General features: G+C 53.7%; 218 protein-coding genes and 15 pseudogenes (2 of these 233 running past the window's edge). 99 read left to right on the top strand and 134 right to left on the bottom strand.

The window, feature by feature from the left end; genetic code table 11:
* The 5 genes and pseudogenes from metC to ACL2XQ_RS10185 form a co-directional block, all read right to left on the bottom strand.
* A pseudogene (metC, locus tag ACL2XQ_RS10165) lies at window positions 1–904 on the bottom strand (cystathionine beta-lyase); it reaches 314 nt to the left of the window's first position.
* The gene (locus ACL2XQ_RS10170) at window positions 901–1,518 is read right to left on the bottom strand and encodes a cysteine dioxygenase (protein ID WP_413729999.1); all 618 of its coding nucleotides are present in this window, start codon (window positions 1,516–1,518) and stop codon (window positions 901–903) included. Before ACL2XQ_RS10170 ends, metC begins: the two are co-directional and overlap by 4 nt.
* Window positions 1,519–1,575: 57 nt before the next feature.
* Entirely contained in the window at window positions 1,576–3,075 is a 1,500-nt protein-coding gene (locus tag ACL2XQ_RS10175; RefSeq protein WP_413730000.1) for a tripartite tricarboxylate transporter permease, read from the bottom strand.
* A gap of 9 nt (window positions 3,076–3,084) precedes the next feature.
* Window positions 3,085–3,606 (bottom strand): tripartite tricarboxylate transporter TctB family protein, encoded by a 522-nt coding sequence (locus ACL2XQ_RS10180; RefSeq protein ID WP_413730001.1) that lies wholly within the window; start codon window positions 3,604–3,606, stop codon window positions 3,085–3,087.
* Window positions 3,607–3,644: 38 nt separating this feature from the next.
* Complete coding sequence (locus ACL2XQ_RS10185) at window positions 3,645–4,616, bottom strand: tripartite tricarboxylate transporter substrate binding protein (protein ID WP_413730002.1); 972 nt, start codon at window positions 4,614–4,616, stop codon at window positions 3,645–3,647.
* Window positions 4,617–5,235: 619 nt separating this feature from the next.
* Here ACL2XQ_RS10185 and ACL2XQ_RS10190 point away from each other — a divergent pair.
* Complete coding sequence (locus ACL2XQ_RS10190) at window positions 5,236–5,967, top strand: hypothetical protein (protein ID WP_413730003.1); 732 nt, start codon at window positions 5,236–5,238, stop codon at window positions 5,965–5,967.
* Window positions 5,968–6,538: 571 nt separating this feature from the next.
* Here ACL2XQ_RS10190 and robA read toward each other — a convergent pair.
* Together robA and ACL2XQ_RS10200 are read right to left on the bottom strand one after the other, a co-directional pair.
* Window positions 6,539–7,414 carry an MDR efflux pump AcrAB transcriptional activator RobA gene (gene robA / locus ACL2XQ_RS10195; protein ID WP_413730004.1) on the bottom strand — a complete coding sequence of 292 codons (876 nt, stop codon included), beginning with the start codon at window positions 7,412–7,414 and terminating at the stop codon, window positions 6,539–6,541.
* A 34-nt stretch (window positions 7,415–7,448) separates the two neighbouring features.
* On the bottom strand, window positions 7,449–7,625 hold the full coding sequence (locus ACL2XQ_RS10200; RefSeq protein ID WP_413730005.1) for a hypothetical protein: 177 nt from the start codon (window positions 7,623–7,625) through the stop codon (window positions 7,449–7,451).
* A 253-nt stretch (window positions 7,626–7,878) separates the two neighbouring features.
* Between ACL2XQ_RS10200 and ACL2XQ_RS10205 the strand changes: the two genes are divergently transcribed.
* Together ACL2XQ_RS10205 and ACL2XQ_RS10210 are read left to right on the top strand one after the other, a co-directional pair.
* Window positions 7,879–8,586, top strand: coding sequence for a TetR/AcrR family transcriptional regulator (locus ACL2XQ_RS10205; protein ID WP_413730006.1), 708 nt, complete (start codon window positions 7,879–7,881; stop codon window positions 8,584–8,586).
* 512 nt (window positions 8,587–9,098) lie between these two features.
* The gene (locus ACL2XQ_RS10210; protein WP_413730008.1) at window positions 9,099–9,245 is read left to right on the top strand and encodes a hypothetical protein; all 147 of its coding nucleotides are present in this window, start codon (window positions 9,099–9,101) and stop codon (window positions 9,243–9,245) included.
* A gap of 951 nt (window positions 9,246–10,196) precedes the next feature.
* On the opposite strand, the gene ACL2XQ_RS10215 is transcribed toward ACL2XQ_RS10210, so the two are convergent.
* Window positions 10,197–10,352: a hypothetical protein gene (locus ACL2XQ_RS10215; protein ID WP_413730009.1), complete on the bottom strand. Its 156-nt coding sequence runs from the start codon at window positions 10,350–10,352 to the stop codon at window positions 10,197–10,199.
* Between the two features lie 49 nt (window positions 10,353–10,401).
* The gene (locus ACL2XQ_RS10220) at window positions 10,402–10,833 is read right to left on the bottom strand and encodes a universal stress protein (RefSeq protein ID WP_413730010.1); all 432 of its coding nucleotides are present in this window, start codon (window positions 10,831–10,833) and stop codon (window positions 10,402–10,404) included.
* Window positions 10,834–11,184: 351 nt separating this feature from the next.
* Here ACL2XQ_RS10220 and ACL2XQ_RS10225 point away from each other — a divergent pair, with 351 nt between their 5' ends.
* Window positions 11,185–11,403 carry a hypothetical protein gene (locus ACL2XQ_RS10225; protein ID WP_413730011.1) on the top strand — a complete coding sequence of 73 codons (219 nt, stop codon included), beginning with the start codon at window positions 11,185–11,187 and terminating at the stop codon, window positions 11,401–11,403.
* Window positions 11,404–11,503: 100 nt separating this feature from the next.
* Here the strand turns inward: ACL2XQ_RS10225 and ACL2XQ_RS10230 are convergent, their stop codons facing one another.
* On the bottom strand, window positions 11,504–12,862 hold the full coding sequence (locus ACL2XQ_RS10230; protein WP_413730012.1) for a radical SAM protein: 1,359 nt from the start codon (window positions 12,860–12,862) through the stop codon (window positions 11,504–11,506).
* Between the two features lie 339 nt (window positions 12,863–13,201).
* Here ACL2XQ_RS10230 and ACL2XQ_RS10235 point away from each other — a divergent pair, with 339 nt between their 5' ends.
* On the top strand, window positions 13,202–14,026 hold the full coding sequence (locus ACL2XQ_RS10235) for a helix-turn-helix domain-containing protein (protein WP_413730014.1): 825 nt from the start codon (window positions 13,202–13,204) through the stop codon (window positions 14,024–14,026).
* A gap of 17 nt (window positions 14,027–14,043) precedes the next feature.
* On the opposite strand, the gene ACL2XQ_RS10240 is transcribed toward ACL2XQ_RS10235, so the two are convergent.
* The 3 genes from ACL2XQ_RS10240 to ACL2XQ_RS10250 form a co-directional block, all read right to left on the bottom strand.
* A complete protein-coding gene (locus ACL2XQ_RS10240; protein ID WP_413730015.1) occupies window positions 14,044–14,403 on the bottom strand; it encodes a hypothetical protein in 360 nt (119 codons plus the stop codon).
* Between the two features lie 69 nt (window positions 14,404–14,472).
* Window positions 14,473–15,165, bottom strand: a complete 693-nt coding sequence (locus ACL2XQ_RS10245; RefSeq protein WP_413730016.1) for a CidB/LrgB family autolysis modulator — start codon at window positions 15,163–15,165, stop codon at window positions 14,473–14,475.
* Complete coding sequence (locus tag ACL2XQ_RS10250; RefSeq protein ID WP_413731042.1) at window positions 15,155–15,607, bottom strand: CidA/LrgA family protein; 453 nt, start codon at window positions 15,605–15,607, stop codon at window positions 15,155–15,157. Before ACL2XQ_RS10250 ends, ACL2XQ_RS10245 begins: the two co-directional genes overlap by 11 nt.
* A 296-nt stretch (window positions 15,608–15,903) precedes the next feature.
* Here ACL2XQ_RS10250 and ACL2XQ_RS10255 point away from each other — a divergent pair, with 296 nt between their 5' ends.
* The 3 genes from ACL2XQ_RS10255 (at window position 15,904) to ACL2XQ_RS10265 (ending at window position 17,910) form a co-directional block, all read left to right on the top strand.
* On the top strand, window positions 15,904–16,377 hold the full coding sequence (locus ACL2XQ_RS10255; RefSeq protein ID WP_413730017.1) for a hypothetical protein: 474 nt from the start codon (window positions 15,904–15,906) through the stop codon (window positions 16,375–16,377).
* Window positions 16,377–16,670 (top strand): hypothetical protein, encoded by a 294-nt coding sequence (locus tag ACL2XQ_RS10260; protein WP_413730018.1) that lies wholly within the window; start codon window positions 16,377–16,379, stop codon window positions 16,668–16,670. Before ACL2XQ_RS10255 ends, ACL2XQ_RS10260 begins: the two co-directional genes overlap by 1 nt.
* Before the next feature lie 673 nt (window positions 16,671–17,343).
* On the top strand, window positions 17,344–17,910 hold the full coding sequence (locus tag ACL2XQ_RS10265; RefSeq protein ID WP_413730019.1) for a VOC family protein: 567 nt from the start codon (window positions 17,344–17,346) through the stop codon (window positions 17,908–17,910).
* A 119-nt stretch (window positions 17,911–18,029) separates the two neighbouring features.
* On the opposite strand, the gene ACL2XQ_RS10270 is transcribed toward ACL2XQ_RS10265, so the two are convergent.
* Entirely contained in the window at window positions 18,030–18,848 is an 819-nt protein-coding gene (locus ACL2XQ_RS10270; RefSeq protein WP_413731043.1) for a shikimate 5-dehydrogenase, read from the bottom strand.
* A gap of 205 nt (window positions 18,849–19,053) precedes the next feature.
* Between ACL2XQ_RS10270 and ACL2XQ_RS10275 the strand changes: the two genes are divergently transcribed.
* Window positions 19,054–20,883 carry an SgrR family transcriptional regulator gene (locus ACL2XQ_RS10275; RefSeq protein WP_413730020.1) on the top strand — a complete coding sequence of 610 codons (1,830 nt, stop codon included), beginning with the start codon at window positions 19,054–19,056 and terminating at the stop codon, window positions 20,881–20,883.
* Window positions 20,884–20,968: 85 nt separating this feature from the next.
* Here ACL2XQ_RS10275 and ACL2XQ_RS10280 read toward each other — a convergent pair whose 3' ends face one another.
* Window positions 20,969–22,207: an MFS transporter gene (locus ACL2XQ_RS10280; protein WP_413730022.1), complete on the bottom strand. Its 1,239-nt coding sequence runs from the start codon at window positions 22,205–22,207 to the stop codon at window positions 20,969–20,971.
* A gap of 787 nt (window positions 22,208–22,994) precedes the next feature.
* Between ACL2XQ_RS10280 and ACL2XQ_RS10285 the strand changes: the two genes are divergently transcribed.
* Window positions 22,995–23,852 carry an AraC family transcriptional regulator gene (locus ACL2XQ_RS10285; protein ID WP_413730023.1) on the top strand — a complete coding sequence of 286 codons (858 nt, stop codon included), beginning with the start codon at window positions 22,995–22,997 and terminating at the stop codon, window positions 23,850–23,852.
* 47 nt (window positions 23,853–23,899) lie between these two features.
* On the opposite strand, the gene rbsD is transcribed toward ACL2XQ_RS10285, so the two are convergent.
* The 12 genes and pseudogenes from rbsD to ACL2XQ_RS10345 form a co-directional block, all read right to left on the bottom strand.
* Complete coding sequence (gene rbsD, locus ACL2XQ_RS10290) at window positions 23,900–24,313, bottom strand: D-ribose pyranase (RefSeq protein WP_413730024.1); 414 nt, start codon at window positions 24,311–24,313, stop codon at window positions 23,900–23,902.
* A gap of 1 nt (window position 24,314) precedes the next feature.
* A complete protein-coding gene (locus tag ACL2XQ_RS10295; protein ID WP_413730025.1) occupies window positions 24,315–25,481 on the bottom strand; it encodes an iron-containing alcohol dehydrogenase in 1,167 nt (388 codons plus the stop codon).
* The gene (locus ACL2XQ_RS10300) at window positions 25,478–26,359 is read right to left on the bottom strand and encodes a PfkB family carbohydrate kinase (protein ID WP_413730026.1); all 882 of its coding nucleotides are present in this window, start codon (window positions 26,357–26,359) and stop codon (window positions 25,478–25,480) included. The genes ACL2XQ_RS10295 and ACL2XQ_RS10300 overlap by 4 nt, the downstream gene beginning before the upstream one ends.
* Window positions 26,356–27,399 (bottom strand): zinc-dependent alcohol dehydrogenase, encoded by a 1,044-nt coding sequence (locus ACL2XQ_RS10305; RefSeq protein ID WP_413730027.1) that lies wholly within the window; start codon window positions 27,397–27,399, stop codon window positions 26,356–26,358. The genes ACL2XQ_RS10300 and ACL2XQ_RS10305 overlap by 4 nt, the downstream gene beginning before the upstream one ends.
* A 39-nt stretch (window positions 27,400–27,438) precedes the next feature.
* On the bottom strand, window positions 27,439–28,419 hold the full coding sequence (locus ACL2XQ_RS10310) for a substrate-binding domain-containing protein (protein ID WP_413730028.1): 981 nt from the start codon (window positions 28,417–28,419) through the stop codon (window positions 27,439–27,441).
* A 42-nt stretch (window positions 28,420–28,461) separates the two neighbouring features.
* Window positions 28,462–29,451 carry an ABC transporter permease gene (locus tag ACL2XQ_RS10315; protein ID WP_413730029.1) on the bottom strand — a complete coding sequence of 330 codons (990 nt, stop codon included), beginning with the start codon at window positions 29,449–29,451 and terminating at the stop codon, window positions 28,462–28,464.
* An 8-nt stretch (window positions 29,452–29,459) separates the two neighbouring features.
* Entirely contained in the window at window positions 29,460–30,947 is a 1,488-nt protein-coding gene (locus tag ACL2XQ_RS10320) for a sugar ABC transporter ATP-binding protein (RefSeq protein ID WP_413730030.1), read from the bottom strand.
* A 16-nt stretch (window positions 30,948–30,963) separates the two neighbouring features.
* On the bottom strand, window positions 30,964–31,944 hold the full coding sequence (locus ACL2XQ_RS10325; protein WP_413730032.1) for an ABC transporter permease: 981 nt from the start codon (window positions 31,942–31,944) through the stop codon (window positions 30,964–30,966).
* A gap of 425 nt (window positions 31,945–32,369) precedes the next feature.
* Window positions 32,370–32,770, bottom strand: a pseudogene (locus ACL2XQ_RS10330) (transposase); the annotation flags it as partial.
* Between the two features lie 317 nt (window positions 32,771–33,087).
* Entirely contained in the window at window positions 33,088–33,588 is a 501-nt protein-coding gene (locus ACL2XQ_RS10335; RefSeq protein ID WP_413730034.1) for a DODA-type extradiol aromatic ring-opening family dioxygenase, read from the bottom strand.
* 310 nt (window positions 33,589–33,898) lie between these two features.
* Window positions 33,899–34,474 (bottom strand): annotated as a pseudogene (locus ACL2XQ_RS10340) (FMN-dependent NADH-azoreductase).
* Window positions 34,475–34,525: 51 nt separating this feature from the next.
* Window positions 34,526–34,957 carry a DoxX family protein gene (locus tag ACL2XQ_RS10345; protein ID WP_413730036.1) on the bottom strand — a complete coding sequence of 144 codons (432 nt, stop codon included), beginning with the start codon at window positions 34,955–34,957 and terminating at the stop codon, window positions 34,526–34,528.
* Window positions 34,958–35,086: 129 nt separating this feature from the next.
* Here ACL2XQ_RS10345 and ACL2XQ_RS10350 point away from each other — a divergent pair, with 129 nt between their 5' ends.
* The 9 genes from ACL2XQ_RS10350 (at window position 35,087) to ACL2XQ_RS10390 (ending at window position 42,703) form a co-directional block, all read left to right on the top strand.
* Window positions 35,087–36,010, top strand: a complete 924-nt coding sequence (locus ACL2XQ_RS10350; RefSeq protein WP_413730037.1) for a LysR family transcriptional regulator — start codon at window positions 35,087–35,089, stop codon at window positions 36,008–36,010.
* 428 nt (window positions 36,011–36,438) lie between these two features.
* Window positions 36,439–37,386 (top strand): sugar-binding transcriptional regulator, encoded by a 948-nt coding sequence (locus tag ACL2XQ_RS10355; protein ID WP_413730038.1) that lies wholly within the window; start codon window positions 36,439–36,441, stop codon window positions 37,384–37,386.
* Window positions 37,387–37,458: 72 nt separating this feature from the next.
* Window positions 37,459–37,617, top strand: coding sequence for a hypothetical protein (locus tag ACL2XQ_RS10360; RefSeq protein WP_413730040.1), 159 nt, complete (start codon window positions 37,459–37,461; stop codon window positions 37,615–37,617).
* Window positions 37,617–38,024 (top strand): mannose/fructose/sorbose PTS transporter subunit IIA, encoded by a 408-nt coding sequence (locus tag ACL2XQ_RS10365; protein ID WP_413731044.1) that lies wholly within the window; start codon window positions 37,617–37,619, stop codon window positions 38,022–38,024. Before ACL2XQ_RS10360 ends, ACL2XQ_RS10365 begins: the two co-directional genes overlap by 1 nt.
* On the top strand, window positions 38,024–38,515 hold the full coding sequence (locus ACL2XQ_RS10370) for a mannose/fructose/sorbose PTS transporter subunit IIB (protein WP_413730041.1): 492 nt from the start codon (window positions 38,024–38,026) through the stop codon (window positions 38,513–38,515). The genes ACL2XQ_RS10365 and ACL2XQ_RS10370 overlap by 1 nt, the downstream gene beginning before the upstream one ends.
* A gap of 62 nt (window positions 38,516–38,577) precedes the next feature.
* Window positions 38,578–39,375 (top strand): PTS mannose/fructose/sorbose transporter subunit IIC, encoded by a 798-nt coding sequence (locus ACL2XQ_RS10375; protein ID WP_413730043.1) that lies wholly within the window; start codon window positions 38,578–38,580, stop codon window positions 39,373–39,375.
* An 11-nt stretch (window positions 39,376–39,386) separates the two neighbouring features.
* Complete coding sequence (locus tag ACL2XQ_RS10380) at window positions 39,387–40,211, top strand: PTS system mannose/fructose/sorbose family transporter subunit IID (protein WP_413730044.1); 825 nt, start codon at window positions 39,387–39,389, stop codon at window positions 40,209–40,211.
* A 47-nt stretch (window positions 40,212–40,258) separates the two neighbouring features.
* Window positions 40,259–41,488: an L-sorbose 1-phosphate reductase gene (sorE, locus tag ACL2XQ_RS10385; RefSeq protein WP_413730046.1), complete on the top strand. Its 1,230-nt coding sequence runs from the start codon at window positions 40,259–40,261 to the stop codon at window positions 41,486–41,488.
* A gap of 549 nt (window positions 41,489–42,037) precedes the next feature.
* Entirely contained in the window at window positions 42,038–42,703 is a 666-nt protein-coding gene (locus tag ACL2XQ_RS10390) for a transaldolase family protein (protein ID WP_413730047.1), read from the top strand.
* 5 nt (window positions 42,704–42,708) lie between these two features.
* Here ACL2XQ_RS10390 and ACL2XQ_RS10395 read toward each other — a convergent pair whose 3' ends face one another.
* From ACL2XQ_RS10395 to ACL2XQ_RS10405, 3 genes are read right to left on the bottom strand one after another with little or no spacing between them, the layout of a single operon-like run.
* Window positions 42,709–43,188, bottom strand: a complete 480-nt coding sequence (locus ACL2XQ_RS10395) for a substrate-binding domain-containing protein (protein ID WP_413730049.1) — start codon at window positions 43,186–43,188, stop codon at window positions 42,709–42,711.
* Entirely contained in the window at window positions 43,170–43,604 is a 435-nt protein-coding gene (locus ACL2XQ_RS10400; protein ID WP_413731045.1) for a substrate-binding domain-containing protein, read from the bottom strand. Before ACL2XQ_RS10400 ends, ACL2XQ_RS10395 begins: the two co-directional genes overlap by 19 nt.
* Window positions 43,595–43,786 carry a LacI family DNA-binding transcriptional regulator gene (locus tag ACL2XQ_RS10405; RefSeq protein WP_413730051.1) on the bottom strand — a complete coding sequence of 64 codons (192 nt, stop codon included), beginning with the start codon at window positions 43,784–43,786 and terminating at the stop codon, window positions 43,595–43,597. Before ACL2XQ_RS10405 ends, ACL2XQ_RS10400 begins: the two co-directional genes overlap by 10 nt.
* Before the next feature lie 835 nt (window positions 43,787–44,621).
* On the opposite strand from ACL2XQ_RS10405, the gene ACL2XQ_RS10410 reads away from it, so the two are divergent.
* A complete protein-coding gene (locus tag ACL2XQ_RS10410; protein ID WP_413730053.1) occupies window positions 44,622–44,966 on the top strand; it encodes a SemiSWEET family sugar transporter in 345 nt (114 codons plus the stop codon).
* A gap of 41 nt (window positions 44,967–45,007) precedes the next feature.
* Here the strand turns inward: ACL2XQ_RS10410 and pfkA are convergent, their stop codons facing one another.
* Entirely contained in the window at window positions 45,008–45,970 is a 963-nt protein-coding gene (gene pfkA / locus ACL2XQ_RS10415) for a 6-phosphofructokinase (RefSeq protein WP_413730055.1), read from the bottom strand.
* An 810-nt stretch (window positions 45,971–46,780) separates the two neighbouring features.
* Between pfkA and ACL2XQ_RS10420 the strand changes: the two genes are divergently transcribed.
* From ACL2XQ_RS10420 to ACL2XQ_RS10450, 7 genes are all read left to right on the top strand, one after another.
* Window positions 46,781–47,350: a PTS glucitol/sorbitol transporter subunit IIC gene (locus ACL2XQ_RS10420; protein WP_413730057.1), complete on the top strand. Its 570-nt coding sequence runs from the start codon at window positions 46,781–46,783 to the stop codon at window positions 47,348–47,350.
* On the top strand, window positions 47,343–48,362 hold the full coding sequence (locus tag ACL2XQ_RS10425) for a PTS glucitol/sorbitol transporter subunit IIB (protein ID WP_413730059.1): 1,020 nt from the start codon (window positions 47,343–47,345) through the stop codon (window positions 48,360–48,362). The genes ACL2XQ_RS10420 and ACL2XQ_RS10425 overlap by 8 nt, the downstream gene beginning before the upstream one ends.
* Before the next feature lie 15 nt (window positions 48,363–48,377).
* The gene (locus tag ACL2XQ_RS10430; protein ID WP_413730061.1) at window positions 48,378–48,746 is read left to right on the top strand and encodes a PTS glucitol/sorbitol transporter subunit IIA; all 369 of its coding nucleotides are present in this window, start codon (window positions 48,378–48,380) and stop codon (window positions 48,744–48,746) included.
* A 13-nt stretch (window positions 48,747–48,759) separates the two neighbouring features.
* On the top strand, window positions 48,760–49,542 hold the full coding sequence (srlD, locus tag ACL2XQ_RS10435) for a sorbitol-6-phosphate dehydrogenase (protein ID WP_413730063.1): 783 nt from the start codon (window positions 48,760–48,762) through the stop codon (window positions 49,540–49,542).
* A gap of 48 nt (window positions 49,543–49,590) precedes the next feature.
* A complete protein-coding gene (locus tag ACL2XQ_RS10440) occupies window positions 49,591–49,953 on the top strand; it encodes a transcriptional regulator GutM (protein WP_413730065.1) in 363 nt (120 codons plus the stop codon).
* Window positions 49,954–50,045: 92 nt separating this feature from the next.
* Window positions 50,046–50,816, top strand: a complete 771-nt coding sequence (gene srlR / locus ACL2XQ_RS10445; RefSeq protein ID WP_413730067.1) for a glucitol operon DNA-binding transcriptional repressor SrlR — start codon at window positions 50,046–50,048, stop codon at window positions 50,814–50,816.
* 4 nt (window positions 50,817–50,820) lie between these two features.
* Entirely contained in the window at window positions 50,821–51,783 is a 963-nt protein-coding gene (locus ACL2XQ_RS10450) for a KpsF/GutQ family sugar-phosphate isomerase (RefSeq protein WP_413730069.1), read from the top strand.
* A 418-nt stretch (window positions 51,784–52,201) separates the two neighbouring features.
* On the opposite strand, the gene ACL2XQ_RS10455 is transcribed toward ACL2XQ_RS10450, so the two are convergent.
* Window positions 52,202–53,227 carry a LysR family transcriptional regulator gene (locus ACL2XQ_RS10455; protein WP_413732588.1) on the bottom strand — a complete coding sequence of 342 codons (1,026 nt, stop codon included), beginning with the start codon at window positions 53,225–53,227 and terminating at the stop codon, window positions 52,202–52,204.
* 84 nt (window positions 53,228–53,311) lie between these two features.
* On the opposite strand from ACL2XQ_RS10455, the gene ACL2XQ_RS10460 reads away from it, so the two are divergent.
* Together ACL2XQ_RS10460 and ACL2XQ_RS10465 are read left to right on the top strand one after the other, a co-directional pair.
* On the top strand, window positions 53,312–54,625 hold the full coding sequence (locus tag ACL2XQ_RS10460; protein ID WP_413730073.1) for an MFS transporter: 1,314 nt from the start codon (window positions 53,312–53,314) through the stop codon (window positions 54,623–54,625).
* A complete protein-coding gene (locus ACL2XQ_RS10465) occupies window positions 54,618–55,838 on the top strand; it encodes a M20 aminoacylase family protein (protein ID WP_413730074.1) in 1,221 nt (406 codons plus the stop codon). The genes ACL2XQ_RS10460 and ACL2XQ_RS10465 overlap by 8 nt, the downstream gene beginning before the upstream one ends.
* Before the next feature lie 801 nt (window positions 55,839–56,639).
* Here ACL2XQ_RS10465 and ACL2XQ_RS10470 read toward each other — a convergent pair.
* Window positions 56,640–56,978: an isocitrate lyase/phosphoenolpyruvate mutase family protein gene (locus ACL2XQ_RS10470; RefSeq protein WP_413730075.1), complete on the bottom strand. Its 339-nt coding sequence runs from the start codon at window positions 56,976–56,978 to the stop codon at window positions 56,640–56,642.
* 40 nt (window positions 56,979–57,018) lie between these two features.
* On the opposite strand from ACL2XQ_RS10470, the gene ACL2XQ_RS10475 reads away from it, so the two are divergent.
* The gene (locus ACL2XQ_RS10475) at window positions 57,019–57,144 is read left to right on the top strand and encodes a hypothetical protein (protein WP_413738532.1); all 126 of its coding nucleotides are present in this window, start codon (window positions 57,019–57,021) and stop codon (window positions 57,142–57,144) included.
* Between the two features lie 67 nt (window positions 57,145–57,211).
* On the opposite strand, the gene ACL2XQ_RS10480 is transcribed toward ACL2XQ_RS10475, so the two are convergent.
* Window positions 57,212–58,021: a citryl-CoA lyase gene (locus ACL2XQ_RS10480; RefSeq protein ID WP_413730077.1), complete on the bottom strand. Its 810-nt coding sequence runs from the start codon at window positions 58,019–58,021 to the stop codon at window positions 57,212–57,214.
* Window positions 58,021–58,650 carry a CoA transferase gene (locus ACL2XQ_RS10485; RefSeq protein WP_413730078.1) on the bottom strand — a complete coding sequence of 210 codons (630 nt, stop codon included), beginning with the start codon at window positions 58,648–58,650 and terminating at the stop codon, window positions 58,021–58,023. The genes ACL2XQ_RS10480 and ACL2XQ_RS10485 overlap by 1 nt, the downstream gene beginning before the upstream one ends.
* Before the next feature lie 158 nt (window positions 58,651–58,808).
* Between ACL2XQ_RS10485 and ACL2XQ_RS10490 the strand changes: the two genes are divergently transcribed.
* Window positions 58,809–59,372 (top strand): RBBP9/YdeN family alpha/beta hydrolase, encoded by a 564-nt coding sequence (locus tag ACL2XQ_RS10490; RefSeq protein ID WP_413730079.1) that lies wholly within the window; start codon window positions 58,809–58,811, stop codon window positions 59,370–59,372.
* 60 nt (window positions 59,373–59,432) lie between these two features.
* Here the strand turns inward: ACL2XQ_RS10490 and ACL2XQ_RS10495 are convergent, their stop codons facing one another.
* Window positions 59,433–60,095, bottom strand: a complete 663-nt coding sequence (locus tag ACL2XQ_RS10495; RefSeq protein ID WP_413730080.1) for a hypothetical protein — start codon at window positions 60,093–60,095, stop codon at window positions 59,433–59,435.
* A gap of 1,007 nt (window positions 60,096–61,102) precedes the next feature.
* Between ACL2XQ_RS10495 and ACL2XQ_RS10500 the strand changes: the two genes are divergently transcribed.
* A complete protein-coding gene (locus ACL2XQ_RS10500; RefSeq protein WP_413730081.1) occupies window positions 61,103–61,522 on the top strand; it encodes a GNAT family N-acetyltransferase in 420 nt (139 codons plus the stop codon).
* A 198-nt stretch (window positions 61,523–61,720) separates the two neighbouring features.
* Here ACL2XQ_RS10500 and ACL2XQ_RS10505 read toward each other — a convergent pair whose 3' ends face one another.
* Window positions 61,721–61,972, bottom strand: coding sequence for a hypothetical protein (locus ACL2XQ_RS10505; protein ID WP_413730082.1), 252 nt, complete (start codon window positions 61,970–61,972; stop codon window positions 61,721–61,723).
* A 1,083-nt stretch (window positions 61,973–63,055) separates the two neighbouring features.
* Here ACL2XQ_RS10505 and ACL2XQ_RS10510 point away from each other — a divergent pair.
* Window positions 63,056–63,653: pseudogene (locus tag ACL2XQ_RS10510) on the top strand (gfo/Idh/MocA family oxidoreductase); the annotation flags it as partial.
* A gap of 637 nt (window positions 63,654–64,290) precedes the next feature.
* On the opposite strand, the gene ACL2XQ_RS10515 reads toward ACL2XQ_RS10510, so the two are convergent.
* The 16 genes and pseudogenes from ACL2XQ_RS10515 to ACL2XQ_RS10590 form a co-directional block, all read right to left on the bottom strand.
* Window positions 64,291–65,295 carry a FecCD family ABC transporter permease gene (locus ACL2XQ_RS10515; RefSeq protein WP_413730083.1) on the bottom strand — a complete coding sequence of 335 codons (1,005 nt, stop codon included), beginning with the start codon at window positions 65,293–65,295 and terminating at the stop codon, window positions 64,291–64,293.
* A gap of 64 nt (window positions 65,296–65,359) precedes the next feature.
* Complete coding sequence (locus tag ACL2XQ_RS10520) at window positions 65,360–66,331, bottom strand: ABC transporter substrate-binding protein (protein ID WP_413730084.1); 972 nt, start codon at window positions 66,329–66,331, stop codon at window positions 65,360–65,362.
* Between the two features lie 29 nt (window positions 66,332–66,360).
* On the bottom strand, window positions 66,361–67,170 hold the full coding sequence (locus ACL2XQ_RS10525) for an ABC transporter ATP-binding protein (protein WP_413730085.1): 810 nt from the start codon (window positions 67,168–67,170) through the stop codon (window positions 66,361–66,363).
* Window positions 67,171–67,269: 99 nt separating this feature from the next.
* Window positions 67,270–68,802 (bottom strand): sugar ABC transporter ATP-binding protein, encoded by a 1,533-nt coding sequence (locus tag ACL2XQ_RS10530; protein ID WP_413730086.1) that lies wholly within the window; start codon window positions 68,800–68,802, stop codon window positions 67,270–67,272.
* A gap of 155 nt (window positions 68,803–68,957) precedes the next feature.
* Entirely contained in the window at window positions 68,958–70,181 is a 1,224-nt protein-coding gene (locus ACL2XQ_RS10535) for a sugar ABC transporter substrate-binding protein (RefSeq protein ID WP_413732592.1), read from the bottom strand.
* Between the two features lie 49 nt (window positions 70,182–70,230).
* On the bottom strand, window positions 70,231–71,265 hold the full coding sequence (locus ACL2XQ_RS10540; protein ID WP_413730088.1) for an ABC transporter permease: 1,035 nt from the start codon (window positions 71,263–71,265) through the stop codon (window positions 70,231–70,233).
* Window positions 71,262–72,272: an ABC transporter permease gene (locus tag ACL2XQ_RS10545; RefSeq protein ID WP_413730089.1), complete on the bottom strand. Its 1,011-nt coding sequence runs from the start codon at window positions 72,270–72,272 to the stop codon at window positions 71,262–71,264. Before ACL2XQ_RS10545 ends, ACL2XQ_RS10540 begins: the two co-directional genes overlap by 4 nt.
* A gap of 137 nt (window positions 72,273–72,409) precedes the next feature.
* Window positions 72,410–72,895, bottom strand: a complete 486-nt coding sequence (locus ACL2XQ_RS10550) for a nitrile hydratase accessory protein (RefSeq protein ID WP_413730090.1) — start codon at window positions 72,893–72,895, stop codon at window positions 72,410–72,412.
* 12 nt (window positions 72,896–72,907) lie between these two features.
* A complete protein-coding gene (locus ACL2XQ_RS10555; RefSeq protein WP_413730091.1) occupies window positions 72,908–73,261 on the bottom strand; it encodes an SH3-like domain-containing protein in 354 nt (117 codons plus the stop codon).
* Window positions 73,258–73,575: a hypothetical protein gene (locus tag ACL2XQ_RS10560; protein ID WP_413730092.1), complete on the bottom strand. Its 318-nt coding sequence runs from the start codon at window positions 73,573–73,575 to the stop codon at window positions 73,258–73,260. The genes ACL2XQ_RS10555 and ACL2XQ_RS10560 overlap by 4 nt, the downstream gene beginning before the upstream one ends.
* Before the next feature lie 27 nt (window positions 73,576–73,602).
* A complete protein-coding gene (gene nthA, locus ACL2XQ_RS10565) occupies window positions 73,603–74,214 on the bottom strand; it encodes a nitrile hydratase subunit alpha (RefSeq protein WP_413730093.1) in 612 nt (203 codons plus the stop codon).
* A gap of 411 nt (window positions 74,215–74,625) precedes the next feature.
* Window positions 74,626–75,204, bottom strand: coding sequence for an ANTAR domain-containing response regulator (locus ACL2XQ_RS10570; protein ID WP_413730094.1), 579 nt, complete (start codon window positions 75,202–75,204; stop codon window positions 74,626–74,628).
* 56 nt (window positions 75,205–75,260) lie between these two features.
* Window positions 75,261–76,424 carry a transporter substrate-binding domain-containing protein gene (locus ACL2XQ_RS10575; protein ID WP_413730096.1) on the bottom strand — a complete coding sequence of 388 codons (1,164 nt, stop codon included), beginning with the start codon at window positions 76,422–76,424 and terminating at the stop codon, window positions 75,261–75,263.
* 17 nt (window positions 76,425–76,441) lie between these two features.
* Window positions 76,442–78,151 (bottom strand): nitrilase-related carbon-nitrogen hydrolase, encoded by a 1,710-nt coding sequence (locus ACL2XQ_RS10580; protein WP_413730097.1) that lies wholly within the window; start codon window positions 78,149–78,151, stop codon window positions 76,442–76,444.
* Between the two features lie 347 nt (window positions 78,152–78,498).
* Window positions 78,499–78,675: pseudogene (locus ACL2XQ_RS10585) on the bottom strand (IS256 family transposase); the annotation flags it as partial.
* A gap of 89 nt (window positions 78,676–78,764) precedes the next feature.
* On the bottom strand, window positions 78,765–79,208 hold the full coding sequence (locus ACL2XQ_RS10590) for a winged helix-turn-helix transcriptional regulator (RefSeq protein ID WP_413730098.1): 444 nt from the start codon (window positions 79,206–79,208) through the stop codon (window positions 78,765–78,767).
* A gap of 116 nt (window positions 79,209–79,324) precedes the next feature.
* On the opposite strand from ACL2XQ_RS10590, the gene ACL2XQ_RS10595 reads away from it, so the two are divergent.
* From ACL2XQ_RS10595 to ACL2XQ_RS10620, 6 genes are all read left to right on the top strand, one after another.
* A complete protein-coding gene (locus ACL2XQ_RS10595; protein WP_413730099.1) occupies window positions 79,325–79,936 on the top strand; it encodes an FMN-dependent NADH-azoreductase in 612 nt (203 codons plus the stop codon).
* Window positions 79,937–80,261: 325 nt separating this feature from the next.
* Window positions 80,262–80,681, top strand: a complete 420-nt coding sequence (locus tag ACL2XQ_RS10600; RefSeq protein WP_413730100.1) for a DoxX family protein — start codon at window positions 80,262–80,264, stop codon at window positions 80,679–80,681.
* Between the two features lie 24 nt (window positions 80,682–80,705).
* Window positions 80,706–81,542, top strand: a complete 837-nt coding sequence (locus ACL2XQ_RS10605; RefSeq protein ID WP_413730101.1) for a DODA-type extradiol aromatic ring-opening family dioxygenase — start codon at window positions 80,706–80,708, stop codon at window positions 81,540–81,542.
* A 189-nt stretch (window positions 81,543–81,731) separates the two neighbouring features.
* Window positions 81,732–82,067, top strand: a complete 336-nt coding sequence (locus ACL2XQ_RS10610; RefSeq protein WP_413731046.1) for a PIN domain-containing protein — start codon at window positions 81,732–81,734, stop codon at window positions 82,065–82,067.
* A gap of 126 nt (window positions 82,068–82,193) precedes the next feature.
* Window positions 82,194–82,490 (top strand): type II toxin-antitoxin system ParD family antitoxin, encoded by a 297-nt coding sequence (locus tag ACL2XQ_RS10615; RefSeq protein WP_413730102.1) that lies wholly within the window; start codon window positions 82,194–82,196, stop codon window positions 82,488–82,490.
* A gap of 394 nt (window positions 82,491–82,884) precedes the next feature.
* On the top strand, window positions 82,885–83,262 hold the full coding sequence (locus ACL2XQ_RS10620) for a DUF3742 family protein (RefSeq protein WP_413732593.1): 378 nt from the start codon (window positions 82,885–82,887) through the stop codon (window positions 83,260–83,262).
* An 8-nt stretch (window positions 83,263–83,270) separates the two neighbouring features.
* On the opposite strand, the gene ACL2XQ_RS10625 is transcribed toward ACL2XQ_RS10620, so the two are convergent.
* The gene (locus tag ACL2XQ_RS10625) at window positions 83,271–84,791 is read right to left on the bottom strand and encodes a conjugal transfer protein TraG N-terminal domain-containing protein (RefSeq protein WP_413730103.1); all 1,521 of its coding nucleotides are present in this window, start codon (window positions 84,789–84,791) and stop codon (window positions 83,271–83,273) included.
* Window positions 84,792–84,800: 9 nt separating this feature from the next.
* The gene (locus ACL2XQ_RS10630; RefSeq protein ID WP_413730104.1) at window positions 84,801–85,142 is read right to left on the bottom strand and encodes a hypothetical protein; all 342 of its coding nucleotides are present in this window, start codon (window positions 85,140–85,142) and stop codon (window positions 84,801–84,803) included.
* Window positions 85,143–85,328: 186 nt separating this feature from the next.
* Here ACL2XQ_RS10630 and ACL2XQ_RS10635 point away from each other — a divergent pair, with 186 nt between their 5' ends.
* Both ACL2XQ_RS10635 and ACL2XQ_RS10640 read left to right on the top strand, forming a co-directional pair.
* Window positions 85,329–85,592, top strand: coding sequence for a type II toxin-antitoxin system VapB family antitoxin (locus ACL2XQ_RS10635; protein WP_413732595.1), 264 nt, complete (start codon window positions 85,329–85,331; stop codon window positions 85,590–85,592).
* Entirely contained in the window at window positions 85,592–85,984 is a 393-nt protein-coding gene (locus ACL2XQ_RS10640; protein WP_413730106.1) for a type II toxin-antitoxin system VapC family toxin, read from the top strand. Before ACL2XQ_RS10635 ends, ACL2XQ_RS10640 begins: the two co-directional genes overlap by 1 nt.
* Window positions 85,985–86,316: 332 nt before the next feature.
* On the opposite strand, the gene ACL2XQ_RS10645 is transcribed toward ACL2XQ_RS10640, so the two are convergent.
* The 7 genes from ACL2XQ_RS10645 to ACL2XQ_RS10675 form a co-directional block, all read right to left on the bottom strand.
* Window positions 86,317–86,955: an IbrB-like domain-containing protein gene (locus ACL2XQ_RS10645; protein ID WP_413730107.1), complete on the bottom strand. Its 639-nt coding sequence runs from the start codon at window positions 86,953–86,955 to the stop codon at window positions 86,317–86,319.
* Entirely contained in the window at window positions 86,940–88,151 is a 1,212-nt protein-coding gene (locus ACL2XQ_RS10650) for a phosphoadenosine phosphosulfate reductase (RefSeq protein WP_413730108.1), read from the bottom strand. Before ACL2XQ_RS10650 ends, ACL2XQ_RS10645 begins: the two co-directional genes overlap by 16 nt.
* Before the next feature lie 751 nt (window positions 88,152–88,902).
* Window positions 88,903–90,678 carry a MobH family relaxase gene (mobH, locus tag ACL2XQ_RS10655; protein WP_413730109.1) on the bottom strand — a complete coding sequence of 592 codons (1,776 nt, stop codon included), beginning with the start codon at window positions 90,676–90,678 and terminating at the stop codon, window positions 88,903–88,905.
* A 176-nt stretch (window positions 90,679–90,854) separates the two neighbouring features.
* Entirely contained in the window at window positions 90,855–91,202 is a 348-nt protein-coding gene (locus ACL2XQ_RS10660) for a hypothetical protein (protein ID WP_413730110.1), read from the bottom strand.
* Complete coding sequence (locus ACL2XQ_RS10665; RefSeq protein ID WP_413730111.1) at window positions 91,199–92,599, bottom strand: integrating conjugative element protein; 1,401 nt, start codon at window positions 92,597–92,599, stop codon at window positions 91,199–91,201. The genes ACL2XQ_RS10660 and ACL2XQ_RS10665 overlap by 4 nt, the downstream gene beginning before the upstream one ends.
* Window positions 92,600–92,608: 9 nt before the next feature.
* Window positions 92,609–93,526, bottom strand: a complete 918-nt coding sequence (locus ACL2XQ_RS10670; RefSeq protein WP_413731048.1) for a TIGR03756 family integrating conjugative element protein — start codon at window positions 93,524–93,526, stop codon at window positions 92,609–92,611.
* 23 nt (window positions 93,527–93,549) lie between these two features.
* The gene (locus ACL2XQ_RS10675; protein WP_413730113.1) at window positions 93,550–93,984 is read right to left on the bottom strand and encodes a TIGR03757 family integrating conjugative element protein; all 435 of its coding nucleotides are present in this window, start codon (window positions 93,982–93,984) and stop codon (window positions 93,550–93,552) included.
* A 443-nt stretch (window positions 93,985–94,427) separates the two neighbouring features.
* On the opposite strand from ACL2XQ_RS10675, the gene ACL2XQ_RS10680 reads away from it, so the two are divergent.
* The gene (locus tag ACL2XQ_RS10680; protein ID WP_413732597.1) at window positions 94,428–98,222 is read left to right on the top strand and encodes an SIR2 family protein; all 3,795 of its coding nucleotides are present in this window, start codon (window positions 94,428–94,430) and stop codon (window positions 98,220–98,222) included.
* A gap of 323 nt (window positions 98,223–98,545) precedes the next feature.
* On the opposite strand, the gene ACL2XQ_RS10685 is transcribed toward ACL2XQ_RS10680, so the two are convergent.
* The 13 genes from ACL2XQ_RS10685 to ACL2XQ_RS10745 all read right to left on the bottom strand — a co-directional run bounded on the left by ACL2XQ_RS10685 (window position 98,546) and on the right by ACL2XQ_RS10745 (window position 109,247).
* A complete protein-coding gene (locus tag ACL2XQ_RS10685) occupies window positions 98,546–98,794 on the bottom strand; it encodes a hypothetical protein (RefSeq protein WP_413730116.1) in 249 nt (82 codons plus the stop codon).
* Between the two features lie 173 nt (window positions 98,795–98,967).
* Complete coding sequence (locus ACL2XQ_RS10690; protein WP_413730118.1) at window positions 98,968–99,708, bottom strand: thioredoxin domain-containing protein; 741 nt, start codon at window positions 99,706–99,708, stop codon at window positions 98,968–98,970.
* Between the two features lie 11 nt (window positions 99,709–99,719).
* Complete coding sequence (locus ACL2XQ_RS10695) at window positions 99,720–102,587, bottom strand: conjugative transfer ATPase (protein ID WP_413730119.1); 2,868 nt, start codon at window positions 102,585–102,587, stop codon at window positions 99,720–99,722.
* Window positions 102,587–103,021, bottom strand: a complete 435-nt coding sequence (locus ACL2XQ_RS10700; RefSeq protein WP_413730121.1) for a TIGR03751 family conjugal transfer lipoprotein — start codon at window positions 103,019–103,021, stop codon at window positions 102,587–102,589. The genes ACL2XQ_RS10695 and ACL2XQ_RS10700 overlap by 1 nt, the downstream gene beginning before the upstream one ends.
* Window positions 103,002–104,465, bottom strand: a complete 1,464-nt coding sequence (locus ACL2XQ_RS10705; RefSeq protein ID WP_413730122.1) for a TIGR03752 family integrating conjugative element protein — start codon at window positions 104,463–104,465, stop codon at window positions 103,002–103,004. The genes ACL2XQ_RS10700 and ACL2XQ_RS10705 overlap by 20 nt, the downstream gene beginning before the upstream one ends.
* The gene (locus ACL2XQ_RS10710) at window positions 104,455–105,372 is read right to left on the bottom strand and encodes a TIGR03749 family integrating conjugative element protein (RefSeq protein ID WP_413730123.1); all 918 of its coding nucleotides are present in this window, start codon (window positions 105,370–105,372) and stop codon (window positions 104,455–104,457) included. Before ACL2XQ_RS10710 ends, ACL2XQ_RS10705 begins: the two co-directional genes overlap by 11 nt.
* A complete protein-coding gene (locus ACL2XQ_RS10715) occupies window positions 105,369–106,058 on the bottom strand; it encodes a PFL_4703 family integrating conjugative element protein (RefSeq protein ID WP_413730125.1) in 690 nt (229 codons plus the stop codon). Before ACL2XQ_RS10715 ends, ACL2XQ_RS10710 begins: the two co-directional genes overlap by 4 nt.
* Window positions 106,055–106,468, bottom strand: coding sequence for a TIGR03750 family conjugal transfer protein (locus ACL2XQ_RS10720; RefSeq protein WP_413730126.1), 414 nt, complete (start codon window positions 106,466–106,468; stop codon window positions 106,055–106,057). The genes ACL2XQ_RS10715 and ACL2XQ_RS10720 overlap by 4 nt, the downstream gene beginning before the upstream one ends.
* Before the next feature lie 10 nt (window positions 106,469–106,478).
* Entirely contained in the window at window positions 106,479–106,844 is a 366-nt protein-coding gene (locus ACL2XQ_RS10725; protein ID WP_413730128.1) for a TIGR03745 family integrating conjugative element membrane protein, read from the bottom strand.
* A gap of 22 nt (window positions 106,845–106,866) precedes the next feature.
* On the bottom strand, window positions 106,867–107,106 hold the full coding sequence (locus ACL2XQ_RS10730; protein WP_413730129.1) for a TIGR03758 family integrating conjugative element protein: 240 nt from the start codon (window positions 107,104–107,106) through the stop codon (window positions 106,867–106,869).
* Entirely contained in the window at window positions 107,103–107,462 is a 360-nt protein-coding gene (locus ACL2XQ_RS10735) for an RAQPRD family integrative conjugative element protein (RefSeq protein ID WP_413730130.1), read from the bottom strand. The genes ACL2XQ_RS10730 and ACL2XQ_RS10735 overlap by 4 nt, the downstream gene beginning before the upstream one ends.
* 191 nt (window positions 107,463–107,653) lie before the next feature.
* The gene (locus tag ACL2XQ_RS10740) at window positions 107,654–108,103 is read right to left on the bottom strand and encodes an NUDIX hydrolase (protein WP_413730131.1); all 450 of its coding nucleotides are present in this window, start codon (window positions 108,101–108,103) and stop codon (window positions 107,654–107,656) included.
* A 313-nt stretch (window positions 108,104–108,416) separates the two neighbouring features.
* Window positions 108,417–109,247: a sulfurtransferase gene (locus tag ACL2XQ_RS10745; protein ID WP_413730132.1), complete on the bottom strand. Its 831-nt coding sequence runs from the start codon at window positions 109,245–109,247 to the stop codon at window positions 108,417–108,419.
* A gap of 669 nt (window positions 109,248–109,916) precedes the next feature.
* Between ACL2XQ_RS10745 and ACL2XQ_RS10750 the strand changes: the two genes are divergently transcribed.
* The 4 genes from ACL2XQ_RS10750 to ACL2XQ_RS10765 are packed head-to-tail and all read left to right on the top strand — an operon-like array spanning window position 109,917 to window position 114,413.
* The gene (locus ACL2XQ_RS10750) at window positions 109,917–111,119 is read left to right on the top strand and encodes a radical SAM protein (protein WP_413730133.1); all 1,203 of its coding nucleotides are present in this window, start codon (window positions 109,917–109,919) and stop codon (window positions 111,117–111,119) included.
* Window positions 111,120–111,138: 19 nt separating this feature from the next.
* Window positions 111,139–112,362, top strand: coding sequence for an ATP-grasp domain-containing protein (locus ACL2XQ_RS10755; protein ID WP_413730134.1), 1,224 nt, complete (start codon window positions 111,139–111,141; stop codon window positions 112,360–112,362).
* 12 nt (window positions 112,363–112,374) lie between these two features.
* Window positions 112,375–113,601, top strand: a complete 1,227-nt coding sequence (locus ACL2XQ_RS10760) for an MFS transporter (RefSeq protein WP_413730135.1) — start codon at window positions 112,375–112,377, stop codon at window positions 113,599–113,601.
* A gap of 2 nt (window positions 113,602–113,603) precedes the next feature.
* Window positions 113,604–114,413, top strand: a complete 810-nt coding sequence (locus ACL2XQ_RS10765) for a hypothetical protein (RefSeq protein WP_413730136.1) — start codon at window positions 113,604–113,606, stop codon at window positions 114,411–114,413.
* Window positions 114,414–114,422: 9 nt separating this feature from the next.
* On the opposite strand, the gene ACL2XQ_RS10770 is transcribed toward ACL2XQ_RS10765, so the two are convergent.
* A protein-coding gene (locus ACL2XQ_RS10770) for an IS3 family transposase (RefSeq protein ID WP_413730138.1) occupies window positions 114,423–115,987 on the bottom strand; the annotation gives its coding sequence in 2 pieces (ribosomal slippage) (window positions 114,423–115,531 and window positions 115,531–115,987; 1,566 coding nt in all).
* Between the two features lie 75 nt (window positions 115,988–116,062).
* On the opposite strand from ACL2XQ_RS10770, the pseudogene ACL2XQ_RS10775 reads away from it, so the two are divergent.
* Window positions 116,063–116,419 (top strand): annotated as a pseudogene (locus tag ACL2XQ_RS10775) (IS21 family transposase); the annotation flags it as partial.
* On the top strand, window positions 116,416–117,204 hold the full coding sequence (gene istB / locus ACL2XQ_RS10780) for an IS21-like element helper ATPase IstB (protein WP_413730144.1): 789 nt from the start codon (window positions 116,416–116,418) through the stop codon (window positions 117,202–117,204). The pseudogene ACL2XQ_RS10775 and the gene istB, both read left to right, overlap by 4 nt.
* A gap of 199 nt (window positions 117,205–117,403) precedes the next feature.
* On the opposite strand, the gene ACL2XQ_RS10785 is transcribed toward istB, so the two are convergent.
* Window positions 117,404–118,270 (bottom strand): LysR family transcriptional regulator, encoded by an 867-nt coding sequence (locus ACL2XQ_RS10785; protein ID WP_413730146.1) that lies wholly within the window; start codon window positions 118,268–118,270, stop codon window positions 117,404–117,406.
* 545 nt (window positions 118,271–118,815) lie between these two features.
* On the opposite strand from ACL2XQ_RS10785, the gene ACL2XQ_RS10790 reads away from it, so the two are divergent.
* The 7 genes and pseudogenes from ACL2XQ_RS10790 to ACL2XQ_RS10820 form a co-directional block, all read left to right on the top strand.
* Window positions 118,816–119,259, top strand: a complete 444-nt coding sequence (locus ACL2XQ_RS10790) for a cysteine hydrolase (RefSeq protein WP_413731049.1) — start codon at window positions 118,816–118,818, stop codon at window positions 119,257–119,259.
* Window positions 119,260–119,261: 2 nt separating this feature from the next.
* On the top strand, window positions 119,262–120,323 hold the full coding sequence (gene hypE / locus ACL2XQ_RS10795; RefSeq protein ID WP_413731050.1) for a hydrogenase expression/formation protein HypE: 1,062 nt from the start codon (window positions 119,262–119,264) through the stop codon (window positions 120,321–120,323).
* Window positions 120,295–122,676, top strand: a complete 2,382-nt coding sequence (gene hypF, locus ACL2XQ_RS10800; RefSeq protein WP_413730148.1) for a carbamoyltransferase HypF — start codon at window positions 120,295–120,297, stop codon at window positions 122,674–122,676. The genes hypE and hypF overlap by 29 nt, the downstream gene beginning before the upstream one ends.
* Window positions 122,669–123,409 carry an HAD family hydrolase gene (locus tag ACL2XQ_RS10805; protein ID WP_413730150.1) on the top strand — a complete coding sequence of 247 codons (741 nt, stop codon included), beginning with the start codon at window positions 122,669–122,671 and terminating at the stop codon, window positions 123,407–123,409. Before hypF ends, ACL2XQ_RS10805 begins: the two co-directional genes overlap by 8 nt.
* Entirely contained in the window at window positions 123,409–123,732 is a 324-nt protein-coding gene (locus ACL2XQ_RS10810) for a hypothetical protein (protein ID WP_413730151.1), read from the top strand. Before ACL2XQ_RS10805 ends, ACL2XQ_RS10810 begins: the two co-directional genes overlap by 1 nt.
* 57 nt (window positions 123,733–123,789) lie before the next feature.
* A protein-coding gene (locus tag ACL2XQ_RS10815) for an IS3 family transposase (protein ID WP_413730138.1) occupies window positions 123,790–125,354 on the top strand; the annotation gives its coding sequence in 2 pieces (ribosomal slippage) (window positions 123,790–124,246 and window positions 124,246–125,354; 1,566 coding nt in all).
* 37 nt (window positions 125,355–125,391) lie between these two features.
* Window positions 125,392–126,282, top strand: a pseudogene (locus ACL2XQ_RS10820) (MFS transporter); the annotation flags it as partial.
* Window positions 126,283–126,931: 649 nt separating this feature from the next.
* On the opposite strand, the gene nudI reads toward ACL2XQ_RS10820, so the two are convergent.
* The 3 genes from nudI to ACL2XQ_RS10835 form a co-directional block, all read right to left on the bottom strand.
* Window positions 126,932–127,357, bottom strand: coding sequence for a nucleoside triphosphatase NudI (gene nudI / locus ACL2XQ_RS10825; protein ID WP_413730152.1), 426 nt, complete (start codon window positions 127,355–127,357; stop codon window positions 126,932–126,934).
* An 886-nt stretch (window positions 127,358–128,243) separates the two neighbouring features.
* Window positions 128,244–129,143: a hypothetical protein gene (locus tag ACL2XQ_RS10830; RefSeq protein WP_413730153.1), complete on the bottom strand. Its 900-nt coding sequence runs from the start codon at window positions 129,141–129,143 to the stop codon at window positions 128,244–128,246.
* A 77-nt stretch (window positions 129,144–129,220) separates the two neighbouring features.
* The gene (locus ACL2XQ_RS10835) at window positions 129,221–129,373 is read right to left on the bottom strand and encodes a hypothetical protein (protein ID WP_165934093.1); all 153 of its coding nucleotides are present in this window, start codon (window positions 129,371–129,373) and stop codon (window positions 129,221–129,223) included.
* A gap of 561 nt (window positions 129,374–129,934) precedes the next feature.
* Here ACL2XQ_RS10835 and ACL2XQ_RS10840 point away from each other — a divergent pair.
* Together ACL2XQ_RS10840 and ACL2XQ_RS10845 are read left to right on the top strand one after the other, a co-directional pair.
* Entirely contained in the window at window positions 129,935–130,447 is a 513-nt protein-coding gene (locus ACL2XQ_RS10840; RefSeq protein ID WP_413730154.1) for a GNAT family N-acetyltransferase, read from the top strand.
* A 94-nt stretch (window positions 130,448–130,541) separates the two neighbouring features.
* Window positions 130,542–131,223, top strand: a pseudogene (locus ACL2XQ_RS10845) (IS110 family transposase).
* 254 nt (window positions 131,224–131,477) lie between these two features.
* Here the strand turns inward: ACL2XQ_RS10845 and ACL2XQ_RS10850 are convergent.
* From ACL2XQ_RS10850 to ACL2XQ_RS10935, 18 genes and pseudogenes are all read right to left on the bottom strand, one after another.
* Window positions 131,478–132,227: a TIGR03747 family integrating conjugative element membrane protein gene (locus ACL2XQ_RS10850; RefSeq protein WP_413730155.1), complete on the bottom strand. Its 750-nt coding sequence runs from the start codon at window positions 132,225–132,227 to the stop codon at window positions 131,478–131,480.
* Window positions 132,227–134,380, bottom strand: a complete 2,154-nt coding sequence (gene traD / locus ACL2XQ_RS10855; RefSeq protein ID WP_413740355.1) for a type IV conjugative transfer system coupling protein TraD — start codon at window positions 134,378–134,380, stop codon at window positions 132,227–132,229. Before traD ends, ACL2XQ_RS10850 begins: the two co-directional genes overlap by 1 nt.
* 15 nt (window positions 134,381–134,395) lie before the next feature.
* Entirely contained in the window at window positions 134,396–134,926 is a 531-nt protein-coding gene (locus ACL2XQ_RS10860; protein WP_413730157.1) for an integrating conjugative element protein, read from the bottom strand.
* On the bottom strand, window positions 134,923–135,513 hold the full coding sequence (locus tag ACL2XQ_RS10865) for a lytic transglycosylase domain-containing protein (RefSeq protein WP_413730158.1): 591 nt from the start codon (window positions 135,511–135,513) through the stop codon (window positions 134,923–134,925). The genes ACL2XQ_RS10860 and ACL2XQ_RS10865 overlap by 4 nt, the downstream gene beginning before the upstream one ends.
* Window positions 135,498–136,232 carry a TIGR03759 family integrating conjugative element protein gene (locus ACL2XQ_RS10870; RefSeq protein ID WP_413730159.1) on the bottom strand — a complete coding sequence of 245 codons (735 nt, stop codon included), beginning with the start codon at window positions 136,230–136,232 and terminating at the stop codon, window positions 135,498–135,500. The genes ACL2XQ_RS10865 and ACL2XQ_RS10870 overlap by 16 nt, the downstream gene beginning before the upstream one ends.
* Before the next feature lie 3 nt (window positions 136,233–136,235).
* Entirely contained in the window at window positions 136,236–136,895 is a 660-nt protein-coding gene (locus tag ACL2XQ_RS10875; RefSeq protein ID WP_413730160.1) for a hypothetical protein, read from the bottom strand.
* On the bottom strand, window positions 136,892–137,509 hold the full coding sequence (locus tag ACL2XQ_RS10880) for a PilL N-terminal domain-containing protein (protein ID WP_413731051.1): 618 nt from the start codon (window positions 137,507–137,509) through the stop codon (window positions 136,892–136,894). The genes ACL2XQ_RS10875 and ACL2XQ_RS10880 overlap by 4 nt, the downstream gene beginning before the upstream one ends.
* A gap of 334 nt (window positions 137,510–137,843) precedes the next feature.
* Window positions 137,844–138,399, bottom strand: a pseudogene (locus tag ACL2XQ_RS10885) (hypothetical protein).
* A gap of 96 nt (window positions 138,400–138,495) precedes the next feature.
* On the bottom strand, window positions 138,496–138,891 hold the full coding sequence (locus tag ACL2XQ_RS10890) for a hypothetical protein (RefSeq protein ID WP_413730161.1): 396 nt from the start codon (window positions 138,889–138,891) through the stop codon (window positions 138,496–138,498).
* A gap of 103 nt (window positions 138,892–138,994) precedes the next feature.
* Window positions 138,995–139,342, bottom strand: a complete 348-nt coding sequence (locus ACL2XQ_RS10895) for a hypothetical protein (protein WP_413731052.1) — start codon at window positions 139,340–139,342, stop codon at window positions 138,995–138,997.
* A gap of 98 nt (window positions 139,343–139,440) precedes the next feature.
* On the bottom strand, window positions 139,441–140,088 hold the full coding sequence (locus tag ACL2XQ_RS10900) for a DUF3275 family protein (protein ID WP_413733197.1): 648 nt from the start codon (window positions 140,086–140,088) through the stop codon (window positions 139,441–139,443).
* 118 nt (window positions 140,089–140,206) lie between these two features.
* On the bottom strand, window positions 140,207–141,034 hold the full coding sequence (locus ACL2XQ_RS10905) for a DUF932 domain-containing protein (protein WP_413730164.1): 828 nt from the start codon (window positions 141,032–141,034) through the stop codon (window positions 140,207–140,209).
* A 315-nt stretch (window positions 141,035–141,349) separates the two neighbouring features.
* The gene (locus ACL2XQ_RS10910; protein ID WP_413730166.1) at window positions 141,350–141,901 is read right to left on the bottom strand and encodes an STY4534 family ICE replication protein; all 552 of its coding nucleotides are present in this window, start codon (window positions 141,899–141,901) and stop codon (window positions 141,350–141,352) included.
* Window positions 141,902–142,262: 361 nt separating this feature from the next.
* Window positions 142,263–143,075, bottom strand: coding sequence for a GTPase (locus tag ACL2XQ_RS10915; protein WP_413730168.1), 813 nt, complete (start codon window positions 143,073–143,075; stop codon window positions 142,263–142,265).
* Between the two features lie 275 nt (window positions 143,076–143,350).
* Entirely contained in the window at window positions 143,351–144,070 is a 720-nt protein-coding gene (locus ACL2XQ_RS10920; RefSeq protein ID WP_413730169.1) for an ABC transporter substrate-binding protein, read from the bottom strand.
* A 195-nt stretch (window positions 144,071–144,265) separates the two neighbouring features.
* Window positions 144,266–144,730 carry a hypothetical protein gene (locus ACL2XQ_RS10925; protein WP_413730171.1) on the bottom strand — a complete coding sequence of 155 codons (465 nt, stop codon included), beginning with the start codon at window positions 144,728–144,730 and terminating at the stop codon, window positions 144,266–144,268.
* A gap of 538 nt (window positions 144,731–145,268) precedes the next feature.
* Complete coding sequence (locus ACL2XQ_RS10930; RefSeq protein WP_413730172.1) at window positions 145,269–145,907, bottom strand: DUF2913 family protein; 639 nt, start codon at window positions 145,905–145,907, stop codon at window positions 145,269–145,271.
* 791 nt (window positions 145,908–146,698) lie between these two features.
* Entirely contained in the window at window positions 146,699–148,708 is a 2,010-nt protein-coding gene (locus tag ACL2XQ_RS10935) for a DNA topoisomerase III (RefSeq protein ID WP_413730173.1), read from the bottom strand.
* Between the two features lie 345 nt (window positions 148,709–149,053).
* Here ACL2XQ_RS10935 and ACL2XQ_RS10940 point away from each other — a divergent pair.
* The 3 genes and pseudogenes from ACL2XQ_RS10940 to ACL2XQ_RS10950 all read left to right on the top strand — a co-directional run.
* A pseudogene (locus ACL2XQ_RS10940) lies at window positions 149,054–149,194 on the top strand (S24 family peptidase); the annotation flags it as partial.
* 73 nt (window positions 149,195–149,267) lie between these two features.
* Window positions 149,268–150,098, top strand: a complete 831-nt coding sequence (locus ACL2XQ_RS10945) for an isocitrate lyase/PEP mutase family protein (protein WP_413730175.1) — start codon at window positions 149,268–149,270, stop codon at window positions 150,096–150,098.
* 728 nt (window positions 150,099–150,826) lie between these two features.
* Window positions 150,827–151,102: pseudogene (locus tag ACL2XQ_RS10950) on the top strand (hypothetical protein); the annotation flags it as partial.
* Window positions 151,103–151,114: 12 nt separating this feature from the next.
* Here the strand turns inward: ACL2XQ_RS10950 and ACL2XQ_RS10955 are convergent.
* Window positions 151,115–152,047, bottom strand: coding sequence for a LysR family transcriptional regulator (locus ACL2XQ_RS10955; RefSeq protein ID WP_413730177.1), 933 nt, complete (start codon window positions 152,045–152,047; stop codon window positions 151,115–151,117).
* 129 nt (window positions 152,048–152,176) lie between these two features.
* Here ACL2XQ_RS10955 and ACL2XQ_RS10960 point away from each other — a divergent pair, with 129 nt between their 5' ends.
* On the top strand, window positions 152,177–152,950 hold the full coding sequence (locus ACL2XQ_RS10960; RefSeq protein ID WP_413730178.1) for an SDR family oxidoreductase: 774 nt from the start codon (window positions 152,177–152,179) through the stop codon (window positions 152,948–152,950).
* A 50-nt stretch (window positions 152,951–153,000) separates the two neighbouring features.
* Here the strand turns inward: ACL2XQ_RS10960 and ACL2XQ_RS10965 are convergent, their stop codons facing one another.
* Window positions 153,001–154,398, bottom strand: coding sequence for a PLP-dependent aminotransferase family protein (locus tag ACL2XQ_RS10965; RefSeq protein WP_413730179.1), 1,398 nt, complete (start codon window positions 154,396–154,398; stop codon window positions 153,001–153,003).
* A 386-nt stretch (window positions 154,399–154,784) separates the two neighbouring features.
* Between ACL2XQ_RS10965 and ACL2XQ_RS10970 the strand changes: the two genes are divergently transcribed.
* Genes ACL2XQ_RS10970 through ACL2XQ_RS11005 form a run of 8 tightly spaced genes read left to right on the top strand, consistent with a single transcriptional unit; the run spans window position 154,785 to window position 162,377 of the window.
* Window positions 154,785–155,267 (top strand): MSMEG_0572/Sll0783 family nitrogen starvation response protein, encoded by a 483-nt coding sequence (locus ACL2XQ_RS10970; protein WP_413730181.1) that lies wholly within the window; start codon window positions 154,785–154,787, stop codon window positions 155,265–155,267.
* A gap of 12 nt (window positions 155,268–155,279) precedes the next feature.
* Window positions 155,280–156,338, top strand: coding sequence for a Nit6803 family nitrilase (locus ACL2XQ_RS10975; protein WP_413730182.1), 1,059 nt, complete (start codon window positions 155,280–155,282; stop codon window positions 156,336–156,338).
* Complete coding sequence (locus ACL2XQ_RS10980; protein ID WP_413731054.1) at window positions 156,313–157,407, top strand: MSMEG_0568 family radical SAM protein; 1,095 nt, start codon at window positions 156,313–156,315, stop codon at window positions 157,405–157,407. Before ACL2XQ_RS10975 ends, ACL2XQ_RS10980 begins: the two co-directional genes overlap by 26 nt.
* A gap of 13 nt (window positions 157,408–157,420) precedes the next feature.
* Window positions 157,421–157,984 carry an MSMEG_0567/Sll0786 family nitrogen starvation N-acetyltransferase gene (locus ACL2XQ_RS10985; RefSeq protein ID WP_413730184.1) on the top strand — a complete coding sequence of 188 codons (564 nt, stop codon included), beginning with the start codon at window positions 157,421–157,423 and terminating at the stop codon, window positions 157,982–157,984.
* Entirely contained in the window at window positions 157,984–158,943 is a 960-nt protein-coding gene (locus ACL2XQ_RS10990) for a sll0787 family AIR synthase-like protein (protein ID WP_413730186.1), read from the top strand. Before ACL2XQ_RS10985 ends, ACL2XQ_RS10990 begins: the two co-directional genes overlap by 1 nt.
* Window positions 158,944–158,965: 22 nt before the next feature.
* On the top strand, window positions 158,966–159,265 hold the full coding sequence (locus tag ACL2XQ_RS10995; protein WP_413730188.1) for an MSMEG_0570 family nitrogen starvation response protein: 300 nt from the start codon (window positions 158,966–158,968) through the stop codon (window positions 159,263–159,265).
* A 15-nt stretch (window positions 159,266–159,280) separates the two neighbouring features.
* Window positions 159,281–160,549: an MSMEG_0569 family flavin-dependent oxidoreductase gene (locus ACL2XQ_RS11000; RefSeq protein WP_413730190.1), complete on the top strand. Its 1,269-nt coding sequence runs from the start codon at window positions 159,281–159,283 to the stop codon at window positions 160,547–160,549.
* Window positions 160,536–162,377: an AMP-binding protein gene (locus ACL2XQ_RS11005; protein WP_413730191.1), complete on the top strand. Its 1,842-nt coding sequence runs from the start codon at window positions 160,536–160,538 to the stop codon at window positions 162,375–162,377. The genes ACL2XQ_RS11000 and ACL2XQ_RS11005 overlap by 14 nt, the downstream gene beginning before the upstream one ends.
* Window positions 162,378–162,397: 20 nt before the next feature.
* Here ACL2XQ_RS11005 and ACL2XQ_RS11010 read toward each other — a convergent pair.
* From ACL2XQ_RS11010 to ACL2XQ_RS11040, 7 genes and pseudogenes are all read right to left on the bottom strand, one after another.
* A pseudogene (locus ACL2XQ_RS11010) lies at window positions 162,398–163,420 on the bottom strand (aminotransferase class III-fold pyridoxal phosphate-dependent enzyme); the annotation flags it as partial.
* Between the two features lie 58 nt (window positions 163,421–163,478).
* Entirely contained in the window at window positions 163,479–164,621 is a 1,143-nt protein-coding gene (gene ssuD / locus ACL2XQ_RS11015) for an FMNH2-dependent alkanesulfonate monooxygenase (protein WP_413730192.1), read from the bottom strand.
* Window positions 164,622–164,737: 116 nt separating this feature from the next.
* On the bottom strand, window positions 164,738–165,772 hold the full coding sequence (locus ACL2XQ_RS11020) for a glycyl-radical enzyme activating protein (RefSeq protein ID WP_413730194.1): 1,035 nt from the start codon (window positions 165,770–165,772) through the stop codon (window positions 164,738–164,740).
* The gene (locus ACL2XQ_RS11025; protein WP_413730195.1) at window positions 165,759–168,230 is read right to left on the bottom strand and encodes a glycyl radical protein; all 2,472 of its coding nucleotides are present in this window, start codon (window positions 168,228–168,230) and stop codon (window positions 165,759–165,761) included. The genes ACL2XQ_RS11020 and ACL2XQ_RS11025 overlap by 14 nt, the downstream gene beginning before the upstream one ends.
* A 144-nt stretch (window positions 168,231–168,374) precedes the next feature.
* Entirely contained in the window at window positions 168,375–169,169 is a 795-nt protein-coding gene (gene ssuB / locus ACL2XQ_RS11030) for an aliphatic sulfonates ABC transporter ATP-binding protein (protein ID WP_413730196.1), read from the bottom strand.
* Window positions 169,166–169,957 carry an aliphatic sulfonate ABC transporter permease SsuC gene (gene ssuC, locus ACL2XQ_RS11035; RefSeq protein ID WP_413730197.1) on the bottom strand — a complete coding sequence of 264 codons (792 nt, stop codon included), beginning with the start codon at window positions 169,955–169,957 and terminating at the stop codon, window positions 169,166–169,168. Before ssuC ends, ssuB begins: the two co-directional genes overlap by 4 nt.
* Before the next feature lie 38 nt (window positions 169,958–169,995).
* On the bottom strand, window positions 169,996–170,934 hold the full coding sequence (locus tag ACL2XQ_RS11040) for a sulfonate ABC transporter substrate-binding protein (protein WP_413730199.1): 939 nt from the start codon (window positions 170,932–170,934) through the stop codon (window positions 169,996–169,998).
* Between the two features lie 388 nt (window positions 170,935–171,322).
* Here ACL2XQ_RS11040 and ACL2XQ_RS11045 point away from each other — a divergent pair, with 388 nt between their 5' ends.
* From ACL2XQ_RS11045 to ACL2XQ_RS11065, 5 genes and pseudogenes are all read left to right on the top strand, one after another.
* Complete coding sequence (locus ACL2XQ_RS11045; RefSeq protein WP_413730201.1) at window positions 171,323–172,294, top strand: aliphatic sulfonate ABC transporter substrate-binding protein; 972 nt, start codon at window positions 171,323–171,325, stop codon at window positions 172,292–172,294.
* Entirely contained in the window at window positions 172,291–173,745 is a 1,455-nt protein-coding gene (gene sauS, locus ACL2XQ_RS11050; protein ID WP_413730202.1) for an acylating sulfoacetaldehyde dehydrogenase, read from the top strand. The genes ACL2XQ_RS11045 and sauS overlap by 4 nt, the downstream gene beginning before the upstream one ends.
* Window positions 173,742–175,406 (top strand): AMP-binding protein, encoded by a 1,665-nt coding sequence (locus ACL2XQ_RS11055; protein ID WP_413730203.1) that lies wholly within the window; start codon window positions 173,742–173,744, stop codon window positions 175,404–175,406. The genes sauS and ACL2XQ_RS11055 overlap by 4 nt, the downstream gene beginning before the upstream one ends.
* 47 nt (window positions 175,407–175,453) lie before the next feature.
* Window positions 175,454–176,749, top strand: a complete 1,296-nt coding sequence (locus tag ACL2XQ_RS11060) for a rhodanese-like domain-containing protein (protein WP_413730204.1) — start codon at window positions 175,454–175,456, stop codon at window positions 176,747–176,749.
* Window positions 176,750–177,336: 587 nt separating this feature from the next.
* A pseudogene (locus ACL2XQ_RS11065) lies at window positions 177,337–177,622 on the top strand (DUF4113 domain-containing protein); the annotation flags it as partial.
* A 90-nt stretch (window positions 177,623–177,712) separates the two neighbouring features.
* Here the strand turns inward: ACL2XQ_RS11065 and ACL2XQ_RS11070 are convergent.
* The 10 genes from ACL2XQ_RS11070 to ACL2XQ_RS11115 form a co-directional block, all read right to left on the bottom strand.
* On the bottom strand, window positions 177,713–178,201 hold the full coding sequence (locus ACL2XQ_RS11070) for a single-stranded DNA-binding protein (protein ID WP_413730206.1): 489 nt from the start codon (window positions 178,199–178,201) through the stop codon (window positions 177,713–177,715).
* Between the two features lie 72 nt (window positions 178,202–178,273).
* The gene (locus tag ACL2XQ_RS11075; protein WP_413730207.1) at window positions 178,274–178,801 is read right to left on the bottom strand and encodes a DUF3158 family protein; all 528 of its coding nucleotides are present in this window, start codon (window positions 178,799–178,801) and stop codon (window positions 178,274–178,276) included.
* Window positions 178,798–179,625, bottom strand: a complete 828-nt coding sequence (locus ACL2XQ_RS11080) for a PFL_4669 family integrating conjugative element protein (RefSeq protein WP_413730208.1) — start codon at window positions 179,623–179,625, stop codon at window positions 178,798–178,800. Before ACL2XQ_RS11080 ends, ACL2XQ_RS11075 begins: the two co-directional genes overlap by 4 nt.
* A gap of 403 nt (window positions 179,626–180,028) precedes the next feature.
* On the bottom strand, window positions 180,029–181,249 hold the full coding sequence (locus ACL2XQ_RS11085; RefSeq protein WP_413730209.1) for an STY4528 family pathogenicity island replication protein: 1,221 nt from the start codon (window positions 181,247–181,249) through the stop codon (window positions 180,029–180,031).
* A gap of 3 nt (window positions 181,250–181,252) precedes the next feature.
* Window positions 181,253–181,813, bottom strand: a complete 561-nt coding sequence (locus tag ACL2XQ_RS11090; protein ID WP_413730210.1) for a DUF2857 domain-containing protein — start codon at window positions 181,811–181,813, stop codon at window positions 181,253–181,255.
* A 15-nt stretch (window positions 181,814–181,828) separates the two neighbouring features.
* The gene (locus ACL2XQ_RS11095) at window positions 181,829–183,553 is read right to left on the bottom strand and encodes a ParB family protein (RefSeq protein WP_413730211.1); all 1,725 of its coding nucleotides are present in this window, start codon (window positions 183,551–183,553) and stop codon (window positions 181,829–181,831) included.
* On the bottom strand, window positions 183,546–183,809 hold the full coding sequence (locus tag ACL2XQ_RS11100; protein ID WP_413730212.1) for a type II toxin-antitoxin system HicA family toxin: 264 nt from the start codon (window positions 183,807–183,809) through the stop codon (window positions 183,546–183,548). Before ACL2XQ_RS11100 ends, ACL2XQ_RS11095 begins: the two co-directional genes overlap by 8 nt.
* Entirely contained in the window at window positions 183,793–184,671 is an 879-nt protein-coding gene (locus ACL2XQ_RS11105) for a ParA family protein (RefSeq protein ID WP_413730214.1), read from the bottom strand. The genes ACL2XQ_RS11100 and ACL2XQ_RS11105 overlap by 17 nt, the downstream gene beginning before the upstream one ends.
* Before the next feature lie 49 nt (window positions 184,672–184,720).
* Window positions 184,721–184,933, bottom strand: a complete 213-nt coding sequence (locus ACL2XQ_RS11110; RefSeq protein ID WP_413730215.1) for an AlpA family transcriptional regulator — start codon at window positions 184,931–184,933, stop codon at window positions 184,721–184,723.
* A 473-nt stretch (window positions 184,934–185,406) separates the two neighbouring features.
* The gene (locus ACL2XQ_RS11115; protein WP_413730216.1) at window positions 185,407–186,309 is read right to left on the bottom strand and encodes a LysR family transcriptional regulator; all 903 of its coding nucleotides are present in this window, start codon (window positions 186,307–186,309) and stop codon (window positions 185,407–185,409) included.
* 578 nt (window positions 186,310–186,887) lie between these two features.
* Between ACL2XQ_RS11115 and ACL2XQ_RS11120 the strand changes: the two genes are divergently transcribed.
* A complete protein-coding gene (locus ACL2XQ_RS11120) occupies window positions 186,888–188,135 on the top strand; it encodes an MFS transporter (RefSeq protein WP_413730217.1) in 1,248 nt (415 codons plus the stop codon).
* Window positions 188,136–188,256: 121 nt separating this feature from the next.
* Here the strand turns inward: ACL2XQ_RS11120 and ACL2XQ_RS11125 are convergent, their stop codons facing one another.
* The gene (locus ACL2XQ_RS11125; protein ID WP_413730218.1) at window positions 188,257–189,177 is read right to left on the bottom strand and encodes a LysR family transcriptional regulator; all 921 of its coding nucleotides are present in this window, start codon (window positions 189,175–189,177) and stop codon (window positions 188,257–188,259) included.
* Between the two features lie 224 nt (window positions 189,178–189,401).
* Between ACL2XQ_RS11125 and ACL2XQ_RS11130 the strand changes: the two genes are divergently transcribed.
* From ACL2XQ_RS11130 to ACL2XQ_RS11165, 8 genes are read left to right on the top strand one after another with little or no spacing between them, the layout of a single operon-like run.
* Window positions 189,402–190,016, top strand: a complete 615-nt coding sequence (locus ACL2XQ_RS11130; protein WP_413730219.1) for a hypothetical protein — start codon at window positions 189,402–189,404, stop codon at window positions 190,014–190,016.
* 27 nt (window positions 190,017–190,043) lie between these two features.
* Window positions 190,044–190,823, top strand: a complete 780-nt coding sequence (locus ACL2XQ_RS11135; RefSeq protein ID WP_413730220.1) for an AfsA-related hotdog domain-containing protein — start codon at window positions 190,044–190,046, stop codon at window positions 190,821–190,823.
* The gene (locus ACL2XQ_RS11140; RefSeq protein ID WP_413730221.1) at window positions 190,816–191,649 is read left to right on the top strand and encodes a hypothetical protein; all 834 of its coding nucleotides are present in this window, start codon (window positions 190,816–190,818) and stop codon (window positions 191,647–191,649) included. Before ACL2XQ_RS11135 ends, ACL2XQ_RS11140 begins: the two co-directional genes overlap by 8 nt.
* Window positions 191,650–191,660: 11 nt before the next feature.
* Entirely contained in the window at window positions 191,661–191,891 is a 231-nt protein-coding gene (locus tag ACL2XQ_RS11145) for a tautomerase family protein (protein ID WP_413730222.1), read from the top strand.
* Window positions 191,888–192,562: an HAD-IB family hydrolase gene (locus tag ACL2XQ_RS11150; protein ID WP_413730223.1), complete on the top strand. Its 675-nt coding sequence runs from the start codon at window positions 191,888–191,890 to the stop codon at window positions 192,560–192,562. Before ACL2XQ_RS11145 ends, ACL2XQ_RS11150 begins: the two co-directional genes overlap by 4 nt.
* Before the next feature lie 8 nt (window positions 192,563–192,570).
* Window positions 192,571–193,785, top strand: coding sequence for an MFS transporter (locus tag ACL2XQ_RS11155; RefSeq protein WP_413730224.1), 1,215 nt, complete (start codon window positions 192,571–192,573; stop codon window positions 193,783–193,785).
* Window positions 193,782–194,174: a carboxymuconolactone decarboxylase family protein gene (locus ACL2XQ_RS11160; protein WP_413730225.1), complete on the top strand. Its 393-nt coding sequence runs from the start codon at window positions 193,782–193,784 to the stop codon at window positions 194,172–194,174. The genes ACL2XQ_RS11155 and ACL2XQ_RS11160 overlap by 4 nt, the downstream gene beginning before the upstream one ends.
* 15 nt (window positions 194,175–194,189) lie before the next feature.
* Window positions 194,190–195,368, top strand: a complete 1,179-nt coding sequence (locus tag ACL2XQ_RS11165) for an acetyl-CoA C-acetyltransferase (protein WP_413730226.1) — start codon at window positions 194,190–194,192, stop codon at window positions 195,366–195,368.
* Window positions 195,369–195,454: 86 nt separating this feature from the next.
* Here ACL2XQ_RS11165 and ACL2XQ_RS11170 read toward each other — a convergent pair whose 3' ends face one another.
* Window positions 195,455–196,453 (bottom strand): aldo/keto reductase, encoded by a 999-nt coding sequence (locus ACL2XQ_RS11170; RefSeq protein ID WP_413730227.1) that lies wholly within the window; start codon window positions 196,451–196,453, stop codon window positions 195,455–195,457.
* Window positions 196,454–196,891: 438 nt separating this feature from the next.
* Here ACL2XQ_RS11170 and ACL2XQ_RS11175 point away from each other — a divergent pair, with 438 nt between their 5' ends.
* Window positions 196,892–197,401, top strand: coding sequence for a MarR family winged helix-turn-helix transcriptional regulator (locus ACL2XQ_RS11175; RefSeq protein ID WP_413730228.1), 510 nt, complete (start codon window positions 196,892–196,894; stop codon window positions 197,399–197,401).
* Between the two features lie 203 nt (window positions 197,402–197,604).
* Here the strand turns inward: ACL2XQ_RS11175 and ACL2XQ_RS11180 are convergent.
* The 4 genes and pseudogenes from ACL2XQ_RS11180 to ACL2XQ_RS11195 all read right to left on the bottom strand — a co-directional run.
* Window positions 197,605–198,234: pseudogene (locus tag ACL2XQ_RS11180) on the bottom strand (transposase); the annotation flags it as partial.
* Between the two features lie 68 nt (window positions 198,235–198,302).
* A complete protein-coding gene (ltrA, locus tag ACL2XQ_RS11185) occupies window positions 198,303–199,811 on the bottom strand; it encodes a group II intron reverse transcriptase/maturase (RefSeq protein WP_413731055.1) in 1,509 nt (502 codons plus the stop codon).
* A gap of 641 nt (window positions 199,812–200,452) precedes the next feature.
* On the bottom strand, window positions 200,453–200,905 hold the full coding sequence (locus ACL2XQ_RS11190) for a helix-turn-helix domain-containing protein (protein WP_413730229.1): 453 nt from the start codon (window positions 200,903–200,905) through the stop codon (window positions 200,453–200,455).
* A 17-nt stretch (window positions 200,906–200,922) separates the two neighbouring features.
* Window positions 200,923–201,405: a transposase gene (locus ACL2XQ_RS11195; protein WP_203524861.1), complete on the bottom strand. Its 483-nt coding sequence runs from the start codon at window positions 201,403–201,405 to the stop codon at window positions 200,923–200,925.
* Between ACL2XQ_RS11195 and ACL2XQ_RS11200 the strand changes: the two genes are divergently transcribed.
* Window positions 201,390–202,244: a DMT family transporter gene (locus ACL2XQ_RS11200; RefSeq protein WP_413730230.1), complete on the top strand. Its 855-nt coding sequence runs from the start codon at window positions 201,390–201,392 to the stop codon at window positions 202,242–202,244. The genes ACL2XQ_RS11195 and ACL2XQ_RS11200 overlap by 16 nt on opposite strands.
* Window positions 202,245–202,432: 188 nt before the next feature.
* Here ACL2XQ_RS11200 and ACL2XQ_RS11205 read toward each other — a convergent pair.
* Window positions 202,433–202,582, bottom strand: a pseudogene (locus ACL2XQ_RS11205) (aldo/keto reductase); the annotation flags it as partial.
* Between the two features lie 356 nt (window positions 202,583–202,938).
* Window positions 202,939–203,220, bottom strand: coding sequence for a helix-turn-helix transcriptional regulator (locus tag ACL2XQ_RS11210; protein ID WP_413730231.1), 282 nt, complete (start codon window positions 203,218–203,220; stop codon window positions 202,939–202,941).
* Window positions 203,221–203,556: 336 nt separating this feature from the next.
* On the opposite strand from ACL2XQ_RS11210, the gene ACL2XQ_RS11215 reads away from it, so the two are divergent.
* The 5 genes from ACL2XQ_RS11215 to ACL2XQ_RS11235 all read left to right on the top strand — a co-directional run bounded on the left by ACL2XQ_RS11215 (window position 203,557) and on the right by ACL2XQ_RS11235 (window position 208,419).
* Entirely contained in the window at window positions 203,557–203,769 is a 213-nt protein-coding gene (locus tag ACL2XQ_RS11215) for a hypothetical protein (protein ID WP_413730232.1), read from the top strand.
* 23 nt (window positions 203,770–203,792) lie between these two features.
* Window positions 203,793–204,425, top strand: a complete 633-nt coding sequence (locus ACL2XQ_RS11220; protein WP_413730233.1) for a hypothetical protein — start codon at window positions 203,793–203,795, stop codon at window positions 204,423–204,425.
* Window positions 204,426–205,065: 640 nt separating this feature from the next.
* A complete protein-coding gene (gene ltrA, locus ACL2XQ_RS11225; protein ID WP_413730234.1) occupies window positions 205,066–206,394 on the top strand; it encodes a group II intron reverse transcriptase/maturase in 1,329 nt (442 codons plus the stop codon).
* A gap of 832 nt (window positions 206,395–207,226) precedes the next feature.
* Window positions 207,227–207,607, top strand: a complete 381-nt coding sequence (locus ACL2XQ_RS11230) for a carboxymuconolactone decarboxylase family protein (RefSeq protein ID WP_413730235.1) — start codon at window positions 207,227–207,229, stop codon at window positions 207,605–207,607.
* Window positions 207,604–208,419, top strand: a complete 816-nt coding sequence (locus ACL2XQ_RS11235) for a hypothetical protein (RefSeq protein WP_413732600.1) — start codon at window positions 207,604–207,606, stop codon at window positions 208,417–208,419. Before ACL2XQ_RS11230 ends, ACL2XQ_RS11235 begins: the two co-directional genes overlap by 4 nt.
* A 236-nt stretch (window positions 208,420–208,655) precedes the next feature.
* Here the strand turns inward: ACL2XQ_RS11235 and ACL2XQ_RS11240 are convergent, their stop codons facing one another.
* Both ACL2XQ_RS11240 and ACL2XQ_RS11245 read right to left on the bottom strand, forming a co-directional pair.
* Window positions 208,656–209,750: a GGDEF domain-containing protein gene (locus ACL2XQ_RS11240; RefSeq protein ID WP_413730237.1), complete on the bottom strand. Its 1,095-nt coding sequence runs from the start codon at window positions 209,748–209,750 to the stop codon at window positions 208,656–208,658.
* Between the two features lie 1,215 nt (window positions 209,751–210,965).
* Window positions 210,966–211,865, bottom strand: coding sequence for an AEC family transporter (locus ACL2XQ_RS11245; RefSeq protein ID WP_413730238.1), 900 nt, complete (start codon window positions 211,863–211,865; stop codon window positions 210,966–210,968).
* Between the two features lie 173 nt (window positions 211,866–212,038).
* Here ACL2XQ_RS11245 and ACL2XQ_RS11250 point away from each other — a divergent pair, with 173 nt between their 5' ends.
* The 8 genes from ACL2XQ_RS11250 (at window position 212,039) to ACL2XQ_RS11285 (ending at window position 221,533) form a co-directional block, all read left to right on the top strand.
* Window positions 212,039–212,959 carry a LysR family transcriptional regulator gene (locus tag ACL2XQ_RS11250; protein ID WP_413730239.1) on the top strand — a complete coding sequence of 307 codons (921 nt, stop codon included), beginning with the start codon at window positions 212,039–212,041 and terminating at the stop codon, window positions 212,957–212,959.
* Between the two features lie 121 nt (window positions 212,960–213,080).
* Window positions 213,081–214,004, top strand: a complete 924-nt coding sequence (locus ACL2XQ_RS11255) for an N-carbamoyl-D-amino-acid hydrolase (RefSeq protein WP_413730240.1) — start codon at window positions 213,081–213,083, stop codon at window positions 214,002–214,004.
* A 17-nt stretch (window positions 214,005–214,021) separates the two neighbouring features.
* Entirely contained in the window at window positions 214,022–214,876 is an 855-nt protein-coding gene (locus tag ACL2XQ_RS11260; protein ID WP_413730241.1) for a D-amino-acid transaminase, read from the top strand.
* 114 nt (window positions 214,877–214,990) lie between these two features.
* Window positions 214,991–216,589, top strand: coding sequence for an ABC transporter substrate-binding protein (locus ACL2XQ_RS11265; protein ID WP_413730242.1), 1,599 nt, complete (start codon window positions 214,991–214,993; stop codon window positions 216,587–216,589).
* 32 nt (window positions 216,590–216,621) lie between these two features.
* The gene (locus tag ACL2XQ_RS11270) at window positions 216,622–217,563 is read left to right on the top strand and encodes an ABC transporter permease (protein ID WP_413730243.1); all 942 of its coding nucleotides are present in this window, start codon (window positions 216,622–216,624) and stop codon (window positions 217,561–217,563) included.
* A 10-nt stretch (window positions 217,564–217,573) separates the two neighbouring features.
* Window positions 217,574–218,449 (top strand): ABC transporter permease, encoded by an 876-nt coding sequence (locus tag ACL2XQ_RS11275; RefSeq protein ID WP_413730244.1) that lies wholly within the window; start codon window positions 217,574–217,576, stop codon window positions 218,447–218,449.
* Window positions 218,446–220,101, top strand: a complete 1,656-nt coding sequence (locus tag ACL2XQ_RS11280; RefSeq protein WP_413730245.1) for an ABC transporter ATP-binding protein — start codon at window positions 218,446–218,448, stop codon at window positions 220,099–220,101. The genes ACL2XQ_RS11275 and ACL2XQ_RS11280 overlap by 4 nt, the downstream gene beginning before the upstream one ends.
* Window positions 220,091–221,533: an N-acyl-D-amino-acid deacylase family protein gene (locus ACL2XQ_RS11285; protein ID WP_413730246.1), complete on the top strand. Its 1,443-nt coding sequence runs from the start codon at window positions 220,091–220,093 to the stop codon at window positions 221,531–221,533. Before ACL2XQ_RS11280 ends, ACL2XQ_RS11285 begins: the two co-directional genes overlap by 11 nt.
* Window positions 221,534–221,556: 23 nt before the next feature.
* On the opposite strand, the gene ACL2XQ_RS11290 is transcribed toward ACL2XQ_RS11285, so the two are convergent.
* From ACL2XQ_RS11290 to ACL2XQ_RS11310, 5 genes are all read right to left on the bottom strand, one after another.
* Window positions 221,557–221,829 carry a helix-turn-helix domain-containing protein gene (locus ACL2XQ_RS11290; RefSeq protein WP_413733200.1) on the bottom strand — a complete coding sequence of 91 codons (273 nt, stop codon included), beginning with the start codon at window positions 221,827–221,829 and terminating at the stop codon, window positions 221,557–221,559.
* Between the two features lie 403 nt (window positions 221,830–222,232).
* Complete coding sequence (locus ACL2XQ_RS11295; protein ID WP_413730248.1) at window positions 222,233–223,453, bottom strand: glycine hydroxymethyltransferase; 1,221 nt, start codon at window positions 223,451–223,453, stop codon at window positions 222,233–222,235.
* Window positions 223,454–223,587: 134 nt separating this feature from the next.
* A complete protein-coding gene (locus ACL2XQ_RS11300) occupies window positions 223,588–224,280 on the bottom strand; it encodes an amino acid ABC transporter permease (protein WP_413730249.1) in 693 nt (230 codons plus the stop codon).
* A gap of 3 nt (window positions 224,281–224,283) precedes the next feature.
* A complete protein-coding gene (locus ACL2XQ_RS11305) occupies window positions 224,284–225,030 on the bottom strand; it encodes an amino acid ABC transporter permease (protein ID WP_413730250.1) in 747 nt (248 codons plus the stop codon).
* A gap of 103 nt (window positions 225,031–225,133) precedes the next feature.
* The gene (locus tag ACL2XQ_RS11310) at window positions 225,134–226,042 is read right to left on the bottom strand and encodes a transporter substrate-binding domain-containing protein (RefSeq protein WP_413730251.1); all 909 of its coding nucleotides are present in this window, start codon (window positions 226,040–226,042) and stop codon (window positions 225,134–225,136) included.
* Between the two features lie 162 nt (window positions 226,043–226,204).
* Between ACL2XQ_RS11310 and ACL2XQ_RS11315 the strand changes: the two genes are divergently transcribed.
* The gene (locus tag ACL2XQ_RS11315; protein WP_413730252.1) at window positions 226,205–226,351 is read left to right on the top strand and encodes a hypothetical protein; all 147 of its coding nucleotides are present in this window, start codon (window positions 226,205–226,207) and stop codon (window positions 226,349–226,351) included.
* Here ACL2XQ_RS11315 and ACL2XQ_RS11320 read toward each other — a convergent pair.
* The gene (locus ACL2XQ_RS11320; protein WP_413730253.1) at window positions 226,346–226,999 is read right to left on the bottom strand and encodes a GntR family transcriptional regulator; all 654 of its coding nucleotides are present in this window, start codon (window positions 226,997–226,999) and stop codon (window positions 226,346–226,348) included. The genes ACL2XQ_RS11315 and ACL2XQ_RS11320 overlap by 6 nt on opposite strands.
* A 796-nt stretch (window positions 227,000–227,795) precedes the next feature.
* A protein-coding gene (locus ACL2XQ_RS11325) for an aminotransferase class I/II-fold pyridoxal phosphate-dependent enzyme (protein WP_413730254.1) crosses the window boundary here: on the bottom strand, window positions 227,796–227,820 show its 3' end. The gene runs 1,181 nt beyond the window's last position; the window shows 25 of its 1,206 coding nt (coding positions 1,182–1,206); its start codon lies off the right edge, out of view — the gene reads right to left on this strand; the stop codon is at window positions 227,796–227,798.

Genomic DNA, 227,820 nt, shown 5'->3' on the forward strand with positions numbered 1-227,820 from the left:
GCAGGGCGGGATAAAAAACCCGCGCCACCCCGGGATGAAGTTCCAAATGCTGCGCCACCTCGGTGGCATTGATCTGGTGGCGCGGCATGCGTACCGCCAAGGTACGGATACCGCGCAGCGTGAGATACGCATCGTCCGCGCCCACCGTCAATCACAGCGCGTCGTAGGCGGCGCCTATTCGCGCCGCCAGTTCGGGACTGTCGACCACCACGACGCCCTGCATCACGTCCGAATGTCCCGCCAGATACTTGGTGGCCGCCTGTAGCGAAATATTGGCGCCCAGCGCCAGGGGTTTAAAAAAATAGCCTCCGCTCCAGGTATTATCCGTCGCCATCAGAATCCCGCGCCGGCGGGCCAGCGCGACAATTGCTGGTAAATCCAGCACTTCATATAATAGCGACCCGGGGGATTCCAGGTAAACCAGCCGGGTATTCGGCCGGATTAATGCCGCGAGATCGTCCCCGGACGGTGAAAAATATTGCAATTTAATACCATACCGCGACAGCAGCGCCCGGTTGATACGATGTACCGGCGAATAGACGCCGTCCGCCACCAGGATATGGTCGCCCGGTGACGCCAGCGCGATAAAGAGCAGGGATATCGCCGACAGGCCGGAAGGCGTCAGGAACGCGCGATAGCCGCCCTCAAGCGCGGTGACCGCTTCCTCCAGCGTCTGGTGGGTGTCCAGTCCGTGACGGCCATAGCTGGCGACGCGTTCCCCCGCCTCGCGCCGGCGATGATAGTCGGCCATGGTGGCGACCGATCCGAAACGCACCGTACTGGCGCGCACCACCGGAACATTGACCGGCCCGGCGCCGGCGGGATCCGGCACGGGCGCGCCGCTATGGATCAATAACGTTTCCGCCCGCAGGGGCGGCTGTGGCTGCAGCGGTTTTCCGGTCATGCCTTGCCCCCGTCGGGCGCCATCTGGGTAGCGTTATAATTGGCGATCGCGCCGGTGGCCGGATCGAACGCCACCCGTCGCACCAGCGTTTCCAGCGGGCGTCCGTACAAATGCAAATGCCGAGTCGTATGATTACCGGTGACATGAATGCTATGGATATCGTCCGGCAGGAAGGCGATGGGCGTACCCGGCTCGACCACTATTTCGCGCAGCAAGTGCAGCTCGGCGCGGTCCGGCCGGCTACGATCATCCCGGCGTTCGTAGATACGGTTCAGTTCCTGTCCTTCGACGGCGGCGATGGCGGCCCAGGTGGTATGGTTATGCGGCACCGAGTTTTTATCCGGCAATAGCACGTTCAAGTAGAGCGCGATGTCGTTGTCCCCGTCATCCGCGTTGAGACGGTAGCGCGCGGAGGATTCGCCCCCGGCCGCCGGCGCGGGAAAATCGCGCGCGCTGAACAGGCCTTCATTTTGTGCCAGTCGTTCCAGGCGCCGGGTCACGTATTCCAGCAGCGATCGGGATAACGCCTGCCCGCCGAGAATGCCGCGGATGTCCCGCAATGTTTCATTTACCGCTTCCTGGCGGCGCGAGCCCGATATGTCCAGCGTAGTCATGGTTCTACCCCCGTGAGTGAGTGAAAGGTTTGGCGCTTGAAAGCGGGAAAACCGCGTTTATTCCCGAAACGCCTCCCGCCGGGTGCGGCGTATGGCCGGCAGCGCGACCAGCAGGATCAGCCCGGCGGCGGCAGCCAGCAGGGACGCCGACAGCGGGCGGGTGACAAATGTGCTCAAATCGCCATGGGACAATAGCAGGGCGCGCCTGAAATACTCTTCCAGCAGCGGACCCAGGACGAATCCCATCAACAGCGGAGCGGGTTCACAGTCCAGTTTTAACAATACGTATCCCAGCAGGCCGAAACCGACCGCCTGCAGTACGTCAAACACCGCGTTTTGCACCGAATACACGCCGATACAGCAAAACACCAGGATCGCCGGGTAGAGGTAGCGGTAGGGGATACGCAGCAGGCTGGCCCAAAGGCCTACCAGCGGCAGGTTCAGGATCACCAGCATTAGGTTGCCGATCCACATCGAGGCCAGCAGCCCCCAGAATAACGCGGGATTATTGGTCATCACCTGAGGCCCCGGCTGGATATCATGGATCATCATCGCGCCCACCATCAGCGCCATCACGGCGTTGGAGGGAATACCCAGCGTCAGCAGGGGGATAAACGAGGTTTGCGCCGCCGCGTTATTGGCGGCTTCCGGTCCCGCTACGCCCTCGATGGCGCCATGGCCGAATTCGGCGCTGTATTTACTGATTTTTTTCTCCAACGCATAAGCCGAGAAGGATGCCAGCGTCGCGCCGCCGCCGGGTAATAATCCCAGTATCGAGCCGAGCAGCGTGCCGCGATAAATAGCCGGTCGCATACGTTTAAAATCGGTTTTATCCGGCCATAGAGTGGAAATTTTGCTGACGTTGACCGCTTTGCCGTCGTTATCCTCCAGATTGCGGATGATTTCCGCAAAACCGAAGATGCCCATCGCCAGCGCGACAAAACTCAGCCCGTCGGATAGTTCCGGAATATCCAGGGTAAAGCGTTGGGCGCCGGAATTGATATCGGTGCCCACCAATCCCAGCAGCAGCCCCAGGACAATCATGGCCAGCGCTTTCAGCAGCGAGCCGGACGACAGCACCACCGCGCCGATAAGTCCGAGAAACATCAGCGAGAAGTACTCGGCCGGGCCGAAGCGAAAAGCGACTTCCGTCAAGGGTATGGCAAAGGCCGCCAGCACCAGCGTGGCGACGCTGCCAGCAAAGAACGACCCGATGGCCGAGGTGGCCAGCGCTACGCCGGCCCGGCCTTGCCGCGCCATTTGATGGCCGTCGATGGTGGTGACCACCGAGGCGGATTCGCCGGGAATATTCAGCAGGATGGCGGTGGTGGATCCGCCGTATTGCGCGCCATAATAAATGCCGGCCAGCATAATCAACGCGGCTTCCGGCGGCAGGGCATAGGTGGCGGGCAGCAGCATGGCGATAGCCGCCACTGGCCCCAGTCCGGGAAGCACGCCGATCAGGGTGCCGAGCGTACAGCCGACAAAGCAATAGAGCAGGTTTTCCCAAGACAACGCGGTACTGAAACCCAGCATCAGATGCGCTAATAACGCCATAACCAAACCCTAGTGGGTAATAAACGCAGGCCAGACCGGGATTAATTGGTCCAGTCCCCAGATAAACAGCGCCACATTCAACGTCACCAGTACGGCCGCATTGGCTAGCGTGCCGCTAAGGGTGAACTGGTTGCTGGCTTTACTGGCAATCATCACCAGCAGCGATAGCGAAATCACCAGCCCTGCAGGTTCAAGCAACAGCGCGAACACCGTGGTCCCGCCCAATATCCAGGCCAATTTTCCTGCCCGCCACGACGGCGCGGCGGACGCGCGATCGCGGCGGGGCGACGACCATGACAATGATGAAAAAATCGCCAGCAGACCGAATGCCGCCAATAAGATGCCCAGGCGGAGCGGGAAAAACCCCGCGCCCATCCGGGAAGCGGCGCCAATCGGGTATTGCGCCGCCAGCGCGCTAAAACCGCCGCCGACCGCGAAAAAAAAACAGCCGGACCAGAAATTCTGCTGATGGCGTATGGCCGGTACGCCGCCACGGCGCGCCGCGGCGCTGGTCTGAGAAGAGATACTCACATCCTGCCACCTTAAGTCTTATATTCGTGGAATCGCGATCATTGAATACTGATGCCCGCGTCGCGGACGATTTTGCCATAACGCGTCGCATCGCCAGACAGCGTTTCGGCCAGCTCTTGCGGCGTACTGGCCTTCACGCCGTAACCCAGGTTTTCCAATTCCTGCTTAACCCCGGGAGAACGCAGCACCTCGGCGAAATCGTGGTTCAACCGATCGATAATCGCGGTGGGCGTGCCGGCCGGCGCCAGATAACCCTGCCAGCTTTCGACGCTAAAACCCGGCTGGCCTGATTCGGCCATGGTCGGCACCTCGGGCAACGCCGGCGACCGGTACGCCGTGGTCACCGCGAGCGCTTTTAACCGTCCGCTTTTAACATATTCGGTCACCGCAGCCAGGGTAATCAGCGTGGCGTTGGTATGGCCGGCGATAACATCCACCGCCGCCGGTCCGCCGCCGGGATAAGGAATATAGGTCACCTTGCCGCCGGTCCGCTGATTGAGCATTTCATGGGCGATTTGAGCAATGCCGCCGTTGGTGGGCAGCCCAAGGCTGATGGTGCCGGGTTTGTCCCGGGTAACGGCAACATATTGCGCAAACGTATCGATGCCGAGATCGGGATTAACCACCAGGATTTGTGGATTGACCACGGCTTTGATCACCGGCGCAAAGGCGGTGGCGGAATCGTAGGGTAATTTTTTGAATAATAGCGCGTTCAGCGTTAATGCTTCGCCGGTTTGCAGCAGGGTATAGCCGTCGGCGGGCGCCTTTGCCACCTTGGCGCTGCCGATAGTGCCGCTGGCGCCGGTGACGTTTTCCACAATAACCGACTGGCCCCATTTCTCACTGAGTTTTTCCGCCAGCACGCGCGTGAGTTTATCGGCGCTGCCGCCAGCCGCCACCGGTACAATGATTTTGACCGGTTTCTGGGGAAATGTGGCGCTCTCGTCGGCGTTGGCCACCCCCAGCGTCGAGATAAGCAGGCCCATAACCAGGGTTTTGTATGGTATCATGGAGCGTTTCTCCGGTAATAAAAGGATACATAAAGTTATCTTACCGGCGAGGCGGGCGTTAATTAACTGATTAAACTGGCTATGGTTAGCAACTATTAGCCTAAATCAGCGGCATTTCAATCCGCTGAAATCTATTTTCCTTCATTCTGGCATATGTGGATTTGTCCCTCGTCACTTCTGATTGCCCTGCCTGAAGCCACGCTGTCTAGCAGCATCGGAAAACAAAACATTACTAATCTGACGATGGCTTAACCAGTGGGAGCAGGTCAAAACTAGGTACCGATAATTGTCCAATTTCACTGTGTTGTTTTTTCGAAACGTTTAGGGCAAAATTTTTGAGCGAATCGAGGAACTAAACATGAACCTGTCGCCTTAATGGAAGGGCCAATTAAAATCAAAGTCTATGAATGGTGATAAAACAGGTAATAACCTAAGCACCTTAGTCAATGAAAGCATCCATACATTGACAGGACATTCATGCTGAACATGAATAGATATGCGCATCGCCTGTTCTATTCCGGTCTTTTGACTTGGTTGTTTATGGCCAAGCTTGGCGTAAGTGTAAGGGCGGCGAAGCTTCGATGAAAATCCGTTTATTTACTGAGGAGGTGCGTAACTTATGTCATATGATCAAGAAACAAAAAAAGATGAAAAACCTTCTATTCCACGTTTTGGTGTCATTGAAAAGGCTTGGGAATGGCAATGGGCGTTGAAATTTTCTTGTGTCGTGCTGTTTGTTGACATCGCCTTACTCTTGCGTGAACACCATGGTTTATTATTTTGGACAGATGAGTCCTTGAATCTGTGGCGGGATTTTGGATTTCGTGTCGCAGCCGCGATGTCATTTTGCTTGCTGGCATCTATTGGCTTTCCCACTATATTTGCTGTGTTCCAAGGGATCGCCTGGAAGTTGATTTCCTCATTTCCCAAGACTTTCGGCTACGAGTTTCGCGAACCTTTCTATGGAGAGGTACCAGCAGAACGCGTCAGAAAACTCGCCTTACGTCAGCACGATGAGTTTCTCATGCGTCGTTACGAGGAACATCAGAGAAATCGGCAGCAGGTGAACGAAGAACGACGAACAATTGGCGGATTGGTTGCGTCAGTGATGTTTCTGTCCATAGTTGATTTTTATCTGTCTTCCCCCAATGGGCAAGGGGTTTCTTTAATGTGGGAACTCCTATCGTTCACAGGTATATGGGGAAAAAGCTTGTCAATGATCGCATTAATATGCGCATTTTGTGTGGTGTGTTTAGCTTGGTTTTCCCAACCAATCTCGGACTATATTTATTATCCGCCGCTTTATGATGAGTTGCACAAGGATGACCCCATTCATTACGGCAGGGATTAATCAAACTATTAATCAGAATGGATGTCTACAGAAACCCAAAAGGTCCTGGTTGCAGCCAATAATGGCAAAGATTTAATAGTGGTCATACTTTTTTGTCTGAACTAACTAGAAGGATGAAATGCCAATATTGCCAGAAAAAGACACTCAAGCGACTGTTTATCGGGAAGAATGCAACAACTCTCCTCGAATGGTGGCTAACGTCTATTTTCTTAATACCTGAGGCACCGCTTTTATTGATGATATTTTACCGCCTCGCGTGTGCCAAATGACCCTGGCACTACGAGGCAGGGAGTGATACTTGTGAGTTTGATGCCAACGTACTACTGCTGAACGGCCGGAGCTTTCTCTGGCTTTTTTGATTAGCACTGTGAAATGAAAGTTAAAAGTCAGCCTGTTGTTCATTATCGTAAAAGATCGCTCGCTTATCCATGTTTCCGCTATGTCTGAATTGGCAAATTTTTCTAGAAGAAATCGGCAGTTTTGCATTGTCTTGCTTTGAAACGGCGCCAGGATAATCTGAGATTATGACATGCAACGGTAAAGAAATACTCATGTTAAAATAACATTAATTTCACCGAAGAATGGGGATAAGATAATCACATCGCACAATGCTTTCCGGAAATGCCTTTACCTGTTGGCCTAGAGAGAAACGCTCAATGTCCTGTCCTTGGCGGCGGGTTAATCCCAATAGCGGCACGGCGGTATCGTAGATCAGGATAATAAAATCCTGAAATCCTTCAATGGCCCCTTCATAGGTAAACTGCGCATAATCTCCACCTTCTATCATCACCGGTCCAGCCATCGGCATACATGTTATATACTCTTTTGCTGGTACGGCTGTGGTGTAATGCAACGTGATATCCTGTTCTATATCATTGGCCGCTCCCGCCACTAAGCGATGCAATCCATAGAGGAATGGTGGCACAGTATTGACTTTGTCCAGGAACTGCTGCCAGAAATACAAACGCAGGTCAGAATGCAGAAAGCGACTGAGGTGTTCAAGTGATGTGTGATAAATCTGGGGCGCCCCCATCAATGACATATCTGGGAGCTTGATAAAATCCGGTTGTGGCCATGTGGCCGCCTCCATGCGAATGGGGGGACAAAGGCCTTTTGACGGCCAATCGGCGGACTGACGATAAACGGCCGGCGTGATCCCGAATTGTTTTTTGAACGCACGGGTAAATGTTTGCTGGGAATCAAAATGGTATTGTAAAGCAATATCTAAAATGGAACGACTGCTAACACGTAGCGCCACGGCTGATCGGGATAACCGGCGCGCCCGGATATAGGCGCCCAGCGTTTGGCCAGTCACATAACGAAACATGCGCTGCAGGTGCCATTTTGAATAACCCGATTTTGCTGCGACATTGTCGAGCTTAAGCGGCAGGTCAAGGTGGTTATCTAGCCAGTACAGCAGACTGTAGATGGTATCGGCTTCAGCCATGGCTTTTCCCTTGTGGTACAGCATGGGTGTCTGGTTACGCTAGGTTATCCATGATAAATCGCACAGAATAGTGGGCGACATGATGGGTATTATTCACGTCTTCCTGCGCAGAGAGTGTTTCTTTTTTACGCATCAGTTCCATGACTGACAAACCGATAATTAGGGCAATTTCTTCTTGCAGCAATTGATTTGAAATGTTTTCCGCTGGCATGGGCATATACGACCTTTTCATAAAAAATACCGAAAGTTGACGGGCAGGTGTGGTATGGATCGCTTGCCCGATCTCGTAAAATTCTCCGGAATGACTGGGTTCCGAGGGTAGTTTTTTTAAAATTCAAAAGGCTATAGATTAACGGGCCAAGATCTCACCTTTTCGTTAATGGATGCTTACAGACAGATATATTGCACTAATCCTTAAAAAACGATATCGTTTTTTAAATAAATAAAAACGGAATCGTTTCTTAATGTCAAGCACCGGATTAGCCAAAATACCTGGGGGCCAAGTCAAAGCCAAACTTGGACGCCCTCAGGTTTGTACTGCTGAGGAACGTTGTAGACGTATTCTGGCGGCGGCTGAACGAATTTTCATGACTGAGGGTTATGGTGCCGCCACGATGGAGGGGATATCCCGCGCTGCCGGTATGTCGAAACGGACGGTTTATGGGTTCTTCCCCGATAAGGAACATATGCTGGTGGCGCTATTCAGCGATACAATAGCCTTCCCCCTTAACCACGATAAAATGTGCGAGGCGGCAGCCTGTCCCAGGGAGGCGTTTCGAACCGATTTGTTGGCGATGATGCAGTACATATTGCTGCCAAGACAAATTCTTCTGGCACGCTTGTTGATTTCAGAAGCCGGGCGGTCGCCGAGTCTGGCCGAAGATTTTCATGAGCGAATTATGCGAACAAGCCAAGCTTATTTAGCCACAGGACTGGTTCGCTTGAAGGCATCTGAACCTGGATTGATAATCGGCGACCCTGAATATTTGTCCATGACAATTTTCAGTGCTGCAATGGGAGATCTGCATTTCCGTGCCTTATTAGGTAAAACAGTGGTAGTAAGCAACGAACTGCTCTTAGACCGGATTAACTCTGCTTTGCGTCTTATACTGCCTGGGTTGAATGACAATGATGTCCACAGCGTCAATGACAGGGCAAGGCACACTGATTGAAAGTGTCTCTGCTATGTATCGTCGAGTTACCATTACACTGCCGTTAACGTAACCTGATGACAAATTGAGCAATGCCATTACCAGAACTCTCGTTATCATAAATATCAGTAATAAAAGATACCATCACATCGCCGCCGTCAATAGCATATATTTTTGTAAATACTCGTATATATCTTCTTGATGATAAAGCGCTTTTTTGCCGTCGTTACGTGAACGAGGGATAGTACTCCATACCTCTGATTGCGCGTACGTTGCCTACCGTGACCGTTTTTGGTGCAGGGCGCTGGCACACAACATACCGTCAATCCGAAACGGTTGGGAATTTGAAACAAATCCGGGTCTGCTAAGATGTCGCGTACACTTCTGAGTCGGACTCGATAAGATTGCATACCTACGGCAGTCTCATTATTTGCCGGCTTATATCGCCTTGATCAGCATCGGCAAAATTCTTGTAGTCAGAACTTTTTAACTTACTGAAGCAATATACTTACAGGTTAGAGGGTGTGGAGGGTGTGGCCGAAGTGACACGGGCAAGGGCAGAAGTATGGCGTGGAATGGAAGGTAAAATGGGCGAAATTGAAGGAAAAGATTTGCAGCCACAGGGGTCGCAGGGGCAAACGATAAAACGCAGGGATAAAAAAATTTATGGTAAGCAATAAAAGAGGAGGCCGGCACAACTGCCGGTCTCAAAGGGCGAACATAGGAAAAATGCCCGCATAACGGAAGGGGTGGTATCGCACTACAACTAAAACATCACCATTCAAACTTTTCGAAGTGCGTCCATACTGCTGGATGTAACGCAGGCTTTAGCCTTGAGAGGGACAAAACCGTGAGAGCGGTCTGTCTAGTCTTTTAGCCCCGAGCTGTCTGGAGGTGTAGTTCACAACAACTTGCATAAAATTTATACAACGATTTTGGCATCGATGCAAGTGCTGGTAAAGATCAGATAATAGTCAAACGCACAGCGCACGTTTCGCCTGGTTTTTCTCATGACATCTGGATTTTCATGGGAAAAACAGGGCATCAAAACCTATAATATATCCGTTTTAATATGAAGAAATTGATTCGTCAATTGATTGTTATGGTTATTTTTCTTTCGTCAGGTAGCGCGTGTGAATTTCTTTTGCCACGAATCGACTATTTATTATTGCCGGAATCCGCATAATCAGCCAACGTCATTAGCGGATTCAATGATGTTTTTCATTAAAGGCTTTACGGTTTTCATATGTTAATAATGCCAGGCAGCGTTGGCGCAGCGCCATAAAAACGAGATACGTCATGCTGTCGAACGCGTGGGGGCGGGGGCAGGTTGACCGACAGCTCTTCAAGGATGGTGCCGGGGGACGCGCTCATTACGGTAATCCGATTGCCGAAAAAAAATCGCTTCGTAGATATCGTGGGTGACGAACGGCACGGTGGCCTGTACTCTCCTGACATATATTCAGCAGATTTCCTGCATCAGGACTCTCGTTTGTGCATCCAGGGCACCAAAAGGTTCATCCATATTCATCCCAACAAGGCGGCGGGATAGCTGTGGGCGAATTTGGACAACCCGATCCTGGCGAGAAATTTGTCCTCGACGGCCAGCTGATTAATACCCACGTATGATTTTATCCCAGTCCGCTCAGGTCCAGGGCATTCGCTGCGGGCTGCCAGGTATTGCCATAATCCTCTCCCAGGGTCATCTCGATGCTTGGCGTCTGTGATGCCAGCGCATCATAAACCGTCCGATAATTGCGGGCGGCTATTTCCTCAATGGTGCTCACCTTGACTGGGGAGGAGCCTTCGGTCTGAGCTCGGGGAATGTCTATGGTGTTAACGCACTACCAGTACGGAGGTTTTAGCGTGACGGACTATAGCGGCGGCGTTAGATCCCAGCAAATAAGTTGACATACTGGGGCGCCGGGATCCGATAATAATGAGCTCAGCATTAATTTCATCAGCCTCTTTTAATATTTCATCATAAATAGCGCCTTGGCGTACGTTAGATGTGAGCCTGTCCGCGGGCAGAGTCAATGATTTCGCATAGATATCCAACTGCTGTTTAATATCTTCCGTCACTGTATCCTCGTACTGCAGTGTCAATGCACTGAAGTGGCTTAAAAAGTAGTCCGGCATCGTGGATATCACATACAGAAGACGCAGACTGGCCTGCGATTTTTCCATCAGGTAGGCCGCCTCTTTTAACGCGTTCACTGTTAGCTCATGTTCACTGATATCAACAGGTAATAAAATTGACTGATACATTATGTTCTCCTGATATGAATAAATGAGGAAGTTATCACTTTACTCCCTTCGGATAAAAAATTGCAAAGACGGACTCCTGATGCAGCAGTGAGCTTCATGTTAAACGGAGCTTCAATACAATGGAGTTGCCCCTGCCAAAACACCATGACTTAGCTTAATAGTCGATCAGCATCGACAGATAGTGCTTCAGTGACCGTGATCATTCGAATCCATCAATTAATTCGAATAATTACTTTATGTCCATAATTAATTTTAACGCTGCGTAAGGTGTATAGATATATCTCCTATATTTGCATCAACTTATTGAGCTCAATTTTTACTCCACTTCATCGCTCATCATTTGCGATCCAGTTGGCGAAACATCTCGAACAAAGCTGCGCTTCGGTGGGCACGAATTCTCAAGTTTCAAATGCACTTGACAAGCCTCGGCGCCTGAATCTGAGCGGCTACCCGGTGATGCTGACGCACCTGCAATGCTGCTGCTGCGTCTGGACGCTGCCCGAAACCTATGCCGACTTGGGTGAGAATAACCAAATGCTGTTGGCACCGTCGCTCGACGACAAGGCGTGAGCAACGGAAACGAGCCGGCTTTCGCGCGGAATACGCGGCGGACAGCCCGAATTTTTAGGTTTAAAGCACGAGAAATTATCTTGCGGTGGTGATATTGCCGTTATCGATATTGCCCGATTTCAGCTTTATAGTGTTCACTATAACCCTCCTGATCCCAGATTTTAATAGCATATTTCTTCCACTCCTGCGCCAGTTCATCCAGTTCATGACTAAATTTGAAATAGCTGTCGCTACCCTCATGCTGTGGTTTGGCTCCGTGCTTCAGAATGTGTTCCCGGAATTTTCCCGGGTTATCAATAATTGGGCACGGCTGCATCAGGTTGGTGTTAAACGGGATTTGCTGCTTGAACCCTTCGAAGAACGGCGAATGCAGCACGTCTATCACACTCTTCTCCCGAATATTATCCACTGCGTACTGCTGGAACACGCAGGGTTCGACGCCACCTTTGGCGTTGATATGCAAATAATTGGCGCCGCCCGACATACAGCCATTCACCAGGAAACCGTGGTTCCAGAAGTCGGCAATGAAAGCGAACTGACCGGACAGTCGCAGCTGTTCAATCTTATGGAATCGCTCGTAACGCTGCTGCGGTGTCGGCACCAGATCGAAGGTGGCGTCGCGTCCGATGGGCATATACTGGAATACCCACACGTATTCCACACCCAGTTCGCTGATGAAGCGCCAGTAGTCGTCATTCATCAGTTGATCGTGGTTTTTACGCGTAGCCATTATAGAAGCGCCGCACATCAGACCCTCGTCATGCAGACGATGGTAGGATTCGACGATTTTTTTGAACACCCCCTCGCCGCGCCGCCAGTCGGTCATCTCCTCCCAGCCTTCAATGGAAATAGTGGTTGCGACGTTGCCTAGTTTGGCCAGTTTTTTGACCCGCGACTCCGTCAACAGCGTGCCATTGGTGTACACCATGAAATAGCAGTCGTTGAATTTTTCAAAGATCCGCATGATAGAGGGATAAACGAAGGGTTCCCCGCCGGTGAGGGTAAAGAAGCGGACCCCCAAATCATAGAATTGTTGAAGAATATCTATCATTTCGCTTTCTTCGAAATGATAGCGGTCACCGTACAGGGCGGAGTAGCAGCCCTTACAGCGCAGATTGCAGGCATAGGTAGGAGAAATCAACACTAAAAATGGGATGTGTGTGGAATAGTGCTTTCCTTGTTGGTCGCGAATGTTCGCGCCGTAGAGCATATGGTTGAACAACAGGTTTTTGATTAACTTAGCGCGGGCATGTTTGTTCAATCCTCGTAGCGCCCTGATCCAACTGCTTAGCATCGGATCCCGATCATGACAAAGTTTGGCGAGGGCCAGTAAATCGTCTTTATTGGAGCCGGCAAATTTGGCGCCGACGGAGAAAATTCTTTCAAAGCTATTTTCATCAACCTTATTAATCAAGGTTGAGACAACCGGTGACATGGATGTGATGATGAAATTATTCATCTTATCGCCTAACCTTTCCATATATTTACTCACCCCTCAAATAAAATAATGACACATGCAATTGATAAACACATCGATTGCATATAAATGACGCTTCATAGAGAGATTGATATTCACCTAATAAAGACAATAAGCGTCTCAATCTCTCGTGGAAATAAAATCTATTAAGGTTGTTAATAAGGCGTTATCTCTTTGTGGTATAACGGAGTATCATTAATCTTTTCCCCATTCAAGTATCCTTGTTATGATTAAAAAGAATGTTCATCTATCGATGGAAATTGAGAACTCTTTATGATCAGGCAAACCGAATAGCCCTGTGTTATTATCAAAGAATGATTCATGTCGAATAACGGTCATACTATGTTGCAGATTTCTCGAACCCCACTTCACGAAGATGCGACAAATCAACTTGTTGCGGTGCCTGAACGTTTGTCGCTGCCGCGCCCGGTCTATTTTCGAACCTGTCTGTTGCAAAAAGGGACGTTCATCCGTCAGCATCAGCACCCGTTCATCGAATTCCTGTATTCGCGCGAAGGTGGTATGCGGGTGGAAATTGAAAGCAAGACGCTGATTGTGCCGGTGTTCTATGGCGTGTGGATCCCGGAAAACATGCCGCATCGGCTGCTGACCACCGGCGATGTCCAGCTGGAAAGCTTGTATATCAAGCCCGATTTCGTGGCGGTCAACCACAACAATTGCCGGGTGGTGGTAATCAGCGATTTCATTCGCGAATTCATTCACCATGCCACGGAAAGCGTGCCGGAACAGTATGACAGCGAAGGGCACGACGGCATGCTGGTTAAAGTTTTGATCGCACAGTTGCAAAAGCTGCCGGATGCCGGTTTCTCGCTGTCGTGGCCGTCGTCTCCCACGCTGATGAGAGTGTGCCGGGAGATCCAGTCGACACCGGACGCCGCGCACGGCATTATTCAATGGGCCGCCAAAACCGGCATGTCTGTGCGGACTTTTTCGCGCCGTTTCAAAAAAGAGACCGGCGTAACTTTCGGCGAATGGAAAAAACACATGCGTCTGCTGGAATCCGTCGTCATGCTGAAGAATAACCGCAGCGTAACCCAGGTCGCACTCGACCTGGGGTATTCCAGCACAGCTGCTTTTACATTCGCCTTTGGGCAAATGTTCGGCGTATCGCCGACCCACTATTGAACGTCGTGCGCCGGTCGTCATGAGCGGCGCTGCTTTTTGCGGCATTCGTCGACAAACGAACGGGATCGACCAGTCAGCGAACGCACCTGCACCGGGGTATATCCCTTGGCGAACAGCTCGAAGATACGCAAGCGGTCCCGCTCCAGCCGGGATTTTTTTTCCTCGATTTCTTCATGTTTTTTCCTGGCAGCGGCTTTCTGCATTTGGGCATCCCCAGCTTGCATTTCCGCTATCTGCCGCCAGGCGAGATCGCGCCGCGCTGCGCTGGCGTTCGGATGGGCGGCAATATCGCACCGTAATTGCATGGCCCGTCGGTGAAAACCGGCGCGGGTTAGCGCTTGCGCCTGTTCGATTCCTGTAATTAATGTGCAAAACATCGTCGAATTCTCATCAATTAACCCACTGGTATTTTTCCCGGTGCTACCTTGGTGTCGCTCGGGAACAGGTCAGAATAAGGCCAACATCAACGGGAACAGCAAAGGCGCCATTAGCGAGGTGATGATCCCGCAGATAACCAGAGCCAGCGAACTGAACGCTCCCTCTACGTAATCCAGCTCGGCACAGCGGGCGGTGCCGAGCGCGTGCGATGCAGACCCTATCGCCATGCCGCGTGCCGCTCGGTTGTGGATACACATCGCGTCCATCAGTGTGTGCCCGAAGACGGCGCCGAGGATGCCGACGAAAATCACGCACACCGCGCTAATGGCGGGGATACCGCCAATGCTGCCGCTGACCGCCATGGCGATCGGCGTGGTAACGGATTTCGGCATGATCGAGGCGGCAATGGCCGGCGTCGCGCCCAGCTTCAACGCCAACCAAGTGCCGGTGAGCATCGCCACGATACTGCCGAGGAAACAGATAGAGATAATTGATTTCCAACGCATCCTGATTTGGTGTAATTGTTCGTATAGCGGAAAGGCTAGCGCCACCACGGCAGGCTGCAGTAGGCTGTTCAGCACCTCGCTGCCCTTAAAGTAGCGCGGGTAGGGAATTCCGGTGAGGACGAGAAGCGCGATCAGCACCACCATTGAAATCAGCAATGGATTGAACAACGGGTTGCGCAGACGTATCGCCAACTGACGAACCAGATAGAACACTCCCAACGTCAGTGGCAGAGACCACCAGATGTCATGCAACATGGTTGACTCCTTTGTTTTTTTTAGGGTGATTGTTTTTCCGGAAATGATCGTTTCTCTTTAGGCGCCGTCGGATAACATTCTGTTTGTGCAAAATGTGCGAGCACCAGCTCACAGTAATAAGCACGATCAGCGTGCTGGCGGTACAAGAGATCACCACCGTGTCGAATTGTGCCCGCAGCAAATCAAAATACTGCATGACGCCAACGCCGATCGGTACAAACAGCATGGCCATATGGTGGATCAATAAATGACAGCCGGGTTTGACCCAGTCGGCCGGGATGATCTGCGATGACAATAGCGCGAACAGGATCAGCATGCCGAGAATGCTGCCTGGCAAAGCGATGGGAAGGAGCGCAGCGATGCCGATGCCAAGATACAGGCAGGCGTAAATCAACACACATGCCCGCGCCAAATGCCAAATGCTGATTATGTGAGCCCGCATGAAATTTTTCCAAACCATAAAAACAAATGACAGGTTATGGGGACGGCTGGCGGCATTCCCCGACGATTGTGCTGTTGGCCCTCGATTTCTGAATGACCAGGAATAATTATCAACCAATTTCTTTGACGCTTATTGTTAAATAAAGACAACTTTTATCGAAAAGGAGACAAAGTGCATAAAATCAGGGCTTATACTTGATAGCCTATAACAGTAATTAATTTCATATGTTTGACGCTGTTAGCCATTAACACGTTATTTAAAATCATCCTTACACAGCCGTCCTGGTACGATAATTAATGATGGAACCGTTGCTTTCATCTCCTACACTTCGTCAACTGACATTGTTAATGACCATCTTCGAGGCCTCTCCAGCAGCGGCGCTCTTGCCTGCACCGTATTATCTGAAAACGCATGGACAGCTTATGGCGGTGGGGGGCAACGTGCTGGATTACGATCTGCTCTGGACCGAACCGGCTAAATCTCGTTTTCACTGGGCGTTGTTCGCCACGCTCCGTGCCGCAGATTTCCGTCATGTGCGCGTCAACCTTTTGGCCTTCGCCCCTATGGACACAACGGACAAACTGGACCCGAAGAACTGGATTGCCATGCTCGACAGCGTGGAACGTGAAGCCAGCGCTGCCTATCTTGATGTGATTCGGAACAAACATGACTTCCTTCCCTGTGGGGCTGATGCTGGCATGTGTCGCCGGACACTTCTTGCCTTCTGGGCTAGGTGGCGCCGCACTATCGTGCCGCACCGGCCGGCGTAATGTTCGAGATCCCCGATGAACCAAATCGCTCGCTCGATGCCGGGTACTGGAATGCCCTGCTCGCGGATGCGCTCGTCGTCATCCGCGCCAGTAATCCTACTCACACCGTCATCGTCGGGCCGGCAAGCTACAACAGCCTCAAGGCGCTACCGTGCATTTGCTTGCTATTGGATATTATGATTTTGTCCTTTGTACCTCCAAGACGACTACGCCTGGCATTGCGCGGGATGCCCTGGATTCATTCCGTGATACGGCCATCTCAAAAGTTTCGCTCGGTGGCCGTACCTGTTTGAAAAAAGCCATACGGTTCATGAAAAACCGGGTATGCGTACTCCTTACTTCTATTATTTTCTCGACTTCTTATGGAAAATACTGCAAATTTTGCAATGAAAGATAATAAGGGAAGCTATTATCTTAGCGCTTTGATCCCGTTATCCGCAGCGAAAACTAAAAAAAGCCGATACGTTTTTATTCCCGCTTAAAATGGAGCGTTATTTTAACTTAAAAAATAAATAATATATACAAATTGAAGAAGTTCATGCCGATATGAAAGCTGGTAATTTCGTCCAATCGCTAACACGCAGCAGTGACAAACTAAGGTATATCATTTTCATAGGGGAAGACTATCAAGAAATTTTAAATATTGCTGTTATCCAGAAAAATTATATCCTATTGAATCCGTAATTCATAAATGGGAGTTGTAATGCGTGACGCATTGGAATGATGATTGAATAGAATACATCCATTAGCTATTAATATTTAACCATTAGGAAAAATTTTACACGTGGTGGTTATTTCTTGACGTTACCTAACTTGACTGTATTCCGAATCATCAGCTACAATTAACTGAATTACTCTCAAGGAACTTAGGGTTTTTTCTAGAATATCTGTTTATCCTGAGCCAGTGATAATCGAGATTATCTGCAGGGACCCTTGAAATTTATAGCGAAAAAGAGAAAATATAATATGAGCGCAAATACCACAGTTTCTGCTGCTAGCGATATATTCGGTGAACTACCACGTGGTATTCACCACTTGGGGATTACTGTGCCTGATATTGATGTGGCTACTGAGTTCTTGCGCGCCGCGCTCGGTGCGCGCTGGTGTTACGACGGCCTAACGCGCGAAGATACTCCGCGCCAAGGTCCGGATATTGAGCACCAACTCGGGCTCCCCAAAGGCGCGCGCATTGTGCGCCAGCGTATGCTGCGCATCGGCAACGGCCCGGGATTGGAAATGTTTGAGATAGAATCGCCGCACCAACAGTCGGCCGCTGCGCTTTGCGATTTTGGACTTAATCATCTGGCCGTTTACTGCGACGATATGAATGCTGCGGTTGCGCGATTGCAAGCCGCCGGGGGGCAATTTCTGTCAAAAAAGCACGGCAACTCGCGCCATGAGGATACCTCTGGCAACGCGAGTGTCTATGCACGTGCACCGTGGGGGATGCTGATCGAACTGCAGTCCATCCCTGGCGGCTACTATTATGACGATGATAGCGAGGCCACGGCCTGGTTACCGGCACGCCGTTGAATGCCATGCGCGTAATGCATACTGCGTCCTTGACATCCTCTCCGGCCTAAACGTCGGGGAGGATATCATAACTGCCTGTTGGCCTTGCAAATAATTGCTTTTAAAACCACCGACATCGCCTATTGCCGTGAATAGGCAGCGGCTTTTTGAAATAACGCCGGGTCAGGCCGAATGCCGGTGTAAAGTGCAAATTGCTCCACCGCCTGGATAGCAAAGACTTCAGAGCCGGTGATAACGGTTTTGTCTTTATCGCGGGCATAACGGATAAGCGGCGTTTGCGCCGGTAAAGCCACCACATCAAATATGACGCTGGCCGCATCGACCTCCTCGGGCGTAAAGGACAATTTATCGGCGTCATCACCGCCGGACATGCCAATCGGCGTCGCGTTGATAAGGAGTTCGGGTTGCAGACCCTTTATATCCGCACGCCATTCATAACCACATAAATTGGCCAGTTCACGACCGCTGGTTTCATCAATGGCGATTATATAACCTCGGCTGAACCCAGCATCTTTTAACGCACAGGCCACCGCTTTGGCCATACCGCCGCTACCACGTAGCGCGAAAGTCAGCGAAGTAGGTACCTGGTATTGCTTTAGCAGGGTGGCGATAGCGATATAATCGGTATTGTAGGCTTTCAGATAGCCGTCAGTGTTGACAATAGTATTAACCGAATTGATGGCCTTGGCTGACACGTCCAACTCATCGACCAGGGCGATGCAATCCTGTTTAAACGGCATTGATATCGCACAGCCGCGGATACCCAGGGCACGAACACCCCCGATGGCGGCGGGCAGATCGGTGGTGGTAAAGGCTTTGTATAAATAATCGAGTCCCAGCGCGTTATAGAGATAATTATGAAAACGCGTCCCGAAATTACTCGGACGTGCCGCCAGAGACATACATATTTTCGTGTCTTTATTCAGATTCTGGGTCATTGCCTGTGTCCTGATATATATAAAAGTTACTGATATCAATCCTGAAATAAAAGTAAGGATATGTACCCGGCCAAGCAGACTCTGCATGGTGCGGCTCTGCGACACTGCCGGCATCTCCTCCGTTATCCCTTGCCATCAAAAAAATAATGGACTAAAAAGGTGCTATTAAAAACTGCTGAGTTTTTTTATTCAGGATTCCTCTTTTATGAATGGCCTACGACGTGAACATCAATACCTGCGCCTGCTGGCGTTATTTCCCTCGCGGGATGTCACCACCACGATCCAGGCGCTGGCAGATGGGCTGTGCTGCAGTAAACGTCATATGCGCGCACTCTTGTCGCAAATGCAGGCGGCGGGCTGGCTACAGTGGCAAGCCAGCCCGGGACGTGGGCATAAAGCCCGGCTGCGGCTGCTTCGTAGTGAACACCAATTACTGGTGGCAAAAGCGGATCATCTACTTGATGCCGGCGATTATGGCGCGGCCATCGATTTGCTGGGCGATGAAAAACACCTGATTGCGTCGTTGCTGAGGACTAAATTGGGTTACCGCATTCATGATGATTACCAGTCGCTGCGGATACCCTATTATCGCACCATGCCCAACCTCTATCCCGGCACGCCTCTGCGCCGCTCGGAAATCCACCTGGTACGACAAATATTTAATGGACTGACCCGAATCAATGAAGAAAGCGGGGCGGTTGAAACAGACCTGGCTCACCACTGGCGCATGATCGATCCTTTGCATTGGCGATTTTTCTTACGCCCAGGGGTCCACTTTCACGACGGCCGGGTACTTGCCAGCCAAGATGTCGTGGTCTCATTAAGACGGTGTGCTCACCTCCCGTTGTTTTCGCACATTAAACGCATTGATGAACTGGGCATCTTAAGCGTCATTATCGAACTGACCCAGCCAGACCCGTTATTGCCGCAATTACTGACCGAGCCGGCCGCTATGATTTTACCTGCCGATCACGCCGCCCGCGCGGATTTTGCCGCTCACCCCGTGGGTACGGGACCTTATCTGGTCAGTGAGAATGACGCTTGGCATTTGCTGATGCGCGCATTTGATCATTATTTTGGCTTGCGCGGCTTGCTTGATGAAATAGAGGTCATTGTCTGGCCTGATCTGTCGCACTCCGCCGACCAGGACCGGATGACGCGGGGGAATGCCCCGCCGCGCCCGGCAGTCGAAAATATCGCGGTGTCTGGCCAACACACACTGTCGGTGTATTCCGCCGCCTGGTTAAGCTCAAGTATTAGCGATCTTGACTATGCTTCCGGGCTGGCGGTCGGTTTAACCGGAAAACCGTCCGATCTTTCACAGGAAATGTTTCTAGAACGGGGCGGCTATTTTTTACTGTGCGACAGCCGCTCGCCGCATTGGCGCACCATCGAGCGGCGGCGCTGGATTAGGGAAAAGCTGAATCCCTATTTGCTAGCCCAGCAGTTAGTCGAATCCATTCGCCCGTTCTGGGTGCCGACCGGTAGCCTGTTACCCACTTGGTTCCACTGCATGGACGATGGGCCGACTCAGGCACCTTTTGCCCCTTTGACAGGGGGAAGCCGCACCCCCGTCTCCGTACTCACATTGGCTTACCACTGCCAGCATCCCGAATATCCGATGCTGGCGGCGGAAATGCAAAAAATGCTGGCCACTGAGGGCATCCGTCTGGATATCATGCAACTGGATTACGCGCGCTGGGCCAAGGGGGAAGGCTTTGCCGACCTCTGGCTAGGTACGGTGAATTTCGCCGTGCCGGAGGCATGGAGCGTCGGCGCGTGGCTACTGGGCATGCCGCTGCTGAAACACTCTATTTTCGGAGGTGATGCGCAGATATTCAGCGCGTGGCAGCAGCAGTGGCGCGACGGGTCGCTCAGTTCAAAGCAGTTGGTACAGCATGTGGTCGGTGAAGGATGGCTTCAGCCGTTGTTCCATCACTGGATGCGGCTGAAGGGGCCGGATCAGGCCCAGGGAATCCATCTAAACAACCTGGGCTGGTTTGATTTCAAGACCACCTGGATGGAACCGAAATAACAGTTACTCGCGCCGAATTTAGGACAATTAGAAATGACGAAGGTGACCGACTCCCTTCGTCTAGCCGGTCTCTGGCGGGTGAATGCTACAACTCAATTTGCTTGGTTTCTTTACCCAACGTCACGATTGCCAGTACCGCTAGCAGGATCGCCATGCTGAACAGCGTAAAGATGCTGCCGATGGATACCCCGGCCGAAACCAGATATCCCACAGTCAACGGACCAAAGATCCCCCCCACTCGCCCAATAGCGGCGGCAACGCCGGCTCCGGTGGCTCTTATCTGAGTGGCGTATTGCTCAGGCGTGTAGGCATACAAAGCACCCCAGGCGCCTAAATTAAAGAAAGAAAGCAATGAACCGAAAAGCAGCAACTGAGCGCTTGAATCGGCGATACCGAAGAAATAGGCGCTGATTAGCGTTCCCAACAGATAAGTGGCCAGCACCCACCGTCGTCCCACACGTTCAATCAGCCAGGCCACTGAGAAATATCCGGGCAATTGGGCAACCGTCATGATCAAAACAAAGCCGAAACTTTTGACCAGACCAAAACCCTTCATCATCATGACACTGGGCAACCACAAGAACATTCCGTAATAGGAAAAGACCACGCAAAACCACACAATCCACAGCATGAGGCTGCGACGGCGATACTCCGTGGTCAACAATGCTGTTATTTTTCTGAGGAACGATGTTTTCCTCTCCTGCTGGCTCAATTGGATAAAGTAGGGCGAATCCGGTAATCTCAAACGCAGATAGAGCGTGTAAAATGCCGGCAGCGCGCACAAGATCATTGCGCCGCGCCAGCCGATGCTAGGCAATGGAATAAGGAAATAGGCGATCAACGCCGCCAGCAGCCAGCCCACGGCCCAGAAGCTTTCTAGTAGCACAATGACGCGCCCACGCACCTCGGGCGGGACACTCTCGCTCACCAGCGTCGAAGCTACCGGCAATTCGCCACCCAGTCCCATGCCGACAAAAAAACGTAACACCAGCAGGCTACCCAGCCCCCAGGAGAAAGCGCTCAGTCCGCTGGCAATGCTAAACATCAGCAGCGTAAGCATGAAGGCCGATTTGCGCCCCTTTCTGTCAGCATAGAGACCAAAGATAAAGGCCCCAACTGCCATGCCGACCGAGTTAACGCTACCGATCACCCCCAGTTGTGCGGCGGTCAGCCCCCAGTCTTGTCTCAGAGCGGCCAGAATGAAGGATAAAAGTCCTACGTCCATCGCATCGAACAACCACCCGGTTCCACATATCAAAAGTAATTTGTTGTCTGAGAAACCGTCTTGCCGAATCTGAGGTAAAATCATGATGTTCTTTATCATGTTAGGATGAAGGTTCCGGTATTATAGCGCGTTCTGATGGTCTATGGTGATGTCTGTTTGTGGCCTTCAAGTTCCGCGTCTAAGTAGGTCTTTACCCCTTGACGGCACCCCTGCTGCTGAAGAGGGATTCACACTTCACAGCAACCTACCTGAACTGCACTAAGCCGTTTCAGGATTTACAGGCGCTCCTTGGGCTAATCTCCCCCGACCTGAAAGGCGAAGGTTTCCCGAGGGGACTCGATGAGATACGCCGACAACTAAAAAACAGCAGGCATAGCGGGGAGGTCTGGTGTTAGTGCCTGCTTGAACCAACCAACGATGCGTTTGCTATGGGCCCACACAGCCAAAAAAACCTGTCCCAATGCTGCTTGGTATGGGCCGTGTGGCACTATGGCGAAACGCCGATATCAACAATGCTCTTAATAATTTTAGCGGTGGGAGATGCCGTGATAGCCTGTGGTGAGGGCGCTGTCAGGCCGCTCGCTGAAGCAGGAACAAACCGAGACGAATCAGGCTGCGCTCTGAACACGGTGGGGATACTGGTCGTTACAGCGAGAAGGATGTCAATGAAACGCACTATATTTATAATGCTTTATAATGCATCCCAATGGTTAAATTTTGCCCAAAAAATGGCTTGAGCAGTAAGCCTGCTTTCGGAATGGACTACTGACACCAGAGGCTTTTCAGAATGTGATAAAGGATGCAGAAGTCGTACACCTCTTTGGTTTATAATTCTTTTTAACAGGTTACTCTTCGCTATTTTTTAATGCTAAATAGGTCAGTAATCATGAATTTGAAAAGAGAATATATCGAAAAAAAGACAAATGGATCCTCTTTTTCTTATCTTGTCCATGGTGCCAATTACCCTTACTGTCTATGGCACTATCATCCTGAATATGAACTTCATATGATACTTGATGGTGAAGGCGATGCCATTATCGGGAATTCAATAAGACAGTATGGGAATATTTATTCTGCGCTTGTTGGAAGCAATATACCTCATAATTGGATTGTGTCTGGGAATATCGACCCAAGACATCAGACTGATTACGTAATTCAATTTAGCATGGATGAATTCAAAGTGCTTTTCAGTAACTTCCCGGAATTTTGGGAAATAAATAAATTACTCTCTGATGCTGGCCAAGGAATTGAGTTTTTAATAGAGGACACCTTAGTGGTTAAAAACCACATTGTCAGCATGGAAAACGACAGCCCTCCCATTAAATTAATTAAACTTTTCGAAATATTATTACATTTGGCAAAAAGCAATAATTATCAGATCCTTAATTCGGCTTATGATAAATCTCTTGAGCTACAAATCGGGCATAGAATTGATAAGGCCATCGAATATATAAAAATAAATTTCAAAAAAAATCCCAGCCTTCACGACGTTTCAAATAGCATCAATATGAATTCCAATGCATTTTGCCGTAAATTTAAAGCTGAAACAGGATTAAGTTATAAAAATTTTCTGAATAAACTCAAAATATCATATGCCTCAGATCTGTTGATAAACACCGAGCATTCTATAACAAAGATTAGTTTTGAGAGTGGGTTTAGTAATATATCAAATTTTAACCGCCGATTTATGGATATTAACCAAATATCACCATCAGAATTCCGCAGGAAGAGACGAGAAGCATAACACCAAACAACCGTAGCATCAGACTACGGTTGTTTAGCAAAAGCCGTTTAATGTACTTCACTGATCCAACGGTCACCTGCACCAGAGATGAGGATCACATTACCGAAAGCTGTAAAATCCCCCGTCCTAATGACACATTTCACCGTTGTTGCCTTTTTCTTCAATTCGGCATGTGAGATGATGTCGGCCTTAAGCAAAAAAAGGGATTGTATCTTCGAGCTATGGCCAGGATTAATGTCCATCGTTTCCTGCGCGATAAATAATCCTTCTACTGAAAAATATTTGTTTATTTCCTGCAGTACGTCATAAACCGTTGGTAGGTTCTCTTTCAAAGATAAATCAATCACGTTAATTCCATTGGGTGTTGCAAACCCCGCATCTGTCACCAACAGCAAATCACCATGACCAAGTGTCGCCAGCGAAGCAGCGAGCTGGCGGTTAAGTATTCCGATCTCTAACATATCAAGCTCCGTAATAGGCTTCTTTAATTAACGCGATCATTTCTTCAGATGTAGCAATACGCGGGTTTCCTTTATAATCCGGTAACAACATGGACGCCACAGCCAGTTCAGGTATTTCTTTTTCTGTCATGCCCACATCCCGCAACGTTTTGTTTAGCCCGATTTCAGACAAGAAGGCCTTCATCAATTGTGCTGAATGTTCAGCGGCTTCATTATCCGGACATTTAGTTAAGGTAGGATCGAGTTCGCGTGCCAGGACGGCAAAAGCGGGAATGGCAGACTGCCAGGTAAAACGTATGAACGCAGGATAAACAATAGCCAACGCTTCACCATGGGCAACATGACTGAACAATCCGCTTATCGCCATACCCTGCCCATGAGGAAGAGTGACGCCGGCTGACTTAATGCACAAACCGGCAAGCGTATCGGCCCATGCCATTTTTTCACGCAGCTCAAGATCCTGATGATTGCGTAAGACTAGGGGTAACGTATTGATTACAATGTGAATGACCTCCTTTGCCATCATTTCTATAAACGGAGAGGTGGCGGGATGGATCATCGATTCAAAAGCATGGGTGAATGCATCAAAACCGGTCATCGCCGTGACCGATTTTGGTAGGGTTAACATAAGCGAGGGATCAACAATGGCAACTTTTGGTAGAATGATGTCGTTATAAATCGCCGACTTTGTTTTTGTATCATTTTCTGATAATACAGCAACTTGAGTGACATGCGAACCTGTCCCGGAAGTGGTTGTAATAGCAATGATGGGCAAGGTAGTTGCGGAAGGTGGTTGTTTAAAAAACAAGTAATCCCATGCGGTACCCGGATGAGTTGCTTCAACCGCAATAGCTTTGGCCGTGTCCATACTCGAGCCTCCGCCAAATCCAATGACGACATCGGCCTTAAACTCCCGTGCTCGCCGCGCGCCGGCGGTAATGCTTTCAGTGGTTGGATTTGGCACCACGCCGTCGAAAAAAGCAACGTTTACGCCGCTGTCAGTCAGGCGCGCTGTAATTTTATCAATTAGGGGCTGCATATATGCCACAACCGGCGTAGTGACAAGCAACGCCCGCTGACCATACCGGCGGGTGATCTCACCAACTTGATGCAGCGCCCCAGAACCAAAGACAATTTCTGTACCGTTAACATATTTAAAACTTTTCATTGTTCACCTCTGCAATTCTCGGCCATGACGTAGGGAACTTCAGGCATCGCGCCCTGTTGTGTACAGACGAACGCAGCTAAACTGTTTGCAAAATGATTAATCATCGCCAAAGGTTTTTTCTGCAGGGCCAATACGGCCACCGTTGCGGAAAAGGCGTCGCCGGCACCCACTGTATCGACGGGTTTAATATTGACGCCTAAATGCACATTTTTTTGTTCTTGCCAATACAGCGTACTTCCCCGGCCACCGCAGGTATAAACCATCAGCTCTATTGCAAACCGCTTACGAATCTCGTTATAAAAAGCATCCATCTCACTCGGTAAATCGAGTAGTCCGGCAATAACCTTCAACTCATCTTCACTCACCTTGATAAAGTCGGCCTTCTGCATCAAATAGGTCAGCATCTGCGCATTGAAAAAAGATTGGCGCAAATTAACATCGACCAGGACTTTGCAGTCCGCCTTAGCGTACGCCAAAAGCCGATTAATCAGTTGCTGATTATTTGCGCCTCTGAGAAAAAGGGAGCCGAAATAAATCAAGTCAGCGTTGGCCACCAATGCGCACAACTCGGGCGTTTGTGTAACCTCATCCCATGCGGCGGGACTGTGGATGGTGTAACCAGGAATACCATCATTATTCAAAATCACATCTACCACACCGGTTGGATAGTGGTTGGACTGCAGATAACAGGGAATGCTAAACATCTTCAGCTCATGTTCTAACTGTCGTCCGTCCTCGTCGGTACCGATGGCGGAAACCAAAGTGGCATGGACGCCCAACTGCGTGGCGTGATAGATAAAATTAGCGGCCGCGCCGCCGAGTTTTCGCTGAGAACCAAAACAATCCCAGAGGACTTCACCAATAGCCAATATATTCATAGCGTGCCGTCACTGTTGACTTTCACGATGAGTTTCATGGTTTCCATACCGTGCGAGTCGTGGTATTGATAAGACGTTAGATAGTCATCAAACTCAAACTCGCGTGAAATCAGCTCCTTTACTTTGACTTTTCCACTTGAAAGCAAGTTGATGGCATCAAAAAAATCCTGATGCTTATACATCAATGTTCCCAGGAGCGAAATTTCACGATCACCGAGAATCGACATATCTACTCGGGGCTTGCCTTCATAAACGGCGACGGCAACAATAATGCCCCCTTTAGCAATGGTATTTACGACTTGATCCAATGCCTTTTCCACGCCGGAAACTTCAAACCCGACACTAAAGCGATTTGGACCCAATAAAACCTCAATGCACTCAGGCAAGTTTTCTTTAGCCGTATTAACGACGTGTGCGACCCCACAGGCTTTTGCTTTTTCCAGACGGAAGTCATTAATATCAGTAATCATAACCTCCGCCCCATAAGCGGTGGCTACTTGTGCCACCAGGTTGCCAATAGTCCCCGCGCCGGTCACCAGAACTTTCGCACCAGCCAGTAATTTCTTTACATGAGAGACTGCATGAACGGCAACGGCTACTGGCTCGACAAAGGCGGCGATTTTCATATCTATATCGTCAGGAAGTAGAATTAAGCGGTCTACCGGCACGGTAAAATAGTCTTGGGCGCAACCCGGCGCTTGAAAACCACGCACCCTGAGTTGGTCGCAAATATTAAATTCTCCCCGTAAACATGGCGCACATTTTCCACAGGTGATTTGCGGTAAAGCAGTGGCTTTCATACCGATTTTGATATGAGTTGGAATATCTTTCCCACATTTGATGATCGTTCCACTAAATTCGTGTCCTTGAATGACGGGATAAGAAGTAAACGGATGTTTACCATGCCAAACATGAATATCAGAACCACAAACGCCGATATAATTAACTTTAAGCAGCACCTCATTATCTTTAATGACAGGGATAGGAACATCAGCAGAAAATACAATTTCCCCGGGGGCAGTCATAACAGCTTGTTTCATGATTTACTCCTCTCGATAAAAGGGATAATCCCAATATTTTCAATTAATGGAAGGAACTTTTCGAATAGACTCGAGATCTTTCTTATAGATAAGACGAACGCCAGTATCAATGGTTTTTGGCACCCAGCCAAAGTTGGCATTATCAGCACCCACACGCGTTGGATGACGCGCAGCATAGGCCTGAAGCAGACCCTGGAAGCCCATGAGGTAAGGATTCTGGCCGACTATCGCCTGGACCTCGCCATTATCAATCAGGGCAACGGTGGCCTCGTCAAAGTCAAATCCCATAATGACAATTTTTCCTCTAAGGTTAAGATCGCGGATAGCTTGCGCCGCACCGGTAGTCGGATTGCCATGGGCTGCAAAAATCGCCTTGATATCGCTGTGCGCCTGTATCAAAGCGGTAATTTTTGATGCGGCCCCTTCAATACTGCCCTGATCGTCAACCTCATAAATTTTGGTGTTCGGAGAGGCTTTATTCAGTGCATCAGTGAAACCCTGCACACGAGCGGCCAAATGGGCTGGGCCCTTCATATAGGAAACACCAACTGCACCCCCTCCTTTTACCCATTGCGCCATCTCCTGTCCGGCAGCATAACCGGCCTGGTAGTTATTCGTCCCAACGAATGTCAGTCGATTGGACGTGGGAGAATCAGAATCAAAGGTAATAACCGGAATCTTATATTCAATGGCGCGATTAATGGCCGGCTCCAGCGTTTTTGCTTCTCCAGCCGTCAATACGATGCCATCCACTTTTCGCGCCGTCAGTTGAGTCACGGTACGTGCCTCAACTGACGCATCCCATTCGGCGGGCCCCTGTAATTCAACTTTCACGTTATCACCAAGCATTTTTGCCGCGTCCTGCATCCCGGCATATGCCCAGTTGAAAAACTCCGAACCTTTCAAAAAGACAACCATGGAATATGTCTCCACTTTCTTATCTGCCGCATGAGCGGATGATACAAGAAATAAAGACAAGGAAAGTAATACTGTGGAACATATTTTCCAGAAAGTTTTCATCAGTGACTCCGATTATAATAAAGGGTTAAATTCTATAAAAAATCAATTTTTTAATACTACTTTTATATTGGTTCTTCTCTTGGTTACTTCACCAATAAATACCGCGCTCACCAGCATGCCGCCAATCAAGATTTCTTGATAATACGTATTTATACCAGTCCAGGTAAAACCGTTATAAAGTATTGCGAGGAAAAATACGCCTAATATTGTCCCCATGAAAGTTCCGACCCCACCAAACATACTTGCACCACCAATAAAAACAGCTGCAATAACACGCAATTCAATGTTCTGTCCATATGCCATATTTGCAGCACCGAATTGTGAAGCATAAATAATGCCCGCGATACCCGCCATTAAGGCGGAAAATGCGAAGGCAAATATTTTAAATAAATCTACATTGATGCCATTCAATTTTGCTGCTTCTTCATTACCACCGATAAAATAGACTTGCTGGAAATATCGATGATTTGCCAGTGCATAACCAAAGCCAATGGCAACAATGATAAACAGCCAAAGCATTAAAGGCAATCCGAACAAGTAGTCCTGACCAAATGCAGTAAATTTTGCTGGCAAACCAGAAATTGTACTGCCATTGGTAATTACCAGATTGATACCACGTAATGTCATTGCCATTGCCAGTGTGACAATAAATGCATGTACCTTGAGCCTATTCACTAAAAGGCCATTTATCACACCGACACATATGCACAATATTAGGGTGATAATTACTGAGATAAAAATTGAGAAATAAATACTGCCCGTCAATCCAGTAAAAAATTGCAGTAGTTGGCTGACAATAATCGCTGAAAAAGGGAGTGTCGATGCAACCGATAAATCTATACCGCGCAAAATAATCACTAATAACATGCCTAGCGCAATAAAACATTCGCCGATAAAACCCGTCGTTATTGATTCCATATTCAATATACTAATAAAACCAGGAAATGCTACGTTCATTGATATCATGATAACCAGGACAATCAATGCGAGAATGCTATTGTATCCTGATAAAATATTTTTGATCATATTCATGTTTGGCCTCATACTGCCGCATATTGCATAATTTGTTCTTGCGTGCTTTCATCGGTAACGATTTTTTCCAAGCGCCCCTCCCTGAATATGGCAATCCGATCGCTCAGACCTACAACCTCCGGTAGCTCTGAGGAAATGACCAAAACAGCAACGCCTTCATTGGCCAGTTTTCTTAAATAGCCATGAATAGCTGATTTCGCCCCCACATCTACACCACGTGTGGGCTCATCTACAATCAGCAGTTTGGGTTTAACTTCCAGACACTTCGCCAGAAGAACTTTTTGCTGATTTCCACCACTGAGATTTCCTACTAACTGTTCAATTGATGAGGTTCTTATTTGCAAGCCGGTGATGTATTTCTGTGCAGTTTCCTGCATTCTTCGACGAAAAATCAATCCACAGACATTGGTATAGTTATCGAGAGTGCTGGAAACAATATTTTCGACAATATTTTTTTCCAGAAATAACCCCAAATGCTTTCGGTCTTCGGTGAGGTAAACAATACCTGCATTGATGGCATCTGAAGGTTGGTGAATGACGAGTTTTTTGCCATCAAGCGTTAATGTTCCTGATGTTAACTTATCAGCGCCAAAAATAGCACGGGCGATTTCTGTCCTACCGGCACCCACTAGACCGGCACAACCCAATATTTCTCCCCGGCGGATATCGAAGCTGACATCGCTAAACACTGAAGTTCTTTCCAGCTTTTCACACTTGAATATCACATCACCAAAACAGCTCCCCTTCGGTGGATAGAGTTGGGTTAATTCTCTACCGACCATCTCAGAAATAATCCTCGCCTTATTGGTTTTCGATGTGTCAGATGTACTAACCAAATTTCCATCACGAAGTACACTGCATCTTTCTGCGATCGCAAAAATTTCATCCAGCTTGTGGGAGATAAAAATCATTGCAACGCCTTTTTTCTTCAGATCACGTACTACTCTATATAAAATGTCCACATCTTGTTCAGAAAGCGAAGAACTGGGTTCATCCATGATCAGTACCTTTGCATTCAATGAAATCGCCTTGGCAATTTCCACCAATTGCTGCATACCAACCGTCAGTTTTTTTACCTGAATATCTGCTCGCAAATTGATCCCTAACTGAATAAATAAAGCCTGTGTTTGTTGATTAAGCTTCTTCCAGTTTATGAATCCTAACCTGTTAGCGGGTGCACGATTGCCATAAATATTTTGTGCGACCGTTAACTCAGGGATCAACGAAAGTTCTTGGTGTACTACTCCTATACCGATATTTTGTGCATCAAGTGAGTTTGTTGGGGTAATTTTATTCCCGTTAAAGTAAATATCACCGGACGAGGGGGGATAAATACCGCATATAATTTTCATTAAGGTTGATTTTCCCGCACCATTTTCACCGATTAGTGCATGAACTTCTCCGGCTCTGGCGGAGAAACAGATTTTTTTTAAAACCTGATTTGAACCGAATGATTTTTCAATATCTCGTAATTCGATAACAGTGTCAAAAATCATGATCTCTTCCTCCTAATTATTGTTTTTTTGCCGTGGCCGCATTGATCACCAGGAAGAGAATTAAAATCACGCCGTTGATAAACCACTGCCAATTGGGGTTTATACCCGCAAGAATAAAACCGTTATTCACCATTGCAAGAAATATCACACCGAGACAGGCGCCAAAAACCGATCCTCGTCCACCATTGAGATTTGCCCCACCGATAACGGCGGCGGTAATTGCATTTAGTTCTGAACCAAGTCCATATCCGGCATAACCCATGCCAGATTTTGCGCTGATAAGAATTGCGGCAATGCCCGAAAATAAGCCTGAAAACGCATACACGGCGATGAGCGTCCTGGCCACTTTCATCCCGCTTAAGCGGCTCGCCTCTTCATTTAATCCTATGTAATAAATAATATGCAGCGGTTTCCAATAACGAAGTAACAGATCGATAAACGCAATAAATAAAATAATGATCAGAATATACAGAGGTATATTAAGGACTGATGCAGAGCCTATTTCCAGAAAAGAAGTGGGTAGATTAGTGATCTGATATCCTGAAGTCCACACTGTAGCCACCCCTCTTGCTACGGAAAACATGGCCAGCGTGACAATAAAGGATGGTATTTTCAACCAGGCAACACCCAGACCGTTTATCCCACCCAATATGACAGAAAAAAACAATCCTGCAGGAACCGCTACCAGCGTAGGTATACCTGAACTCAGTAGTGTACAAGTAAAGACGCTGGTGAGAGACAGCATCGCTCCGACAGAAAGATCGATACCTGCAGTGATGATAACCAACGCCAATCCACTGGCAAGTAGTAGCGCAAAAGTGGAACCTGCAAAAATTGAGCGGATATTATCAAATGAGAAAAAGTTATTGAGTGAAATGGAAAATAAAATAAATGTTATCATAACAATGATAAACAGGCTGACTTCCCTGTTTTCCATTATGTTTTTAACAAAATTTGCCTTTTTTGTCTGCCCTAAGTTAAATGTCAAATGAGTCATCGACTTTCGCCTTTTCCACTTATTCATTGAGAAACATGCTATCTGTATTCGCGGAGATCGGCTAATACTCAACTCGCCACAATTGATACTTTTTTAGCATTCATCTACAGATGTGACTAATATCACAGATGACGTCATTGAAGCGAAAATTTTCTAACAACATCTTTTATTAAAATATTTATCATATTTATTCAAAGTAAGGATATTTATTTAATAATATGTAGTGATGTTTTAAGTTAATGATTTTGATGATTTTTTTCAGTTATTATATATAACCTTTTTGTAAGGCTGGGTTAGGAAGTTTATATCAACCTTTAATTCCCCTCACATTGTTGTCTTATGGAAATACCGCCATGGAGGCAGTATCGCATATTTAAAAATTGGGCCATTGGTCAATCAAAATCATTCATCATAGGCTGTGTCCCTCAATTGAATAATCCCTTAAAAAATAGTTTGATACGGCCCAACTTCACCATCGAGAGATAATTCCTCGTCATTTTTTCGTTGCGCGTGGCAATGCGACGGTTCTTTTTTAAAATGCCGAAACGCCTTTAACAACGTTCCGTTTGCGCTCCGTTTCTCTGTCAAATCGGGTCCGCCCATCCCTGCTGGCTCTCTCATGCGATTTATGCGGGATTACGACCTTTATCCCATTATCTTTTAAATAGTTACGGAATTGCTTGAGTAACCCTTTATCAGCAAGTACCGCTTTTCCAAGGTGTTTCATGAACCCATTTTTCCTTTGAACGCCCATGCCATCCAACATAATATGTAATGCATATTGGCTTTCGTGAGGCTGCCCACCGTTCAGAACGACATTTAGCGGCGGCCGTTTACTCTTGACAATATCGATGGCGGTCCTGTCAGCGCCAGTCCGGTCGCGGAAATGTTGTCCGCAGTCGGCTTTTGGCGCGTGACCAATGAGTACACCTGGTATGAATGGGCAGGTCATCCCGCATCCTCCAAACGGGAAGGATACACCAGATACCGGCCGATTTTGCCCTTCATTGACAGATGTGCCGACAACAATCGCCCGGCTAATCCCTGGCGCATCGCTGATTGGGATAGGCCGGTGACGGTAATGACGTTTTGATCGCAAGGCAGTGTTTGCTGGGGAAAGTGTTTTTCGGCTCTACTGAGAGTCTACCCGAACCTGAACCCCGAAAAAGGCTTCTCGGCGATACGGTCATGATACACGCAGTCGCCTGTCTTTCCCTCGGCAGCACCAGCGGCGACCAGCAGCGGCAGAAGATGTTCTGGCTCGGGATGGGCGGACTTTCCAGCCGGAGCTGTTTGCCAACCGGGCAAATTCATCTCCCGTAACGCTGGATTGATGACCGCTTCACCCAACCATGAATCGAATGACTCGGTCATATCATCTCCGCGTCCGATAAAAAAATGTGGCAGGTTGTGATGACTTATGCCGCTGCTGATAATCAGGGTATCATTATTGCGCAACGGCGCCAGGGCACGTCCCATCGCCAGATGCCGGGTCGGATTATAGGATTCCATCATTGAAAGTTGAAGGACAGGAATGTCGGCGTCTGGATCGATAAGCTTAAAGGAAATGAACACATCGTGATCATAACCGCGCCGATCATCCGTACCGGCGGTGAAGCCGGCATCCTCCAGCCTTTGACACACCTTCACCGCGACCTATCGGCTCAACGGGCGTAGGCCAGGTGAGCCGATAGGTCGCGGTGGAGGGAAAACCGAATAGTCGAAAAGCAATGGCGGGTGCGCGCCCGTATTGACCGTCGGATTCCCGGCCTGCCAATGGCCGGATAAGGTAATGACCGCGCGCGGACGCTGCCCGATAAACATATCGAGTCCGCGCAAGGACGCAGCCATACGATCCCAAGTATCGTGCGGTCATACAGGGGTCGGGTCCGATAAAAAAGCACGGGCCGCGGCCATGGAGAATGAAGAAGGTAGGAAACATGCTCATATCGGCCTACTGAATCTGGATACAGGAAATCGCCGCTTCGGCAGCGGCAATCGCGCCTGCACGGCTTTCGGGGCCAAAGGCGGTGCCTTCCGCGACCACAATCGTGGGTTTGATGCCGATAAAGCCAAAGATCGCATTCAGATAGGTTCCGGCATGTTCGAACTGCGCCCACGATGCCCCAGGCTGATAGACCGCACCCCGCGACAGCAGAACAATTACCCGCTTATCTCCCGCCTGACCGGCCGAATTGCCTTGCTCATCCAGACTAAAGGTAACGCCGGCGATGATAATCCTATCTATTCACGCCTTAAGCTGGCTCGAAATGGTAAAGTTGTAGAGCGGTGCACCGATAATCATGGTGTCGGCCATAAGAAATTCATCAAGGATGGTTTTACTGGCAGCAGACTCTTTTGTCCCTTTCGTCGGTTTGTCAGTCATCAGGTAATGATCGATTGGCGCGGCAACCAGATCGCGATAGATAACCTGTTGATTAGGGTGAGTGGCCAACACTTGTGCGAGGGCAGTGGCAGAAAGTTGGCGGCTAACAGAATTTTCGCCGCTGATGCTCGAGTCAATATGCAAGATAGTTATGATGTTATGCTCCAGATGATCAGGTTGGATGTGTGTGATGATTCAGCGAGGGTGAATAGGGGCCTTTCGCGTCCGCCCCCACAGAGCAAAAACTGCCAATGGCAACAGCACCAGATTAAGTGGCAACACCATGTATTCGCCGCGAGAAATGTGGAAAACGATTGCCAACACTTGTAGCACCGTAATGCCGCTCGCGGCCAGTATCCCTAATTGCGGCAGGATGCGCGTCAAGGCCGGCAACAGGATACCGAGACCGCCCGCCAGGTCGACTAGACCGATAAAACGCACGAATATCTCGGAAAACTCGCCCGTCCAAGGCATCATCGCGGACAATTGCGCTATTGGGGACGCCAACTTGAGGTAACCCGACATGACAAAAGTGACAAAAAGCGCACTCTGCACTATCCAAAGTCCAATCCGCAACAGCTTGTTTGCCGAAGATCCTTCTGTTGAATTTACGTCCTCTATGCTCATACGTTTTCTCTCCTATGCAGTCAAGGTTTGAGCATAAAGCGATCACTCCATCAAAGATACCCGGATTGTTTTCATAAACAACTTCAATTATTCTTATGGTTATGAATTGTCTAACCGCGGAGTAGGGATATGAATGCCTTAACGCTCGATCAGCTATTGGTTTTTATCACCACCGTCGACCAAAGCAGTTTCTCAAGTGCGTCACGTGTACTCAATCGAACCCAATCCGCCGTGACTTACACCATACAGAAGCTGGAGGATCAGGTAGGAATAGCACTCTTTGATCGCAGCGCCTACCGTCCTTCGCTTACCCCTACAGGGAAGGCATTGCTGCCGCGAGCGCGGCGTATTCTTGCAGACGTTAACGCACTGCATAATCATGCGAAGGCGATGGCTCAAGGGATGGAGGCTGAAGTACGTTTCGGCGTATCGGAAATGGTGCCCATTACGCAACTTGCGCCGATATTGGCTGCGTTTCGCGTTGAATTTCCCACGGTCGTTCTTCGCATCTCCCGGGCATCGTTCGGTTTGGAGGAATTGCTGGTCGCGGGGAAGTTAGACCTTGCCGTTCTGCTGGAGATCGATTTGCCCGCCACGCTCGACCGAAACCGCTTGTCGAGCATGGATTTGGTCGCCGTCGCGGCCCCGGGACATCCGCTCGTCCTGCATCAAAGTCCTGTTACCGTGGATATGCTGCGCAAAGAATTACAAATCGTGCTGACCGATCCGCGCGACGCGGCCCGAAGTCGCGAACATGGCGTTGCAGCGCTGGACAGCTGGCGGGTGACTGATTTGACGACCAAACATGGGCTGCTTTATGAAGGGCTGGGTTGGGGCAGTATGCCCGAACCGCTTGTTGCTGCTGATATTGCCGCGGGGCGTCTAGTTGTGCTGGAGGTCGAGCGCTGGGACGGCGGTGATTATTTGCCACGCATCAACATCGTTGCCGCTCAGTCAGTTGAACGAGCGGCGGGACCGGCACGCGCGGCACTATTTGCTGCATTAATCGATAAATATCCTGACGATGGCCTGGCCCGTTCAAATCATAGATAGGCATGTCTACGCATCTGGCCGCCTACTTGGATGGTGTCCGGTTTGCAGAACGAGTTATTCCAGTGCCAATTGAATGAACGTGGTGGGCCAGATGTTCGTTTCCTCATCCTTCGGCGTATGCCAGCGCGCAGCCACTTGTCGCTGGGTGAAACTGCCGCAATTAATTGTGATCCACAACACATATACTCACAAAAGCGCACGGTCGACCGTCTTGCAATTTTGTCCCATCAATAAAATAAGAATCAATGTGTTAACTACTAATGCACAAATGTGCTTATTTATAAACTACATAGAAACATTTGTGCAGTATAATAATTCAATTATTCAGATTAAATACCATAAAAAGCCTTTGAAACTCCCCGCGAAACTTGTTATATCAAAGTAATCAAGTCATAACGGAGTTTGCACATATGTGCAAGTGAGCGGGAATGGAAAACAGCGATGATGTCCGTCTAATCGTGAAAATTGCCCAGCTTTATTATGGGCAGGACATGACACAGGTACAGATTGCCCGTGAACTTGGTATTTATCGCACCACCATTAGTCGTTTATTAAAGCGTGGCCGCGAGCAAGGCATTATCACGATCGCCATTAATTACGACCATAACGAGAATTTATGGCTGGAACAACAGCTTAAGCAAAAATTCGGCCTGAGGGAGGCGGTGGTCGCGTCCAGTGACGCGGACCAGGAAGAAGACAAGCTTGCCGTGATGGGGTTGCACGGCGCTCAGTTGGTTGACCGGTTGTTGAAGCCGGGTGATATCATCGGTTTTTCGTGGGGGCGCGCCGTGCGGGCGCTGGTCGAAAATCTGCCTCAGGCCAGTCAGTCGCGCCAGGTGATTTGTGTGCCAATTATCGGCGGCCCCTCCGGTAAGCTTGAGAGCCGTTACCATGTGAATACGCTTACCTATGGCGCGGCCGCGAAACTGAAGGCGGAGTCACATCTGGCCGATTTTCCCGCCTTGCTGGATAACCCGTTTATCAGAAACGGCATTATGCAATCCCAGCATTTTAAAACCATCTCTGCTTTTTGGGATAACCTGGATATTGCACTGGTAGGGATCGGCTCACCGGCGATCCGTGATGGCGTCAACTGGCATGCTTTTTACGGCAGCGAAGAGAACGACGATCTGAACTCCCACCCGATTGCAGGGGATATCTGTTCACGGTTTTTTGATATTAACGGCAACGCTGTTGAAACCACTATGAGTGAAAAAACGCTGGCCATTGAAATGCCGCGTATTAAAAAGGCGCGGTATTCCATCGGCATTGCGATAGGTGAAGAAAAATATTCAGGCATTCTTGGCGCCTTGCATGGAAATTATATCAATTGTCTGGTAACTAATCGGGAAACGGCTGAGTTATTACTTAAGTAACAAAAAGAAATAAAAATTAACGCGGAATTTATCTGCGGCGGGACCATTTTATCCGAGAAACGGGAGTCTATTATGCAAACGTGGTTAAAACTGGCCAGTAACGTTTTTATTGTTATCGGCGGCGCATCCGGCAGCGGTATGAATAAGGGTGTCGGGCAGCTATCGGCACCGGGTGTCAAGGGCAGATGGCGCACAAAAATGACGGCGACACAAGACGAGAGGGAAGCATGATGGCTAATGCAATCTTTTGTGCTCACGGCAAGCTCGCCAGCGCGATGCTTGAATCCGTTCAGATGGTGTATGGCGACACCAATGTGACCGCGGTGGAATTTGTTCCTGGTGAAAACGCGGCGGATATTGTCGCCAAATTGACGGCTATCATCGCTCCTCACCCGGATGAAGAGTGGCTGGTTGCCGTCGATTTACAGTGCGGCAGCCCCTGGAACGCGGCGGCCTCCCTGGCGATGAAAAATGCGAAATTGCATCTCATCAGCGGCCTGTCATTGCCGCTGGCGCTGGAGTTGGTCGATAACCAGCAGAATATGGCCGCCGATGCGCTTTGCGCACACCTGACGGCTGTCGCAAGCCAATGTTGCGTGGTCTGGCAACAGGTAAAAACCCTAGAGGAAGATTTCTGATGAAGATAACTCTTGCCCGTATCGATGACCGTTTAATCCACGGCCAGGTCACGACCGTCTGGTCAAAAGTGGCTAACGCACAGCGTATTATTATCTGCAATGACGATGTTTATAACGATGAGGTCCGCCGCACTTTATTACGCCAGGCCGCACCACCTGGAATGAAAGTCAATGTGGTCAATATCGAAAAGGCCGTCGCCGTATATCATAATCCGCAATATAAAGATGAAACCGTTTTTTACCTTTTCACCAATCCGCAGGATGTATTAAGCATGATCAAGCAAGGTGTAAATATCGGAACTGTGAATATTGGCGGCATGGCTTGGAGACCCGGGAAAAGACAGTTAACCAAAGCTGTTTCTCTGGATGAACAGGATATTGAAGCGTTTCGTGAGCTGGATAAATCCGGAGTGAAACTGGATCTGCGTATAGTCGCTTCAGACCCGTCCGTTAATATTCTAGAAAAAATAAAAGAACAGTCTTTCGTCTAGTAATACAGTCGCCTGTTTTATGCCGTAACAGGCAGGGATGACTATACCTGAAAGGTGATATTATGGAAATCAGTACCCTACAAATTATAGCAATATTTATATTTTCGTGTATTGCCGGCATGGGCAGCGTGCTGGATGAATTTCAGACCCACCGTCCGCTGATTGCCTGTACCGTTATCGGGCTTATTCTCGGCGATGTGAAAACCGGCATTATGCTGGGCGGCACACTTGAACTGATTGCGCTCGGGTGGATGAATGTCGGCGCGGCGCAATCACCGGATTCCGCACTCGCCAGTATCATCTCCGCCATTCTGGTGATCGTCGGCCATCAAAGTATTGCTACGGGGATTGCCATAGCACTGCCTGTGGCCGCCGCGGGACAGGTGTTGACGGTATTCGCCCGCACGCTCACCGTCGTCTTTCAACATGCCGCCGATAAGGCCGCCGAACAGGCGCGCTTTCGCACCATTGACATCCTCCACGTTTCAGCTCTAGGCGTACAGGCGCTGCGTGTCGCCATTCCAGCACTAGTCGTGTCGCTGTTCGTCAGCGCCGATATGGTCAGCAATATGTTGAACTCAATCCCGGACTTCGTCACGCGTGGGCTGCAGATTGCCGGCGGTTTTATCGTGGTGGTTGGCTACGCTATGGTGCTGCGCATGATGAGCGTGAAATACCTGATGCCCTTTTTCTTCCTCGGCTTCCTGGCCGGCGGTTATCTCAACTTCAGCCTGCTGGCCTTCGGTGGTGTGGGCGTGATCATTGCGCTGGTCTATATCCAGCTTAACCCTCAATGGCGTAAAGCCGAACCGCAATCCGCCCCTGCCGAATCGGGTGCGCTTGACCAACTGGATGACTAACGGAGCCCGCCATGGAACCCAAAAAACTTACTCGCGCTGACTTGTTCAACATGTTTTTACGCTCAAATTTGCAACAGGCGTCATTCAATTTTGAACGCATTCATGGACTGGGCTTCTGCTATGACATGATCCCGGCGATCAAACGTCTCTATCCCCGCAAGGAAGACCAGGTAGCAGCACTTAAACGACATTTGGTGTTCTTTAACACCACGCCTGCGGTCTGCGGCCCGGTGTTAGGGGTAACCGCAGCGATGGAAGAAGCGCGCGCCAATGGCGCGCAGATTGACGATGGCGCCATCAACGGCATCAAAGTCGGCATGATGGGGCCTCTGGCCGGCGTCGGGGATCCCCTGGTCTGGGGAACTCTGCGACCGATTACCGCCGCGCTGGGCGCGTCTTTGGCGCTCAGCGGCAATATTATCGGGCCGCTCTTGTTTTTCTTTATTTTCAATGCGGTGCGCCTGGCGATGAAGTGGTACGGCCTGCAGTACGGCTTTCGTAAAGGAGTCAATATCGTCAGCGATATGGGCGGCAATCTACTGCAAAAACTGACCGAAGGCGCCTCCATTCTCGGTCTGTTCGTGATGGGCGTGCTGGTGACGAAATGGACCAGCATCAATGTGCCATTGGTGGTATCGAAAACGCCCGGGCCGGATGGCGCGACCATCACCATGACGGTGCAGAATATCCTCGACCAGCTGTGTCCCGGCCTGCTGGCATTAGGACTGACATTGCTGATGGTGCGGTTGCTCAACAAAAAAATCAATCCGGTATGGCTGATTTTCGCTCTGTTCGGCCTGGGGATACTGGGTAACGCGCTGGGCTTTTTGTCCTAATTTTATACCCCGGCGATGCCGGGAAAACCTTAACAACGAGGTGGTTTATGAAAACGACGGCTTTACGCCTGTACGGCAAACGCGACCTGCGTTTGGAAACTTTTGAGCTTCCTGATATGCAAGATGATGAAGTCCTAGCGGCGGTAGTCACCGACAGCCTGTGCCTCTCCTCCTGGAAAGAGGCCAATCAAGGCGAAAACCATAAAAAGGTGCCCGATGATGTGGCAACAAACCCCATTATTATCGGCCATGAATTTTGCGGCGATATCATCGCGGTGGGCAAAAAATGGCAACATAAATTCAAGCCAGGCCAGCGCTATGTCATTCAGGCTAATTTACAATTACCTGATCGTCCGGATTGCCCCGGATATTCTTTCCGGTGGGTGGGTGGCGACGCCACTCATGTGGTGATCCCCAATGAAGTAATGGAGCAGGATTGTCTGTTGGTATATGAGGGGGAAACCTATTTTGAAGGGTCGCTGGTCGAGCCGCTGTCCTGCGTTATCGGTGCGTTCAACGCCAACTATCATCTGCAGGAGGGCACCTACAATCACAAAATGGGTATTCGTCCGCAAGGACGAACGCTTATCCTCGGCGGTACCGGGCCGATGGGATTACTGGCGATTGATTACGCGCTGCATGGCCCAGTAAACCCCTCCTTACTGGTGGTGACAGGCACGCGTGAAGACAAATTGAACTACGCCTGTAAACATTATCCCTCAGAGCCGCAAACACAAATCCACTGTTTGAATGCGCGGGAGGCGACGTACGATGCGTTGCTAGCACTGAGCGACGGGCACGGCTTTGATGATATTTTTGTTTTCGTGCCTGAAGAGGAGCTTGTCACTAAGGCGTCCTCGCTGCTGGCTCCGGATGGCTGTCTGAACTTCTTCGCCGGGCCGCAGGATAAACAGTTTACCGCGCCGGTTAACTTTTATGATGTGCACTATGCCTTTACCCATTATGTGGGCACTTCCGGCGGCAATACCGACGATATGCGTACTGCGGTAAAACTGATAGAAGAGAAAAAAGTACAGGCGGCAAAAGTTGTTACGCATATCCTTGGGCTGAATGCGGCAGGGGAGACGACGCTGGATTTGCCGGCTGTCGGTGGCGGAAAAAAACTGGTCTATACTGGGAAATACTTGGCATTGACTGCCCTCACTCAGATCCAAGATCCGGAGCTGGTGGCAATTTTGGATCGTCATAAAGGTATCTGGTCCGGCGAAGCGGAGCAGTATCTACTAGCTCATGAACAGGAAATCAACCAAGATTAACCTGATACCCCGCGCTGCATATCGCAGGCGGGGTGCATTGATCATTTCTCTTCGGACGCGTCGATGATATGGCTGATTCCTCCGATGCCTGACAGGAAGGAACATTATATTTTCGACGAAGGTGAAAAATCATAACTGAGAAATTGTGATCAATATCACTTAAGCGAATTGTCCAAGTGAATAACATACCCATAAATGACAACGTTGTCATTTTGAGGTAGTTAAATAACAATATTAATTTATTGATTCTATTAAATAAATTATTGTTTGTTTTGTGAACCAACTATAAAAATAAAAATGATTTCATTCTAAAAATTTTTGGAACTTACCGTGAGGCCAATGTTGGCCTTTGTTGGTTATGCAATCTCCATTCATTTGATTAGAGGGTGATCTTTACCACTACTGCCTGGCATTTTTCTTCTTTTTCATAGCCAAGTAAATGTGACTGAACTGAAGCTTTGTGGATGCAACAGCAGAACAGAGAGAGAGGGAGTCAAGCTGGGTTATGTTGTCGTTCACGAGTGATAACACTATAAGAGGGTATATTGGATGAAAATTTATGTCGATACCGCTAATTTGAATGAAATTAAAAATCTTGAAGCCAGTTTACCTCTTGCCGGAGTAACGATGAATCCAAGTATAGCGGCTAAATCAGCGGTTAAAATGTCAGTGTTAATTCCCCAGATTCGCGCCATTTTGGGACCCAATAAGCTGATTTTTGCTCAAGTCATTGCCTCAGATAGGGATGGCATAATTGAAGAAGCTAAACGTCTTAGTCGTTTGGACGATGCAATCGTCGTCAAAATCCCTGTGACGGTAGAAGGTATACAAGCAATTAAAAAAATGAAAGAGGCGAATATTAAAACGTTGGGAACCGCCGTCTATAACGCCACCCAAGGCTTGCTGGCAGCCCTAGCGGGCGCTGAATATGTCGCCCCGTATTTTAATCGTATTGAGGCAATTTCTGGCAACGGCATCGAGACGGTCACTTCATTGGTCAAACTTTTGGAAATGCATGCTCCGCATTGCAAGGTTTTTGGTGCCAGCTTCAAAAATAACCGACAGTTTCTTGAATGTTTGTTAGCAGGTTGCGAATGTGTTACTTTGCCGGCGGATCTTGCGGGCAAATTATTGGACAATGCCCTTGTGGAAGCTGCTGTTCTTCAGTTCCAAAATGATTGGAAAAATGCGTATGGGAACCTTGAAGTACACTGAAGAATTTATGCGGTTTTTATAAAGGAAGTGTCATGGATACTTCCTTTTTCATATCCTCTGCAAATAAATATCTGAGTGAATGTTACAATATTTATCACTGATTGCCTGACTATTAAATCGGCGCTCAATCTCTTTATAATTTTCTCAGTACGATTTTTTTTCACTATCTTGTCTATCAACATGCTCGCCGCTGTTAATCCCATCTGATAGGCAGGTTGTTTAATAACAGTTAATGGTGTGGGGAAGAAACTTGCCCATTTGGGATCATCAAACATAAGAAAAGATAAATCATCTGGCAGGGAAAGGCCACATTTATAGATAGCAGATACAACACCTTCTCCTATGAAATCATTAGCAGCAATAATGGCTGTGGGAATTGGTTTTCTGGTCAGGTAATTCATGACTTCACTGCATGCTCTTTCCTGTAATTTGTCAGTTTCCATTATCAAAATAATATTATTTTTTATTACTGACGCACTCTCCATGATGGCATTTTTGAAACCATCGAGTCTTTCCTTGAATGTGGTAATCGCAAGTTGCCCGTACAATATAATATATTTCTATGCCCTAGATTGAGCATATAATTTGTTGCAAGTTTCATACTTTCATGATTATTAATTAATACCTGGTCGCTGGATGGGAATCCTGATAATCGATCTACTTCAACAATAGGCAAATGGTTTAATTTTTCTATATTATTAATTGAGTTAGCAGTCGGAACAATAATCAAGCCTTGCAGCATATTGCTTTTCAGAAGATGAATAATTTGGCGCTCAATCGCTTCATTTTCGGAGGACGTTCCAAAGATCACGGTATAGCCTTTATCTATTGCAATTTTCTGGATTGCGGTAATAATCTCGCCGTGAAATATGTTAATTATATCAGAAACTATTACACCGATAGTTTTCGATTCCCACTGCGAAGTTTTCTGGCGATGGTATTGACTTCATATCCAATTCCTTGCGCCGCAAGCAGAACTTCATCGCGGGTTTTTCTCGTCACCAGGTCTGAATCTCTTAATGCCCTTGATACTGTAGAGTTCGACAGCTTTAGTTTTTTAGCTATGTCTGCGATGCTTGCCATTTGTGTCTCTTTGTCAAATTAAGCTGAAAAATCCCGCTTACGGTTTGCGGTAGTCTTATAACGCATCTGGGTAACCCCTTTCAGTCCGCTCAGGTTTACAAGAAAAGCGGTCTTGACGTAGTGCCCCAGCTTCTGTTAATTGATGTGATAGCTGCGCGGCCATTAAACAACAAAATACGCAATCCAAAACCAGTCTGTAATGTTCATTTCATTTAGTTACATTTTTATGCTATGGTAATTGAACTATAGATATTGACATTATCAAGCAGACACTATTTGTCAAAGGTTAAGATTTGCATAAAAGAAAAGAAAAAATTTCAAAATGGGTAAGTGTTAGTGTTGATGCTGGCGCTGGCGCTCTACAGCGTTCATGCACGAGTTCATTCAACTCTGAAGGACACCATCGCGGGATATCCCGCTTCCTTAAGATCCGCAACCCCCCGTATTGCACGCGTATTTACAATATTTCGTCACCTTAATGTTTCGCTTCAAACAAAAAATCTTCTCTCCCGCAGGCCAACTCCAACATCGATCTATTCGCCGCATGGGTAAGGTGAGCATTCATGAAAAAATAGAGAAGGGTAGTGGCGAAAAATTCGTATAAGAGAGGGGTTGTCTTTTGTATGGCAAGTAGGGCTTGCACTGACATCAGGATGCTATGTAGCTGAGAAAGCCACTGAATTGCATTTTCGGGCTCATATGACCCGTTGTTCCCCCTTTCCTCCTTAGGCAACACAATGTTATTTGTAAAGTTAAGGCATTATTAAATAAGGATATAGCAGAGTCGCAGAGGTAGCTAAGACCAGTTTATCACAACGAAGATACGAGGTATGATATGAAGAATCTGATGATTGTCGCAGCGACTATAATTTTGGCGCTGCTGTCGTTTGTGCTCCTGTCGCCGTGGCCAATTTGGCAGGGAACGCTTGCGGCGTGGGTAACCACTGGTTCGTTTTTCCTGCAGGTTATGCATATCATCAAAAACAAAGACACCAGCAGCCTCTCATTGGGAATGTGGGCAGTGCTATTCCTGGGCGTTTCCTGTTGGGCTGGTTATGGTTTTCGCATGGGGGACTTCCCCATTATGATATCGAACGGAATCACCGCTATGTTGGCACTTACGGTGATCTCACTCAAGTTATGGAATGAGCGCCCGATTAGTAAGAGTAATCGTTCCTGACCGGGACGCATCCTGGGAAGTAAGTAGGGCGCTTGAGCTGGTTAAAACAGCGTTTTGGCAGTTTTGAACAAATCGCTTTTAAAAGGGCGCTTCATATTTTCAATAGCATCGATAATATCGTGATGGACAAGCTTTTCGTTTTGCACGCCAACGCAGCGTCCACCATAGCCTTTTAATAACAATTCTATTGAAAAAGCACCCATGCGGGAGGCCAGAATTCGATCATAGGCAACCGGGCTGCCACCGCGCTGGATATGTCCTAAAACCGTGGCGCGGGTTTCTCGACCGACCGCTTTTTCGATATATCGCGCCAAATCGCTGACATTGCAAACATGCTCTGTAATAGCGACGATGGCGTGTTTTTTGCCTTTGGCAATGCCAGCTTGGATTTCGGCAACCAAATCTCCCGGATTAAATTTTACCTCAGGCAATACCATAAACTCACAACCACCGGCTATGGCCGCCGCCAGGGTCAAGTCACCGCAATAACGCCCCATCACTTCAACGATAGAAATACGTTGATGGGAAGAAGACGTGTCACGTAGTCGGTCAATCGCTTCTACCACGGTCTCCAGTGCGGTAAAATAACCGATAGTGTAATCGGTACCGGCAACGTCATTATCAATGGTGCCGGGTAGGCCGATGCAGGGAAATCCCGTTTCAGTTAACCGTTTTGCACCCATATAGGATCCATCGCCACCGATAACCACTAATGCATCAATTCTGCGTTTGTTCATATTTTCAATGGCAATGGCGCGGGTTCCTTCTTCTCTGAATTCAGGAAAGCGGGCAGAACCCAAAAAGGTACCACCACGGTTAATCATATCTGAAACGCTATAACGGTCCAGTTTACTTATTCGATCTTGAAACAAGCCGAGGAAGCCGTCATGGACGCCATAGACTTCTAGCCCTTGGGAAAGACCGGCACGGACCACTCCCCGGATTGCCGCATTCATACCTGGTGAATCACCACCGCTTGTCAGCACACCTATTTTTTTAATCATAACGACCTCTGAATATTAGATATGTTCATAGTTCACATTACGCTCATTTGATTTATGGCCTCTAAAAACTTCGATTATACATACAGCATAGAACGGCCATGTTCAAAAACAGGTGCGGTATCAGCGCTAACATGAATGTCTGATAGCGGATAATATCGCCGAATTTGCGAAAAAAATTAATATTAAAATAACATTTATACATACAAGTAATTATAAACAGCCATAAGGATGCTTGGAAAAAACACAGAGAAGGCGTAATTAGGTGTTTGGTTACTTTACAGTTTCATTTTTGATAAGGAGAAAACAATGGCAAATAGAAACCCTCTCAATCCCGAAAAATCCATCCCTAAGTCCGAAGGTAGCACACAACACAATAGTCGGAACGACGACGGGACTATAAGGAAAAAACGGGATAATGCAGGTAAATTTTGCAAATAATTTGTATAAGTCCGCAGGGAAAAGGTTGCCACTTGGCAACCTTAATTCCTCGGAGCCATCATGCATGGAGTCTTCACCACAAAAATCCACTCAGGGCAGCGTTTTTTCGGTTCCCATAGTTTTCAAGCTCTTGGGTCTTCGTCCCCAAGCCAATTTCTTTCAGTTTGCTATCTCCCCCGTCCAATCTTAACTTTTGGCGAGGTCAAAGCTGTCAAAGCTAAAGTAAAAGATAAAATCTTTCATTTAGATCTGTTATTTTAATCATAATGATCATTTTTGTGATGAAAGACGCTTTTTTGTGCACTATTTAGATCTATATTTCTTTCGAAATAAACGATATTACAAGGTGTGCCCACGCAAAGGAGTTTCAGAATGATTGAAATTATTACCCATGGAGCCGAATGGTTTATCGGGCTCTTTCAGGAAGGCGGGAAGACTTTTGTCGGCATGGTGACCGGTATTCTTCCTTTACTTATCAGTCTGTTGGTTGTAATGAATGCGTTAATCGTTTTTGTTGGACAAAAGCGGATAGAAGCACTGGCGCAACGTTGTGCTGGCAACCCTGTTTCACGCTATCTGTTATTGCCTGTTATCGGAACGTTTGTTTTCTGTAATCCGATGACGCTGAGCCTGGGTAGATTCATGCCCGAGAAGTACAAACCCAGCTATTACGCTGCGGCGTCCTACAGCTGTCATTCCATGAACGGGTTGTTCCCCCATATTAACCCGGGTGAGTTGTTCGTTTATCTGGGTATCGCTAACGGGCTCACCACGCTTCACCTTCCACTGGGACCGCTCGCCGTCAGCTATCTGTTGGTCGGCATGGCGACGAATTTTGTTCGGGGCTGGGTAACGGACCTTACCACGGCTATTTTCGAAAGAAAAATGCACATACAGCTTGATAGTCAGGTTCGTTTAACGGGCGGAGTCCAAAATGTCTAAGATAATAGAAGTTCATAAAGGTGAAAGTGGCTGGGGTGGGCCGCTGTTTTTGACAGCCACGGCAGGCAAAAAAATTGTTTATATTACCGCAGGCACCCGCCCGGCAATTGTTGACCGGCTAAAAGAGCTGACCGGCTGGGAAGCGGTTGATGGCTTTAAAGAGGGTGAACCGCCGGCAGACGAGATTGGTGTTGCTGTCATCGACTGTGGCGGAACCCTGCGTTGTGGGTTATATCCTAAGCGCCAAATCCCCACCATCAATATCCATGCCACCGGTAAATCCGGTCCATTGGCGCAGTTCATTACGGAAGATATTTACGTCTCCGGTGTCAGAGTGGGTGACATTCGTGCCGCCAATGATAATGAAGCACTTTCAATACCTTCAGCACTTAAGCCACAAAACGATAAACAAACTGGCGCAACCGCCGGGGCTGGCGCTAAAGGTCGTGATTACGATACCAGCAAAAAAATCACCGAACAAAGCGACGGCTTATTAGCAAAAGTGGGGATGGGAATGGGCTCAGTAGTCGCCGTCTTCTTTCAGGCCGGCCGGGAAACCATTGACACTGTACTCAAGACCATCCTGCCATTTATGGCTTTTGTCTCCGCGCTTATTGGCATCATCATCGCTTCCGGCCTGGGGGATTTTATCGCACACGGTCTGACGCCGCTGGCAAACAGTCCCATTGGTTTAGTGACATTAGCATTGATCTGCTCCTTTCCGCTCCTGTCGCCTTTTCTTGGCCCAGGTGCGGTCATCGCGCAGGTCATCGGTGTCCTGGTCGGCGTGCAAATTGGTCAGGGCCTTATCCCCCCCCATCTGGCGTTGCCAGCGTTATTTGCCATTAATGCGCAGGCCTCTGCCGATTTTATCCCGGTCGGCCTGTCGCTGGCTGAGGCCAAGCAAGACACCGTGCGGGTGGGTGTGCCGTCGGTACTGGTTGGCCGCTTCCTGACCGGTGCGCCGACTGTTCTCTTGGCCTGGGCTGCGTCCGGTTTTATTTACCAGTAAGCAATGGAAAGGGTTATGAAAACTATTTATGAATCTACGTTCGTTTCAGCTGGCGCAAATGCCACGGAATCCTTCGAGGATAATTTCATTATCACTTTTGCAGAAGGTGCACCGGCTGAAGTAGCCGAATACTGCTTTATTCATCGTCCGAATATTAATCTGGAGGCCCCCTTCAACCCGGGCTCCTTGATAACAATTGGTGAGCAAAGCTGGCTGGTCACGGCTGTTGGGGAAGTGGCAGAAACCAACCTACGTGAATTAGGCCATATCACTGTGAGATTTGACGGAGCCATAAAGGCTGAGTTTCCGGGAACGGTTCATGTCGAAGGCCCAACGCCTACATCAATCGAACCCGGTCAGAAGTTTCGTGTATTAAATGAGTAAACAGGAGAATAAAATGGATCAGGTTGCTGTAGTTATCGGTGGTGGTCAGACACTGGGCGCTTACCTGTGTAAGGGACTCGCCGAGGCGGGTTATAAAGTTGCTGTAGCCGACCTCAATGCCGGCAACGCCGACGCGGTGGCGGCGGAGATTAACCAATCTCATGGGGAGGGGCAGGCGTCCGGATTTCAGGTGGACGCCACCAATGAAGAAAGCGTTATCGCGCTGGCTAAGGCTATTGATGAGACATTTTTAGGTGCTGCAAATTTGCTTGTTTACAGCGCGGGTATCGCAAAAGCCGCACCTATCACCCAATTTGCTCTCAACGATTTTGACCTGTCGCTTCAGGTTAACTTGGTGGGATATTTCTTGTGCGCCCGGGAATTTTCAAAACTGATGATCCGCGATACTATTCCAGGAAGGATTATCCAAATTAACTCAAAATCCGGCAAAGTGGGTAGTAAACATAATTCTGGTTACAGTGCGGCCAAATTCGGTGGTGTGGGGCTGACTCAGTCGCTGGCACTCGATTTAGCGGAGTACGGTATCACTGTTCATTCCCTGATGCTGGGTAATCTGCTCAAGTCACCCATGTTCCAGTCACTCCTCCCCCAATATGCCAAAAAGCTGGGTATCCGGGCAGATGAGGTGGAGCAGTTCTATATTGACAAGGTGCCGCTCAAACGGGGGTGCGACTATCAGGACGTCCTCGATGTGCTAATTTTTTATGCAAGTGACAAAGCATCCTATTGTACGGGCCAGTCTATCAACATTACCGGCGGACAGGTCATGTTCTGACATAAGGCCGGCAGCCTGCGCTGCCGGCTTTTACCGGGAGGTTTCAGAATGAACTCAGTTAATATGCTGATATGTTTGGCGGGACTTGCTTGGGCCGGACAGATAGTGCTCGGCTGGCTGCAGATGCGGAAATTTAATGAAGCTCTGGCGCAACTGCCGGCAGAAAATCGGGTCGGGATCGGACGCTCGGGGGGCCGTTTTATGCCGCGGCTGGTCCTGGTTCTTAGTGTGGACAGCAATAATATTGTAACCCAATCCTTTATTATGAAGGGGATAACGGTTTTTTCCCGCCCGGTGGCGGAAGATAAACTTCAAGGTATGCGGCTCGAGCATATTAATCCAGAGCAACTCTATCCGCAAAGTAAAGCCATGCGAGCTGCACTGGGATTAGCTATCTCAAATAAAAGGTGATATCTTTTAAATCGAAAGATATCCCTTCCCATCACGAATATGGTTGTGCGAATGTGAATGGAATCAATAGGGGCTCAGACAGGGAAACCAGGATGAAACCAAAACAACGGCAAACTCAGATAATCGAATACCTTCACGGTAAAGGGCATACCACGGTCGAAGAGTTGATAGCGCGCTTCACTACGACTGGGACCACCATTCGCAAAGACCTTACTCACTTACAGCAACAAGGTGCGGTTATCCGGACTTACGGTGGCGTAATGCTTACCCGTGATGAGGGAGACCAGCCCATTGACAGAAAAACGTTTATCAATATTGAAAAGAAAAAGCAGATTGCTGCGTGTGCCGCGAGACTTATCTCTGAAGGCGACTCGCTGGTTTTCGATGCCGGTAGCACGGTATTACAGATGGTGCCGCACCTGGCAAAATTTAACAATATCACTGTCATGACCAACAGTCTGAGCATCGTGAATGAATTGGTCGAATTGAATAATGATCAAGTCATCCTGATGCCCGGCGGGACATACCGCAGTACTTCCGCCTCTTTTCATGGAAGTCTTGCTGAATCGGCTTTCAGCCACTTTAGCTTCGATAAATTGTTTATCGGCGCGGATGGCGTTGACCTGAATGCGGGTGTCACTACCTTTAATGAGGTGTTTGCCGTCAGCCAGGCTATGTGCCGCGCTGCCCAAAAGATCATTCTCCTTGTGGACTCCTCAAAATTCGGCCGTAGAAGTCCGAATGTAGTTTGCTCCCTTGAGTCGGTGAATGTACTGATCACAGACAGCGGCATCTCAGACGATATTACTGCGCAACTGCGTGCACGGGGTATAAAGGTCATCATTGCCGGAAAAGAAGAGTAAAGCCATGCGCGAAATCTTGATGAACGCCGCCAGAGAAACGCTGCAAACTGAGATTAATGAAATCATTTGCCTGTCTGAACGAGTTGATGATCCCTTCGTTGATGCCTGTAAACTGATACTGACGTGTCGTGGAAAAGTGATCGTCAGTGGGATCGGTAAATCAGGCCATATCGGCAAAAAAATTGCGGCCACGCTGGCCAGCACCGGTACGCCCGCTTTTTATGTTCATCCGGCTGAGGCGCTGCATGGCGATCTGGGTATGATAGCGGCGGGCGACGTGGTGATACTGATATCCTATTCAGGACATGCGGCTGAATTCCGTCGAATGATGCCGCTGTTACGTGCATTGCCTGTCGGCGTTATCGCTTTTACCGGTAATCCTGATTCACCCCTGGCCTGCAGTGCAGATCACGTTATCACAACATACGTCACGCAAGAAGCCTGCCCGCTAGGCCTTGCCCCCACTTCTTCCGCAGTCTGTACCCTCATGATGGGTGATGCCATGGCGATTGCGCTAATGAAGGCACGAAATTTCAGTGAACTGGATTTTGCGCGCACCCACCCCGCTGGTAGCCTGGGCACGCGTCTTCTCAGCCGTGTAGGCGACATCATGCGGACCAATGATAAAATTCCTCAGGTCAAGGACAATGCCACGGTTACTGATGCCTTGTTTGAGCTGACCCGAACCGGGCTAGGGCTGGTAGCTGTGATCAACAGTGATGAGGCGCTTTGCGGCGTTTTTACTGATGGCGATTTGCGCCGCTGGCTGTTAAAAGGCGGTCAACTCAACGAGGCGGTGTCGTATGCGATGACGGCAGGAGGAGTCAGTCTGAGCGCAACGCAGCTGGCGTCTGAAGCGTTGGCTTTGTTTCACGAAAAGAAAATATCAGCTGCCCCCGTTCTCTCTGTTGACTCTCGGCTTATCGGCTCCATCAGTATGCATGATATCCACGAAGCCGGCCTTTGATAACTAAGTATTTGATAGAATGGATTGGTGCTGGCAAGCCCTTATCGGCATTCACGCGCGTGATGCTGGCGCAGCTGTCACGGATTTGAGGTTCGATATTACGGTATCAGGAGCGATAATTCCAATGCCTTATGGCGGTTCAATAGTGTAGGTGCAGATTCGACATGAATTCATTTGAGCCGCAGTTAATAGGTTTTTCCGTGCGGGACGTTACCGCTACGCTCGGCAGCCCATAATCTAGGGTCCAATGGTCGCCAGAAAAAAATGGGTGAGCTCGAATATACATGTAGTTAAAAAGTACTCCTTCGTCCCTTGCTCAACTCGGTCTGTTACCCGTTAAAGTAGCCAACGGCAGTACCATTTATCTTCGGGGTGTGACAGACGTGCACGATGGTGTCGCTCCGCAAAACAAGATCGTTTACGTTGATGACTCGTCTGATGATGATCTTACGTCCGCTTGAGCAGGGGGAATGTCCAAGGCGGCGTCGAGCGATATTGAACGACAGGCCTGACGCAGTCCGTCAATCAGGCCGCCGGCCCTGCCGCGTACATGGATCATGCCGAAGGCAGGGCTCCAGTAATCCGATACAAGTGGGATACGCACAATATCTGCGGGGGGTAGTCCACCCTTAGTCGGGAGCGGATAAAGGTTAAAGACAGAATAACCGAGACCGGCGGCGACCATGTTGTACGCCATTTCGCGCGAACCGACCGTATAGCCGACACGCGGCCTGACGCCATGATGATCGAAAAGGCCGGCGTAATAACGCCGGGCGCCATCGAAATCGAGCAGGATATACGGCTCTTCCTTCAGTTCTGATAAATGAACTTCCTTCTTTCCCGCAAGATGATGAGTGGGATGCAAGCCGATGTGGAGAGGTGACTTGAACAGTTCAATAAACTCCAGCGAGGGATGAATATCGTCATTGAATGTGAATGCCGCCGACAGTTTTCCGGCGCGGACCGCTGCCGACAGCCCCTGCGAGCTCTCTTCAACGAGCTGGATATGCCCGTTCAGCATGGATTGGGACAACCGCGCTATCAGAGACGGCATAATGAGCGCGCCCGCGCTGGCAAGCACACCCAGCGAAATGTCGCGCGCCCAATCCAAGGGAATATGTGCCGCTGCTTGTTCAAAGCCGCGGTAGGCCCCGAGAAACTCTTCGGTAAGCGCCGTAAAACGCTCACCGTCCCGAGTTAGTTTCATGCCCTTGGCCGGTTCGCCGACAAACAGGCTGATATGGAGCCGGTCCTCAATAAGGCGAATGGCCTCCCGTATCGAGGAGACCGAGACCGACATGCGCTCGGACGCTTTAGCGAGCGAGCCAGTCTGTTTTACCGCCACAACGTAGCGCAGCTGCTTGATCGAATAGGACACGCATTTCCCGGATTTATCACGGTGACAGGCAATGGATAGAATACATTTTTTGTACGTATTGCGCATTATTAATGCATTTTCTCCAACGAGGTAATTTCGCTACGCTGGTCCCGTAATCAACAAACCAATCGGCACCAGGGGGGGAGGGAAATGGCAAGAAGCACGACGGCAGTATCCGCCGGCGAACAGGATGAAGCTAAGACCGGCACGCCAGGGAAAGCGGCAAGTATTGCGGCAGTAACGCTCGGCAATGCGCTTGAATTTTATGATTTCACCCTCTACAGCATTTTTGCCGCTATCATCGCCCGGCAATTTTTTCCGGCAGATACGCTGCTGGGTAGCCTGATGCTGTCGGTGGGGGTGTTCGGTGTCGGTTTCCTGACGCGTCCACTGGGAGGGATACTGATTGGAGCTTATGCCGACCGCAAGGGAAGGAAAGCCGCAATGACCCTGACCATCGCCCTGATGGCGCTGAGTACGGGTCTGCTCGCCGTTATTCCACCCTATGCGGCTATTGGCATCGCCGCGCCCTGTCTGGTGGTACTGGCCCGCCTCATCCAGGGCTTTTCCGCCGGCGGCGAAATGGGACCGGCCACCACCTATCTGCTGGAACGGGCGCCTGCCGACCGGCGGGGGCTATATACCAGCTGGCAGTCAGCCAGTCAGGGTCTGTCATTCCTGCTAGCCGGCATCATCGGTTATCTGATGACGCAAATCCTGCCGAAAGAGAGCCTGGAGGCCTGGGGATGGCGGCTGCCGTTCCTGCTGGGCGTCCTGATCGCCCCGGTCGGCATGTATATCCGTAATCGCCTTCCCGAAACATTGGAAAGCGGGCGGACGTACGGTTCGACCAGGGAAGTTCTTACCGACTTGCTCGCCGGCCATGGCCGTACAGTGATATTGGCGGGCCTCGCCATCGCGGGCGGCGCCGTCACCATGTACATTTCGAGCTATATGACCACCTATGCGATGACAACGCTCAGGCTTCCTGCCGGGGTCTCGATGCTTGCGACACTGGTGACCGGCGCGACCATGGCGATAATGAGCCTGCTGGGAGGATGGCTGTCGGATCGGTTTGGCCGCAAAGCGGTCATGATCATCCCGCGCATGCTGCTGGTCCTAGCGGCCTATCCCGCCTTCATGCTGATTACGCGGGAACAAACGGGGACCATGCTGCTCCTGATGGTCGCGCTGCTCGTGACGTTGCATTCCCTCAATGCCGGCGTGATGCTTGGCATGATCCCGGAATCCTTTCCGAGCCGGGTGCGCAGCATCGGCCTGTCTTTTTCCTATGCCGTCGCCGTCACGATCTTCGGCGGAACGGCGCAGTTTGTGGTCACCTGGCTTATCGCCGTCACCGGCAATCCGATGACGCCGGCCTGGTACCTGGTCGGCGCCAATGCCGTCGCCGTGGTTGCCATGCTGATGATGCGTGAAACGCGGCATACAGCGCTCAATGATTAAACAAGATTTGGAATATACGGTAATGAAGAACACCCTATTTAAAAAGATCGGCGAGTACCTTCCCCAATTGATCGCCATCCGGCGGGATATTCACCAGCACCCTGAAACGGCGTTCGAAGAGCGGCGAACCTCAGCGCTGGTCGCCAAAACGCTTGAAGGCTGGGGGATCGCCGTGACGCGCGGGATCGCCGGTACGGGCCTGGTTGGCACAATCCGTGGGCGTCGGCCCGGGATACGCAGTATAGGACTCAGGGCGGATATGGATGCCCTCAATATTGAGGAAGCGACCGGCCTGGCCTATTCCTCAGGATACCCAGGCAAGATGCACGCCTGCGGCCATGACGGTCATACGGCCATGCTATTGGGCGCAGCCCGTTATCTTGCCGGGGATCCCGACTTTGCGGGTACGGTCCACCTCATCTTTCAACCGGCGGAGGAGGAGGGAGGGGGAGGGCGCAAGATGATCGAAGAAGGCCTGTTCGAGCGCTTTCCTTGCGACGCCGTTTATGGCTTGCATAACGAGCCGGGACTGCCGGCCGGCCGGTTTGGCATCCGGCCGGGTCCAATGCTGGCCAATGTCGATACCTGGGCTGTCAGGTTCGCAGGCACCGGAGGGCACGGCGCGGTGCCACATCGCGCCGTGGATCCCAGCCTACCGCTGGCGCATTTTCTGCTTGGCCTGCAGACCATCATCGGCCGTAACGTTCCTGCCCGCGAGACCGCGGTTATCAGTACCGGTTATATCGCGGCGGGTCATGTACGCTCCACGAATGTCATCCCCAGTGAGATAGTGGTACGAGGCACCGCGCGCTCCTATGAGCCATCGGTCAGAAATATACTGGAACGGCGTCTCTCCGAACTGGCGGTCAATCTGGCGGCCGCGCATGAATGCACGGCTGTGGTCAGCTATGAGCGGGGATATCCCGCTCTAATCAATGCCACGGAGCAAACGCAACTCGCCGCCGCCGCCGCCGTACGCACGGTGGGTGAGGAGCGGGTCGAAGCGCTTTATCCGGCCATCACCGCAGGAGAGGACTTCGCCTACATGCTGGAGGAGCGGCCGGGAGCGTTTATGCTGATAGGCAATGGCGTAGAGGCCGACGGCACGTTTCATCACGTCCACACGCCGCGCTTCGATTTTAATGACGATATCCTGTCGTTCGGGATCGGCTATTGGATCAATATCGTAAAACTGGAATTGGTTACTGAATGAATGCTTGCTGTAATTTGGCGCGCACGCGTACGATAAGGCGTTCTGAGCAGTGATTTATATCATTATCTAACCAGTGTATAAATTAAAAGTATTCAAATTTAAGACGAGAAATCCGCAATGCCGTGTGTCTGAACATCTGCCGATCCTGCTCAGCGCTTAAAATAGGCGGTAATGGCATCAAATGCCCCAGACAGTTGAGGTAAAGTAATTTTTAGCGAAATTAATGGCGATCCTAATGCGTTAATTACCAAATAAGCAATTGATCAATGCGAATTCACGCATTTGGTGATTGATATTTTTGCTAAAATCAGCGTTACAATCGAAAAAATGGGGCGGAATTGTCTTTGACCTACTCACTGGATCTCATAAGTTTCCTCTTTCAGTCATGGATGAATTCGGCCGGAAATAACATGAAATGAATCATTAAATTATTTTTCTGCCATTGGGCTATCTGTTGTTTAAACACCCTGTAGCCAACATTTGGAATATGTCTTCGACACGGAATATATGCTGGCCCGCTTCCAGGAATCGCCCGGTACGAAGAATGATGTTACATACCTTCGTCATTGCCGCATGGGCCGCCCTTATCTGGTGGTTATCATCGATGACATCTGTGATCCCGGCCAGCCCCAGTTCGTCTTCCGTCAGGTGCGGGTAGGCGGTCGGAATGGCATATAACGGTTTCAAGATCCCAGATGAAGCGCTAAGCTCGCTGTAATGCGCTGCGAATTCAAGCACCTCCTGCCCGGAAGACATTTTCGAATGTACCAAAATGGCATCGGATTCAGAGTGCAAGTAACGTTAGGCTCGTCTCACTGCTTCCGCCATTCCCGCGCCGGCGATCAGCGCCTCAGTTCGTGCAATTATCATGAAATCGGGGCTTTGAATCGCTCGTTTAGTGGCAGCAATTTTCGCAACGAACACCTCAAGATCTTCCAGATTATGGCTGACACTGGCGGCAAGGCTTGAACGCTTGGGAAAAACCTTATCTTCGATGACGACCGCCGACACCCCTAACGCTTCCAACCGGGCACAAAAATGCTGGCAGGCAACAGGCTCTCCGCCCGTATCAACATCAACGATCAAAGGTAACATTGTCGCCGATGCTATTTCCTCAACCGTTTCAAGACGCTTTTCCAACTGACCCAGTTCAATGTCGGGAAGCGCCCGGGAAGTCGCAATGCTGAATCCCGAAATCTATAGTCCGTCGAAACGCGCAGTCTTGCCGGAGGCTATTTCCACTGCTGCTTCCGATGCCACCAGCGCGGAGAGCGGGTTATGGCATTCCATGAAGCGCAGCGTATGACCGGAAGTAAGACTGTGCTTTAATCGTGGCCGGCGTTCCTCCGGCAAGAGATGCATATCAAGTAGCGTCATTTGACAGCCTCATCGATAGCGGCTGGTGAAGTGAACGGCCCATCATAAGCAAAAGGAAAACGGATCCGCATGGGTTTCTCGCGCGTCAATTCCTCACGTACATGGGCGGCAACCCCGGCGCAACGGCCGATGATAAAGATCAGCCTGCCGATCAATGGCTCAAAGCCCATGCCCAACAGTATCGCCGCGATAGCACCGTCAACATTGACCGGAAATTTGCGGCCATGCTCGGCTTCCAGCGCCCGTTTAAGCGCACGCATCATGGCGATCTCCTGGCCGCAAATACCCAGCGTCTCCGCCTGACGCCAAAGCTCACGCGTTCTGGGATCTTCGGTATGAAAGCGATGTCCAAGACCGGGAAGCCGGCGTTTTTCCCGCTTTGATTGCGCGACCAGCCCGGCGGCCCGCTTTGCCATATCGTCCGGCGATGTCACGTCTTTGAAGGTGTCCGCCAGCATCACCATGGACGCTTCCCCTGCTCCGCCGTGAGCGTCACCTATAGCGAGCAAACCGCCCCCCACCGCCGCCTCCGGCGCACGGCGATTGCCGCTCGCAATGACGCGGGCGGTCAACATTGATGGCGATGTGGGACCATGGTCGCAGGTGGATATAATAATGGCATTGAACAGCGCGGCTTCCGCCGGGGACGGACGATGTCCGGTGAAAAGGAGATAGACAACCTCGCCAAAAGAACCCCATTGCATCAACGTTTCTATAGGCACGCCGCGAACAGCCAGGCGGCCATTGCCAAAATCCGTGATCCCCGTACGCCAGGCGGTGTGTTGCAGTTCTTCCGCTTTTTTCATCAGGCCCTCCGCTCAATTTTCGTCGATTGTGATAAAGCAGTTTCAGCCGCAATCTCGCCAAGTATATCGTCACGATCCTGATCCGCACGCGGCCCAATACGCCGTATACGACCGGGCGTACGGGAAAAACGCGGGACGACGGCATGCATCGGATAAGTGCCGAGTTCCGGGTCCTCCACACTTTCCATCACGCCACGCCCGGTTACGTGCGGATCGGTGAGCAGTTGGGCGATGTCATAGACCGGCGCGCCGGCAATCCCCTCGGTCTCGAAGGTGCCCATAAGTTCAGCTAAAGTGAATGAAACGAGTTTGTCGGCCACAATGGCGTCAATCGCATCGCCGTTTTCCACACGCGCTTCATGGCTGGCGAACCGATCGTCTTCAAGAAGATGCCCGAGCCCGAAGATACGGAAAAATTTTTCGGCCATCACGGGCGTGGACACTGAAATGACGACCCATCGATCATCCCGTGTCAGGTAGATGTTGCGCGGCGCATTGTTCGGCGAGCGGTTGCCACGCCGTTCGGGAACATGGCCAGTTAGACGATAGGCGGCGGCAACCGGTCCCAGTACGGAAACAATTGGCTCCTTTCTCATAGAACAGGTGGGGTTGTGGTGGATTGTTATCATCGATTTTTTGCAGTACGGTAAAAGATGTGATGATCACCATCCGTGTCTCACTCCGGGATGCGTTGTAAACAGCGTGACATCCGCTGGGGTTACCCTTTGTTTCTTCGCGTTTCTGGTTCGGTTGGCCGTAATAAAAGGCTCTGAGTGAGGAAAAATTAATGAAAATGCCTGATCGGCTGGTGATTGTTCATGGATTCCTGTCAACGCCTCGCCATCACTGGTTTCGCTGGCTGAAAGCGCAATTCGAAAACCAGGGAACCCAGGTTATCCTGCCTCGAATGCCTGCTCCCCGGACACCCAAGCCAGAACAATGGTTGTCCCATTTAACACACAGTGTCCCTACACCCACATGCCATACCTGGTTTATCGCCCATAGCCTGGGGTGTATTCCCTTGATGCATTATCTTGCTTCTTTAAACGAAGGGAGAGTCGTTGGGGGAGCCATCCTGGTGGCGGGGTTTGCCGAACCGGTTCCTTTATTGCCTGAACTGAATGATTTTACCCGGCAAAGAATTGATTATAGGCAACTCAAAGAGAACGTTCACCATCTTATTACGTTGCGGTCGATGAATGATGATATGGTCCCGCCTGACTTCACACTGTCACTGAGCCGCGAACTCTCTGCCGAGCTTTATAGCTTTCCTGCGGCGGGACATTTCAGGGATCGGGATGGTTTTTGCCAGTTTCCCGCTTTGTTGAAGGTCTTGCATAAGTACCTGTAATTCCTTTATATCAAGCTTTTAGCAAGCCAACAGTATCAAATCAAAATGAATTGGCCAACGCTAGCGCAGTCCCCGATTTAGCGCACAGCCAATGAGATTTCCGGCCAGTCGACCTTCAGCCTGGTTCCTGTTGAATTCAATGTTCATATGCAGCAATGACAGCGTCAGCTGCTTCGATATAACCGGCGCCTCCAGGCCCCTCAGTGATCCGGTGCTGGGCGTGGGGATCTCATGCAGGTATTGGCGCACGGTGCTGATGCCCACCGAATGTGGGAAGAAACTGAACATGAGGGCGTCGTTGGTGGAATCTTCCGTGTAGAGAACCGTCTCCGGCCGGGAGTCGATGTCCACGCCGGACATGTCGGCCAGTATGCGTCGTGTCATGGCCAGCTTGTCATAGTCACCCAGCCAGCCCAGTATCCACAGATTGTTGATCGTGGTATGCGTACCTACGGCCCGCAAGCGATCGGCCAGACGGTGGGCAGTAGCCTTGTCACCCGGCCGCGCAAACGCCAGGCCGGTCAACCGAAATAGCTGATCGTCGGCGAAAGTGACATCCGGTATTGCATCCTTCACCTTTAAGGCTATGTCGTCCAGCCGGGTGCGTATGCCCGGCAGGTCTTCCGCTGCGTGCCAGAATTCGCGCATTACGCCATGGCCATTCGATGCGCGCTGGGAAAATAGGCTACCGTTCTCACCGATCACGCAATCGACCGACCACATCCTGGCCATCTGATCGCACTAGCCCGCAGGCGCCGTGGTGACGGGTATAACTTTTACCCCCATCGCCTGTAATCGTTCGAGCGCCGCATAGGGCGTTGCGGCTAGCCTGCCCCGGTAAATCAACGTTTCATCCATATCAGTCAGGATGAAACGTACCGAGCGAAATGCATCGGCTGGGGCGGTAGAGAGGGGTAGTAGCATTGTTGCCTCGCTTGTTTCAGGTGTCGTTTTATGGCGGATAACGGAATCATGGCGCCATGTCACGGCCTTTAGGCTTCCGGGCTTTGCAGACAACTGAATATGAGTTGCTTGCAAAACTAAGGCCGTACAGCTTATAAGCCTGCCTATTCAACTCACGGCGCCGGTGGCACCTCATGAGTCGCCTACTGCGTTTCCCTTGCACCGGCCGCGTGTCCCGGCGTTAAGAATAACCAGCGGAAAACATGAAACAGCACCGGCCCGGGTAGCGCCAGCCGATACGAAGATATCTGTGGGTTTTGTTTTATTGGAAAAAATCGATGCTTTCCGGCCATATCGACAAGGTGACATCAAAACACATTATCATAACTGAGGCATATTGATATTCATGATCTGTATCCTGCAGGCAATCTGACACGGGACATGCACTGTAAACAAGCGGTTTTCGCCTGAACCCAACCAGATTATCTCATTGCGGCGATCGGTCGTTGATGATTACTCATTTCATTATGGCCCAAGGTTTCCAGTTGCCGCTGCGGGAGTATGCGGGGTAGTCACAGGCCCAGTCGGCGAGAATAAATCGTTAACTAATGCTTTCTTTATAGATGCAATATCAAAAGGGAGTATTGACAGCGATAATCTGGGTGCGTTATTTTTTACCCCCATCATATGATGTGTGAAGTAAAGAACAATGCCTCAACCGTAGGGTCCGAAAGGAGGGTAACTCCCACTATGTTATATAAGACAACAAATAAAAATAATGAGTATTAATTTCCTCAGAAAAAATCAGTATTATAAGGAGTCGATAAATGAAGGTCACACTCCACCATGAAATTCCTGGCGCAGATGAATACAATGCCTTGCGGATAGCTCTGGGGTGGGGAAGTTCAGCGCCAGATATAACCATCTTAGCTTTACAACGTTCGCTTTTCTCGGTCACTTTGCGGCAGTCCGGGCAACTGGTCGGTATGGCACGTGTGATCGGTGACGGTGGCCTAGCCTTTTATATCCAGGATGTGATAGTTACTGAACGTCTGCGCGGACAAGGATACGGAAAACGATTAATGGATGAAGTCATGGTGTTCTTACATGGCACGGCGCAGTCAGGCTCCGTGATAGGGTTAATGGCGGCGCTGGGGAAAGATGCGTTTTATACTCGATATGGATTCAACCGTCGCCCTAATGAATTTCAGGGGTCCGGTATGACGCAATTTCCAAGTGAATGGTAGCTTCAACCTTTTATGAATGCGCGAGCTCAGGTGTTTATTGAGCTTTAGGTATTGATTGGTTATATGGCTGTGATACCTTGGCTTATCTATTGTTATAGCCGTTTTTGGCATTCGCTCGATTCTCAAAACAGGCAATTTTTATTTGATTAACATTGCATAGCGATAAAACGACCTAATTGCTTCACGCTGTCTTTGCTACTACTCCAGACGGTAATAGTTTCCAGATGGTAATAGTTGAAATTTTTGTGGTTCTGAGGTGGCACATAATATCAATGAAGCATCAGCAAAAGCAGCGGTGGCTGCAGTATCGTCACCAAAAATCAAAAACTCCAGTGATGATTTAAGAACACCATTTTCATTGAACGCCGATTCAATCGCCAAGCGTTCGGCCAGGATGGCATTGATGCCTGCATGAACAATATCCGTCGGAATACCCTGGCGCCACTCCACTAGGCTGAGTAATTCATTGTGCCAGCCGGTTTTTTTAATTGCGCAATGGCCGCATTCAGACGGGCTACATCGCTGAGTTCCGGTCCAAAGTCAGAACAAATTTCCCATAAGTTTTGCAATTTTTTAGGCAGATTGGACATCGGGCCATTTTTTTTGCCTAAATTTTGCAGCAACAGTATTTCGGCGGCGACCCCCTGGGGAAGCGTTTTTGTCGCTGCGCGCCGTCAAGCCAGCGCATCAAAAAAAGATGGTCCGTGAGGGCATTACCCGCGCGCCCATCCTGCCGTGCTAAATTCAGCGCCACCAGGGCAAAAATGAAAAATGAGCTAAAAAACCGGCAACCTCTTCAGTTAGTTCCTGGTTCTGTGAAGGTGGCATATTTTTCCTTAACTCAACTCATCATAAATTGATTCTCTCTAATAAGGTAGTGTACGGTGACGTAAGGCAAGGATAAACCACCAATCTGAATATTCTTCCCTGGATGGAAAAAATTGTGCATATCAAAGCCCTTTTCTTGAGGAATTTGTTAGATATATTGTGTTCAGGCGGTTGGGCAATACTGTCCTTCTGAAAGCCTGAAGTTGACCTGAGTAACCTGATACCGGTGTCGTGATAAAGAAAAAGGGTTCAGATGAAATCATGGTGCGAGTTATTTAACCCAGTAATGGCGCTGGATATAGGGTCGCAAAACACATCTAATCTGTACTTGTATCACCTGGGGCCTCTATAAAGATGATCTGGACACTCATCTGGCTCATCCAGCGATGAGACGGACGGCAGCCACGCTTGTCTCTGTCGCCATCCCTTGAAGAAGGAATCCAGAGTAGCGCGGTCCGCGAACGTGGGAACATACAGATTCGCTTTGTCTTTTTTTCTGTACTCATCTTTTCTGGAATATTCAGAAGAAAATGAGCAAGGAAGTCGTACGGTATCTTTTAGTGCTATACGGGTAATATGGAACCAATGTTGATGGCACTTGGTAAATACTGGCTGATAAAAATAGGCCTGCCCCGGTATCACAGATAGGAATTATTGCAGAGTTAGATAACATAGCAGGTTAAGAAAATACAAAAGAATGATTGAATGAATTATGTCCCTGGTGGAATAGCACAGACGGTTGTCAAAGCGGGAGAATTCGTATTTGTCGTCGCTGCATTAGTATACGGACATGTTTACGGTATGAGAAATGGCTTAATTGAGGCGAGCTCGGCCCTCAAATATGTTTACAATCCTGGTGCGGAGAAAGTAAAAAAATTGTGAGGCATTATCCGCAGATCGAGGCCGCTGAATTGCTGGCGCAGATCTTTGCCGATGAAAAATTAAGCTTGTTGCCGCTGCGGTAATTCCGTTATAGAGATATGAGCTGGGTCTGAAAGTCATGGCGATAGGCAAGGATTACGATAGGCAGGGATTACTTTACGGATAAAGCACCAGTGACCACGCTTGAACAATTCGAACATGCAAAAGCCATGGTCAGCAAGACCGGCAAAAAATATGTGGTGTACTATAGCGAGCGATTACATGGAGAAAGCGCGGTTTTTGCGTTCAGATCATCAAAGTCGGGGCAATAAGCAACGTCATCCAGACGCTGGGCACCGGGTCGCATCGGGACGGTCACCTGGGACGGCCAGATTGGATTTATGAGCGCCGCTATTTTTTTTGCGGTATACTCTGCGATATTGCATGAGAGGTGGTCCCGGAATTGATGGTGATGTTAAAATATTGTTTAATATGGAAATTTATTCATCAGGTTTTGTATTAATCCCCGATTAAAGCCCCCAGGTCAAATGATTTTAGTTTTGCGATATTTATAAAAAAAAGTACAATATTTTTAAATCAATCTTTTTCTCTGTAGGCAATTCGTCGAATTATTGGTAACTTAGTAGAAAAATTTAGAAGAAAAATGGCTTTTCATCCGAAAAGCAAAAATCATTATTACAGTCATTTATGGCAAGTTTAATACAGCTTCGACTTTACTGATGTTTTCAAAAAAACGAGGCATATGGTTAGTAGAATGGTCATCAGTAATAAATTTATTTATTTTGTTAAAAGAATCAGTGATTGCCGTTTGCACATCAGGAAGGCTAACCAAAGGAATGATTATTGCTCAATCTAAAGTAAATCACCGTTCTTTTTGTAAACTTTCGCAATGTAGATATTTCGGCCATGAAGAATTATCTTTTTATCTTGTCCCATCTAATACGTTGCTTCCATTCTTCTTAGGCAATTTAAACATAACTGATACAAATTAACACTATTTATCAATAAAACATTTTTTTAAGGATTCCGTCATCGATTGCACGGGATCTTTAGGACTTTTAATCACTCCTGAGTAGCAGCGCGAGCACAAACACCGCGCCGACGCCGGCGGTAATAATACCGATAGGCAGCTCTTGGGGCGCTAACAGACAGCGGCTGAGCAAATCGCCCGCCGACATCAGCACCGCGCCCAGCACTGCCACCAGGGGCAATAGACACCGGTGGCGCACGCCCGCCAGCGGCCTTGCCAGGTGGGGCACCATCAGGCCGATAAACCCGATGACGCCGGTCAGGGCGACAAACAGGGCCGTGGCGAACGCGCAGCATAGAAATACTTCGATGCGCAATACGGTGACGTTGATGCCCATCGACACCGCGCTTTGTTCCCCGGCCAGCAGGGCGTCCAGCGAGCGCCAGCGCAGGGCGGCCAGCGCGCCCAGCAGGCATAACCCCGCCAGCGCAAAACCGATATTGTCCCAGCGGGCCAGCCCCAGCCCGCCCAGGGACCAGAACAGGATGGAACTGGCCGCCCGCTGGTCGCCTGAGAACACCAGGAAGTTGGTGAGGGCGCCGAACAGGAACGAGACCGCCAGGCCGGAGAGCACCAGCCGCGCCGCGCCGCGCGACTTCTGCTGTAAAAACAACAAGATGACGGCCAACGCCGACACGATGCCGCCAACAAAGGCCGCCACCGGCAATGCCCAGTCTCCCAGCCGATCGCCCAGGCGGGTCATTACCGCCACCGCGCCGGCGGAGGCGCCGGAGGAGAGGCCGAACAAAAAGGGATCGGCCAGATCGTTGCGGGTGGTGGTTTGCAATAACGCGCCGACCATGGCGAGGCCGGCGCCGGTTAACATCGCCAGCAGGCTCCTGGGCAGGCGGATTTCCAGCACGATCCGCGACACCATCGGCTCGGCCCGTCCCGTTCCCGCTCCCAGCGCCGACAGTATTTCATCCGGCGTGAGCGAAGTACTACCAAACACCACGTTGGCCATGCCCATGATGACCAAGGTCAGCAATGCCGCCGTCATGATTAGCGCAAATCCGCGGCTCCGTTGCTTCATGAACGGCTATCCTTCATCAAATACTGTCTCTCATTAAATACTGTCTCGCATAAAACGCCATTTCTCACTGAAAACGGTCGGGATACAGCGCCCGGGCCAATTGGCTGATGGCTTCGATGTTGGCCGGTCCCGGCGTCAGCTGCGCATATTGCAACTTCAGGTAGCGGTGGTTCATCACCGCCGGGGTGTGCTTCATCAGGGGGTGGCGCTCGAGGAAGTCCCGCAGCGTCTGCGCGCCGCCGCCCGTTTGGTAATCCAGCAGAACGATCAGGTCCGGCTCGGCGGTGGCCACGCTTTCCCAGGAGGTGGTGCCCCAGTTGGTGTCCAGGGTATCCATCACATTACGTCCGCCCGCGGCCTCGATCAGCGCGGTAGGCATGGCATAACGACCGCTGGTAAACGGTTTATCCTCGCCGGAATCATACACGAACACCTTTAACGGCGGGCGCTGGCCGATAGTTTGCCGCAGCGCGGCGAGCTGCGCTTTCCAGCCGTCGACCAGCGTTTGCGCGCGCTCCGCCTGGCCAAAAATCTTGCCCAGGTTCAGTATATCGCCGTACAACAGATCCATCGTGGCTTTCTGTTTTTGCCGGCCGATATGCACGCAGCTTTCGGTCAACACCAGCGTCGGCACGCCGAAACGGGCCAGCGATTGCGGCGTCACCTCGCCGCCTACCTTCATACCATAATTCCAGCCGGCAAAAAAGAAGTCGGGATTGACCGCCAGCAGGTTTTCCAGGGTAGGGTATTTGGGCGCCAGCTCCGGAATGCCGCCCAGCTGGCGGGTGAATTCCGGCGTCGCCTTATACCAGCCGGTAATCCCCGTCACGCCGCGGATGTGCGGTTGCAATTCCAGGGCAAACGCCATTTCCGTCATATTCAAATCATGAATGACCGCACGCTGCGGGGCCTGCGTAAAGGTCAGCGGTTGTCCGCAGCTGGAGACCGTGACCGGGAAACCCGAGGCCTGCGCCGCCGCCGTCACCAGCAGGCTCAACGCGGCCGAAAGCAGAGACTTGTTCGGATACTTCTTCATACAGAGTTGTCCTCAGGTTAACCAGGCGGTTACGCGCGTAATGATGCTTCGAAAATTTTTAACGGCTGTCCGGTGGCGGGGTGCGCCACCGTAAAACTGCGCATGCCGAACACCGGTTCGATACAAGACGATACCAGCGCCCGTTCCGGCGTATCGCAGCACACCAGGCGTCCGTGCTGCAGCACCGCCACCCGCTCGGCAAAGGATTCAATCAGCGTAAGATCGTGCAGCACGGCGATGGTGGCGATGCCCCGTGCGCGCACCAGGCCGAGCAGCTGGGCCCGGGCCAGCGGATCGAGATGATTGGTCGGCTCATCAAGCAGCAGCACCCGGGGCGTTTGCGCGAACGCGCGCGCCAGTCCGGCCCGCTGAAGCTCCCCGCCCGACAGGGTGCCCAGCAGCCGGCGGCGCAGCGTGGGTAAACCGGTGTCTTCTATGGCCTGGTTAACGATCTCCTCATGTTGCCGCGCGCTAAAATCCGCATAGTGCGGCAATCGCCCCAGCCCGACGTATTCGGCCACCGTTAGCCGCAGGTCGGGCGTATCGTTTTGCGCCAGCAGCGCGATGCTGCGTGCGCGCGCCTGCCTGGACAAGCTGCCCAGCGGCCGACCATCGAGCAGGATCTGCCCGGACGCCAACCCGATTTCGCCGATAATGGCGCGCAGCAGCGTGGATTTGCCGCTGCCGTTGGGGCCGATCACCGCCAGGCAGTGATGATGGTTAAGCGTCAGGCTCACGCCCCGCAGCGCCGCCGGGCAGCCGTGGGCTCCGGCGGTAACGTCCTGCAGCTCAAGCAGCGGAGTGCCCAGGTTTAATTGTGATGTTATATCATTACTCATGGGCGTATTATGCATGAATATTTTTCTTCTGGTTAAAAAAATAACGCGACCCTGGCGACGTCGCGGGTTTTCAGCCCATCGGACCGGCATAGCGCCGGTTTATCCGGCGGCGTTGCCCGTCATCAGCCCGACCATCTCGCCTTCATCCAGCTGGTCGCGCGGCAAATCCGCCACGATACGGCCACGATACATAACCAGGCTCCGATCGACCAGCGTTTGCAGCTCGGCCAGATCCGTGGAGTAGATCAGGATTGCGCCGCCTTGGTCCGCGAACGCCTTAATGGCCTGGTAGATCACCTCTTTGGTACCCACGTCCACCCCGCGCGTGGGATCAAACAGCAGCAGCGTGCTGGCGCCGGTCAGCAGGGCGCGGGCAATCAAGGCTTTTTGCTGGTTTCCGCCGGAGAGCGCGCTGATTTTAAAGGATAAATACCGCTCGTCCAGTTCCACCTGCGGCGCCACGCGCCCGACCGCCTGGCGCTCCTGGTCCCGGCGGATAAGCCCCAGCCGGCTAAAACGGTGCAGCACGGATTGGGTGATATTGGCGCCGGCCGACAGGGTAGGAAAAATGCCTTCGCTTTTGCGATCCTCCGGCACAAAGGCAATGCCGCCGTATTTACGCAGCGCATCGCGTGGGCTGCGCAATATCACCTCGCGGTCGCGCAGCAGCATTTGTCCCGCACTGTGGCGCATTAGGCCCGCCAGGGTGCGGAACAGTTCCCTCTGTCCCTGGCCTTCCAGGCCCGCCACGCCGAGAATTTCCCCTCGCCGCAGTTCAAAAGAAATATCGCTGAAATTCTGCCCGCCCAAATCGTTGGCCGTAAGCGCCGCGCTCTGCGGGTGCGACGGCGCGGCGCGCCCGCGCGCGCGCTCGTGCGTCGCCCGGCGCCCCACCATCATCTCGAAAATATCGGCGTTGGTCACCTGTTTCAGATCCACCGTCGAGATGGTTTTACCGCTGCGCAGTACCATGGCATGGCTGGCGATTTCCCGGATTTCCGCCAGCCGGTGCGAAATATAGAGTACGGCGGTGCCCATGGCGGTGAGCCGGCGCACCAGGCGAAACAGCCAGTCTACGTCGGCCAGGGCGCCGGTGGGCTCGTCCAGCAGCAGCAGCCGGGGGCGATAGTGCATGGCGCGAACGATTTCCACCCGCTGGCGCGCGGCCAGGGAGAGCGTTTCAACGTTGGCATGCGGCGAAATATCCTGTACGTCGTGATCGGCCAAAATGGCTTCGGCGCGGCGCGCCATCAGTTTTGACGAAGTGAGAAAAAACCGTTGTTTCAGGGAGCTCGGCAGGAAAAAATTCTGGGCGACGCTGAGATTAGGCAACAGGCTGAGCTCTTGGAACGCGGTGCTGACGCCGATATGACGGGCCTGGAGCAGTGAACTCGGCGCATAGTCCCGTCCCTCCAGGCTCATGGTGCCGGTATTGGGCGTCACCACCCCCGAGAGGATTTTTACCAGCGTTGATTTCCCGGCGCCGTTTTCCCCCAGGATGGCCTGTACCTGCCCGGGTTCGATAGTCAATGAGACGCTCTCCAGCGCCACGGTGGCGCCATAGGATTTTGATACCGAGGACAGGCGCATGCCTTGCGCGCCTGCTGCCGGTTGAGTGAGGGATGGTTGCATGGATTGCGGTCTCCTGTCCCGATGGCGCGCGGCCACCGGTAAAATGGTATGAAGGTGCTGGCCAATCTTGCCGCCACCCGGGCGCAACACGCCGTGTTTACGCGAGGAGCCGGTGCGGACTCCCGTTGACACGCCGGGGTTACGCCCGGGACGTCTTAGGGCTTGACCGTGGGCTGGACCTTGGTCAGCTTGTACTGGTCCGGCGCCGCCTGGCAGCGTTCGCAGTTGATGCCGGGTTCATCCGCGGCCCTGATTATTTCCGCCGGCAAAGGCTGGATGGTCGTTCCCGGCGTGGGCACGCCCTTGAGCGCCGAATCCAGGGTGATTTCCGGCAGGAATTCCGGGTGATAGATCTCGGTTGAGAAACCCTCCGGCACCAGATTGGCCGCGAACACATTACAGCCGTCGGCAATGACGCCGCCCTGGCACAGTTTCATCTGGTCGGCGGTGACCCAGGGGAGCGGATATTCGATATTGGTCGGTTCCAGTTGGCGTTTACCGGTCAAGACCTCCATCATCAGCTTAAATGCGTAGCCGGCGGTGGCGGGTGGCGAGCCGGCGGAGACGCCGCTCAGGCCGCGCTTGCGGTAATCGGCATCCAGGAAACCAAGACGAAAGCCGTTCATGTTTTCCCCCATGATGGGCATCATCCGGCCTTTACGGTCGGCTACGGCGTTTAACACGCCGGCTTCGCCCAGCTCGGACCAGATGCCGTCCACATCCGGATGGGCCGCCAGGGCCTTGGCGGTTTCCCGTTGGCTGATGCGGTCGTCCCAATAGCCATAATATTCCGAGACCACCGAAATCCCCGGATACTGTTTGAATATATGCATGGCGCCGTCGAAATGGCGTTTATCCACCGAGGTGCCGGGCACGCCGCGATTCATAAATATTTTTCCTTTGCCGCCCAGTTCATTCACTAATTGCTGGGCCATGTTTTCCCCCGCGCCGGCTGAAATATAACTGATGTTGTAGGCGCATTTTTCCGTTACCGTGGAATCAAACATGAAAAATTTCACGCCCTGGCTGCAGCCGCGCCGGATCACCCGGTTCAAGGCGGTGGGCGATATCGGGAAACTGATGATTCCGTCCGCTTTGGCGGCAATCATACTTTCATAAGCCGATATCTGCGCCTGCGGATCGGTACCGGAAATCACCTCTTGCAAATCCACCATTTTGTCATAGGGCGGCGTTTTCGCCAGCGACTTGATAATATTCGCCGTCTCGCTCATCCAGTTATTTCCGCTATAACTCAGGCTCAGGAATATTTTATATTTTTTCGGTGCGTCTTCCGCCTGCGCCGCTGAAAAATAACCTGATAACCCCATTAAAATGACGGCTGCGGCCGCACATCTTTTAAGACGTGTTTGCATTAACATAGTCACTCCCGATCGATTTGTTAAGTTGATTTCACATGTTTGGCGTTAATTAACGTTTAAATAAAGCCCTGGTCTTTCCTGATAATAAAATAAGTGAATTCGCCGAGCCGGACTGGCATAACAGGGCGACGGTAATAATCGCCCCGGAGACAATCAGCCGCCAGCCCTGGCCGAGGCTGGTGGCGGCAATCACCGAGTCCACGGTGGTTAAAAACAGCGACCCGGCGATGGTGCCGATAAACGTGCCTTTGCCGCCCAGTATCGAGGAGCCGCCTACCACCACCGCGGCAATGGAGGGCAGCATGTAGGGGTCGCCCATGCGCAGGGTGGCGCCGTCGGAATAGCCGGTGAGCAGCGCGCCGCCCAGGGCCGCGCACAGCCCGCTCAGGGCATAGGCGGCAACGGTGGCCGCGCCGACCGGGATGCCGCCGACCTTGGCCGCGCCCGGGCTGCATCCCAGCGCGTACAGGTTGCGTCCAAACACCGTGCGCGTCTGGATCACGATCCCCAGCACGCTGAAAACCAGGGTGAACAGAACGATGCAGGGGATGCCGAATACGCTGCCCTTGACGATGTCAGCCAACAGCTGGGGCGACGCGCCGAGCGTGCTGCCGCCGGTGGCGCCGAGCGCCAGCGACGCGACGATGATGCCGGTGCCCATGGTCATGATAAACGGCGGGATGCGCAGCAGGGTGATTCCCAGACCGCTGAACGCGCCGATGGCCGCGGCGGACAGCAGGATCAACGGCAGCATATAGGCAATATTGTCGCCGCCGGCACCTATCATGCCCGCCGACATCACGCCGCCGTACATAAACAGCGAGGCCACTGACAGATCCATGCCGCCGGACAGAACCACCAGCCCCTGGCCGAACGCCACCACCAGCAGGAATGAGCCCAGGGTCACGATCATCAGCACCTGCGACCAGGACCCCAGGGACGGGCTTATCAGGCGGGAGGCCAGGATCATTATCACCGTCAGGCCCAGTAATAATACCGGCGCGACCGCCTCGGGACTCATCCGGCCGTTGGCGCGCCGGTCGATACGTCCGGCTTCCGGCGCCGCCAGGGAGATTTTGTTCATGAATGTGCTCCTGTGCGTGGCGAACGGTTAAGCACCTTCTCGCATACGATGGACAGCACCAGCAGTACGCCCTGGAAAAAGCCGATATAGAACGAGGAGACGCCAATGGCGAACAGCATTTTTTGCATTAACAGCAGCACCGCCGCGCCCACCATCGAGCCGAACGCGCCGCCGCGCCCGCCGCTGAGGCTGGTGCCGCCCAGCGCCACCGAGGCAAAGGAGAGCAGCAGAAACGGCAGGCCCGAGTTGGGATCGCCGGTGGCGGTTTGGGCGCTAAGCATAAATCCCGCCGCGCCGTAGAAACAGCCGGCCAGGATAAACGCCTGGCAGCGCTTCCACTTGACGGAGATGCCGGACAGCCCGGCGGCGGTTTCATCGGCGCCCACCGCATAAAAAGCGACGCCGGTGTCGGTACGTTTGATCAGCAGCCAGATCAGGGCAAAAAACGCCAGCACCAGGGCGGACACTGGCAGGATTTGCCACAGCATGCCCGTCAGGCCGTCGCTGATAAACTCCGATACCGAGCCGCCGGGCACCGGCAGCAGGAGCAGGGCGATACCCTGGCCGATAATCATGGTGCCAAGCGTCGCGGCGATGCTCTGGATGCCCCTATAGGCCACCAGATAGCCGTTGAGCAGGCCGATCAGCGCGCCGGCCCCCACGCAGAGCAGCAGGCTGAACAGCGCGCCGCCCGGCCCGTCGAACGGGGCAATGGCGGTGAGTACGTTGGCAATGGAAATGACGCCCACCAGGGATAAATCGAATCCCCTGGTCAGCACCACCAGCGTTTGCCCGGCGGCGGCCAGCGCCAGCGGGGCGGCGTTATTGATCAGGTCAGCGACGGCGTAGGCGCTGAACGCACCGGGCTCCGACCAGCCATACAGCAGATACATGATCATATACACCACCATCGCCAGCGCCGCGCCGCGCAGCGCCGGGAGTTGACCTTTTCCGGGCCGAGGGGAGCCCGGGGGCTTCCGGGGAAGACCCTGCGATACATCACTCATAGTCGAGCGTCCTGTGTGTGTTGGGGCCGGATGGTCAGCCGGGACGGCCGGCAGGAGCATCGTGCCCGCGCCAAGGTGTCCTCTGTGCCATCGTGTTTTCCATGCGGTTTACGCCGTTCCCTGGCGTTATGTCCTGGTCAGCCTGCTCCCGGGACCACCGTAATCGGCGTGGGGATCGGGCGGCCCCCATGCGCGTGGCTGTGATGGTGATGCGCCGCATGCGGGTCGGCGACCCGATCCAGGGCGGCGCACGGATCGATGATATGCGCTACGCGCTGCAGCGATACCGGCTGCCCGTGCGGCGTATGCAAGTAGGCCAGGTGCCACAATGCCTGGCGCGCGTCGACATCCTCGCCGGACAGCAGCGATTTGCCTTGCAGCAGCGTTTCCAGCGCGCCCAGCCACTGGCGATAATAGGCTTCCCCCGGGTTTTCGTCCGGCCGCTGCGGCTGTTCCCTGATGATGCGCGCAAACACCTCTACCCATTCGCTCCAGCGGTAGAGTCCGTTGCGCGACAGCTGCAGCGCGGTGGCGAAAGCTTCGGCCTGCCAGGGCTCGCCGAACGCCATTTCCGGCTCGTCCCCGGCCGTCGTGGCGGGGGAGGATGTGGTTATCGTCGTCATGCTGCGCTCCCCTCAGGTGGCCGGAATAATATAGTCATCCCAAAGATCGAGATAGACGGCGGAATGCCCCCCGGCCTCCTCGCCCCACAGTTCCCGCGCCTCGAAGCGCACGCTGTAGACGTGCTGCGGTTTTTCTCCCTTGCCGTGGGCAAAGGTATCGGGGAACACAAACGAGCCGTGGTGGCGCACCACCGTACCCGTCTTGCCGCGAACATAGCGCGGCAGGCGGGTATGGCCCAGGGGATGAATGTTTTTTGCCTGAACCCGATCGCCGGCGGCGAAACGGATCGGCAGATCGGTAGGACGCACATAGACCGGGTTGGTTGTCACCGCGGCGTAAACCTGCTCTTTTTCCAGGATCTTCATGATGCTTTCTCCTGCTGCGCTAACTGCCGTACCTTGTCTTCCAGTTCTTCCTGGGTAAATAAACCGTTTTCGATGCCCAACGTTTCCATCGCGTGATACCAGTGCACGTAGTAGGGCGTGCTGAGGTATTCAGCGGGATCCATCACCTCGATGGCGTGACGGAATTCGTCGATGGGACACAGGCCGCCGGCAAAATACAGGCCGATGGTGGAAAAGACCTGCTTTTCCCATTCGGCTTTGAAGACCGGTTCGCCGGGGTTGATCGCCACCGGGCCGAGGTTATGCATGCCGCCTACATCATGAATTGAATTCATCGTTCTCTCCTGTTCGTGCTTGGGTTATCAGGCCTGGCCTACGGGGGGCAGCACCGCGGTGCCGATCATCGAGTCGCGGCTGACCAGGGCGGCCAACTGGTCCTCGCTCATGCCTTCGCTGCCGGCCGGCCGCAGCGGCAGGATCATATAGCGGATCTCGGCGTTGCTGTCCCACACCCGGATTTCAACGCTATCCGGCAGCCGCACGTTAAACTCCTCCAGCACCGCGCGGGGCTCCATGACCGCCCGCGAGCGATACTGCGGCGCTTTGTACCACGTGGGCGGCAGGCCCAGGGTAGGCCAGGGATAGCAGGAGCACAGCGTGCACACCACCATGTTGTGGACCGTCGCGGTATTTTCGGCCACGAACATATGGGCGCCTTCCAGGCCGGTAAAACCCAGTTCGGCAATGGCCGCGGTGGCATCATCCAGCAGGCGTTGCTTATAGGACGGATCGCTCCAGGCTTTGGCTACCACCCTGGCGCCGTTCTTCGGACCGAAGCGATGTTCAAAGATATCGATGATTTCATCCACCGCTTCCGCCTTGAGGTAGCCTTTTTCAATCAATAAGGACTGAATGGCTTTAATCCGTAACGTTGGAATATTGGGTGGCGCGGTTGGCTCCAAAATATCGCTCATTGTCTTTCCTCTTGCTTTGTTTTGCGGCCCTTACGCCTGGTAACGCGCGTGGGCCGCGGGAAATACCGCGCAAAAAAAAAAGCCCCTGCAACTCTTGCGAGCTGCGGGGGCATCTTTGCCGGCGTTATGTTTACTCTACTACACTAACAATAATGAATATCAACGGGCCTGGACGGCGGAAAAATAACATTCACATGATAATCTTGTTAAGCAATATAGATGCCAATGTGTGACTTGTGTTTTTACTGTTATAAAACAGCCTATTGAATTTTACCTTTGTTACCGGTGCCTCCGCTCGTCCCGAGCTTATTACCTTCTTGTGCTGTTTAAGTGCAGTCCGGTCACCAACGTGGTGCGCGTTGTCTTAATCGGCCCCGGGCTGATGTATGCCGGGAGGGCCGCGTAATGCATCTATTGCATATGGCGCGTTTTCAACATGTGTAACCATTCCTGCTGGCGCGATAAAAAAACGATACAGAATTCCTCCACCGTTTGCTGTTGTTCCGTCGCCAGCCGCCGCAATAATTCATAGGATTGCTGCTCGCTGTAGTTGAATTCCTGGATCAATAATAGCTGCGCCGACAACAGGAAACGACGCGAACGAATGCGAATGTCCTGTTGCCTGAGCGCCGCCAGATGCGCCTGATGGCGTTCAAAATGATGCCGGGCCAGGATGATGGTGGATAAAATGCCGTCGGTCTTTACCGGCTTGCGCAGGCAGCCGTCCACTTCCTGATCGATGACCCAGGACAAGCGGGACGGGGTCTCCAGTCCCATCAGGGCAATTTTAGGCAAAGACGGCCAGGTGCCCTGGCTGATTTGTTTGATCAGGACGCTGTTGTCGGAATCAAAAATCACGCTGTCATAACGATCGCGGAATACGTCATCATGAAAATCCACAAAGCTGTGGCCCTGGACGCCGAGACGCAGAAACTGCAGCAGCAGGTTCTTTTCGTCACGAGGCGCACAGCCGAACAGCGCAATTTTCATCCCTCGCACCATCAGTCGTTTTTTAGCCTCTTGCACTTAACACCTCGCACGGCTCGCTATAACGAAAAATCGGACCAGGTTAACCAGGGGTCTGGGATTACCGGGCCGGGGGACTGCCAAAGGAGATGAAAGCGCCCATCCTCGCCGAGTCGCGCCAGGCGCGGCGTCAGGCTGGCATGGTTATTTTCCCGGTTGATGCGGGTGATGCCGTTCGGCGCCGACAGGCTTTCGGCGTACACCGCCTCCCGCACCGCCGACGTCTCGTCGCTGCCGCACCGATTAATTCCCTTGGCTAAAAAGTGTCCGCACATCCAGGCGGCCTCGGCGTCCACCGTGGTGGTGGCGTTTTCGCCGAAGCGGCTGCGGTAGCGCTGGATAAACCGCCGATTCTGCTCGTTGTCGATATTTTGGAAATACACGGCGGAAACCAGATATCCCTCCAGCGCGTCCGCGCCCACCATCGCCACCTCCGACTCGCACAGGGTCAGGCTAAGCCGCACGACAGATGACGAACGCAGGAATTCATGCTCTTGCTCCATGGTTTTCCAGACGCGGTAAAAACGGTATGCCGAAATGCCGACCAGCGTGACCATGACCACCGGCGGGCGGCGGCGGATGATATCCAGTATGACCTGTTCCACGCCGGTGTCGCCGAGCGCCAGGAACCGGCTTTGTACCAGGGTGCCGCCCCGGGCGTCCAGCGCGTCGCGGATAATGCGATCGATCTCTTCCGACCAGATATAGTTAGAGCCGACATGGTATATCTCGGCCGGATAGTGATTGATGACATAGTCGAGCATCGGCAGCACATGCTGGTTGGGCGCGGCGCCCAGGTACATGACGTTATTGCTGCTTTCAAAGCCCTCGTAGCGCGCGCTATGCCAGAGCAGGGCGTTGGCGCCCTCGACCAGCGGCAAAATCAGCTTGCGCGAGGCGGAGGTATAACAGCCGACGATATGTTTTACCCCGTGCTGGTACAGCAGGTCATGGCAATGGCGATAATAATTATCCAGGTTGCAGCCGGGATCGTAGATAACCGGCGCCAGGGTAAAGTTAAAACTTTTGCTGGCATTTACTTCCTCGATGGCCAGCATAATGCCGTTGAGCATTTCCCGCCCGATGCCGCCATAATGACCGGATACCGAATACAGCACGCCCACCGGAATGATGGCCTTGGAGCGGCTCCCGCCCGGGATCAGGCGGTTATCTGCTGAAAACATATTCACCTCGTGTTACCTCATTCGCCGCCGGCAACCTGGATCAACGGCTGGTAATAATGGGGCTGGCGCATGGCGACCAGATCTTTGCGCCGCACCACATTGGTGGGATAGGCGCAGTCCAGGTTGCTGGTATCGATGTCCAGCACGGCCAGGCCCTGGACCTCGGTGACCAGCGCCTCGCGCCTGGGCCAGACAAAGGTATCCGGCCCGAAAATACCGCTTAGCCCCGAAAGATTGGCATTGGCATAACTCAGGTAGACATTGTTTTCCCCGGCCCGTACCCGGGTTAACAGCCAGTGGTGGCGGGATGCTCCGGTGGCAATAGGGTAGTCGTGGGGCACGGCGGTGCCGGGATGATCGATCGGCCCCGGCAGATCCAGCGCCGCCGGACAGGCGATAATATCGCAGCCGCGCATTGCGAGGATCCGTCCCGCCTCGGGAAATTCAAGGTCATGGCCGATCAGCAGGCCGATGCGCCCGCAGGGAATATCAACGGTGGTCCAGGCGCTGCCGGGCGTCGCCCAGGTCTTGTCTTCCGCGGTTAAATGAATTTTGCGATACATCCCCTGCAGGCCGTCCGGGCCGATCAATACCGCCGAGTTATAGCGGTTGCCGTCGCCGCCGTCCTCCACCATGCCCGCCACCAGGTAGAGCCGCAGGCGGGCGCACAGATCCATCAGGGCGCTGACGGCGGCGTGCCGCGGGGTGATGGCGCCGGCGGGGGCCCGGTATTTGCCGGTGAGGCAAAGCTCGGGCAGCGTCAGCAGCTCCGCGCCCTGCGCTTTTGCCCTGGCGGCCAGTTGTCCGATATGCCTGAGATTGACGTTGATATCATCGTCGGGTTCGAATTGCCCGACGGCAATATGCGAGCGTTTGCCCTCCGGCAGGGGTTTGGTGGCGTACAGGCCGAAGAAATCCAGCGGATTCCACATAAAGGTATTTGTCATCAATTCCTTGTACAGCTCCGGCCTGCGCTCTGCCAGCACGCGGCGGCGGGCGCCGGTATGCAAAACCCCGGAAACGATGCCGTCGCCGGTATCGCGCCAGGCCTGGATATGGCCGTTGGGTTCGATAATGCAACTGCCGCCGCTGAACTGGACGCCGCGTTCCCGCCCCCAGCGATTGCTTTCAATCAGGTAGCAGTCGTTTTCATAGGCGCGATTAATCCAGTAAGGCGCGGGAGTGCGCTCGGCCAGCCAGTTGCTGATATGGCAAATGACGTCCGCGCCCTGTAAGCCGGCCAGGCGGGCGGTTTCGATAAAATGGATATCCATGCAAATCAGCAGCGCAATATTGCCAAGCGGGGTAGGGAATACCTGATGCCCCAAATCGCCGTTCGCCGCCCATTTTGGCTCCGAGATATACGGATGGGTTTTACGGTGTTTGCCGATCACGCCGTCGGGGCCGATCAGCACCGCGCTGTTGTAATATAGCCCGCTGCGCGCATCCACTTCAGGCAAACCGACCACCAGGTAACATTGATAGCGCGCCGCCAGCAGGACGAAACGATCGGTGGTGGCGCCGGGCACCGTCTCGACGTAATCGGCGACCTCTTCACGATCCATCCAGCAATAGCCGGTGGTGCCCATCTCGGGCATGACGATCAGGCGCGCGCCGCCGGCCGCGGCCTCCCCGGCCAGGGCTAGCAGCCTGAGGATATTGTCTTCTTTACGGAATTGTGTAGGTTCAAACTGAATTGCCGCGACGCAAACCGGTTGATTGATCATTCTCACTCTCTCATTGGGTAAAAAAAAGCCCCATCAACCATTACAACAGTTGATAGGGCATCTTTGCCAGATTCATGTGTTATGACGTCCTGCCTTCCACTTCAGAGGGTCTACAAAACGCCGAACCATACTTAGGATTAGGCAATAAACATGCCTGAATAACAATTTTTCTTAAAAGTTGTTAAATATCAATTTATTATATTTTTTTCACAAGCCTGCTAATCCGTCATCAACGATAAAGTTTTAACGCAGTCGGTGCGTTTGCGTCTCTATTGCACTTTTTTGGCGTGCCGACGGGCGACAGGAAACTCTAGTTTAGCTTGGTCTTGCTTAATGGGAAGAGATCAGTTGGAACCCGATTTGAGCTGATTTTTCTCATACCCCAAATGGTGGGTCAGTTCAGCTTTAAGGGCAGCCTCAACACTTAATTTTTTTTAAAACCGATCAAATTGGCTCAGATCCTCAGGGGTTTTGAGACTTTTAGCCAGCTCAGTTGCGAGAGCCTGTAGCAATTTTTCGTCCATAAATTCACCTAATTCTAATGATGGATTGAACATATCAAAATCAGGCGATTACACAATCTTATGTACAGACTCGCAAGGTCTGCAATTTTTCAGCCGCGGCCCACCGATCTGGCTGACGACGCGTGAGACGCCTGCGGGGGCGTCGTCGTTGTACTCGCCTCAGCCCGGGCGTCGAAATCGTGCCTGGCTTGATCGATAACATCGAGATGAGCGAGTGCCCACTTTCCGAGCGCCTCGACCGGCTCACGCAACTCATGGCCGAGTCGCGTGAGCTCGTAGTCCACACGCGGAGGTGTTGTGGGATACACGGTGCGGACCACCAGGCCATCGCGCTCGAGGCCACGGAGCGTCAGCGTGAGCATGCGCTGCGAGATGCCGCCAATCTCGCGCTTGAGTTCGCTGAATCGCCGTGGACCTTCTCGCAGGAGCATCACCACCAGCACGGTCCACTTGTCGCCAATACGCGAGAGCAGTGTACTGACCCGCGGGCAGTCCAGCGCCATCGAGCGCTCCGGTTCGTTCAGTAGCGACATAGCAGCCATGGTTCCCTCTTTGTTCCTATGCAACAAAATTGTGCCGTCTTGACGAGTCATCTCAGTTACTAAAGAATAGCTGGTACCTACTTTATACCAACAGGAAGATGACGTCCATGAAACTACTTCACCTTGATTCAAGCATCCTTGGCGCGAATTCGGTCAGCCGCGAGCTTTCCGCTTCCGTTGTCGCCCGTCTCACAGAGACCAATCCTGCAATACAGGTCACTTATCGCGACCTGGCCGCCGTACCGATCCCGCATTTGTCCGGCGCCTACCTGGCGGCCGGCCAGGTGGGCGAAATACAGCACGATACCGCGCTGCAAGCCGATCTCGCGCTGGGGAGTGAGGTGCTCGAGGAGTTCCTGGGGGCCGACACCGTTGTGTTGGGCGTTGGTTTCTACAACTTCGGCATTCCAAGCCAGCTTAAGGCGTGGGTCGATCGGCTGGCAATTGCCGGCAAGACCTTCCGGTATACCGAGCAAGGGCCAGTCGGGCTTGCCGGTGGGAAGCGCGTGGTCATTGCCATTGCACGCGGTGGTTTTTATGGTCCGGGTACGGCCATTGCGTCGTTTGAGCATGCCGAGAGCTACCTACGGGGCATCTTTGCTTTCTTCGGTATCGACAACATCGATGTAGTGGCAGTTGAAGGTATCGCGGTTGGACCCGAGGCACGAGAGGTTGCCATCACACAAGCTGAAGAGAAGATCGCGGCTCTCCATGCGTGATGCCAGTAGTCGGTTCATCCTCATTTTGTGGTGACCGGCAGTCGCCGAGCAGAAGCGGTACTGAGGCAGTCCAGGAAATCTCATCTGTGCTGCCTTAGCTCCGCAATTTCAACCATGTTTTCCTTAGGCGCTTCATAGTGCAACAAAAACACAACGCTGACCGTGGTGTGATGGCGACTTCACGACCAGCATGACGGTATTCAATGGGGCATCAACCCTAACCTCGCGTAATAGATTCCATTATTGATCTTGGTTGAGGTTATCGGGCAGTAATTCGGTCGCGCAACGCGCAGACCAACGTTTAATCAGCAATGAGGAAACCATCATGACAAGTGTCCTTCCCAATCCCACGGCGAGTCGCTCCCTGCGGGTCGGCGTATGGGTGGCTAAGGGTCTTCTGGCCGTACTTTTCTTCTTTTCTGCCTACATGAAGCTCCTCACGCCCATCCCCGAACTGGCGAAGATGATGCCGTGGACAGGGGTTCTCCCGGAGACGTTCGTGCGCATCATGGGCTTCATAGATCTGGCGGGCGGGCTTGGCCTATTGCTCCCTTCTCTGACCCGGATATTGCCGCGGCTTACCGTGCTGGCGGCGCTATGCTGCTCAGTGCTTCAGGTGTTCGCGATGGTCTTCCATGTTTCGCGCGGCGAGGCGTCAGTGATCCCCCGGAACGTCGTCATGCTGTCGCTTTCACTGTTCGTGCTGTGGGGGCGTGCCCGCAAGGCCCCCATTTTGCCGCGCTGATGTCTACGTTTGGAGGCAATTAAAATGAAACGCATGCCCACTTTTTACCTGTCTCACGGAGGCGGTCCATGGCCGTGGATGAAAGATCGCTTCGGGCCGATGTTTGACCGGCTCGAGAAGTCGCTTCAGGAGTTGGCGTCAAGTCTGCCGGAACGTCCAAAGGCAATCTTGATGATTTCCGGGCATTGGGAAAATCCCGAATTCACCCTGTCCTCAAGCCCCAATCCCCCCATGTACTATGACTACGAAGGTTTTCCGGAACACACCTATCGCGTAAAGTACCCGGCACCGGGTTCCCCCGAACTGGCGGAGCGCGTGTGTGCATTACTGACCGCGGGTGGCATCGCCGCGAAGCTTGATCCGAACCGTGGCTTTGACCACGGCACCTTTACGGTCGCCGCTGTTGCTTTCCCGGAAGCCGACATCCCTGTCGTGCAGTTGTCGCTGCGACACGGCTACGACCCTGCGGCGCACATTGCCCTCGGCCGACTGCTCGCACCGTTGCGTGACGAGGGTATCCTCATCATTGGCAGCGGTGTCAGCTTCCACAACTTCGGAAAACTCAGTCCCGAGGGAACGATTCCATCACGTCTGTTCGATGCCTGGCTGCAAAAGACATTGACCGCCAGTTCCCCCGCCGAGCGCGAAAAGCAACTGACACACTGGGCCGACGCGCCGGCTGCCCGTATCGCACATCCATGTGAAGACCACCTTGTGCCACTGATGGTTGCCGTCGGTGCCGGGCTCGATGAGCCCGGGACGTGCGTTTATAACGACGACACCATGTTTGGCAGCATTACGGTATCGAGCTTCCGTTTTGGTCTTGCCGATAATTCGAGTGGAGCACCCGCGAACGCATAACCCAGCTCGTTAGCCGCAGCAGGCGAACACGCATGGCGTTAATGCACGGCCATAGCTTATGTTGGACTGTCTTTAGGATCGTGGACACTCCTGGCCTATTATCTGCTGTCTGCTGTCTGCTGTCTGCTGTCTGCAGATTCAGCTAAAGCTAAAGCTGACAATGCTGAAGCATTGTTGAAAACCAATCCAGTGATCAGTGTACAGGTCCTTAATGAGGTGACGAGCGTGTGTCGTTGCAAGCTTGCGATGAGCTGGGAAGATATTGGACCTTTTCTGGTGCTGGTACGTAGCTTCTGCAATGTCGTACCGCTGACGGTGGATGTTCATGGCCGCGCACAACAGATTGCGGAACGGCACCAGATCTCGTTTAATGATGCTTGTATCTTCGCAGCCGCGGCGACGGCTGGTTGCCAGATCTTGTACACCGAGGACCTGAGCCACGGGCGGATCCTGGAGGACAGCCTTACGATCAGGAATCCTTCGCGCAGGGTTAATGAGTCGGCTGGAAAAGGTGGAACCGCCTGAACCGTGAGGCGGTAGTTCTTTCGATGGAGCCATGAAACCGCAGTTGTGGACGTCCACTGGCATCATTGGCATAATCTGCCAATGATGATATCCTGAGAACAGACTGTTATTTGGGGAGTTGAAGCCATGCACACACGCAATGTGGTACTGACTGACCATCAGCACGAGATGGTCGAAAGGCTTGTTAATTCAGGCCGTTATCAGAATGCGAGCGAAGTGTTGCGTGACGGGTTACGCCTGCTCGAGCAACGAGAGGACGTTGAGGAGGCCAAACTTGATGCCCTGAAAGCGGCCGCGCAAGTAGGCTGGAGAGAAATCGATGATGGCCGTTTTACAGATGTCCAGAATGACAAGCTCGAAGATTTCATCGGTGAGTTAGGCGTTCGCGCCGCTGGCAGTGAGCAGAATCAACATCGCAAATGATGCGCTATCGCCTATCGGCCGTCGCCCAATCGGATATAATTAATATACTTAAATGGACTCATATTCAGTTCGGTGAGGCTGCAGGTAGGCGTTATGAGCTAAAGCGTTGCGGGACGTAGCTTCGGACCCTGGTCGGCTCGGTAGTGTGGCGCGAAAAGAACTCGGCAAAGGCGCGAGGTAATGGCATCTTAAGTTAAGTGCTGAGCGCGCCAAATCGAAGGATGGGGTTGTTCATCGGCCGCGTCATTTTCTCATTTATCGGATAGACGCTGAGGATTTGATGGCCGTTGGCCGTGTTCTGCATGATGCGATGGAACTCGAACAACATTAATTGCAGGACACACCTTGGGAGCAGCTATCCATTTAATGGAGAATTGAGGCACGAGGTATGGCTATGATTACACACGCACACACGAAACGATGGACTTACCGACTTGGCCGGAGCATGGGACGGACCTGGCGTGGGTATGTGTCTCGCGAGCGTCATGTAGCTGACTGGATCATTTCACGGGGGGTTCCTGCGGTGGGCGCCAGTGTGTTGATTTGGCTCATCAAACTCGTACTGCTTGGGTTGCTTCTGTATGCTGCGTTCTGGTTGGCTTTGCTACTGGTGTTTGCGGTAGCCGCAGCTTGGGTGGCCGAACATTCAATGGGGCAAGATGAATCCGACTTCTTGGGGCGTAAGGCAGAAGAACTGGATCATCGCGATAGCCTCTCTTATAATCCGTACAACTACAACGATGACCCCGACCCTCGGTTCGAGGACGACTGAAACCAAGGCTACTTCTTTGCTGTGCTGATCAGTATACCTGAGCCTTTGCTCCCGGCTTGTCCCACGTCCCGGGAGCCATTCGTCAAGCCTTGTAGCATGTTTCCTGCCCGAACACCGGCCCATCCTAATGCTGTAACCCAAAATGTTGGCAACACAAGAAACATCGTCGCCATAACGAAGTTCAGTAGCATATCGCCGAAGGCGTTGTTGAGCCCCAGCAACGGATCGAAGTTCACCTGTGGCCGATCCGCACCCAGCCCCCAGCCGTAAAGCGCATCCAAGATCGTAGAGTCCAGCCAGCGGGCCAATTGGAACCAGAATTCCACAAAATACAGCGCGAAGAACACGCAGCTGACCGTCACGAAAGCCTTCAGATCGTAGGTCGCCAGCATCAATACCAGGGGGATGCAGATGATCAGTGCCATCTTCAGCAGTGACAGTACCATTGGGAGGGCCTGTCGCACCGCATCCATCGCCGGGAAATAGGCAAGGGCACCCACGGTCACGCCGGCGTCCGCCACGGCGCGGGTGACGACGTTGGGCAACGTCATATCGACCTGCCCGCCGTAGTCCGCATAGACGGCCCCTTGGTTCATCTTCTGCTGGCGCGGCGCGGCAATCGCGCGGATCACCGAATCGTCCAGTTCAGTACGTGAGATGAATCCTGCCCACTTTGCTATCCGGGTCATCAGGTCTAGATTGACCACGGCCAGCAGTCGGGCGCGCAGTCCAGTGTCCGCATCTGACCACCATTGTCGACACGTTGGGTAGCCGCCTCCGCTGTCCACTTGCGCCAGGCCCGCGTCGCGTGTGGCATCATAGGGCCAGGCTGTGCGCGGTGTTTTTGAGTGATAACTGTCATAGTAACCGCTGGTATTGAGAAAGAAATTTGAGCCTATCCAGGTGACGTCATACATCTGAGCCTCGCTGAGCTCTGGGCGTCCCATAAACAGTTTTGCCCGCGCCGGGCCGTAGCAATCGTGTGTGAAATCGGCAACCTCCTGTGCTAGGACCGGGTCGTCGATACGCGTGCTGTCTATTTCCATGCGCATTTGCCGCAGGTCAGTACCGCAGGGGATGGCGGCTACCGCCGCGCTGGTTACGGCTTTGGAGATGGCATGCATGAAAAACCACCAGAGGGGGATTTTCGCGCTCTGGTTATTGAGCGAGGTAAATGATTTTTCCCAACCGGTCTCCGTGGGCAGTGGTACGCTGACCTGGCATTGCGTAGAGCGTGTAGTGTCAAATTTGATGGTGGACAGGTCGACGTCGATATACGGCACACAACCAAACAGGATGGCCACTATCGCCATCCAGATACGGTTCTCGATACGCATCGAGGACAACACGCCTTTATTGCCCTCGTCGGCCCCCTCAGTTCGCGCCCGCAGCCATTCCTGAATGAAAATCCCGGCAAAGGGCAGGGCGAACAGGCCGCTGGCAACGAGGATGTTCCAGACGCCGTTGTTAACGAGCCAGGCGACCAGCGTCAGGTAGTATTCCAGATAGTCGGTGGTCTGCAAGGTCATCACCGTCTCCTATACTACGCGCAGCCACTGGCAGGCTTCGGAGAACACGATGGCTCCCACGCTCAGGGCTTCGAGGATGTGGAGCGCCCGGGCTGAATTTGGGTCGCGCTGGAGCCTGCGCCGCCGCGCCCAGGGCCAGACGGCCAGCAAGGTCAGATACAGGCACAGGCGCCAGACGAGGAAATGGACGCTATGGGCATTGAGCCACTGCTGCCAATCGGCGATACCGCCGCACAGGTAAATGCCCAGCAGGTTGGCAACCAGTGCGGCAAAGAACAGTAGAACCAATATCCCCAGCAACAGCAGTAAAGGCCTTTGCCTGGTGCGTATTTCAGAACTAAAGGAGAGCATAGACGTTTCTCCACGCCAGATTAACATCGTTCGAGTTCATCTCAGCAACGATGAAAAGGCGATGAACAATGCGAAACGGATGCGCCCCATATAGTTTTTCTCGGCTGCCTCTGGTCATCCAGGCTGCTATAAACAAAACCATTTCTAAGAAAAACGGTATCAAAATTGTGCTGATGTGTTGCTTTGATGCGTGAATTGATGTTAAATAGAATCAATTTAGATGCGTCACCGCAAAGAGGTCATAAAATGCGTACCACCGTCACCATTGATGACAATTTGTATGAGCAGGCGCTGGAACTGGCTGGTCCGGACATGGACAAAGCAGACCTTTTCCGCGAGGCCATCCACACCTTTGTCCGTGTTCAGGCCGCCAAACGTCTTGCCGCCCTCGGCGGTAGCGCGCCGACTATGTCAAATGTGCCGCGCCGTCGTCAAGATTCGAGCCGCTGATGCCCGTTGTTCAGGACGTGTTGGTCGATACCAGTGTCTGGATTGAGCATTTTCGCCAAAATAAAACCGAATTGGTTGATTTGATGATGCAGGATAGAGTGCTTATCCACCCGTTTGTACTGACGGAATTAGCGTGCGGCACCCCCCCTGCGCCCCGCGGGAGAACGCTGGGCGATTTAGCTCTGCTACGTACCTGTCATTCTGCCAACCAGACCGAGGTCAGGAACTTGATTGAGCAGGAGGGCCTTTATGGCCAAGGTTGCGGTCTGGTTGATATGACCCTACTGGCCTCCACCCTGATCACTCCCAACGCTCGGTTGTGGACGTTGGACAGACGTTTGGCCATCCTGGCCGTACGCCTGGGCATAAACTGGCCCACGGGCGCACGCTAAGCACCCACATTTCAGGGAAAATTTTAAGTTTATAGGGTATTACCCCATGACATGCTACCGACCTCATTTCATTACAGCTAAACCTGACCGCACAAAAGCTGCCTATCTAACCGCGCACTAGATATCCTCTCTCATTACACCAGCAATGCGATGAATATCTTGTTGCGTTTGCTCACTAATCCGGCCCTTACTGAGGTCCCACGGGACATCGGAAGCGTGGCGGACGCTTTTCGATATCAAGCCTCGTGTTCTATGAGAACCACCATGGAATATCAACCTCCTCATAAATAATTATTGATGCGGTGGTGGGACATGATTTTGTAAAAACGAGTCTACTTCACCGTCCATGCTTCAGAAAAGTGACTATCTGCAAATAATTCCGTTAATCCGGTGATCTGCTTGAGCCTAAGCACTTCATCCGCATCCATACCCAATTCCTTGGCTATTTTCTCGTCCTTCCAGCCTAATCGCGCCAGGTCCCTCACGATATCTGACATGGCCATGATTTGATGTTTCCCACGGGCGCGGTTATGGCGAATAGTGGCCGCGATGCGATCGGTTTTTCCTGACTGGCTGTTTCTAATACAGGTAACAGGAAGATAATTTTTTAAACGGCTGCGAAGGATCTTTTTTTCTTTCCCCAACAGGCTTCGGTGAAACCCATCTACCACAATATAGCGCTCCTTTTCTTGGCACACCACCACAGGTTGGGTATAGCCATCCTTATCCAGGGAGGTAAGCAGTAATCTTTTTTCGGCGGGCGCCATATTATTGGGGTTATAATCATTTGCCAGCACGTTTTCAGCTTTTATCCAGAGGACACAGTCCACCGGCTCTTCTCGGAAAGGGCTTTGCTCATGTAAAAACTTTTTTAGTGAATTGATGGCTGCGATCTGTTCGTCGAAGGTCATAGCGCTGAGCGCTTCAGAAATGGGCTTAAATAATTCCTCGATATTCATAAAATCCTCCATTCTTTACGTTTCTCCTGCATACGATGCAGGTATTTTTTGTAATGGTGAGCCTTATTGGGGCTGAATGATAACGTATGACACCAGAAATCATTACGAATTAGTGTCTTGCAGATACGGCGCCAGGAAGGAATATCTCTTGCGCCTAAATCCTTGTCCTGTTCGTCGGGGATATCTACAGGGAAACCCCGGCTTTGGTACCATTTTAAATAAATGGCAATCTTATTGCGGTAATGTTCCGCTGTTTTCAATGGCATGCTGTCCAATAAGAACAAAGCGTAGCTTTTCCAGTTATGCTGAACCGGTTTGGTTATTTTCCGATTGGCGTAAAAATTCCCGGTTTGGTCGGCATACAGTGCGCCGGAATTCGCTCCCGCCACTCGTCGGCAAGCTTTCTCCCATGTTTCCGGCTCAAGCACGTGGTAAAGCCATAATCCCTTGCGTTGTTCGGGGCCGAAGGGTTCGCAAATGCGCATCGAGCTCAACGGCACGCCGGCCTGGTACATAAGATCATAAAGTGGATTATAAATACGCTTAAATTTGGCAAAAAAAAGCCAAATGTCATTCACTTTCCAGTCGTAAATAGGATAGGCATTATAAACAAAACCTTCTGATGATGCCGTTGTCCAGGGTTTATCATCTGCGTAGCGAAGTTTAGAATAAGAACTGATCGCGGCAAAGCGATTAAGCGATTCATCGGTACGGATGCCGATTAAAATCGCTGCACTCTTTTTTTGCGCAAACCAACTGGCAAAAGCGGGTACAAATTCTTCAAAGGTCATGGCGTGCCGGTAAAAAGGGAAAAACGCAGGGTCGGTGATCGCATCGGGAGGGGGTTGGCGCACCCAGTCAGTGTCCGGTTGCCATGCCACCCATTCGGGTTGATATTGAGAGACCCCATTCACGGTAGTCATGGGAAGGGCCACCCAGTAAAAGCGATCGATACAATCATCATACAGGGCTTTCATTTTCTCTATATGATTGATAGTAAGAGTAAACTGCACCTCCCAGTCAATAAATAGCACACTAAATGACCGTTTTTTTCGACGCGCGATTTCAGCCACCAGATGCAGTAAGACCGTTGAATCTTTACCCCCAGAGAAGGACACGCTAATGCGCTGAAATGTATCGAAAACCCAAGTTATCCTCTCTTGGGCAGCCTCAAGGACGCTTTTCCCTAATCCTATTTTTTTGACCAAAGCTATCACCTGTTGTTATCATAAATTAAATGCAATTTTGATTGTTTTAAACCCTTTTTAGGGGTTATTAATTAGCATTGCGTGCTTAAAATGGTTAAATTTTGTAATGTATCAGAACTTATATGCTGGAATAAATTAATTTTATTCCATCGGGGAATTAAAAAAAGTAATAGATAAATATTAAATTATTTTTTTAGGCCGGTGATGGTCTAAATATTTTTTTCAAAAATCAAGTGGATAAAGCGAATTTGCTATTATGTTGGTTTACTCAAATTTATTAAAATAAATAAAGGTAACACTATTCTAAAAAATAAACAATAATGAGTGTTAATGTTGATAAAATATACGTGTTAATCACTCAGGTGATAATTTGAAATTTATTGATTATCCAGGTTGCCTGGAATATGCTATATCATCTTTTTGATAGGCTATTAAGCTTACCTTTGCTGGAAAATGTTCGCGTTGTTATTCCAATCGGGCCGAATACGAGTCAGAAAATACTGTACAGAGTGATGCACAATAAATAATACCAAGATTGATCGTGTTTATATCCTTCAATTCTGAAATAAATCTAACATTCCCCGTGTGTAATCACCTTCCCGCAGCCTGCCCATGCTAGGTCAGCGCCAGGCTTAGCGTGATTTGTCATCATCACTCTGATAATGAAAGCGAAAACTAAATAAGTATAACTAAATCGACAGGCCACCAGTGCTTCGCCGTTGAGTCAAAAGATGTTGGTTAGCCCGCCATTTCATTGGTCACGGGTGAGCGTGAGGTAAGGGTTGTTGAGCGGTTTATCGGCGAACACTGTAAAAGGATCCTGAAGTAGGTAACCGTGCAAACGCCGGGATTTGCGTGGTCCAATTACCTCACAGGTCCAGATGTTCAGGCCATTGTCTTGCTTACGGTGCAGTTGCAGCTTTTCGAAGCGCTTTTGCACCCATTGCCAGGCGGCCAGATGATCCTGCTTGGCAAAGGTTGCGATCTGGGGATACTCCTGCACATAGCGCTGGAATATCCCCGGGCTGACAAGGTAGACCGTATCGTTCACGGTATGCACCAGCGCCTTGGCATCGTTGATAATCAGTTTATGCGACTGGATGGCCTGCTGTAACCATGCGACGAAATGCTGACCGGAGGGCGCAAGGGACATGTCGTAAGCGCCTTTTTCTGATGCTATTTCAGCAAGCGGTGGCGCGTCCTGGTGATGTACTGAAGCCACAGGGACAATGGCTTCCTCAGTCGGCGCGATAATGTCGGGCTTAGGCGTGCCAAGCAGATCGAGGAGATTGTCTATCGTCTCGCTGGAGGGTTGGGGAGCCGTAGTTATTGCGCTGTCGGCCACTGGCGTTTCGCTTGCCAAAATCGTCTGGGGGGCGTTTTCAACCACCGGTTCAGTCTCGACCGAGCCCTCGAACGGTGCGGGTAGGTTTGCCGGCTCCCAGATGAGCGAAGGTGACATTTTGAGAAAGGTGAAGGGATTCGACCAGCCGCTGTTGCTGGAAACCGTCGCCCGCCAGATGGCCTTGCCATCGGGCGTCGCTTGGACGATACCGTGGTCCTGAAGCACGTCGAATACCGCCGTATTGTTGCTGGGTATGCCCTCGATGCCCTGGGACAGGAGATGGGCGCGTAGCTTGTCGGCAACGGTTTTGCTCACTAACCAAAGGGCATCAGCGGTTAACCAGCCATCCGAGGGACCGGGTTGATTTAGTTTAAACTCTTCCTTAAGCAGATAGCGCAAACCCTCCAGGAGTTTGCGTTGCAACGCGTGTTTCGGTACTGCCAGTGCCTTGGCCGGATCGCCTCCCATCGCCTGTGATACGGACGCGCGGTCAGCTTGAATTACCAGCTCACCGAGTACGCCAGCATGCTCATATTGCCCTGCCAGAACGTAGATGAGCGCCGACCAAAGCGCAGGAAAGTTGCTGAGCCAGTCAAGGGCCGAGTTATCAATCAGGCGGTTGTAGAGCAGGCCGGAGGCCGCGCTATGCAACCGGTACTCGCGCTCTGGCCGGTAGCGAAAGCGATAATGCTGCTGCAACGAGCCATGCCAGGGATGCCAGATGCTGCCGTCGGCCTGCTCAACGAGCAGGTCCACGGCCACTTTGCCGATATCGTGCAACAGCGCGGCGTAGGCCGTGGCGGCCGTCCACGCTTCGGCTTGTGCGACTTGGTCTTCTGGCGTTGCGCCGGAAGGTAACAGATGGGACTGCCTCAGTTTGAGCGCGTAGGCAATCGTTTCCAGACCGTGGTCAAGCATACCGCCCGGATAGGCATGGTGGTGGCTTTCCGAGGCCGGGAAAAGCTGGACCAGTTCGGCATAGCGTTCCAACGGGACCAAATACAGTGCCGCGAACTGCTTGCGCGAGAGTGACGTGCGTTGCCAGATATGCTCCAGTAACTTCTTCCGGCGAGGGGATGCCAGCAGCGTGTCGGCTGGCTCCGGCCGCATCAGCCCTTTGCTGTTTGCCGCCGTGGATGCTGTGACCCGTGTGGCGGATTTTCGGTGGAACAGAGCAAGCATAACCCCCCCTGAAAGTACGATTAGCGGTGAGCCTTTTCCTTTTTCTTTTGGAGAAAATCAATTATTTCCAGGTAGGCCCGTTCCCCTTGAACCCTATTCCCTTGCCCTTTCCAGGCCCTTTGTGCATCTCCTTTTGGCAGCAGGCAGCGAGTACTACCGTTTAGAAAGTATTCGCGTTAAGAAAGCGAATACCGGCTTTCCAGTAAAATAATCGTCATCACTGTGAAAATTTCAATTCTCCCTATGCGTTGGGAGAATTCCTTTGAAGGGTCCTGCTGTCGCAGGCATGTACGTAACCGTCGCCAGCCTGTGGCTATAACCATATAGAGAAGCAGGCGCCAGACGAAAAAATAACCGGAATAAGCCCACAACCAGCGCTCGCCATCAGCAATGTTATCTACGATGCGGCCACCGGAAAAGTGGATGGACAGGGCGGTACCGATAACGAGCAGCAAACCCACCAGCGCCAGAATGATCCGGTGGCTGAACAGCCGCAAAATCCATGTCCTTGCTGGGACGCTCATTGTGTCTCGCTGCGCGATTTCTGAACTTCATCGAGGCGGTTACGCAAGGTGTCGTCTTCGAAGATGCCGCGTGAGCCCGCGGCCCTCGAACCATGACGCTGGATAATGGCCATGGCTGAGTTGTTGGCCAGTGTTTGCCGCAGTTCCAGCTCGGTCTTGAGGTTGTTTATCTCCTGCTCCAGTGTGTTGTTTTCCTGCTCTACCGCCTTGACCGCCAGTTCATTGGCCGCGATGTTGGGTTCTTGCCTGCCGGTCAGCAGAGTGCGTTGCAGCAGCAGGGCTTTTTCCAGCACGCTTGACAGCGCCGCTTCCGAGGCCAGGCGCTTACCCAGCAGGTCCTGATCGGGTTCGTCGCGCAGTGCCTCGATCACGCCGCGGGTGATCGGCAGCGAGTTGCTGCCGGCGGCGTCCAGGTTCTCGGCGGTCGTGGGTTTGGCGCCCGAGACCAACTCTTGCAGGGCTTGCAGCTTGGTCTCGAATTCTTCTTGAATAAGCGGTGTCAGGCCCACGCCGGGCGTGGTCTGGGTCTTGGTGCAGGATTCGCAGGTTTGTTGTTCGCGCTCGCCCAGCACCCGGTTGGCCCAGTCGGCGGCGGCTTGCGGGGAGGTCCAGGCCTGGCAGGTGAGCCGTTCGCCGCAGTCGTCCTGGCTGATGGACGCGGTGTCGGTGACGCTGCGGCCATTGAGCAGGTTGTAGCCGGCGCGGGTAACGTCGCTGGCCACCTTGATGGCGTTCTGGCCGGAGCCGCCGGCGTTGCTGCCGCCCACCCAGGGCACGCCGCTGTTGCCCTTGCTGGATTCGGCCTGCTCGATGGCCGAGACCGCATCGGTACTGCCTACGGCGCTTTTGAGGGCCACCCCTTCGGCTAGCTGATCCCAGCCGGCCTGGCCGCCGGCCGTGTCCGCCAGACGGTTGGCGATGGCCCGGCAAGTCATCTTGGAACGGTCGAAATCCATCCGGGCCTGCAGGATCCCGTTGGTCAGCAGGTTGTACAGGCCAGGATCGGCGCGCTGGACGATCAACGCCGGTAGTGAAGCCACCGCGCTGGTGGCGTTCTGGATGACGTTACTCATGATGGACTGGAAACCGTTGGTGACGCCGTTGAGCTGGTTCTGTAGCGTGGTGGTGAGACTCATGTCACCGCAGATCAGATTGCTGTTCCAGCCGGCACCGACGCCGATGCTTTGCATGTTACCGGCACTGCCCATGGACACGGCACGGCCGCCGCCGATGCTGTAGAGCACGTCGTCACCGATGACGTTCCCGCTGGCATTGATGCCGGTGCTGTCAATGCGGATTTGTGCCTGGGTGGTCCCAATTGCGGCGAGTGCGACAGCCAGGACGATGGCGTGCAAAAACGGCCAGAGGCAGGAATGATGGGCGCTAGGTGCTTTCATGGGGCGTCCTTACTGAAAATCAGTACTGCCGAGGAAAGTCTGTCCCCGGCGCTGGCAGCAGGCATAGGGGCGCCACAGGGCCCAGGCGTAGTCACCCTGTTGAGCCTGTACCTGAGCATTGTTGTGGGGGAAGACCGCGCAGTTGCTGGAGAGCGTGGGCGTCAGTTCCTGCCACTTGCCGGTAGATGCATCACCTTCGAGCAATTCGCCCGCCGGCCAGTAGCCGTCGTGAGCGTTGGCGAGTAGTGGCTGGTAGACGTGGATTTGACCGCGGCGGGTCACGATGTCGCCGGCACGCTGTGCAACGACGGCGCCGGCTTTGTAATCGTCGCTCTGGTGCAGGAATCCGCCGCGGGGATACACGCTGCCCCATAAGTTGAGCGTGCTGCGCCCGCCGATTTCGCGCATGCCCGGCGTCAGGGCTTCAGGATAGGCCATCTCGGGCAGGTTGAAGCGCCAGGCCACGGTATCGAGGGTACTGAGCAAGTACGGCATAAAGGCCATTCCCGCGCCGGTGCAGGTATAACCGGAGGCGCTTGCGAAGCGGCTGAATACATCGCCGGCCGGGTGCCCGATGACGTCAGTGTTTTTGAACCGGGCAAGGTTGTTCTCGCCGTCGTGGTTGGTCGTGCCATCACCGCCGGCCTGTGCCGTGGTGTTATGCGGACTCATGACGCGGACTTCGACCCACGGATTTTCGCCGGTATTCGCGTAGCTGGAGACCACCGCATCGGGGACGTAGTGGCGGACCTTGACCGAAGTGCGCACGGTACAGCCAAACGGCGCGCAGTACAGCCAGTAGCATATTCCTGCGACACGATACTCCAGGCAGGGCGGTGATAGCACGGAAGAAACTATTGTTGCGGTATTCAAGGCAAATACCTGCGTGCTGCTACCGAAAAATAAGGCAGCGATATACAGACGCATCGACAGGGCAGAACTATTCATGGTCATAGTTGGCGGCTCCTGTAAGCCTGTATCCGGGCAACGGCGTGATCAATATCACTTTCACCATAAATGACATAGCGGCTATCAACTACTACGGCTGGAATTTTTTTGATGCCCACACTCCAGGCATTAGTAACGTCCTGCCAGGCAGCCGAGAACTGGAGTTGTAAATCGTTACCGCCGTCGTTCAGTCTTTTTTTTAATAGCTTTTCAGCATCATTCGGGCTGGCAGGAAGCTGGGAAGACAAGTTGTTTTCCAGCAGTGCAGGTGCGTCTAATTCAATGATACGGTCGGCTTTACCCGTTACAGGGTGCCGGCTATCAGTAACTACCAACACCTGCATCGCATGTGCAGCTCCTGTCATCAACAGGACCTCAGCCGCTGCTGTAAACAGGCTCAGTTGCAAAAAAGACAAAGATACAAAATTGGGTCTCATTACATTGGCTACCGGGTGAGCATTTAGTCAGTTCAGTTAACCTCTCTTGAATAATCAAAACGAGAAACAAAGTGAACCATGCTCTTACCGGTTTTATTTGCAGTTGCGGGATAAAAAAAAACTGTGTTTGATTTATCTTTTTTGCTTTGCAAACTAGACCCATAGGGACCTATGAAAGCATATACCCCTTGGCAGGGATATGATAATAACTACTAAGGGTGCATTCAAGTATCTGTTTTACCATGGAAATGGCTATTGGAAACAGGGAGAAACCATTATGTGATTGTCTTAAAAAATTTATAATTTGAAAATTTTTTACTGTAATTATAGACAGTTGATTCTGCACATTGGATAGCTGATTTCGTATTTCAAGACGGAAATTAGCTTTTAATTTATATACTCTTAAGACAAAATGTGAAAACACTATTGCCTAAGGGGTAGAAATGCGTTTCATTGCCGATGGGCCTTCTGTACCTAATGATCTCATTACTGCTCGTGATGATGGGGATGTCATTTTGTTTTGTGGCGCAGGAGTATCTCAAGCTAATGCAGGTCTTCCAGATTTTGAAACCTTGGGCAAAAATGTCATTGAAATACTCGGATCCGCCCAAAATGGCCCCGCACGTAGACTATTAGAAAAGGCAAGGGAATTGGGACGAATGGCAGGTGTTGGAGGTTTGGTCGCTACCGATCGCATATTCAGCCTTCTTGAGCGAGAATTTGAGGTGCGTGACGTCAGAACTGCAATTGCTCAGGCCATAAAGCCGAATCAAGATCATGATCTTCTGGCCCATCGAATATTGCTTGATATAGCCACTGCTCCGAATGGAATTACTCGTCTGGTAACGACCAATTTCGATTTATTATTCGAAGAATGTGCTCCAGTTCTTTTATCTTCAGGGCCACCACATTTACCCGACCCGAAAAATGATCGCGATTTCCGTGGAGTTATTCATTTACACGGTCGAGTTAATGAACAATACGATTACGTTCAAGATGATGAATTTGTTGCTTCAAGTGCCGATTTTGGTCGTGCATACTTATCGGATGGTTGGGCAACAAGGTTTATCCAGGCCTTACTTACCCGTTATCAAATTGTGTTTATTGGCTACAGCGCCGATGATCCACCCATTCAATACTTGCTTGAAGCACTTAATCTTCATGCAGGACACCGCAGTCGATTATATGCTTTCCAGGAAGGTGACAGCGGCGCTGCCGCTGCTTTATGGGAACATAAAGGTGTTCAAGCGATATCCTTTGATAGTAGTGATAAATATAGAGCCCTTTGGGCTACTCTGTCAGCGTGGGGAGAGCGTGCCCGAGATATTGACGGTTGGTATGCGAATTTATTTTCAAAAGTCATCAAAGGTCCAGCCGAACTCGGCGCCCATCTTCGTGGGCAGATAGCCAATATCATTTCAACCCCGGATGGTGCTCATCGCATAGCTAATGCTGATGAACCACTCGACGCGATGTGGCTTTTAGTGTTCGATTCCCACCAGCGTTACGGGAAGCCTGAAAGGGTCGAACCTTACGACAAATTTTGTGAAAATTTTGATCCATTCACTATGCTTTGCCTTGATTTTGATGTTCAACCGGATCCCGGAAACCATGATAATATATTAGGCAAACGTAATATTCCTGCTGATACATGGGATGGATTTTCAATAAATATCAATGATTTAGGTGAGCAGGGTGAGAAGTCATTAGGCATTCGAGATAGAGATTTAAAATCTAATTCGACGCTTTCTAAACGTTTGATCAGCATTAGCATTTGGCTGCAACGCATTGCCCATCAACCGGTTGCACTCTGGTGGGCCAGCCACCAGAATGGACTTCATCCGATTATTGTCAAATCTATACAGTATTCGTTGAGAAGAGAGGCTCACCGTTTTTCTGCAAATATGTTACGCGGATGGAGGCAGCTTCTTGCTTCATGGTCTGATGTGCGCGAATCTGCTGAAATGTTCATATACGAGATTGAAGAGCGATCAATACAAGAGGGGTGGACTCCAGCACTTATCCGCATGCTGGCTGCCGTCTATCGTCCACAGATAATAGTGAAACCTGCATTTGGAAAGCATCCTTTGTTATGGGGTAAAGACGTGCCAGATGGGCTCATTCGAATTGATATCGACTACCCCCAGGCACATAAGAGCCTTATTGTTCCCGACGAGTTACTCGATTATACGATTGCCCAGTTTAGAGAGAATCTTATACTGTCAAAATCGTTAGAGCAGGAAATTTCGGGGAATGACTCTCTTTATTTCAGTACTACCTGCGTAGGTGATGATGGTCCAGATTTACTAGATGATAGTTACGGTCTTACTGGACCAATTATTATCTATCAAAAGTTGATGGGAAGGCTCGTGAAATTAGATCCATTGTTGGCACGTGCCGAAACGAAACGTTGGCCGATAAAGGATGACTATATTTTCGCGCGGTTGCGTATATGGGCGGCAGGAATTCCCAATTTTCTTGACCCGACGGAAGTTGCATTGATTTTTAGAGATTTTTCCGAAACTGTTTTTTGGGGATCATTTCACGAGCGAGATTTGCTTTATGCACTCAGGGATCGGTGGGCAGAATTTTCTGCAGATGACAAGGAATTTATTGAACACCGATTACTCATAGGCGCTTTTCCCTGGAGCGGTGATAACCTTAAAGGAAGAGAAGAGAATATTGCCCTTGACCGGTTGAATCGTTTGTATTGGCTATTTCAACATGGTGTTATCTTCAGTTTTGATGTGGCAAAAAAAATCGAAGAACTACATAAAATTGTACCTGAATGGACAACGCATGCGGGTGACCAAGTCGGCAATTCCAATGCGCTAACGGTACAAAGCATCAATGTAGATAATAATCCCGATCTTATCCTTAGCACTCCTATTTCCCAAGTACTTACTTTGGCTCATGAAGCGAGAAAAGAATTTACATACGATAGAGTACGGAAAGAACCGTTTAAAGGACTTGTAATGCAGCGTCCGTACCGGGCATTGGCAGTATTGACTTATGCTGCACGTTATGGAGAAGCTCCCTTATGGGCTTGGTCTGATTTTCTTTATGCTGATACTCGTCCCACAGATCGTTTGAGAATGATAAATGTTATTGCTGAGCGACTAAATAAACTGTCTCCCGAGGCGTTACAAGGGATTATTAATCCAGTAACGGAATGGATGGAGCATTTAGCTCCGCGGCTATATACCGATGCAGCACCAATATTTGGCGGTCTTTGGAATAAAATTTTAGAAGCCATAATGAATTATAAGACCGAAAAACCACATGACCCTAATAAGGGTTGGGCAGATGATGCAATCAATGCTCCAGTAGGTAAGTTGGCTAATTTGCTAATGAAAGACCCTATCAAAAACGACCTTGCTCATGCAGAAGGTTTTCCATCTTATTGGACGGGTAGATTCGAACAACTTCTGGCCCTGCCCGGGGATATGAGGCAATATGCAATTGTGATGGTCTGTTATCAGTTATGCTGGCTTTTTGTTATCGATCCCGTATGGACCGAGCGGCATTTAATTTCTTTGGCTGAAAGAAAAGATGTGGATGGTGATGCGTTCTGGGAGGGTTTACTTTGGTCTGCAAGGATACCGAACTGTGAACTATTTCTGCTTCTTAAATCATTTATTCTTGCTCGAGCAGTGCAACCCCAAGTCCTACGACATAAAAGTAATATTTTCGCAGGGTTTATCCTTGATGGTTGGGGTGGCCTTGATAATGCGGATCAGCCTAAGAAATTGGTTACTGATATCGAATTGCGCGAAGTATTGATCCAAGCTGATGACACATTTCGTGGACAAATCCTCAGATATCTTGAAAATTGGTCTACAAAAACACCTAAGCCTTGGAGAGAACATATATTATACTTTTTAAAGAATGTCTGGCCAAAACAAAGGGCACTCCATACACCATTGATTTCAGCTATGTTGACTGATTTAGCGTTTGCAAGTGGTGAGCTAATGCCAGCTATCGTCCAGATTATTTTACCGATGCTCGTTCCCATTCGTGGGTCTTTATTGCGCATGATGTATTTAAAGGATGGTGATGACAGTCATCCGGTCCGTTGTTATCCAATAGTAACGCTTAATATTTTTTATGTCATACTTGCGGAAGACCCGTCATTGTGGCCTTATAAAACTGATGAAGTGCTTGATTATCTTTCCCAATGCTCAGAAACAAAGGATGATCCAAGGATTTCAGAAATTAGACGACGTCGTAATAAATAACGTTAAATACTCTTTTGGCCGGAAAAGGAAAAAAGTTTCATTAAACAAATTTGGCTTCCTTGACTGGTAAATAATTAATTTTATCCAAAAATAATATTGTGAAATTCAACATATAAATAATAATTTATCGGAAGATTTTATTAAAATTTCATATCATTGAGTTGTACTAAATACTTTTTTTATTTTCGAAATAATCGGAAAAGATGTGTTTGAAATTGATAGAGGCTCAGTGGTTAAGTTAGATGTGAGATTACTGTGTCTCTGCCAATTTTATTTTAGTGATTGTTAATCATGGCCATTAGAAAATAAATGGTTGTACTTTTTTATTTGATCTGTTTTTTTTCTGTGACCGCTTGGTATAACAGTCCGGAAAGAATTGCATTCCTTGTGGTTTCAGGAATAACACAGGGTCTCAATATTCCATGAGACTGAGGATAATCTCCCCAATGTACTCCAAGTGCTTTTTCTCCTCTGGTAAATTGATTTTTATGATCATATGATCCAAAAATTAACGTTATTCCCTCATCTTTATAAATCTCTTGGGGATCTTTACAAGATGAAATCATTTGCATGACATCGCTCCGAGGTTTTATATTGCAACATTGTGCCATAATAACTGAGGTGTTTAAAAAAACAAATATACACTAATGCAACTGTGCTTAGTATACATAACATATATTATTGATTATTATGGAATAGTCTCCTTTCTCAAAAGTTGAATTTCGGAATATTTTTAGTAAAGTCCTTATGGCATATCGCCGACATTGTCGGGAGGTTTTGGGGTCGCTGATGGTGTTGCGGTGACTGCCTGGTTGATGGACAGCAGATCAATCGCAGACAATAGTGCATCGCCTTCGGCCGGTCCATTGAGCAGTATTGTCTTGCCGGTTGTGTTGTCTCTTAGAAGTAAGGTGGGCGCTGCAGAAATCCCCTGGTTCTCTGCCTCCATGACTTGCGCGCGGATCACCGTGCCGTGCCGCTCGCTGTCCAGGCATCGCTGGACGAGCGAGGTGATACCGGGGTACTGCGCATTTTCCGGCAGGCCCTGCCCATCGCTTCGAGTGTTCTGGTAAATCCAGGCGACAGCACTCCAGAAAGCGGGAGGCCCACCAGCCTCACCGGCACATTCGGCCAATCGTGCTTCGCGGGTTGCTGCTGGTTCGTGCATCTGCAAAGGCAGGTGATGCCATTGCCAGTTCACGTCCGGATTGGCATCGATCCATTGTCGTAATACCGGAAAGTATTCCCGACAGAATGGGCACTCTAGGTCGGCATACTCAATCAGTGTGTAGCGCGCGTCGGCATTTCCGTAGTGCCAGGGTGGCCTGTGCCGGGTCGGGCTAGCTCTAGACGAGAGCGCCTGCACGGGTGTGTGGGAACTGCCTTGGTTCGTCCATGCTACAAGGCCAGCAACCAAGGTTGCCGCCAGGATAAGCAGGAAGGAGAAGCTAACCGAGCGAATGTTAAAGCGACTGGATGGATGCATTGGTCTTTCCTTTATGTCAGCGCATCGAATTTGAGCGATTCGATGCCGCGCGCCTGGTCAATTTTTTCGGCGACTTTGAACGCCGCATCCAGTTCGCTAATGCCGTTTTGCTGCATCAAGGCGAATCGCTCGGCCTTCTCTTCGGGCTCGGTTTGGGCAAGAGCGAGATACAGGCTGGGCGGCACCGCCCGGAACAGGATTTCCATCGATCGCGTCAGGATCACTCCTTCGGTGTATTTGCCGGCTTCTTTCCGGGCCGAAAGCATCAATGCCTTCTGTGCCGGCGTGAGTTCGCGAAAGCGGGCGATCTTCTCGACTTCGTCTGGCGGCATGGACAGGCAGATCCACCATTCGATCATGTTCAGCATGGGCTCTGCCGCTTTGGGCAGATCGTCGATGTTCTGCGTGGCCAGCCAGTACCAGGCCCCCAATTTCCGCCACATCTTGGTGATCTTGACGACGTAGGGGGAGAGCAGCGGATTCTTAGTGATGATGTGGCCTTCATCGGTCACGTTGACGATGGGCCTGCCAAGGAACTGGTCGCGTTCGGCGAGGTTGTTGACGGTGTTGATGAGGCTGATATAGGCAATGGCGAGCTGGGCGCCATAGCCCTCACGGGCAAAGGTGGCCAGTTCCACGATGGTGATATCGGCTTCGGGCCAGGGTGTGCCCGGCCGATCGAACATTTCGCCGTCGGTACCCTGGCAGAAGATGTCCATGGCGTCGGTCATCTCCAGCAGCCGTGCGCGGCGCGTCTCCGGTAGCGTGGTGTCGTCGCCACGGGCGCGCAGCGCATCGCGTACGTCGCGGGTCAGTACCGTGCGCGCTTCGGCCACGCAACGCCGGGCGGCATCGAGGATGCACTGGCGGATGAGGCTGCGATCGGCGCGGGTCATGCGCGCTTCTTCCTTGTCCTCGCCACCGGTGATCATCAGTCGGGCGGTGATTTCCAGCTCGCCCAGCACGTCGCGCTGTTCGTCACCCTCGGTAGCGTCGACCGAGGGTGGCTGGTCCGCATCCAGCGCGTCGGCATCCAGGGTTTGGACCTGATCGGGCGTATCCACCAGCCGCCAGGCATCGACGAAGGGCGCCAGGCTGACGCCTGAGCCCGGCGCGAGCCTGACCCGGTGGACGCTCACGCCCAGGCGTGCGGCGAAATCACCCAGCAGGCCAAAGCTGTTGCCGGCCTCGACGATGAACAACCGAGGACGGTAGATGGCCGTCATCTGGATGAGCAGGTTGTTGAGGGTGGCACTTTTGCCCGAACCGGTCGGGCCAAACAGGAACAGATGAGCGTTCATCTGCCGGTCCAGGCGGTTCAGGGGATCGACCGTGATCGGCTCGCCGCCGCGGTTGAACTGGGTCATGCCCGGATGCCCGGAGCCGCGGTTGCGCCCCCAGACTGGGGCGATGTTGGCCGCGTGCTGGGCGAACATGAGCTGGGTGTGCCATTGGTGTTTATCGGTGGCCGGGTCGAACACGCATGGCAACCACCGCAGGTAGCTGTTGAGCGGGGCAACCTCGTCCTCTTCCCGTACAGGTTGCAGACCGGCGTTGAGCATCACGTTGATCAGTTGCAGGCCGCGCGCGTCGAGTTGTTCGCGATCGTTGCCGCGCAGATAGAACGCCAGCGCGCCGCGGTAGAGTTTGTGTGAGCTGCCGATAAGGCTACGCGCCTGCTGCACGTCCTGGCGGGTCTGCTCGGAGGCCAGCGTCTCGCCTACGGCTTTTTTCGACAAATGATTCAGATGCGCTTCAAGCACGTCTTGCGGCGTGGCGACCAGGGTCAGGCACATGACGGTGTCTTCCGGCATCTGGTCGAACAGGGCGTTGAACGCATCGCCGCCCTTGTGCGTTTCACCGGTCACATGCCCGGTGTGCGGCGCTGTGCGCAGGCGGTCGAGCACGATGACTCTGTGCGGCATGGTGTCGAAAGACCAGGTGCCTTCCTCCACGTCAGAGCGTGGTTGGGAAAAAAACAGGCGCTGGGCGAAGTCGCCGCTGGCCAGTTCAAGCTCGCCCGGCGTGGGCTCGTCGGGATAGCGCGTCAGGGCGTAGAAGCGCTCCCGGTCATCCGCAGAGTCGCCCAGCAGCGTGGGGCGCGGGTTGAACCAACGCAGCAGCCAGTCGTGGATATCCGCCGCGTCCATGCGTCGCGATGTCACACCGGCATTGGACAACCCGCCGGTGAGCCGGTCACAGATGGTGGTTAGCGCCTGCTTGGGCGACTGGCCGCGACGCGATGGGGCGGCGGCGGGGACGCGCCGGTAGACCACCATCCGTACACGCCGCAACTGGCCGCGCCAGGGGAGCCGGCTCACGGTGGTGTCTTCGAACAGCCCGCCGGGTTTGGCGATGGCACGCAAATGGTGTGCGAAAAATTTCAGGTAAAAGTCGGTGAAGGCGCTGCCTAAAGCGCGCGGCTGGATGTACTCGGCCAGGGTGCGCAGATAGCGGTCCCAGTTCGCTTCGTCTTGCGCGTAGAGCTGGACCACCCAGGGGTGGTCGTCGTGTTCGTCGAAGGAGTCCTGCAACGCGTTTTCCAACGCGTCGCGCGCCTGCCACAGCCATTCGAGTTCGCGTCCCTCGGTGCCGACCGGCGTCAGTTCAAAGAAGGCCGCGACAGAATGCCCGTCCTCAAGCAGCATGCTTTGCGACTCGGGCAGGTATTCGACCCAGGGCAGCAGATCGGCGAACGATGGGGCCAGGTCATAGAGCGCCTGGGCCTCGGCCTCGGTGGCCGGCCGGCGACGCTCCAGGGCGCTGCCGGGCTCGGGGATGCCGTGTGCGGCCAGGGCCGAGACGTGGCGTTCCCAGGCATCCTCGGCGTCGGACTGAGGCGGGGCGGTCCGGCGCATCCAGGGGAGCGACCAGGCCATCAGTACGCCTCTGTGCGTTCGCCAGGCATGGCGTACTGCACTCGCTGGTATAAAGGAAAGACCGTCGTATAGCCGGGCACCGGGGCAGGGTCGGTCCCGGCCAGGTGCGGAAACACGTACAGCACCAGATCGGGGTTGGGCAGCCGGTGGAACTGGCTCTGGATTTCATTGGCGGCTGTGCGCGTGTAGGTCGCGTTGACCGTGGGTGCGTTCTGCACGTCGGTGTCGGTCAGCGGCCGGCGCAGGTCCTGCCGCGCATCGAGCAGTTGCCGTGCGGCCTGACCGCCGCCCGCGCCGCCTCCGGTCTCCTGGTTCCACATGTCGAGCATGGTGTGCTCGCCGTGCGGCAGCAGTTTTTCCTTGCTGGTCGCGCAGCCGCCCAGCAGCAGGGCCGTCAATACCGCCACGGTGGTTTTAATCCAGATCCGACGCATGGGAGCCTCCGGTGTGGTGATTGACCCGGCGCCCCTTGGCGTCGTAGTCGATGTTGAGCGGCTGCTCCAGGTGGATGGCGACTTTCGCCCCGGGCTGCACGTAGACCGCGGCGAACGCCTGGCCATAGAGCTTGTTGACCCACTGCGACATCTCCTGCACGCCGCCGGCCAGGATGCGGCCCATGGCTTCGTTGCCCGTGATACCGACCGTGCCCAGCGAGCCATTGCTGTTGCTGATGTAGGAGACGTTGCCGCTGTCGGACTTGATGAGCGAGGCCGCGCCGGCGCCGGCCGCGGTGATCAGCGCTTGGGAGCCGAGGTATTGCTGGGCGTTGCTGCGCCGTTCGCCGGCAACACAGGGGATGCCGTAGGGATCGCTGATCCAGCCCAGGCCACCTTGGGTCGCGCTGTTGCTGTTGGCGTTGCCAGTGTTGTTGCTGGCGCTGGTCGTGTCGCTGCCTGGGTTGCCATGACCTTGCGGGACGGTGCGGATGGTCCCGTCCTGAAAGACGAAGGTGACGCTGCGGATCTGCCCGCGCACGCATGAGAGCGTCCAGTCGCCCGACGCCGTGCCGCTGACCACCGCGCCGGTCACCTCGGGGATGTCGATGCCGTTGGCGGTGAGGTTATCCGGGCCGATGAGCACTTTGAACGGGTACGGATCGTTGACCGTGCCGTCGATCGGCACCCGGCCGATGAGGGCGGTCATGGCCACCGAGCCCATCAGCGTCGCATTCGTCGGCACGGTGTAGACCGGTGTCGTGGAGGTGCTGACGGCATCCATCGTTTTGCCGCCGGCATCGGCCACCGAATCGGCCGCGTTCGACAGGGTTTTCTGCGCCGGACCGAAGCTGACCGGGAATGTCGCGGCTTGGCCGGCACCCCTGGTCTTGTCGTCCGTCCTGGCGTCTTGCGGTTCGACCCAGTGCAGGCCCTCACCGCTGGCGAAGCCCTTGCCGTCGCCGGCTTCCAGGCCCAGGCCGACCGGAAGATCCGCCTGGTTGCCCTTGCCGCTGAGTCCGTCCAGGCGCTGCTGCAGGTCTTGCAGCAGGCCCTGCGTCTGTTGCTTGTCGCTGGCCACCTGATCGCGCTCCTGTTGCAGGCGGCGGCGCTCGCCATCCAGCGCGCTCTGGATACGCTGGTCGATAGCGCTTTCGCGCCCACGCAGGCGTTCGTTCTCGGTCTTCTGGTTCTTGTTGTCGGTCAGCGCCGTTCCTAGCTCGTTGCGCAGTTGCTTGACCTGGGCGACGAGGGTGGCGACGGTATCGCGGGGGGTGTCGCCCTCGATGCCCAGGGCCTTCATCTCTTCGGGAGTGAGTTGGCTGGCGGTGCTCTGCGGCGCCGACGGCTTCGTTCCGCCGCCAGGGAACAAGCGGATGCCGACGAACACCAGCAGCAGCACGACGGGGATCAGCAGCCATTTGAGCAGCGGATTACTTTTCATGCGGCGTGCCTCCCGAAGCCTGGCCTGCCACCGCCGCGGGCGGCAGGTTCACCGTGGCATCGATGGTCGACACTGTGGGGAGCAGCGATTCGGCCAGGCCGTGGCCGCGGGTAATGAGGTACACCACGGTGGTGTCGGTCGACGCGCCGGCGGGGCCGATCGTGGGATGCTGGAAGGTCGCGGCCACGAAATCGCCCTGGAGCGCACGTGGGTCCAGGGCGAGCCAGCGTACCGTGGTGTTGCTGAGCCGGACTGCCGTGACCCACATATCCTCAAGCCGCCAGGCGGCCAGCGCCTGGGCGCGTACCGGCAGTGTCGGCAGCAGCGTGTCCAGGGTGAGGTCGCGGCGCAGGTTCACCCGGGCGATGCCGGCGACGGGCTCAACCGTGCGTAACGGGGCATAGAGGCTTTGCGCCGCATAGCGGGTGAGCACGACGGGGATGGGGGTTTCGCGCGGGGCGATGGGCTGCTTCAGTGCGCCCTGGGGCTGTGGGTCCGTGCCGGTGTCTGCGCTGACCCCGTAGCGGATGGCCGGTGCGTCGCCCTCAACGATGCGCACCGGCTCCAGCGGCGCCTGGCCGTCTTTGGCCGGCTCGGCGGCGACATCCAGCAGGATCAGCGCGCCAGACGCCACGTCCTGCAACTGCAAGCGCGTCGGCGGCAAGGGCGCGCTGGCACTCAGGTAGACCGCGCCACCGGCGCTTTGGACGCGCAGCTGATCGCCGACGCCGGCCGGGATACCGATGCGCACATTGCGATCGACGAATACCACGCGCTCCTGGCCGACGACCAGGGGCACGGCCAATGGCAGGCGCTCCCAGCGCAGGATTTCAACCGCATGGCTGGCGGGCAGCAGGCCCAGGCACAGCGCAAGGCCTGTCAGCACGCAAAGAACATGTCGCTTCATGGGGTTTCTCCCTGCAGGGGGCCAGTACGGGCGGGCGTACCGGATGAAGGCGGTGCCGGGGGCGCCTCGATGCGCTGCGGTGCACCGGCATAGCAATCCAGCGCCAGGCCGAACGGATTGCGCTCCGGGTCGATATCCATCCGGGTGACCTTGATGGGGTAGCGCACCAGGGCACGCTTGACCTGTTCGGCGCCGAAATACTCGTCGGCGCTGACGTCGAGAGTCACGATCCAGTCGTGGTCGGAGACGGCCCGTACGCGGGCGGGCGGGTCGTCTCCGTAGCCGCGCCCGGGGATCTCGTAGAGGCCGCGCACGCGCTGGCGCAGTTCGCCGTTGCTGCGCCGGTATTCGTAGTCCTGTTGCAGGTAGGCCCGGCACTCGGGGGTGAGGTAGGCCGACAGGGCGTGCAGGTTGCGCGGGTAGTCTTCCTCGCCGTTGGCCGGCCAACGGTTGAGTTGCTGGAAGACATAGAAGGTGAAGGTGTACACGCTTTCCGGCGGTACATCCCACCACTTGCGGGTGCTGCCTGAACGCAGGTCGGGCGGCACGTGGATGGTGAGGTCCCGGGGTGCACTCCACCAGCCAAAACCGAGCAGCAGTGCAACCAGCAGGAGTGCGCCACTGCCCAGGCGCAGCGTTTTGACATGCGCCTGCAGGTGTTGAACTTCGTTGCGAAAGCGGCTCATGCGTTCCTCCGCCGGTGGGCAAGGCGTCGCGTAGTCCAGATGCCGGTGCGGGTAATCAGATCGCCTCCGCCCACCTGCGCGGCCAGCCCGGGATGACGCCGGGCCAGCCGCCATTGCAACTGCCGGTACAGCCAGGTATCCGGGCGGCCGCGTTTTTGCCGGCGCAGTAAACCGCCGCCGACAAAAACGCCGAGCGCGATGCCGGCGACGATAAGCGTCGGCACCATGGCGATACTGCGGGTCAGCCAGGCCAGCAGCAGGCCGGGGACGAGCCCGGCCGCTGCCGAGAGTCCGGCGCAGATCCACAGCTCGTCAGCCGTCAGCCCGCGCACCACCACCGGCTGGCGATTGAGCCGGTGCGGCAGGAAGATGACGAGCCCATCACGTACGGGCTGCGAAGCGTTCGCCATGCGATCGTCCTTACAGCACGCCGGTGGCTTTGGTCAGCAGCCAAATGCCCACCACCAGCAGCACGGCGCCGACGGCGACGGTCAGGCCAAACTGGCCCCAGGTTGCCCGCCCAGTATGGATTTCGGAGTAGCGTGTGTACGCGTGGTAGCAAACGCCGACGAACATGGACGCGACGACAAGCAAGGCGACCAGCATGACGATGTCATAGCCGTAGTTCTGCAGCGTGTCCATGATGCCGCTGCCGGCGCCGCGGGAGGGATCTTCCATGGTCGGCAGGCCAGCGGGGAAGGCCGACAGTGGCAGGGAAGCCACCAGCAGCGGAATGAGCGAGCCCAGGCGGCGGGCGGTATAGGGGAAGGGAGTCGTGGTTTTCATGGCGATGGTCTCTTGAGTAACATCAGGACAGGAGGAAAAAACCCAGCACCAGGTACATCGCGAGGGATCGCACGATGACCGCAAGTAACTGGCGTTGGTTGAGACGGTGTTCGGCCCAGCCCACATAGGCGGCGCGCATGGCCCATGCACCCCACAGCAGCAGCACGGCAAAAACAATGCCGAGTACCACGGTGGACACCGTCGCGGGCGTGAAGCCGCCATTGGCCTGAAAGGCGGCCACTTGCGCTGCAGATGCGGTCATGGCGATGCCTTCTCTGCCTGGGTGGATTCGCTCACGTAGTTGCCGATCAGTGGAACGGGGTCTCGGGGCTGGGCACGCTGCGGGACAAGGTAGTCCTGAACGCCGCTATGAATGCGTTCCAGGTCAGCATGAAGGCGCGCATAGTCGAAGTGGTAGCGGGCCCGCTCGTTCGGTCTGTTTGTGGCGGCCTGGCCGGCCAGGCGATCGACGAGGTCAAGTTGACGAGCGAGTGCTGCGAGCTGTTCGCGCTCGCCAACAACGCCGGCGGCCATGGCGGGCTGCTGGACGTTCAATGCCAATGACAATGCGATGATTGCGATGCGCCAGGGCGCCACTGGTAAAGGGGTAGATGCCATCGTATTTTCCCCGTGAATAGGAATGGCACGATGGTGCGACAACGACCGCACGAAAGCCGCAAACAATGAGGATTTGGTCACCACCGCTTTTTGGGGGAAATGTTCTATTGGTTGATGTATTTACTGCCGATCGCCAGGAAGCGGTCAGGTGGATCAACACTTGGGGGCTGACTTAAGGCTATGGTTGAGGATTACTTTTCAGTAGAGACAGATAGGATTGAAGGGATGTTACACGGATAAACAGTTTCCGCCGTTGTAACCAGTTCGTTGAGATCCCACCAGTGGTAGTTGCTGATCACGGCTTTCTCATTAGCACTCCAACCATCGGTGCTGATTTCCTGGCTGTTAACTCGCACGATAAAAAAATGCTCACGTGCATGCACTTTCTCCCCATTTGGAAGCATCATTTCAAATGCTCTTTGCGCAACACAATTCCCTACATGTTCTCTTATTAGTCCTGTTTCTTCACGAAGTTCCCGAATGGCTGCCTGCTCAAAAGATTCACCTTGTTCTACGCCGCCTCCCGGCGTTGCCCAGTAAGACTTACCTGATAGTGCATCAGAGTTGTGCGTAAAACGGAAAAGCAATATGCGATTGTTGGAATTAATTATTAACAACCGGGCTGAGGCTCGTGTGCGCATGCTATGTTTCCTGAGCTGTTAAACAATTCTGCTACTCTTTTTTTTTGTACAAAATAACCTAAACCCGTTTCTTATTAGAGTATAATAATCAACTATTTCTTGGCACTAAAACAGACAAATGTTCTTACATTGTCCCGTGCCCATTTCTTGTTCGGATTTGCAGCGGTAAGAGTTTGACAAGATGGTTGGCTCCCGGACTAGCTACGACTGATATTTATCGTGGCCTCAAAACTTTGTGCTGCTCGTGCTTTAGCCGCTGACAACTCAGACTGCCTGGCAGGGGGAATACCATTTCATCGCCTATGGTACACTACTACATCATTACGGCAGGTAAGGCAGGATCTGCACCCCATTCGGCCCACGAACCATCATACAGTTTAAGATTATGATAACCTGCAAGTTGGGCTGCAAAGAGTACGATACATGCGGTGACACCTGAACCACAGGTGAATGTCAGTGGCTTATCATTCTTTAAACCTCTTTTTTTAAACAAACGAACCAGTTCTGATTTTTCTTTGAACTGTCCGTTCAGCACAACCTCAGTGAAAGGGATATTCAGCGAGTCTGGAACGTGGCCGCAGCGTAACCCGGGTCTTGGTTCAAGCTGACACCCGTTGAAGCGTTCCATTGGTCTTGCATCAATTAATGTAAAAGAAGGGTTTCTCAAGTTATCAAACACCATTTTTTTTGTGATAACCCGGTCAGATTGAAAATTAAACTCCTTTTTAACAACGGGAGCGGGTTTTGTATACGAGCGAGTCACGGGGTAACCATACCCTTTCCAAGCATTAAGGCCGCCGGCAAGGATAAATACCTCACTGATGCCAGATATTTTCAGCATCCACCATACTCTTGGTGCGGAGTAAGCACCTTGCTGATCGTATACCACTATTGTGGAGTCGCGTTTTATCCCAAGCATAGCCAACTCTTGGGCAAGATCATCAGGATGGGGAAGGGTATGGGGTAAGCCTGAGGCGGTGTCAGAAAAGTGGTTATCCAGATCAAACCAAATTGCACCTGGTATAATATCCTCTGAAATTGCCATAACACCATTCATTGATGTTTTCAAAGTCGCATCCAGCAGCAGGATATCATTATTTATCTGATGTGCAGCAACCCACTCGGGAGAAACAAGATTTTTCATAGGGTATTCTTCTTCAATGGCGACCTTATAGACGGTATTTTTAATGAAGCAGTTATTATCATTCTATAATACCAGCATATTCCTTCTTACAAATAAAGCTGATAATGCTAAGTTTTAAGACTTTCATGCGAACAAAATCTATTTCTGCCGATCCCATGCAAAAAAAGTACCGAAGTAATCCTTAAAACTGACCAAACATGCATCTTGATCAATTTATTCCAAAATGTACATTTTCGTACATTCCATCAAGGAAGAGTGCGAACATTTATGCAAAAAAACGCTCACCACGAGTAATGATTAAAAATGATTGTTATCAATTTAAAACAATTTTCCTATCAGTAAATACAGCTCATTAAATAAGGTTTATCTTAATTCCGCAAGAATAAAATGAAATTAATACATATCATTTAACAAAAAAAGCAGGCGTTTATTCTGTATAAAATAAATATACGGGTTATTAAATCTAAATGATAGGTTTTGGCAAGCTACAACATTTTATAACTTTAATTTAAGGCTTTATTTCCACAATAAAAGTAATAGTATTGGTATTACAAATGTAGCTAAGCATTTTCAAATCATAACGAAGACAGTTTAAAACAGGGATAATTATTACCTCCCTGGTAAGCTTTGTATTCCCTTATGGTTTTTAACTGAACAAAGGACTTATACATGCTAAATAATATCCCGCTTGCTTATGATTTTCACGGCACACAACCCATTGATTTTCCATTTGCATTGCTGCGGCCCGAAGAAATTGACATTTACATGGATGTTGATACATACATTAGTAACAATACCTGCGGTCAAAATTGCAAGAACTGTTGGTTTGTCAATAATGATAAAGTAAAAAGAAAAAGATTTGATGTTCCCGAAGGTCAATTGATCGTTAAGGGATTACGGGAAATTGGTTATAAAATCTATCCTCGATATACTGATACGTTTGCTTATAAAGGCGAGTTTATTTTGGCTTATGGCGCATCAACCGCCAGGGTTTATGCTGAAAAAAGTTCGCCGCAACCTACGGAAACAATGCAAAAAGGAGAAGCATGGACCAGCGGACGCCCCTTACTTGGCCATGATGCAGAATATCTTCTGAATTTGGCAAGAGAATATAATTATGGCACGATCAGCATAAGTTTTCATGGCATACTAGATGAAAACTTAACCATCGAAAAAGAAGAAGATTATCCGATTAAAGGCGTTTTTCATGCGAGTAGTTTCGAAAAAGTAGTGAGTGTAATAAAGGATTATAATGATCGGAAACAGGATGTGAATTTTACGGGATTCAGAATAAATGTCGGATTAACCTTGGGGAGGCATAATTTTGCAACGGAAAGATTGCAGCGTTATATTGGTTATTTCAATCAGTTAGGTGTATCAACGGTGAGATTTAACCGTTTTTTTGACCATGGACACAAACATCCCCACCTCGAAATATCAGAAGAAGAAATATGTGATATTTATAAAACCATCAAGGACATCCATGAAAAGATACCGCTTGATTTCCAAATTAACATGAGTGGCGATCTGGGTACAAGTGGAGTTGAAATCATGAATTTCCCAGAAAATGTTAATATGTGTAAGGGGGGTAGACAATTATTTGCCTTGATACCATGTGAAAAAAAGATCCTAGACATCACAGAAAAAGATCGACTGATTTACAAAGTTGGTGAATTAACGGGATGTGTCAATATTTTCGAACCAACATTGGGTAATGTTCTACAGGAAGTTAAAGACTCACAAACGAGATATTATATAGAATGGAATACCGAAGGCATTGATAAGCTTTTCCAGTTCCGGCAAAGCAAACTGAGCAACAATGGCTGTTTCTCAAGAGATCTTCTCCCTCTGATAGAAAACAATCTTTACTAAAAATAAACTGGTTGATAAAATGAAAAAATTGTTGATCATTGAAAAAAGTCCATCGGGTGCAATTGGTCTAAAGAAAGCTAAAGATTACGGTTGTTTTGTGATATTTATAGGCTCCGATAAATATCATAATAGGCTTAAGGATAGCGAGAAAAAATATATAGATGAAATACATACGGTTGATACTAATGACTACGATGCCGTTATCAAAACGGTTGATGCCATTTCTAAAGAACACAGCATCGATGGTGTGTTTACGTTTATGGAATTTTATGTTGAATTGGCTGCGATTGTTGCTGAGCACTTAAAACTAAATGGCATTAGCCCCCTAAGCGCGTCAAATGCGCGTAATAAATTTAAAATGAGAGAGATATTTAAGCAAAATAACATCTCTCAACCATCATTTGCTTTGGTAACTACGCTGGATGAGCTTAATTCTGTAAAGAAATATTTTGATTATCCAAATATAATAAAACCCATAAATATGTCAGGTAGTAGGGGCGTCGCAAAAAACAATACGCCACAAGAACTGCTCAATAATTTTAATGAACTAAGTACAATTTCACCATTATTTGGTGTGGAAAAAGAAGATAGTTATTTAATTGAAAGTTTTTTAGTTGGTGAAGAATTCAGTGTAGAGTCAGTAACGTTTCATGGTATCACTCATATAGTTTCTATCACTAAAAAAATCGTTTGCGATGGAAAATATTTTGTTGAAATAGGCCATGTATCTCCTGCAATGATCCCCGATGATATGTATCAAAAAGTCATTGATGTAACTTCCAGAGGCCTAGAAGCCTTAGGTATTGATAATGCTGTTTCTCATACTGAAGTAAAAATAAATGATTCCACCGTGTCTATAGTTGAAATCGCGGCTCGGCTAGGCGGAGATCATATTCCAGAACTCGTCATGAAATCATCTGGAGTAGACCTCTGGCATTGTGCAATTTCAATTTCATTAAATGAAAAACCTGAATTTTTCTGTACGCGAAACACGTATGCTGGAATAGCTTTTATTACTGCTAATGAGGGGATTTTTTCGTCATTTGAACTTCAGGAAATAAATAAAAATATATGTATTGAAGAGGTCCATGCTGATATGAAACCCGGTGATTTAGTCCATTCATTAACGTGCAGTAGTGACAGACTTGGGTATGTTATCCTCACAGGAGAAAATTACCAAGAGATTTATGACTATTGCAGTCGTCCTAAAAAATTATATCATGTTGAATCCGTTAATCCCTAAAAAGGAGTGATAATGCGTTACGCCTTAGAAAGAGGATTAATAAATAATTTGGTGTTTCCACTAGATGTCAATATTTTGCTGTTGGGGACATTTTTAACACGCGTTGGTTATTTCATGGTATGGCCTTACTTGGCCGTAATATTGTATGAAAAATTTACCTTATCGGCGTCGGAAATAGGATTTATATTTTTCTTTGCAACTTTTCTATCAACGTTGCTAAGCGTATATGTTTCGCATAAATCTGATGATTATGGGCGTAAACCCATTATTATAGCTGGACTCATCACCAGCGTATTCAGTTTCATATATCTAGCCTTTTGTTCCAACATTTTGGGATTCGCTGTCTGTGTCACCGGTATCGCTTTAGGCAGAGCCTTTATAGAATCTTGCAGTAAAGCTTATATTGGAGATCGCCTTAAAAATCAGAGAACTAAGGAGCTTTGTCAGTATTTCCGGTATCTTATTGCAAATATGGGGGTCGCTCTTGGACCCTTTATCGGTGTAAAATTTGGTATTGCTAATAGCACATTAACTTTTTTTGTGACTGCCTTGCTATATTTTTTGTATATTTTGCTAGTCCTTCTATTTATGGTTGGCGGCCATGAGATTCGGAATCACAATACAGGAAAAAATGAGCCACTCTTTCTTAAGAGTTTGGGCGCTATTATCAAAAATAAAGAATTTTCAGTTTTTTTATTTTGTAACACCACGCTCATGATAATATATGCTACTTTTGATTCTTCATTGATACAGTATTTGGCACGTTCTAAAATTAATAATCTCAACGATGTCATTGCACTTTTAGTCATCATTAATTCGTTAACCGTTATTTTTTTACAGTTACCTGTATTTTATATTATTAGAAATATTGTGCCATCTAAACGGATATTACTAGGAATATTATTAATAACAATCGCTCAGTTGGCATTTGGTTACGCAAACGTACATATAAAGTGGCAATTAGTGATTGCTACACTTTGCTTAAGTATTGGCGAAATTATTGTTATGCCAACGATAAACGTTGAGGTAGATCGACTGGCGCCTGAAGGGCAGAGGGGGATCGCCTATGGGATCACCAATTTCACTAACTTTGGTACCTCCGCTTCACCACTGATAGGTGGATTAATTTTGCAATTCTTCGGTGGTCGCACACTTTTTATGGTCATGTTTTTATCAGGTTTGGTTACTATTTATGTTTATTACAAATACATTATTTTAATCACCACAAAGGTCAATTAATCATGACAAATGCGATCATTTACCCAGTTTTAGAGGTCAATGGAACGATTAAATTGCCTTCTTCAAAACCTCATATGCAACGATGCTTGCTTCTCGCCTTCTTTAATAACCATAAGACGGAAATAACAAACGTTTCTTGGTGCTCTGAAACTTCATTACTACTTAAAAATCTCACAACTTTGGGATTAAAGATATTGAATGAGAGTGAAGATAGAATTACATTACAAGGTATTATTCCTGAGCAGATTACCCCTAATGCTGACGTAAATGCTGAAGGTTCTGGGTTTGTTTTTCGCGCCATGGTAGCTATTTCCGCACTCACTGAAACATTAGTTATCAGATGTAATGCTTCACTTTATTCAAGAGATTCTGTATTAGATAAGGACTTCTTATCCTATCTTGGCGTTAATGTGACTAAAAGTGATAGTGAACTAAAATTCACTACCACCTGTGTTCCAATGACTTCGAATAAAATCTCAACGGAGAAAAGCTCACAATTTCTGTCCATGGCTATGATGCTTGCCAATCATATGCCGCAACATGAAATTATGGTAAATAGTATTAATCTGGGCGAGGGATATATCACAATTACTGAAGATATGCTCAGCCTATTTGGTTATCAGTGCAAAAAAAAGGATAACGTTTATTTTATTAATAAAAAGGGTAACAGCGTAGTCCACGTCAGGATCCCAACAGATTTCACTTCTATTGGCTATATAATGTCTACACTATGTGTTATGAAAAAACCTTCGATGATTAAAATAGAAAACTATGTTGCAGGGAATCGGTGTTTGTCAAAGATGTTGAGATAAAATTGCGATTTATGCAGCCTGTAAATTCTCGGCGTTTTCTTGTGTCAACGGCCGATCTGGATTGAGTTGAACTTCCTTGTCCCAACCCCAATTTCTTGTCTCACCTCGCCACCGTTCCGGGCACGCAGCGCGGGCGGCTTGATAGACTTGGTGACGCTTTAACAGCAAGGCTTTATCCTTGCCCTGATGGCGCTGCGCCGGCGTCACGAATTTGATCCCGCTGTGGCGGTGGACGTGGCAATACCAATCAATGAAGCGCTTCACCCACTGCCGTGCAGCATCAATCGAGGTAAATCCTTTGCGCGGCCAGGACGGCCAATATTTCAATGTACGAAAGATTGATTCTGCGTACGGATTGTCATTGGATACCCGCGGCCGACTAAAGGATGACGTTATACCCAGGGCTTCCATCTTGGCCTTCAGCGTATAACTTTTCATCGGCGCACCGTTATCCGAGTGCAGTACCAAGGGTTGCATAGCACAGCGCTGCCCCAGGACACATCGTTGTAGCAGATCTGCCGCCAGCTCGCCGGTCTCTTCATCATGGACTTCCCAACCCACCGGGTAGCGACTGAATAGGTCTTCAAATAAATACAGCTTATAATACAGCCCCTTAACACTACTCGGCAACCAGGTCACGTCCCACATCCAGACCTGGTTAGGGGCGGTGGCGGTAAAGCTGGTCGGTTTTGCCACGCGCACAGCCTTGGCGGCACGTCCACGATGCTGCACTTGACCCGCCTCTCTTAATACCCGATACATCGTCGATTCAGAGGCCATGTAGCAACCCTCGTCTGCCAGAATCGGTACGATCTGACTCGGCGGAACGCTGTCGAAACGCGCGCTATTGCATACCGCCAACACCGACTGGCGTTCCGTTGAGCTCAGTTTGTTGGCCGGCTCAGGGCGGTCAATCAATGGACGCTGATCCGCAATAACAGCACCATCCTGTTGCCACCGATACCAACTGTGAACAGAGATCCCTACCCCCTCGCAAGAACGGTACAACGATGCGCCATCATTGCACGCCTGCTGAACCCAGGCGGTGATCTGTTCCCGGTACGCCAGAGGAGTTAATCGTCCTCGTTGTCGCCCCAAAGGGCGCGAACTTTTTTTTGCAGGATCAGTAATGCCGCTGCCTCCGCCAGTGCTTTATCTTTACGCAGGACTTCGCGCTCAAGACGTTTAATTTGCTTACGCTGGGCCTTATTCTGCTGTGCGCTGGCCGCATCATTAAAACCGCCTGGCTCTGCATGGGCCTGGATCGATATTTCGCGCCACTGCTTAACCTGCTCTGGGAAAAGACCTTTGGCTCGGCAATACTCGCTCAACTCGATCTCCGACATCGACGAGGTTTCGACGACGACGGCGAATTTAGTTTGCGCAGACCAATTCTCACTGCTGCGATCATGTTCGGGCACAGGGCGACCTTCTTTGCGAAGCTGATTACGCCAATTGTACAGTGTAGCTTCTGAAATCCCTTCTCTTTGTGCCAATTCACGGATGGTCGGCGGATGAGGGGCAAGCATTTTACTTAAAATGGCGTCCTTGCGAGCCTGAGGTAAACGCGACATGGTGATGCTCCGGCCCCCTGGATTGAGAATGAAATCCCGAAAAAGGGATCTTCTCAACTACTCTGACACAGGGGGTGCCGTCCCTATCGCGCGAAGACCAAGGGTAAAGTTGAGCGATTTAACCACTATTTGAAGACCAGTTTTGTCGTTCCCCTGGCGACCACCTTTAAGCAGGCCGGTTTAGTCCTTGACGTGGATTCTGCCAACAGCCGTATCGGGCCATGGCTTACCACCGTCGCCAACGCCCGCAAGCATGGCACCACCGGCATTCCCCCCGAGCAGCGGCTACAGCAGGAGATTGACGTGCTGCTCCCGTTGCCGCGCGAAGGCACAGAGGTACCGTTATCGGTTGATAACCGCCGGGTTTTGCCCCGTGAGAGTTTTCAACATCCGCTGTCGGTCTATCAGTCGCTGCTGGAGGTGAGGTCATGAGCCTTCAGCATCAGCGGATCAGCGAACTGTGCGAGTACTTTAAGCTTGACCGCATCGCCGCCGAGTGGCCTGGATTGGCACAGAAGACGCTGGATGATACCGGAACGTTCGGCGATTTTCTGGAGCAGTTGCTTCGACTGGAGAATGACAGCCGCAACGAGCGTCGGCGTCAGACGCTGCTGCGCCTGTCGGGTTTGCCGGCGGTTAAAACGCTGGAGCAGTTTGACTTCAAGTTTGCCAGCGGCGCACCGCGAGCACAGCTGCAGGAACTGGCGGGATTGGCGTTTATCGAAAGACAGGAGAACATCGTATTACTCGGGCCTTCCGGCGTTGGCAAGAGCCATTTGGCCTGCGCGTTGGCACATAAAGTCGCGATGGCCGGACTCAGCGTACGCTTCATTACGGCGGCGGATATGATGTTGCAACTGGTCGCCGCTCACCGTCAGGGCGATTTAAAAGGCTATTTAGGCCGGTGTGTCACCAAGCCCCGATTATTGGTGATCGACGAAGTGGGTTATCTGCCGTTCGGTAAAGAAGAAGCCAATTTATTCTTCCAGGTCGTGGCCCGCCGTTATGAAACAGGCAGCGTGATATTGACGAGTAACCTGCCATTTACGCAGTGGTCTGGGACGTTTGGCGATGATGAGACGCTGACGGCGGCGATGTTGGATCGACTGCTGCACCATGCGCATATCGTCCAAATAACAGGCCAAAGCTATCGATTAAAAGACAAGCTCAAAAGTGGTCAGTTAAGGAAATCAACGCCGACTGAATCACAACAATAATTCGTGGGGGGTGGGTAACTTTTACTTTGGCATGGTGGGTCACAATTCGATCGGTATTGACACATAGGGTTATAAATAGAGATGCTACCAGCAATTACCGCTAGATCCGCCCATTAAGCGGGTCAACGTGTATGGATCATCAGAGGACTAATGCAGTGGCAAGATAAGCAGATTCAAAATTATTAAAGCCTGCCTTATCTCACGTTGTGACTGCCATCATCTGTAGAAATTTATCTCGCAGCACATCCTGTATCGCCGGGTTCCAAGCAATCCCTACCTGCCATCTAGTATATTCCCCTTGGGTTTGTACAAGTTTAAGGCCAGCAGGCAAAATATGGCTGACTCCGGCAGGCAGTAATGCCACACCATTTCCAGTAGAAACTAATGCTAATAAGGTTTGAATATCGTCTGCAGCAGACACTATTTTTGCGCTGAGTTTATTCTCGCTAAGAAAATTGGCCGTCTGCACCACTAGGCCATTCCCACGGTGTGGTGGGATCTGCAGGAGCTGATGCGACTCAAGTATAGACCGGATATCCGCAGGGTTTGTACGTAGGCCAGAAGGGGTGACAAGGACCAGACTTTCTTCCATCAACACCTTGACCTGAAGAGGAGTAGTCACCGGCAGACGGATAAATCCGGCCTGAAGTTGCCCTTCCAGTAACATCTGACACTGCACGCTGGAAGGCATGTCGTTCAGGGATACTTCCACATCGGGGAATTGTTCACGAAAAATATTCACCCATGCAGGTGCAAGCTGAAATGATGATATGCCGAATCCAAGCGCCAGCTTACCCACATTCCCTTTCTGTATCCTATGCGCATATTCTAGATATTCGTCGTAATGTTTCATCAATTTGCAGGTCTTGGAATAAAGCAACTTACCAGTGACTGTCAGCGTCGCACCATGGCGGCCGCGGTGAAAAAGGCTCACTCCAATCAAATGTTCCAATGTCTGGATTTGTTTAGTCAATGCACTTTGCGTCAAGTACAGGATATCTGCTGCCGCATGATAACTCCCTCGCTCAGCCAATGTAACGAATGCCCTCAACAGTTTTATATCCATTCCAGCAGCTAATCAAATCCGGATAAATAGGAATTATACAGTTTGCTCTCTACGTGTGAAATTGTCATTAGTTTCTGAAATTGTCTTTAATTTCACATTGAGGAGAAATGTTATGGGAAAAAACTTAACCCTACATAGCAATCCTGAAGATTCAATTCCTTGAGAGAAAGGGGAAGAGGGTAACAAAAAATTAATATTACTTTGAAGTTTGTTAACGAGCCATCAACATGAGCTTTGAACTTAGGAATAATACAGCTTGCAGTGGGGCATCATCATTTCCATAGCTTCCAGCACCGGCTGTACCTAGGAGACACTCGGCATGTAGGTATATTAATACGAAAGTTAGTCATCATTTATGATAAGTATATAACATAAGAGAATATAAAAATGCCAAATGTCGCTGTGCTCACTAATGACCTGCAGTATGAATTTACTCATAAAATAACAACTGACCCGCAGGAGTTAGAAAATAAACTAAAAAAAAATTTGATACGTTCCTTGATGGGATTCGAGCTGTAGATCAGGCCGTCATTCACCTACAACTTATCCATGATCCCAGCGATCCAGCCGTGCAACGTCGCTACCGCAATCGCGCGGCTGGCATTCCGGCGATCGCTGGTACCCCTGGCAACAGATTGATCGATACCATTTACCATCAGTCAGACCTGGTAGTTATAAAAGGACGGGACAGCGGTTTTTTCGACACTAAGTTGGACGAGACACTCCAGAAGCTCGGCATTAAAACGGTAGTGGTCACTGGGCTGCAAACTCATGTTTGCGTGCAAACTACGGCCGCTGATGCATTCTTTCGGGGCTACAACGTCTGGGTCCCCGATGACTGCGTCTTTGCACCTTCGGCCGAGGACACCGATCGGGCGCTACAATGGCTGGCCGGCTACTGTGCGACGGTAGCACCTTCTGCGGAAATCCTGTCGTTACTGAGCAAGAGCGACGATCTCCCTGAGCGCGGCGAATGGAGGTCGGCATGAATATGGCTTATACACAGACCGGCAGCAATGGCCCGGCCACTGAATCACATGGTTCACCGATCGAAACCGTGATTCTGGATCATGGCACCGGCGCCAAGCTAAGCCGGGAGCTCGTGGAGCGGATCTCCGAGACATTAGGAGATACCTATCTAGGCACCATGGAGGACAGCGCATTTCTGGAACTGCCAACTACCCGTATCGCCTTTACCACAGACTCTTTCGTGGTGACACCACTATTCTTTGGGAATGGCGATATCGGCAAAATCGCGGTGTGCGGCACCGTGAACGACCTGGCGGTGAGTGGCGCGCGTCCTCTCTATATAACGCTTAGCCTCATCATCGAAGATGGCATAGTAATGGCTGATCTGATGAAGATCATAGCGTCCGTGCGCGATACAGCACGCTCGGCGGACGTCAAGATCGTCGCCGGTGATACCAAGGTAGTAGGCAAGGGCGAGGCCGACAAGCTTTTCATCAACACCGCCGGCGTCGGCGTCATGGAGCGTCCTCCAGTCTCCGTTCGTAACGTCCGACCTGGGCAAAAAATCATCCTCAGCGGCTATATCGGAAATCACTCCATCCACCTGCTTTCGATCCGGGAAGGTCTAGGCTTTGAGCGCAACGTACTGAGCGATTGTGCACCGCTAAATCATATGATCGATTCAGTATTGAGCAACGTGCCGACAGGTAAAGTTGCCTCAATGCGCGACGTTACCCGCGGCGGTCTATCAGCAGTGCTGCACGAGCACGCACGTGCGGCCAACTGTGCGATCCACTTCGACAAGCAAGCGCTGCCGGTACTTCCAGAAGCCGCTATGGCTGCCGATATGCTGGGGGTCAACGTGATCAATCTCGCCAACGAGGGGTGCTTGTGTCTTTTTGTCGAGCCCGACGTGGCGGATAGAGTTTTGGCTCTTTTGCACGAAGATCCCTGTGGCAAGAAGGCGGCCATCATTGGCGAGGTTGTGGCATCTTCCTTACCGGAGGTGCGCATGATGGAATCAGATGGTACCCAGACAATTATTGAGGAACTCTATGGTGCAGAACTTCCCAGACTCTGTTGAGCCAATCGAAGCGCTCGAGACCCATCGTTACCGGGTCTGCGGGATCGTGCAAGGGGTTGGCTTCCGCCCCTTCGTCCATCGGCTGGCGCGCACCCATGGAGCAACCGGCTGGGTGCTCAACGACTCCGAAGGTGTTTTACTTGAGTTGCAGGCATCGGCAAAAGCTATCAAGGACTTTATCGATGATATGTTATCGCGGCCACCACCTCTCGCGCGGATCAACGATTTGGTTGAGGTGCTGCTGGACGAGCCCGCACCGCGTTACCAGGGTTTTGATATCCGTAAGAGCCGCGACTTAGCACACATGAATACCATCATTCCGCCAGACTCGAACGTTTGCGGCGACTGCTTAAGGGAGATGCGCGATCCAAGCAACCATCGTTATCGGTACGCTTTTATTAATTGCACTAACTGCGGTCCGCGCTATTCGATCATCCTTGGCATGCCATACGACCGCGCGCAGAGCACTATGAGTGCGTTCACCATGTGCCCACAATGTGAGCACGAGTATTTAGACATTGAGGATCGCCGCTATCACGCCCAACCGAATGCCTGCCCGACCTGCGGACCAAGTCTTCAGCTCACGGACCGTAGCGGTGCCCTGATCGAGACTGATGATGTGGTGCGCTACGCAATTTCCAAGCTGCGCGAGGGCGCTATCATCGCGATCAAAAGCCTTGGCGGCTTCCACTTGGCGGTGGATGCCAGCAATGTAGCGGCGGTTCGCGAGCTGCGTCACCGCAAGCGGCGCGATGCCAAGCCTTTCGCAGTGATGGTTGCCGACAGCGAGAGCGCCGCCCGTTGGGCCTTTATCAACTCGCATGAAAGGATGCTTCTCGAGAGCGTGCAGCGACCCATCGTCCTGTTGCGTAAGCGTCAGAAGACCCTGCCGGAAGAGATCGCTCCCCATAATCCCCATCTGGGCGTAATGCTCCCGTCAGCGCCGCTGCACCACCTGCTGCTTGAGGATCCCACACTGCCGGTATTGATCATGACCAGCGGTAACCTTTCCGGGCATCCTATCGTGTTCGACAACCATACGGCAATCGAGCAATTGGGCGAAATTGCGGACTATTTTGTTCTGAACGATCGCGATATCCGTACCCGGGTGGACGACTCAGTCGTGCGTATGATCGTACGCGAGGGTAGGGATGAGCCTCAGATATCCTTCCTACGCCGCTCTCGCGGCTATGCTCCGTATCCCATCCATCTGCCTTACTCGGTGGGTTCGGTCGTGGCACTCGGCGCCGAGTTGAAGACTACCGTCAGCATCAGCAAGGGCAAGCAAGTCTTCATCAGCCAGCACATTGGCGATCTGAAAAATGAAACCACCTTTCAGTCCCACATTGATTGCGCCAAGCATATGCAAGACCTTCTGGCTGTGCGGGCTGACACACTTGCCTGTGACCTGCACCCTGCCTTCCGCTCAACCCGAAATGCCATCGAGCAATCCGAAATACGTGTCGTCCAGGTTCAGCACCACCACGCCCACATGGCCTCGTGCATGGCGGAACACGGACTTTCGGGTAAAACCATCGGGGTGATATTCGACGGTACCGGCTACGGTACCGATGGTACCATCTGGGGTGGTGAGTTCTTGCTCGGCGATTTCGAGGGGTTCGAAAGGGTTGGCCATATACGCCCAATGTTGCTACTGGGAGGGGATCAGGCCGTGAAAGAGCCGATCCGAGTCGCCATGTCGCTGCTTGTTGAGACCTTCGGCGAACGGGTCACCGAAATAGACGTTCCGGCCATACGCGACCTGTCTGAACAGCGGCGCGAGGTTTTTACCAAAATGGCCCTCAGGAAAATCAACGCGACCACTACCACTAGCATAGGTCGTCTGTTCGATGGTATCTCGGCGCTGATGGGTATTTGCGCAAAGGTTGAATACGAGGCGCAGGCGGCAATCGAAATGGAAGCGCTATTGCAGCGCGATTTCTGCATGGCCAAGCCATTTGAGTATGACATTGAGGCGCGAGACGATTGCCTGGAAGTGGACTATCGTCCCCTCGTCAATGAATTGGTCCATCTGCTGCGTGTGCCCGTCAGCGATGTAAGCCAGCTAAGTCGGCGTTTTCACTCCACGATCGTGGATATCATCGGAGAGGTATGCCAACGCCTTGTTAAGCGTTTTGGGGTTAATCAGATCGTATTGAGTGGGGGTGTTTTTTGCAATGAGTTTCTCGTGATAAATACGCTGAGCTGCCTTGAGTCGCATGGATTCAAGCCGTATTGCCATCAATTGGTGCCGACGAATGACGGTAGCATTTCCCTGGGTCAGGTGGTTGTCGCCGCCGCCCGTATCAAGCGCGAAGCGCTATTGTGTGACGGAGAAGAAAGAAATGAGTGAATCTGTAGAGAGAGTAGCAGCAGTTTTGTTTGACATGGACGGTGTTCTAATCGATTCCAGGGCCGTGATTGAACAAGCATGGCGCGAGGCTGCCCAGATGTACGAGCGCCAGATCACCGAGGAAGAGATCCTCAAGCACATTCACGGTCAGCCCGGGCCGCATACCATCCGTGCTCTATTCCATGATCTGCCGCTTTCCGATCAGGCCAAAGTTCAGGCGCACATCATCCATGTTGAAAATACCGCCGACTGCGAGCCCATTCCTGGCGTGGCACAGCTTATCGCCTCACTTGGTGCGGCCGGAATTTCAATCGGCGTCGTGACCAGTGGCTGGCGCTTGAAGATCGATCGCGTCATAGCACTACTCCATGCACAGTCGTACGTCTCGGTCATTGTCGAACGGGATGATGTGGCTCACGGCAAACCGTACCCCGATCCCTATCTGCTCGCGGCTGAGCGTCTGGGCATTCCTGCGAGCAAAACCATCGTTTTTGAGGACGCCAAGAGCGGGGTAACCTCCGCTGTTGCTGCCGGAGCATATTGCGTTGGCATCGGCGATGAGGACCTGATGCCATGCGGCGCAAAATTTATCATCCCCGACTTCCGAGGGGTGAAAGTGCTGACCAACGGCGTGGACGGTTCGATCCTTTCGTTTGGCCCGGGGCAAAAGGTAATAGTGGAACGATCACCTGTGCGCAATGACGTGCCGCCCGTGTCACGAGACCACCAATAATGAAACAGGAACAAAAGGGGCGGTGGGCCGTCGCCTTGCTGTTTTTCGTCAATGGCTTTGTGACCGGAGGCTGGGCTGTGCATATTGCGCAGTTCGTTCCGCGATTCGAGGCGTCAGATAGAATGATAGGCCGTCTTATTTTAACGTTTGGACTGGGCGCGCTGATCATGATGCCAGTGTCGGGCATGCTGATGGCGAAGTTTGGTTCGCAACGCATAGTGCGTATATTTGCCATCGCAACTTCTGTGGCGCTTCTTCCGCTCGGGCTGGCTCCGAACATTCCGCTGTTGGTGGTTGCTCTCTTTCCCCCTGTGTCAGAGTAGTTGAGAAGATCCCTTTTTCGGGATTTCATTCTCAATCCAGGGGGCCGGAGCATCACCATGTCGCGTTTACCTCAGGCTCGCAAGGACGCCATTTTAAGTAAAATGCTTGCCCCTCATCCGCCGACCATCCGTGAATTGGCACAAAGAGAAGGGATTTCAGAAGCTACACTGTACAATTGGCGTAATCAGCTTCGCAAAGAAGGTCGCCCTGTGCCCGAACATGATCGCAGCAGTGAGAATTGGTCTGCGCAAACTAAATTCGCCGTCGTCGTCGAAACCTCGTCGATGTCGGAGATCGAGTTGAGCGAGTATTGCCGAGCCAAAGGTCTTTTCCCAGAGCAGGTTAAGCAGTGGCGCGAAATATCGATCCAGGCCCATGCAGAGCCAGGCGGTTTTAATGATGCGGCCAGCGCACAGCAGAATAAGGCCCAGCGTAAGCAAATTAAACGTCTTGAGCGCGAAGTCCTGCGTAAAGATAAAGCACTGGCGGAGGCAGCGGCATTACTGATCCTGCAAAAAAAAGTTCGCGCCCTTTGGGGCGACAACGAGGACGATTAACTCCTCTGGCGTACCGGGAACAGATCACCGCCTGGGTTCAGCAGGCGTGCAATGATGGCGCATCGTTGTACCGTTCTTGCGAGGGGGTAGGGATCTCTGTTCACAGTTGGTATCGGTGGCAACAGGATGGTGCTGTTATTGCGGATCAGCGTCCATTGATTGACCGCCCTGAGCCGGCCAACAAACTGAGCTCAACGGAACGCCAGTCGGTGTTGGCGGTATGCAATAGCGCGCGTTTCGACAGCGTTCCGCCGAGTCAGATCGTACCGATTCTGGCAGACGAGGGTTGCTACATGGCCTCTGAATCGACGATGTATCGGGTATTAAGAGAGGCGGGTCAAGTGCAGCATCGTGGACGTGCCGCCAAGGCTGTGCGCGTGGCAAAACCGACCAGCTTTACCGCCACCGCCCCTAACCAGGTCTGGATGTGGGACGTGACCTGGTTGCCGAGTAGTGTTAAGGGGCTGTATTATAAGCTGTATTTATTTGAAGACCTATTCAGTCGCTACCCGGTGGGTTGGGAAGTCCATGATGAAGAGACCGGCGAGCTGGCGGCAGATCTGCTACAACGATGTGTCCTGGGGCAGCGCTGTGCTATGCAACCCTTGGTACTGCACTCGGATAACGGTGCGCCGATGAAAAGTTATACGCTGAAGGCCAAGATGGAAGCCCTGGGTATAACGTCATCCTTTAGTCGGCCGCGGGTATCCAATGACAATCCGTACGCAGAATCAATCTTTCGTACATTGAAATATTGGCCGTCCTGGCCGCGCAAAGGATTTACCTCGATTGATGCTGCACGGCAGTGGGTGAAGCGCTTCATTGATTGGTATTGCCACGTCCACCGCCACAGCGGGATCAAATTCGTGACGCCGGCGCAGCGCCATCAGGGCAAGGATAAAGCCTTGCTGTTAAAGCGTCACCAAGTCTATCAAGCCGCCCGCGCTGCGTGCCCGGAACGGTGGCGAGGTGAGACAAGAAATTGGGGTTGGGACAAGGAAGTTCAACTCAATCCAGATCGGCCGTTGACACAAGAAAACGCCGAGAATTTACAGGCTGCATAAATCGCAATTTTATCTCAACATCTTTGACAAACACCGCTTTGTCCTCGGTGCCATGATCGGTTCAATGAATGTCGCTATGAACTCCAACGCAGTAGCGGTGGAGAAAGCCCTGTCCAAGGCGGTGTTATCCTTCTCACACTGTTCCTGGAGCATAGGTTTGTTCGTTGCCGGTTCGATCGGAGGCTATGCTATCAAGCATTTCGGATTCCTCGCGCATATCTTCTTGGTGAGCGCAACTGCAGTAGCGCTCATCGCTGTCACCTTTCCATTCGTTCTCAAGGATGATCCGGCGCCAAAAAAAGATGTCAAACAGCCGATGCGCCTGCCGCGTTCCCCCGCCGTTTACCTCATTGGCCTCATAGCGCTGTTCGGCATGATCCCTGAGTGTGCGGTCGTCGATTGGTCCTCGCGTTATCTGTTAAAGGATCTAAACGCTAACATAGAGACTGCCAGTCTCGCCTTTGCGTTCTTTGGCGGAACGATGGCAGTCCTTCGCTTTATGGGCGACGCCGTGCGTAACCGCTTCGGCGCTGTTCGTACTATACGTATATCAAGCCTGTTATCGGCGACTGGCCTTTTGATCGCTGCGTTGGCGACCAATCCTTGGCAAGCGATCATCGCCTTTGCAGTAGCTGGGATCGGGATAGCCAATATTGTCCCGATCGCTTTTTCAGCCGCTGGTAACCAGCGAGGCATCGCTACTAGTACTGGCATGAGTGTTGCCACGACTATAGGCTACTTAGGAACATTGATGGCGCCAGCGCCTATAGGTTTTTTTGCCCAGTTCGCCGGTTTTTCCAATGTGTACATGGTAATGGCGCTAATGCTGGGCGTGATATTCTTGCTTGCGCCATTGGTACGCAGCGCGGAAATTAATCCAAGGGGAATAAACTCTCAGCAATCAGGGCCGGTCGCAGTAAAACATTGAGAGCGATAGAAGCTATTTTATCTGGTCGGGCTCAATGTAAAACAAGGGCTCGTCTGTGTATTTATCTTACCAAGCGACATCTGGCCGTGATGTCAGATATCCGGTTAGACGTGCACCGGTCTTGTAAAAAAGAAAGGGGGCGAGATCGCCGCGTTTTAATCAGCCGGCATTCTTTAATTAAGAAAGCCTAAACTCATTGTCCATATCCAAATAAATATCAATTTCGTGACTGTCATCGAATTCCCCTATAGCTATTTTTAGGCTGTGAATTAGGCATGCCATTGTAATGATTCTTTTTTAATAAAATATAGAGATTGGTGTCTGCGAGTTTTATTGTGCGCCTGCCACAGGCAATGATCGGTATCGCTACCATGTTGGTGCAGCAGCGTGGTATTTAATGGCTGGAGGGCGCTGTCGTAGCCACTTTAACATTATCGAACGCGCTTATCAGCGTGGAAGTGTCGAAAATTTGTTGACCAGAGCGGTCAGCGACGGGCAGGCGGGCGGAGCCGGTTACCCTGAAGAAAGATGAGAACAATATGAAATCAAATGGGCGGTGGGCCGCATCCAGGTTCGGGACATACACGAATAAAGAAACGCGCCGGACTGAGCCGGCGCGGAAAAGAAGATCAGATTCGAAAAGGTATTATTACAGAAAACCTTTTTGCTTAAAGGTGACACGTGTAGCCTCATTCAGGTCAAGAGCATGGAGCCCGGCCGGGCTGATCCAGGCAATATCCTGAAATTCCTCATTAAAAGTGACCTGACGGTTTGCGCTGGCACAGTCAAAAATGAGATAAATCATGTAGATCTCTTCTTTAGTGCCGTCCTGATAGGTCTTCACCCGGACATCGTCCCTAAATGTCCATGGCGTGATACGGGTTATCTGTAGCGCTTCACCCAGTTCTTCTCTGATCTCCCGCCGTAGTGCTTCCTCCATCGTTTCGCCTGGCTCCATACCTCCACCGGACAGCGCCCACTGACCGGGGAATACGCCCCGGTCAGCGGCCATTTTACAAAGTAAATACTCGCCATTATTTTCAATAAGTGGACAGACTATGATCCTCTGACGCATGTAACCTCCGGATGTCATGAATTTTTTCGATAACTTTATCAGATAAACTTTCTACCGTCCCGGGTGACGTGCAGGTGAACACCCATTCCTGTAGAAAAGGGGGGGAAGATTCTGAGAAAATGTCTGATATTCAGAATGCCGCCAAGTATACATTCTGGCTTTACTTTATATTTCCGTGATCGTTTGCACGGCGCTTCGGTGCTGGCCCGAAGTGCAGTCTCCTGGGTGAATAATGCTGTAGCGGAGCGTACCACGGTATTATCCAGTTCATCTGGTCCCCGGATTCCGTTCGCTGAAATAGCTATCACTACCGTTACTGCAGATAACGAAGATATGAAAATCTATGAAGTGGTACCAATTGCTGCTGTTATCGCTAGTACCATAACCGCTAGCGGTCATAAAAGAACGCAGAACGCTACCTTATTCTTGGGGCTAACTCATCGATCAAGTTACTAGGAAAATAATTGTTGCTGTTGTACGTAAAGGAAATGGGAAGACTATTAGCAATGACTAAACGCCCATCACTGTTGAATACGTTATATCAGTGATTGATGATATGGTGACGGAAATTTTGATTTTTCCTAAGGATTAGTTTAATTTTTTCATACGGGGGGTACGCATTCCCCATATTTTATCTTATGACGTAACTCTGCATTAAACAGTGACGAAATATAATATTTTTTGAATGTTATGATTTATTTTTTTAGCAGGCTTTTTTTGCGTAAATCTTATTATCGATACATAACATTTTTGTATAGTTAAAACCCAAGACCAAAAGCATTTCCGTCTTCTTCTGAATGTAAGACCATCAAAAACTTTAATGGAATAAATAACTACTATAGCACGACGCTAACTTGAAGTAAGATTTAGGATTACTAATTGAACGTTACTTATTTGTCGCATTTGCAATGCGTTCATACTCAGTCCTCAGGTGTTCCAGTTTCCGAGGCAACTCTATATGATAGAAATTTTCAGGTAAATTAAAATCATTCGGCTTTAACTTAATTTCATCTAGCATCTTTTCAATAATTCTGTAAAGCGGTAGTTTATGCTCTATCTGATAACGCCTGTAATTGCGTTGCCAGATCATAGAACAAAAATAATCCAGATAAACCCTTCCTTGACGGAAGGGCAAACATTCAAATTTTTCAAGTAGGAAATTATATGCCGGTATGGCCAGTGCTCTGATGCGGGCTGCTTCGGTCAGCGGATCCTTCTGCATCGGTGGTACGGTGGCATTTGACAACCTTGAACGTATGCAAGCGATCGGGTTAAGCACCCTGACTTTATCATTACAGGTTACGTCACCATAATGCTCTGGCAATACTTGAAATAACTCGGTGTTAAGCGCCAATTTTTTACCTATAAAATCATCCGACTCAAAACCAGATGGCCTATCAATAATATCCACAATATTGGGTTCATTGACTTCTGGGTTGAGAAACAGACCGTGCTCATCCTCTTTAACTTTACCGGTGCCTGCATCGATTAGGGCCAGTACAGCCAGAGATGGAGGAGTAAAGGTAGTCTGTATTTCAGCGTTCACATTAAAGATTTGAGCGATGGCTGCGATTCCCTCATTTCGTGCAACATAATCAATATCAATCGAATTGATGAAGGTCATATCCGGCTTCTCTGTGTAAGCATCCATATAAACGGCGAGCCAATACATGACAGCCTGACCACCTACAGTTATGACAGGTGAAGGCAGCTTTTCAGCGTTGCGGATTAAATAGCGATTAAGTTTCACCATCTGTTCATCGGGCGGGATAGCAAGTTTAGACATAAAAAAGCCCATCGTATCAACAATGAGCCTATTATAACTCTCGTACCGTCATGAGATACAATCTATCGGTCAGTAAGTTAAAAGAAGGCCGCCTGGCGCGGATTACGGGCCGCTACAATGCCCTCCGGGCGTTTCTCCATCACGCGTCCTTGAGCTTTACCGCTACGAACAGCTTCAACACGTTCTTGGTAAACCTGCTGATGTCTGATTTTTGCGTCTTTGGCTGACATGATGCTTCTCTCTCAAAACGTATAGGCCATATGCCGTATAGACTAAATATACGCCAATCTACTCTGTCAGACAATGATTATGCAAACAAGAATCGCGGCCACGCTCTCCAATCCGCAATTTGTTTTTACGAGATATTTAGCATTTACGCCAGTTACTTCATCGCCGGTTCGAGCAACCTTGTGCCGAAGCCTAACCTGCACACCCCAGAGTATCCCCCTTCAGCAAGCAACGGGGTATTCCATAAACATACTTATCAGTTTAGCAAAATCACGGGATATTGTCCGTCTTTATCTTGTCAGTTCCCGTCTCGACGAAAAAAAACATTGGTAGAATATGCTAAGTGCAAAATCCTATGAACTTCATTGATGCTAAAGATAATGAAATGAGCGCCTCCCACCTTCCTCAGTTCAGGGCGAGAGCGGTAGCTTATCTTCCGCCATAGTTGTTCAGTAACCACTACCTTTCTGATTGAAAAATAACAGATTCTAAAATGAATAATATGTTGAATTTATCTGGCAGGTTACACTATGCATCTCGTTTAAAACGTAAGGATTGCCCAGATGGCATTGAATATACGGAAGGCCCATTTAGCGGATTCTGTCTTACTTCATAAACTAGGTTTTGAAATCTACAGCACCCACTTCAAGCATCTGTGGGTATCGCATTCTGAAATGAATGATTATCTGGAGCGCGAGTACTCAACCCCTTCACTGGAGTCAAGCCTGTCAGATCCCAAGGTGTGCTGGTACCTGGCAGAAACCGATCAGCCAGTTGGTTTTGCCAAAGTCACATGGGCAGATAAAATTCCGGATACAGAAATGTCAGGCGTGCTACTGAACAAGTTATATCTGGCTTCGAGTGCTACAGGTAAAAATTATGGGAAACAGATATTCGAACATATTGTCAGTCTGGCCCGGCGACGCGGTGAAGGATTTTTGTGGTTAGAAGTTCTTGAGGGCAATGATCGTGCCCGTAAATTTTATGAAAATCTGGGATTCGGTCATATCAAAGATACAAAATTACAAACAGCTTCACAGCAGAGCCTTCTCCACATACTGGGTATTAATATCTGAATCCCTGACAGCTGACTGAAATTCCGCGGAATCTGTAGCAGCCCAGCCTGATGCCTTTTTATAAGCAACTTACAGAGTGTGGAGGTAGCAGATAATGAAGCCCATGCCAGTCAGTGTCGACATTGCCAAGAACGTGATGCAGGTCCATTACGTGGATAAAAATACGGGGAAGGTGTTTAACAAGGCCATTAAGCGCGCGAAATTTATCGAGTTCTTCACCAATCGTCCGCCCTGCCTTATTGGAATGGAGGCCTGCGGCGGCGCACATCACTGGGCCAGACAACTGAGCCGGCTGGGCCATCAGATCAAACTGATGCCGGGCGAATTCGTCAAGGCCTTCAATATCCGTAACAAGAATGATACGGCCGACGCACAGGCTATCTGGCGTGCGGTTCAGCAACCGTGCAAGGCTATAACGGTGAAAAACGAACAGCAACAGGCTATGCTTGCCCTGCACCGGATACGTTCCCAACTGATGAAATTCTGGCTGATGCAGACCAATGCACTTCACGGATTACTCGCGGAATACGGTGAAGTGATGCGTAAGGGGCACGCCAGCCTCGTCAGAAACGTCCCCGAAATATTTGCTCGCCTGTCCAGACGTTTACCGGGCGTGCTCATAGACAGCCCGCGAGCCGGGGCCCTGGGTTACTGACATGCTGAAACGGCGACCGATCAATGTTGTCTCCGTGGCGCTGGCCAACAAAATGGCAAAAATGATATGGGCCATACTGGCTCACGGCAGACCCTATCAAAAGGATCATGCCCTTAATTGAGCCAAAACAGAAGGATGCCAGAGAAGAACGTCAACAGGTTGCGCAGGCAGTGTAAGTAATGACAGAACAAGTCAGACCGTAACTCATCAAGCCTGAAAAAAATATCGAACTCCGGGTTCGCAAAGGTAATTGAGGCGTGAGTCAGCGGATTTCATTAGGGCCAGCAGCCGCTTTCGCAGTTGCGTTAAGACCGGATATATAGCCGCAATCGTCCTGTACGTCACGAAGTACAAAGCCTGGCAAACGGGAGGCGCTCATATATATTTTTTAAAACTGCCAACGGTGATATCGGTGGACAGACCGAGTAGTAACGCGAACGGCAGAAGTATTATCAGAGGGTAAATGCTGACCGGTAAGGCCAGGTATATGATCCATGGTAATACCGTCAAAGGTAGCAGGCTGGCTCTGGCCCGATGATAGACAAACCCGGATTCCCGCCCCGCACCAAAGCGGCGGATATCGCGGCGGACCAGCCCATCCACCAAGCCGACAAACGCCGCCATCGCAAATAATGGTAGGGTCAGGCAGAGCACCAGTACACGCACCATGAACACAAGCACGGTGTAAGCGGCAGCAATCAAATAACTCTCCAGATGGACATAGACCAGACCTAGGTAGTAGCGGAAGTCATGCGTCAGGCTAAGCGCTCCGCTGCTGGCCTGGATTGAGGCATCCCTTATCCACGCTTTTAGCCCATTATTGACAAATAACCAATTGTAGACGCTTTCGATAAGCTCCTGAGCCGTGTGGCCTGGCTCCTTTATCAGTATGCTGCGTGTGAAATGCTCAGAGAATTGAGCCAGTTCGAAGTGCAACATTCTCTGCGCGTGATGCCAGCCCTGCTCCGGCCAGAAGAAATGCATGCCCACGCATTCGATGACGATGCAGAGCAGCAGCGAACCGCTTAGCACGCCGATAAAACGAAAGGGCAGCGTTAGCAGACTTACGACAAGACCCTGCTGTCGCATTTGCTGCTGTTGTGCTGTGATGGCCGGATCTCTCATTACTCCTTATCCTCATCTGCATTCGTCATTTGCAGGAACCCATCAATCAGGTCTGCCGGCAGTTCTGTATTCTGAAGCTGGGGTCCCGCTTGGTGGTCCCACCAGTCGCCGGCTTCGACGTAGCGCTGGCGCATGTAACCGGCCAGTTCCTGTAAATCCTTTGGCATGTCCTCATCGGGATCAGGGGCCGGCAGCGGCATACGCACTTTCCAGAGATTGCCACCCTCAATCAGCGCGAAGCATTGTCCTTTGGGTAGTCCGACGACATGCGCCGGCTCAATCAGCGGTACACTAGTGCTGCTGATGCGGTCCTGGGTGTTGGAGGTAAACGCGGTATTGCCGTGGGGATCTGAACTGTCGGTTGCGCCACTCATCAGTGACGTGGCGTAAACCTCAACTTTTGGCAACTGGCGTGTCAGCAGTTCGGCAGTTGCCGTTTCGCGCACGCGTAACATGAAGAGGTTATTGAAGTTGCCGACCACCTGACCAGCCTTGGCGCGGTTGCCGATGCGTGCTTCGATATCCGAGAGCGTTTGGGTATAAGCCGTGACCTGTATACCGGCGCCGCCACCTTTATTGACCATGGGGATGAACTCATCGCCCATCAGCTCATTGAATTCGTCCGCGTGGACGTTGATGGGTGCTTTGGCGTTGGCCGAGGCATCGGGCAGACCGTCATCAATGCCGAACTTGTAGATGTGGCCGGCTACCGAAACCAGATCGCTGAACATGGAGTTGCCCACGGCTGCGGCGACTTCGGCATCGGACAATGCATCAAGGCCCACGTAGACCACCGCGCGTTTGCGGATAATTTGCATCCAGTCAAAGATCGGGCGTGGGTCATTCAAATCGGCGTAGTCCGGTGCCAGCAACTGCGCGATCTTGCCGGTGGTGAGTTTCTCTAGCAGCGGCAGCAGGCTTGCCACAATCTTGTCGAAATAGGTGCGGTCATAGCGGACAGCAGACCTCAAACCATCCAGCACCGGGTCGTATACACGCACCTGGGACAAATACTGTTCAATGGCGATGATGCGCTTTTCACGCCCGATCATATTACGTGGGATATTCTTGTCGTTGAGCTTGGCTTCGAGTTGGACAATGATGTCCCAGGCCTTAGACTCAGTCTTGGCAAAAAATTGTGCGGCATACTCCATGAAAAGGGCATCAATGTTGATGACGTGACGTTGGATCAGCAGATAGTCGGGGCGCTGCCCCAGTTCGACCAGCGCACGAGCGATGATGTTGACAAAACGCCAGGCAAATTCCCGAAAGGCTGCGCTGTTCCCCTCCCCGGAAAGTTGTCCGGCGATGCGCGTGGCGACCTCCGAGATGCGGCCAAAACGCCCCACCGCGTTATAGCGTGCGGAAATATCCGGCCACCCTAAGTGAAAAACATAAAATTCACCTTCGCGCCCGGCGCGTCTGGCTTCTACGTACATCCTTTTCAGCAAATCAGCGTCGCCTTTGGGATCGAAGACGATGACCACCTCGTGCTCGCCTTGGGCATTTTTGCGCAGGATATCCTGGGTAATGAACAACTCGGCCAGCCGCGTTTTCCCCACGCGCGTCGTGCCCAGCACCAGGCTATGCCCGACGCGCTCGCCCAGGGGTAATGTGACGTCAATCTCATTGGGTTCAATGCCGTGTAGTCGAGGCATACCCCCGACCGGGGGCAGCGGTCGTACAGGGTTAAAGGGTGTATCCCAGGACGTCAGTCGCGCGAGCCGGGAAAGTGGGAAGGGGGCAAACTCCAGTCGTTCCTCAAGGCGCCGGGCCAGGAGGTAGGGTGTCGTGGGTTCCACGTAACGGCGAAACTCTGGCCGATAGGTCTGCATCAGCCGGTGGGTGTGCCGCTGGTCCCAGCGAAAGCCCCGTCCGACGAACAGCCTTTGCTGGCTTACCGGCACGTCGCGGCTGGTCATCATGTAGCGAGGCAAGCGGCGGATATTGCGGCGGTAACGCAGGATGGTCCAGGCATCACGAAAGCGGATGATACCGAAGGTCAGGAAAGCCAGTGCGGAGCCGTGGCCGAGTAGCGGGCTCAGCGCGAGCGACCACGGTGCCACCAGGCACAGCGTCGCGGCGGCGGCGCAGATCGCCACGGTATACAACTCCACCGCGGGGCGTAGCAAAACTTCAACGGAATGGGCCATAGCACGTACTTCACGTCAGGGTTCGATGCCGGTGGCGGTGATGAGCACCGGGTAGTGGCGAATGCCGAGCCGCTGGGCCAGGTCGTCGGCGGAAACGGGCGAAAGCGTAAGATCTTGTGCCATATGCCTTAGTACGGCCAGTGCCTCGGGGGTGTCCACGTTGACGACCAGGCCTATAGCATTGAGTTCGTTCAGCGCTTCACGATGCTGTTGCAACCAGGTGCGCGAGCGTTCGTCATCGCCGATAAGGAAAAGCGGCGACAGGCCGGGTGCGCGAATAATACGTTGCGATTCTACACCAGGTGAAAGCAACTTAGAGCGTACCGGCAGCATGGATGCCTCGGCATCGGCCTGGCCACCCCTGTGTGGGGCCGGTTCATGATTTTCTGATGGTGCTAGTTCCTGAGGGGCGAGCGCCCGGTAATAGGGGAGCGCTGAGACACCTCCGCGATCTTCCACGACGTTTAGGTGTGTAGAGGGGGATTGGGCAAAGGCGGTCATGGATGACAGCAGCCAGGTGAGCAGCAGGCACAATATTTTCTTCATGGTGTAATACTCCGCGCAGAAGTCAGGGATATTCCGGGGCCAAGGACACGCGCAAGATGCTGGTTGACGCTACGACGGTAGCGCGCAGCGGGGGCGCCGCCAGCGGGGCGGTGATAACGTCCGATAGCAAGTAACCAGTCCTCACCGGGGGTATGCTGCTCGCGCAGGATTTGTGCGGCGATCGCGAGATTTCGGTAGGGATTGAGTATATCGCAGGGGCCGTTGTAGCGATGGGCCTGGTAACCCAGGTTGACTTGTGCAAGACCGGCGTCAATACGGTTGGCAGGAACCCGGGATAACGCCCGGCGAATGCCGGCACAAGCATCGGCATGGGTGGCATAAAGCTCGGCGCGGCCAGCGACATTGAGTGTCCACGGCCAAGGCACAATCTTTCCGCGAAGCCGGGTACCGCTTTCCTGCAGGGCAACGGCGTAGAGAACCGGAGACGGCACGCCCATCTGCTGTGCGGCGAGCTGGTATGCCGGTGGTGGTATCTCCAGGGCGCGGCCGGTTCCGGTGCCAAGCGTCAGCAGCAAAGCCGCTGTTGCCGCCCGGAGTCGGTATGTGGTGCTTACTGCCGCTGCCATTGGCCGTTCACCTCGCGCACTACCGCAGGCAGGTTGCCGGGCAGGCTAAGCGAGAGCCAGCGGCCGCCATCGTGGTTGAGCGTGATAGTACGATCACGCACTTTCACCGGGTCGATACCGGCCTGCGTCGCCCACGTGCGGATGCGCTCATCGTCCTGCCGGCTGCCGACCATGTAAATATCCATAGTCGTCCCTGCGGCCTGTAATTGCTGTACGCGCTGTTGGCAGGCTGGACAGTTCGCTTTGATAAACACCGCCAGCCGGTCAGAGCCCGTGTTGCCGGTATCGGGCGATGGAGCGCCAGGCAAGTTCACGCGCTGCTGGCCGGGGAACAGCCTTAACCAGGCAGCATCATAGGCACGCTGATAGGCCAGGATCTTCTCCACGCGGCGGGCTTCTGCTCGCGCCTGCAGCTCGGCGTAATGGTCCCGCTCTTCATCGCTGCGCGCTTCTATGCCGAGTGCGGTCAGCGGATCGAGGTTGGGCGACCAGATACCGAGCGGTCCCTTCATCAGTTCCCGGTAACGTGTCCATTCTTCTGGGCGCAGCCCCCAGTCCTGCGCTTGGCGTTCGTCAGAGACGGTATCCATACTCGGACGAAGTTGGCTAGGGATCAGGCGAGAAGGGATGGTCGCCATAGGTTGTGCCGTAGTCTGGCCAGCGCCAAAAAACATGAGACTGGCAACGAGCGCGGCAGCGGAAAACAGTCGCGGAGCCATGGGTTACTCCCGGGACAGCGGCACGCGCCGCGCCTGTCCGCCGGCGCGGAACAGCGCGGCGTCGGCCTCAATGGATTGCAATATCCAGCCACTCTCGGCGTCGCCCTGGCGCAGGAGGCGCACATCGTTAAGTGTTGTCGATGTCAATGGAGCGACCGACAGCAGGCGCTCGCCGCCGCGGAGCTCCATCTCGACCACGCGAAACGGTAGATTCGGCACCGTAGGTTTCGAGGCCTTCGCTACCGGGCGGCGCACTGCTGCGACCGGGGCGGGTTTCTGGAAAGCACCGGCGAAGCGCGCGAGTGATTCAACGCGGTCCTGGAGCGCTTTAAGGTCACTGACCTGCACAATGGCGGCATGCGCCTGCTCAAACTGGTCAATACGCGCCTGAAACGCCTGACGCGTTCTGGTGAACTCGGCGCGGGTGACCGGCTTCGGCTGGCGTTTATCTGCGTCGACCTGTCGCTCGATATCTGCCAGCCGTTTGGCCATATCCTCGGCTTTGGCGTCCAGGGCCGCGGTCTGTTGCTGATGATCCTGGCGCGTGACGCCGACGGTATTGATGATCGTAAGAAAACTGATGGTGAACAGCCAGACGACAGCTGCGATCTTCAGCCAACGTGAGTGGCGATCCTGTCCGGCCTCGTTTTGTTGAATGTTCATGGTTGCTGCTTCCTGGGCGGCGATCCATTCCCCGATACCGACTGTGCGTCTTTAAACGGGGAGAGTACATCGGCTCCTGCTCGACCGGCGATGTCACCATTTATGTGCTCTGTTGCAACATGCCGATCGAAACAGACCTTCCGGTTCGCGTTGTCTACAGAAAGGTCCCAGGCCGGACCGACCAGCATCAGCAGTGCGTCGCGCAGTTGTAAGGGGCCGAAGCGAAAATGAGCGGCAGGCAGTGGCAGTGCATACAACGATGCGGTTTCGGGCGTGTGGCAAAGCTGGTAACCGGTGCGCATCAGCACATGTCGCAGGGCATAGCCTACGTTGGCATCAAATGTGGACGGCACCGAAACGGCGACGACCTGCAACAGCAAATCACGCTGGGCAGGTTGGGGCACGAGTTCAACAAGGGTATAGCGCCCGTAGCGGACGACAGGTACGAATTCCGGGCCGGATCGGGCTACCACTTTTGGTGTGTCCCGTGGCGGAGTGGGAGAGATGGCGGACGTTGGCGCAGTCGTACATCCCGCCAGTAACCCGGCCGTGAGCGTCAGGCCAACCAGACAGGCGTTCTTTGCGTCGCTGGGGGAGAAAAAAACTGGTGGCATAGTGTGATTCCCTTGGTCTTTTATCCCACTTTCGCAGGCGGGTGCGGCGATGGCAGCAGACAATGGGAAACCCGCCTTGCCCGCTTTTAGTCGGGAAAAAACGGCCTCCGTAGAGGCCGCCATTCACAGCATCCGGCTCAGGCTGTGACGAGTTGTCGAGCGAACGCCACTTCCACCGAATCACCTTACTGGTTGGGGGCGTCCAACCCGGACTCAGGTACGACTCCTGACGTACTTGCGGGCAAGCCGGGGGAACATGATAGCCATGGATATCTCCTGAAAGGCTTGGGATAAGTCGAGGGCATGCACGGTGCGCATGCCCGTAGAAGTAGCTTCAACTGACACGCCGAATCTGCTTGCCTGAAGTCAGTTCGTGATCAACTGCACTACGTGTGTCGTTGCGGATCAAATCGGCGAGTAACTTGGTGATAACCGGGATATCAAGCACAAGTCGATGGCCTTTCAACGGCCCTAGGGCTACGGGAAGCCGTACCAGCATTTTTTGCTGCTGCAAAAGCCCCAGCACTGTGGCGCGCCAGTGGTCGAGTAAGGGCAAGGGGCAGGTGTCCTGCACCAGCGTCCACAGCCTGCCGGGCCGGTGAGCGGACTCGCCGGGCAGCAGCGCCTGCGCCTTGTCATTGGCCTTGTCGGGCTTCACGCAGCGGCTATCTAACAGCCACAGGTTGACCATGGAACCGAACAGCGTACGCCGGCCCATCCTCGTCGCTGCCCAGGATGGGCCGGGCGAGGAACTGCTGGAGCGCGGTATCCCGCGCCCAGACGGACAGGAAAACAAGGTTGCCACGCTTGTCGCCGACTCAGCCGTCGGCCATCAGGTCGGGGCATTCGTAGATTCGGTAGAGCGATTGGGAAGGAGTGGTTGCAGGCATGGTAGTGTCCTTTGGATGAAAGCAAGGGACAGCACCGCCGCCGGGGCAGACGCTGTCCCGTGGGATGAAAAAATTGAGTCCAGATCGAACGGGGGATCAGGTCCGCATCGTCTTGGCAGGTGCAATCTGTGTACGCCGACGCGCATGGTAGGCACGCACGCCTTTACGCCACTCGCGCGATTGCTCCGGCGCCATGGACAGGTAGCCTTGTGGGCACGAGTAGTAGAACGGGTGCATCGACTCATCCATCGACTTGTAACCCCAGCCTGAGCCGGAGCCCTGCAGCAGGTAGCAGGCGATGAACATAATGGACTGCCCGATATCGAGACCAAGCGCGTCCGGCTGCTTGGCCGTGATCCGAACGACCGACCACAGCACGTTGCCGCGCAGGGTATGGGCGATCGTTTCGTAACGCACGGCTTCGCTCTCATCCGGTTGCGTCAGCTTGTGGATCAGCTCGCTGCGGGTCCAGTGTGAAAAAGTCCAGCTCATGAGGGGTCTCCTTGAAAAAAAGCTGGAGTCCCTCCCCGTCGGGGAAGAACCCCGCGGGTGATGAAATGCCGCATGTGCGCGGCGATGGAGCCAAGTGCAGTCTTCAATACGAACCGCAACCGGCCGGGCAGCAACCCAATTCGATCCCGTGCGTGCAATAGCTGTTTTCTGCATTCCAGTCATGGGTTTCCTGCCTCTCGGCAGGTGTCGCGTAGCTCCATTCCTCTTTTGCGATTTGCAGGGCCTGCGCGCGCTGGTATTCGGGCAAATGACCAATTCGCACATCAATCATCGAACTGAAGCGGTCAACGTAGTAGTCGTAAGACAGACCGCAACCATGATTGGCTTGCGCGCCTGTGGATTTACAGACAGCTCGCCACGCTGGTTCATCGAGCGCGGAACGGTTCTCTTCGATAGGCTGCGAAGATGTGTTGCATGCGATTGTTGACATGATGAAGACCTCCAGAATGAAACCAGAGTCCTCCCCCGCGCGTGGGGTAAGGAACCCCGGCGGGTGGATGAATAATACCGCGAATGCGGCGTCGAAGATCACGCAGGTTGCCGTTCGGCCTCGCGGCTCCACGCTTGCGTCTTGAAGTCCAGCGCGTAGCCCAGCGCATCCAGTCGCGCAATCTGCGCGCGCAAGGTGCGCCGGTCGATGGTCGAGCCGAGTTTCACCGACTCACCCAGCGGCCAGAGCGTGCCGGACAACGTGGCATCGTCGCTGCCGGGGCTGCCAGAAGTGGCAACTGCTGAAGACGGTGCGCCCACGCCGACGGGTGTGGTATCGATCAGTGGATCCATCGTTCCCAACAGGGGAGCAGGTTCGGACTGGAGGGAGGCAGCATGCGTTATCCACGAGGTGCCCTGTTCCTCGTCAAGCGGATCGACTTCCTGGGAAGTGAAGTTTTCAACTTCGTCCCGGCTCAGCGCATCGAGCACCGGAAGGGTCATTCCGACCAGGTAAACGCAGATCTCAAACCCAACCCAGCGGCCAGCCGTGAACACATGCGGGGACATGTAACCGATGACGAAATCCCCTTCGTGTTTATCTTCCGGGTATTGTTCAAGTTCCGCATCTTTGACCTCGAACTTTCCAACCGGAGTGATGAGCTTGCCAACGATGAAAGGACCATTGCGGCCATGGATGGTGCGGACCATGAGTTGGCCTGGGTCGGTGATCGGTGAATCAGCCAGCTTGGGGGGTGAATCTGGTCGTCATAACGGCTCTCCTTTGGATGTTGGAAGTGGTGCGGGTAAGGCACCTGAAGGAAAAAGTGGACCCTGCCCGCAACGGGCAAGGTTCGTGTTGCATTCAGGCTTTCAGTTGGCGCATGCCTTCGGCCAACATCCACAAAGCTCGGTTGAGCCGCAGGTTCTGGTCGATACCCTGCACCCGCCGTGTCCGCTGTCGATGGCCATTGGCCGATCGACCAGGCAGACCGCCTTTGATGAGGTTCTCCTGGATTCTGTTGAAGATTGACCAGAGATCGGAGTTCCGATCACCGAAACGCCGCGGGCTTAGCAACTGGTTTTCCGCGATGGGTGCGGGCTTGTCGGGGTCGTCGTATCTGAGTGCCAGCGCAGAACGCGCGAACACTTCCGACTCACCCTCGTCGAGCGCGATGGAACGCATTGCATCACGCGACTCCCCCACACGCTCGAAGTCCTGCAGCACCGTATAGGCGCCTTCGATCACCTGGTCGGCCACGTTGCCTTTGTGGGGTACGCGTACCTCTGCGAACATATCGCCGCAGACCAGACCATTCTGGCAAACGAACCTCAGCATCCCAGCGAGCATCTGGTACGAACTCGTACCATCGTGGGAATTGAGCAAAATCACCTCGTTGGCCTCAGAGGTATTGATCTGGCTGGCGTGGCGAAGACGAATCATGTGCTTGGTGTATTCGCGGCGGTCTTCATGACGTACGCGGGTCTGGCAGACCATGAAGGGTTCGAATCCTTCACTGCGTAGTTCCGTCAGGACGGCGGAGGTCGGTATGTAGCTGTACCGCTCGGAACGGCTTTCATGCGGGTTCTCCGCAAAGATGGAAGGAGCTACTGCGCGGATCTGGTCATCCGATAGAGGATGATCGGCACGCAGTATTGGGGTACGTGAGGCGAAGCGAGATGCGAGTTGCATGGCTAACTCCTTGAGGATTGATCAAGCGATATCGACTGGCGTAGGACCAGGCGAGTACGCTTACGGGGAACAAACCTGCAATGCAGGACCAACCAAGGACTGGTTAAGGGATTAAAACATCCGAGTTTCAGCAGTATCGATAAGGATGAATACCGATGGTCGTAATAGGTACGATAGCGCGGTGATGATTGAAAACTGCGGTCTACTCCGGCTCAAAGACGCCGGCGTGAGATGAGTAAGCAGCACTGTATCGCATGGTGATTGCGATAAAGGAGCGGAGGATAAAGGATAAGGCCCCTGGGTGGGGGCCTTCGATCAGAATGATTCTGCTACGGTCGATACGGAGGTATCAGCGGCAGCTTCGGTAGTAGCTTCCCCAGCAGGAGTGGTGGGTTCGAGCTCTTCCTGAGATATCGGTGCAACGGAAGTCGCAGGGGTTTGCGTTTCCTGCTCGTCGGTATAGATCGACTTTGTCTCGGCTTTATAGACCTGCTTGCCATCGACCTTGATCCAATTGATGAAAAGCAAGCGGGCTTTGAGACTTACGCCTTGTTCGCCGGCACGCTTCCCCTTGGAATAAGTGAAGGTGTCGGTCCATAGGTCGCCGAGGCGGAACCCGATCATCACTTTCTTCTCCGCCTCAACGGCGTCGATGCAGCGACGAACCAGGTGCTGCGCTTCCGAACCCGATACACGCGTATCGAAACGTACATATGAGACGTCATCGCTGGGACCATTTAGCGCGGCAATGTCGCAGGCCAGAAAGGTATCGCCTTTCTTGGGTTTCACTTCGCGGACACGATTGAGATATCCGAGACCGGTGATGTGCAGATCGAAGAAAGATTTTTCGTTGGGTGAGATAGTCATGGTGATCTCCAGGCTTGGGGACAAATAAGCGGGCACACTTGCCCCTGACGGGAAGGGCGTAACACCGCGGTGGGTTTCAGGTAATAAGGCAAGCATCGCCACCTACAAGCCGGTGGTCGTTCGCGCAAGGATGCGGTGCGAACTGGTTCGGTCACACGGTGAACCGTGGGCAACTTCAAAGACCGAAAGCTGCCTGGCATGTCGCTGACATCATCAGCGGAACATGGTTGAAGCGTGCCGTATGTTTCGCTTGGGAACGACCAAGAATCGGCACTACCCGGTGTCCGTATTCATGGTGGAATACGCCCATCTTGAGCAGAAAAAAGCCCCCTGCTGTTGGGGGCTTTATGACGAGTAAACGTCAACTGTGGGGGACAATACGAGTTGACTTGCGATTGCCAGAAATAACTTCTACTTTGATATGCTTCCAGGTACCGTCATCGATCAGCCGTTCCAGCGTTTCTCCTAGCAGGTCGAAGTAAATTTCATCTACCCGCTCGACCAGTTTTTCACCGCGACGCAATTCAAGCGCGTAGAGGTCATCTGTACGCTCGTATAGCACGGTGATACGGCCCTCAAACTTCGCCGTGGAAACGGTAAAACTGATGGCCGGCGGTGTTGCGATGATATCTTTAGGCAACGGATCGACCCAGGCGAAGTCCCGGGCACCGGCATCGACCAGCAGGTGCGTAATGCGACGATAATGATCGGGTGCCGGCAACTCTTCCAGTTGCTGAATGAGAGCCTGTAACTCCGGACAACGCGGCTCGGGGACTGGCAACTTCGCGGGTGCGGACCCAAGCATGAACGTCTTCATGGTGTAAGGCTGGCCGTTCGCCGCGAACTCGGTGCGTTCTTCGGGCGTGTCTGCCCGCAGGCCATCGAAGCGGCGCCTGGCATAGGGTTCGACCCGTACCTTAACGCCCTGGGCTGGCACCTCGGTGACGAGCGCCCGGTCGAGCACCGCGAATTCGGCCCGGCCCGTCTTGATGACGATAGCCTCGTCGGTCCTGGCAATGACCTTGCCTTCGAACGGCTTGGGGTCGATGTAAAAACCCAGTGTCGACACCTTGGGCTGGCCGTCGAAGATGTTGAATCTGAAGCTGCGGACATTGGATGGTATATGACCGTCAACCAGCGTCGGCATCTGTGCGCGAATGGTTGAATGATCCATAGGGACTCCTTGTGGAAACCAAGGGGCACCCGTCCTGCAAGGGAGGATGCCCTTGAGGGGTGAGTAACAAGACGCGAAATGCGTCGAAGAGGATTAAGGTCGGCGCGACAAATCGCGTCGTAGTCTTGAAGACCGGGACTACCTGGGCATGCTGCCGGCAACGCCAGCGGACATAAGATGAGGATTCGTCATACTCTGGCTGCGGTCATCGGAAAAATGGAACGGCAGTGACACCGGATTCCTGAAAAGAAAGAGCCCCGTTTGGGGATCATGGATCACTCATCTTCATACAGCGTCAGACCGTCCAGTAGCGGGGCGTCGGCATCAAACACCAGCATGCGAACGTCGGCCATGGCGGCCAGGTGGAGTACCTCGATGAGGCATTCCGGTACGCCTTTCTTCCGCTGCTTTAGCCGCAACCACTCGGCGGTTATGCCGTCGACCTTCTGCAGGTTTTCATTCGTCCAGGGTGTGGCAATCAGTTTGACACCGATCACAGGGCTGTACGGAATGCGAAAAGCAACGAACATGAAGTTGCTCGGTGTGCCGTAGTCAGCCAGCTCGGTCAGGTAACGGTCAGCTTCTTCGGTGAGGTGAGCGGAACTGATTTCCCAACAGCGGCTGTAGACTCCCGTCTCAAACCGCAGGTGCCGCACCACTTCACGGGCGTTTTCCTCCGAGTAAGTGTCGCCTACATGCACTTGTTGACCACCGATATTATCCGCGGTGACGGCGTAGACCGCCGTTCTGACAATACCTTCGATTTGGCACTGGGCCTCCAGCTCTTCGCGCACGTCCTGGCCTTCGGTGATGAGTGCGAAATCCTTGCCGAACAGGCAGGGGAACAGTGCGACTTGGTCATCGCGAAGATGTGCCTGGCTGAGATGCAACGGGCGCCAGACCGGTGGGCAGTCATCTGCGTAAGTAATGAGCAGTGTTCGTTCAATACGCGGGCGCTGATAGCCGCGGTTGAAGGGGTTGACGATTTGTGACATGGGATTTCTCCAGCAGAGTATGGCCGGGGCAATTCCCTGTTAGGGATTGGATCCCCCTGCCGTTGGGTGAGTGAAAGTTGTTGTTTGCAAGGGTGTGGCTTCAGGTGCGCAAGGCGAAGCCAGCCCATGCGAACATGGTATCTGTATGAGAAAATCAGACGCCAGATGGCATCGGACAGGTGGAAGAGAACCCGGCTATGCACCGAAGTCAGCTGGATCGCCCAGTGCTTTAAGCACATCGATCAAACCGTCGTTTGCGAGGACGAATAATTCGTTGTACTCGTCCCCAGTAGGCGGTTTCTCCAATTGGTTGAGATGTGCATCAAGGTCGAGAATTCTTTGTCGAACGCCAAGGGCAACAGCCAGCGGCGATTCGATGTCTTCGTTATCGAAGGTCTCCCCTAACGCAGTGAGCACCTTTCGGGGGGACAACGTGATGGCGAAGCATTCGTAAACCTCCGGCACCGGGCAGTGACAGACGGCTTCGGCGGGCTTGTCACCGATTGAGAAATGCGTGATCTCGTCGTCGGTGGCGCCTTCGGTGTCAAAGTTAACCACCGCGATCTGCGGCAGCGGCATGTGAGACGGCCAGTCCTTGACGATAATGGATTGGACTAGGCCGCCTTCGAGGACGATGGCAAAGGATGGATTTCGGGACATGTATGTTGCTCCTGTAGAGAAGACGGAGGGACATACCATCCCGGAGGGACGTATGCCCCTCGCGGACGTTGAGAAGATAAGAAGCATCGGCGCTTTGGGAGCGCGCGTCCGCAGAATGATGCTGGGGCGGACTGGCAGGTCATTTGGGATTCCCCCAAGCGCAACCTGAAGACCCTGGCTGCGGGCAATCTGCCGACAATGTCAGCGACTATGCGACTCAGCTTCGGTCTTTCGGCCGTAGCTGTCGTGGTGAAAAGGGAAACTGGTGGTTCCGGATTCAGCATGCACCTATTCCATGGGTTGCCTTGCGTGGTAGAACCGTGGAAATTTCACATGAACAGAATCGTTTGTGCGCTGTACCTGTTCGGTGAACTCGGTTATATCCACAGATTGGGCATGTCTGGTGCGAGGTGTGCAAGTACAACGCATGGTTTGATTTTGATTAACCCTCCCGCGAGGCTGGGTGGTTCGGGAAAGCAAAAGAAAAAGAGCCTGAAGACCGTCTGGTTTGTTACCCCCAACAGGTCATGGTGGATACTCACTTAATACCATTAGCTTTAATTGCCGATACTGGCAGTAGTTGAAACTTTTGTGGGTCTGACGTAGGACTCAAGATCAATGAAACACCGATGAACGCATTGATGGCAGCGGAGTTATCGCCGAAAATCAAAAACTCCAGTGATGATTTAAGAACACCATTTTTATTGAACGCTGATTCAATCGCTAGGCGTTCGGCCAGGATGGCATTAATGCCTGAATGAAGAATATCCGTGGGAATACCCTGGTGCCATTCCGCTTGGCTGAGTAATTCATTGTGCCAGCCGGTTTTTTTTAATTGTGCGATGGCAGCATTCAGACGGGCTACATCGCTGAGAGCCGGACCAAAACCCGAACATGCCTCCCATAGATATTGCAATTTGTTAGCCAGATGAGACTGTGGTCCGTTCTTTTTCCCTAAATTTTGCAGCAACAATATTTCGGCGGCGACTTCTCTGGGGAAACGTTTTTGCCGCTGTGCGCCTTCAAGCCAGCGCATCAAAAACATATGGTCGGAGACTGCATTGCCCGCGCGCCCATCCTGCCGTGCTAAATTCAGCGCCACCAGGGCACAAAATGAAAAATGAGCTAAAAAACCAGCAATCTCTTCTGTTAGATCCTGATTTTGTTGTGACGACATACTTTTTCCTTACATTAACTCAGCATGAGATGTTTTTATCTGAAGCCGGTATTGTACGGAGACTCAAGGCAGGTATAAACCACCAATCTGGGCATTCTCCTCTCGGGAGGATATTTAACAGTATATAGAAAATCTCATGAAAGAGATTAAATGTCACACTTAAGGGGCGATGAAACATCCTGCCTTGTCGCCAGAACAGTCCAAAAATAATCACACAGTCCTTTATTTTGATGCTGCTTGTAGGTCGCAGATGGCATTTAACTGAAGATTTGGTTGGAAAATAATTGGCCATAGAACCGCGAACCTTGTGCGGCGACGTGAAAAGTAAGAGATAATCGGAACAGGATGCTGGGGGCTAGAGCCCCCAGCGGAAGAACAAGACACCACCCGTGGGCTGTGGCAGGCGCTGGGCCGTCGGTAGAGCCTGGCGCTGCGTCAGCGTTCGCACCCGACCCGTTTCGTGGTTGGGGTCGGTATCGTTCGGCGCACATCCGCGCACAAAAGGAGCCCATTTTTTCACCGGCGGGCACCGGCAATGAACACCATCGTCCCCGAAGGGTCTCTTGGTCTCTCGCGTGCAAGCGACCAGGAGACCCTTCGGTTCAGACGTGGAATACGCAGATCAACAAGCCGCGTGCGTGCGGCAGGACTGAAACAAACCTTCATCCACCCGGCGGCATGAGGCGCCGGAAGGGACATGCCATTGCAGAAGGCGGGGACATGCTTGGTATGCCCCGTGGGATGCGGGGCAAGCCGCGGGACATCGCGGGCGTGGCGGTCATCTGGCGTAGTCAGGACGTCTTGGCCGTGCGCCGCCGCTTTCGTGCGGCGGCGGGGCGCTGGCCATCGACGGCGATGGTGCCCTGGCAGTCGGGGTAACGGCTGCAGGACCAGAACGGCCCGCTCTTGCCGGTGCGCTGGCGCGTGGCGGCGCCGCACTGCGGGCAGGCAGGCCCTTGAGGGAGCTTGATCGACAAGGTAGTGTTGCGGTACTGCGAGATCAATTGCGAGATCCACGTGGACTGCTTTTCGAGGAAGACATCGAGCGTGAATTGGCCGGCTTCAATCATGTCCAATGCCTGCTCCCACACAGCGGTGGTGCCGGGGTCGGCGATCGCGGCGGGTACCGTGTCGATCAGGGTGAAGGCGGCATCCGATGCACGGATGGCGCGACCCTTCTTCAACAAATAGCCGCGACCCAGCAGGCCGCTGATGATGTTCGCACGCGTCGCTTCGGTGCCGATACCGACCGTGTCCTTGAGCTTCTGCTTCAATCGCGGGTCGGACACCAGTTTGGCGACTCCCTTCATGGCCTTGACCAATTCGCCCTGCGTATACGGGCGGGGCGGCAGTGTCTTGAGCGCCTTCAGATCGACGCCGGTCACGTGGCAGGACAGTCCCTGGTGCAGCGCGGGCAGCACTTGGCTGCGGGGCGCCGCTTCTTCGCCGATGTCCTCCGGCTGCGGCTCGGCCAGCACCAGGCGCCAACCCGGCACGACAATCTGCTTGCCGACCGCTTGCAGTGCCTGATCGGCGCATGAGAGACGCGCCGTCGTGCGATCGAATTCGTGATGCGGCAGGAACTGCGCCAGGTAGTGGGCACGGATCAGCCGATAGACGGCCCGCTTCTTGTCGCTCATAGCCGACAGGTTCGCCGGTTCGAGCGTGGGAATGATGCCGTGGTGCGCGGTGACTTTGCCATCGTTCCAGGCGCGCGAGCGCTGGGTCCGGTCGAGCTGGTCGATCACTGGCCGAAGGGACGGGTCGGTCTTGAGCAGACTGTCGAGGACCGTGGGCACGTCGGCCCGCATGCTCTCCGGCAGATATCCCGAGTCCGAGCGCGGATAGGTGGTCGCTTTGTGCGTCTCATAGAGCGCCTGGGCGATGTCCAGCGTCTCCTGCACGTCCAGGCCCAGTTGCCTGGAACAGACCTCCTGCAATGTGCCCAGGTCGAATGGCAGCGGCGGCGCTTCGCGGACACGTTCAGTTTCGACGTCATCCACCTGAGCGCTGCCGGCAGTGCGGAGTTGCTGTGCGGCCTGTTGTGCAATGGATTCCTGCAGACACCGGCCGGCCTGGTCGGAACATGCCTCGGGAGCCAGCCACTGTGCGGTAAAGGACTGCCCGGCGGCGGAAAGCGTAACGCCGATAGACCAGTACGGCACGCAGACGAAACGGGCGATTTCGCGATCGCGATCGACGACCAGCTTCAGCGCCGGTGTCTGCACGCGGCCGACCGACAGCACGCCATCATAGCCGGCCCGACGACCCAACAGGGTGAACAGCCGGCTGAGGTTCATGCCGACCAGCCAGTCCGCGCGCGAGCGGGCGAGGGCGGAGTGGTACATCGGCAACGTTTCGGCTGAAGGTCTCAGCGCACTGAGTGCCTTGCGGATGGAGGCATCGTTGAGCGCCGATAGCCACAGGCGCTGGATTGATCCGCGATAACTGCACAGGTCTATGAGTTCTCGGGCGATCAGCTCACCCTCGCGGTCGGCGTCGGTTGCGATCACTAACTCGGTAGCCTTGGCCAACAACGCCTTGACGGCCTTGAATTGCGTGGCGGTCTTGGGTTTGACCTCGACCTGCCACCGCTCGGGAATAATGGGAAGCTGTTCGATAGTCCAGTGTTTGTACTGTTCACCATAAACTTCCGGGGGTGCGGCTTCGATCAGATGGCCGATGCACCAGGTCACGACGATACCAGGACCGTTGTAGCAACCGGCCCCGCGTTGTTTCGCGCCCAACACCCGTGCGATGTCTTTGGCCTGTGACGGTTTTTCGCACAGATAAATTCGCATTTGAACTCCGGTATACAGGTGAGTGACACGATGCGTTCTACTTTGTGCGATAAAAGTTACCGGCGCAGCAATAAACGGGGATCTGACAATCACCATATTTTCTTTGACCTTTGGACGTCCGCTCGCGTTTGAAGCCCATGCCAAGGATGAATCCAGATAGATTTATTCAATTGTGGGCCAAATTGAATATTCTGAAGTATCAGTCTCCCTGAAAAAAAACGGTACGAAACGACTTGATAATTTTAGGGTTTAGATATTACTGTAAATATATACAGTTTTTAGTAGATCTTAACGTGAAAATTATAAAGACGACGGAATGACTTGCAGCAGTGAAGCGACTTTTTAATTGAGCGTGTTCAGTGCGGATTTCCCAGCCCGGCTCAGGACCAGGTGGAGGAGCGGATCGATTTAAATAATCGGATTATTCGGCATCCCAGCGCGACGTATTTTATTGAGATCAGTGGGGATTGCATGGTGGACGCGGGTAACGCTATATATTAATCGGCTTATATCGTCAATCACCAACTCACTAGTTAAACCATCGGCAAGGAGACATTTCATGAGCCTACTCACCAAAGCAATGGTATTTCAAGCCCTCCACTCCAGAAGTGAACCTTTGATCCTACCCAACGCCTGGGATGCTGGTAACGCACGACTGCTGACGTCACTAGGATTTGAAGCCCTCGCCACAACCAGTGCTGGTTTTGCATTTAGCCTCGGCGTACGTGATTCAGAGGGGTTACTTTCGCGCAGTCAGATAATAGAGAATGCCAAAAATATTGTCGAGGCGACCGATTTGCCTGTAAGTGCTGATTTAGAAAACGGATTCGGAGATTCTGCCGAAGAGGTTGCCCACACCATTCGTATAGCTGGCGAAGCCGGTCTGGTTGGCGGGTCAATCGAGGACGGAACAGGAAAAATAGATCGCCCTGTCTACGAGTTCAATCATGCGGTTGAGCGTATCAGTGCTGCGGTTGAGGCAGTTAAAGCTCTGCCGTTCCCTTTCATGCTAGTGGCTCGAGCTGAAAACTTTAGCGTTGGCATAAACGATCTGGATGACACAATCCTCAGACTTCAAGCTTTCGAACAAGCCGGCGCCGATGTGCTTTATGCTCCAGGTCTGCCTGACCTAGAATCGATAAAAACGCTGTGCGGAGCCCTCCATAAACCGGTCAATGTAGTGATGGGACTTTCCGGCTCCAATTTCAATGTGGCTGAGCTTGCCGATGTCGGCGTGCGACGGATAAGCGTCGGCAGCTCATTCGCTAGAGCAGCGCTCGGCGGCCTATTACGCGCGGCACAAGAGGTGAAAGATAAGGGCACTTTCACCTTTGCAAATGAAGCCATTCCTTTCACGGCTATCAATAATCTGATGAAGTCTCTTGACTGAGGTCGCACGCATACCCCACATCGACTTCAAGGGCATCAACATATGGACAGCTAATCGGTAATCAAGTTGCCGAAATTACTCCCTGACTAACAGGATGAATATCGAGCCTCCGAGATATTTCTTGTCGATTTTCTATTCCACATAAATGCGGTTATGTCCAACCGAGTGATGACTCTTCTTGAAGAGATGGCGCCTGTGCTGGAAATCTATTCTATCAACGAGGCTTTTTTGAACCTCACCGGGGTATGTGATTGCCTGCGGTTGTAGAATTTTGGCCGGGACGTACGGGCACGTATTTTAAAAGAGACCGGGTTAATCGTCGGGGTGGGGGTTGCACAAACCAAACCCTTGGCCAAACTGGCCAACTACGTCGCAAAAAAATGAGTAAAGACCGAAGGCGTTGTGGATCTCACCGATCCGGTGCGGCAGCAAAAGCTGCTGGCACGGGTCCCTGTGAAGGCAGTCAGGAGGTGGGCCGGCGGATCAGCAAAAAGCTTGGGGCGATGGGCATCGCGAATATGCTTTAACTGGCGGAATGCGCGCCAGGCTTCATCCGCAAGAATGTCAACGAATATTGGAACAGACCCTAAGGGAACTGCGGGTAAGCCATGTTTAGCTCTGGTGGAGTTTGCGCTCACCAAGTAGCAAATCGTCTGTAGCCGTTCCTTCGGTACGTGCATTACCGGTTATGACGATATGCGCCAGGCGATTTTTGGCTATGCAGAGCGTGCCGCAGAAATCTCCGGGGCGAGCGCCCATACTGCCGGCACATATCGGTATTCCTGCGCACCAGTCCGTGTGCGGTCAGCGAGGAATTATATGTTTATCAGACGTCAGGACGGCTGATGGTGCCATCGAATGATACCCGCGACATCATCAGGATCGCCGTTGAGGAGCTTGGGCAGGCGGGAAAACCACACCTGCATAGACCCCATCAGTTTCCCTTTAATACGCTCGCTTCACCCCTGGGTGATAGCGGGCTTATCGTGCTGTGGGACCCTTGAAATGGCATGTATTCAGCATTTCTCTGAATCAGAATCCGGCGCGTCCAGCATCAGTTTTTCCCTCAGGAGAGGCTCTGCCCAGGCTATAAAAGTCTGTAGCGGACGGGAAAGGTGTTTACGGTGTGGATAGAGTAGCTGGACCGGAAGTGGGCGGGGGCGGTAGGCGGGCATGACCTCAATCAGGTCACCTGATTCCAGGTGTTTTTGTACGTCATATCGGGGTATCTGAATCATTCCCAGACCGGCCAGGCAGCAGGCAATGTAGGCTTCGGCGTTATTGACCGTTATCCGGCCGCGCAGGACAGCGGACCGGTAGCTGTCGTTTTCCGGCCATTCCCAGCTCTCGACCCGGCCCGTGGTTGGCGATGCATAGTTGACGGCCAGATGGCGGGGCAGATTTGAAGGCGTAGCGGGTTGGCCATGCAGGGCGATATAGGCCGGCGCCGCGGCATTGATGAATTTCAGGAACCCGAGTTTACGGGCCACCAGACTTGAGTCGGTCAGTTTTCCCACACGCAAGGCACAGTCTATTCCCTCTTCCGCCAGACTGACATTGCGGTCAGATGCTCCCATTTCCAGCATCATGTGCGGATAGCGGGTAAAGAATTCAGGCAGTGAAGGCGCGATGATCAGCCTGCCAATGCGTCCCGGCACATCAAATCTGATTTTCCCCACAGGCTGGCTATCGTTTTGTCTGAACAGATTTTCCGTTTCTTCCACGTCCGGTATCACTCTCAGGCAGCGTTCATAAAAAGCCCGGCCATCGGAGGTGAGGGAAACGCTGCGGGTGGTGCGGTGAAGCAGGCGCGTTCCTACCCGTGATTCAAGCTCCGCAACCGCAGCGGAAACGGTGGATCTGGGCATGTTCATTACGTCGGCCGCGCGGGTGAAACTGCCGCAGTCCACCACCCGTATAAAAATGCGAAAGAGGTCAATTCTGTCCATAAAAATTACATTGTTCGTGTTTTATGGACAGTATAATCAGAATTGCGGCCTTTATACAGAAAATGCAGGAGCTATTCTCAGGGGGCACCATCTTTGGCTGTTATACCCATAGAGAAGAGGACTGACGTCATGACAGAGCACAGTATCAAAGGCAAATCCGTCATTATTGCCGGCGGCGCGAAAAATCTGGGCGGGCTGATTGCGCGTGATTTTGCCGCGCACGGCGCGAAAGCCATCGCCATACATTACAACAGAGCGGGAAGTAAAGATGACGCGGAGGCCACCGTGGCGGCGATCATGGCCGCCGGAGCGCAGGCTGTGGCCTTTCAGGCCGACCTGACCACGGCCGGCGCCGTGGAAAAGCTCTTCGCGGACGTGACGGCGGCCATCGGCAGGCCGGACATTGCCGTCAATACCGTGGGCAAGGTGCTGAAAAAGCCCCTGTTCGATATCTCGGAAGCGGAGTATGACGAGATGAGCGCGGTGAACGCCAAGTCGGCCTTTTTCTTTCTTAAAGAGGCCGGGAAGCACCTCAATGACAATGGGAAAATCTGTACCCTGGTGACTTCCCTGCTTGGAGCGTTTACGCCTTTTTATGCCGCTTACGCCGGCACCAAGGCGCCGGTGGAGCATTTTACCCGCGCGGCGGCGAAGGAGTTGGGCGAGCGGGGGATTTCCGTCACCGCCATCGGTCCGGGTCCTATGGATACGCCGTTCTTTTATCCGGCTGAAAGCGCCGAGGCGCGGGATTACCATAAGACGGCGGCCGCGCTCTCACCTTTCAGCAAAACCGGCCTGACGGATATCGCCGATATCGTTCCCTGGATACGTTTTCTGGTGACGGAGGGATGGTGGATGACCGGCCAGACCATTCTGGTGAATGGCGGCTATACCACAAAATAACCTCACTATAATGGTTATAGCGCCACCGTGATCTTCACGCACCGCTGCCACTACAGCGCCACCGTGGACAGCCAGGCGGGGTATTCCAGCATGTCCGCCACGTTTTTCAGCATTCCCTCGCACTGCTCGCGGCTGTTGGGCCCTCCCAGGCACAGGCGCAGCGCATCGGGGGGATTATTGTCGGTACAGAAGGCGGCGCTGGAGACCGCGCTGACCCCCTGATGGCGCAGTTTCACCGCCACATCCGACGGATTCCAGCCCTGGCGGTGCGGCAGCCGCAGCCAGAGATGGAAACCTTCGGCATCCGCCTGCAGACTGTAATGGCGCAGCAGTCGGGCGGCCATCCGCTGGCGCAGCACCGCTTCTTCCCGCACCGCCAGCAGCATTCTTTCCGCCGTACCGTCGTTAATCCACTGGGCCGCCAGCGCATTGGTGAACGGGCTGGACATCACCGTCAGCGCCCGCATGGCGCCGGCCAGATGCTGCCCCTGGCGCACCGTGGGGGCGTGCACCCAGGCAATACGCAAACCGGCGCCGAAACATTTCGACAGGCCGGTAATATACCAGGTCAGTTCCGGCACCAGCTCCGCCATGGCGGGCAGGGACGCCGAGGGCAGCATGGCATAGGCGTCGTCTTCGATAATCGGCACGCTGTAGCGCAGGGCTACGTCCGCCAGCTTCTCACGCCGGCGCAGCGGCATGGTCAGGGTAGTGGGATTATTGATGGTGGGATTGAGATACAGGGCGCGGATTTGGCCGGTCTGGCAGGCGTTTTCAAACGAGCGCGGCATAGGGCCGTCTCCATCGCATTCCAGTGCGTGCAGGGTGATATCCAACTGGGCGGCGATGGCCTTCAGCCCCGGATACACCAGGCTGCCGACGCAGATTTCTCCGCCCCGGCGCGCCAGCAGGGTCAGCAATCCCACCAGCACGCTGTGAATGCCGGGACACACCAGCAACCGCTCCGGGGCCACCGCCGGTAAACGGCGCCCTAGCCAGCGGCATCCCGCCTCTTTGTCGTCATGGTTGCCGCCGAAATCGTGATAGCGCAGCAGGGGGAACAGATCTTTGTGGGCAAACAGATTCAGGGCGCCCTGACGGATTTGCGCCACGAGATCCGGCGAATCCGGCTCCACCGGCAGATTCATGGTCATCTCATAGCTGCTGCCGTTGCGGGGCGGGATCGACGGCACCTTGCCGCGGATAAAACTGCCGGTGCCCGGACGGGAATCAATGAGTCCGCGCTTGCGCGCTTCGGCGTAGCCGCGGGTCACCGTGGTGTAATTCAGTGAGAGTTTTACCGCCAGATCCCGCAGAGGCGGCAGGCGATCCCGCGGCTGGAAATCACCGCTTTCAATGGCGTCATGGATCAAATCGGCAATCAGCAGATAGGCCGGACGCTCCGGTCGTTCATGCATATAGTGCGTCCAACGATCGAATCGTTTCATTCCTGTTTCTCTCTGGGTGGCGGACTTCCACTCTAGCGGATTCATCCGTGCCCATGCAATCATTGATGTAATGATTGTGTTTAATGATTGCATCAGATTGTTTGTTATGCGTTAGCATGGTGCAATCATGGGTTACGCCTGCGTTGTCATTGTGCAGCAAATTGGTTAATTGCTGCGCGTTGATTGCCAAATAAACTCAAATGCAGGCCGTTAAAAATTTTTTTTGCTCAGAAGTTGAGCGATTGATTGGCCGATGATTGCATGGTCCCTTTCCGCCCCTGGCATAACCCTTGCTCCATGGATAATGACGCGTCCGTTAGCCGGCGCGATACATCATCCGCCGCGGCTGTCGGCGATGCCAGTAAACCTGCGAAGAGACTAAGATTATGCCAACGGTAACAATGCCCGCACATCAATCCGGCGATTTCCTGGTGGATTACGAAGAAAAGGTGTTTGAAGACGTGAAGGCCGAGCCGGGCCAGAAAGCGCTGGTGACCTTCCATACCGTCGCGTTCGAAGGATCCATCGGTTTTGTGAATATGCTGCAGGCCACCCGGCTGCAGCGCAAAGGCTTTGAAACCTCGATTCTGTTATACGGACCGGGGGTGACCCTCGGCGTACAGCGCGGCTTTCCCAAGCTGGGAGACGAAGCCTTCCCCGGCCATATGAACTTCAATAACCAGCTGCAAAAATTCATGGCCGAAGGCGGCAAGGTCTTTGCCTGCCGTTTTGCCCTGCAGGCGTTGTACGGCCACGGCGAACCCTCGCTCATTGAGGGCATCCGCGCCATCAATCCGCTGGACGTGCTGGATCTGAAGCTGCTGCACATCCGCGACAACGCGGTGATTCTTGATACCTGGACCGTGTAAGGAGCCGACGTTATGGCACAGGACCGTATCATCCGTGCCGCCGCCGTGCAGATTGCGCCTGACCTCGGCCAGGCGCAAAAAACGCTGTCGCGCGTGCTGGATGCCATTGATGAAGCCGCGGGCAAGGGGGCCGAGATTGTGGTATTTCCCGAAACCCTGGTGCCCTGGTATCCCTATTTTTCCTTTATCGCGCCGCCCATGACCGCCGGCGCCGAGCACCTGCGGCTTTACCAGCAGGCGGTGGAAGTACCCGGCCCCATTACCCGCGCGGTGGCCGACAGCGCCCGTCGCCACGGCATGGTGGTGGTGCTGGGGGTGACCGAACGGGATCACGGCAGCCTGTTCAACACCCAGCTGGTATTCGACGCCGACGGCGAGCTGGTGCTGAAGCGGCGTAAAATCACCCCAACCTATCACGAACGCATGATCTGGGGGCAGGGGGACGCCTCGGGGCTGAAGGCGGTGGATACCGCCGTCGGCCGGGTCGCGGCCCTGGCCTGCTGGGAACACTACAATCCCCTGGCCCGCTATGCGCTGATGGTCCAGCACGAGGAGATCCACTGCAGCCAGTTTCCCGGCTCGCTGGTGGGCCAGATCTTCGCCGATCAGATGGAGGTCACCATCCGCCATCACGCCCTGGAGTCCGGCTGTTTTGTTATTAACGCCACCGGCTGGCTGCGGGAAGATCAGATTGAATCCATTACCTCGGATGCCGATTTGCAGCGCGGGCTGCGCGGCGGGTGCCATACCGCCATTATCTCGCCGGAAGGACGGCATCTGGCGCCTCCCATCACCGAGGGGGAAGGCATTCTTATCGCCGATCTGGATATGAAGCTTATCGCCAAGCGTAAACGCATGATGGATTCCGTGGGGCACTATGCCCGGCCGGAACTGTTAAGCCTGCTGATCAATGACCGGCCCGCGGACTACTGCCATCCGCAAGCGTCCTATGAGCAGGCCGTTCATCATCAGCACATTTCCTTCGCGTCTTCGCAAACCGCCCCAGAGTCCTTTACTTCCGACCTCACAGGAGGGCGCCATGAGCCTGAGCAACCAGCGACTGATTACTGAACTGCAAACCCACGGCCTGAAGGTGGTCAATCCCCAGACGGCCCATGTCAATCGCCAGGGCGGCGCCGGTCCGTCGGATCACCAGGCGGTGACTATCGACGGCATGACGGTCATGGTGCCGGTGTATACCCAGCAGGCGCACCAGTCCCCCTGGAGCGTGACCCATGACGGGGCCGGCGTCAGCCATTTGCTGAAAGACGCCATTCCGGTGCGGGATATCAGCTTTGTCTCCCAGCCGAATTTCTACCGGCTGAGCACCGCCGACGGTGTCCCGTACTCCCATATCGCCACCCTGCACGGCGCCGATGTGCTGGCCACCACCGTTTTGCAAACCTGCATCCGCTATGAAAACCGGCGCAAGGCCTGCCAGTTTTGCGCCATCGGCCAGTCCCTGGCGGCGGGCAAGACCATCGCCCGTAAAACGCCGCAGCAGCTGGCGGAAGTGGCCAAGGCCGCGGTGGAACTGGACGGCGTGCGGCATATGGTGATGACCACCGGCACCCCCTCCGGCAGCGATCGCGGGGCGCGGGTACTGTGCGAAAGCGCCGAGGCCATTCGGGCGGCGGTGGATCTGCCGTTGCAGGGGCAATGCGAACCGCCGGGGGATGCGCTGTGGTTTACCCGCATGAAGGAGGCGGGCATCGATGCGTTGGGCATGCATTTGGAGGCGGTAACCCCGGCGGTGCGGGCGCGCATTATGCCGGGCAAAGCCGTCGTCACCGTGGAGCAATATATGGCGGCGTTCCAGGACGCGGTGCGGGTGTTCGGCCACGGCCAGGTGAGCACCTATATCCTGGCGGGACTGGGGGATACCCGTGAGGCGATATTGTCTACGGCGCGGGAGCTGATTGATATCGGCGTGTATCCCTTTGTGGTGCCGTTCGTGCCCATCCGCGGTACGCCGCTTGAGGATCATGCGCCGCCGGCAGCGGATTTCATGGAGTCCATTTTGCAGCCCCTGGGCAGCATGCTGCGCGGCGGCGGCCTGCGTTCCGCCGATATCAAGGCCGGCTGCGGCCGTTGCGGCGCCTGTTCGCCGTTGTCCAGCTACGAGCGGGCCTCGGCCTGAGGGGAGTGACAGCATGTTCTATCCCGAATACCGCATCAAATGGGTGACCTTGCCCTGGGAGCGCGAGCAGGCCTATCTGCTGCGCCAGCGGGTTTTTTGCCACGAGCAGGGGCTGTTTGAAGAGCATGACCGGGATGCTATCGATGAACGCGCCCGGCTGCTGGTGGCTATCGGCAGTACGGCGGGCTGGCCGGAGCAAATCGTCGGCACGGTGCGCATCCACCGGGAAGAGGGGGATATTTGGTACGGTTCGCGGCTGGCGGTGGACCGGCATTTCCGCCGGCAGGGGCAACTGGGGCCGACCCTTATCCGCCTGGCGGTATCCAGCGCCTGTGCCCTGGGCTGCGAGGCGTTTTATGCCCGGGTGCAGCAGCAAAACGTGCCGCTGTTCCGGCGCATGCACTGGTCATCCCTGTCCACCGAACGGCTGCGGGGTATCGATCATGCGGTTATGCAGGCGGATCTGGCGTTTTATCCGCCCTGTTTCGACCCCAACAGCGGCATGGTGCTGAGCGGGCCTTCGCCGCGGCCGGCGCGGGAGCTGGCGCCGCTGCTGATGAGCCTGGAGGGCGGCTGATGGATGATTTACACGTGCTGCTGGCGGAGGTGCGCCGGTACGGCGGCATCGATCAGAAGCGGGACATCCAGGGGATTGCCGGAGAACTGCGTGAAGCCTGGCCTCTGGCCGGCTGCGACAACGGCGATGACTGCGCCGCCATTCCGCAGGAAGAGGGCTATAGCCTGCTGGCCATGGAGGGGTTTATCAACCGGTTCGTGGCGGACGATCCCTGGTTCGCCGGCTGGTGCGGACTGATGGTTAATCTGAGCGACATCGCCGCCATGGGCGGCACGGCGGTGGCGGTGGTGAATGCCCTGTGGAGCGCCGGTCCGGAACAGGCGCGCCGTTTGATGCAGGGCATGGCCGCCGCGTCCCGGGCCTATCGGGTGCCCATCGTCGGCGGCCATACCAATTTACGCAGCGAATCGCCGCAGCTGGCGGTGGCGGTGCTGGGCAAAGCGAAACGGGTGCTGCGGGCCTCCGGGGCGAAGCCGGGACACACCTTAATCGCCGCCATAGATTTGCGCGGCGCCCGACGCGGGCCCTGGCTGAACTGGGACGCCGCGACCCGCGCCGATCCGGCGGCGCTGCGCGACGCCATGGCGCTGTTGCCGACGCTGGCGGAACAGGGGCTGGTACAGGCGGCCAAGGACATCAGCCAGGCCGGCCTGCTCGGCACCCTGGTCATGCTGTTGGAAAGCGCCCGGGCCGGCGCGGACATTGATTTAACGGCCATACCCCGTCCGGCGGAGATCCGCTGGCAAGAGTGGCTGTGCATGTTTCCCAGCTACGGCTATCTGTTGACGGTCCATTCCCAGCAGGCAGACGAGGTGCTGGCGCACTTTCATCGGCTCGGTATCGGCGCGGCGGCCATCGGCGGCATTACCGCCGACCCGAGGCTTTGGGTCGGCGATGGTTCACACCGCCACTGTTTCTGGGATCTCGACACAACGCCGCTTACCGGCATCAACCCCTGACTTTTTTATTCTGGAGGCGCTTATGCCCGCAATGCATTTTACCGTCCGCTGGCCGGACAGCTCCGTGGACGTGTGTTATTCACCGTCCACCGTGATTGAACAGCATCTGGAGGTGGGCAAAGAGTACAGCGTGGAGGAGTTTACCGGACTGGCGCGCCGGGCGCTGCAGGAAGCCAGCGACCGGGTCGCGCTGAAGTTCGGTTATGCCTGTTCAAGCGCCATGGATCAGTCCGGCGCCATCGAACTCAAGGCCGGGGGTTTTTTGCCCGATGCCCGCCCGGTGCGCGTCGAGAAAATCGAAGCGCTGCCCGTTAATCATTAATTCAGGAACGGTACCATGGAACAAACACATTATCCGGTGATTATCATCGGCGGCGGGCAGGCGGGACTGTCTATGAGCTACTGCCTGACTCAGCGGGGCATCGGGCATGTGATATTTGAGCGCCATCAGCTCGGCTGGGCCTGGCGGGCGCAGCGCTGGGACAGTTTTTGTCTGGTGACCCCTAACTGGCAGTGCAAATTGCCCGGTTTTCCCTATGACGGCGATGACCCGGACGGTTTTATGGTCAATGACCAGATCATCAATTACCTGGAGCGCTATGCCGAGCGTTTCGGGCCGCCGCTGCTCACCGGCATCAACGTGGAGCGGGTCAGCCGCCACGGCGGCGGGGGCTTTGTTCTGCACACCAGCCGCGGAACCTTCACTGCCGATAACGTGGTTGCCGCGGTGGGCAACTATCACCGGCGGCGTTTCCCCGCCCTGGCGGCCCGTTTACCGGGGACGATCCACCAGCTGCATTCGGCGGACTACCGTTGCCCCGCCGCCTTGCCCGAGGGCGAGGTCCTTGTGGTGGGGTCGGCCCAGTCCGGGGCGCAAATCGCCGAAGATCTGCATCTCGCCGGACGCCGGGTACATCTGTGCGTCGGCAGCGCGCCGCGGGTGAATCGTTTTTACCGCGGCCGCGACGTGGTGGCCTGGCTGGAGGACATGGGGCATTACCGGCTGACAGTGGACCACCATCCCCAGGGGGAAGATGCCCGACGTAAAACCAACCATTATGTCACCGGCCGCGACGGTGGCCGGGATATCGATTTGCGGCTGTTCGCCGGGCAGGGCATGCAACTGCACGGGCGGTTGCTGGACATTGATGAGGCGCGGGGGGGGCTGGTCACCGCAGACGATCTGGCGGCCAATCTTGATAATGCCGATGATACCGCCCGGCGCATCAGGGAGAATATCGATGAGTGGATTGCCGCCCGGGGCATCGACGCCCCCACGGAGCCGCCCTATCAGCCGATGTGGTTCCCGCCGCCGGGCCGGGGCGCTATCCCTTTGGGCAATCTCGCGGCCATTATCTGGGCGGTGGGATTCCATACCGATTTTAGCTGGATTGACCTGCCGGCGTTTGATGACAAGGGATACCCCCGCCATCGGCGCGGCGTGTCAGTGGAAGAAGGACTCCATTTCCTCGGTCTGCCCTGGCTGTGGACCTGGGGCTCGGGACGGTTCGAGGGAGTGGGGGAAGATGCGGAATACCTGGCGGAACACATCGCCGCCCGCCTGACGGCGCCGGCGCCGCAGGAGGTCCGTTATGCCGTTCGCTAACCGGACTGACAGTTCACTGCTGGATTGGTCGGCCGTCATCCCAGCGGATTTGCCAGTGCCTTCCCCGTCAGATTTAGCGCTGGATTCACCGGCCTCTTCCCCGCTGGATGAGGCTTTCTGGCGGCGTGAAGCGCAGCGCATCCACTGGCAGCGGCCGTTTCGCCAGGTGATGGCTTTAGAGCACGGTGGGCCGCACTGCCGCTGGTTTGCGGGCGGCGCCACCAACCTGTGTTATAACGCCGTGGATCGGCATTTGCCCCTGCGCGGCGGCCAAACGGCGCTCGTGTGCTGCGACCGGCAGGGCGCGGAGCAGCGATTCAGCTATGCCGAACTGCACCGGGAAGTGGTGGCCATGGCCTGGATCCTGCAACGGCAGGGGGTGGCGGCGGGAGATCGCGTGCTGCTCTGCCTGCCGGTCATGCCGCCGGCCCTGTTCGCCATGCTGGCCTGCGCCCGGCTGGGGGCTATCCATGTGGTGGTCTCGGCGCAGCTGAGCGCGGCGGCGCTGGCGGAGCGCATTCACCTGAGCCGGCCCCGTTTGCTGATCCTGGAGGATAAAATCAACCGCGCATTGCGGGAAGAGGGACTTGCGCCGCCCGCCGTTAACCGGATCATTGTCGGCGACAGCGGATCGGAAGCCATGCGCAATCCTGACGGCACCGACGATAGGGCGGCGGGTGAATACCCCGGTGACGGTGAACTCAGTTACCGGCGGCTGCGGGCGGCTTATCACAATGAGCCGATACCTTGTCGCTGGCTGCCCGCCGAGGCGCCGTCACAGCTGCTGTTCACCTCCGGCACCACCGGCACGCCCAAAGGCGTCGTGCGGGATACCGGCGGCTACGCCGTGGCGCTGTGCGCCTCGCTGCCGCATATTTTCAATACCGGCGAGAATGAAGTTTTTTTCACCACCGCCGATATCGGCTGGGTGACCGGACACAGCTATCTGGTCTGGGCGCCCCTGCTGGCCGGTTTCACCACCCTGGTGGTCACCGGCGGCGGCATGAATACCCCGGGGCGGCGCTGGTGGCAACTGATTGCCCGCCACGGCGTCACGCGTCTGCTTACCGTACCCGGCGCCATGCGTCTGGCCCGCATGCAAAGTGAAACCCTTGACCCGTCGCTGCCCTCCCTGCGCGCCGTCTATCTGGCCGGCGAGCCGCTGGACGCCAAAACCCGTCAATGGCTGGAGCAGGGCGCCGGCGTGCCGGTGTACGATCACTACTGGCAAACCGAAAGCGGCTGGCCGATCCTGGCCGGGCAGAGAGGCGCCCTGCGTCCGGTGATGGATCGCCGGGTAAGCATTGTGGATGAGCAAACCGGCCGCCCGGCGGCAACGGGCATGCTGGTGCTGCATGACCATCTGGGACCAGGGGGCATGCAAACCCTGTGGGGCCATGACGATGAGTTCGTGGCGCGCTATTGGCAGCATGACGGCGAGGGCTGGCGCTATCTGACGCAGGATCGCGCCCGCCGTGATGAACACGGCGCCATAACCATTCAGGGACGCATGGACGACACCATGAATATCGGCGGCAAGCGGCTGTCCACGGCGGAAGTAGAGCACGCGGCGCTGACGGTGCCCGGCATCGCCGAAGCGGCGGCGGTGGGTCTAGCGCATCCGCTACTGGGCCAGATGGTGCAGCTGTTCGTCGTCACGGCGCCGGAGGTGCCGGTAGCGCGGCATGCCGACATGCGCCGGTCGCTGGCGGCGGTTATCGTGGCCCGCTGCGGCCGCCATGGCCGGCCCCGGAACGTGATATTCCTCGAGTGCCTGCCCAAAACCTTCTCCGGAAAAATCATCCGGCGCTTTCTGCGGCGCCCGTAACCTTCTAACTCCTGGTAAAGCGCCAGCGTGGCCAACGCCGCGGCGCAGGCTACCGGATGCGCGCTCCAGGTATAACCGTGGAAAAACTCGATCTCCCCCTCGCCGGCAGCATTGATAATGCCGTCATGAATATCCCGGCTCACCGCCACGGCGCCCATAGGCAACGCACCGTTGGTGAGGGCTTTGGCCAGGGTGATGATATCCGGCCGGATATTAAAGGACTGGCTGGCGAATGCCCGGCCGGTCCGGCCGAAGCCGCAGATCACCTCGTCCATGATCAGCAGAATGTCATGCCGGTCGCAGATCTGGCGCAGCCGTTCCAGATAACCCACCGGCGGCACCAGCACGCCGGTGGATCCGGCGATGGGTTCCACCACGCAGGCGGCAATATTTTCCGCCCCGTGTAGCGTAATCAGGCGTAAAAGATCGTCCGCCAGGAAGTCGCCGTGCCCGGGTTGCCCGCGACTGTAGCGGTTCTCCGCCAGCCAGGTATGGCGCATATGCACTACCCGCGGCCCGACGCCGTCGAAATTCCGCCGGTTGTTGGGCAGCCCCGACAGGGCGACGCCGCCGAAATTGACGCCGTGATAAGCGCGTTCCCGCGACACGAAGATATTCCGGCTACCCCGGCCCTTGGCGCGGTGATACGCCAGGGCGATTTTCAGCGCGGTATCTACCGCTTCCGAGCCGGAACCGACAAAAAAAATCCTGTCAAGGCCGGGGGGCAGCAGCGCCGATAAGGCCTTGGCGGCGGCGAAGGCTCCCGGATGGCCGCGATAAAAGCTGGCGGTAAAATCCAGGGTCAGCATTTGCCGGTGAACCGCCTCGGCAAGCTCTTTACGCCCGTGGCCCAAGGCCGAGGCGAATAAACCCGACACCCCGTCCAGTATCGCCCGTCCGTCCGGATCATAATAATAATCTCCCTCCGCCCGGGCGAATAATTTGGGATCGTTACGGAAATCTTTATTTGGCGTAAACGGCAGCCAAAAATTATCGTTGAGAATATCCTGGTAATGGGCAGTCATGATTGTCACCAACGTCATCTTCAGGCTCGCCCCATGCCGGGCTGAAAATATGCCCGCTGGGGACTTTAGTCAGCATTTAATGGATTTTGTCCGGCGCGAAATCATTGGCGACCACTTCCCCCTGCGGCCGGATGGCATCGCTTGCGGCGGCAGGGCTGTTCGTCGCCACGTCCAGATGGGGGAAGACCAGTTCCGACACGCGATAGGCTTCCTCCAGATGCGGATAGCCGGACAGGATAAAGGTATCGATACCTAAATCCGCATACTCGGCGATGCGCCGGGCGACGGTGGGGCCGTCCCCCACCAGAGCGGTGCCGGCGCCGGCCCGCACCAGCCCGACCCCGGCCCACAGATTGGGACTTATTTCCAAATGATCCCGGCTGCCGTCGTGCAGTGCCGCCATGCGCTGCTGTCCCACCGAATCAAACCGGGCGAACGATGCCCGGGCGCGGGCGATGGTTTCATCGTCCACATGGACAATCAGCCGCCGGGCATCCTGCCAGGCCTCTTCCGTGGTTTCACGCACAATCACGTGCAGGCGAATGCCGAAGCGGATTTGCCGTCCCAGCGCGGCGGCCTTTTCCCGTACCTGGGCGATTTTTTCCGCCAGCTGCGCCGGCGGCTCGCCCCAGGTCAGATAAAGCTCCACCTGCTCTGCCGCCAGATCCTGCGCGGCATCGGACGAACCGCCGAAATAAAGCGGCGGCCGAGGTTGTTGCACCGGCGGGAACATCAGGCGCGCCCCCTCCACCTGCACATGTTTGCCCTGGAAATTCACCGTCTCGCCCTCCAGCACCCGCCGCCAGACATGGGTAAATTCCGCCGCGGCTTCATAACGTTCGGCGTGATCGAGAAATACCCCTTCCGCCGCCAGTTCGTCGGGATCGCCGCCGGTCACCAGGTTGAAGAGCGCCCGGCCTTGGGACAGACGATCCAGCGTCGCCGCCTGACGGGCCGCCAGGGTAGGGGAAATCACTCCCGGCCGCAGCGCCACCAGGAACTTTAGCCGCTGGGTGACGGGGATCAGCGACGCCGCCACCAGCCAAGAGTCTTCACAAGAGCGGCCGGTGGGGATCAGCACGCCGCCGAAACCCACCCGTTCCGCCGCCTGGGCAATCTGCTGCAGATAAGCGTGGTCCACCGTGCGCGCGCCGCGTGGCGTGCCGAGATAGCGCCCGTCGCCATGGGTAGGGAGAAACCAGAAAAGATTGAGGCTCATGGACGGCTCCTGCTGAATAAAACGACGAGTAACGGTTATGATGGACAGCCGGAGCCGGTGCTCCAACTGATATATATGGCATTCCAAATGCGTAAAACAGCTATACCCGTCATCATTCACGCTGCAGGTGCGTTGGCAACACTCGGCCTCGTTCCTTCGGGGCCGTAGCGGCGGCCGAGACGCTGGCGGGCCCGGCTGATGATCTCCTCGACGGTGTCCGCCGGCAGTCGGATGTCCCCCGGCAGGTATGGCCGTCCCAGCAGCCGGTATTTGTCGCTGCCCAGCCGGTGATAGGGCAGGATTTCATAGCTGACGTCCGCCAGGGGCAGAATAAAATCAATGATGCGGGCGATAGCGTCCCAGCTATCGTTAAACGCGGGGATCAGCGGCGTGCGCACATGGATCGGCAAACGGGGAAACTGCCGGCGCAACGCCAGCAGGTTGGCCAGTATCCGGCGGTTGGAACGCCCGGTAAACCCGCGGTGAGCGGCGTCGTTCAGGTTTTTGATATCAAAATAGACGCCGTCGCAATAGCCCGCCAGCGCCCGTAATGCCGGCCAGGGGCCGTAACCGCAGGTTTCCAGCAGGGTATCGATATGCCGTTTTTGGGCTTCCCGCAGCAGGGCCAGGGCGAAATCCGCCTGCATCAGGGGTTCACCGCCGCTGAGGGTAACCCCGCCCCGTGAGCGCGCATAAAACAGGCTGTCCGCCTCGGCAATATCCATCACGCGCGCCGCCGTTATCCGCTGACCGAAGGCGTGCAGGGCATGGCTGGAACAGGCGGGCAGGCATTGCAGGCACTGCCGGCAGGTATCCGTGTTCAGCCGGACAACTCCGTCGGCCCCATACGCCAGGCTGTGGGAAAGGCATTGTCCGATGCACAGGCCGCAGTCCCGTCCGAGGCATTTTTTTTCGTCCAGCGTGATTTCCGGCAATACACCCTGGGATTCCGGATTGCTGCACCAGACGCAGCGCAGCGGGCAGCCTTTCAGAAAGACCAGCGTGCGGATACCGTCACCGTCATGCAGGGAGTAACGCTGTATATTGAAAATCCAGCCCGTCTCTGCCCCATCGGTCCGGCGCGTCGACGGAGCCGGCAAAGCCGTGGCGGGGATTCGCAACGACAAAGCCTCCGGATCAGAAGATTTCATGGCCGGTCCTGGCAATCAAATCATCCTGCAGGTCCGGCGAGAGGTCAGTGAAATAGGCGCTGTAGCCGGCAATCCTGACAATCAGGCCGCGAAAGCGCTCCGGGTCGGCTTTGGCCGCCAGCAGGGTCTCCCGGTTGATGACGTTGAACTGGATATGCCACAGCTTCAGGTCGCACCAGACCTTGATAAAATCGCACAGCTTGCGGGTGCCCGCCTCGCCGGCCAGTACCGAGGGGGTGAATTTGACGTTAAGCAAGCGGGCGGCGCGCTCGCGAAACCGGTAATTCTTGGTGTGGTAATTGGACAGCAGCACCGCGGTGGGGCCTTGGCTGTCGCAGCCCTGGGAGGCCGACGAACCGTCCGATAGCGGACTGTAGGCCTTGCGGCCGTTGGGGGTGGCGTGCACCACCTTGCCGAACGGCACATGCGAGGTAAAAGGCACCAGCCGCAGATCCATATGCACGCCCAGAGAGCGGGAATAGCGCTGGGTAAATTCCAGACAGATTTTATCCAGGGCCTTGCCGATATCGTCGGCGTAGGGATCGTTATTGCCGTATTTGGGCGCGTCCCGCAGCAGGGCGCGGACAGTGGGATGGCCGTTGAAATCGTCGGCCAGCGCCGCCAGCAATTGTCCCATGGAAAGACGTTTTTCTTCATAGACCCATTTTTTTATTGCCGCCAGGGAATCAATGACCGTGCCGTACCCCATAAACTCGAAATAACCCAAATCGATACCGCCGTTGATGTCCGGCTGGTGGATATCCATGCCGGCGTCCATCGCCAGGTCGTGCAGGGCGGAACCCAGCGGCCAGGCAAAATGCCGGGCGCGTAAATCAATGATGATTTTTTGCTGGATAAACGCATGGCGAAGGAAATTCAGATGCTGTTTTACATAAGCCTGCCAGAATGCCTCCCAGTCCGCGAATTCCCCCGGATCGCCGGTTTCGATACCCAGCAATTCCCCGCCGTAGCGTTTCATCCGGCCGTTGTACAAGGTCATCTCCAGCGCCGCCGGAAAGTTGATATAGGCGCAGGGGCTGGTATAGGTATCGCGGTTCGGCATCCGGCACTCGGCGCAGCCGGACACCGCGAAATCATAGGCTTCGCTGAACGCGGCCCCCTTCGCCAGCAGCAGCGGCACCACTTCTTCATCGTTGATGAGTTTTGGAAATCCGGCGCCGTCTTTAATGGTTTGCGCCACTTCATAGAGAAAACGCGGCGGAGTACGGCTATGGATGCGGGCCGCCAGGTCCGGATAGTGCAACGGAAATTCCCGCTTCGATCGCAGGAACAGATAGGATAGCGCATTGACGGCGTCCAAACCTTCCGGCGTCTGGCCGCCGATGGTGACCGCTTCCCAATGGGCGTAGCCTTCGTTAAAGGCGCCGCCGGTGGGGGAGATGTACAAATCCACGAACTGCGCCATGGCGATCCACATGCAGGCCAGCCATTCCAGGGCCTGCTCTTCGGTCAGCAGGCCGCGATCGAGATCCCGCCGGTAATAAGGGTAAAGGTACTGATCCATGCGGCCGTTGGAGATAATGGTGCCGGTTTTCTGCTCCAGGCGGGAAAACATCTGGGTGAACCACTGCGCCTGCAGCGCATCGCGAAAATCCCGCGCCGGGTGTTCCGGCACCCGGGCACAGCGCTCGGCGATGGCCTCCAGCTCCTGCCGCCGTACGGGATCGGGCTCCCGTTCCGCCAAATCCCGCGCCAGCGCGGCATGGCGTCCGGCCCACAGAATCACCGCCTCGGCGCTGAGGATAATGGCCTGCAGGAACGGTGCCTTTTCAACATTGTCCGACGGATCGAAGGGATCCAGCGCCGCCAGCCGGCGCTGTGCATCCTCCTTTATCCCCTTAAACCCCAGCCGCAGCACTTTGTCGTAGTCATGTACCCACTGAATGGAAGACCGGAACGACGAGGTCTCGTTGACGATAAAACGGGACGTCAGGGCGTCGGCGGGATCGTAGGTAAGGCGCAGCGTCTCATCGGGCAGGGCGCGGGCCAGGTCTTCATGGTAGGTTTTGCCCCGCCAGTAGGGGGATACCACCCGTTTGATGATATCCACCTCCGCCGGTTCGACGGTAAACGGCGATTCCACCCGCCGGGGCAGCTGTTCCAGCGCCCGCTCCAGAAAATCGCCGTCCAGTTCCGGATAAAGAATGCCGTAGCGGCCGGGTTTGCCGCCCCGGCCGACAATCAACTGATCTTCATCGATATACACCTGGATATGCCCGGCGATGTGATACATCGCCTTCGCCCAGCGCAGGATCAGTAATTCCCCTTCCGTTTGCGCCATGGACTCGGTGAAATAGCGCGCCCGTTCCACATCGACTGCCGGTTTGGCGTGCTGGATACGGGCCAGCAGGCGATGGGTCCGATCCGTGGCGACGGGCTTGCCGTCGGGATGCAGCAGCCGCGCTTCCTGCGGCGAGAGTACCAGGGCTTGCTTCACGTTATTGCCTGCCTTAAGTCGTCAATAATAAAATTATATTCTCTCAATAATCCGAAACGCCGCTTGCAGCGGCCCCAAAGGGCGAGGCTTACGGAGTAGCCGAGTCACACAGCCAACACACCTGCAGCTTGAATTATGGCGGGTCTATTGATTAACGCTCCCGGAGCGCAACGTGCCGTCTCCCTGCGCGCCCTGAACGCCGCTGGAAAAGATGCGTTCCAGGATTTCGCTTTCCAATGCCGCCTGCCGGGCCTGCCCATGGCCGCGGGGACGTGGCAAATCGATGGCGATATCCAGGCCGATATGCCCCTGCTCCAGCAGGATGACCCGATCCGCCAGGGTCACCGCTTCATGCACATCGTGCGTCACCAGCAGCAGGGTAAAACCCTGTTCTCGCCACAGGGTCTCAATCAGGCGCTGCATCTCGATACGGGTTAACGCATCAAGGGCCCCCAGGGGTTCATCCAGCAGCAGTAGGCGCGGACGATGAATCAAAGCCCGCGCCAGCGCCACCCGCTGCTTCTGCCCGCCGGACAGGGTGGAAGGCCAGTCGCCGGCCCGCCCGGCCAATCCGACGGTGTCAAGAGCGGCCAGGGCGCGCTCCCTGGCGTCCTTGCCCAGGCCGAGGCCCACGTTATCCACGACCTTTTTCCAGGGTAATAACCGGTCGTCCTGGAACATCAGCCGTATATCGTTTTGCCTGGCGCGCAGCGGAGCATTGCCGGAGGAGAGATCGCCGCGGTCCGGCCGGTCAAGACCGGCCAGCAGGCGCAACAGGGTGCTTTTGCCGCAGCCGCTGCGCCCGACGATGGCCACGCACTGTCCGGCGGGGATGGCGAGATCCACATTGCCCAGCACCCGGTGGCCATGGAAAGACTTCTCCAATTGGCGCAATGCCAGGGGGATGCCGCGATTAACCGGGTAGACGTTAACGCTCATGCCGTTGCCCTCGTCTTCTGGTAAGCCGGATGCCAGCGCAGCCAGACGCGTTCCAGCGCCCGGGCGGCGCTGTCCGCCGCCTTGCCGAGGATGGCGTATAAAATAATGGCTACCACTACCACGTCGGTTTGCAAAAATTCACGGGCATTCATGGCCAGATAGCCAATGCCCGAATTGGCGGAGATGGTTTCCGCCACAATCAGCGTCAACCACATGAAACCCAGCGCGAAACGGACTCCCACCAGTATGGAAGGCAGGGCGCCGGGCAAAATAACCTGATAAAACAGCGAAAAACCCGACAGTCCGTAATTTCGGGCCATTTCCACCAGGCCGGCGTCCACATTGCGCACGCCGTGGTAGGTATTAAGATAAATGGGGAACAGCGTGCCGAGGGCCACCAGGAAAATCTTTGCCGATTCATCAATGCCGAACCACAAAATCACCAGCGGGATCAGCGCCAGATGCGGCACGTTGCGAATCATCTGCACCGTGCTGTCCAGCAGCAGCGCCCCCCAGCGGGACAGGCCGGTGATAAAGCCCAGCAGCAGACCGATGGAGCCGCCGATGGCGAATCCCACCGCGGCGCGCCAACTGCTGATGGCCAAATGCTGCCATAGCTCGCCGCTGTACATTAACCGCCAGGCCGCGGTGACCACCGCGCTCGGCGCCGGCAGGATCCGGCTGGACAGCCAGCCGGCGCTCACCGCCGCTTGCCAGGATACCATTAACAGCACCGGCAGCAGCCAGGGCGCAAGACGTTCGGAAAGCTCGAGGGTAATGCGTTTCATCCCGTGCTCCTGTAAGGTGCGCATCGGACGGTCCGCCGCTACTGTGCGGGCGGCGTCCAGACGGCTTGTGAGACATTCAGGCTTTGCGGAATCAATTTCAATTGGGTGAACGTATCCGCAATCCGTTGCTGGCCGGCGGTCACCGCCGGGGTAATAAACGCAGCCTGATAATTTTGCCGTTCCACCGCAATGCGGGTGATATTCTCCGGCAGCCCCAGCAGGGGAGCCACCTGGCGGGTTACCGCCGCGGGGTCTTCAACGGCCTTCTTATCCACCAGCCGGATTTGCCTGACCAGCTCGGTAATCACCCGGGGATGGGCCGTGGCGAAGTCCCGGGTGGCGAGATAAAACTGATAGTTATCCACGATGCCCTGGCCGTTTCGCAGGGTCCGCGCCTGCAGCTGTTGTTCGGCGGCGGCGGCGAACGGATCCCAAATCACCCAGGCATCCACGCTGCCCTGGATAAAGGCCGCGCGCGCATCGGCGGGGGAGAGATAGACCGGGGTGATATCGCCATAGCTCAGGCCGGCTTCCTGCAGCGCCCGCACCAGTAGGTAATGCACATTCGACCCTTTATTCAGCGCGACTTTTTTACCTTTCAAATCCCCCACCTTGCGCAGGGCGGACTCTTTCGGCACCAGAATGGCTTCCGCGGTGGGCGAGGCCGGTTCATTGGCGATATAAACCAGATTGGCCCCGGCGGCCTGAGCGAATACCGGTGGCGTTTCGCCGGTAAATCCAAAATCAATGGAGCCGACGTTCAATCCTTCCAGCAGTTGCGGACCGCCGGGGAACTCCGTCCATTTCACCCTTATGCCCTGCGAGGCCAGGCTTTTTTCCAGCGAGCCTTCCCCTTTCAGCAAAACCAGGGTGGTGCCGGATTTCTGATAGCCGATACGCAGGGTATCGGCGCCATAGGCACCGGCCGAGACGGCCAATGAAAGCAATAATGCAATACCGCCGCGCAGATTCATCATTTCTTTCCATCTTTATGAGTGAAAAGAAAATCCTAACAGCGCGGGAAATTGTTCGGTAAATGTTATTTTCAGCTTTGGATAGATATTCTTTTGCTAAAAGAAAAATCATATTCATAAATATAGGGCCGCTGTTAATAGCCGGTATGAAAATATTCTAATAAAGTAATGTTGTTATATGGATGTTTATCTTAAAGGGCTTTTGTGTTTCTAAAATGCCGGATCCAAGGCGGCGTTGAGCGTTTTCCCTCCTGGCGAAAGCCTGCCGGCAAGGCCGGGAACCGGACCGGATATTAAGGGATAAAATAGACTATCTAAAGTTGATTATATACTTTGACAGTACAGGGCAACTCTTGGAGCTTACTATTACCTATTCTTGTCGGATACCGTTATGTCTCGCTTTACGTTTACCTTGCGCCGTCTTATTTTTATCGCCGTTCCTTTATTGGCTTTATTGATTCAATTCAATGCGCGGGCGGAAACCGTTCTGCGTATCGGTTATCAAAAATCCTCCACCTTGCTGACCCTGGTGAAATTGCAGGGCACGCTGGAAAAAGAACTGGCTCCCCGGGGAATTAAGGTCAGCTGGTATGAATTTTCCAGCGGCCTGCCGCTGTTGGAGGCCCTGAATATCGGTAATGTGGATGTCTCCGCCGACGTGGCGGATACCGTGCCGGTCTTCGCCCAGGCGGCCGGCGCCGATTTGACCTATTTTGCCCGTGAAGAGCCCTCGCCGGATGCCCAGGCAATCCTGGTGCCGCAAAATTCACCGCTGAAATCCCTGGAAGATTTGAAAGGCAAACGCATCGCGGTCACCAAAGCGGCGGGCAGCCATTATTTGCTCATCGTTGCCCTGGCGAAGGCCCACCTGACATTCCATGATATCACCCCGGCTTACCTGACCCCGGCGGACGGCCTGGCGGCGTTTGAAACCGGGCAGGTGGACGCCTGGGTAACCTGGGAACCCTTTGTCGCCGCCGCCGAACGCCGGCAGCATGCCCGCGTGCTGGCGCCGGGGCAGGGGCTGGCCAGCTATCAGCGCTATTATCTGGCGTCCAGTTCCTATGCGCGGCAGCATCCCGAGATCCTGGAGCTGATTTACCGGCAGTTGGAACACACCGGCGCCTGGGTCAAGTCCCATCCGGCCGCTGCGGCGAAATTGCTGGGACCGTTATGGGGCAATCTGGACGTGGCCACCGTGGAACAGGCCAATGCCCATCGCACCTATCAGGTAAAACCGGTGACCCTTGAGAGCCTCGGCGAACAGCAGCGCATCGCCGACGCGTTTTTTGCCGCGGGATTATTGCCTAAACACATTAATGCCCAGGCGGTGCCGGTCTGGCAGCCGGCCGCCGCGAAATGAGCCCGGCGACACCCTCGCCGGCCTCCCTCTCCCCGGCCGGGGAGGAAACGGCGCCGGCCCGGCTGATTCACTCCCTGGTGGCGCGGGCGCGGGAGGCGCAGCGGCGGATAGACGGTTACAGCCAGGAGCAAATCGATTTGGTGGTGAGCGCCCTGGGCTGGGCGGTGATCAATCCCGCCAATAACCGGGCCTTGGCAACCCTGGCGGTAGAGGATACCGGTCTGGGCAATGTCGAAGATAAGGTCATCAAAAATCATCGCAAGACGCTGGGGCTGCTGCGGGATCTGCACGGTAAAAAAACCGTCGGCGTGATTGGCGAAGATCCGCAGCGCGGGATCGTCGACATTGCGCGGCCGGTGGGGGTCGTGGCCGCCGTGACGCCCTCTACCAACCCGGTGGCCACGGTAATCAATAACATTATCAATGCCGTGAAATGCCGCAACGCCGTTATCGTGGCGCCGTCGCCGAAAGGGGCCGCCAGCTGCGCCCGATTGCTGGCGCTAATCTACCCGGAGCTGGATGTCCTGCGGGTTCCCCGCGATCTGGTGCAAATGCTGCCCGCCCCCGTCCGCCGCGAGCACACGCAGTTGCTGATGGGCGCGGCGGACCTGGTTATCGTCACCGGTTCCCAGGCCAATGTCCGGGCCGCGACGCAAAGCGGTACGCCCACCTTCGGCGTCGGTGTCGGCAACGTGGCCACGATTATCAGCGAATCGGCGGATTTGACCGCGGCCGCCCGCAAGATAGCGGATTCGAAAACCTTTGATAACGCCACCAGCTGTTCCGCGGAAAACAGCATCATCATCCCGTCCGGCCGCTACCGGCCGATGCTGGACGCCCTGGCGGCACAGGGCGGCGTGGTATTGACGGCACGGGAAAAGGCCCGGCTGCAACGGGTCCTTTGGCCCGACGGCGGCGGCAAGCTGGCGCGGGATCGGGTGGGCCGATCCGCGTTGTTGCTGGCTGAAGCGGCCGGATTAACGCGATCCGCCTGCCGGAGTGCCCGTTTTTTCATCGTCGAGGAAGAGGGGGTGGGCGAACGCTTTCCCTTTTCCGGTGAAAAACTTTCGCCGGTGTTAACCGCCTATCGGGCGGATGATTTTCACCAGGCATGCGACCGGGTCAGGGCGCTTTATGCCTGGCAAGGGGCCGGCCACTCCGTCGGCCTGCACGGCACCGATCCGGCGGAGGCGCTGACGGCGGGACTCACCCTGCCGGTGAGCCGCGTTATCGTCAATCAAGCCCACAGTTTTGCCGCCGGCGGCAATTTTGATAACGGATTGCCCTTTACCCTGACCCTGGGCTGCGGCACCTGGGGCAAAAATCACTTCTCCGACAATCTCAATTACCGGCATTTTTATAATAAGGTCCGCATCTCGCGCCCCATAGAGGAAAATATCCCTTCGCTGGATAGGCTGTTCGGCGATTATCTGCGCAGGAAGGGATCGTGAAGGGCAGCGGCGAAGCAACGGTGAACGGCGCCGAAGCCGAAGAAGCGGCCTTGGGCAACACCGGCGCCGAAGCAGAGAGAGCAGCGCGGGGCGACACAGGCACCGAAGAGGAGGACGCGGCGCCAGACGCCGCCGACTCGCTGCCGGCGGTGCTGGCCCGGCATCTGCGTGAGGGCGCCGATCGGGTTTTCCTGATTTGTCCGGAGACCGAACGCACCCTCACCTTCGCACAGCTGGCCCTGGCCGCCCGGCGCCAGGACGAGCGGTTAATGGCCACCGGCCACCGGCCCGGTGATCATATCGCGCTGCTGCTGCCCGGCGGCTTTGACACCGTGGCGCTTTGCCTATCATGCATGCTGACGGGTTACGTGCCGGTGCCCCTGAGTTTGCTGGCCGCCGACACGGCCCTGGCGTGGATTATCACCCATTGCGGCACTAAAACCGTCATCACCAGCCGGGAGTCTGCCCCTCGCCTGCGGAGGGTGCTGGACAGCCTGCCGCCGGCAGGCCGTCCCTTGATGGTGATCCGCGAACGGGACCTGCCGATGGACGATGCGGTCATCTGCAAGCCGCACCCCGCCGACGATCCGGCCGCCTGTCCGCGGCAGTTGTCCGCCCGGAGCCCGGCGCTGTTGATGTATACCTCGGGCACCACCGGCCTGCCCAAAGGGGTTGTTATGACCCACGGCAATATGCTGGCCGCGGCGGAACGCATCGCACGTTGGCATCGGCTTACGCCGCAGGATCGTCTGCTGTGCGCGTTGCCGCTTTACCACATCAACGGCCAGGTCATCGGGACGCTGGTTCCCTTTGTCAGCGGCGGCAGTCTGGTGGCGCCGCGGCGTTTTTCCGTCTCCCGCTGGTGGGGCATGGTGGCGCGTTATCACTGCACCTGGCTCAACCTGGTGCCCACCATGATAGCCTTCCTTTTGCACGGCGCTTCCGACGGCGATGCCCGCTATCCCTGGGTCAAATTCGCCCGCTCCGCCTCCGCGCCGCTGCCGCCCGCCCGGCACCGGCAATTCGAGCAGCGGTTCGGCATAACGGTCATCGAGGGCATGGGTATGACGGAGTCGGGTTCGCTGGCATTCTGCAATCCCCATACCGGCCGGGTATATGGCAGCGTCGGCTTGCCCTGCGGCATTGAGACCGCCGTTGCCGGTCCCGGCGGGGAGCGGCTGGCGGATAATCGCTGCGGCGAAATCCTCCTGCGGGGCCCAAACATCATGGCCGGCTATCATCTGGACAGCGCACAAACCGCGGCGGCCATTGACGCCGGCGGCTGGCTGCATACCGGCGATCTTGGCTATCGCGACGCGCGCGGATTCTATTTCATTACCGGGCGGATGAAAGAGATCATCATCAAGGGCGGAGAAAACATCGCCCCGCGGGAAATCGACGAGGCGCTGGCGGATTTCCCCGGCCTGAGTGACGCGGCCGCTTTTGCGATACCCGATGCCGATTACGGTCAAAATATCGCGGCGGCGCTGGTATTGCGGGCCGGCATGGTTCTGGATGAGGCCGGATTGCGGGCATGGTGCCTGGAGCGGTTGGGGAGTTTCAAAGCGCCGGTGTGTTTTTATATCGTTACGGCATTACCTCGGGGTGGCTCGGGTAAAGTGCAGCGATTGGCGCTCTGCGCCAGATTCCCCCATGGCTGATGTAGCCATATCGCTACTCGATTGATCTGATTCAGGAGTATTTTTACATGACCAACCCCCTTTTCCCCCGCAGGCAGGCGGACGAAATTCGCCAGGCCTTGTTGAACCGGCAGGAAGTGGCGCTGGTGGACGTACGCGAGGAAGCTTCTTATGCCGAAGGGCATCCCTTGTTCGCCGCCAATATCCCCTTGTCCCGGCTGGAGGCTGATGTCATGGCGCGCATTCCCCGGCGCTCCGTTCCTGTGACCCTATATGATAACGGCGAGGGACTGGCAGCCGTCGCCGCGCGCCGGCTGCAGGCGCTGGGTTACCTGGATGTGGCTTTGCTGGCGGACGGACTGGCCGGCTGGGCGGCGGCGGGCGGCGAACTGTTTATCGACGTCAACTCGCCCAGCAAAGCGTTTGGCGAACTGGTGGCGCACCGCCGCCAGACGCCGTCTTTGGCGGCGGAAGAGCTGAAACGGCTGCTGGACGCCGCCGAGGATGTGGCGGTGCTGGATGTTCGGCGTTTCGATGAATACCAGACCATGAACATCCCCGGCGGTATCAGCGTACCGGGGGCGGAGCTGGTATTGCGGGTCCGGGATCTCGTACCATCCCCCACCACCCGCATTATCGTCAACTGCGCCGGACGCACCCGCGGTATTATCGGCGCCCAGTCGCTGATTAATGCCGGTATTGCCAACCCGGTGGCGGCATTGCGCAACGGCACCATCGGCTGGATGCTGGCCGGGCTACCGCTGGAGCACCATCAACGGCGCCGTTACCCCGCTGTGAGCGAAACGGCGGGCCGGGTTGCCGCCGTCGCCGCAAGGCGGGTGGCGGATCGGGCCGGAGTGAAACGTCTGGGTGCCGGCGAACTGCAGCGCTGGCTGACACAGCCGGATCGCACCACCTATGTCTTTGACGTGAGACAGCCGGAAGAGTATGCCGCCGGTCATTTTCCGGCGGCCCGTCCGGTCCCCGGCGGACAGCTGGTGCAGGAGACCGATCACTACGCCAGCGTACGCGGGGCGCGTATAGTCCTGACGGATGGCCGGGGCGGGACGCGTGCCGATATGACCGCTTCCTGGCTGGCGCAAATGGGCTGGCAGGTTTGGGTGCTTGACGGGGAGGATGCCGGTTTTACCGTATCCGGCCCCTGGACCGCGCCACTGCCGGAACTGTCGCCGGACGAAGCGGCATTCCAATCGCCGCGTCCTTTGCCCCGGCGCTACCGCCGTCCCTATGAAGGCACCGGTAATTCCCCCCGGGCCATGCAGGACTATATCTCCTGGGAGCTGGGACTGGTGGCACAGCTGGAGCGGGACGGTAGCCATGGATTTTTTGTGCTGACATTTTAAGAATAAAATTTTGGTTATTTCTTTTAGTAGACGATATAATTTTACCCCCCAGGCGGGGGGTAAAATCATCTGGTACTCCCCAGACCGTGACCTCCCGCCTGGATTCGGGATATAGCGATTTTTTTTATTGTCCGGCATAGGATCAAAAACCAGCATATTACTGCCTATGCTCTCCATCAGGGCCATGAACACGTTGGGTCTGTGATCCGCCGGCCAGGGATTGGCGGGGGTACGCGCATCAAGGGAGTTCAAGCCGGACTGCTGCAATCGAGCATGAGGGCCAGGGCCAAGCTTTATATATCAGTTGCAACGCTCATGTGAAAGTGCTCTATGAGCGACTGCTGCTGAAAGGAAAGGCCAAGATGTCGGCGCTGGACGCGGCGGTGAGAAAACTGATTTATCTATGTTATGGAGTGCTGCATACGCAGCAGCCCTATGATAAAAATTATCTGATAAAAACCAGTTAGCTCTGTTTAAGTGCAAGACGGTTTCCCCGACCGGGCATCCTGTGAGCGTAAGTGCTTTATAAGCGGCCGCCAAAGGAGAAAAATTATCGAGCGAAACGCTGTCAAAGTTGTTGACTTGGAAGACGGCTCGATCGGATTTGGAACGCAGGGCACCGTTACTTGAAGGCCGGCGTGATGCTGGCTGGCTTCTACAGCTAGGTGTCGCGCAGTTCAACCTGTTCGACGAGCATCAACCTCAAAAGAACAGTGCCGCGCTGACGCATATGGTGGACGGGCTGAAACAGATCAGAAAGGGCAAGGTCTGGTTCGCCGGTCAGGGTGTGCAGAAAAAATCATGGGTGATGAAACGGGCATGCTCTCACCGACTTATACAACCCGCTACGCTGATTTGCCTGTTGCCAGATAAGGTTGCGTGCTGTTTGTATAACAATGTGCCGGGCAGACGGCGCGAAAGAGAGTGATTACGGCGCGTCCGGTCAGTTAGGAGAAGCGCAAGCTATCCCCAGGGGATAGCTTGCGGGTAAACGGAAGGCCGTATCACAATGACCGTCCTGCGCACCCAGCCTATTCGGTTGGCGCTGGCTCCGCCGGTGGGGGGTAATGCTGATGAGGACGCCGACTTCGGGGCGAGCTTGACCGACTCGATGCGGTAGGGCTGGATCCCCACGCTGCGTGCGTTGATGCGATAGGTCGTGCGGGCATTGTTGTTTTCATCGGTCCAGTCGTCGCGCTCCTCACGCCCCTGAACCACGATGCGCATGCCCTTCTGGAACAGCGTGGCATAGTGCTCGGCATCGCGATGCCACCAATCGACCGGCCGCCAGAAACCGCCGCGGTCCTCGTAACTGCCGTCCTTGGTGGGCACAGGATTGTCGAAGTAGACGTTGAGGCGCAGTACCCGCCGTGGCTCCTCGTTGCCGTTCGGGTATTCGTTGAACTCAGGCGGCGAGCCGATATTGCCCTCGTTGATAAAATAGGTGCTCATGGTTGCGATCTCCGTGGTGGTTGAAAGGCCCGCACCGTCACAGCCTGCGCGGGTGTGCTGCAGCGAGGCGGATCAGGGCTGTGGCCGGTAATACGAGTGTGCTGCGTCGGTGAGCGCGTTCATCCGGCGCAGGTAGACCTCTTCAGCCTGGGCCATCTTGCTGGCGCATTCCTGGGCCTGGCGGCTGAGGGTATGCAGCAGGCTGATTTGCATGTTCAGGGCGATGCGTTGCTGTTCAATAGCGAGCAGATCGTCCAACAAGGCGACGAGTGAAGTGCGGTCCATCAGTTCTTCCCACAGCGCCACGCCCATACGCGAGCGGTCGAGGTTGCGCCAGCGCAGAAAGGTGGTCCCTGCGCCAGTGGCCTGCTGGGCCAGGGCAATGGACAGCAGGTTGAACGGGGGACGGTGTGTCTGCGACAAAACGCGCCGCTGCGCCAGGCCAATCAGACTGTCGCGCAGTGAATGGCACTGGCTGGCCCAGTCCTCCAGACCCCCCTTACCCTTAAAGGGTCTTAAAAGGCCTTTTAGATAGGCTGCGTGTTCCAGACCGCGGAAGTCCGCCTGTTCCAGACTGACAAAACGGTTCGGGCCACTCATTCAGATCGTTCCTCATCATCGGAATCATCAGGCGCAGCTGTGTCATTGGATACCTCAGCCAAGACGCTGGCCCCCTCGGTTGCGAGAACGGCCCCCTCATCCTTAGCCGTTGCTGAGCTGTCTGAGCGTGTGGTCATGGCCGACGGCGGCGGACGACGCAGCAGCGGTGGGGCGAAGCGTGAGCGTCGGGTGCCTTCGAGCACGGCCTGCGGCAGCGGCCCATATTTCTCAAGCGCGGCGCGGGCTGCGGCATTGTTCGCGGCGAAATCGTCGCGCGTGGTGCCTGAGTAGCGAAACTGCTGGGCCAATGAAAACAGACTGCGCAAGGCATGTGCGCCATCGTTGAGCCAGCGCTCCAGTGTGCTGCGGTCGATGAGCGCGGTGTGATGTGCCAGGATGAGCTTGCGGGCGATATCGTCGAAATCCGCCAGCAGGTAGACCGCCATGAAACCCAATTGCGAATTGACGAACAGCGGCAGCTTGACCGGCTGAACGTTCAAATTCTCACCTAGGCTCAGGGCTGCGGGAACATCGGCCAGTGCCAGATCCACCTGTTCGCGCAGGGTATGCAGCGTGGCGCGAGTCTGCTCAAGCTTCTCCTCGATGCGTAGCATCCATTCGTCACTGTAGGGATCGTCCTGTTCCGAGCCGCGTTTGAGCTTGTTCATGACCGAGACGTAGCCGGCCAGGCCAACGATGCTGGGCCGGCCATCGCTGGCAGCGCGGCCGTGCCAGATACGGGATGCGTGGTGCGTATGCAGCGTCAGTGTCATCGCACTGCGCAATGACCCGAGGTTGAGTTGCAGAGGTTCGTTGTTTGCCATGGAGACGCCTCGCAGTTGAAGAACGAGTCGCCAGCATCGCGATAGCATGGAAGGCTGTCAGTCGGAAAACCGCACTTGGCGCTATCCCGATTCTTGCGATGGCATGGCAGGTATCACACCTATCCCCAGGGGATAGGTGGTCCTCGCACGCCGGCTTCTTCCTTGATGCCGGACGACGCAGGGGTCGGACCTACCCCCCTGGGGATAGTTTGGGATAGTGAGAATTGGCTGAATCGGCGGCCGCCATCCCTCGGTGGTGTGGCATCAATCAGCTATCCCCTGGGGATAGCACCGAAGCCGGCCGACTTCGCGTGCCGGTCATCTTCCTCGATGCCAGATATGCCATGGGAGCCGGACTTATCCCCCGGGGATAGCCTGCAGTCCTTGTCGCCGGCAATCTCCGTTAGCATACCGGACGCGAGCGGATATGCAGCAGGGCACGCAGCCGGGCAATATGCTGCAAGGCCGCCTCGCGGGAAGCCGGCGGCGCCGCTGTGTTGGCCGAGGGCGATGCCGGAGACGGTGTCGCAAGCGGACACGTCTCGGCCTGGGCGACGACCCATGATTTGAACTCGCCGCGGATGGCTTTCTGAATGATGCCGAACAGGTAGCCGGCCGGGTTGCGCACCGCGGCGCCGCGGCGACAACGCACCGCCCATTCGTCAAGCACGGCTTGCCGTTGGCCTGAGTCGACCTGTTGCAGGGCAACCAGCGCGCCAGCCTGTTGTTCCTCCTTCAGTGCAAGAAAACGTTCAGGCAGTTTCAGGTTCGGCAACCCACGCGCACGCGGTACAGTACGTACTTCTTTTTCTTTTTCTGTAATACGTACTGTACGGACCGTCTTCGGATCCCGAAGACGGGCGTCAGGCGGCACTTCCGGCCCGGCTTCGGATTCCGAAGTGAGGGGAGCACGAATCCGAAGAAGGTCGTCATCCCCGTCTTCGGATTCGTGGACGGCCTGCGCCTCGTGTGCGCGTGTGACGTTCCCCTCCTGTCGGGCCATACGTTGCGCCAGCACCTGTAGACGAGTGGGTAGGGTTCGTCCGCTGAGCAGTGGGTCCGCGGCGATTTCCCTGAGCGTGTTGCGGCCGGTGACCTGAACGGCCTTGGCCGCATGCGTCAGCGACTGGCTGACCAGGCCGAGGTAATCCGGATCGAGTTGCATAGCCTCGAACGGGGTCACGGGCTCGTCGTGCAGCACATAAACATTCCCCTGGATGCGGCCGGACCTGCGGTCACGGCGACGTCGCACCAGGCTGAGCCAGCGGGTCAGCCGCAGGAGCGTGAGGGCACGTGCCACGGTTTCATGCGAAGCCTGCGGCCCACAGGGCATGGACGCAAGCCAGGGGCGCAACTGGTCATAGGTGGGGAACGCGGTGAGGCCATCGCCATTGAGTTGCAGGCGGAACACTTGCCAGGCATTGCGCTCCAGCGGCGTCAGGCGCGCATCAAGAAATAACGCGCGGGGAACGCTTTCGTGCCGGTTGCCGCTGTAAAGCATGCCATCTTTGAAGGATGAAGACGCAGATGACTCAGGTGGCGGAGTCACTTTGCGCAGGGCGTCATCGAAGAGTTCGGACAAATCGACGGATCCGTGGTGCTGGGAGGTGCCATCCAGCCTCATGGTCTACACCAGCCCCTGGTCGACCCATTGTCGTACCGCGGCCCAGACAACCGACATGGGCAGCACCATGTTCTCGGCAAGCTCCATGGCCAGGGGCAGCATCGCCATCTCGTCTGCGGGCGAGATGGCGTGTTGCTGCAGGCCATCCTTCCATTGCTGCCACAATGCTGCATCCTGGGCTTCATCCAGGACGGGATGGCGACCCTTGCGCCGGGGCAGGCCGAGAATATCCCGGCGTAGCGCCACTTCCTGGTGTGTGAGGCCAAAATAGCGGCTGACCATCTCCGTGCTGGCCCCCAGGCGCAGCATGCGGTCAATGGTTTCAACCTCTTTGCCGATGTCCTGTGCCTGATCCAACAGCCGGAGCAGTGCCTCACGATTGATGGATACCGTGCACCAGGACACCGAGGCGTTGACCAGCAGGCTGACCAGTGCCGGATGCTTGAGGGCATCGAGCTCTTTCTCGCCGAATCCCATTGCTTTGCAACGGCGCAGCTGTCCGTTGCGCAGGTCATGCAGGGCCTGCGCGATGACGGCCTGGTTCAGGGGATGGGGTGACGACATGTTGGCCTCCCATCCTCAACCGTCGTCGTGCGCAGAACCTGCTTCGAGATCCAGCAGGCGGCGCGCCAGACGCAGTAGTCGGAAGAGCTTCACCAACGCCTCGTCACTGAGCCGCGCGATAGTATCACCATGCCCATACAGAAGGGCGGCCAGTGCGTCAGGCGGCACAGGGTGATCAAGCCTCTCGGGCAGCGCGGAGGGGTTAGCCAAGGCAGCCAGCAGAGTCAGTACCGCCTGCGGGAATGCAGGGAATGAGGCAGCATCGCGAGGCGGTGAAGGTGAGGTACATACGAAACCGATACCGTCATCGCAGAGCGTGATCCAGTCGGTCGCCGAGGCTTCCCCAGCGATCTCGCGGGCGAACTGCGCGATATGGACGCGCAGGCGCTCCGGTGTCTCCAGCCCTGGCTCTATGTACCAGACATCGGTGATGGGATAGAGCCCGCCGACCTGGATCGGGATGGCCTGTAGCACATTGTCGGCAAAATCAGTAACCTGGTCGCCCAACTGATCGGCGACCAGACGCTGGATGGATTGCAGACGATCGGTAGTGGGCGCCGGCGAGATGATATGTCCCAGCAGGCGTTCTTCCTGCTCTTCCTGCTGCGCGTACCCCGCCGGAAGTGTTTCTTCCGACGATTGGATGTCCGGTCCGGGCGTGGAGGGTTCCTTCTCGCCCGCAGGTGGCATGAAGGTCGTCTCCGGAGCAGTGGTGGACGCACTGCCGGGACGGAGTCGGGGTGTTGCAGCGGGAGCCTCGGATGGGGCCGGGGAGCGGGTTGCCGGAAGGGACGGTTTAGTGCGTGGCTCCGCCGCAGGCGGCGTGTTCGGCGCGGGCGGACTGGTCAACACCTGCTGGCGATGTTCGCTCTCGATGACTTCCAGATTGAGCGTGTCGTAGTTCAACTCCAGCAATTCAGCCATCTGCCCGATCAACTCGTCCTGGACACGCTGCAGCGAGAAGGTGTCGGAACCTGCGTCGAACGGCGCCAGCACGTCTTGGAAAAAAGAGGCGAAATCCATAGGAAGTCGTTTGGCTGCAGAATGTGCTTCCCAGGCGCGCTCACAGGCCCGGCGCAACACGCCAAGGCGTTCGACCTGATGGCGGCCAAGCCCGCCGTAGAGCACCGTCGGAATGACGGGCAGCAGGTAGCGGACGGCGTCCTGCATGCGGCTGATGTGCGACTGTTGAATCGGGTAGCCGTCCGCCGAAAGACGCCTGGCCAGCTCGGACTGCGACAGGGAACGTCCATCTTCCTGCTCGTAGAATTCGCGGGCTTCTTCAACACCGAGCGCCCGCTCGATAAAAGATAGCCTGCCATGAAGTTCGTCTTCAGCGAGGTGGCCGGTCAGCACGATGATTTCGCCACGTTCCGGCCAAGGGCGAAACAGGCAGGAAATACGAAAAAAACGCTCTTCCTTAGTTTCGGCCCATAACTCGCGCAGGATGGCCAGTCGCGTATTGCCGCCGTTGCGAATGATGAAATGTTCGGCGCCCGGCCGGCGGGTAATCGGGGGCGGGGCATCGAGTCCTCGTTCGCGGACAGAGGCCTTGATCTCCTCGTAGAGGGGATTGCGCGTCCGGCGCGGGTCGAGTTCATAGGGGCGCAGTTCGTCAAGCGTGACCACCATCGGGGTATCGGCAATCGGGTCGCTGAGCGCTGCGGCGGAAGGTCCGCTGCGTTCGAAACCTGCCGATAGCAGTTTGTCGGCCATGCCTTGTGAAGTCAGTTCAGCCATGGCCGTCCTCCCGCAGGGAAGACCGGCTAGCAAGCTCCGACGCTTGACGTTTGGCGCGGCGCAGTCGCGCGCGGGCGTTACGTCCGACCCGGTGGTCGCTTGGCGTCGAGCCGGTGTAAATGGTGGCATAGCCGGGCCGGATGAATTTCAGATGGCCGCCGTGCGTACGCACCACGCGCCAGCCTTCAGCCAGTGCGAACTCAATGACCGCGCGCAGTTGCTTGTGCCCCCGGATCAACTCATGGATGTTCGACATGGACAGGTCCTCCCGTCGTCATGCGCGTTCTGACGCGACCGGTGACGAGGGCGAACCTGTCATGCCAGTGCGGGAACAGTTCGCATGCCAGCGCACGCATCGTCTCCAGTGCGGCGGGCGCGATGCGGTCGATAGGCTGCCGGTACTCCACCCGGTGAACAGGAAGTCCCCGCGTTGAGGCGCGGGGGTAGGCTTCAAGGGCGGGAACGCCGGTGTTAAGCACGCGTACCGCAGCCTGCTCCTGGAACATCATCCTCAGGGCCTGCTGGATCAACCGGGCGTTGGACGAGACCGGATGCATGCGGTTGATGAGCAGGCTCAATGGTGGCGGAACGATGCCCACACGGCGATAGGGCGCCAGATCCTTGATCAACTGCAGGGTGCCACGACGTAACTCGCGGGCGGCCAGGATCTCCAGCGTGACCGGGGACAACACCATATCCGATGCCAATACGGCCATTTCAAGCAACACGCTGCGCGCCCCCTGGGTATCGATCAGCAGCAGGTCGTAGCGCGGCGCCAGGGCGGGTAGCAGATGTCGCAAGCGCAGGCGTCCATCGGGTGCGTGCAGCAGCAGCGTGTTGAGTTCGCTGCGATCGTCGTTGGAAATGACCAGGTCCAGTCCGGTGATAGCGGTATGCGAGACCAGTTGCTCAATGCGTTGTTCGTTGAACGCCAGCAACTCGTAGATGCCGGCGGGTGCCCGCGCCGCGAGCGAAAAATAGCTCGACAGGGTCGGCTGCACGTCCAGGTCCAGCAACAGCACACGCAGGCCGGCGTCCGCGGCGAAGCCGCCGAGATTGGCCGCGGTCGTCGTCTTACCCACACCGCCTTTGGTCGAGATAATGGAGACAACCTGCATGATCGCACTCCTCGCTGAATGGAAGGAAATGGTCCTCGTTGGAAGACGTTCAGATGCGATCTTTCAGTCGCTCGATGATCCACTGATCGATTTCAGCGGAGTCCCAGCCCACCGCGCGTACGCCGAGGCGCAAGGCTTTGGGAAACTTGCCTTCTTTCATCAGGTTGTAGATATGGGCGCGCTTGAACCCCGTTTTTATTTCGACTTCGGCGCGCCGCAGAATGCGGTGCTCCTGGGCCGGGTCGTTATCTTGATTTGACATACAGGCCACTCCTTAATGCCGTGTGGCATTCCTGGGACTGACCCGTATTAGAGGAAAACCAACACAAAAACGCAGCAAACAAAAGGTTCAAGCGTCTCACCGTATTGTTGTGTCCTGCATGCCTGACTCAGACGTTGAGTTAGGCTGACACCAGTGGAGAGACGGCACGAATTAGGAATGAACAGTTTTGTTGAAGAAAATAATTGATTAAAATTTGAACGACCTTGTCGTCAATAATTTTTAACAGGCGAGGGGTGTAATGAGAAAAACAAGGTGGTGAGGCCAAAAAATTTAGCGGATGCGCGCAGGTGGAAATGGGAATAATTGTTACATTTTTTGTTTAAATTAATTTATCAATATGAAAAAAGTGATATGCGTCAAAGATTGCAACTTGAAAAATTTCTTGGGCTGATGATAAAAAAGGCATGGTCAATTGACTTTTGCCATGCCTTACCACTGTGAACGAGTTTGCATCATTGGCTTTGAGAGAAGTGGTTCATTTCACCGGCTCGGTGCAGGAATCGCGCAATGGCGGGCTCAGGATCGCGTTCCAGCAGGACAAAAAAAGTCGAGGTGTCGGGAACATCGTCTTGCATCGGTCTGACAATGACGTCTGGATGCGCATAGAGGGCCAGTTGAGATGCCAGCCCTATGCCGATACCGTAACCCGCGGCCACCAGCATGATCATTTGCTCATGCCCGGATACATATTCAGCGATGTCTGGAAGAGGCAGGTTTTTGCTTGAAAACCAGCGAGATATGACTTTGTAGCCGCCCGAGCATTTTTCGGGGTGGCAGAGTATGAGGCGATTTTGAATAGCGTTTTGCAGGGCCACCGTTCTGACGCTGAGCAGGGGATGATGCGTCGGGATAACGACTGCCGGACGTTCACTCCAGACCTTATACTTGATGTATCCATTCTGGCGTTCATCATCGAGGGTGATGCCAATATCAATCTGATCATGATGCAGGGCACGGAGCATTTCGCTGGTCGTCATCTCCATGATGCGGATCTCGGTGCCGGGGTCTTCCTCACGGCTTCTCGCCAGCAGTCTTGTCAATGGGGGTTGAGCAAGACTATCGGCCAGGCCAAGGCGGATCCGTCCGCACAGACCCTGAGAGGCCGCCTGTACACGGGATTGTGCGTTTTCGAAAAAAGAGAGCATGCGGCGAGTTTCCTCAAGTAGTACTTCGCCAGGCCACGTCAGTTGTAAACTCCCTTGGGTCCGATTAATCAGCCTGACGCCAAGTTGTGACTCCATCTCATGGACGGCGTGGGACAGGGAGGACGGTTCAATATGCACGCGTACCGACGCACGTGTGAAGTTAAGCTCTTCTGCGACAGCCATAAAATATCTAAGGTGACGAATTCTCATAATATATTTCCTTTAGTGAAAGTGGGTAGTTCCGGTGAGCGATGGGGGTCTTTTTTTTTTTAGTTGCTTATGATCTCACGCTGGAATGCGTTTGATCTGGTAGCAGGCAATAGGTGAGTTTGGTCAAGAGATAGACATTCGTCCTGCTCTAAGTCGATGTCAGATTGGTAGCGTATCCCACGTACCGAGATCCTAAGCCTTAGCAACAGAAATGGTGGTCTATGCGCACAGTTGCGAAAAATCGTCGCATTCTACCTTGGCGAGCGATTACGGCAGTTGTTGTATAGGTGTGGTGGTGGGCAGCGTCGCTACTGGGGGATTAGGCAAAAAGCTGCTAATACGAAGACTCGGTAAAGAAAGAGCGTCTAAATTGGGCAGAGGATTCCATTATATTGATGATCGCATTTTCCGGGGAAAAGATCGGCAGGGTCGGGAACGTGTCGCCATCGTTGCAAAAGTGATCTCCCGTGGGTACGGACCAAAACTTGGACTACTTTGGAGGTAGTTCATGTATTCTTACGAGAAGAAACGCGTACCTCGTTAAAATCATTTGTAGGCTAAAAAATGGCAGATTGAATATGAAGGAAAACCGATTTTTTGGATGGTACGTGGTTTACGCCACACATATTTTACTGGCACTGATTTTTGGCGCGGCTTATTCTTTTGGCGCATTTTTTTCGCATATTCAGTCAAGTTTTTCGGCAGGGAGTTTTTCCGTCGCGTCCATCTTTTCACTAACAGCATTGCTTTATTATATTGTCGGTGTTTTCTCCGGCACCCTTGCCGATAGACTGTCACCCCGTGCGGTGGTGATAACCGGTATTGCATTGTTATCCATGGGTTTTTTTGCCAGCAGCTTTTTGTCGTTTTCTCTGCACTGGTTTATTCTCTGCTTTGGTTTGTTGGTTGGCCTGGGCGTTGGTCTGGTCTATGTCCCGGCGATAACGACGACACAGCGGTGGTTTATAACCAGGCGCAGCCAGGCGTCCGGAATAGCCCTTGCGGGAACCGGCGTGGGGACGTTCATTGGGCCGACTGCGGCGGGATGGTTAATGCAAAGTCTGTCCTGGGAAGCCACCCTACGCATTTTTGCTGTTTTCATTTTGATTTCCGGTGTGCTTGCGGGTTGCCTGATGAGAAGTAAACCGGAAGCTTATGGTTTGTTGCCGGATGGCGAGAAAAAAAATGAGAATAGCCCGCCGGGCAGCGGGAAGGCATCAGCGGGCTCGGGATTTAGAGAGGCCGTCACCGCGGCGCCTTTTTGGTGGTATTTCAGCGCCATATTCCTGGGGTCTGTCGGACTTTTTTTAGCTCTGGTACATATCAATCCTTATGCGCGGCAGTTCAGCCTTTCCGCCAGTGAGGCGAATTTGCTGATAGGATTGATCGGGGTCGGCAACGTGGCAGGACGTTTGTTTTTGGGCCGGGCAGGGGATCGTATGGGACCTCGCCGGCTGTTGCAGTATTTGACCTTTTCATTGGCACTGCTAAATCTTTTTTGGCTTGAGGCCCATAGTTTTTGGTCACTTGCGATTTTTGCCTTGTTGTTCGGTGTAGCGAATGGCGGGTGTATCGCACTTTATCCGGCAGTGGCGGCAGGATGGTATGGTACGACAAATTTGGGCGCCATTCTGGGCGCGCTCTATATTTCTGTTGGCGTAGCGGCAGTCGCCGGCGGCAGTCTAGGAGGACTTCTTTTTGACCTGAGCCATACCTACTCGGCTTCTATCCTGTTTAGTACATTTTGTGCATTACTGTCAGTTTTGTGCATTATCATGGCTCGCAGAGCAGTGAACAAAGGCACTAACATTTCCGCTATAGATTGAAGCGGAGAGATAATAATGTATCCTGTAAAATGATTTGCGTACGGCAATTCAGGAAATTTAATCGGCAGGACATGATTATACCTAAAAATTTATTTGAGCTTTAGCAAATATCTAACCACTATTATGGTTCAAAGGGCTCAGATGCAACACCGGCTAATAACTGTTCTACCGCGGCGAGGACCTGAGCACGTATTTTCCCTTTCCGTGTCACCATATACACATCGATATTCAGTTTTTGTCCAGTCTGAGCGTCCAGACATCTATAGCATAAGCCTTTGCGCGACGACAGGCACATAGACTTTGGCATCAGCGCCATACCTTCCCCCCGAGAGACATGGGCTAGCGTCAACAATGAGTCATCCGGTTTACGTTTAAGTGTAAACGGCAGGCCTTGAAATACAGTCTCGCACTTATCATAGAAACTCGGATTGGCACTACGGTTAAACCAATAAAGAGATAAATCAGCAACATCCTGGAGCGACACACGCTCTTGAATACTGGCAGGGTGAGCAGATGGCATCGCCAACATCAGGGGTTCTTGATGCAGCCAATGGAAGACGAAATCATTGAGATTACCTGCGGGTTTTTCGCCCGTCAGGACAATATCGAGATTGCCGAGCTCAAGGATATGTAATAGTTGTTTTGACGTCAGCTGGTAAGAGAAAATATCATCAGCATCGATCAGCTTTTGCAAATGTGTATTAATGGTTGGGATCAATGTGAAATCCAGCGTTCGTGTCATCCCAATTTTGACCCTGTCACTAACGACTTTCAGCCCTTTCATAACCTGTGAAAGCTGGTCGATCAGTTGCCTGGCCTGCTTATCAAGCTTGAGCCCGACCTCCGTTAAATGAACCTGATGTGTATCTCGGGTGAACAAATGGCTGCCAATAACATCTTCCAAACACTGGATCTGACGGGTAAGCGGCGGCTGCGTCATGCTCATACGCTCCGCTGCGCGCCGGAAATTCAGCTCGTCGGCCACCGCAATAAAACATTGTAATTGTTTGATTGTAGGAAGTTTTTCTTCTGGGTGAATCATATTGGATCTCCAGCGTCTTTTCTACCATCTTCCAGGGAAAAGAGAATAATAGATACAATAAGATAACCCTTTTCAGTTGGCAGAAACGTAAGGACTTTATTTTTGGTAGACACCCCAAACAAAAATCCGTGATACTTAAATTATATTACAAAAGTAGCAATTCTCATCAATGAGTAAAAGGATAGTGTGAAGTCTCTCACACAAAACATAATATAGGCTTTACTATGTCATCCAAATATGTACTCATTTCGCGCTTTCCGCTGAAAGCTAATGCAGACAAACAGGTTCTCACCTCACTGGTTAACAGCAGTAACAAAAGGTATTTTATTTCAGATGAACCGGGTTTAAATGAACTGCTGGAACTGCGCGCGTTCACTACCCTTGCGGAAATTGCCACCCAGGAAGCGGAATTAGAGAGCGCATTTACTCTTTTTGCCAGCGACCTGGTAGGCGATATTCGCCGTGAATTGGTAAAATATGTCGAAGCGCCCATTGAATCGCAGACTGATTTACCTGAGACAGAATATGTGCAATTAAGGCATGTTGAAGTCCCTGCCGAAAATTACAAACAATACCGTCAATGGCGTGAAAAAACCATCTTCAACGTGGTTCGCGATAATAAAGATAAAATTGTTAGTTTCGGAGCTTATCACTCTTTGATCAGCGGGCAGCCAGGTGTGATGTTTATCTCGGCATTTGATGGCAATAAAGAGGCTTACAAGAAAGCTTTCACCAACGAGCGTTATAAGACCATTATTCAGCAAGCTGGTGATAATTACATCACCGGTGGCAATGACGGTCTTTATACCCGATTTTATCGCTCTATCGTAGGTTTATAAAACTTCATCCTATTATGAGAATTTGTCATGACTAAAAAAATAATTGTTGTTGGTGATAAATTCAGCGAATTTTCTAACGGCAGGGATATCATTACTATCAGCCAACTGGATTTAATCACTCAGATCCCGGCAAATATTATTGATACGGCCAGCCAATTCATTGTAGGACAAGGTGTCCGAGAAGATTATGCCGGGAAGGTATTAGATAACCAGGAACGAAATAAACATCATGAAAATAAACTGGATCTGACCGAATTGCAACAACTGGCCACCACGGGTAAAAATGTACATTCTCACAAAGAATTGTACCATAATATTTTGATTGGCACCGCGGGCAGAGTGAGTGAAGATCTTTATGTTATGCCACTTTCGATTGATGAGCGCTGTGAACTCATGGCCGATCATCAAACAGGCAAACATATTCAGGGCATGATATTGGTTGAAGCGAGTCGCCAAGCCTTTATTGCCATTACCGATGAGTTTTATATGGCTGATAACACTGTCAGCACATATTACGTCATTAATGAAATGAATATGAAGTTTGATAATTTCCTTTTCCCATTGCCGGCATTGATATATTACGAACTGTTGGAAAAAGACATTAATGAACGGCGTTCACGCTTTAAAGCGATCGTTCGTATTTCTCAACATACGACCCTGTGCTCATCCATGGACGTTTCTTTTACGGTTTATCCCTCTGTCGTTATCAGTGAACGGGAAGAAATATTGGCAACCGGTATGACGCATTCTGTCTTGCAATCGAAAATTGACCCCTCCATGGCTATCAAAGGAAGCACACATGTCTGAATTACACGGCCAGCGCTATACCCTGGCCGGGACCACGCAGGGGCCGCTTTATCCCCCGGCAGAGGTCATGGACGCGCAGGGTAATTTTGTCGTCATCGGTCAGATCTCGAAAGACACCGGTATGAGTTGGGGGGCGGCCATTGTTGATAAAGAGAGTCCGCTGCCGCCGTTCGGTAAAATATTGCCTTATAAAATAAAGCAAGATATCGATACATTGACTGAGGCGAAGCTGGCAGAAATAACGCTGTTTGCGCTGCCATTACCTTTGCCACTGAATAACTATCCCATGCTTTTTTCTCCAGAACAAAGACCGCTAGCAGCGCTGGACGTCAGGCCGTCGATGCCGCTGCATGAAGGGCATATTGCCGATTATCGCTCCATGGATGGGAGACGCAAATTACCGGCCATTACATTAGCGGATTGGGTTAAGGCACAGGGAGAGTTAATCGTCTCTGTCAGTGAAGATAAACGCTCTGCACGGTTTGATTTCACCTTTAAAGGACTGGTTCCCGACAGTGTGTACACCGTGATGAGCCAGCGAGAAAGAGATCTCGACCCTATTTTACCCAGTCGCCCCGGACCGTTAGGCATTCCTAATGTCTTTATGACTGACGCCAGCGGGGATGCACAATACTGGGCGCAGTTGCCGAATCCATTCCCTGCTGATGGAGAAAACCGTAATCGGATTATCAATGTGGTGGTGTTATTTATGAGCTGTCAGCAAAGCTACGGCGGAGCCATCGGATTATACGGTTTAGGCGGTGATATTCATGCCCATCTGAAACTTCCGACACTCTCATTCAGTGAGTTCACGACCTTTGATTAAGGAATAGAACAATGCCATTTGTCCAAATAACCACCTGGAAAATGAATGACGAGGCTAAAGTAAAAAATTTAGTCGATGAAATCACTCGCTCCGTTCATATACATTGCGGTGCGCCGCTGGATAAAATTTCAGTGGTGATTGTTGAATTGCCTCCTTCCCGTTGGTCCGATGCCGGCGTATTAGGCAACGACCCCACTTTCCCCCTCCAAAGTCGTAGAAAAGACTACGGGGAGGAAAAGTGAAATTAACGGCCGCCTTCTTCGATGTCGATGAAACATTGATAAAAATGAAAAGCATGTTTCATTTTTATCAATATTGGAGTGAGAGCCGACAATGGACATCAAAACATCAACAATTTACTGCCAATTTTAAAAATGCGGTTGCACAGGGTGTGACCAGAGAAGAACTTAACAAAATGTATTATCGTGAATTCGCTGGCGTTGATATTGAAGATCTCTATCATATGGGTGAAGCATGGTTCAATAAATATTTATCCCATAATGAGACCTATATTGCTTGTGCCGTGGAAGCACTTCAACAACATAAAATTAATGGACAGGTTGTTGTTTTTATTTCAGGGTCAATGTTGCCTTTACTTAAACCGTTAGGTCGACGCCTGGGCGCTGACGCTATCCTTTGCACTCCATTACTGTTGAATGATAAAGGCCTGTTGACCGGGGAAATTGGTGAGCCACAAACTATAGGCATGGGAAAACAGCGAGCGTTGTTAGCATTCAGTCATGGAAAAAACATTAACCTCATGACGAGTTATGCCTATGGTGACGATCTTTCAGATATTCCTATGCTAGAAACCATCGGTCATCCTGTCTGTGTCGGGGAATATTCAAATCTTGCTGAATATGCTGAAAAGAATCAATGGAAAATTCTCAAAGAGAATATTCCCTCACATTAAGGAATAGTATGAAAAATACATTAAATGATAATCAGCCGCTCACTCTGCAAACATGGCTATCGTTGATTATTTTGGCACTGTCCACGTTCACCATTGTCACCACTGAACTTGCGCCGATTGGCCTGTTAACACCTATGGCCCAGGGGTTGCACCAGTCAGAATCGATGATTGGGCTGACCGTGACCTTGTATGCCTGGGTCGGAGCGATCAGCGCGCTGCTCTCGTCGCTTTTGTTGGGGAACTTGCCTAAAAAAATGCTGCTGTTGGTACTGACGTTAATCATTCTAGTTTCCAATAGCTTATGCGCTTCGGTAAACAATTATCAATGGCTATTGGCAGCCCGCGTTATCGGTGCATTGGCTCATGGGGCATTTTGGGCAATGATCGGCGCCACGGCGGTTTCATTAGTCCCCGCACGTTTTATTGGCGTGGCGACGTCCATCGTGTTTGGGGGTGTTTCAGCCGCCAGCGTTTTTGGCGTGCCCCTGTCAAACTATATAGGCCTGAACCTCGGGTGGCGGCCGGCCTTCTGGATGATGTCGCTGCTCAGCGTGATAACGTTTCTGGGCATCGCGTTTATCGTGCCCAAAGTCAAAAGCAGTAGCACGCTGGGCCTGGCCGCTTTAGGTCGCGTTATGCGCTCGGGTCCACTGTGGAAAATCTACGCCGCTACCCTGCTCGCCATCACTGCGCATTTCGCCGCCTTCACTTTTATTGAACCTTGGCTGCAAAGCGTCCATTCCCTGTCCTCCCGCATGATCCCGGTGATGTTATTCGTGTTTGGTATCGCCGGTTTAGCCGGTAATTTCCTCACCGGAATGCTGATCGATAAATGGCTGAAACCCATGGTTTCGCTGTCCATCCTGCTGATTGCCGCTGTTCTGATAACCCTTGGGCAATGGGGGCAGACATTAGCTATCGGTCAAATTCTGGCGCTGATCGTTGTCTGGGGCCTGGCGGTGTCCGGCATTTTCGTGGGTTTCCAGACATGGGTATTAAGGCTGGCCGGTGACAATGCCTTTCCCGCCTCAGCGATTTACGTTTCCTTTTTTAACGCCGCGATAGGCTGTGGCGCTCTGGCGGGTGCATGGCTGGTTGCCAGCCTGAGTATTCCGGTATTGATGAGCATTGCCGGCGTGGCGATTGTCTTGTCATTGTTATTGGTCGCCATTATTCCGGTGAGAACCGAGCAAGCGGCGGTATTGACTGGGGGCACAGCATGAAATCAGGCAAAGATTTAACCGAATACGGTCGCTCGATAATGAACCAAATTGAGTCGGGTTTGGCAGATAAAGTCAGCAACCGTTTAGCCGAGCTTGACGCCGACTTACCGCAATTGATCACCGATTACGCTTTTGGCGCCGTCGTCGGGCGTGACGGATTGGACCTTAAAACCCGGGAAATGATCACCGTGGCTTCATTAATCACGTTGGGCACTGCACAGCCGCAACTGGAGCTGCATATGCGCGGAGCGATGAACGTCGGCGTGACACCGAAAGAATTGCTCGAAATTGTCATCCAAATGGCGATCTATGCAGGCGTTCCCGCCTGCATGAACGGACTGACCGCTTATCGTCTGGCTATTGCTCAGACTACACAGAAAAACGGGTGATAAAGGAAACGCAACATGAGAGACGTCGTGATAGTCGCAGCAAAACGGACGGCCACTGGCAATTTTCAGGGTGCTCTGGCCGAGCAAGCCGCCGTCACATTGGGTAGTGCCGTGGTCCAGGCTCTGTTAAAAGAAACCGGCGTCGCCGCCCATGAGATAGATCAGGTTATCATGGGGCAAGTCCTGACCGCGGGATGTGGCCAGAACCCCGCGCGCCAAACCGCCTTAAAGGCCGGCTTACCGGTGAAAATTCATGCGCTGACCATCAACAAGGTTTGCGGCTCAGGCCTGAAAGCCGTTCATCTAGCGATGCAGGCGATCCAGTGCGGTGACGCGGAATGTGTGATTGCCGGGGGCCAGGAAAATATGTCGCTGGCGCCGCATATCCTTAACGCGGCGCGTAAAGGATTGCGCCTCGGGCATGCCGATCTGAAAGATACCCTTATTCAGGATGGTCTGTGGGATGCTTTTCATGATTTTCATATAGGGGTCACGGCGGAAAATGTCGCCAGACAATTCGGTATTTCACGTTTACGGCAGGATGAATACTCGGCGGTTTCCCATCAGAGGGCGTTAAAAGCGCAGCGGGATGGGCATTTTCTCGATGAGATCGTAGCTTTCGAATTCGCCAACAGAAAAGGCGAAACCATCCGTTTCGACCAGGATGAAGGGCCGCGCGAAACCAGCTACGATAAATTGTCGTTGTTGAAACCGGTGTTCCAGGCAGCAGGAACGGTCACTGCCGGCAACGCCTCATCACTGAATGACGGTGCGGCTGCGGTCATGTTATGCAGCCGGGAAAAAGCCGGCAGTCTGGGCTTAACGCCCCTGGTGACCGTGGGGCACTTTACGAATTCCGGTATTGAGCCTGAAATAATGGGTGCCGCACCGATCGAAGCCATTCGTCGCTGTTTGAAAGAGCAGATGTGGGAAATAGCTGAACTTGACGTATTGGAGTCTAACGAGGCGTTTGCCGCACAAGCGCTGGCGGTTTTGTCAGAACTGCACATTTCCCTGGATCGCGTAAACCCCAATGGGGGTGCCATTGCCTTGGGCCACGCGATCGGCGCCTCGGGTTGTCGAATACTGGTGACACTGATTCACCACATGCGGCGTAACAACTTGCATAAAGGCATGGCCGCGTTGTGCATAGGGGGCGGAGAAGGTGTCGCCTTGGCGGTAGAGCGCGGTTAATGACGTGCTGACGTAAATCACAAAACGGCTGAGTAAAGTTTTCAGCCTTTTTGCGTTTTCACTCTTCGGTTGCCTGGATAATAACGTTACGCATTGACACCTTTCATGCCTTCCTGACTATAACGTTCGCCTTTTATCTCGATCTGGTCTTTCAGTTTGGTGATAAAAACCACATCGTCTTCACTTAACTCAATGTCTGCTGCTGCGGCATTTTCCCGTGCATAACGGCTATTTTTCGTGCCAGGGATAGGAACTATCTGGTCATATTGCGCCAGCAGCCAGGCAAGTGATAGCTGGCCGAGCGTACATTGATATTTCGTAGCCAACGGCTCGATGGCATTAAGGATCTTGGCATTAGAGTGTAAATTTTCATCACTGAAACGGGGATTGTTTTTGCGGAAATCGTCATCGGAAAAATCGGCGTTGTTTAAATATTTCCCCGTCAGAAAACCGCGTCCCAAGGGCGAATAAGGGACCACACCGATACCTAGGCGGATGGCCGTAGGCAAAATATTCTGTTCGATATCACGAGTCCACAAGGAATATTCAGTTTGTAACGCCGTGACCGGATGAACCCGATGGGCTTTTTCAAGCGTTGTGGCGGAGACTTCGCACAACCCAACATGCGCAATTTTGCCTTCCTTCACCAACTCGCTCAAGCAGGACATACTTTCTTCAATCGACGCCTGCGGGTTAATGCGGTGCAGATAATAGAGGTCAATACGCTCGATGCCTAACCGTTGTAATGAATCATGGCAGCAGCGGCGTATATAGTCCGGTTCGTTGTTAATGCTGCGTGCATACGCCGCTTCAACCGGTCGGTAAATACCACACTTGGTGGCGATGTTAATCTGTTCACGCTGACGACCTTTCAGCGTGCCAAGAAAGTGACCGATCAGGCGTTCATTGTGTCCTCGCCCATAGATATCAGCGGTGTCGAGTAAATTAACGCCACTTTCGATGACCGTTTTTAATACCTCAAGAGAATCAGTATCCTTGGCCTCTCCGTAGAATTCGCTCAAGCCCATGGCGCCATAACCCATAGCCGAAACGGTAAAATCTTTACCTAGTATTCTCATTCGCATCGTCATTTCTCCTCGTGATTGAAAAGCAAGTATGAATCAAGACATGCTGCAGGAGAATTTCAAAGAAATTAATATAATAAAAGTATTACCACGCAAACCTTAGCTTTGCTTTTCCCAGCATCTTGATCGTGCAGTGGCCAAGCTGAAAGAGAGGCGGCCGGAGCAGAGCAGGGGGCTACAACCGGCAACAAGGAGAATGGCTGGACACGGTGAAAGAAATCGACATGCAGCCAACCGGGCTGAATGGGTTCGGCGCCTGATGCTGTTTGCTCAGGGGCGCTATGCGATCAGTTTAGATGGTGATGGCGACGTGGAAGATCCCGCAGAACAGCATTGGATAAGAACACCTACATAGTTAGTGGATAATACTTGCCAAGTAAATGCATGAGTGATACATGTATAACAAGCTAAGTATTCATAACCCAATGGGGTGTGCTGATGAATCAGTCCGAACTACGCCTACTTAACATCATGGGGGCTTTTTGCCTCTCAGTTTCCGATCGTATCTCTGCCGCAACGAGCGAAGCCTTGGGAATGAATGCCTCTTATCCTTCTGCGCTGGTTCAAATTGGCCTTTTCTCTAATCAGCTAAGCAATTTGCAGTCCGCATTGTCGTTGGGGCAGTCAGCTGCCACGCGCCTGGTTCAGAAACTGGAAGAGCAGAGTTTGGTTTATAAAGAGCGCGCGGTCACAGATAGTCGTTCAGCTACGTTGCATTTAACCAGTAAAGGCATGGAAGAAATGCAAAAAATCCTCAAAGAGCGATATAGCGTGTTGGAGCAGCTTATTTCTCCGTTAAAAGGGGAAGAAAAAGACATTTTTTTGGTGCTTATTTCAAAAATATTAGAAAATACCGTGACCGACCGCCAGACGTCAGATTCTGTGTGTCGGCTTTGCGATTTGAATGCTTGTCCGCAGGAGTGTTGTCCAGCAGAACCGTCAAAATAGTTATTATTTTATTTAAACCACACCAGGTGGACTATGATACCAAACGTTCATATTAAGGGCGCTGCGTTTGCTATTCTGGCAGCTTTTTGCTGGGGTATGGCCTTAGTCATGTCTAAGGGGGCTTTGCAAAGCTTTCCGCCGATAATGCTCTTATTAATACAACTTCGGCGGCTGTCAAGGATGTTGGCACCCTTAGTCATTTTTTATGCTGCATTTTCCAGCGCTGTTTCCGGCTTATCCGGATTCAACATCACCACTTCGACACGTTGCCATTGGCGACAGTGTTTTGACCATCGTTCCGGGTTGGCCCTTTGGGCTGATTCATACAAGGCTTTTCGGTTTGCCAACAGGGCAATGTCATGCCCCTGATGGCGTTGTTCCGGCGTCACATAACCGATAGCGCTATGCCGGTGCTCTTCGTTGTACCATCGGCTAAAACACTCAACCCACTGTCTTGCCTCATTTAGGTCCAGGAAGCCCGATGACGGCCACGCTGGAACATATTTCAGCGTTCTGAACAGCGACTCTACATACGGATTGTCGTTGCTGACCCGCGGCCGGCTGTGCGAACCGGTGATCTGCAGTTCTTCCAGCTTTGCTTTCAGCGTTTGGGATTTCATCGGCGCCCCATTATCGGCGTGCAGCACCAAAGGTTGCCGGTAGCACTGTTCACGCAGCACGGTACGCTGCAGCAGGGCGGCGGCCTGGTCACCATTTTCTTCTTCGTGAACCTCGTAACCGACGATTTTCCGGCTAAAGATATCTTCTATCAGATACAGATAAAAATACCGGCCACGGACTCGTGACGCGAGTAGAGTAAGAGACAAGGCGTAGTCGAACTATTTCCTTGCCTCTCCTCTCCGAACCGGACATGCACCTTTCAGCGCATCCGGCTCTCCATTTATACACGGCTCATGGCCATGGCAACGTCGCGATAGCGTGAGGTAAACGTATTGCGTTCTTCCTTCCTGAGGTAAGGATTGCTTTCAGGAAGTCGCCAGCGGAATTGCCGTTTACCTCGCCCAACTAAACGTATCAGTTCCACCCGGCATCGACTGCTTTGGCGATTGGTACCAAACAGAACCCAGGTCTTTGCTGACCCGTTGAGCGGGAGCTTAAACCAGCGTCGCATCAGCGGCTTGATTGCTGTCCGGTATTTCCGCGACAGCCAGTGTGTCAGTTTCCAGAACACCACACCGTCGATATGGCTGAACACTTTGGCTTTGAAGTCGACAAATTGGTAGAAATTCGCCCAGCCTTGAAGCTTCTTGTTCAGTGTGTCGACCATATCGATCTTGTTGGCGTCGAAGTTTCCCGACAATAACTGAGTCAGCGATGCGGCGAAGTTTCTTGCCTTTTCTCGTGGGATCGTGCTGACTACCCGCATTATGCCGTCGCGACTTCGTTTCCGAATAAGCCGATGACCGAGAAACGTGAAGCCGTCGTTTACATGGGTGACCCGGGTCTTTTCCATGTTCAGCGCCAGCTTCAACTTTCCTTCAAGCACATCGCGACATTCGTTCCGAATGGCTTCAGCATGCGCTTTGGTACCCTTTACGATAATGATAAAATCATCAGCATAACGGCAGTAAGCTACAGCGGGTTGCCATTGCCACTTCCCTTGGATCGCCGACCGACGACCGACCTTGATGCTATGGTTGTTATACCATCGGTCTTGACGCGGCTTTGTACCAAGATAATGGCGCTCAAGATACTGATCGAATTCATGCAGCATAATGTTCGCCAGTAGGGGCGAGATAACCCCGCCTTGCGGAACCCCCTCGCTGGCCGCACGAAACAGTCCGGCATCAACATGGCCGGCTTTGATGATTTTCCAGAGCAACGACAAGAACCGCTGATCGCAGATCCGTCGCCGTACCGCCTTCATCAACAGCCGGTGATGTACTGTGTCGAAGTAACTGGAAAGGTCACCTTCGATGACCCACCGTCCACTGGTGTCACGTTTATCTGTCAGTTGAAGTTTCACTGTGCGGATAGCGTGATGCACACTGCGTTCCGGACGAAATCCATAGGAAAGACGGTGGAAATCACTTTCCCAGATGGGCTCCATTGCCATCAACATGGCCCGCTGGATAATACGATCCCGTAATGTAGGTATCCCCAGTGGGCGCAGTTTCCCGTTCGCTTTTGGAATGTACACACGCCGGGCGGGGGCCGGTTGATAGTCACCCGACAGTAGTTCCTGACGGAGCTGAGCCAGAGTTTCCAACAACCGGTTTTCCAGATGCAGTTTGGTTATGCCGTCTATCCCAGGCGTGTAACTACCTCGGGATGCCAGCGTTTTCCGTGCTGCTTCTGCCAGCCATATCGGGTGTGCAATCAGGCGCAATAACCGATCCATTTTACGATCCGGCTCGGTATCCGCCCACGTTGCCAGTTTGCATTGCATTTCGCTGATTATCAAAGGTCTTCACCTCACTTCAGTCAGGTAGTTTGTTCTACAAACATATATAAACTGCTCCCCTTCGCCATGTAATGGGCTTTCCCCATCGCGGACTACTACGGGAGCTCCGCCAGCCTGTTTGTCATCGGGGTCATGCTCCCTTAACAGCCAAACAGACCTTCCCCGGTTTACTGACCTGAACTCAAACATAGTGGGGTGGATGCCGATCGCAGTCTTTACCCTCATCATTCTGTGAGGCGATAACGCTCTGACACAGAATTGTGGTATTGCGTCAGTCCATGGCCATATTCGTGGCTGTAAAGTGGCCAATCGACACGCTCCATCCTACATGTAAAGAACGTCTAACGTTGTACCCCCTGTTAACCCGTGTAGGGGGTGGTGACATTTCAACCCATAGACGCGGATTAATCGGTTCATGTTCTTCATCCGTCCACTACTCAGCCTGGAGGAGCATCTTGGCTTAACGAGTTCGCCTCACCCCCCGTTGTCAGCGGGCTTCATCACCTCACCAGCATACAATGAGACACTGCCGCTCGGGCTCATGTGTCTGCACAACCAGACACTGCCGCCGCTTGTCAGACTCCTGTCGACAAGCGGCGGATTTCAGATCAGTTCGTGGCTCATATTTAGCTTCCTTGCCAGCCCTGAGCTCCGGGCGCACGCCAGGTGATGTCCCATGTCCACACGTGGCGGGGCGCAAGCGCCTGATAGCTGGTCGGTTTATTGACCTTCAGCGGTGCCCGGCTACGCCCTCGATGATGCACCTGACCGTGGCGCCGCAGGATCCGGTAAAACGTCGATTCGCTGGCTAGATAGACCCCTGTGTCCGCCAGACGTGGCACGATTTGCGCCGGCGGCAAACTGGCATACTCCGGCTCGTGACACACGGCCAGTATTTGATGTTCTTCGGCGAGTGTCAGCTTATTGGCCGGTCGTGGGCGCACCGCCGAAGGCCGGCGGTCTTCGGCCTGCCCGTTCCAGCGCCGCCAGGTGCGCAGGCTGATGCCCACTTCTCGGCAGGCGGGGAGCAAGCGCGCACCGGCGCTCGTCGCCTCGCCTATCCACCGGATAAATTGCACTCGCTCGTTCGCTGGCGTCAGTCGTCCTCGTCTGCTATCCCGTAATAACCATTGAGCTTTTTTCGCAACACCAGCAACGCGGCCGCCTCCGCCAGGGCTTTTTCCTTTCGGGCCAGTTCTCGCTTCAGCCCTTTGATTTCTTTTTGGGCCTGTTTTTGCGACTGCCGGGTATCGGGTTGTGGCGTTTGAAGGAAGTCTTGTTTCCACTGGGCTATTTGTTCTGGATAAAGCCCTTTACGACGGCAATATTCGCCTAACTCGGCTTGACTGAGTGTGGCAGTTTCCACGATCACGGCAAAACGGGCTTCGGTCGACCATTGTTCGGTAGTTTTATTCGCTCCGGGCACGGGCTTTCCCTCCAATTTGGCCTGAATACGCCAGTTGTAAAGGGTAGCTTCCGATATTCCTTCTTGCTGTGCAAGTGCGCTAACAGTCATGTTGTGAGGAGGTAATAATTTGTCCAAAACAGCAGCTTTACGTTCAGGTGAATAACGTTTCATGTCAGGCTCCACTACCCCCAATTAGATTTTCAGTAGGGGATGCCATCTATCCTGACAGGGGGGGACTTACAGCCAGCGTTGTTTTTATATGGTGTATTGTTCTTATAAAGAAAATAAAAATTCCAGATATACGATCATTAAAAAAGGTGAGTTTTCTCGGTCTTTTTGAGCCATTTTTGACCTATATCCTGGTGTTGATTGGCCTCACGTTCGCCAGAGCAACGGATGCGGCACTATTACAGTCGTTAGAATCAATATTTATAGTGATCATTGCCGCGTTGTTTTTTAAAGAAAAATTAAGTAAATTGTTCATTATGTTATCGTCTTTCATTCTGATTGGCCTCTACTTTTCAATAGGAAGTAGTCTGTCAGAATTGATACATAATGGTATGATAGGGAATCTTCTTATTATTTCCGGTATGCTTGCCGCTGCCGTATATGTTATGATGACATCGCGCTCGATAGCGGTTGCAGATGCCATTATCATTGTTGCTTTTCAACAAGTCACTGCACTTCTTGCAACAACATTAGCTTTTATTATCGAGTATATCGTTACCGATTATACATTCTCTATTCCATCGATAGGCATTGTGTTACTGGCGATAGCATCCGGTATCCTTCAATATGCTCTCGCATTCACATTTTATTTAATTTCATTAAAAAATATCAGTGCAGGATTAGCAGGAATGTTTCTAAACTTGGTCCCTATTTTTGGGATCTTCGGCGCATACCTGTTTCTAAGAGAAAAGATGGAAAGCATTCAGATAGTGGGAAGTATTATTACTATCTGTGCGTTGCTTATGATAAGTATGTTATCAAGTAAGACAGGTGAACATTAATGTAACTCTGAAAATTCCAGTAAGGAGAAAGGTATGGAAATTCAACAATTACTCGGTAAAATTCCGAGGAGCCATCTTGACTCTTTCGGTAAAGATATAGACAAAACCAATGAACTTCTTTTCAATGAACCCGATAAAGAAAAAAAGAAAGAGATCCTTTTTCATTGGGTCAAGCGATTTCAACCTTGCAGGGTAACGCCGCGGTCAAGCGCGTGGCGGATGACGGCGATCGAGCCGGTCTCGTCGCTGTGGTCGCCGTAGAACGCACTCATGCCCATGCAGCCGAGGCCCAGGGCGGACACGGTGGGGCCGTTACGGCCAAGAGTACGGATCCTCATAAAAATACTCCTGTTATCACCTGATTATCGATCCGGGGGCGGACCCTCCGTCTCCGGTCCTGTCTTCATGTTCAGACGATTCTATACCTGCCGGCCGTTGCGCTCCAGCGGCGTGAGGCGGGTACTGAGAGATGGTGTGGCAGTAGTACGCAAGACAGAATGGTGCCCTTTAGGATTGGCGTGTGGTCTGTCCAGCAGATATCCTTGGGGTATCCATTCGTTGCAGCATTAGGACGAACGCAACCGACCAGCGGATATCCTCGTTTCAGCCTGACATAATACTATAGGCATATACGTCCCCGAACGTTGTCGGAAAATCAGCCAACGTGGTTGTTGCTATCAAATAGACTTTTTACCTACTTTTCTTTGGTGTCGGTAGCACAGTGAGAGTTCTCTGCCTGATAAAGCGCTAATACTTTATCAGCAAAATCATCACTTTTGATGTAAAAGTAGCATTCCGGTACGTGCAAGATTTCCGCCATCAGGCAGGCGAGCGAATATTTTGGCGTATGAGTCCCCAATTCATATTGTGAAATGCGTTGTCGGGCGGTAGCTTCCTCAATGCCAATCATTACCCCCAGCTTCTCTTGCGTCATGTCACATAATCTTCGCGCTTCTTTGAGTCTTTTTCCTATCATCGGTCGCCCAGACAATCAATTATCCTTGACGCCTGTCTAGCATTCCTTTACATTTTATGTGTAAAGTAAAACCTTTACATCGCTACACGACAACACCAGGGAACCGGTCACGTTCTTGGGTTACACTGGGTTCGTGACCCTTTTCATTGGCTCCGGCCATGATGTCCGGGCGTTGTCGTGTACGCCTTCCGTTGAAGTCCGTGATTAAAGGGTTTTACAAGCCGGGCCAGAGCGCGTAATTTTTCATCAGCCAAAAAAACACCGGCATCCAGTGCCCCTGGGGAAACACCTGAATCGGTTTACTGATCGCGTTATACAGCAGCCAGGGGGGCATGTATGATGGAAAATTTTATCCCGCTTACCTCAATGGGGCAGCAGCGCATCTTAGCCGATATGGCGGCTTTTCATGCTATGCGCCTCAAGCGTGATGGGGCATCAGCACTTAAAATCAGTGAGCTTGAGTTGGCGCAGCCACCCGCCATGCGGATGTATTTTCGGTGCCGCTTAAAATATTGGCAGAAGCTTTACAGTGTCGTTTTTTCTCTCTGAATAATCACAGGAAGGCAACACTCATGTCATCCCAGAATGATGTCACGCTTATCCGAAACATGGTGTTAAACCTCATCAAGCGCGAGAATGCGCAGCGTATCCCCAAGATAGTCGTCCATATGCCCCGACTATGGCTGGCCCTACTGATTTGGGCCGGAAGTACGCTGATGGCGGGTATGGTACTGTACCGATTCTGGCCTGGTCTAGGGCAACTGATAGTGCTGGGTGCTCTTTTCGGGGGGCTCGTTTGGACCGCGTTTACGCTCGCTGGCTCGCCTCTCGTAAGGCGTAGCGGGCTGTATCATCTGCCCGATAATATTCCTGCCCTACCCATCACCGGCTCAGATCTGATTGCCCTGAGTCAGACCAGCGACGCATTGCAGAGCGCGGTTAAAGTGTTTGTCGTGGAGCATAAGGACATTGGCTATGGTGAGTTGTATCGACTGGCCAGGGATATTCATCACCAGGCACAGTACCGTAAAGCCTTACGGCGCCGTCTGATAGCCCGCTATCAATCGCCGAGTTTCCCAGTACGCAACGAGACGTTCGGCCAGCTGGCTCGTCCAGCGGCCAGCACGGATACGCTTATCTTGTCTCGTTCATCCGTCCCAAAGTCCAGACCTGCGCGTTCATCCACTATATCCCGTAAGATCTGAGGTATTTATGTACCCACAAATTGCCCATTTCGCTTGGTGTGGACTCGTCGCGATAGAGCTGGCGTGGCAGGACGGTCGTATCGTTGCGGATGCGGGAGAGCAGCCGTTTATTATTCGTGCGCCAGGCATGGCGCGTAGCGCCCTGACGGGTGCTGTCCCCTGGCCGTGGTGGCCAAGGGGCGACTTGGAGGTGAAAGTCCTCTACACACCCGGCAAGGGGAAGTGTTAGCTGAAGGCAAGGGTGTCGCGGGCGATCGCGGATCTGAAGGAAGCTGAAAGCAAAATGCCGGCCTGACGTACAGGAAGCGGATCAGGCGGCGCAGCGGGGTAAGACGGCGAAAATCGTTAAAGCCCAGTACTTGCACGGAACGCTGTGACGTATATCCGACAGGCATAAGCAGGAAGGTCGCGCGAATTACCCTGGGAGATCTGCACGTTTGCCATAGTGCTACCGCGCGTCGAGAGGCGACGGGATGAGCGTGCAGAAGTCAGCCGAGGCCGTAGTAAGTGACGATTAACCCCGTCACCAAGGGCTGAACAGGTTATACCGCCAGTAGGCGTTGGAGTCTCGTCGAATGCTGAAACACCGAATATTCTCCCCGAGAAAACTGTTTCCCCGAGTCCCGGACGGTATCCGAGGATGATGGCCGACAGTGTGCAAGCATCGGCGACGTCTGCGACGTGGACGAACGCGGAGCCGGACACGCTGATGGAGCGGGTGCTCGCACCGGCGAATCTCAAGCGTGCGTATCAACGCGTAGTCGGCAATAAAGGCGCACCGGGTGCCGATGGCATGACGGTGGCTGAATTGGCCGGCTACGTGAAACAGTATTGGCCGATCTTAAAGGCCCGGTTGTTGACAGGGGAATATCATCCGCAAGCGGTACGCGCGGTTGAGATCCCCAAGCCCAAAGGTGGAACCCGCCATTTAGGTATCCCCAGTGTGGTGGATCGCCTGATTCAACAAGCCTTGCTACAACAGCTCACGCCAATCTTCGACCCGCTGTTCTCGGACTACAGCTATGGCTTCCGTCCGGGGAAAAGCGCCCATCAGGCAGTCGAAACGGCCCGCGCCCACGTAGCTGCCGGGCATCACTGGTGCGTGGAACTCGATCTGGAAAAGTTCTTTGATCGCGTTAACCACGATATCCTGATGGCCCGCGTACAGCGCCGGGTTGAAGACAAACGCGTGCTTACGCTTATCAGTCGCTATCTTGAGTCCGGGGTGATGGCGGGTGGGATACTGAGCCGACGGCAGGAAGGGACGCCGCAAGGGGGCCCGCTCTCGCCGTTGTTGTCGAATATCCTGCTCAACGAACTCGATATCGAACTGACAAAGCGGGGTCATCGCTTCGTGCGTTATGCCGATGATGCGAACATCTATGTGCGCAGTCAACGGGCTGGCGAACGGGTAATGGTAAGCGTGGAGCGCTTCCTGAACCAGCGGTTAAAACTGACGCTGAACGGGGAAAAGAGCCGTGTAGCCGAAGCCTGGAAATGTGACTACCTCGGCTATGGGATAAGCAGGCATCGACAGCAACCGAGACTGAGAGTAAGCATGGCAAGCCAAGGCCGACTGCGCGACAGGCTGGGGGAGATGTTGCGGGGTGCGCGGGGACGCAAGATGGCAAATGTCATCGAGCGAATAAACCCGATACTGCGCGGCTGGGCCGGTTACTTTAAGTTAAGTCAGAGCAAAAGGCCTCTCGAAAAGCTTGATGGCTGGGTGCGGCATAAACTGCGATGTGCCCTATGGCGCCAATGGAAGAATCCCTCGACAAGGGCACGGAACTTGACGCGCTTGGGGCTGAATGCAGAACGCGCCTGGAAATCGACGAGCAATGGACGAGGTCCCTGGTGGAACTCGGGAGCGTCGCATATGAATCAGGCGTTGCCGAAGAAATGGTGGGACCGGCTTGGACTGGTCTCGATACTGGATACGATAAACCGGCTAAACCGTATAGCCTGAACCGCCGTATACGGAACCGTACGTACGGTGGTGTGAGAGGACGGCGGGAGCAATCCCGCCTCCTACTCGATGCTGGCTTCAGCAGGCCCAGCAGCAAAAACGCTTCTCACGCGATATTGCGCCGGTGTTGCTGTCGTTGCTCAGACTTGGCCAAATAAACCCGGCCTCGACTCGGTTGAAACACTGTTTGTTGTATTACTGGGAGTTAGGCGCAGACCAACTGTCGCAACACAGTGACATGTATCGTTTGCACTGCGCATTGACGCTTTTGCAATTGGACGGTTGGCAGAATGCGTTTACCTCGTCGCAGCGAAGTCGCGAAGGGCACAGAACATTTTTTCCCAAGGGAAGGGGAATATTAGTGGACCCCCAGGCTTTGGCAAGCGTGTTTGATGAACAGGGGCGCCAACAGAGTCCGTTATTACTGGACGTCGAGGGCACGCCGGCCGCCATTCGGGCGATATTGCGATGTTGTGGATTTTGCGCTACACCCGCAGACAGTTCCCCCCGAAGACTTATTATCACGCCCAGTCAGTAACCCCACTGATGTATTTTTTTTCGGGAAATTGCAGATTGGCGACGCCAATGAAGATTGCTGTTGAGTGCAATTTTTAGTCGACATCAGCACCTTTCTTTCAATAGAAGATTTCTCATACAGCTCAACGGCCCATTGTCGCGGGCTAGTAATGGTGGTGGCCCTGCTTATCGGTCTGCTCGCACCAGTCGTAGATCAATGAATTCATTCATACCCAAAAGGTATCACAAAAATGATATTGGATTAATACGAAGGCGAAACATACAGTGCAAGTATCAAAACCCTTCAGGAGTGAATATGAATAACGAACGCTATGAACGAGGCCTGGCGAAGCTTAAGGAAGTTGATGGTCAGGCAGGAGAGAACGTTATTGAGAGCCTGAAGGACATTGCACCAGATTTTGCCCGCCTGCTCATTGAGTTTCCGTTCGGCGATATCTATTCGAGGCCGGGACTCGACCTCAAGAGCCGAGAACTCGCTGTGGTAGCCGCGCTAACCGCCACGGGAAACGCTTTGCCGCAACTCAAGGTACATATCCACGGCGCTCGCATTGTCGGCTGCTCTCAACAAGAAATCGTTGAGATCATCATGCAGATGGCGGTTTATGCCGGCTTTCCCGCAGCACTTAACGGACTGTTCGCCGCCAAAGAAATTTTCTCACAGGAGGTAACAATATGAGGCACATATTCTACTCAGTGTGGTTGGCGTTTATTATGGCAGTCTCGCTGAACCTGCCTGCCTCGGCCCAAGCGCAATCAGTAGTCAATTGGACGTTGGATCGGACCGCAGTCCATGAGGGACTCAGTTCACCGGTCGGTATGGCCTACGACATGCGCGGCAACCTTTATGTGGCGAATTGGTCGGCCGGCACTGTGTTGCGCTTCACGCCTAATGGCGAACGTGTGGTCTTTGCCAGTGGCCTCAGTGGCCCGTCTGGATTGGCTGTTTCATCCACGGGAGATGTGTACGTCGCCTCCTACAACGAAGACCTGGTGTGGCGTTTCACACCCAACGGCGATAAGACTGTTTTCGTACAGGGGCTGGCAACGCCGGCGGGTCTCTCTTTTGATATGCGAGGTCGCTTGCTGATCGCGAATCGGAAGACCAACCAAATTCTTGCTGCCCATCCAGACGGAAGAATAGAGATCGTAGCCGAAGGTTTGCAAACACCGGTAGGTGCTGTAGAACTGCCCAATGGTGATTTACTGGTCAGTAATATTGCGGGCGGAATATCCCTCGTATCCAATGGGATGAAGGCAAAAACAATCAATACCGAATTCACCAGCCCAGGCCCCGGCATCGTCCCAGCAGGTACAGATGCAGCCTATGTTGTTGACTATGGCGGGACGACTGTCAGCCGCGTCGACCGAGAAGGTACTCGCACGGTGATCGCTGATGGACTGATCAGCCCGGTAGGGTTGGCACGTGCACCTGATGGAAGTCTACTCGTGGCTACGTGGGGGGCAAACGCCGCGTTTCGAATCCGTTAACGCTGCCGTCCTAATATTACAGCCCGAGGGAATTCTTAATGTTCGAACTCATTAGATCACTGCTTGCCAGAAGAACCATGGCCCTTTCACTTCACAGTCTCTCGCTGATCCCCGTTCATGCTGCTGCAGCGACTGATTTTTTAAAAATGTAAATAGAATGATCCATATCACCATAGGCTTTAAATTTTCACGGCTGACTTTAATCAGGAAAATATAAGTGTAAATAGCATTTTCAGTTATTTATGCAAAAAATCTGAAGCCGCAGTTAAGAAATCGTTCATTACGACAGTGTTTTTACCTTGCTTTTTGGCTTTATAAAGGGCCAGATCGGCCTGATGTATACTCTTCATAAGATCTTTATCGGCATAATGCATGCTCACCCCGATAGAAACAGTGATATTGAATGGCTGTTGTGAATTTCCCAGAAACAGCGTTTTTGAAACTGCTTGCCTGATACGCTGGCAAACCAACAGCACCGCAGCGGGATCCTGATTTTGGATGAACATGATAAACTCCTCACCCCCGTAACGGCCGACAAAATCCTTAGCTCGCGTTGTACCTCTAAAAACATCAGCTATTTCATAGAGTAATTGATCGCCGACAAGATGCCCATAACGATCATTGACAAGCTTGAAATCATCCAGATCAATCAATACCACCCCGAATGAGTTTTTCTTTAGAGCGAGTCGGACAATTTCTTGATCAACCCGTTTGCGGTTATTTAAATTAGTGACGCTGTCAATCATGGCGAAATCCTTAATCATTATATTGTCTTTAATATAGGATTTCTGAGCCATCAGTGCATAATATATGATCAGAAAACAAAAACACTCCAAAAGTGTAGAAACTATCAGAGAGTTTATATCATGCGGTGAGTTATTAATAAAATGAAACGTAATAGTGTTGTAGAGTAGAATGATAAACACAATAAACAGAGGTATTCTCGATGATGTGCTACGCCATATTTTAAAGGGAAAAAGGGTTAGTGGGACGAGGCCCATAATCATCTTTTCATAAAGGTCTCCATCAATATTAATGATACCTATTGCCAGGGATATTAAACCACTGACCCAGCCGCCAATTATTATTGTTAAAATTACGGGTAAACCAGTGAAACTAAAAACGGGGAAACCTGTTGTCAAAACCCCATGTTGTTGTTGAATGCTCAAGGTAATAAGTCCGCCGACAACACCAAATATAACACGCTTGCTGTAGGATGCATCAAATGAAAAGGCTTCATTGCGGCTAAGTAAAAAAATGCTTGCAGAAAAAGTTGCAAAAATGATGCAAATGTTAACATAAACACTCAGACTCAATGCAACAATTCCCATAACTGTGCACCCTAGCTTAAATAATAACAATCTTGCAATATTTTATATATTGCATCAAATGAAGCTCACCAGTTATATATTTTATTCTAAATCTTAATACTTCGTCGATATTCCTTTATGAACGACTTAACCTTACCAAGGCGACACAAAGCCTAACTTCAAATTAAACGCCCTTAGCATTTATTATTCTAATCGTTTATATCGATCGTAAAAACCTTATTGATAGATAAAACCTATCAATATTTGAGTAACTATTGTTATTAACGATCGATTCCTCTATTATGATGAATTAATGATCAGCAGTTGATTGATAATTAATCTATAGATGAATTATCATGAAAGTTTCAATTTATATCGTCAGAAGTATTTCATGAAGGCATTAGTAAACTATTCTGCAATGTAATAGAAAATAGTTTATGGGAAATAAAAACAAACCTGAAATTGAAAATTAACGGCTGATCTATTTAAAAAAAGGCATAAATGATGAAGTGAAAATGTTACTTTGTGCAAATTTTTATTTATCACATCGAAATGATGATTTCTATTTCATTACGTATCACAAAAATGATTTATATTTATTGCTCTCCTGGGAAATATCTACATAAGAAAACCTTATCATCATAAGCGAGAATGGGTGTATAGATCTATGCGGTCAACACCGCATGTGAGACCATAAAAACGGCATTAAATAATCACCCTCTTTTTCCTACAAACATTCTGTTAATTATTTTATGTCAAACGTTATTTGAAATTTTTTTTTTAGAAAAGCGAAGCCTAAATCGATATAAGTCAGTGATAGCGCGGCGCTGCGGCTCGAATGCGTCTTTTGCAGCAAGCATGTTCAAGAAATGCATTAGTCAATCACAGGAAAGGATTGTTTTATAGCGACTTGTTTTCTTGGATTAAACAGGTTGTTATGGCACAACTGCTGATCTTGAAACGGCGACTGTTACCGTCGGCAATGCGGCATATAGATCTGTGGCACTTGCTGCTTCCTGCAGCGCTTTATTCCCTTAGGCAACTAACAGCATTGTACAAGTGGATGCTAGCGCAGATCCTGCCGGAGCCGCGCGTTATGCTGGCGACGGCACAGGCGCTCTGGCAGGACGACTTGCTCGACCGGTGGTGGTCTTTCTGCGGCCGCCAGCCTTGGTGCAACCTGCTTCAACCCCTTCGGGCGCCGGCGTTTTGTTACCCCGCGTTACGCCCGGCGGATTACAGCAGGCTATCAACCCACATCCACAGCGGCAGGGTGACGGCCGATAAGAGTGTTGAAAGACAAATGGCCGAGCTGGTTACCTGGGTGTCTTCCAGCGAGCGCGAAAACCCCAGCACATTGACGCCGGAGGGATTGGCGGCCATCAGTACCAGCACCCGGCGCGGCATACCGCCGATATCCAGCAGCATGCACGTCAGCAAAACCAGCAGCGGCATGGCGACAAGCTTGGCGGCGGTAATGCCGAGGGCAGACCCGCCGGGGCGCAGGCGAAAGCCCGCCAAATTGGCGCCCAGCGCGATCAGCGCGCAGGGTAACGCCGCCTGGGCCAGCCAGGTCGTTAATTGCGTGGTCCAGACCGGCAGCGCCACATTCGACAGATTGACCGCCGTGCCCAGCAGCAGGCCGACAATCATCGGATTGGCGAGGCTGCTTACCAGCGGGCCGGGTTTGAACGGCTCGCTGCCGGCGAAACTGTCATACAGGCTTTGGAAGCTGAACAGCAGCAGGCTGTGCACGGCGAGTACGGTGAACAGCAGCACTAGCCCGTCGTTGCCGAACAGGCCCGAGACCATCGCCACGCCGATCAGGGCGTTATTGGAAAAGGAGGCGGTCAGTCCAAAGGGCGTTGGGTGGCCGAGGCGGCGATGGGCGAACAGGTTGACCAGGGCGAAAACCATCAGTGCCGGAACAAAATACGCCGCCAGGATCGTGGTGTTCAGGCCGTCGTGCAGCGGTGCGTTGACCATGCCGGTAAACAACACCATCGGCATGAACAGCTTGAAGGCCAGGCCGCCCAATGCCTTGATGGCGTGGGACTCGAGAACGCCCCGGCGCGCCTGGACATACCCCAGGATGATCAACAGCGAGATGGGCAGTATGGTTTGTGGAACGGCCACGGGTAAGGCTCCTGTAACAATGGGTGAAGGCTATTTTTACTGGCTAATCCCTTCGCTGTCAGCGCGATTTTCAGGCAATTGGGTGTATTGGCATACTAATTGCTATCTTCCTATAACCTGATGTTATGCGTTGTCCCCGGCGCGAACGCTAAAATTCCACAGAGGTACGTTGCATGCAGCCGCTCAACTTGCGCCAGATCGAAGTCTTTCGCGCTGTCATGATCACCGGTTCCATCAATGGCGCCGCGCAACTGCTGTTTGTTTCCCAGCCGGCGGTTAGCCGGATGCTCTCGCACACCGAGGCGCGTATCGGCTTCCAGCTGTTCGAGCGCGTCAAGGGACGGCTATATCCCTCGCCGGAGGCGCGTAGCCTGTTCAACGATGTTGAATCGGTGTATCGCGATATCCTGCGGGTCAATACCACGCTGCACAATCTGGTCCAGCAGCGTCACGGCGTGCTGCGCGTCGCCAGCAGCCCCAGCCTGGGGCATCAACTGGTGCCGGACGCCATTGCTGCTTTCCGGCAGTGCAACGAGGATATTCGCATCAGCCTGGAATGCCTGCGACATGTCCTGCTGCGCGACCGGCTGCTTGACCGGCAGGCGGATCTGGGTATTTCCCTGTTCCCCATCGATCATCCCAACCTGCGCGCGGTGCCGCTGAGCTATATCCGGGTTATGGTGGTGTGCCCGCAGGATCATCCGCTGACCCGGGTTCAGGCCGACGAGTTGCCCCAGGCGCTGGCGGATGCGGCGTTCATCGGCTATACCGCCGATACGCCGTTCTACAGCTTCATGAAGATGGCCTTCGAACATGTGGGCTTGCCATACCGGCCAAGCATCGATGTCGACTCGCCCCACCACGCGTGCGCGCTGGTCAAAAACGGCAGTGGTTTTTCCGTGGTCGATGAAATTTCCTTCCGCGCCTCGGGAGAGGGGCGGATGGCGGTATTGCCCATCCTCAGCGAAGAACGCCTGACCATCAGCCTGGTGCACCTGCGGCGCGAGCCTTTGGCGCAGTTTGCCCAGGTGTTTGTCGAGCAATTGCGCAACACGCTCGGCGGCAGCGGTTTTCACCTGTTCAATATGGATTAACCTCAGGTTAACCAAGGCCGACATATTGGCATACGACATCCTTACCTGAAGTTCCCACAATGACCCTAAGTAACGCAAAAGGTTTGCCGGCATCGGGTCGGTCTTGTGGGAGGAAAACGGCATGCGCGAAATCGTCATCGGCGGCGCCCAGTTGGGGGCTATTCAAAAAAGCGATTTAAGGGAAACGGTGGTCCGGCGTATGCTGGCGCTATTGGAACAGGCCCGGCAGCAGGGATGTGAACTGGTGGTCTTCCCGGAGCTGGCCCTGACCACGTTCTTTCCCCGCTGGTATATGGAAGATCAGCGCGAGGTGGATACCTGGTTCGAACGGGAGATGCCCAACGAGGCGACCCGCCCGCTGTTCGATTTCGCGCGTGAGCACGGCATCGCCATCACCTTCGGCTACGCCGAGTTGACCCCTGAGGGGCATCATTACAACACCTCCATCTTAACCGACCGCCAGGGCAGCATCATCGGCAAATACCGCAAGATACATCTGCCCGGACACGTCGAGTTCGATACCGGCCGCGACTTCCAGCACCTGGAGAAACGCTACTTCGAACCCGGCGACCTGGGTTTCCCCACATGGGAGGATCGGGAAACCGTGATTGGCATGTGCATTTGCAACGACCGCCGCTGGCCGGAAACCTATCGTGTCATGGGACTGCAGGGCGTGGAACTGGTCACGCTGGGCTATAACACGCCGTCAATCAACTCGCAAAAACCCGGTGAAGGCGAACAGCAGCGGCTGTTCCATTCCGAATTGTGCATGCAGGCCGGCGCTTATCAAAACGCCACCTGGGTGGTCGGCGTGGCCAAGGCCGGGGTCGAGGACGGCTTCCCGCTGATGGGCGGCAGCGTAATCATCGATCCCAACGGTTTTGTGGTCGCCAGGGCTAAAGGGCAGGACGACGAGCTTATCGTCCACCGCTGCGATATGGATTTGTGCAATTTCGGCAAGACCACCATTTTCGATTTCGCCCGCCACCGGCGTATCGAGCATTACGGCATCATTACCCGCCAAACCGGCGTCCAGCGCCCCTGACCAGGAGACGACAGTCCATGCGCACCGTTTATCTCAACGGAGAGTTTATTGCCGAGAATGATGCGAAGATTTCCATCTTCGATCGCGGCTTTATGTTCGCCGACGGCATTTACGAGGTGACCGCCGTATTGGGCGGCAAGCTGGTGGATGCCAAGGCGCATTTGGCCCGCCTGCGCCGCTCGCTGGCGGAGCTGGCTCTGGTCCTGCCGCTTGACGACGATAAGCTGCTGGCGGTCCACCGGCAGCTTATCGCGCGCAATGCGCTGTGCGAAGGCTTGATGTATATGCAGGTCAGCCGTGGCGCCGCAGACCGCGACTTTTTGTATCCGCCCGCGGACACGCCGTTGACGGTGGCGCTTTTCACCCAGGCCAAGGCGGTGCTCGACAGTCCGCTGGCAAAACGCGGCATGAATATCATCGGTCTGCCGGATATGCGCTGGGGGCGCAGCGATGTCAAAACCACGCAACTTCTCTACGCCTGCATGGCCAAGGAACAGGCAAAAGCCCAGGGCGCCGACGACGCCTGGCTGGTGAAGGATGGACGGGTGACCGAAGGTACCTCCAATAATGCGTTTATCATAACCCGCGACGGCGCGGTGGTGACCCGCGAGCTTTCCCGCGCGCTGTTGCCCGGCATCACGCGCGGCGCGCTGCTCGTCCTGGTGAAAGAACACGGCCTGCAACGCGAAGAGCGCGCCTTCAGCCTGGAGGAAGCAAAGAATGCCGCTGAAGCCTTCGTGACCTCCTCCACATCGTTTATTTATCCGGTGGTGACCCTGGACGGCCAGCCCATCGGCGACGGCACGCCGGGGCCGTTAACCCGCCGACTGCGCCAGCTATATATCGGCCATGCGCTGGCGGGGAGCGTCTGAGCGCCGGGAATGGCGTCGCCGGGCGCGCCAAAGTGCCCGGTCTGGTCTAACTACGTCGCGCCGCAGGGCAAGAGCGCCGACACCGAACGTTGCCATTTTTGAGGAGTATTGAGAATGAAAGTACGTCCGTCCCGTTCCCTGGTTACCCGCCTGTTGCTGCCTATCGGCCTGATTGCCGCCATGAACACGCCGTACGCCCTGGGCGCGGAGAAAACCCTGCACGCGGTAATGTCGTCATCCCTGCGTGTTTTGGATCCTATCGCAACCACCGCGCAGATCACCCGCAACCATGGCTTCATGATTTACGATACCCTGATTGGCATGGACGAAAACTTTGTGCCCAAGCCGCAAATGGCCGACTGGAGCGTCTCGCCCGACGGCCTGACCTACACCTTTACCCTGCGCGACGGCCTGCTGTGGCATGACGGCAAACCGGTGACCGCCGCCGATTGCGTCGCTTCCCTCAAGCGCTGGGCACGGTTCGATGTCGGCGGTCAACTGATGATGAAGTACACCGCGGGTATCACCGCCACCAACGACAAAACCATTACCCTGACGCTGGCCAAACCCTTCGGCTACGTCCTGCAACTGCTGGCCAAGCCTTCATCGGTGGCGGCATTCATGATGCCGGAGCGGGTCGCCGATACGCCTGACGGCAAGACTATCACCGACTATACCGGTTCCGGCCCCTATAAATTCGTCGCCGGCGAATTCGACCCCGGCAACCGGGTGGTCTACGAAAAATTCAAAGAATACATTGCGCGCAAGGAGCCTGCCAGCGGCACTGCCGGCGGCAAGGTGGTTAAGGTTGATCGCGTCGAATGGATCAATATGCCCGACCGCATGACCGCGATCAACGCACTGTCTTCCGGTGACATCGACTTTATCGAGCAGGTGCCCATTGACCTGTTGCCGATGATCCAGGCCGACGATCATCTCAAGTCCGGCGTCCTGAGCAAACTGGGATTGATGACCGGCGGGCGGATGAACTTCCTTTATCCTCCGTTCAACAATCCCGACATTCGCCGCGCCGCGCTGCTGGCGATGAACCAGAAGGATGTACTTGATGCATTGGTTGGCAACCCGAAGTACTTCAGACTGTGCGCGTCGGTCTTCGGCTGCGGCACGGCGCTGGACAGTCAGGCGGGCGGCGAGTCGCTGACCCGCGGCGGCGACCTGAACGCCGCCAGGGCGCTGTTGAAAAAAGCCGGCTATGACGGCACGCCGGTGGTTATCATGCAGCCGACCGACGTCCCGAGCCAGGCGCCACAACCGGTAGTGGCGGCTCAGGCCCTGCGCAATGCGGGGTTCAACGTAGAGCTGCAACCGATGGACTGGCAGACCCTGGTATCGCGCCGCGCCAACCAGAACCCGCCGGCGCAGGGCGGCTGGAATCTGTTCTTTACCTATTGGAACGCGGAAACCATCTGGAACCCGGTGGTCAACCCCATGCTCGATGGCGGTGGCCGGCAGGGAGCCTGGTTCGGCTGGCCGACCGACCCGCAGATGAATGAACTGCGGGTGAATTTCGCCACCGCCACCGATCCCGCCAAGCAGAAAGAGATTGCGGTCGAAATCCAAAGGCGTGCGATGGACCAGGTCAGCTATATCCCGCTGGGTCAGTATTACGACGTGGCGGCCTGGAACAGCCATATCAGCCACTTGATGACCGGGCCGTCCACCGTGTTCTGGAACGTCGAGAAAAGCGACTGATTAGCGGATAATTATTGCCTTCGGAGGCTTCGATGATGGGTTACTTCATTCGCCGCGTACTGGCGGCTATCCCGGTGATGCTGGTGGTGGCGCTGTTTGTCTTCCTGCTGCTGCGGCTGTCGCCGGGCGATCCGGCGGCGATTATTGCCGGCGATATGGCAACTCCGCAGCAACTGGCGGCCATCCGCGAAAGCCTGGGCCTGAACGAGCCGCTGTACCGGCAGTTTTTCGTCTGGGTCTGGCAACTGCTGCAGGGAGATTTCAGCACCTCCCTGATGGCCCACACGCCGGTACTGGGCATGATCGGCCAGCGCCTGGAGCCGACCCTGAGCCTGGCGCTGACGGCGATTGCCTTCACTATCCTTATCTCGGTACCGCTGGGGGTACTGGCGGCCTGGAAACACGGTAGCTGGATAGACAATCTGGTGATGTCGACGTCGGTACTGGGATTCTCGATACCGGTGTTCGTCATAGGTTATGTGCTGATTACCGTATTCGGCATCGAACTGAAGTGGTTGCCGGTACAGGGTTTTCGCAGCATCACCGGGGGAGTCTGGCCGTTTGCCCAGCGTATTGTATTACCGGCATTGACCTTATCGTCGGTCTACATCGCGCTGGTGGCGCGGATGACGCGGGCCAGCGTGCTTGAAGTGTTGGGCGAAGACTACATCCGTACCGCCCGCGCCAAGGGCCTGGCCGAAATCCACGTGCTGTTTAGGCATGCGCTGCGCAATGCCTCCATCCCGATCCTGACGGTGATTGGCGCCGGTTTCGCGCTGATGATTTCCGGGGTGGTGGTCACCGAAAGCGTATTCAACATCCCGGGTCTGGGGCGCTTGATTGTCGACGCCGTGCTGGCCCGGGACTATCCGGTTATTCAGGGCATGATCCTGTTGACCAGCGGGGTATATGTCATCATCAATTTGCTGATCGACTTGTCGTACGCGCTCAGCGATCCGCGCATTCGCTACTGAGGGCATTGCCATGAGTAAACCGGATCTCCTGACCTTGCCGGCCCCCCGGTATCGTTGGTTAACACTGCCGCGTCTGCCGCTGACATCGATTATCGCATTGATCTGCCTGATGCTGATTGTATCCATGGCGGTGTTCGCGCCCTGGATTGCCAATCACGATCCCATTGCCCTATCTCCGGCGCTTCGGCTCAGGCCAGCCGGCGCCGAATTCTGGCTCGGTACCGATGCTTATGGCCGCGATCTGTTTTCGCGTATTGTCTATGGCGCGCGCATCTCGCTGATGGTGGGACTGGGCGTGACCGTGCTGAGCGTGCTGATTGGCTTGCCGCTGGGTCTGCTGGCCGGTTATTTCCGGCGCCTGGACGCCGTGCTGATGCGGGTGATGGACGGTCTGATGGCGATCCCCGGCATCCTGCTGGCCATTGCTATCGTCTCGCTAAGCAGCGCCGGCATATGGACGGTGATGATAGCCATCATGGTGCCGGAGATCCCGCAGGTGGTGCGCCTGGTGCGCTCGCGGGTGCTGTCGATCCGTGAGGAGCCGTATGTGGAGGCCGCGGTGCTGATGGGCACGCCGGCCTTCAGGATCCTGATCCGGCACCTGATGCCCGGCACTCTGGCGCCGCTGATTGTGCAGGGCACCTATATATGCGCGTCGGCGATCCTGACCGAAGCGATCCTGTCGTTTCTCGGCGCCGGCATCGGCACCGAGACGCCGACCTGGGGGAACATTATTTCCGAAGGCCGCCTGTACTTCCAGCTCAAGCCTTCGCTGGTGCTGTGGGCGGGCCTGGCGCTGTCGCTGTGTATTTTATCGATCAACTTGTTGGGCGACACGGTGAGCGATGCCCTCGACCCACGCATGAACAAAAGGGGCGGCGCATGAGTGAACGGCAAAACGACACCCTGCGGGTAGAGCATTTGTGTGTTGATACCGCGCAGGGCATTCCTGTGCTGCAGGATATCTCATTCGGTATCCGTGCCGGGGAGACGCTGTGCCTGGTGGGTGAAAGCGGTTCGGGCAAGTCGGTAACGTCGCTGGCCACCCTGGGTCTGCTGCCCCAAGGCGCGCTCAGGGTGATGGGCGGGCAAGTGCTGCTGGACGGCGAAGATGTCCTGCGGGTCGGCAACCGGCGGCTTAAGGCGCTGCGCGGCAGCCGCATGGCGATGATTTTCCAGGAGCCCATGACCGCGCTCAACCCGGTGCTTACGGTGGGACGCCAGATCGACGAAGTGCTGCAGACCCATACTGATTTAAGCGCCTCGCAGCGCCGTACGCAGGTTATCAGCGCGCTGGCGCAGGTGCATCTGCCGGATATCGAACGGGTTTATGATGCTTATCCGCATCAACTCAGCGGCGGCCAGCGCCAACGCATCATGATAGCGATGGCGCTGGTGCTCGAGCCGCGCCTGCTGATCGCCGATGAGCCGACCACCGCGCTGGACGTGACGACCCAACAACAGATTCTTAAACTGATCCGCGAGCTGCAGCAAAAACACGGTACCGCGGTGCTGTTTATCACCCACGATATGGGGGTGGTGGTGGATATCGCCGACCGCGTCTGCGTCATGCGCCAGGGACGTATCGTGGAATCCGGCACGGTAGAGCAGGTACTGTCGCAACCGCGCGAGGATTACACCAAAGCCCTGCTGGCGGCGGTCCCAGGCTTGGTGCCGCGGCCCGCGCGCGGTGAGCTGCACAGGACGCAGGTGGTGCTTGACGTCATTGAACTGGGCAAAATCTATCCGGCCGCCGGCACGGCGCTAAGCTGGTTCGGTAATCGGCGCGAGGGTACGCGCGCGCTGGACGATGTGACCTTCACCCTTAAGCGCGGCCGGACGCTTGGGATCGTCGGCGAAAGCGGTTCCGGCAAGTCGACGATGGCGCGTTGCGTGATGCGTTTGCTGACGCCTACCAGCGGTGCGGTCCGGGTTACCGGCAATGATATTTCCGAACTCTCGACCGCCGGACTCAAACCTCACCGCAAAAGGATACAGATGATCTTCCAGGACCCCAATCGTTCGCTCAATCCGCGTATGAACATTGGCAAGAGCCTGGTGGAAGGACCGATGAATCACGGCGTGTCGTTCGCCCAGGCCTGGGCGAACGGCCAGCAGTTGCTTGAACTGGTTGGGCTGCCCGCCGACGCCATCGACCGTTATCCACATCAGTTTTCCGGCGGACAGCGGCAACGCATCGCCATCGCCCGCGCGCTGGCGATGGAGCCGGACGTGATCGTCGCCGACGAGGCGGTGTCCGCTCTGGATGTTTCGGTTCAGGCGCAGGTGCTGCAATTGCTTGGCGATATTCAACACCGTATGGGCGTCGCCATTTTGTTTATCACCCACGATTTGCGCGTGGCGGCGCAGTTATGCGACGACGTGCTGGTGATGCAACACGGCAAGGTTATCGAGTACGGACCGGCCTGCGATGTTCTGACCCGCCCGCGGCATCCCTATACTCAACAATTGATGGACGCGGTTCCCGGCAAGGGCTGGGATTTCGCCGCGGGCCGGAGGATCTCACATGGCGTTTGATTTATTGTTCCGTGCGGTCACCGTGGTTGATGGCACCGGCGCCGATCCGTATATCGCCGACGTCGCGACCCGTAGCGATCGGATAGCCGTTATCGGCAATCTTGCCGGACAGACTGCGCGACGGGTGATTGACGGTGCCGGGCGCTGCCTGATGCCGGGTTTTATCGACGTGCATACCCACGACGACATCCAGGTTATCCGCAGTCCGGACATGCTTGCCAAAATCTCCCAGGGCGTTACCACGGTGATCGTCGGCAACTGCGGCATCAGCGGCTCGCCGGTGACCTTGCCCGGCGCGCCGCCGGACCCGATGAACCTGCTGGGCGCGCAGGAGGTATTTGTTTACCCGACCTTCGGGGATTATGCCAACGCGGTTGAGCGCGCCGGCCCGAGCGTCAACGTGGCGGCGCTGATCGGCCACACCGCGCTGCGGGCCAACGTCATGGAGCAATTCGATCGACCGGCGACGGAGTGCGAATTGGAACACATGTGCGCGGCGCTGAAAGGCGCCCTCGACGATGGCGCCATCGGCCTCAGCTCCGGTCTGGCCTACACCAACGCCAAACAGGCGCCGGCGGCGGAAATGCAGCGCCTGGTAGACATTGTCGGCGCTTACGGCGCGCTGTACACCACGCATATGCGTAATGAACACGACGGTTTGCTGGACTCGCTGCAAGAGTCGTTCAGCACCGCCCGTAATGCCGGGGCGGACTTGGTGATATCACACCTCAAGTGCGCCGGCGCGGGCAACTGGGGCCGTGCGCCGCAGGCCCTGGCCGCGCTGGAAAAAGCCGCCGGCCAGCAGCCCTGCAACTGCGATTGCTATCCGTATGCGGCCAGCTCCACCACGCTTGACGCCTGGCGCGTCGACGGACAGATGGAGATCTATATCACCTGGTCGGAGCCGCACCCGGAAATGGCCAGGCAGCGGCTTGCAGAGATTGCCGCGTTGTGGGGTGTCGACCAATGGCAAGCCACAGAACGCCTGCGCCCGGCCGGGGCGATCTACAGCATGATGAGCGAAGACGACGTGCGCAAGATCCTGGCGCATCCGCTGTCAATGATTGGTTCCGACGGCTTGCCGAACGACCCTAATCCTCATCCGCGCCTCTGGGGCACCTTTCCCAGGGTGCTGGCACACTATTGCCGCGATCTGCGGCTGTTCGATGTGGCCGAGGCGGTGCGCAAGATGACGGGGCTGCCGGCCGCGCGCTTTCGCCTGCGGGATCGCGGCGTGGTGCGCGAAGGGGCGTTCGCCGATATAACCCTGGTGGACATGGAGCGGATCCAGGACGTCGCCACCTACGGTGACCCATGCCGGCAAGCGCCCGGGATCGATCTGGTGGTAGTCAATGGCGTGGCGGGTTACGAGGACGGGCAGGTACAAGAACGGCGGGGGCGGTTGTTGAAACGTCAGCCGGATAATGCATAGCGGCCATAGTTGAACGAAACTTGTCAATAAATCAAATCGGCATCTTTACCTTGGTTTTGATAAGACCGGCTGTTACGGTATTTCGAGGGAGTCATTCCCGTTTGTTGATTAAAAATAAAATAAAAATATTGGATGGTATTATAACTGCATAATTTGCAGATTTCGCTAATCGGGATTGCGGTGGTGGTGAGAAGTTCCTTGGCTTTCCTCAACCGCTCTTCCTGGATCACTTTGTGGATTGTCATGCCCAATTCGGTAATAAATTTCTTTTCAATATTTGATCTGGATGCTTGCAGTGAATCGAGTACATTTTCTACTTGACGGTAACGTACGTCTGGTCATCTCGCGGCGGGAATTATCCAAACCGCATTATTAAAATCATTTTCATGCCAATGGCAAAATACATAATCGCGATCGGTTTTTGCTGCAGGTGCATCGCCACTTCAGGAAATATTTTCCTCTCGACAGCCTGTGCCAACTGAACAGATCAACAGTTTCAGTGATACTGATAGGACGTTTGCCCCAAATAAGGAAATAAAGGTTCCCAGGCCACGAGAGGTCGGCGTTTGGCTGCTCCGCAGATAATGGCCGAAGCTGCGGTCTCCCACGCTAGCCTGCAGCCGTGGGGGAAAACCGGCCAGCGGCATTGGGATGCATTGCGCCACTGGCCGTATGGCCTGATGTCGAGCGTAAAGCGAGTTACCTCCCGGCTCGTATCCGCATACGATTATCGGCTGTCCGTTCCAACAGCGCGGCCAGGCGTTGCGCGATGCGGGCAAACCCGGTCTCATCAAGCTCCAGGGTGGTCATGAACTGGGTGCCGACGCGCAGGGCGAAATGACCGGCGGCGGCCGGATCGGCGCAGGTGCCCACCAGTATCCCCTGCTGTTCAAGCGCGGCAAGGGTCTGTTTGGCCGACAGCGCCGGGCTCATGGGGATCAGCAACTGATGGGTCGCGGTTTCATGGGGCTGCGCCGCCATCACCACGACGCCTGCCGCCCTGAGCGCCGCGGCCATGGCGGCGGTATTGCGGCAAATGCGGCGCGCGTAGTTCGCGCCGTTCTGTTTTGCCTGCTCCAGAGTCACCAGCAGGGACGGTAAACAGCCGGCATCGCCGTTGGCGATCATGCGATTTTCGATGACGCTGGCCAACAAAGCCCGATCGGCCAAATTGCCGCCGGCAATAATACTGTGCGGTCGGCCCGGCAGCGTCTTATACGTCGAACTGGTCATGATATCCACCCCCAGCGACAGGGGATTGGGAAACATCCCGCCGGCGATCAGCCCCAGTACATGGGACGCGTCAAAAATGGTTTTGGCGCCGACCCGCTGCGCGCTGTTTATCACCGGCGTTATATCGTCCGCCTTAAGCATGACCGAGCGTCCCAGCATCACCAGACGTGGTTTTCGGCGCAGGATCATCGCCGCCGCCGCCGCCGGGTCAAGACAAAGGTGATGTTCATCGTAGGGCAGATCCTCAACGTTAAGGCCCGCCAATTCGGGCGTTCCGCCTTTGCGCTGGCTTAAATGCCCGCCATGGGCGGCTGCGGGAGCCAGCAACAGATCGCCCGGTCTGGCGAACGCGTGGAAAACGGCGAGGTTGGCGGTAGTGCAGTTCGGCAGGCGCGTGTCCGCCCAGAGTGAACCGAACAGCCGGCTAATCTGATCGGCAACGGCCACTTCAAGCGCGGAGACCAGGCCGGTATCGGGCTGCTCCTTATCAAAACTGGGTCCCATGGCCGGATAGGCGCTTAATCCCGGGGAATAAGCCGCCATTGCCTCGGGACTGGGCAGGTTTGCGCCGGCATAGAGCACCACGCGCTCATGTTGCAGAACATTGAGGCGCTGGCCTGCAAGGGCTAACAGCGCTGCGTTGTTTCCCGCAGCGGACGGAACCGAAACAGTTGGTAATGGGGACATGTAAGCACCATGGTATAAGGAGAAAATAGCGCGCATGCTAACCGCGCGATCGGCCGGATAAAAGGTTGCCATTGATCTCCGGTTGGCCTGGGCGCAGCTCAGGCTACGGCAGATAAACCCGAGACGCATCAGTTCTAGCGAATAATGGCCACCCGTTTTTGCAGCATCCGCACCGAGTACGAGGCGGCAAACGACATCAGGAAATAGACCGCCGCGGCAAACAGATACATCTCCAGCAGGCGTCCGTCGCGCTGGGCAATCTTGGCCGCGGCGCCCAGGAAATCAGTAATCGACAGTACATAGACCAGCGAGGTGTCCTGGAATAAAATAATGGTCTGGGTCAGGAACAGCGGCAGCATATTGCGCATGGCCTGCGGCAGGATCACGTACAGCATGGTCTGCCGGCCGGTCATACCCAGCGCCTGCGAGGCGGAAGACTGCCCGCTGGGCAGCGACTGTATGCCCGAGCGGACAATCTCACAAAAATAGCTGGCTTCGAACAGGCTGAAGGTAATCACCGATGACCAGAACGGGTCCACCCGCACCGGCGAGGCGGCGCCGGTGACCGATTGCAGGAGATAGGGCACCAGAAAATAGAACCAGAAGATCACCAAAACCAGCGGCAGCGAGCGCATCAGGTTGACATAACAGGTCGCCAGAATAGACAAAAAACGCATGCCGGACAGCCTCATCAGCGCCAGCAAGGTGCCGAACACCAGACCGGCAAGGGTTGCGCACAGCGTCAGGCGCAGGGTAAAGCTCATCCCGGTCATAAACAGATACGGCAGGGTGCGGATAATAGTGTGATAGTCAAATCCCGTCAGCATCAATCAGCCCTTTTCCCGGCCGACGCCGGTTGCAAATCCGGGTAGCGCGGCTTTTTTCTCCACGCCGCGCATGAAAAAAACCACCGCCAGGTTGAGCAGCAGATAGAGCAGGGTCGCGCCGCTGAAGGCTTCAAACACCTGGAAGGTGTTTTCCTGCATGGCGCGGGCGCCGCCGGTCAATTCAATCAGCCCTATCGCCAGCGCCACCGAGGTGTTTTTGGTGCAGCTTAACAATTCGGACGTTACCGCCGGGGTCACCATGCGCATTGCCACCGGCAGCAGCACATAAGCATAGGTTTGCGCCAGGGTCAGCCCCAACGCCTGTCCCGCCATGCGCTGGCCTTTGGACAGGCTTTCCAGGCCGGCCCTGACCACTTCCGCCATACGGGCACCGTGATAGCATCCCAAACAGAGCGCCGCTGTATAAAACTGCGCGTTCGGTAATTGCTTCAACTGGTCGCCGAGCGCCGCCGGCAGCATTTCCGGAAAGACGAAATACCAAAGGAACATTTGCATCAGCAGGGGAATATTGCGGAATACCTCGACAAATGCGCTGCCGCAGCTATTTAACCACCGGTTCGGCGTATTGCGCGCCACGCCGGCAAGCGCCCCCAGGACCAGCGCGATAAAAAAGGCGCAGGCGGCGGTGGCCACCGTCCAGCCGAGGCCGATGACCAGCGTCTGCCACCAGGTATGGGCGCCGTCGGATGCGGTATCGAAAAAGACGGCCCAGTTCCAGTTATAGTTCATTTTGCCACTTGTCCTGCCGCAGCCAAGACCTGCGGTCGAGGCTGCGCGCCATGCCGACCAACGCGCCCGGGATGATCATCCGCCAGGGTTACTTGCGCCGGCATTAGCGATAGACCTCGGGATTGGCGTCATCCGTTGGATGGGCAATCGCCTTTTGCAACTGGGCGGACATCGGGAATTGCATATTGATGCCCCGCGGCGGGATGGGTTGGGTAAACCACTTGTTATAGATGCCGTTAATGGCCCCGCTTTGGTACAGGCCGGCGATGGTGTCGTTGACCAACTGCTTAAACTGTTCGTCATTCCTGCGCAGCATAATGCCGTAAGGCTCGACGGATAGCGGCCGATCGGAGATCTGGAACGCGTCAGGCGACTTGGACGTGGCCCGCGCGCCGGCCAGTGAGACATCATCAAAAATCAGCGCGGCCGCCCGTCCGGTCTCCAGGGTCAGCATGCCCTCCGCCAGGTCCTTGGCCGTCAGGATGGTCATGCCCAGATGCTGGGAATTATTGGCGTCATTGACGATTTTGACGCTGGTGGTACCGGACAGGGTGACGATGGTTTTACCCTTAAGCTCCGCCATTGAGGCAACCGGTGCGCTCTTTTTGGACATGATGCGCACGGCTGCGACAAAATAGGTGGTCGAAAAAGCCACCTGTTTTTGTCGTTCCGCGTTATTGGTGGTGGTGCCGCATTCCATATCGATGGTGCCGTTAGCCAGTAGCGGAATACGCGTAGTGCCGGTGACCGGCAGGGTATTCACCGCCAGTTCTGGTTTATGGACGCGGGCTTTGACTGCCGCCACTACCGCGTTGCAGATATCCATCGCATAACCGATCGGCCGCTGATTATCGTCGTAGTAGGAAAATGGGACCGCGCCATCACGGTGGCCCACGGTGATCTGGCCGCTGTCGGCGATTTTTTTAAGCGTTCCATCAAGTTCCGCGGCGCTGGCGGCGGTGCCCGCCAGGGCCAGAAGGCAAAAAAAGTTAACCAAAAAATGTCTGTTCATTGTAGCTCCGTGGAAAGGTGATTAACTGTTGCCTGAACGCATCAACGCCGACGGCCGGCGAGCTCGGGATCGCCGCCGCCCTGGGAAAGCAAACCCTGGGTGCGCGACCGGGAACCGTGCAAGAATTGATCGGCTGGAGCGAGGGGTCAATAAAAATAAATAATGAATAATGAATTCATTTCACAGGAGGTAAAAACCAGATTACTGATAAGAAAAACCTATGACGTCAGGGAGCTGGCGACGCCGCGGGACGCGCCTGATAGCGGACGCTATAACGGTCCCGGCGCCATGGCCGACAGGATATTATAGCTTGGCATCCATGGCATTTTTGACGGCGTTGGCGGTGCTCATGATATGCTTGCGCATGGTCTTTGCCAGTTTCGCGGCGTTTTTTACGCGCAGGCAGGCCATGATTTCCTCATGCTCGTTCACCGCCCGCTGCCAGTCTTTCGGCAACTGGCGCACGGTATGGCGGATATTCCTGATGCGCAGCTCAAGGGTTTTATAGAGTGCCAGCAGCGACTGGTTTCTGGCCGCGCTGAACAGGGCAAGGTGAATTTCCCGATTCAGGCGGGCATAGTCGAGTTTGTCTTGCCGCTGGTAAGCCAGCAGCATCTGCGCGTGGAGTTGTTCGATAGCGGCTAATTCGTCGCGGGTGATATGCTGGCAAGCCAACTCGCTGGCCAGGCCCTCAAGACTGGCGATTATCGGGAAGATTTCGTACAGCTCTTCATTAGTCAACGCCGCCACGCGGGCGCCGCGCTGCGGGAGCAAGATGATCATGCCTTCGGTAGCCAGAACCTTCAGCGCTTCGCGCAGGGGTGTTCTGGATATATCAAAACGTGCGCACAGATCTTTTTCGGGGATCCTGCTGCCCGGCTCCAGCTCTCCCCGGACGATCATGTCACGAATGAAATCGGCTATCTCACTGTGGAGCGTTCGGCGTGAGATTGGCATGCCTGCGATCATAATACACCCTATGCAAAGTAGACGACGGGACGGGCGGTTAAGGCCGCCCGCTATAAAGCTAACATCTATAACGATAACATAATGCACAGCGGTTTTTGCTATAAGCCGAGGATAACCCGGGCTGGACTGCCGGCGGATGACGTGGCGCGGCAAAAAAGCCTGAGCTTGGGATGGCCCCCCAGGATAACTGCTCGTTTAATGTCTCCCGGCACATCTTGTCGAGCGCCGGCGCTAGGTACGACCAACCGCGTTTATCCGCCAGGGCGGCCAAGCTGTCGCGGTGCCAGCGGCGGAAAATCCCGTCGAGCTTGCGCCCGATATCCTGTTCGCCCTTTTGGATCCAGATGACGCAGGCTCGTGGCAAAAGGGAAGAATGCAAATATTCCCATTGTGGCCGTCGCCCGGGAGCTGGCCGGTTTTATCTGGGATATTGGCCGGCTGGCGATGTCGCTCACGCGGGAACCGCACGACACACGGATGGCATAAGAGAACAAGAAACCAGAGAACCAGCATTATCGAAGAGCGTTTCCTGAAGGCGGCGTAGCCCGGAACAAGAGCAACCCATGGCGACGCTTCACGACGGCAGCGCAACGCTAGTTCGCGTCGTAAGTAAGTGGCGGGATCAGATGACGGATCTCTGTAATGCGGTATCCAACCCGCGAATATCCGCGTGATCCACCATCTTATTTACCGCTACGTCGCCCTGGCCCCCGGTATCCCCATGGGGTCGACGGCAGCACCCGCCAGGGCGCGATCTAACTTGGATTGCCGGCAGGGCGAGCAGTCATTTCATTAACAAGGCGCAAGCG

The sequence above is a fragment of the Sodalis sp. RH14 genome (assembly GCF_047324285.1).
Taxonomy (GTDB): domain Bacteria; phylum Pseudomonadota; class Gammaproteobacteria; order Enterobacterales; family Enterobacteriaceae; genus Acerihabitans.

Coding starts and splice junctions, on each gene's coding strand:
- ACL2XQ_RS10170 (WP_413729999.1), bottom strand. CDS start 1,518: ATGACTACGCTGGACATATCGGGCTCGCGCCGCCAGGAAGCGGTAAAT.
- ACL2XQ_RS10175 (WP_413730000.1), bottom strand. CDS start 3,075: ATGGCGTTATTAGCGCATCTGATGCTGGGTTTCAGTACCGCGTTGTCT.
- ACL2XQ_RS10185 (WP_413730002.1), bottom strand. CDS start 4,616: ATGATACCATACAAAACCCTGGTTATGGGCCTGCTTATCTCGACGCTG.
- ACL2XQ_RS10190 (WP_413730003.1), top strand. CDS start 5,236: ATGTCATATGATCAAGAAACAAAAAAAGATGAAAAACCTTCTATTCCA.
- robA (WP_413730004.1), bottom strand. CDS start 7,414: ATGGCTGAAGCCGATACCATCTACAGTCTGCTGTACTGGCTAGATAAC.
- ACL2XQ_RS10200 (WP_413730005.1), bottom strand. CDS start 7,625: ATGCCAGCGGAAAACATTTCAAATCAATTGCTGCAAGAAGAAATTGCC.
- ACL2XQ_RS10205 (WP_413730006.1), top strand. CDS start 7,879: ATGTCAAGCACCGGATTAGCCAAAATACCTGGGGGCCAAGTCAAAGCC.
- ACL2XQ_RS10220 (WP_413730010.1), bottom strand. CDS start 10,833: ATGTATCAGTCAATTTTATTACCTGTTGATATCAGTGAACATGAGCTA.
- ACL2XQ_RS10230 (WP_413730012.1), bottom strand. CDS start 12,862: ATGAATAATTTCATCATCACATCCATGTCACCGGTTGTCTCAACCTTG.
- ACL2XQ_RS10235 (WP_413730014.1), top strand. CDS start 13,202: ATGTCGAATAACGGTCATACTATGTTGCAGATTTCTCGAACCCCACTT.
- ACL2XQ_RS10240 (WP_413730015.1), bottom strand. CDS start 14,403: ATGTTTTGCACATTAATTACAGGAATCGAACAGGCGCAAGCGCTAACC.
- ACL2XQ_RS10245 (WP_413730016.1), bottom strand. CDS start 15,165: ATGTTGCATGACATCTGGTGGTCTCTGCCACTGACGTTGGGAGTGTTC.
- ACL2XQ_RS10250 (WP_413731042.1), bottom strand. CDS start 15,607: ATGCGGGCTCACATAATCAGCATTTGGCATTTGGCGCGGGCATGTGTG.
- ACL2XQ_RS10255 (WP_413730017.1), top strand. CDS start 15,904: ATGATGGAACCGTTGCTTTCATCTCCTACACTTCGTCAACTGACATTG.
- ACL2XQ_RS10260 (WP_413730018.1), top strand. CDS start 16,377: ATGTTCGAGATCCCCGATGAACCAAATCGCTCGCTCGATGCCGGGTAC.
- ACL2XQ_RS10265 (WP_413730019.1), top strand. CDS start 17,344: ATGAGCGCAAATACCACAGTTTCTGCTGCTAGCGATATATTCGGTGAA.
- ACL2XQ_RS10270 (WP_413731043.1), bottom strand. CDS start 18,848: ATGACCCAGAATCTGAATAAAGACACGAAAATATGTATGTCTCTGGCG.
- ACL2XQ_RS10275 (WP_413730020.1), top strand. CDS start 19,054: ATGAATGGCCTACGACGTGAACATCAATACCTGCGCCTGCTGGCGTTA.
- ACL2XQ_RS10280 (WP_413730022.1), bottom strand. CDS start 22,207: ATGATAAAGAACATCATGATTTTACCTCAGATTCGGCAAGACGGTTTC.
- ACL2XQ_RS10285 (WP_413730023.1), top strand. CDS start 22,995: ATGAATTTGAAAAGAGAATATATCGAAAAAAAGACAAATGGATCCTCT.
- rbsD (WP_413730024.1), bottom strand. CDS start 24,313: ATGTTAGAGATCGGAATACTTAACCGCCAGCTCGCTGCTTCGCTGGCG.
- ACL2XQ_RS10295 (WP_413730025.1), bottom strand. CDS start 25,481: ATGAAAAGTTTTAAATATGTTAACGGTACAGAAATTGTCTTTGGTTCT.
- ACL2XQ_RS10300 (WP_413730026.1), bottom strand. CDS start 26,359: ATGAATATATTGGCTATTGGTGAAGTCCTCTGGGATTGTTTTGGTTCT.
- ACL2XQ_RS10305 (WP_413730027.1), bottom strand. CDS start 27,399: ATGAAACAAGCTGTTATGACTGCCCCCGGGGAAATTGTATTTTCTGCT.
- ACL2XQ_RS10310 (WP_413730028.1), bottom strand. CDS start 28,419: ATGAAAACTTTCTGGAAAATATGTTCCACAGTATTACTTTCCTTGTCT.
- ACL2XQ_RS10315 (WP_413730029.1), bottom strand. CDS start 29,451: ATGAATATGATCAAAAATATTTTATCAGGATACAATAGCATTCTCGCA.
- ACL2XQ_RS10320 (WP_413730030.1), bottom strand. CDS start 30,947: ATGATTTTTGACACTGTTATCGAATTACGAGATATTGAAAAATCATTC.
- ACL2XQ_RS10325 (WP_413730032.1), bottom strand. CDS start 31,944: ATGACTCATTTGACATTTAACTTAGGGCAGACAAAAAAGGCAAATTTT.
- ACL2XQ_RS10345 (WP_413730036.1), bottom strand. CDS start 34,957: ATGAGCATAGAGGACGTAAATTCAACAGAAGGATCTTCGGCAAACAAG.
- ACL2XQ_RS10350 (WP_413730037.1), top strand. CDS start 35,087: ATGAATGCCTTAACGCTCGATCAGCTATTGGTTTTTATCACCACCGTC.
- ACL2XQ_RS10355 (WP_413730038.1), top strand. CDS start 36,439: ATGGAAAACAGCGATGATGTCCGTCTAATCGTGAAAATTGCCCAGCTT.
- ACL2XQ_RS10360 (WP_413730040.1), top strand. CDS start 37,459: ATGCAAACGTGGTTAAAACTGGCCAGTAACGTTTTTATTGTTATCGGC.
- ACL2XQ_RS10365 (WP_413731044.1), top strand. CDS start 37,617: ATGGCTAATGCAATCTTTTGTGCTCACGGCAAGCTCGCCAGCGCGATG.
- ACL2XQ_RS10370 (WP_413730041.1), top strand. CDS start 38,024: ATGAAGATAACTCTTGCCCGTATCGATGACCGTTTAATCCACGGCCAG.
- ACL2XQ_RS10375 (WP_413730043.1), top strand. CDS start 38,578: ATGGAAATCAGTACCCTACAAATTATAGCAATATTTATATTTTCGTGT.
- ACL2XQ_RS10380 (WP_413730044.1), top strand. CDS start 39,387: ATGGAACCCAAAAAACTTACTCGCGCTGACTTGTTCAACATGTTTTTA.
- sorE (WP_413730046.1), top strand. CDS start 40,259: ATGAAAACGACGGCTTTACGCCTGTACGGCAAACGCGACCTGCGTTTG.
- ACL2XQ_RS10390 (WP_413730047.1), top strand. CDS start 42,038: ATGAAAATTTATGTCGATACCGCTAATTTGAATGAAATTAAAAATCTT.
- ACL2XQ_RS10395 (WP_413730049.1), bottom strand. CDS start 43,188: ATGGAGAGTGCGTCAGTAATAAAAAATAATATTATTTTGATAATGGAA.
- ACL2XQ_RS10405 (WP_413730051.1), bottom strand. CDS start 43,786: ATGGCAAGCATCGCAGACATAGCTAAAAAACTAAAGCTGTCGAACTCT.
- ACL2XQ_RS10410 (WP_413730053.1), top strand. CDS start 44,622: ATGAAGAATCTGATGATTGTCGCAGCGACTATAATTTTGGCGCTGCTG.
- pfkA (WP_413730055.1), bottom strand. CDS start 45,970: ATGATTAAAAAAATAGGTGTGCTGACAAGCGGTGGTGATTCACCAGGT.
- ACL2XQ_RS10420 (WP_413730057.1), top strand. CDS start 46,781: ATGATTGAAATTATTACCCATGGAGCCGAATGGTTTATCGGGCTCTTT.
- ACL2XQ_RS10425 (WP_413730059.1), top strand. CDS start 47,343: ATGTCTAAGATAATAGAAGTTCATAAAGGTGAAAGTGGCTGGGGTGGG.
- ACL2XQ_RS10430 (WP_413730061.1), top strand. CDS start 48,378: ATGAAAACTATTTATGAATCTACGTTCGTTTCAGCTGGCGCAAATGCC.
- srlD (WP_413730063.1), top strand. CDS start 48,760: ATGGATCAGGTTGCTGTAGTTATCGGTGGTGGTCAGACACTGGGCGCT.
- ACL2XQ_RS10440 (WP_413730065.1), top strand. CDS start 49,591: ATGAACTCAGTTAATATGCTGATATGTTTGGCGGGACTTGCTTGGGCC.
- srlR (WP_413730067.1), top strand. CDS start 50,046: ATGAAACCAAAACAACGGCAAACTCAGATAATCGAATACCTTCACGGT.
- ACL2XQ_RS10450 (WP_413730069.1), top strand. CDS start 50,821: ATGCGCGAAATCTTGATGAACGCCGCCAGAGAAACGCTGCAAACTGAG.
- ACL2XQ_RS10455 (WP_413732588.1), bottom strand. CDS start 53,227: ATGCGCAATACGTACAAAAAATGTATTCTATCCATTGCCTGTCACCGT.
- ACL2XQ_RS10460 (WP_413730073.1), top strand. CDS start 53,312: ATGGCAAGAAGCACGACGGCAGTATCCGCCGGCGAACAGGATGAAGCT.
- ACL2XQ_RS10465 (WP_413730074.1), top strand. CDS start 54,618: ATGATTAAACAAGATTTGGAATATACGGTAATGAAGAACACCCTATTT.
- ACL2XQ_RS10475 (WP_413738532.1), top strand. CDS start 57,019: ATGCTGAATCCCGAAATCTATAGTCCGTCGAAACGCGCAGTCTTGCCG.
- ACL2XQ_RS10480 (WP_413730077.1), bottom strand. CDS start 58,021: ATGAAAAAAGCGGAAGAACTGCAACACACCGCCTGGCGTACGGGGATC.
- ACL2XQ_RS10485 (WP_413730078.1), bottom strand. CDS start 58,650: ATGATAACAATCCACCACAACCCCACCTGTTCTATGAGAAAGGAGCCA.
- ACL2XQ_RS10490 (WP_413730079.1), top strand. CDS start 58,809: ATGAAAATGCCTGATCGGCTGGTGATTGTTCATGGATTCCTGTCAACG.
- ACL2XQ_RS10495 (WP_413730080.1), bottom strand. CDS start 60,095: ATGTGGTCGGTCGATTGCGTGATCGGTGAGAACGGTAGCCTATTTTCC.
- ACL2XQ_RS10500 (WP_413730081.1), top strand. CDS start 61,103: ATGAAGGTCACACTCCACCATGAAATTCCTGGCGCAGATGAATACAAT.
- ACL2XQ_RS10515 (WP_413730083.1), bottom strand. CDS start 65,295: ATGAAGCAACGGAGCCGCGGATTTGCGCTAATCATGACGGCGGCATTG.
- ACL2XQ_RS10520 (WP_413730084.1), bottom strand. CDS start 66,331: ATGAAGAAGTATCCGAACAAGTCTCTGCTTTCGGCCGCGTTGAGCCTG.
- ACL2XQ_RS10525 (WP_413730085.1), bottom strand. CDS start 67,170: ATGAGTAATGATATAACATCACAATTAAACCTGGGCACTCCGCTGCTT.
- ACL2XQ_RS10530 (WP_413730086.1), bottom strand. CDS start 68,802: ATGCAACCATCCCTCACTCAACCGGCAGCAGGCGCGCAAGGCATGCGC.
- ACL2XQ_RS10535 (WP_413732592.1), bottom strand. CDS start 70,181: ATGTTAATGCAAACACGTCTTAAAAGATGTGCGGCCGCAGCCGTCATT.
- ACL2XQ_RS10540 (WP_413730088.1), bottom strand. CDS start 71,265: ATGAACAAAATCTCCCTGGCGGCGCCGGAAGCCGGACGTATCGACCGG.
- ACL2XQ_RS10545 (WP_413730089.1), bottom strand. CDS start 72,272: ATGAGTGATGTATCGCAGGGTCTTCCCCGGAAGCCCCCGGGCTCCCCT.
- ACL2XQ_RS10550 (WP_413730090.1), bottom strand. CDS start 72,895: ATGACGACGATAACCACATCCTCCCCCGCCACGACGGCCGGGGACGAG.
- ACL2XQ_RS10555 (WP_413730091.1), bottom strand. CDS start 73,261: ATGAAGATCCTGGAAAAAGAGCAGGTTTACGCCGCGGTGACAACCAAC.
- ACL2XQ_RS10560 (WP_413730092.1), bottom strand. CDS start 73,575: ATGAATTCAATTCATGATGTAGGCGGCATGCATAACCTCGGCCCGGTG.
- nthA (WP_413730093.1), bottom strand. CDS start 74,214: ATGAGCGATATTTTGGAGCCAACCGCGCCACCCAATATTCCAACGTTA.
- ACL2XQ_RS10570 (WP_413730094.1), bottom strand. CDS start 75,204: ATGAAAATTGCGCTGTTCGGCTGTGCGCCTCGTGACGAAAAGAACCTG.
- ACL2XQ_RS10575 (WP_413730096.1), bottom strand. CDS start 76,424: ATGTTTTCAGCAGATAACCGCCTGATCCCGGGCGGGAGCCGCTCCAAG.
- ACL2XQ_RS10580 (WP_413730097.1), bottom strand. CDS start 78,151: ATGATCAATCAACCGGTTTGCGTCGCGGCAATTCAGTTTGAACCTACA.
- ACL2XQ_RS10590 (WP_413730098.1), bottom strand. CDS start 79,208: ATGTCGCTACTGAACGAACCGGAGCGCTCGATGGCGCTGGACTGCCCG.
- ACL2XQ_RS10595 (WP_413730099.1), top strand. CDS start 79,325: ATGAAACTACTTCACCTTGATTCAAGCATCCTTGGCGCGAATTCGGTC.
- ACL2XQ_RS10600 (WP_413730100.1), top strand. CDS start 80,262: ATGACAAGTGTCCTTCCCAATCCCACGGCGAGTCGCTCCCTGCGGGTC.
- ACL2XQ_RS10605 (WP_413730101.1), top strand. CDS start 80,706: ATGAAACGCATGCCCACTTTTTACCTGTCTCACGGAGGCGGTCCATGG.
- ACL2XQ_RS10615 (WP_413730102.1), top strand. CDS start 82,194: ATGCACACACGCAATGTGGTACTGACTGACCATCAGCACGAGATGGTC.
- ACL2XQ_RS10620 (WP_413732593.1), top strand. CDS start 82,885: ATGATTACACACGCACACACGAAACGATGGACTTACCGACTTGGCCGG.
- ACL2XQ_RS10625 (WP_413730103.1), bottom strand. CDS start 84,791: ATGACCTTGCAGACCACCGACTATCTGGAATACTACCTGACGCTGGTC.
- ACL2XQ_RS10630 (WP_413730104.1), bottom strand. CDS start 85,142: ATGCTCTCCTTTAGTTCTGAAATACGCACCAGGCAAAGGCCTTTACTG.
- ACL2XQ_RS10635 (WP_413732595.1), top strand. CDS start 85,329: ATGCGTGAATTGATGTTAAATAGAATCAATTTAGATGCGTCACCGCAA.
- ACL2XQ_RS10640 (WP_413730106.1), top strand. CDS start 85,592: ATGCCCGTTGTTCAGGACGTGTTGGTCGATACCAGTGTCTGGATTGAG.
- ACL2XQ_RS10645 (WP_413730107.1), bottom strand. CDS start 86,955: ATGGAGGATTTTATGAATATCGAGGAATTATTTAAGCCCATTTCTGAA.
- mobH (WP_413730109.1), bottom strand. CDS start 90,678: ATGCTTGCTCTGTTCCACCGAAAATCCGCCACACGGGTCACAGCATCC.
- ACL2XQ_RS10660 (WP_413730110.1), bottom strand. CDS start 91,202: ATGAGCGTCCCAGCAAGGACATGGATTTTGCGGCTGTTCAGCCACCGG.
- ACL2XQ_RS10665 (WP_413730111.1), bottom strand. CDS start 92,599: ATGAAAGCACCTAGCGCCCATCATTCCTGCCTCTGGCCGTTTTTGCAC.
- ACL2XQ_RS10670 (WP_413731048.1), bottom strand. CDS start 93,526: ATGCGTCTGTATATCGCTGCCTTATTTTTCGGTAGCAGCACGCAGGTA.
- ACL2XQ_RS10675 (WP_413730113.1), bottom strand. CDS start 93,984: ATGAGACCCAATTTTGTATCTTTGTCTTTTTTGCAACTGAGCCTGTTT.
- ACL2XQ_RS10680 (WP_413732597.1), top strand. CDS start 94,428: ATGCGTTTCATTGCCGATGGGCCTTCTGTACCTAATGATCTCATTACT.
- ACL2XQ_RS10685 (WP_413730116.1), bottom strand. CDS start 98,794: ATGCAAATGATTTCATCTTGTAAAGATCCCCAAGAGATTTATAAAGAT.
- ACL2XQ_RS10690 (WP_413730118.1), bottom strand. CDS start 99,708: ATGCATCCATCCAGTCGCTTTAACATTCGCTCGGTTAGCTTCTCCTTC.
- ACL2XQ_RS10695 (WP_413730119.1), bottom strand. CDS start 102,587: ATGGCCTGGTCGCTCCCCTGGATGCGCCGGACCGCCCCGCCTCAGTCC.
- ACL2XQ_RS10700 (WP_413730121.1), bottom strand. CDS start 103,021: ATGCGTCGGATCTGGATTAAAACCACCGTGGCGGTATTGACGGCCCTG.
- ACL2XQ_RS10705 (WP_413730122.1), bottom strand. CDS start 104,465: ATGAAAAGTAATCCGCTGCTCAAATGGCTGCTGATCCCCGTCGTGCTG.
- ACL2XQ_RS10710 (WP_413730123.1), bottom strand. CDS start 105,372: ATGAAGCGACATGTTCTTTGCGTGCTGACAGGCCTTGCGCTGTGCCTG.
- ACL2XQ_RS10715 (WP_413730125.1), bottom strand. CDS start 106,058: ATGAGCCGCTTTCGCAACGAAGTTCAACACCTGCAGGCGCATGTCAAA.
- ACL2XQ_RS10720 (WP_413730126.1), bottom strand. CDS start 106,468: ATGGCGAACGCTTCGCAGCCCGTACGTGATGGGCTCGTCATCTTCCTG.
- ACL2XQ_RS10725 (WP_413730128.1), bottom strand. CDS start 106,844: ATGAAAACCACGACTCCCTTCCCCTATACCGCCCGCCGCCTGGGCTCG.
- ACL2XQ_RS10730 (WP_413730129.1), bottom strand. CDS start 107,106: ATGACCGCATCTGCAGCGCAAGTGGCCGCCTTTCAGGCCAATGGCGGC.
- ACL2XQ_RS10735 (WP_413730130.1), bottom strand. CDS start 107,462: ATGGCATCTACCCCTTTACCAGTGGCGCCCTGGCGCATCGCAATCATC.
- ACL2XQ_RS10740 (WP_413730131.1), bottom strand. CDS start 108,103: ATGCGCACACGAGCCTCAGCCCGGTTGTTAATAATTAATTCCAACAAT.
- ACL2XQ_RS10745 (WP_413730132.1), bottom strand. CDS start 109,247: ATGAAAAATCTTGTTTCTCCCGAGTGGGTTGCTGCACATCAGATAAAT.
- ACL2XQ_RS10750 (WP_413730133.1), top strand. CDS start 109,917: ATGCTAAATAATATCCCGCTTGCTTATGATTTTCACGGCACACAACCC.
- ACL2XQ_RS10755 (WP_413730134.1), top strand. CDS start 111,139: ATGAAAAAATTGTTGATCATTGAAAAAAGTCCATCGGGTGCAATTGGT.
- ACL2XQ_RS10760 (WP_413730135.1), top strand. CDS start 112,375: ATGCGTTACGCCTTAGAAAGAGGATTAATAAATAATTTGGTGTTTCCA.
- ACL2XQ_RS10765 (WP_413730136.1), top strand. CDS start 113,604: ATGACAAATGCGATCATTTACCCAGTTTTAGAGGTCAATGGAACGATT.
- istB (WP_413730144.1), top strand. CDS start 116,416: ATGAGCCTTCAGCATCAGCGGATCAGCGAACTGTGCGAGTACTTTAAG.
- ACL2XQ_RS10785 (WP_413730146.1), bottom strand. CDS start 118,270: ATGGATATAAAACTGTTGAGGGCATTCGTTACATTGGCTGAGCGAGGG.
- hypE (WP_413731050.1), top strand. CDS start 119,262: ATGGCTTATACACAGACCGGCAGCAATGGCCCGGCCACTGAATCACAT.
- hypF (WP_413730148.1), top strand. CDS start 120,295: ATGGTGCAGAACTTCCCAGACTCTGTTGAGCCAATCGAAGCGCTCGAG.
- ACL2XQ_RS10805 (WP_413730150.1), top strand. CDS start 122,669: ATGAGTGAATCTGTAGAGAGAGTAGCAGCAGTTTTGTTTGACATGGAC.
- ACL2XQ_RS10810 (WP_413730151.1), top strand. CDS start 123,409: ATGAAACAGGAACAAAAGGGGCGGTGGGCCGTCGCCTTGCTGTTTTTC.
- nudI (WP_413730152.1), bottom strand. CDS start 127,357: ATGCGTCAGAGGATCATAGTCTGTCCACTTATTGAAAATAATGGCGAG.
- ACL2XQ_RS10830 (WP_413730153.1), bottom strand. CDS start 129,143: ATGTCTAAACTTGCTATCCCGCCCGATGAACAGATGGTGAAACTTAAT.
- ACL2XQ_RS10835 (WP_165934093.1), bottom strand. CDS start 129,373: ATGTCAGCCAAAGACGCAAAAATCAGACATCAGCAGGTTTACCAAGAA.
- ACL2XQ_RS10840 (WP_413730154.1), top strand. CDS start 129,935: ATGGCATTGAATATACGGAAGGCCCATTTAGCGGATTCTGTCTTACTT.
- ACL2XQ_RS10850 (WP_413730155.1), bottom strand. CDS start 132,227: ATGAGAGATCCGGCCATCACAGCACAACAGCAGCAAATGCGACAGCAG.
- traD (WP_413740355.1), bottom strand. CDS start 134,380: ATGGCCCATTCCGTTGAAGTTTTGCTACGCCCCGCGGTGGAGTTGTAT.
- ACL2XQ_RS10860 (WP_413730157.1), bottom strand. CDS start 134,926: ATGAAGAAAATATTGTGCCTGCTGCTCACCTGGCTGCTGTCATCCATG.
- ACL2XQ_RS10865 (WP_413730158.1), bottom strand. CDS start 135,513: ATGGCAGCGGCAGTAAGCACCACATACCGACTCCGGGCGGCAACAGCG.
- ACL2XQ_RS10870 (WP_413730159.1), bottom strand. CDS start 136,232: ATGGCTCCGCGACTGTTTTCCGCTGCCGCGCTCGTTGCCAGTCTCATG.
- ACL2XQ_RS10875 (WP_413730160.1), bottom strand. CDS start 136,895: ATGAACATTCAACAAAACGAGGCCGGACAGGATCGCCACTCACGTTGG.
- ACL2XQ_RS10880 (WP_413731051.1), bottom strand. CDS start 137,509: ATGCCACCAGTTTTTTTCTCCCCCAGCGACGCAAAGAACGCCTGTCTG.
- ACL2XQ_RS10890 (WP_413730161.1), bottom strand. CDS start 138,891: ATGAGCTGGACTTTTTCACACTGGACCCGCAGCGAGCTGATCCACAAG.
- ACL2XQ_RS10895 (WP_413731052.1), bottom strand. CDS start 139,342: ATGTCAACAATCGCATGCAACACATCTTCGCAGCCTATCGAAGAGAAC.
- ACL2XQ_RS10905 (WP_413730164.1), bottom strand. CDS start 141,034: ATGCAACTCGCATCTCGCTTCGCCTCACGTACCCCAATACTGCGTGCC.
- ACL2XQ_RS10910 (WP_413730166.1), bottom strand. CDS start 141,901: ATGACTATCTCACCCAACGAAAAATCTTTCTTCGATCTGCACATCACC.
- ACL2XQ_RS10915 (WP_413730168.1), bottom strand. CDS start 143,075: ATGGATCATTCAACCATTCGCGCACAGATGCCGACGCTGGTTGACGGT.
- ACL2XQ_RS10920 (WP_413730169.1), bottom strand. CDS start 144,070: ATGTCACAAATCGTCAACCCCTTCAACCGCGGCTATCAGCGCCCGCGT.
- ACL2XQ_RS10925 (WP_413730171.1), bottom strand. CDS start 144,730: ATGTCCCGAAATCCATCCTTTGCCATCGTCCTCGAAGGCGGCCTAGTC.
- ACL2XQ_RS10930 (WP_413730172.1), bottom strand. CDS start 145,907: ATGTCGTCACAACAAAATCAGGATCTAACAGAAGAGATTGCTGGTTTT.
- ACL2XQ_RS10935 (WP_413730173.1), bottom strand. CDS start 148,708: ATGCGAATTTATCTGTGCGAAAAACCGTCACAGGCCAAAGACATCGCA.
- ACL2XQ_RS10945 (WP_413730175.1), top strand. CDS start 149,268: ATGAGCCTACTCACCAAAGCAATGGTATTTCAAGCCCTCCACTCCAGA.
- ACL2XQ_RS10955 (WP_413730177.1), bottom strand. CDS start 152,047: ATGGACAGAATTGACCTCTTTCGCATTTTTATACGGGTGGTGGACTGC.
- ACL2XQ_RS10960 (WP_413730178.1), top strand. CDS start 152,177: ATGACAGAGCACAGTATCAAAGGCAAATCCGTCATTATTGCCGGCGGC.
- ACL2XQ_RS10965 (WP_413730179.1), bottom strand. CDS start 154,398: ATGAAACGATTCGATCGTTGGACGCACTATATGCATGAACGACCGGAG.
- ACL2XQ_RS10970 (WP_413730181.1), top strand. CDS start 154,785: ATGCCAACGGTAACAATGCCCGCACATCAATCCGGCGATTTCCTGGTG.
- ACL2XQ_RS10975 (WP_413730182.1), top strand. CDS start 155,280: ATGGCACAGGACCGTATCATCCGTGCCGCCGCCGTGCAGATTGCGCCT.
- ACL2XQ_RS10985 (WP_413730184.1), top strand. CDS start 157,421: ATGTTCTATCCCGAATACCGCATCAAATGGGTGACCTTGCCCTGGGAG.
- ACL2XQ_RS10990 (WP_413730186.1), top strand. CDS start 157,984: ATGGATGATTTACACGTGCTGCTGGCGGAGGTGCGCCGGTACGGCGGC.
- ACL2XQ_RS10995 (WP_413730188.1), top strand. CDS start 158,966: ATGCCCGCAATGCATTTTACCGTCCGCTGGCCGGACAGCTCCGTGGAC.
- ACL2XQ_RS11000 (WP_413730190.1), top strand. CDS start 159,281: ATGGAACAAACACATTATCCGGTGATTATCATCGGCGGCGGGCAGGCG.
- ACL2XQ_RS11005 (WP_413730191.1), top strand. CDS start 160,536: ATGCCGTTCGCTAACCGGACTGACAGTTCACTGCTGGATTGGTCGGCC.
- ssuD (WP_413730192.1), bottom strand. CDS start 164,621: ATGAGCCTCAATCTTTTCTGGTTTCTCCCTACCCATGGCGACGGGCGC.
- ACL2XQ_RS11020 (WP_413730194.1), bottom strand. CDS start 165,772: ATGAAATCTTCTGATCCGGAGGCTTTGTCGTTGCGAATCCCCGCCACG.
- ssuB (WP_413730196.1), bottom strand. CDS start 169,169: ATGAGCGTTAACGTCTACCCGGTTAATCGCGGCATCCCCCTGGCATTG.
- ssuC (WP_413730197.1), bottom strand. CDS start 169,957: ATGAAACGCATTACCCTCGAGCTTTCCGAACGTCTTGCGCCCTGGCTG.
- ACL2XQ_RS11040 (WP_413730199.1), bottom strand. CDS start 170,934: ATGATGAATCTGCGCGGCGGTATTGCATTATTGCTTTCATTGGCCGTC.
- ACL2XQ_RS11045 (WP_413730201.1), top strand. CDS start 171,323: ATGTCTCGCTTTACGTTTACCTTGCGCCGTCTTATTTTTATCGCCGTT.
- sauS (WP_413730202.1), top strand. CDS start 172,291: ATGAGCCCGGCGACACCCTCGCCGGCCTCCCTCTCCCCGGCCGGGGAG.
- ACL2XQ_RS11060 (WP_413730204.1), top strand. CDS start 175,454: ATGACCAACCCCCTTTTCCCCCGCAGGCAGGCGGACGAAATTCGCCAG.
- ACL2XQ_RS11070 (WP_413730206.1), bottom strand. CDS start 178,201: ATGAGCACCTATTTTATCAACGAGGGCAATATCGGCTCGCCGCCTGAG.
- ACL2XQ_RS11075 (WP_413730207.1), bottom strand. CDS start 178,801: ATGAGTGGCCCGAACCGTTTTGTCAGTCTGGAACAGGCGGACTTCCGC.
- ACL2XQ_RS11080 (WP_413730208.1), bottom strand. CDS start 179,625: ATGGCAAACAACGAACCTCTGCAACTCAACCTCGGGTCATTGCGCAGT.
- ACL2XQ_RS11085 (WP_413730209.1), bottom strand. CDS start 181,249: ATGAGGCTGGATGGCACCTCCCAGCACCACGGATCCGTCGATTTGTCC.
- ACL2XQ_RS11090 (WP_413730210.1), bottom strand. CDS start 181,813: ATGTCGTCACCCCATCCCCTGAACCAGGCCGTCATCGCGCAGGCCCTG.
- ACL2XQ_RS11095 (WP_413730211.1), bottom strand. CDS start 183,553: ATGGCTGAACTGACTTCACAAGGCATGGCCGACAAACTGCTATCGGCA.
- ACL2XQ_RS11100 (WP_413730212.1), bottom strand. CDS start 183,809: ATGTCGAACATCCATGAGTTGATCCGGGGGCACAAGCAACTGCGCGCG.
- ACL2XQ_RS11105 (WP_413730214.1), bottom strand. CDS start 184,671: ATGCAGGTTGTCTCCATTATCTCGACCAAAGGCGGTGTGGGTAAGACG.
- ACL2XQ_RS11110 (WP_413730215.1), bottom strand. CDS start 184,933: ATGTCAAATCAAGATAACGACCCGGCCCAGGAGCACCGCATTCTGCGG.
- ACL2XQ_RS11115 (WP_413730216.1), bottom strand. CDS start 186,309: ATGAGAATTCGTCACCTTAGATATTTTATGGCTGTCGCAGAAGAGCTT.
- ACL2XQ_RS11120 (WP_413730217.1), top strand. CDS start 186,888: ATGAAGGAAAACCGATTTTTTGGATGGTACGTGGTTTACGCCACACAT.
- ACL2XQ_RS11125 (WP_413730218.1), bottom strand. CDS start 189,177: ATGATTCACCCAGAAGAAAAACTTCCTACAATCAAACAATTACAATGT.
- ACL2XQ_RS11130 (WP_413730219.1), top strand. CDS start 189,402: ATGTCATCCAAATATGTACTCATTTCGCGCTTTCCGCTGAAAGCTAAT.
- ACL2XQ_RS11135 (WP_413730220.1), top strand. CDS start 190,044: ATGACTAAAAAAATAATTGTTGTTGGTGATAAATTCAGCGAATTTTCT.
- ACL2XQ_RS11140 (WP_413730221.1), top strand. CDS start 190,816: ATGTCTGAATTACACGGCCAGCGCTATACCCTGGCCGGGACCACGCAG.
- ACL2XQ_RS11145 (WP_413730222.1), top strand. CDS start 191,661: ATGCCATTTGTCCAAATAACCACCTGGAAAATGAATGACGAGGCTAAA.
- ACL2XQ_RS11155 (WP_413730224.1), top strand. CDS start 192,571: ATGAAAAATACATTAAATGATAATCAGCCGCTCACTCTGCAAACATGG.
- ACL2XQ_RS11160 (WP_413730225.1), top strand. CDS start 193,782: ATGAAATCAGGCAAAGATTTAACCGAATACGGTCGCTCGATAATGAAC.
- ACL2XQ_RS11165 (WP_413730226.1), top strand. CDS start 194,190: ATGAGAGACGTCGTGATAGTCGCAGCAAAACGGACGGCCACTGGCAAT.
- ACL2XQ_RS11170 (WP_413730227.1), bottom strand. CDS start 196,453: ATGCGAATGAGAATACTAGGTAAAGATTTTACCGTTTCGGCTATGGGT.
- ACL2XQ_RS11175 (WP_413730228.1), top strand. CDS start 196,892: ATGAATCAGTCCGAACTACGCCTACTTAACATCATGGGGGCTTTTTGC.
- ltrA (WP_413731055.1), bottom strand. CDS start 199,811: ATGCAATGCAAACTGGCAACGTGGGCGGATACCGAGCCGGATCGTAAA.
- ACL2XQ_RS11195 (WP_203524861.1), bottom strand. CDS start 201,405: ATGAAACGTTATTCACCTGAACGTAAAGCTGCTGTTTTGGACAAATTA.
- ACL2XQ_RS11210 (WP_413730231.1), bottom strand. CDS start 203,220: ATGATAGGAAAAAGACTCAAAGAAGCGCGAAGATTATGTGACATGACG.
- ACL2XQ_RS11215 (WP_413730232.1), top strand. CDS start 203,557: ATGATGGAAAATTTTATCCCGCTTACCTCAATGGGGCAGCAGCGCATC.
- ACL2XQ_RS11220 (WP_413730233.1), top strand. CDS start 203,793: ATGTCATCCCAGAATGATGTCACGCTTATCCGAAACATGGTGTTAAAC.
- ltrA (WP_413730234.1), top strand. CDS start 205,066: ATGATGGCCGACAGTGTGCAAGCATCGGCGACGTCTGCGACGTGGACG.
- ACL2XQ_RS11230 (WP_413730235.1), top strand. CDS start 207,227: ATGAATAACGAACGCTATGAACGAGGCCTGGCGAAGCTTAAGGAAGTT.
- ACL2XQ_RS11235 (WP_413732600.1), top strand. CDS start 207,604: ATGAGGCACATATTCTACTCAGTGTGGTTGGCGTTTATTATGGCAGTC.
- ACL2XQ_RS11240 (WP_413730237.1), bottom strand. CDS start 209,750: ATGGGAATTGTTGCATTGAGTCTGAGTGTTTATGTTAACATTTGCATC.
- ACL2XQ_RS11250 (WP_413730239.1), top strand. CDS start 212,039: ATGCAGCCGCTCAACTTGCGCCAGATCGAAGTCTTTCGCGCTGTCATG.
- ACL2XQ_RS11255 (WP_413730240.1), top strand. CDS start 213,081: ATGCGCGAAATCGTCATCGGCGGCGCCCAGTTGGGGGCTATTCAAAAA.
- ACL2XQ_RS11260 (WP_413730241.1), top strand. CDS start 214,022: ATGCGCACCGTTTATCTCAACGGAGAGTTTATTGCCGAGAATGATGCG.
- ACL2XQ_RS11265 (WP_413730242.1), top strand. CDS start 214,991: ATGAAAGTACGTCCGTCCCGTTCCCTGGTTACCCGCCTGTTGCTGCCT.
- ACL2XQ_RS11270 (WP_413730243.1), top strand. CDS start 216,622: ATGATGGGTTACTTCATTCGCCGCGTACTGGCGGCTATCCCGGTGATG.
- ACL2XQ_RS11275 (WP_413730244.1), top strand. CDS start 217,574: ATGAGTAAACCGGATCTCCTGACCTTGCCGGCCCCCCGGTATCGTTGG.
- ACL2XQ_RS11280 (WP_413730245.1), top strand. CDS start 218,446: ATGAGTGAACGGCAAAACGACACCCTGCGGGTAGAGCATTTGTGTGTT.
- ACL2XQ_RS11285 (WP_413730246.1), top strand. CDS start 220,091: ATGGCGTTTGATTTATTGTTCCGTGCGGTCACCGTGGTTGATGGCACC.
- ACL2XQ_RS11295 (WP_413730248.1), bottom strand. CDS start 223,453: ATGTCCCCATTACCAACTGTTTCGGTTCCGTCCGCTGCGGGAAACAAC.
- ACL2XQ_RS11300 (WP_413730249.1), bottom strand. CDS start 224,280: ATGCTGACGGGATTTGACTATCACACTATTATCCGCACCCTGCCGTAT.
- ACL2XQ_RS11305 (WP_413730250.1), bottom strand. CDS start 225,030: ATGAACTATAACTGGAACTGGGCCGTCTTTTTCGATACCGCATCCGAC.
- ACL2XQ_RS11310 (WP_413730251.1), bottom strand. CDS start 226,042: ATGAACAGACATTTTTTGGTTAACTTTTTTTGCCTTCTGGCCCTGGCG.
- ACL2XQ_RS11315 (WP_413730252.1), top strand. CDS start 226,205: ATGAATAATGAATTCATTTCACAGGAGGTAAAAACCAGATTACTGATA.
- ACL2XQ_RS11320 (WP_413730253.1), bottom strand. CDS start 226,999: ATGCCAATCTCACGCCGAACGCTCCACAGTGAGATAGCCGATTTCATT.